This is a genomic window from Nonomuraea gerenzanensis, from assembly GCF_020215645.1.
Lineage (GTDB): Bacteria > Actinomycetota > Actinomycetes > Streptosporangiales > Streptosporangiaceae > Nonomuraea > Nonomuraea gerenzanensis.
On the sequence record NZ_CP084058.1, the window covers coordinates 8,045,579 to 8,266,579 of the forward strand.

General features: G+C 71.5%; 240 protein-coding genes, 7 tRNA genes and 1 pseudogene (2 of these 248 only partly in view). 153 read left to right on the forward strand and 95 right to left on the reverse strand.

What is annotated here, in order from left to right:
• The 7 genes from LCN96_RS37205 to LCN96_RS37235 form a co-directional block, all read left to right on the forward strand.
• Positions 1–186, forward strand: partial view of a class I adenylate-forming enzyme family protein gene (locus tag LCN96_RS37205; protein WP_225267108.1) — the end only. Its footprint begins 1,314 nt before the window's first position; only the last 186 of its 1,500 coding nucleotides appear in the window; the start codon falls outside the window, past its left edge; its stop codon occupies positions 184–186.
• A 71-nt stretch (positions 187–257) separates the two neighbouring features.
• Positions 258–1,817, forward strand: coding sequence for an NAD(P)-binding domain-containing protein (locus LCN96_RS37210; protein WP_225267109.1), 1,560 nt, complete (start codon positions 258–260; stop codon positions 1,815–1,817).
• Between the two features lie 13 nt (positions 1,818–1,830).
• On the forward strand, positions 1,831–3,213 hold the full coding sequence (locus tag LCN96_RS37215; RefSeq protein ID WP_225267110.1) for a cytochrome P450: 1,383 nt from the start codon (positions 1,831–1,833) through the stop codon (positions 3,211–3,213).
• A complete protein-coding gene (locus LCN96_RS37220) occupies positions 3,182–4,510 on the forward strand; it encodes a cation:proton antiporter (protein ID WP_225267111.1) in 1,329 nt (442 codons plus the stop codon). The genes LCN96_RS37215 and LCN96_RS37220 overlap by 32 nt, the downstream gene beginning before the upstream one ends.
• 81 nt (positions 4,511–4,591) lie before the next feature.
• Complete coding sequence (locus tag LCN96_RS37225) at positions 4,592–5,281, forward strand: response regulator transcription factor (RefSeq protein WP_225267112.1); 690 nt, start codon at positions 4,592–4,594, stop codon at positions 5,279–5,281.
• Entirely contained in the window at positions 5,278–6,567 is a 1,290-nt protein-coding gene (locus tag LCN96_RS37230) for a sensor histidine kinase (protein WP_225267113.1), read from the forward strand. Before LCN96_RS37225 ends, LCN96_RS37230 begins: the two co-directional genes overlap by 4 nt.
• A gap of 10 nt (positions 6,568–6,577) precedes the next feature.
• On the forward strand, positions 6,578–8,131 hold the full coding sequence (locus LCN96_RS37235) for a phospholipase D family protein (RefSeq protein WP_225267114.1): 1,554 nt from the start codon (positions 6,578–6,580) through the stop codon (positions 8,129–8,131).
• A gap of 32 nt (positions 8,132–8,163) precedes the next feature.
• Here LCN96_RS37235 and LCN96_RS37240 read toward each other — a convergent pair whose 3' ends face one another.
• The 8 genes from LCN96_RS37240 to LCN96_RS56870 form a co-directional block, all read right to left on the reverse strand.
• Positions 8,164–9,186, reverse strand: a complete 1,023-nt coding sequence (locus LCN96_RS37240) for a trypsin-like serine peptidase (RefSeq protein WP_225267115.1) — start codon at positions 9,184–9,186, stop codon at positions 8,164–8,166.
• Between the two features lie 117 nt (positions 9,187–9,303).
• Positions 9,304–10,668 carry a hypothetical protein gene (locus LCN96_RS37245; protein WP_225267116.1) on the reverse strand — a complete coding sequence of 455 codons (1,365 nt, stop codon included), beginning with the start codon at positions 10,666–10,668 and terminating at the stop codon, positions 9,304–9,306.
• 80 nt (positions 10,669–10,748) lie between these two features.
• Positions 10,749–12,164, reverse strand: a complete 1,416-nt coding sequence (locus LCN96_RS37250; protein ID WP_225267117.1) for a glycoside hydrolase family 6 protein — start codon at positions 12,162–12,164, stop codon at positions 10,749–10,751.
• Between the two features lie 321 nt (positions 12,165–12,485).
• A complete protein-coding gene (locus LCN96_RS37255) occupies positions 12,486–12,665 on the reverse strand; it encodes a hypothetical protein (RefSeq protein WP_225267118.1) in 180 nt (59 codons plus the stop codon).
• Positions 12,666–12,705: 40 nt separating this feature from the next.
• Positions 12,706–13,191, reverse strand: a complete 486-nt coding sequence (locus LCN96_RS37260) for an HAD hydrolase-like protein (RefSeq protein ID WP_225267119.1) — start codon at positions 13,189–13,191, stop codon at positions 12,706–12,708.
• 646 nt (positions 13,192–13,837) lie between these two features.
• On the reverse strand, positions 13,838–14,005 hold the full coding sequence (locus LCN96_RS37265; RefSeq protein WP_225267120.1) for a DUF6247 family protein: 168 nt from the start codon (positions 14,003–14,005) through the stop codon (positions 13,838–13,840).
• A 184-nt stretch (positions 14,006–14,189) separates the two neighbouring features.
• A complete protein-coding gene (locus LCN96_RS37270) occupies positions 14,190–14,933 on the reverse strand; it encodes a hypothetical protein (protein WP_225267121.1) in 744 nt (247 codons plus the stop codon).
• A 230-nt stretch (positions 14,934–15,163) separates the two neighbouring features.
• A complete protein-coding gene (locus LCN96_RS56870; RefSeq protein ID WP_263657369.1) occupies positions 15,164–15,286 on the reverse strand; it encodes a hypothetical protein in 123 nt (40 codons plus the stop codon).
• Positions 15,287–15,442: 156 nt separating this feature from the next.
• Here LCN96_RS56870 and LCN96_RS37275 point away from each other — a divergent pair, with 156 nt between their 5' ends.
• The gene (locus LCN96_RS37275; RefSeq protein WP_225267122.1) at positions 15,443–16,042 is read left to right on the forward strand and encodes a hypothetical protein; all 600 of its coding nucleotides are present in this window, start codon (positions 15,443–15,445) and stop codon (positions 16,040–16,042) included.
• Positions 16,043–16,161: 119 nt separating this feature from the next.
• Positions 16,162–16,902, forward strand: coding sequence for a DUF6082 family protein (locus LCN96_RS37280; RefSeq protein WP_225267123.1), 741 nt, complete (start codon positions 16,162–16,164; stop codon positions 16,900–16,902).
• Between the two features lie 1,310 nt (positions 16,903–18,212).
• Here the strand turns inward: LCN96_RS37280 and LCN96_RS37285 are convergent.
• Positions 18,213–18,356 (reverse strand): peptidoglycan recognition protein family protein, encoded by a 144-nt coding sequence (locus LCN96_RS37285; RefSeq protein ID WP_225267124.1) that lies wholly within the window; start codon positions 18,354–18,356, stop codon positions 18,213–18,215.
• A gap of 217 nt (positions 18,357–18,573) precedes the next feature.
• Positions 18,574–18,759, reverse strand: coding sequence for a hypothetical protein (locus tag LCN96_RS37290; protein ID WP_225267125.1), 186 nt, complete (start codon positions 18,757–18,759; stop codon positions 18,574–18,576).
• 279 nt (positions 18,760–19,038) lie between these two features.
• Between LCN96_RS37290 and LCN96_RS37295 the strand changes: the two genes are divergently transcribed.
• A complete protein-coding gene (locus LCN96_RS37295) occupies positions 19,039–19,383 on the forward strand; it encodes a hypothetical protein (protein WP_225267126.1) in 345 nt (114 codons plus the stop codon).
• 425 nt (positions 19,384–19,808) lie between these two features.
• Here LCN96_RS37295 and LCN96_RS37300 read toward each other — a convergent pair whose 3' ends face one another.
• Positions 19,809–20,372, reverse strand: a complete 564-nt coding sequence (locus LCN96_RS37300; RefSeq protein WP_225267127.1) for a helix-turn-helix transcriptional regulator — start codon at positions 20,370–20,372, stop codon at positions 19,809–19,811.
• A gap of 102 nt (positions 20,373–20,474) precedes the next feature.
• Between LCN96_RS37300 and LCN96_RS37305 the strand changes: the two genes are divergently transcribed.
• The 58 genes from LCN96_RS37305 (at position 20,475) to LCN96_RS37595 (ending at position 62,505) form a co-directional block, all read left to right on the forward strand.
• Positions 20,475–20,741: a hypothetical protein gene (locus tag LCN96_RS37305; protein WP_225267128.1), complete on the forward strand. Its 267-nt coding sequence runs from the start codon at positions 20,475–20,477 to the stop codon at positions 20,739–20,741.
• A complete protein-coding gene (locus LCN96_RS37310) occupies positions 20,738–20,986 on the forward strand; it encodes a helix-turn-helix domain-containing protein (RefSeq protein ID WP_225267129.1) in 249 nt (82 codons plus the stop codon). The genes LCN96_RS37305 and LCN96_RS37310 overlap by 4 nt, the downstream gene beginning before the upstream one ends.
• Positions 20,987–21,069: 83 nt before the next feature.
• Positions 21,070–21,687, forward strand: a complete 618-nt coding sequence (locus tag LCN96_RS37315) for a hypothetical protein (protein ID WP_225267130.1) — start codon at positions 21,070–21,072, stop codon at positions 21,685–21,687.
• Positions 21,684–22,169 carry a hypothetical protein gene (locus LCN96_RS37320; RefSeq protein WP_225267131.1) on the forward strand — a complete coding sequence of 162 codons (486 nt, stop codon included), beginning with the start codon at positions 21,684–21,686 and terminating at the stop codon, positions 22,167–22,169. The genes LCN96_RS37315 and LCN96_RS37320 overlap by 4 nt, the downstream gene beginning before the upstream one ends.
• A complete protein-coding gene (locus tag LCN96_RS37325) occupies positions 22,169–22,483 on the forward strand; it encodes a hypothetical protein (protein WP_225267132.1) in 315 nt (104 codons plus the stop codon). The genes LCN96_RS37320 and LCN96_RS37325 overlap by 1 nt, the downstream gene beginning before the upstream one ends.
• A complete protein-coding gene (locus LCN96_RS37330; RefSeq protein WP_225267133.1) occupies positions 22,480–22,878 on the forward strand; it encodes a hypothetical protein in 399 nt (132 codons plus the stop codon). The genes LCN96_RS37325 and LCN96_RS37330 overlap by 4 nt, the downstream gene beginning before the upstream one ends.
• On the forward strand, positions 22,878–23,372 hold the full coding sequence (locus tag LCN96_RS37335) for a hypothetical protein (protein WP_225267134.1): 495 nt from the start codon (positions 22,878–22,880) through the stop codon (positions 23,370–23,372). Before LCN96_RS37330 ends, LCN96_RS37335 begins: the two co-directional genes overlap by 1 nt.
• Positions 23,369–24,229, forward strand: a complete 861-nt coding sequence (locus tag LCN96_RS37340) for a PD-(D/E)XK nuclease-like domain-containing protein (protein ID WP_225267135.1) — start codon at positions 23,369–23,371, stop codon at positions 24,227–24,229. Before LCN96_RS37335 ends, LCN96_RS37340 begins: the two co-directional genes overlap by 4 nt.
• Positions 24,226–25,371, forward strand: a complete 1,146-nt coding sequence (locus LCN96_RS37345) for a hypothetical protein (RefSeq protein ID WP_225267136.1) — start codon at positions 24,226–24,228, stop codon at positions 25,369–25,371. Before LCN96_RS37340 ends, LCN96_RS37345 begins: the two co-directional genes overlap by 4 nt.
• Complete coding sequence (locus tag LCN96_RS37350; protein ID WP_225267137.1) at positions 25,368–25,883, forward strand: hypothetical protein; 516 nt, start codon at positions 25,368–25,370, stop codon at positions 25,881–25,883. Before LCN96_RS37345 ends, LCN96_RS37350 begins: the two co-directional genes overlap by 4 nt.
• A gap of 28 nt (positions 25,884–25,911) precedes the next feature.
• Positions 25,912–26,448 carry a hypothetical protein gene (locus LCN96_RS37355; protein WP_225267138.1) on the forward strand — a complete coding sequence of 179 codons (537 nt, stop codon included), beginning with the start codon at positions 25,912–25,914 and terminating at the stop codon, positions 26,446–26,448.
• Positions 26,445–26,822, forward strand: a complete 378-nt coding sequence (locus tag LCN96_RS37360; RefSeq protein WP_225267139.1) for a DUF6197 family protein — start codon at positions 26,445–26,447, stop codon at positions 26,820–26,822. The genes LCN96_RS37355 and LCN96_RS37360 overlap by 4 nt, the downstream gene beginning before the upstream one ends.
• Entirely contained in the window at positions 26,819–27,130 is a 312-nt protein-coding gene (locus tag LCN96_RS37365) for a hypothetical protein (protein ID WP_225267140.1), read from the forward strand. The genes LCN96_RS37360 and LCN96_RS37365 overlap by 4 nt, the downstream gene beginning before the upstream one ends.
• Entirely contained in the window at positions 27,123–27,389 is a 267-nt protein-coding gene (locus tag LCN96_RS37370) for a hypothetical protein (RefSeq protein WP_225267141.1), read from the forward strand. The genes LCN96_RS37365 and LCN96_RS37370 overlap by 8 nt, the downstream gene beginning before the upstream one ends.
• Positions 27,371–27,586 carry a hypothetical protein gene (locus tag LCN96_RS37375; protein ID WP_225267142.1) on the forward strand — a complete coding sequence of 72 codons (216 nt, stop codon included), beginning with the start codon at positions 27,371–27,373 and terminating at the stop codon, positions 27,584–27,586. Before LCN96_RS37370 ends, LCN96_RS37375 begins: the two co-directional genes overlap by 19 nt.
• Positions 27,583–28,128 carry a hypothetical protein gene (locus tag LCN96_RS37380; RefSeq protein WP_225267143.1) on the forward strand — a complete coding sequence of 182 codons (546 nt, stop codon included), beginning with the start codon at positions 27,583–27,585 and terminating at the stop codon, positions 28,126–28,128. The genes LCN96_RS37375 and LCN96_RS37380 overlap by 4 nt, the downstream gene beginning before the upstream one ends.
• Positions 28,122–28,571, forward strand: coding sequence for a hypothetical protein (locus LCN96_RS37385; RefSeq protein ID WP_225267144.1), 450 nt, complete (start codon positions 28,122–28,124; stop codon positions 28,569–28,571). The genes LCN96_RS37380 and LCN96_RS37385 overlap by 7 nt, the downstream gene beginning before the upstream one ends.
• Positions 28,568–28,915 (forward strand): MazG-like family protein, encoded by a 348-nt coding sequence (locus LCN96_RS37390; protein ID WP_225267145.1) that lies wholly within the window; start codon positions 28,568–28,570, stop codon positions 28,913–28,915. The genes LCN96_RS37385 and LCN96_RS37390 overlap by 4 nt, the downstream gene beginning before the upstream one ends.
• Positions 28,912–29,154 (forward strand): hypothetical protein, encoded by a 243-nt coding sequence (locus tag LCN96_RS37395; protein ID WP_225267146.1) that lies wholly within the window; start codon positions 28,912–28,914, stop codon positions 29,152–29,154. Before LCN96_RS37390 ends, LCN96_RS37395 begins: the two co-directional genes overlap by 4 nt.
• Positions 29,151–30,260, forward strand: coding sequence for a DNA polymerase III subunit beta (gene dnaN, locus LCN96_RS37400; protein WP_225267147.1), 1,110 nt, complete (start codon positions 29,151–29,153; stop codon positions 30,258–30,260). Before LCN96_RS37395 ends, dnaN begins: the two co-directional genes overlap by 4 nt.
• A complete protein-coding gene (locus LCN96_RS37405) occupies positions 30,257–31,525 on the forward strand; it encodes a phosphoadenosine phosphosulfate reductase family protein (RefSeq protein ID WP_225267148.1) in 1,269 nt (422 codons plus the stop codon). Before dnaN ends, LCN96_RS37405 begins: the two co-directional genes overlap by 4 nt.
• The gene (locus LCN96_RS37410) at positions 31,522–32,370 is read left to right on the forward strand and encodes a DUF2493 domain-containing protein (protein WP_225267149.1); all 849 of its coding nucleotides are present in this window, start codon (positions 31,522–31,524) and stop codon (positions 32,368–32,370) included. The genes LCN96_RS37405 and LCN96_RS37410 overlap by 4 nt, the downstream gene beginning before the upstream one ends.
• Positions 32,370–32,771 (forward strand): MerR family transcriptional regulator, encoded by a 402-nt coding sequence (locus LCN96_RS37415; protein WP_225267150.1) that lies wholly within the window; start codon positions 32,370–32,372, stop codon positions 32,769–32,771. The genes LCN96_RS37410 and LCN96_RS37415 overlap by 1 nt, the downstream gene beginning before the upstream one ends.
• The gene (locus LCN96_RS37420) at positions 32,768–33,562 is read left to right on the forward strand and encodes a hypothetical protein (RefSeq protein WP_225267151.1); all 795 of its coding nucleotides are present in this window, start codon (positions 32,768–32,770) and stop codon (positions 33,560–33,562) included. Before LCN96_RS37415 ends, LCN96_RS37420 begins: the two co-directional genes overlap by 4 nt.
• A 290-nt stretch (positions 33,563–33,852) precedes the next feature.
• Complete coding sequence (locus LCN96_RS37425; RefSeq protein WP_225267152.1) at positions 33,853–36,507, forward strand: hypothetical protein; 2,655 nt, start codon at positions 33,853–33,855, stop codon at positions 36,505–36,507.
• A gap of 693 nt (positions 36,508–37,200) precedes the next feature.
• Positions 37,201–37,611, forward strand: a complete 411-nt coding sequence (locus LCN96_RS37430; protein WP_225267153.1) for a hypothetical protein — start codon at positions 37,201–37,203, stop codon at positions 37,609–37,611.
• On the forward strand, positions 37,604–37,801 hold the full coding sequence (locus LCN96_RS37435; RefSeq protein WP_225267154.1) for a hypothetical protein: 198 nt from the start codon (positions 37,604–37,606) through the stop codon (positions 37,799–37,801). Before LCN96_RS37430 ends, LCN96_RS37435 begins: the two co-directional genes overlap by 8 nt.
• Before the next feature lie 3 nt (positions 37,802–37,804).
• Entirely contained in the window at positions 37,805–38,458 is a 654-nt protein-coding gene (locus LCN96_RS37440) for a hypothetical protein (protein ID WP_225267155.1), read from the forward strand.
• Complete coding sequence (locus tag LCN96_RS37445; RefSeq protein WP_225267156.1) at positions 38,455–38,814, forward strand: hypothetical protein; 360 nt, start codon at positions 38,455–38,457, stop codon at positions 38,812–38,814. Before LCN96_RS37440 ends, LCN96_RS37445 begins: the two co-directional genes overlap by 4 nt.
• An 891-nt stretch (positions 38,815–39,705) precedes the next feature.
• The gene (locus LCN96_RS37455; protein WP_225267158.1) at positions 39,706–40,152 is read left to right on the forward strand and encodes an AAA family ATPase; all 447 of its coding nucleotides are present in this window, start codon (positions 39,706–39,708) and stop codon (positions 40,150–40,152) included.
• Positions 40,152–40,292 carry a hypothetical protein gene (locus LCN96_RS37460; protein WP_225267159.1) on the forward strand — a complete coding sequence of 47 codons (141 nt, stop codon included), beginning with the start codon at positions 40,152–40,154 and terminating at the stop codon, positions 40,290–40,292. Before LCN96_RS37455 ends, LCN96_RS37460 begins: the two co-directional genes overlap by 1 nt.
• Before the next feature lies 1 nt (position 40,293).
• Complete coding sequence (locus LCN96_RS37465) at positions 40,294–40,842, forward strand: phage terminase small subunit (protein ID WP_225267160.1); 549 nt, start codon at positions 40,294–40,296, stop codon at positions 40,840–40,842.
• Between the two features lie 6 nt (positions 40,843–40,848).
• Entirely contained in the window at positions 40,849–42,339 is a 1,491-nt protein-coding gene (locus LCN96_RS37470; protein ID WP_225267161.1) for a terminase large subunit domain-containing protein, read from the forward strand.
• Between the two features lie 12 nt (positions 42,340–42,351).
• On the forward strand, positions 42,352–42,540 hold the full coding sequence (locus LCN96_RS37475; RefSeq protein ID WP_225267162.1) for a hypothetical protein: 189 nt from the start codon (positions 42,352–42,354) through the stop codon (positions 42,538–42,540).
• A complete protein-coding gene (locus LCN96_RS37480; RefSeq protein ID WP_225267163.1) occupies positions 42,537–43,778 on the forward strand; it encodes a phage portal protein in 1,242 nt (413 codons plus the stop codon). The genes LCN96_RS37475 and LCN96_RS37480 overlap by 4 nt, the downstream gene beginning before the upstream one ends.
• On the forward strand, positions 43,762–44,580 hold the full coding sequence (locus LCN96_RS37485; RefSeq protein WP_225267164.1) for an HK97 family phage prohead protease: 819 nt from the start codon (positions 43,762–43,764) through the stop codon (positions 44,578–44,580). The genes LCN96_RS37480 and LCN96_RS37485 overlap by 17 nt, the downstream gene beginning before the upstream one ends.
• Positions 44,581–44,640: 60 nt before the next feature.
• On the forward strand, positions 44,641–45,891 hold the full coding sequence (locus tag LCN96_RS37490; RefSeq protein WP_225267165.1) for a phage major capsid protein: 1,251 nt from the start codon (positions 44,641–44,643) through the stop codon (positions 45,889–45,891).
• A 13-nt stretch (positions 45,892–45,904) separates the two neighbouring features.
• On the forward strand, positions 45,905–46,312 hold the full coding sequence (locus LCN96_RS37495; RefSeq protein ID WP_225267166.1) for a hypothetical protein: 408 nt from the start codon (positions 45,905–45,907) through the stop codon (positions 46,310–46,312).
• Between the two features lie 2 nt (positions 46,313–46,314).
• Positions 46,315–46,539 carry a hypothetical protein gene (locus tag LCN96_RS37500; RefSeq protein ID WP_225267167.1) on the forward strand — a complete coding sequence of 75 codons (225 nt, stop codon included), beginning with the start codon at positions 46,315–46,317 and terminating at the stop codon, positions 46,537–46,539.
• A gap of 57 nt (positions 46,540–46,596) precedes the next feature.
• Positions 46,597–46,992 (forward strand): phage tail fiber protein, encoded by a 396-nt coding sequence (locus LCN96_RS37505; protein ID WP_225267168.1) that lies wholly within the window; start codon positions 46,597–46,599, stop codon positions 46,990–46,992.
• 3 nt (positions 46,993–46,995) lie between these two features.
• On the forward strand, positions 46,996–47,520 hold the full coding sequence (locus tag LCN96_RS37510) for a hypothetical protein (protein ID WP_225267169.1): 525 nt from the start codon (positions 46,996–46,998) through the stop codon (positions 47,518–47,520).
• Between the two features lie 11 nt (positions 47,521–47,531).
• The gene (locus LCN96_RS37515; RefSeq protein WP_225267170.1) at positions 47,532–47,804 is read left to right on the forward strand and encodes a hypothetical protein; all 273 of its coding nucleotides are present in this window, start codon (positions 47,532–47,534) and stop codon (positions 47,802–47,804) included.
• Positions 47,804–49,564, forward strand: coding sequence for a hypothetical protein (locus LCN96_RS37520; RefSeq protein WP_225267171.1), 1,761 nt, complete (start codon positions 47,804–47,806; stop codon positions 49,562–49,564). Before LCN96_RS37515 ends, LCN96_RS37520 begins: the two co-directional genes overlap by 1 nt.
• Entirely contained in the window at positions 49,561–50,367 is an 807-nt protein-coding gene (locus LCN96_RS37525; RefSeq protein WP_225267172.1) for a hypothetical protein, read from the forward strand. Before LCN96_RS37520 ends, LCN96_RS37525 begins: the two co-directional genes overlap by 4 nt.
• Complete coding sequence (locus LCN96_RS37530; protein WP_225267173.1) at positions 50,367–50,828, forward strand: hypothetical protein; 462 nt, start codon at positions 50,367–50,369, stop codon at positions 50,826–50,828. Before LCN96_RS37525 ends, LCN96_RS37530 begins: the two co-directional genes overlap by 1 nt.
• A 12-nt stretch (positions 50,829–50,840) precedes the next feature.
• A complete protein-coding gene (locus LCN96_RS37535) occupies positions 50,841–51,056 on the forward strand; it encodes a hypothetical protein (RefSeq protein WP_225267174.1) in 216 nt (71 codons plus the stop codon).
• Positions 51,057–51,058: 2 nt separating this feature from the next.
• Positions 51,059–52,084, forward strand: a complete 1,026-nt coding sequence (locus LCN96_RS37540; RefSeq protein WP_225267175.1) for a phage tail tube protein — start codon at positions 51,059–51,061, stop codon at positions 52,082–52,084.
• Positions 52,085–52,087: 3 nt separating this feature from the next.
• A complete protein-coding gene (locus LCN96_RS37545; RefSeq protein WP_225267176.1) occupies positions 52,088–52,651 on the forward strand; it encodes a hypothetical protein in 564 nt (187 codons plus the stop codon).
• Positions 52,652–52,653: 2 nt separating this feature from the next.
• Positions 52,654–52,968, forward strand: a complete 315-nt coding sequence (locus LCN96_RS37550) for a hypothetical protein (protein ID WP_225267177.1) — start codon at positions 52,654–52,656, stop codon at positions 52,966–52,968.
• 141 nt (positions 52,969–53,109) lie between these two features.
• Positions 53,110–56,082, forward strand: coding sequence for a phage tail protein (locus LCN96_RS37555; protein WP_225267178.1), 2,973 nt, complete (start codon positions 53,110–53,112; stop codon positions 56,080–56,082).
• A complete protein-coding gene (locus tag LCN96_RS37560) occupies positions 56,079–58,481 on the forward strand; it encodes a hypothetical protein (protein ID WP_225267179.1) in 2,403 nt (800 codons plus the stop codon). Before LCN96_RS37555 ends, LCN96_RS37560 begins: the two co-directional genes overlap by 4 nt.
• Positions 58,482–58,630: 149 nt before the next feature.
• On the forward strand, positions 58,631–58,930 hold the full coding sequence (locus LCN96_RS37565) for a hypothetical protein (RefSeq protein WP_225267180.1): 300 nt from the start codon (positions 58,631–58,633) through the stop codon (positions 58,928–58,930).
• Positions 58,931–59,476: a hypothetical protein gene (locus LCN96_RS37570; RefSeq protein WP_225267181.1), complete on the forward strand. Its 546-nt coding sequence runs from the start codon at positions 58,931–58,933 to the stop codon at positions 59,474–59,476.
• A 287-nt stretch (positions 59,477–59,763) separates the two neighbouring features.
• Positions 59,764–60,105, forward strand: a complete 342-nt coding sequence (locus LCN96_RS37575) for a hypothetical protein (RefSeq protein ID WP_225267182.1) — start codon at positions 59,764–59,766, stop codon at positions 60,103–60,105.
• On the forward strand, positions 60,081–60,728 hold the full coding sequence (locus LCN96_RS37580) for a collagen-like protein (RefSeq protein WP_225267183.1): 648 nt from the start codon (positions 60,081–60,083) through the stop codon (positions 60,726–60,728). The genes LCN96_RS37575 and LCN96_RS37580 overlap by 25 nt, the downstream gene beginning before the upstream one ends.
• 1 nt (position 60,729) lies before the next feature.
• Positions 60,730–61,425 carry a peptidoglycan recognition protein family protein gene (locus tag LCN96_RS37585; protein WP_225267184.1) on the forward strand — a complete coding sequence of 232 codons (696 nt, stop codon included), beginning with the start codon at positions 60,730–60,732 and terminating at the stop codon, positions 61,423–61,425.
• A gap of 111 nt (positions 61,426–61,536) precedes the next feature.
• The gene (locus LCN96_RS37590; RefSeq protein WP_225267185.1) at positions 61,537–62,091 is read left to right on the forward strand and encodes a hypothetical protein; all 555 of its coding nucleotides are present in this window, start codon (positions 61,537–61,539) and stop codon (positions 62,089–62,091) included.
• Positions 62,092–62,100: 9 nt separating this feature from the next.
• Entirely contained in the window at positions 62,101–62,505 is a 405-nt protein-coding gene (locus tag LCN96_RS37595; RefSeq protein ID WP_225267186.1) for a hypothetical protein, read from the forward strand.
• A 137-nt stretch (positions 62,506–62,642) separates the two neighbouring features.
• Here LCN96_RS37595 and LCN96_RS56875 read toward each other — a convergent pair whose 3' ends face one another.
• The 10 genes from LCN96_RS56875 to LCN96_RS37640 all read right to left on the reverse strand — a co-directional run bounded on the left by LCN96_RS56875 (position 62,643) and on the right by LCN96_RS37640 (position 68,592).
• Complete coding sequence (locus LCN96_RS56875; RefSeq protein ID WP_263657370.1) at positions 62,643–62,777, reverse strand: hypothetical protein; 135 nt, start codon at positions 62,775–62,777, stop codon at positions 62,643–62,645.
• A 23-nt stretch (positions 62,778–62,800) separates the two neighbouring features.
• Positions 62,801–62,995, reverse strand: coding sequence for a transposase (locus LCN96_RS37600; protein ID WP_225267187.1), 195 nt, complete (start codon positions 62,993–62,995; stop codon positions 62,801–62,803).
• A gap of 133 nt (positions 62,996–63,128) precedes the next feature.
• The gene (locus tag LCN96_RS37605) at positions 63,129–63,563 is read right to left on the reverse strand and encodes a MerR family transcriptional regulator (RefSeq protein ID WP_225267188.1); all 435 of its coding nucleotides are present in this window, start codon (positions 63,561–63,563) and stop codon (positions 63,129–63,131) included.
• A gap of 149 nt (positions 63,564–63,712) precedes the next feature.
• On the reverse strand, positions 63,713–63,913 hold the full coding sequence (locus tag LCN96_RS37610) for a hypothetical protein (protein WP_225267189.1): 201 nt from the start codon (positions 63,911–63,913) through the stop codon (positions 63,713–63,715).
• 34 nt (positions 63,914–63,947) lie between these two features.
• A complete protein-coding gene (locus LCN96_RS37615; RefSeq protein WP_225267190.1) occupies positions 63,948–64,226 on the reverse strand; it encodes a hypothetical protein in 279 nt (92 codons plus the stop codon).
• A 15-nt stretch (positions 64,227–64,241) separates the two neighbouring features.
• Positions 64,242–66,206 carry a P-loop NTPase family protein gene (locus LCN96_RS37620; RefSeq protein ID WP_225267191.1) on the reverse strand — a complete coding sequence of 655 codons (1,965 nt, stop codon included), beginning with the start codon at positions 66,204–66,206 and terminating at the stop codon, positions 64,242–64,244.
• Positions 66,207–66,303: 97 nt separating this feature from the next.
• Positions 66,304–67,494 carry a hypothetical protein gene (locus LCN96_RS37625; RefSeq protein WP_225267192.1) on the reverse strand — a complete coding sequence of 397 codons (1,191 nt, stop codon included), beginning with the start codon at positions 67,492–67,494 and terminating at the stop codon, positions 66,304–66,306.
• Position 67,495: 1 nt separating this feature from the next.
• A complete protein-coding gene (locus LCN96_RS37630) occupies positions 67,496–67,897 on the reverse strand; it encodes a hypothetical protein (protein WP_225267193.1) in 402 nt (133 codons plus the stop codon).
• A 16-nt stretch (positions 67,898–67,913) separates the two neighbouring features.
• A complete protein-coding gene (locus LCN96_RS37635; RefSeq protein ID WP_225267194.1) occupies positions 67,914–68,366 on the reverse strand; it encodes a hypothetical protein in 453 nt (150 codons plus the stop codon).
• Between the two features lies 1 nt (position 68,367).
• Complete coding sequence (locus LCN96_RS37640; RefSeq protein ID WP_225267195.1) at positions 68,368–68,592, reverse strand: hypothetical protein; 225 nt, start codon at positions 68,590–68,592, stop codon at positions 68,368–68,370.
• Positions 68,593–68,777: 185 nt separating this feature from the next.
• On the opposite strand from LCN96_RS37640, the gene LCN96_RS37645 reads away from it, so the two are divergent.
• Positions 68,778–69,134, forward strand: coding sequence for a hypothetical protein (locus LCN96_RS37645; protein ID WP_225267196.1), 357 nt, complete (start codon positions 68,778–68,780; stop codon positions 69,132–69,134).
• Between the two features lie 23 nt (positions 69,135–69,157).
• Here the strand turns inward: LCN96_RS37645 and LCN96_RS37650 are convergent, their stop codons facing one another.
• The 7 genes from LCN96_RS37650 to LCN96_RS37680 form a co-directional block, all read right to left on the reverse strand.
• Positions 69,158–70,171, reverse strand: coding sequence for a DUF2637 domain-containing protein (locus tag LCN96_RS37650; RefSeq protein WP_225267197.1), 1,014 nt, complete (start codon positions 70,169–70,171; stop codon positions 69,158–69,160).
• A gap of 96 nt (positions 70,172–70,267) precedes the next feature.
• Entirely contained in the window at positions 70,268–71,008 is a 741-nt protein-coding gene (locus LCN96_RS37655; RefSeq protein WP_225267198.1) for a hypothetical protein, read from the reverse strand.
• A complete protein-coding gene (locus LCN96_RS37660; RefSeq protein ID WP_225267199.1) occupies positions 71,005–71,208 on the reverse strand; it encodes a hypothetical protein in 204 nt (67 codons plus the stop codon). The genes LCN96_RS37655 and LCN96_RS37660 overlap by 4 nt, the downstream gene beginning before the upstream one ends.
• Entirely contained in the window at positions 71,205–71,444 is a 240-nt protein-coding gene (locus tag LCN96_RS37665) for a hypothetical protein (RefSeq protein WP_225267200.1), read from the reverse strand. Before LCN96_RS37665 ends, LCN96_RS37660 begins: the two co-directional genes overlap by 4 nt.
• Entirely contained in the window at positions 71,441–71,902 is a 462-nt protein-coding gene (locus tag LCN96_RS37670; RefSeq protein WP_225267201.1) for an SsgA family sporulation/cell division regulator, read from the reverse strand. The genes LCN96_RS37665 and LCN96_RS37670 overlap by 4 nt, the downstream gene beginning before the upstream one ends.
• Complete coding sequence (locus LCN96_RS37675) at positions 71,899–72,078, reverse strand: hypothetical protein (protein WP_225267202.1); 180 nt, start codon at positions 72,076–72,078, stop codon at positions 71,899–71,901. Before LCN96_RS37675 ends, LCN96_RS37670 begins: the two co-directional genes overlap by 4 nt.
• Positions 72,075–72,410 carry a hypothetical protein gene (locus LCN96_RS37680; RefSeq protein WP_225267203.1) on the reverse strand — a complete coding sequence of 112 codons (336 nt, stop codon included), beginning with the start codon at positions 72,408–72,410 and terminating at the stop codon, positions 72,075–72,077. Before LCN96_RS37680 ends, LCN96_RS37675 begins: the two co-directional genes overlap by 4 nt.
• A 269-nt stretch (positions 72,411–72,679) precedes the next feature.
• On the opposite strand from LCN96_RS37680, the gene LCN96_RS37685 reads away from it, so the two are divergent.
• The 7 genes from LCN96_RS37685 (at position 72,680) to LCN96_RS37715 (ending at position 79,136) form a co-directional block, all read left to right on the forward strand.
• Positions 72,680–73,555 carry a hypothetical protein gene (locus tag LCN96_RS37685; RefSeq protein WP_225267204.1) on the forward strand — a complete coding sequence of 292 codons (876 nt, stop codon included), beginning with the start codon at positions 72,680–72,682 and terminating at the stop codon, positions 73,553–73,555.
• Positions 73,556–73,563: 8 nt separating this feature from the next.
• Complete coding sequence (locus tag LCN96_RS37690) at positions 73,564–74,403, forward strand: protein phosphatase 2C domain-containing protein (protein WP_225267205.1); 840 nt, start codon at positions 73,564–73,566, stop codon at positions 74,401–74,403.
• Between the two features lie 419 nt (positions 74,404–74,822).
• A complete protein-coding gene (locus LCN96_RS37695; RefSeq protein WP_225267206.1) occupies positions 74,823–75,629 on the forward strand; it encodes a helix-turn-helix domain-containing protein in 807 nt (268 codons plus the stop codon).
• Positions 75,626–76,411, forward strand: a complete 786-nt coding sequence (locus LCN96_RS37700) for an SAM-dependent methyltransferase (protein WP_225267207.1) — start codon at positions 75,626–75,628, stop codon at positions 76,409–76,411. The genes LCN96_RS37695 and LCN96_RS37700 overlap by 4 nt, the downstream gene beginning before the upstream one ends.
• A gap of 179 nt (positions 76,412–76,590) precedes the next feature.
• Complete coding sequence (locus tag LCN96_RS37705) at positions 76,591–76,941, forward strand: hypothetical protein (RefSeq protein WP_225267208.1); 351 nt, start codon at positions 76,591–76,593, stop codon at positions 76,939–76,941.
• Positions 76,938–77,837, forward strand: a complete 900-nt coding sequence (locus tag LCN96_RS37710; RefSeq protein ID WP_225267209.1) for a hypothetical protein — start codon at positions 76,938–76,940, stop codon at positions 77,835–77,837. Before LCN96_RS37705 ends, LCN96_RS37710 begins: the two co-directional genes overlap by 4 nt.
• Positions 77,838–77,846: 9 nt before the next feature.
• Positions 77,847–79,136, forward strand: a complete 1,290-nt coding sequence (locus tag LCN96_RS37715; protein WP_225267210.1) for a tyrosine-type recombinase/integrase — start codon at positions 77,847–77,849, stop codon at positions 79,134–79,136.
• 47 nt (positions 79,137–79,183) lie between these two features.
• Here the strand turns inward: LCN96_RS37715 and LCN96_RS37720 are convergent.
• Positions 79,184–79,258, reverse strand: a tRNA-Val gene (locus LCN96_RS37720).
• A gap of 470 nt (positions 79,259–79,728) precedes the next feature.
• Between LCN96_RS37720 and LCN96_RS37725 the strand changes: the two genes are divergently transcribed.
• A complete protein-coding gene (locus LCN96_RS37725) occupies positions 79,729–80,145 on the forward strand; it encodes an SsgA family sporulation/cell division regulator (RefSeq protein ID WP_103958541.1) in 417 nt (138 codons plus the stop codon).
• Positions 80,146–80,413: 268 nt separating this feature from the next.
• Here LCN96_RS37725 and LCN96_RS37730 read toward each other — a convergent pair whose 3' ends face one another.
• A complete protein-coding gene (locus LCN96_RS37730; protein WP_225267211.1) occupies positions 80,414–80,971 on the reverse strand; it encodes a DUF305 domain-containing protein in 558 nt (185 codons plus the stop codon).
• 191 nt (positions 80,972–81,162) lie between these two features.
• Here LCN96_RS37730 and LCN96_RS37735 point away from each other — a divergent pair, with 191 nt between their 5' ends.
• Entirely contained in the window at positions 81,163–82,497 is a 1,335-nt protein-coding gene (locus tag LCN96_RS37735; RefSeq protein ID WP_225267212.1) for an LVIVD repeat-containing protein, read from the forward strand.
• 352 nt (positions 82,498–82,849) lie between these two features.
• On the opposite strand, the gene LCN96_RS37740 is transcribed toward LCN96_RS37735, so the two are convergent.
• The 4 genes from LCN96_RS37740 to LCN96_RS37755 form a co-directional block, all read right to left on the reverse strand.
• Positions 82,850–83,314, reverse strand: a complete 465-nt coding sequence (locus LCN96_RS37740; protein ID WP_225267213.1) for a hypothetical protein — start codon at positions 83,312–83,314, stop codon at positions 82,850–82,852.
• 186 nt (positions 83,315–83,500) lie between these two features.
• On the reverse strand, positions 83,501–84,331 hold the full coding sequence (locus LCN96_RS37745) for an aminotransferase class IV (protein WP_225267214.1): 831 nt from the start codon (positions 84,329–84,331) through the stop codon (positions 83,501–83,503).
• Entirely contained in the window at positions 84,332–85,279 is a 948-nt protein-coding gene (locus tag LCN96_RS37750) for a chorismate-binding protein (protein ID WP_225267215.1), read from the reverse strand.
• A 29-nt stretch (positions 85,280–85,308) separates the two neighbouring features.
• On the reverse strand, positions 85,309–86,226 hold the full coding sequence (locus LCN96_RS37755; protein ID WP_225267216.1) for a LysR family transcriptional regulator: 918 nt from the start codon (positions 86,224–86,226) through the stop codon (positions 85,309–85,311).
• Between the two features lie 49 nt (positions 86,227–86,275).
• Between LCN96_RS37755 and LCN96_RS37760 the strand changes: the two genes are divergently transcribed.
• Entirely contained in the window at positions 86,276–87,457 is a 1,182-nt protein-coding gene (locus tag LCN96_RS37760) for a Rid family hydrolase (RefSeq protein ID WP_225267217.1), read from the forward strand.
• Here LCN96_RS37760 and hutH read toward each other — a convergent pair.
• Genes hutH through LCN96_RS37775 form a run of 3 tightly spaced genes read right to left on the reverse strand, consistent with a single transcriptional unit; the run spans position 87,454 to position 90,324 of the window.
• Entirely contained in the window at positions 87,454–89,004 is a 1,551-nt protein-coding gene (hutH, locus tag LCN96_RS37765) for a histidine ammonia-lyase (protein WP_225267218.1), read from the reverse strand. The two genes, LCN96_RS37760 and hutH, sit on opposite strands and share 4 nt — an antisense overlap.
• A gap of 16 nt (positions 89,005–89,020) precedes the next feature.
• Positions 89,021–89,728 (reverse strand): ArsR/SmtB family transcription factor, encoded by a 708-nt coding sequence (locus tag LCN96_RS37770; protein WP_225267219.1) that lies wholly within the window; start codon positions 89,726–89,728, stop codon positions 89,021–89,023.
• Between the two features lie 44 nt (positions 89,729–89,772).
• Positions 89,773–90,324 carry a hemerythrin domain-containing protein gene (locus LCN96_RS37775; protein WP_225267220.1) on the reverse strand — a complete coding sequence of 184 codons (552 nt, stop codon included), beginning with the start codon at positions 90,322–90,324 and terminating at the stop codon, positions 89,773–89,775.
• A gap of 101 nt (positions 90,325–90,425) precedes the next feature.
• On the opposite strand from LCN96_RS37775, the gene LCN96_RS37780 reads away from it, so the two are divergent.
• The 13 genes from LCN96_RS37780 to rodA all read left to right on the forward strand — a co-directional run bounded on the left by LCN96_RS37780 (position 90,426) and on the right by rodA (position 103,854).
• Positions 90,426–91,625 carry a ferritin-like domain-containing protein gene (locus LCN96_RS37780; RefSeq protein ID WP_225267221.1) on the forward strand — a complete coding sequence of 400 codons (1,200 nt, stop codon included), beginning with the start codon at positions 90,426–90,428 and terminating at the stop codon, positions 91,623–91,625.
• A 68-nt stretch (positions 91,626–91,693) separates the two neighbouring features.
• Positions 91,694–92,419: an SDR family NAD(P)-dependent oxidoreductase gene (locus tag LCN96_RS37785; RefSeq protein WP_225267222.1), complete on the forward strand. Its 726-nt coding sequence runs from the start codon at positions 91,694–91,696 to the stop codon at positions 92,417–92,419.
• 86 nt (positions 92,420–92,505) lie between these two features.
• Positions 92,506–92,577 (forward strand) — tRNA-Gly (locus tag LCN96_RS37790).
• A gap of 15 nt (positions 92,578–92,592) precedes the next feature.
• Positions 92,593–92,663, forward strand: a tRNA-Cys gene (locus LCN96_RS37795).
• 5 nt (positions 92,664–92,668) lie between these two features.
• Positions 92,669–92,743 (forward strand) — tRNA-Val (locus LCN96_RS37800).
• 314 nt (positions 92,744–93,057) lie between these two features.
• Complete coding sequence (locus LCN96_RS37805; RefSeq protein WP_225267223.1) at positions 93,058–95,697, forward strand: hypothetical protein; 2,640 nt, start codon at positions 93,058–93,060, stop codon at positions 95,695–95,697.
• A gap of 15 nt (positions 95,698–95,712) precedes the next feature.
• Positions 95,713–96,147: a nuclear transport factor 2 family protein gene (locus LCN96_RS37810; protein WP_225267224.1), complete on the forward strand. Its 435-nt coding sequence runs from the start codon at positions 95,713–95,715 to the stop codon at positions 96,145–96,147.
• 208 nt (positions 96,148–96,355) lie between these two features.
• Complete coding sequence (locus LCN96_RS37815; RefSeq protein WP_225267225.1) at positions 96,356–98,227, forward strand: ATP-binding protein; 1,872 nt, start codon at positions 96,356–96,358, stop codon at positions 98,225–98,227.
• A 115-nt stretch (positions 98,228–98,342) separates the two neighbouring features.
• Positions 98,343–99,563, forward strand: coding sequence for a rod shape-determining protein (gene mreB, locus LCN96_RS37820; RefSeq protein WP_225267226.1), 1,221 nt, complete (start codon positions 98,343–98,345; stop codon positions 99,561–99,563).
• A complete protein-coding gene (gene mreC / locus LCN96_RS37825; protein WP_225267227.1) occupies positions 99,560–100,297 on the forward strand; it encodes a rod shape-determining protein MreC in 738 nt (245 codons plus the stop codon). Before mreB ends, mreC begins: the two co-directional genes overlap by 4 nt.
• A 5-nt stretch (positions 100,298–100,302) precedes the next feature.
• Positions 100,303–100,875 (forward strand): rod shape-determining protein MreD, encoded by a 573-nt coding sequence (locus LCN96_RS37830; protein ID WP_397351781.1) that lies wholly within the window; start codon positions 100,303–100,305, stop codon positions 100,873–100,875.
• A complete protein-coding gene (gene mrdA, locus LCN96_RS37835) occupies positions 100,868–102,721 on the forward strand; it encodes a penicillin-binding protein 2 (RefSeq protein WP_225267228.1) in 1,854 nt (617 codons plus the stop codon). The genes LCN96_RS37830 and mrdA overlap by 8 nt, the downstream gene beginning before the upstream one ends.
• Positions 102,718–103,854, forward strand: coding sequence for a rod shape-determining protein RodA (gene rodA / locus LCN96_RS37840; RefSeq protein WP_225267229.1), 1,137 nt, complete (start codon positions 102,718–102,720; stop codon positions 103,852–103,854). Before mrdA ends, rodA begins: the two co-directional genes overlap by 4 nt.
• Here rodA and LCN96_RS37845 read toward each other — a convergent pair.
• Positions 103,816–104,799: an amidohydrolase family protein gene (locus LCN96_RS37845; RefSeq protein ID WP_225267230.1), complete on the reverse strand. Its 984-nt coding sequence runs from the start codon at positions 104,797–104,799 to the stop codon at positions 103,816–103,818. The genes rodA and LCN96_RS37845 overlap by 39 nt on opposite strands.
• Positions 104,796–105,161 carry a metal-sulfur cluster assembly factor gene (locus LCN96_RS37850; protein WP_225267231.1) on the reverse strand — a complete coding sequence of 122 codons (366 nt, stop codon included), beginning with the start codon at positions 105,159–105,161 and terminating at the stop codon, positions 104,796–104,798. Before LCN96_RS37850 ends, LCN96_RS37845 begins: the two co-directional genes overlap by 4 nt.
• Before the next feature lie 71 nt (positions 105,162–105,232).
• Between LCN96_RS37850 and LCN96_RS37855 the strand changes: the two genes are divergently transcribed.
• Genes LCN96_RS37855 through LCN96_RS37865 form a run of 3 tightly spaced genes read left to right on the forward strand, consistent with a single transcriptional unit; the run spans position 105,233 to position 107,235 of the window.
• On the forward strand, positions 105,233–105,964 hold the full coding sequence (locus LCN96_RS37855) for an IclR family transcriptional regulator (RefSeq protein WP_225267232.1): 732 nt from the start codon (positions 105,233–105,235) through the stop codon (positions 105,962–105,964).
• Positions 105,965–106,006: 42 nt separating this feature from the next.
• Positions 106,007–106,588, forward strand: a complete 582-nt coding sequence (locus tag LCN96_RS37860) for a DUF4291 domain-containing protein (RefSeq protein ID WP_225267233.1) — start codon at positions 106,007–106,009, stop codon at positions 106,586–106,588.
• On the forward strand, positions 106,585–107,235 hold the full coding sequence (locus LCN96_RS37865; protein ID WP_225267234.1) for a Rossmann-fold NAD(P)-binding domain-containing protein: 651 nt from the start codon (positions 106,585–106,587) through the stop codon (positions 107,233–107,235). The genes LCN96_RS37860 and LCN96_RS37865 overlap by 4 nt, the downstream gene beginning before the upstream one ends.
• A 73-nt stretch (positions 107,236–107,308) precedes the next feature.
• Here LCN96_RS37865 and LCN96_RS37870 read toward each other — a convergent pair whose 3' ends face one another.
• Entirely contained in the window at positions 107,309–108,700 is a 1,392-nt protein-coding gene (locus LCN96_RS37870) for an MFS transporter (RefSeq protein ID WP_225267235.1), read from the reverse strand.
• Between the two features lie 94 nt (positions 108,701–108,794).
• On the opposite strand from LCN96_RS37870, the gene LCN96_RS37875 reads away from it, so the two are divergent.
• From LCN96_RS37875 to LCN96_RS37890, 4 genes are all read left to right on the forward strand, one after another.
• Positions 108,795–109,331, forward strand: a complete 537-nt coding sequence (locus LCN96_RS37875) for a CGNR zinc finger domain-containing protein (RefSeq protein WP_225267236.1) — start codon at positions 108,795–108,797, stop codon at positions 109,329–109,331.
• A 78-nt stretch (positions 109,332–109,409) separates the two neighbouring features.
• Positions 109,410–110,528: an LLM class flavin-dependent oxidoreductase gene (locus LCN96_RS37880; protein WP_225267237.1), complete on the forward strand. Its 1,119-nt coding sequence runs from the start codon at positions 109,410–109,412 to the stop codon at positions 110,526–110,528.
• A 32-nt stretch (positions 110,529–110,560) separates the two neighbouring features.
• A complete protein-coding gene (locus tag LCN96_RS37885) occupies positions 110,561–111,166 on the forward strand; it encodes an FMN reductase (protein WP_225267238.1) in 606 nt (201 codons plus the stop codon).
• Between the two features lie 10 nt (positions 111,167–111,176).
• Positions 111,177–111,932: a chitosanase gene (locus LCN96_RS37890; protein ID WP_311132019.1), complete on the forward strand. Its 756-nt coding sequence runs from the start codon at positions 111,177–111,179 to the stop codon at positions 111,930–111,932.
• Between the two features lie 34 nt (positions 111,933–111,966).
• On the opposite strand, the gene LCN96_RS37895 is transcribed toward LCN96_RS37890, so the two are convergent.
• Positions 111,967–112,878 carry an NHL repeat-containing protein gene (locus LCN96_RS37895; protein ID WP_225267239.1) on the reverse strand — a complete coding sequence of 304 codons (912 nt, stop codon included), beginning with the start codon at positions 112,876–112,878 and terminating at the stop codon, positions 111,967–111,969.
• A gap of 153 nt (positions 112,879–113,031) precedes the next feature.
• Here LCN96_RS37895 and LCN96_RS37900 point away from each other — a divergent pair, with 153 nt between their 5' ends.
• The 6 genes from LCN96_RS37900 (at position 113,032) to LCN96_RS37925 (ending at position 117,505) form a co-directional block, all read left to right on the forward strand.
• Positions 113,032–114,489, forward strand: coding sequence for a M1 family metallopeptidase (locus tag LCN96_RS37900; protein ID WP_225267240.1), 1,458 nt, complete (start codon positions 113,032–113,034; stop codon positions 114,487–114,489).
• A 79-nt stretch (positions 114,490–114,568) separates the two neighbouring features.
• Entirely contained in the window at positions 114,569–115,072 is a 504-nt protein-coding gene (locus LCN96_RS37905) for a hypothetical protein (protein ID WP_225267241.1), read from the forward strand.
• Between the two features lie 28 nt (positions 115,073–115,100).
• Positions 115,101–115,703, forward strand: a complete 603-nt coding sequence (locus tag LCN96_RS37910; protein ID WP_225267242.1) for a cyclodeaminase/cyclohydrolase family protein — start codon at positions 115,101–115,103, stop codon at positions 115,701–115,703.
• Positions 115,700–116,527 carry a bifunctional 5,10-methylenetetrahydrofolate dehydrogenase/5,10-methenyltetrahydrofolate cyclohydrolase gene (locus tag LCN96_RS37915; RefSeq protein ID WP_225267243.1) on the forward strand — a complete coding sequence of 276 codons (828 nt, stop codon included), beginning with the start codon at positions 115,700–115,702 and terminating at the stop codon, positions 116,525–116,527. The genes LCN96_RS37910 and LCN96_RS37915 overlap by 4 nt, the downstream gene beginning before the upstream one ends.
• The gene (locus tag LCN96_RS37920; protein ID WP_225267244.1) at positions 116,524–116,811 is read left to right on the forward strand and encodes a hypothetical protein; all 288 of its coding nucleotides are present in this window, start codon (positions 116,524–116,526) and stop codon (positions 116,809–116,811) included. The genes LCN96_RS37915 and LCN96_RS37920 overlap by 4 nt, the downstream gene beginning before the upstream one ends.
• Complete coding sequence (locus tag LCN96_RS37925; RefSeq protein WP_225267245.1) at positions 116,804–117,505, forward strand: type 1 glutamine amidotransferase; 702 nt, start codon at positions 116,804–116,806, stop codon at positions 117,503–117,505. The genes LCN96_RS37920 and LCN96_RS37925 overlap by 8 nt, the downstream gene beginning before the upstream one ends.
• Positions 117,506–117,509: 4 nt before the next feature.
• Here LCN96_RS37925 and LCN96_RS37930 read toward each other — a convergent pair whose 3' ends face one another.
• From LCN96_RS37930 to LCN96_RS37940, 3 genes are read right to left on the reverse strand one after another with little or no spacing between them, the layout of a single operon-like run.
• The gene (locus tag LCN96_RS37930) at positions 117,510–119,123 is read right to left on the reverse strand and encodes an AMP-binding protein (protein WP_225267246.1); all 1,614 of its coding nucleotides are present in this window, start codon (positions 119,121–119,123) and stop codon (positions 117,510–117,512) included.
• A 10-nt stretch (positions 119,124–119,133) separates the two neighbouring features.
• Entirely contained in the window at positions 119,134–120,447 is a 1,314-nt protein-coding gene (locus tag LCN96_RS37935) for an FAD-dependent oxidoreductase (protein WP_225267247.1), read from the reverse strand.
• Between the two features lie 48 nt (positions 120,448–120,495).
• The gene (locus LCN96_RS37940) at positions 120,496–121,695 is read right to left on the reverse strand and encodes an alpha/beta hydrolase family protein (RefSeq protein ID WP_225267248.1); all 1,200 of its coding nucleotides are present in this window, start codon (positions 121,693–121,695) and stop codon (positions 120,496–120,498) included.
• 18 nt (positions 121,696–121,713) lie between these two features.
• On the opposite strand from LCN96_RS37940, the gene LCN96_RS37945 reads away from it, so the two are divergent.
• Entirely contained in the window at positions 121,714–122,373 is a 660-nt protein-coding gene (locus LCN96_RS37945; protein ID WP_225267249.1) for an endonuclease V, read from the forward strand.
• A 91-nt stretch (positions 122,374–122,464) separates the two neighbouring features.
• Here LCN96_RS37945 and LCN96_RS37950 read toward each other — a convergent pair whose 3' ends face one another.
• Positions 122,465–123,112, reverse strand: a complete 648-nt coding sequence (locus LCN96_RS37950; RefSeq protein WP_225267250.1) for an NADPH-dependent F420 reductase — start codon at positions 123,110–123,112, stop codon at positions 122,465–122,467.
• Positions 123,113–123,203: 91 nt separating this feature from the next.
• Here LCN96_RS37950 and LCN96_RS37955 point away from each other — a divergent pair, with 91 nt between their 5' ends.
• The 5 genes from LCN96_RS37955 (at position 123,204) to LCN96_RS37975 (ending at position 125,030) form a co-directional block, all read left to right on the forward strand.
• Positions 123,204–123,548: a winged helix-turn-helix transcriptional regulator gene (locus LCN96_RS37955; protein WP_225267251.1), complete on the forward strand. Its 345-nt coding sequence runs from the start codon at positions 123,204–123,206 to the stop codon at positions 123,546–123,548.
• 101 nt (positions 123,549–123,649) lie between these two features.
• Positions 123,650–123,868 (forward strand): hypothetical protein, encoded by a 219-nt coding sequence (locus LCN96_RS37960; protein ID WP_225267252.1) that lies wholly within the window; start codon positions 123,650–123,652, stop codon positions 123,866–123,868.
• 97 nt (positions 123,869–123,965) lie between these two features.
• Entirely contained in the window at positions 123,966–124,112 is a 147-nt protein-coding gene (locus tag LCN96_RS37965) for a hypothetical protein (RefSeq protein WP_225267253.1), read from the forward strand.
• Positions 124,112–124,732, forward strand: coding sequence for a TIGR00645 family protein (locus LCN96_RS37970; RefSeq protein ID WP_225267254.1), 621 nt, complete (start codon positions 124,112–124,114; stop codon positions 124,730–124,732). The genes LCN96_RS37965 and LCN96_RS37970 overlap by 1 nt, the downstream gene beginning before the upstream one ends.
• Before the next feature lie 49 nt (positions 124,733–124,781).
• Complete coding sequence (locus LCN96_RS37975; protein WP_225267255.1) at positions 124,782–125,030, forward strand: hypothetical protein; 249 nt, start codon at positions 124,782–124,784, stop codon at positions 125,028–125,030.
• Between the two features lie 58 nt (positions 125,031–125,088).
• Here the strand turns inward: LCN96_RS37975 and LCN96_RS37980 are convergent, their stop codons facing one another.
• A complete protein-coding gene (locus LCN96_RS37980; RefSeq protein WP_225267256.1) occupies positions 125,089–125,898 on the reverse strand; it encodes an HAD family hydrolase in 810 nt (269 codons plus the stop codon).
• 63 nt (positions 125,899–125,961) lie between these two features.
• On the opposite strand from LCN96_RS37980, the gene LCN96_RS37985 reads away from it, so the two are divergent.
• Complete coding sequence (locus tag LCN96_RS37985) at positions 125,962–126,321, forward strand: hypothetical protein (protein ID WP_225267257.1); 360 nt, start codon at positions 125,962–125,964, stop codon at positions 126,319–126,321.
• 141 nt (positions 126,322–126,462) lie between these two features.
• Here LCN96_RS37985 and LCN96_RS37990 read toward each other — a convergent pair whose 3' ends face one another.
• Entirely contained in the window at positions 126,463–126,945 is a 483-nt protein-coding gene (locus LCN96_RS37990; protein ID WP_225267258.1) for a DUF2283 domain-containing protein, read from the reverse strand.
• 117 nt (positions 126,946–127,062) lie between these two features.
• On the opposite strand from LCN96_RS37990, the gene pyrF reads away from it, so the two are divergent.
• Entirely contained in the window at positions 127,063–127,887 is an 825-nt protein-coding gene (pyrF, locus tag LCN96_RS37995) for an orotidine-5'-phosphate decarboxylase (RefSeq protein ID WP_225267259.1), read from the forward strand.
• A gap of 66 nt (positions 127,888–127,953) precedes the next feature.
• Here pyrF and LCN96_RS38000 read toward each other — a convergent pair whose 3' ends face one another.
• Both LCN96_RS38000 and LCN96_RS38005 read right to left on the reverse strand, forming a co-directional pair.
• On the reverse strand, positions 127,954–128,460 hold the full coding sequence (locus LCN96_RS38000; RefSeq protein ID WP_225267260.1) for a nucleotidyltransferase domain-containing protein: 507 nt from the start codon (positions 128,458–128,460) through the stop codon (positions 127,954–127,956).
• 110 nt (positions 128,461–128,570) lie between these two features.
• Positions 128,571–130,265 (reverse strand): 2-isopropylmalate synthase, encoded by a 1,695-nt coding sequence (locus LCN96_RS38005; RefSeq protein ID WP_225267261.1) that lies wholly within the window; start codon positions 130,263–130,265, stop codon positions 128,571–128,573.
• Between the two features lie 174 nt (positions 130,266–130,439).
• Between LCN96_RS38005 and LCN96_RS38010 the strand changes: the two genes are divergently transcribed.
• Entirely contained in the window at positions 130,440–131,135 is a 696-nt protein-coding gene (locus LCN96_RS38010; RefSeq protein ID WP_225267262.1) for a FadR/GntR family transcriptional regulator, read from the forward strand.
• Between the two features lie 43 nt (positions 131,136–131,178).
• Here LCN96_RS38010 and LCN96_RS38015 read toward each other — a convergent pair whose 3' ends face one another.
• The 11 genes from LCN96_RS38015 to LCN96_RS38065 form a co-directional block, all read right to left on the reverse strand.
• Positions 131,179–131,388, reverse strand: a complete 210-nt coding sequence (locus LCN96_RS38015) for a hypothetical protein (protein WP_225267263.1) — start codon at positions 131,386–131,388, stop codon at positions 131,179–131,181.
• A 44-nt stretch (positions 131,389–131,432) separates the two neighbouring features.
• A complete protein-coding gene (gene rbsK / locus LCN96_RS38020) occupies positions 131,433–132,317 on the reverse strand; it encodes a ribokinase (protein WP_225267264.1) in 885 nt (294 codons plus the stop codon).
• Positions 132,314–133,711 (reverse strand): ADP-ribosylglycohydrolase family protein, encoded by a 1,398-nt coding sequence (locus tag LCN96_RS38025; protein WP_225267265.1) that lies wholly within the window; start codon positions 133,709–133,711, stop codon positions 132,314–132,316. The genes rbsK and LCN96_RS38025 overlap by 4 nt, the downstream gene beginning before the upstream one ends.
• Positions 133,708–134,847, reverse strand: coding sequence for an ADP-ribosylglycohydrolase family protein (locus tag LCN96_RS38030; protein WP_225267266.1), 1,140 nt, complete (start codon positions 134,845–134,847; stop codon positions 133,708–133,710). Before LCN96_RS38030 ends, LCN96_RS38025 begins: the two co-directional genes overlap by 4 nt.
• Entirely contained in the window at positions 134,844–135,812 is a 969-nt protein-coding gene (locus LCN96_RS38035; RefSeq protein WP_225267267.1) for an ADP-ribosylglycohydrolase family protein, read from the reverse strand. The genes LCN96_RS38030 and LCN96_RS38035 overlap by 4 nt, the downstream gene beginning before the upstream one ends.
• A 7-nt stretch (positions 135,813–135,819) precedes the next feature.
• Positions 135,820–136,887 (reverse strand): ADP-ribosylglycohydrolase family protein, encoded by a 1,068-nt coding sequence (locus LCN96_RS38040; RefSeq protein ID WP_225267268.1) that lies wholly within the window; start codon positions 136,885–136,887, stop codon positions 135,820–135,822.
• Positions 136,884–138,194: an ABC transporter substrate-binding protein gene (locus LCN96_RS38045; RefSeq protein WP_225267269.1), complete on the reverse strand. Its 1,311-nt coding sequence runs from the start codon at positions 138,192–138,194 to the stop codon at positions 136,884–136,886. The genes LCN96_RS38040 and LCN96_RS38045 overlap by 4 nt, the downstream gene beginning before the upstream one ends.
• 9 nt (positions 138,195–138,203) lie before the next feature.
• Positions 138,204–139,022 carry a carbohydrate ABC transporter permease gene (locus LCN96_RS38050; RefSeq protein ID WP_225267270.1) on the reverse strand — a complete coding sequence of 273 codons (819 nt, stop codon included), beginning with the start codon at positions 139,020–139,022 and terminating at the stop codon, positions 138,204–138,206.
• Positions 139,019–139,933: a carbohydrate ABC transporter permease gene (locus tag LCN96_RS38055; RefSeq protein ID WP_225267271.1), complete on the reverse strand. Its 915-nt coding sequence runs from the start codon at positions 139,931–139,933 to the stop codon at positions 139,019–139,021. The genes LCN96_RS38050 and LCN96_RS38055 overlap by 4 nt, the downstream gene beginning before the upstream one ends.
• Positions 139,930–141,021, reverse strand: coding sequence for a LacI family DNA-binding transcriptional regulator (locus LCN96_RS38060; protein WP_225267272.1), 1,092 nt, complete (start codon positions 141,019–141,021; stop codon positions 139,930–139,932). The genes LCN96_RS38055 and LCN96_RS38060 overlap by 4 nt, the downstream gene beginning before the upstream one ends.
• A gap of 181 nt (positions 141,022–141,202) precedes the next feature.
• The gene (locus LCN96_RS38065; RefSeq protein ID WP_225267273.1) at positions 141,203–142,444 is read right to left on the reverse strand and encodes an MFS transporter; all 1,242 of its coding nucleotides are present in this window, start codon (positions 142,442–142,444) and stop codon (positions 141,203–141,205) included.
• Between the two features lie 23 nt (positions 142,445–142,467).
• On the opposite strand from LCN96_RS38065, the gene LCN96_RS38070 reads away from it, so the two are divergent.
• The 3 genes from LCN96_RS38070 (at position 142,468) to mihF (ending at position 144,618) form a co-directional block, all read left to right on the forward strand.
• On the forward strand, positions 142,468–143,697 hold the full coding sequence (locus LCN96_RS38070) for an ROK family protein (RefSeq protein WP_225267274.1): 1,230 nt from the start codon (positions 142,468–142,470) through the stop codon (positions 143,695–143,697).
• A gap of 107 nt (positions 143,698–143,804) precedes the next feature.
• Positions 143,805–144,209 (forward strand): GlcG/HbpS family heme-binding protein, encoded by a 405-nt coding sequence (locus LCN96_RS38075; RefSeq protein WP_225267275.1) that lies wholly within the window; start codon positions 143,805–143,807, stop codon positions 144,207–144,209.
• A 103-nt stretch (positions 144,210–144,312) separates the two neighbouring features.
• Positions 144,313–144,618, forward strand: a complete 306-nt coding sequence (mihF, locus tag LCN96_RS38080) for an integration host factor, actinobacterial type (RefSeq protein WP_043641121.1) — start codon at positions 144,313–144,315, stop codon at positions 144,616–144,618.
• Between the two features lie 126 nt (positions 144,619–144,744).
• Here mihF and LCN96_RS38085 read toward each other — a convergent pair whose 3' ends face one another.
• Both LCN96_RS38085 and LCN96_RS38090 read right to left on the reverse strand, forming a co-directional pair.
• Positions 144,745–145,392, reverse strand: a complete 648-nt coding sequence (locus LCN96_RS38085; protein ID WP_185103121.1) for a response regulator transcription factor — start codon at positions 145,390–145,392, stop codon at positions 144,745–144,747.
• Positions 145,383–146,630, reverse strand: coding sequence for a sensor histidine kinase (locus tag LCN96_RS38090; RefSeq protein ID WP_225267276.1), 1,248 nt, complete (start codon positions 146,628–146,630; stop codon positions 145,383–145,385). The genes LCN96_RS38085 and LCN96_RS38090 overlap by 10 nt, the downstream gene beginning before the upstream one ends.
• A gap of 184 nt (positions 146,631–146,814) precedes the next feature.
• Here LCN96_RS38090 and LCN96_RS38095 point away from each other — a divergent pair, with 184 nt between their 5' ends.
• The 3 genes from LCN96_RS38095 to LCN96_RS38105 are packed head-to-tail and all read left to right on the forward strand — an operon-like array spanning position 146,815 to position 151,200.
• A complete protein-coding gene (locus tag LCN96_RS38095) occupies positions 146,815–148,080 on the forward strand; it encodes an acyltransferase family protein (RefSeq protein ID WP_225267277.1) in 1,266 nt (421 codons plus the stop codon).
• A 54-nt stretch (positions 148,081–148,134) separates the two neighbouring features.
• On the forward strand, positions 148,135–148,647 hold the full coding sequence (locus tag LCN96_RS38100; RefSeq protein ID WP_225267278.1) for a GNAT family N-acetyltransferase: 513 nt from the start codon (positions 148,135–148,137) through the stop codon (positions 148,645–148,647).
• Between the two features lie 54 nt (positions 148,648–148,701).
• A complete protein-coding gene (locus LCN96_RS38105) occupies positions 148,702–151,200 on the forward strand; it encodes a DEAD/DEAH box helicase (protein WP_225267279.1) in 2,499 nt (832 codons plus the stop codon).
• A gap of 150 nt (positions 151,201–151,350) precedes the next feature.
• On the opposite strand, the gene LCN96_RS38110 is transcribed toward LCN96_RS38105, so the two are convergent.
• Complete coding sequence (locus LCN96_RS38110) at positions 151,351–151,914, reverse strand: hypothetical protein (RefSeq protein WP_225267280.1); 564 nt, start codon at positions 151,912–151,914, stop codon at positions 151,351–151,353.
• 8 nt (positions 151,915–151,922) lie between these two features.
• Here LCN96_RS38110 and LCN96_RS38115 point away from each other — a divergent pair, with 8 nt between their 5' ends.
• Positions 151,923–152,426: a DUF2087 domain-containing protein gene (locus tag LCN96_RS38115; protein ID WP_225267281.1), complete on the forward strand. Its 504-nt coding sequence runs from the start codon at positions 151,923–151,925 to the stop codon at positions 152,424–152,426.
• Here the strand turns inward: LCN96_RS38115 and LCN96_RS38120 are convergent.
• The 6 genes and pseudogenes from LCN96_RS38120 to LCN96_RS38145 form a co-directional block, all read right to left on the reverse strand.
• A pseudogene (locus LCN96_RS38120) lies at positions 152,393–152,743 on the reverse strand (family 20 glycosylhydrolase); the annotation flags it as partial. The gene LCN96_RS38115 and the pseudogene LCN96_RS38120 sit on opposite strands and share 34 nt — an antisense overlap.
• Positions 152,689–153,156, reverse strand: a complete 468-nt coding sequence (locus LCN96_RS38125; RefSeq protein ID WP_311132021.1) for an alpha-amylase family protein — start codon at positions 153,154–153,156, stop codon at positions 152,689–152,691. The pseudogene LCN96_RS38120 and the gene LCN96_RS38125, both read right to left, overlap by 55 nt.
• A 204-nt stretch (positions 153,157–153,360) precedes the next feature.
• Positions 153,361–153,801: an alpha-amylase family protein gene (locus LCN96_RS38130; protein WP_225267283.1), complete on the reverse strand. Its 441-nt coding sequence runs from the start codon at positions 153,799–153,801 to the stop codon at positions 153,361–153,363.
• A gap of 10 nt (positions 153,802–153,811) precedes the next feature.
• The gene (locus LCN96_RS38135) at positions 153,812–155,356 is read right to left on the reverse strand and encodes an alkaline phosphatase D family protein (RefSeq protein WP_225267284.1); all 1,545 of its coding nucleotides are present in this window, start codon (positions 155,354–155,356) and stop codon (positions 153,812–153,814) included.
• Between the two features lie 8 nt (positions 155,357–155,364).
• Positions 155,365–155,550 carry a hypothetical protein gene (locus tag LCN96_RS38140; protein ID WP_225267285.1) on the reverse strand — a complete coding sequence of 62 codons (186 nt, stop codon included), beginning with the start codon at positions 155,548–155,550 and terminating at the stop codon, positions 155,365–155,367.
• 158 nt (positions 155,551–155,708) lie between these two features.
• Positions 155,709–156,608, reverse strand: coding sequence for a helix-turn-helix domain-containing protein (locus LCN96_RS38145; protein WP_225267286.1), 900 nt, complete (start codon positions 156,606–156,608; stop codon positions 155,709–155,711).
• A gap of 41 nt (positions 156,609–156,649) precedes the next feature.
• Between LCN96_RS38145 and LCN96_RS38150 the strand changes: the two genes are divergently transcribed.
• Positions 156,650–157,429 carry a phytanoyl-CoA dioxygenase family protein gene (locus LCN96_RS38150; RefSeq protein WP_225267287.1) on the forward strand — a complete coding sequence of 260 codons (780 nt, stop codon included), beginning with the start codon at positions 156,650–156,652 and terminating at the stop codon, positions 157,427–157,429.
• A gap of 159 nt (positions 157,430–157,588) precedes the next feature.
• On the opposite strand, the gene dusB is transcribed toward LCN96_RS38150, so the two are convergent.
• Positions 157,589–158,701, reverse strand: coding sequence for a tRNA dihydrouridine synthase DusB (gene dusB, locus LCN96_RS38155; protein ID WP_225267288.1), 1,113 nt, complete (start codon positions 158,699–158,701; stop codon positions 157,589–157,591).
• A gap of 81 nt (positions 158,702–158,782) precedes the next feature.
• Between dusB and LCN96_RS38160 the strand changes: the two genes are divergently transcribed.
• From LCN96_RS38160 to LCN96_RS38185, 6 genes are all read left to right on the forward strand, one after another.
• Positions 158,783–159,430, forward strand: coding sequence for an ACT domain-containing protein (locus tag LCN96_RS38160; protein ID WP_225267289.1), 648 nt, complete (start codon positions 158,783–158,785; stop codon positions 159,428–159,430).
• Between the two features lie 65 nt (positions 159,431–159,495).
• A tRNA-Gly gene (locus tag LCN96_RS38165) sits at positions 159,496–159,567 on the forward strand.
• Between the two features lie 17 nt (positions 159,568–159,584).
• Positions 159,585–159,658, forward strand: a tRNA-Cys gene (locus LCN96_RS38170).
• Between the two features lies 1 nt (position 159,659).
• Positions 159,660–159,734, forward strand: a tRNA-Val gene (locus LCN96_RS38175).
• Positions 159,735–160,178: 444 nt separating this feature from the next.
• Positions 160,179–161,642, forward strand: coding sequence for a family 43 glycosylhydrolase (locus tag LCN96_RS38180; protein ID WP_225267290.1), 1,464 nt, complete (start codon positions 160,179–160,181; stop codon positions 161,640–161,642).
• Between the two features lie 194 nt (positions 161,643–161,836).
• Positions 161,837–162,853: a LacI family DNA-binding transcriptional regulator gene (locus LCN96_RS38185; protein WP_449867078.1), complete on the forward strand. Its 1,017-nt coding sequence runs from the start codon at positions 161,837–161,839 to the stop codon at positions 162,851–162,853.
• On the opposite strand, the gene arfA is transcribed toward LCN96_RS38185, so the two are convergent.
• On the reverse strand, positions 162,850–164,343 hold the full coding sequence (arfA, locus tag LCN96_RS38190) for an arabinosylfuranosidase ArfA (protein ID WP_225267291.1): 1,494 nt from the start codon (positions 164,341–164,343) through the stop codon (positions 162,850–162,852). The genes LCN96_RS38185 and arfA overlap by 4 nt on opposite strands.
• Positions 164,344–164,649: 306 nt before the next feature.
• On the opposite strand from arfA, the gene LCN96_RS38195 reads away from it, so the two are divergent.
• The 3 genes from LCN96_RS38195 to LCN96_RS38205 are packed head-to-tail and all read left to right on the forward strand — an operon-like array spanning position 164,650 to position 167,731.
• Complete coding sequence (locus LCN96_RS38195) at positions 164,650–165,981, forward strand: extracellular solute-binding protein (protein ID WP_225267292.1); 1,332 nt, start codon at positions 164,650–164,652, stop codon at positions 165,979–165,981.
• Entirely contained in the window at positions 165,981–166,901 is a 921-nt protein-coding gene (locus LCN96_RS38200) for a carbohydrate ABC transporter permease (RefSeq protein ID WP_225267293.1), read from the forward strand. The genes LCN96_RS38195 and LCN96_RS38200 overlap by 1 nt, the downstream gene beginning before the upstream one ends.
• Positions 166,898–167,731 carry a carbohydrate ABC transporter permease gene (locus LCN96_RS38205; protein WP_225267294.1) on the forward strand — a complete coding sequence of 278 codons (834 nt, stop codon included), beginning with the start codon at positions 166,898–166,900 and terminating at the stop codon, positions 167,729–167,731. The genes LCN96_RS38200 and LCN96_RS38205 overlap by 4 nt, the downstream gene beginning before the upstream one ends.
• A 15-nt stretch (positions 167,732–167,746) precedes the next feature.
• Here LCN96_RS38205 and LCN96_RS38210 read toward each other — a convergent pair whose 3' ends face one another.
• Positions 167,747–168,133: a nuclear transport factor 2 family protein gene (locus LCN96_RS38210; protein ID WP_225267295.1), complete on the reverse strand. Its 387-nt coding sequence runs from the start codon at positions 168,131–168,133 to the stop codon at positions 167,747–167,749.
• A 51-nt stretch (positions 168,134–168,184) separates the two neighbouring features.
• Between LCN96_RS38210 and LCN96_RS38215 the strand changes: the two genes are divergently transcribed.
• A complete protein-coding gene (locus LCN96_RS38215) occupies positions 168,185–168,661 on the forward strand; it encodes a MarR family winged helix-turn-helix transcriptional regulator (RefSeq protein WP_225267296.1) in 477 nt (158 codons plus the stop codon).
• A 132-nt stretch (positions 168,662–168,793) separates the two neighbouring features.
• Here the strand turns inward: LCN96_RS38215 and LCN96_RS38220 are convergent, their stop codons facing one another.
• Positions 168,794–169,468 (reverse strand): DUF6348 family protein, encoded by a 675-nt coding sequence (locus LCN96_RS38220; protein WP_225267297.1) that lies wholly within the window; start codon positions 169,466–169,468, stop codon positions 168,794–168,796.
• Between the two features lie 50 nt (positions 169,469–169,518).
• A complete protein-coding gene (locus tag LCN96_RS38225; protein ID WP_225267298.1) occupies positions 169,519–170,118 on the reverse strand; it encodes a DUF4240 domain-containing protein in 600 nt (199 codons plus the stop codon).
• A gap of 140 nt (positions 170,119–170,258) precedes the next feature.
• Here LCN96_RS38225 and LCN96_RS38230 point away from each other — a divergent pair, with 140 nt between their 5' ends.
• From LCN96_RS38230 to LCN96_RS38240, 3 genes are all read left to right on the forward strand, one after another.
• Entirely contained in the window at positions 170,259–171,437 is a 1,179-nt protein-coding gene (locus LCN96_RS38230) for a glycosyltransferase family 4 protein (protein ID WP_225267299.1), read from the forward strand.
• 211 nt (positions 171,438–171,648) lie between these two features.
• Positions 171,649–172,485 carry a D-alanyl-D-alanine carboxypeptidase family protein gene (locus LCN96_RS38235; RefSeq protein WP_225267300.1) on the forward strand — a complete coding sequence of 279 codons (837 nt, stop codon included), beginning with the start codon at positions 171,649–171,651 and terminating at the stop codon, positions 172,483–172,485.
• 74 nt (positions 172,486–172,559) lie between these two features.
• Positions 172,560–173,627 carry a WD40/YVTN/BNR-like repeat-containing protein gene (locus tag LCN96_RS38240; RefSeq protein WP_225267301.1) on the forward strand — a complete coding sequence of 356 codons (1,068 nt, stop codon included), beginning with the start codon at positions 172,560–172,562 and terminating at the stop codon, positions 173,625–173,627.
• Positions 173,628–173,945: 318 nt separating this feature from the next.
• Here the strand turns inward: LCN96_RS38240 and LCN96_RS38245 are convergent, their stop codons facing one another.
• Positions 173,946–174,575, reverse strand: a complete 630-nt coding sequence (locus tag LCN96_RS38245; protein ID WP_225267302.1) for an alpha-ketoglutarate-dependent dioxygenase AlkB — start codon at positions 174,573–174,575, stop codon at positions 173,946–173,948.
• Between the two features lie 170 nt (positions 174,576–174,745).
• Between LCN96_RS38245 and LCN96_RS38250 the strand changes: the two genes are divergently transcribed.
• Entirely contained in the window at positions 174,746–175,513 is a 768-nt protein-coding gene (locus LCN96_RS38250; protein WP_225267303.1) for a VOC family protein, read from the forward strand.
• A 165-nt stretch (positions 175,514–175,678) separates the two neighbouring features.
• Positions 175,679–177,004 (forward strand): MFS transporter, encoded by a 1,326-nt coding sequence (locus LCN96_RS38255; protein ID WP_225267304.1) that lies wholly within the window; start codon positions 175,679–175,681, stop codon positions 177,002–177,004.
• Between the two features lie 199 nt (positions 177,005–177,203).
• Here the strand turns inward: LCN96_RS38255 and LCN96_RS38260 are convergent, their stop codons facing one another.
• From LCN96_RS38260 to LCN96_RS38270, 3 genes are all read right to left on the reverse strand, one after another.
• Positions 177,204–177,749 (reverse strand): CGNR zinc finger domain-containing protein, encoded by a 546-nt coding sequence (locus tag LCN96_RS38260; RefSeq protein WP_225267305.1) that lies wholly within the window; start codon positions 177,747–177,749, stop codon positions 177,204–177,206.
• A 168-nt stretch (positions 177,750–177,917) separates the two neighbouring features.
• Positions 177,918–178,277 (reverse strand): DUF2203 domain-containing protein, encoded by a 360-nt coding sequence (locus tag LCN96_RS38265; RefSeq protein WP_225267306.1) that lies wholly within the window; start codon positions 178,275–178,277, stop codon positions 177,918–177,920.
• Between the two features lie 9 nt (positions 178,278–178,286).
• Complete coding sequence (locus tag LCN96_RS38270; RefSeq protein WP_225267307.1) at positions 178,287–178,967, reverse strand: GntR family transcriptional regulator; 681 nt, start codon at positions 178,965–178,967, stop codon at positions 178,287–178,289.
• A gap of 95 nt (positions 178,968–179,062) precedes the next feature.
• On the opposite strand from LCN96_RS38270, the gene LCN96_RS38275 reads away from it, so the two are divergent.
• The 8 genes from LCN96_RS38275 to LCN96_RS38310 all read left to right on the forward strand — a co-directional run bounded on the left by LCN96_RS38275 (position 179,063) and on the right by LCN96_RS38310 (position 185,122).
• A complete protein-coding gene (locus LCN96_RS38275; protein WP_225267308.1) occupies positions 179,063–180,382 on the forward strand; it encodes an MFS transporter in 1,320 nt (439 codons plus the stop codon).
• 64 nt (positions 180,383–180,446) lie between these two features.
• A complete protein-coding gene (locus LCN96_RS38280; protein ID WP_225267309.1) occupies positions 180,447–181,376 on the forward strand; it encodes an SPFH domain-containing protein in 930 nt (309 codons plus the stop codon).
• 127 nt (positions 181,377–181,503) lie between these two features.
• Complete coding sequence (locus LCN96_RS38285) at positions 181,504–182,211, forward strand: sirohydrochlorin chelatase (RefSeq protein WP_225267310.1); 708 nt, start codon at positions 181,504–181,506, stop codon at positions 182,209–182,211.
• Between the two features lie 43 nt (positions 182,212–182,254).
• Positions 182,255–182,803 carry a GNAT family N-acetyltransferase gene (locus LCN96_RS38290; protein ID WP_225267311.1) on the forward strand — a complete coding sequence of 183 codons (549 nt, stop codon included), beginning with the start codon at positions 182,255–182,257 and terminating at the stop codon, positions 182,801–182,803.
• A gap of 117 nt (positions 182,804–182,920) precedes the next feature.
• Positions 182,921–183,445, forward strand: a complete 525-nt coding sequence (locus LCN96_RS38295; protein WP_225267312.1) for a hypothetical protein — start codon at positions 182,921–182,923, stop codon at positions 183,443–183,445.
• A gap of 97 nt (positions 183,446–183,542) precedes the next feature.
• Positions 183,543–184,052 (forward strand): pyridoxamine 5'-phosphate oxidase family protein, encoded by a 510-nt coding sequence (locus LCN96_RS38300; protein WP_225267313.1) that lies wholly within the window; start codon positions 183,543–183,545, stop codon positions 184,050–184,052.
• Between the two features lie 141 nt (positions 184,053–184,193).
• Positions 184,194–184,655 carry a hypothetical protein gene (locus LCN96_RS38305; protein WP_225267314.1) on the forward strand — a complete coding sequence of 154 codons (462 nt, stop codon included), beginning with the start codon at positions 184,194–184,196 and terminating at the stop codon, positions 184,653–184,655.
• A 134-nt stretch (positions 184,656–184,789) separates the two neighbouring features.
• A complete protein-coding gene (locus LCN96_RS38310; RefSeq protein WP_225267315.1) occupies positions 184,790–185,122 on the forward strand; it encodes a hypothetical protein in 333 nt (110 codons plus the stop codon).
• Here the strand turns inward: LCN96_RS38310 and LCN96_RS38315 are convergent.
• Genes LCN96_RS38315 through LCN96_RS38345 form a run of 7 tightly spaced genes read right to left on the reverse strand, consistent with a single transcriptional unit; the run spans position 185,014 to position 198,607 of the window.
• Positions 185,014–191,346, reverse strand: a complete 6,333-nt coding sequence (locus LCN96_RS38315; RefSeq protein ID WP_225267316.1) for a CHAT domain-containing tetratricopeptide repeat protein — start codon at positions 191,344–191,346, stop codon at positions 185,014–185,016. The genes LCN96_RS38310 and LCN96_RS38315 overlap by 109 nt on opposite strands.
• Before the next feature lie 45 nt (positions 191,347–191,391).
• Complete coding sequence (locus tag LCN96_RS38320) at positions 191,392–193,089, reverse strand: GH39 family glycosyl hydrolase (RefSeq protein WP_225267317.1); 1,698 nt, start codon at positions 193,087–193,089, stop codon at positions 191,392–191,394.
• Positions 193,086–194,585 (reverse strand): glucoamylase family protein, encoded by a 1,500-nt coding sequence (locus LCN96_RS38325; RefSeq protein WP_225267318.1) that lies wholly within the window; start codon positions 194,583–194,585, stop codon positions 193,086–193,088. Before LCN96_RS38325 ends, LCN96_RS38320 begins: the two co-directional genes overlap by 4 nt.
• Before the next feature lie 11 nt (positions 194,586–194,596).
• The gene (locus LCN96_RS38330) at positions 194,597–195,421 is read right to left on the reverse strand and encodes a carbohydrate ABC transporter permease (RefSeq protein ID WP_225267319.1); all 825 of its coding nucleotides are present in this window, start codon (positions 195,419–195,421) and stop codon (positions 194,597–194,599) included.
• Entirely contained in the window at positions 195,418–196,347 is a 930-nt protein-coding gene (locus LCN96_RS38335) for a carbohydrate ABC transporter permease (RefSeq protein WP_225267320.1), read from the reverse strand. The genes LCN96_RS38330 and LCN96_RS38335 overlap by 4 nt, the downstream gene beginning before the upstream one ends.
• 2 nt (positions 196,348–196,349) lie before the next feature.
• Positions 196,350–197,612, reverse strand: a complete 1,263-nt coding sequence (locus tag LCN96_RS38340; RefSeq protein ID WP_225267321.1) for a sugar ABC transporter substrate-binding protein — start codon at positions 197,610–197,612, stop codon at positions 196,350–196,352.
• Positions 197,609–198,607, reverse strand: coding sequence for a LacI family DNA-binding transcriptional regulator (locus LCN96_RS38345; protein WP_225267322.1), 999 nt, complete (start codon positions 198,605–198,607; stop codon positions 197,609–197,611). The genes LCN96_RS38340 and LCN96_RS38345 overlap by 4 nt, the downstream gene beginning before the upstream one ends.
• Before the next feature lie 148 nt (positions 198,608–198,755).
• Between LCN96_RS38345 and LCN96_RS38350 the strand changes: the two genes are divergently transcribed.
• On the forward strand, positions 198,756–199,160 hold the full coding sequence (locus tag LCN96_RS38350; protein WP_225267323.1) for a nitroreductase family deazaflavin-dependent oxidoreductase: 405 nt from the start codon (positions 198,756–198,758) through the stop codon (positions 199,158–199,160).
• Between the two features lie 42 nt (positions 199,161–199,202).
• Here the strand turns inward: LCN96_RS38350 and LCN96_RS38355 are convergent, their stop codons facing one another.
• Entirely contained in the window at positions 199,203–202,496 is a 3,294-nt protein-coding gene (locus LCN96_RS38355) for a S8 family serine peptidase (RefSeq protein ID WP_225267324.1), read from the reverse strand.
• 55 nt (positions 202,497–202,551) lie between these two features.
• On the opposite strand from LCN96_RS38355, the gene LCN96_RS38360 reads away from it, so the two are divergent.
• The gene (locus tag LCN96_RS38360) at positions 202,552–203,592 is read left to right on the forward strand and encodes a TrmB family transcriptional regulator (RefSeq protein WP_225267325.1); all 1,041 of its coding nucleotides are present in this window, start codon (positions 202,552–202,554) and stop codon (positions 203,590–203,592) included.
• A gap of 120 nt (positions 203,593–203,712) precedes the next feature.
• On the opposite strand, the gene glgA is transcribed toward LCN96_RS38360, so the two are convergent.
• Positions 203,713–204,885, reverse strand: a complete 1,173-nt coding sequence (glgA, locus tag LCN96_RS38365; protein ID WP_225267326.1) for a glycogen synthase — start codon at positions 204,883–204,885, stop codon at positions 203,713–203,715.
• Between the two features lie 158 nt (positions 204,886–205,043).
• Between glgA and glgC the strand changes: the two genes are divergently transcribed.
• Positions 205,044–206,279: a glucose-1-phosphate adenylyltransferase gene (gene glgC, locus LCN96_RS38370; protein ID WP_225267327.1), complete on the forward strand. Its 1,236-nt coding sequence runs from the start codon at positions 205,044–205,046 to the stop codon at positions 206,277–206,279.
• Positions 206,280–206,748: 469 nt separating this feature from the next.
• Here the strand turns inward: glgC and LCN96_RS38375 are convergent, their stop codons facing one another.
• Positions 206,749–207,213, reverse strand: a complete 465-nt coding sequence (locus LCN96_RS38375; protein ID WP_225267328.1) for a hypothetical protein — start codon at positions 207,211–207,213, stop codon at positions 206,749–206,751.
• Positions 207,214–207,392: 179 nt separating this feature from the next.
• Here LCN96_RS38375 and LCN96_RS38380 point away from each other — a divergent pair, with 179 nt between their 5' ends.
• On the forward strand, positions 207,393–207,869 hold the full coding sequence (locus tag LCN96_RS38380) for a nuclear transport factor 2 family protein (protein WP_225267329.1): 477 nt from the start codon (positions 207,393–207,395) through the stop codon (positions 207,867–207,869).
• A 63-nt stretch (positions 207,870–207,932) separates the two neighbouring features.
• Positions 207,933–209,411: an Nramp family divalent metal transporter gene (locus LCN96_RS38385; protein WP_225267330.1), complete on the forward strand. Its 1,479-nt coding sequence runs from the start codon at positions 207,933–207,935 to the stop codon at positions 209,409–209,411.
• Here LCN96_RS38385 and LCN96_RS38390 read toward each other — a convergent pair.
• The 3 genes from LCN96_RS38390 to LCN96_RS38400 form a co-directional block, all read right to left on the reverse strand.
• Entirely contained in the window at positions 209,408–210,181 is a 774-nt protein-coding gene (locus LCN96_RS38390; RefSeq protein WP_225267331.1) for a hypothetical protein, read from the reverse strand. The two genes, LCN96_RS38385 and LCN96_RS38390, sit on opposite strands and share 4 nt — an antisense overlap.
• Positions 210,178–210,543 (reverse strand): hypothetical protein, encoded by a 366-nt coding sequence (locus LCN96_RS38395; RefSeq protein WP_225267332.1) that lies wholly within the window; start codon positions 210,541–210,543, stop codon positions 210,178–210,180. Before LCN96_RS38395 ends, LCN96_RS38390 begins: the two co-directional genes overlap by 4 nt.
• 71 nt (positions 210,544–210,614) lie before the next feature.
• Positions 210,615–212,825, reverse strand: coding sequence for a heparinase II/III family protein (locus LCN96_RS38400; RefSeq protein WP_225267333.1), 2,211 nt, complete (start codon positions 212,823–212,825; stop codon positions 210,615–210,617).
• 118 nt (positions 212,826–212,943) lie between these two features.
• On the opposite strand from LCN96_RS38400, the gene LCN96_RS56880 reads away from it, so the two are divergent.
• Positions 212,944–214,743, forward strand: a complete 1,800-nt coding sequence (locus tag LCN96_RS56880) for a DUF2264 domain-containing protein (RefSeq protein WP_263657371.1) — start codon at positions 212,944–212,946, stop codon at positions 214,741–214,743.
• Between the two features lie 277 nt (positions 214,744–215,020).
• On the opposite strand, the gene LCN96_RS38410 is transcribed toward LCN96_RS56880, so the two are convergent.
• The 4 genes from LCN96_RS38410 to LCN96_RS38425 form a co-directional block, all read right to left on the reverse strand.
• Positions 215,021–216,007: a sporulation protein gene (locus LCN96_RS38410; protein ID WP_225267334.1), complete on the reverse strand. Its 987-nt coding sequence runs from the start codon at positions 216,005–216,007 to the stop codon at positions 215,021–215,023.
• Between the two features lie 48 nt (positions 216,008–216,055).
• Positions 216,056–216,850, reverse strand: a complete 795-nt coding sequence (locus LCN96_RS38415) for an ion transporter (RefSeq protein ID WP_225267335.1) — start codon at positions 216,848–216,850, stop codon at positions 216,056–216,058.
• A gap of 183 nt (positions 216,851–217,033) precedes the next feature.
• Positions 217,034–218,410, reverse strand: coding sequence for a glycoside hydrolase family protein (locus LCN96_RS38420; RefSeq protein WP_225267336.1), 1,377 nt, complete (start codon positions 218,408–218,410; stop codon positions 217,034–217,036).
• Between the two features lie 98 nt (positions 218,411–218,508).
• Positions 218,509–220,293 (reverse strand): glycoside hydrolase family 15 protein, encoded by a 1,785-nt coding sequence (locus LCN96_RS38425; RefSeq protein ID WP_225267337.1) that lies wholly within the window; start codon positions 220,291–220,293, stop codon positions 218,509–218,511.
• Between the two features lie 111 nt (positions 220,294–220,404).
• On the opposite strand from LCN96_RS38425, the gene LCN96_RS38430 reads away from it, so the two are divergent.
• Positions 220,405–220,653 (forward strand): hypothetical protein, encoded by a 249-nt coding sequence (locus LCN96_RS38430; protein WP_225267338.1) that lies wholly within the window; start codon positions 220,405–220,407, stop codon positions 220,651–220,653.
• Positions 220,654–220,688: 35 nt separating this feature from the next.
• On the forward strand, positions 220,689–221,001 hold the 5' portion of the coding sequence (locus LCN96_RS38435) for a S8 family serine peptidase (protein ID WP_225267339.1). The gene runs 1,163 nt beyond the window's last position; only the first 313 of its 1,476 coding nucleotides appear in the window; the start codon lies at positions 220,689–220,691; its stop codon lies off the right edge, out of view.

A 221,001-nucleotide genomic window follows, 5' to 3' on the forward strand; every position in this document is an offset into this window, starting at 1 on the left:
GCGTTCGTGGTGCCGGCGCCGGGCCGCGTGCCCGACCAGGCCACCTTGGCCGCCCGCGTGCGGGCCGAGCTGGGCGAGGACAGCGTGCCCAAGACGATCACGGTGGTGCCCGGCGTCCCCATCGCCACCAGCGGCAAGCCCGACAAGCGCGCCCTGCTGGCGCAGCACGGAGGAGGGCTGTTCTGAGCATTCTCTGAGAATCAGCCGCCAACACTGATATTTGCCCCTTCAACCACTTTGCAGTGACGGAGGCGTCAGTGGCGGACCACACCCTCGACTACCTGGTGATCGGCGCCGGACCCGCGGGCCTGCAACTCGGCCACTTCCTGCACCGGGCGGGCCGGAGCCACCTCATCCTGGAGGCAGGCTCCGGGCCGGGCCAGTTCTTCCGCACCTTCCCGCGCCATCGCACGCTCATCTCGATCAACAAGAAGCACACCGGATGGCAGGACCCGGAGCTCAACCTCCGGATGGACTGGAACTCCCTGCTGTCCGACGAGCCCGGCCTGCTGTTCACCCGCTACAGCGACCGCTACTTCCCGCACGCCGACGACATGGTGCGCTACCTGGGCGACTTCGCCGAGTCGTGCGGGCTGCCCATCGCCTACGGCTCCCGGGTGATCCGGGTGGACCGGCCGGACGACTTCCGGGTGACGACGCAGGACGGCCGCACGTACCGGGCCCGCCGGGTCGTCGTCGCGACGGGCGTCACCCTGCCGAACATCCCGCCCATCCCGGGCATCGAGACGGCCGACCTGTACGGCACCGCCTCCACCGACCCGGCCGACTACCTGGGACAGCGGGTGCTGATCATCGGCAAGGGCAACTCGGCGTTCGAGACGGCCGACAACCTCGTCGAGACGGCGGCGGTCATCCACGTGGCGGGGCCGCACTCCGTCCGCATGGCCTGGCGCACCCACTACGTCGGCCACCTGCGCGCGGTCAACAACAGCCTGCTCGACACCTACCAGCTCAAGTCGCAGAACGCGCTGCTCGACGGCGACATCAGGCGCATCGAGCGGCAGCCGGACGGCACGTTCCGGGTCACGGTGGCCTTCGCCCGGGTCAACGAGGTCACCAAGGACATCCCGTACGACCGGGTGATCGTCTGCACGGGCTTCCGCTTCGACTCCTCGATCTTCGCCGACGACTGCCGGCCGGAGACTGCGATCAACGGCAGGTTCCCGGCGCTCACGCCCGCGTACGAGTCGGTCAACGTCCCCGAGCTGTACTTCGCCGGCACCATCACCCAGTCGCGCGACTTCAAGCGCGGCACCAGCGGCTTCATCCACGGCTTCCGGTACGGCGTGCGCGCCCTGCACCGGATCATGGAGGCCCGCCACCACGGCGTGCCCTGGCCGGCCAGGCGGCTGCCCGCCGATCCGGCGGCGCTCGCGGCGGCGGTCATCGAGCGGGTCAACCGCACCTCGGCCCTGTGGCAGCAGTTCGGCCTGCTGGCCGACGTGATCGTGCTGGACGGCGACGGCACCGCCCGCTACCTGGAGGAGCTGCCGCACGATCTGCAGGGCCCGCCGATCGGCGAGCGCGGCCACTTCGCGATCACCCTGGAGTACGGCCCCGGCCACGACCAGGTGGACCCGTTCGACATCGAGGTCGCCCGCATCAGCCAGAGCGACTCAGCCCGCGCGCACGAGGGCCACTACCTGCACCCGGTCGTCCGGCACCACCTCCCGGGCCGCCCCGTCGCCGCCCACCACGTCACGGAGAACCTGGAGAACGAGTGGGACTCCCCCGAGGTCCACGTCGAGCCGCTGCGGGCCTTCCTCGCCGCGCGGACGGCCCGCGTGCCCGCGTGAGGGAGGGACGGGCATGCTGATCATCCTGCTCGCCGGGGCCGCCCTGCTGGCCGGGCTGGCGAGCCTGCCGTGGTGGCTGCCGGACCGGATCGTGGCGCTGCGCGTGCGCGTGTTCGAGCGGATCAACGGGGACGAGGGCATCCCGGTGCCCGGCGACCTCGTCGGCATCGAGCACTTCGAGCGCGTGTACGCGCACCCGGCGGCCGGCGGGCGCAGCAAGGGCGCGGCGTTGTCGGACGTGTTCTGGTACTGGCTCTCGCCCGGCCCCGAGATGCACCAGGAGCACCTGGAGGCGGGCGACGTCTACGACGCCGTGGCCCGGGTGACGCGCCGTCTGCTCGCCGTGCGCCGCGCGGAGGCGGAGGAGCTGGCCCGGCGCTGCGCCGGCCGCGCGTTGCGGGACGTGCGCGGCCTGGTGCGGCTGCGGGACCTGATGATCCCGCTGTGGGCGGAGTTCTCCTACGAGCTGGTCTTCGCCGAGCCCTGCCCGCGCCGGGCGCGCGACCTCATCACCGCCAACGCCGCCGACGTCGCCGCCTCCCTCAAGTGCACGCGCCTGCGGCACCTGGGGCGCCGCACCCGCCTGACCGCCTACCTCCTGCGCAACCTGCACCGGGTGCGCCTGCCCCTCCCCGAGGGCCTGACGCCGCGGCAGCAGGCGTATTACCTGCACGGCGCCTTCTTCACCACCGCCGTCGTGCAGCTGTCGGAGGCCATGGCCCACCTGCTGCTGGTCCTGGCCCGGCACCCCGGCGTGCAGGAGCGGGTGCGCACGGGCGACGACCACTACCTCGACCAGGTGATCGCCGAGACGATGCGGCTGTATCCGCTCTTCGGCATCGCCCACCGCATCACCACCGGCGACATCGCGCTCGACGAGCACACCACGATCCCCGCCGGCTCGGTGCTCTGCTTCAACTACCCCGCCTTCCACCACGCCGGCTGCCCCGACCCGGACCGGTTCGACCCGGACCGGTTCGCGGGGCCCGGCGCGAAGCGGCTCAACCACATCCCGTTCGGCGTCGCGGCCAACCGGCCGTGTCCCGCCTGGCGGCTGGCGCCCATCGTCATGCGGGTGGTGACGCGCGAGGTCCTGGGCCGTTACGTGCTGGACTCCTCGGTCCCGCACACCCGGTCCATGCCGCATCGCGGGCCCTGCCTGCTCACCCCGCGCGGCGCTCCCCACAGGCCCGGCCCGGCGCTGGCGTACCTGCGCGTGCGCGACCGCTGGGAGGAGGTCTGGCGCGGCCTCGCGCAGCTCGTCCTCGGCACGTACATGGTCTGGGACGCGCGCAGGCTGCGGCTGTGCGAGCGCCATTTCACCTCTGACGGCTCTGACGGCCCCGATGGCTCGGAGGACAGGTATGCACGTCCTGGCTCACGTCACGGCTCCTGACACGAATCTCGCGCTGGTGCTCAAGGTCCTGCCCGCCCTGGTCGTGCTGCTGATCGCGGCGGCGGTCTGCGGGCGGCTGGCCCAGTTGGTGATGCAGCCGCGCGTGCTCGGCGAGATGGTCGCCGGCGTGCTGCTCGGGCCGACGCTGTTCGGCTGGCTGTTCCCCGAGGCGCAGGCGGCGCTCTTCCCGCCCGAGGTGCGGCCCGTCCTGTACGTGCTGAGCACCATCGGCCTGACCCTCTACATGTTCCTCGTCGGCGCCGGCATCGAGCACGGCGGCCAGACACCCGGCGAGGTGCGCAGGGCGGGCGTGCTGGCCGCGTCGGGCATCCTCCCGTCGCTGGTGCTCGGCGCCGCCACCGGCCTGCTGCTGTACGACCTGCTGTCGCGGCCCGACGTGCCGCCGTTCCAGTTCGCCCTGTTCGTCGGGGGCGCGCTGTCGCTGACAGCCTTCCCCATGCTGGCCAGGATCCTGTACGAGCGGGGCCTGCAGAACACCCCCATCGGCCGGCTCACCCTCATGGCGGCCTCCATCGACGACGCGCTGGCCTGGTGCGTCCTGGCGCTCCTGTCGGCCATGCACCTCGGCACCGGCCCCGGCGGCGCGCTGCCCACGATCGCGCTGACCGCGGCGTTCGCCGTCGTGATGCTGAAGGTGGTGGCCCCGCTGCTGCGCCCGCTGGGCAGGTCCGTGGCGCGCACCGGCCGGTTAGGCCCGACCGCCATGTACGTCGTCATCCTCGTCCCGCTCGCCGCCGGCTGGGTGACGGACTGGATCGGCGTGTACTCGGTGTTCGGCGGCTTCTTCGCGGGCCTGGCGATGCCCCGGGACCCCGCGTTCCGCCAGGCGTTGCACAGCCGGATGATGGAGCTCGTCTCGACGCTGCTGCTGCCCACCTTCTTCACCTTCTCCGGGCTGAACACCCAGCTCGGCGGTATCGCGGGCGGCGCCATGCTGGGGGCGTTCGGGCTGATCCTGGTGGCCGGGTTCGTCGGGAAGTACTTCGGGTGCTCGCTGGCGATGCGGGGCATCGGGTTCGGCAGGCGGGAGTCGTACGCGGTGGGCGCCCTGATGAACGCCCGCGGCCTGATGATCCTCATCTTCATCAACATCGGCCTGGCCCAGGGCATGATCACGCAGGAGCTGTTCGCCATGCTGGTGCTCGTGGCCGTGCTCACCACCGCCGGCGCCCTGCCCCTGTACAAGCTGGCCCTGCCCGACCGGCTGGAGGCCGGCGCCAAGTCGGCGCAGGATGCCGGGGCGGAGCCGGTCGAAGCCCCGTCCAGGGTCTCCTGACCGATCGTGTCCGGCCGTTTCTGGTGGGCCAATGCCCGAGTGGACCTGGAAAATCCGCGTATGCGGTGAAACCTTGGTCTGGTGGCTGGGACATCAGGCACGGCCGGCCCACCCGCACGCCGGCTGTTGCTCGTCGAGGACGACCGCGAACTGGGGAACATGCTGGTCGGCCTGTTCACCGAGCAGGGTTACGCCGTCGATCTGGCGCCGGAGGGGCAGCGCGGGCTGCACCTGGCGCTGTCCCGCGACTACGACGTGCTCGTCGTCGACCGCGGCCTGCCCGCCCTCGACGGCATCGACCTGGTACGGCGGCTGCGCCGGCAGGCGGTCACCGCGCCGGTGCTGGTGCTCACCGCCTTCGGCTCGGTCGCCGACCGGGTGACCGGGCTGGACGCGGGCGCCGAGGACTACCTGGTCAAGCCGTTCGAGATCGACGAGCTGCTGGCCAGGGTGCGCGCCCTGCACCGCCGCAACCTCGACCTGGCCGGCCTGCTGCCGCTCGGCGCGGGCTGGCTGGACCCCGAGGCCCACCTGGTCCGCCTGCCGTCCGGGGAGCAGGTGACGCTGTCCGGCCAGGAGTGCAGGCTGCTCAGCGAGCTGGCGGCCAGGCCCCGGCAGGTGCACACCCGCAGGTCGCTGCGCCAGCGGGTCTTCGACGGGGCCAACAAGGAGTCGATCGTGGACACCTACGTGTACTACCTGCGCAACAAGCTCGGCTCCGGCGTCGTGTGCACCGTGCGAGGGGTGGGCTACCGCCTGGGTGCGTTGTGAGCCTCGCCCTGTTCGGCCGCCGCCCGGCCGGCGGGCCGCGGCTGCCCGACCCGGACCGGCGGCTGCTCGTGCGCGCCAGGCGGCGCATCACCGTGCAGGTGGCGGGCGCGATCTCCGTCGTGCTCGCGCTGGTCGGCGTGCTGGTGTGGTGCGCCATGGGGCACAGCCAGGGCACGGCTGCGGAGCGCGACCTGGCCGCCGCCGCCCAGCGCTCGCCGATCGCGTACCCGCCGCCCTGCGTGTGGCTGTACGAGCTGCGCGCCGACGGCACCGTGCGGGCCTCGCCCGGCGCGCCGGCGGCGCTGCCCGTGCGGGCGGCGCTCGCGGCCGGGTCCGCCGGCGCGGGGCCGCGCACGGAGCGGGTCAGCGTGGCCGGGCGCGACTACCTCATCCACACGCGCGAGCGCGGCGGCGCCGTCGTGCAGGCCGCGATGGACCTGCGTTACCAGGCCGCCGAGCAGCAGCGGCTGCTGCGCACGCTCATCGGCGCGGAGCTCGTGGGGCTGGTGGCCGCGCTGCTGGTCGGACAGGTCGTCTCGCGCCGCGCGATCACGCCGCTGGGCGAGGCCCTGGCCCGCCAGCGCCGCTTCGCCGCCGACGTCAGCCACGAGCTGCGCACGCCGCTGACCCGCCTGCACACCCGCGCCCAGCTCCTGTCGCGGCGGCTGCGCGGCGGCACCGACCCGATCCTGCTGATCGACGAGGTGGACCAGCTCGCGACCGGCACCAGGCAGCTCGGCGAGGTGGTCGAGGACCTGCTCAGGTCGGCCCAGTTCAAGCAGCTGCGCCGCCCCTTCGGCCCGGTGGACCTGGCCGTGCTGGCCGCCGAGCTGGCCGTGGCCGAGAACGCCAGGGCGGCGGCGCAGGGGGTGAGCATCGAGGTGCGCTGCGACGGGCCCGGCGACCACGTCGTGCGCGGGGTGGAGTCGGCGCTGCGGCGGGTGATCTCGGCCCTGCTCGACAACGCGCTCGGCCACACCGGCCCCGGCGGGCACATCTGGGTGACGCTGTCGTCCGGGCCTGGCACGATCGGCCTCACCGTCAGGGACGACGGCGCCGGGCTGGACCCGGAGGACGCCGAGCGGCTGTTCACCCGGTTCGAGGGCACCGGGTTCGGGCTGGGGCTGGCGCTGGTGCGGGAGGTGGTGGACGGCCACAACGGCACGATCACCGCCGACGGCCGCCCAGGTGGCGGCGCCGTGTTCACCGTACGGCTGCCCGCCGGCCCGCCCGCACCGATGGTGCAGCCGACCTATCAGAGGTATCAGCCGCCGCTACCGGGGTAGCCAGGACCGAATGCGAATCGAGGACTGGTTCCTCACCGGTGAGGAGCGCGGCAACCCGGCGACCAAGCTGAAGCCGTGGTCGTGCGGGAACGACGTGCGCCCGCTGATCCACGGCTCCGCCTACTTCGCCGAGCTGAAGACCTGCCTGGAGCAGCTCGGCAAGGACGACCTGGTGCTGTTCGCGGACTGGCGGGGCGACCCCGACGAGCGCCTGACCCCGGACGGGCCCAGCGTCGGCGCGGCGATGGCCGCCGCGGCGGAACGCGGCGCGCTCGTCCGCGGCCTCATCTGGCGCTCCCACCTGGACCTGCTGCGGTTCAGCTCGGCCGAGAACCGCCACCTGGGCCAGGAGATCGAGGACACCGGCGGCCAGGCGCTGCTCGACACGCGTACCGCGGTGGGCGGCTCGCACCACCAGAAGTTCGTCATCCTGCGCCACGACCGCGACCCGGAGCGGGACGTGGCCTTCGTCGGCGGCATCGACCTGTGCCACAGCCGCCGCGACGACGCCTCCCACGAGGGCGACCCGCAGCGCGCCCCGATGCCCGGCGTGTACGGGCCGCGCCCGCCCTGGCACGACGTGCAGGCCGCCATCCACGGGCCCGCCGTGGCGGAGGTGGAGCAGGTGTTCTGCGAGCGCTGGGAGGACCCGGCGCCGGAGACCCGCGACCCGGTGCGCCGCCTGCGCGACCACCTCGGCCGCCTCGACGACGCCCCGCCGCTGCCCCGGCCAGGGCCGCCCCCGCCGCCCGCGGGCCACCACTGCGTGCAGTTGCTGCGCACGTACCCGGCCCGCCGCGGCTACCCGTTCGCCCCGGACGGCGAACGCAGCATCGCCCACGCCTACCGCAAGGTGCTCGCCAGGACACGCTCGCTGATCTACCTGGAGGACCAGTACCTGTGGTCCACGGACGTGATCGAGCCGTTCGCCCGCGCCCTGGAGCGCGAGCCCGGCCTGCGCATGATCGTCATCGTGCCCCGCCACCCCGACCAGGACGGCTGGCTCGCCGGCCCCGCCAGCCTCATCGGCCGCGCCGACGCGCTGGAGCGGTTGCGGCGCGCCGGCGGGGACCGGGTCGGCATCTACGACGTGGAGAACCACCACGGCACGCCGGTGTACGTGCACGCGAAGGTGTGCGTGGTGGACGACGTGTGGGCCACCATCGGCTCGGACAACGTCAACCTGCGGTCGTGGACGTACGACTCGGAGCTGAGCTGCGCGGTGCTCGACGAGCAGGAGGACCCGCGCCCGCCGGCCGGGGCGCTGCGCTTCGCCAGGGACCTGCGGCTGACGCTGATGGCCGAGCATCTGGATCTGCCTGACGAGCGGGTGGATGAGCTGTGCGACCCGGTGGCCGCCTTCGACGCGTTCAAGCGGTCGGCTGAGGCGTTGGAGGCGTGGCACGAGTCCGGCGGTGAGGGGCCGCGGCCGTCGGGGCGGTTGCGTCCGCATCCGGAGCCGCGCCTTTCGCGGGCGCAGAAGCTGATGGCGCTGCCTCTGTACCGGTTCGCGGTGGACCCGGACGGCCGCCCGCCCGCCCTGCGCCGCTCGCGCGACTTCTGAAGCCCGGCGGGTCAGGACGACCGCCCCGCTCGCTACACGAGGCGACCGGTCCAGGACGCCGCCGCGGCCTTGTAGATCATGGCTGCCTGGGAGTCGAAGTACGCCGATACGCCGGTGTCGTAACGGTTGTCGGCATCGGTGTCGGACACGCTCATCGTGACGCCGTTGAGGTAGCCGAGCTGCTTGCTCGCTTCGTAGCGCAGCAGCCACGCGGAGCCGAGCGAGCCTTCACCGGTGAACGGGGAGTCGACGCCGACGAGCCATTCGGCGGACAGCTCGGGGGCCGCCACCCAGGACGCCGTCCCGGTGGACTGCTGGAGGTTGCGCCCGTTGTAGGGCAGGGTCCCGTCGGGGTGCGGGCCCGCCGGATAGCCGAGGAGCCTGAGCGAGGAGCCGGCCGGCTGGTTCCAGGCGAACCCCTGCCCGCCGGTGTTGTCGCCCAGCCGCCCGGTGTCGCTCAGCACGCCCGCGGAGTCGGCGGCGACGCCGTTGTAGACGGTCATGAACGCGTAGTCGCGCTCCAGGTCGTCGTAGAGGGAGAACTCGTCGTGGACGAAGGCGCTCTTGCCGACGTACAGCCCCTCGGGCGCCGCACCGTCGGCGTAGCCGGGCACGAACACCACGTGGCTCTGCGCGGCCGAGGCGCCCTCGATGTCGAGCACGCAGTGCCCGGCCGTGGCGACGAGGTTGCGGTACTGGCTCTGCAGGGCAGTGCCGGTGCACCAGTGCGGCTGCCCGTCGCCGCCGACGAAGAACACCTTGCCCACGGTCGCGGGATCCTCGCCGTCCGGGGGGATCAGCGGCGCGGTGCTGCCGGGCTTGCCGTCCGGGACGGGTGCGACGGGCAGGTCGGTCACGGAGACCGACGTCCGCACGGCGTACGGTGTGGCGTTCCTGAGGTTGGCGCCCCCGTCGGCGAGCCAGAACGCCGCGGTCTGCAGCCCGGCGGCGGCGGTGCCGGCCAGCGGGACCGAGGCCACCGCGGCCTGGGCCGGCGTGGCGGTGCTGCCCACCAGCACGATGCCGAGACCTAACGCGGCCAGTGTGCGCTTCATGTCGGATCTCCCCGTTCGATTCATGGGGCGCCTCATGGGCGGCCCCGGCGGACGAACGATCAAGATCCTATGCAGGGGTGGCCGGGAAGGCCACCCCTTATCGAGCATGAGTTCTAATCAAGGCGTGTACTCGTAGGCGCCGGCCTCGATGCCGCCGTCCGAGCCGATCGCGACGCCGTTCAGGTCGATCTGACCGTACTTGACCTTGCCCAGCCCGATCGCCTTGCTGCCGGCGAGCAGCCGCAGCGGGTCGGCCGGATCGAAGCGCGGGTCCTCGAAGACATTGCCGGTGCCGTTGTCGCCGCCCTGGTACTGGTCGCCCTCCAGCACGTTGTAGGAGTTGGCGGCAGCGGTCACGCCGGGGGCGTAGACGCTCTTCTTCTTGGCGTAGACGGCGTTCTGCGTCATCGTCAGGTGCTGGTTGGTGCAGCTGGCGTCGCAGACCACGCCCTCGGCGTCCTCGTGCGTCAGATAGACGGAGTTGTTGCGGAAGACCGTGCGCAGCACGGGGCCGTTCGGCTCGATCGGCGAGCCCGCCTCCTCCTTGTACGGCCCCCGGGTGACCAGGCCGCCCCTGGTCCGCTCGCCGTAGATCGCGTTGTACTCGAACACGTTGTCCGCGGTGCCGTCCGGGTCCTGTGACTCGCCGTTCGCCGAGGTCAGCGTGCCCAGCTCGGTGAAGGTGTCGTTGTCCACCGAGACGTTGTGGTGCACCCAGTTGCGCGAGCCCTTGAAGATCTCGACCGCCGCGCCGTCGAAGACGTAGTCGTAGCTCGGCGCGATCGAGCCCCTGATGTCGTTCCAGGAGATCTCGGAGTCGTCGCCGTGGACCAGGAGGGCGAAGGCGCCCGAGTCGTCGTTGGCGTACTCCTCGCCCATCTCCGAGGCGTCGGTGTTCACGCTCATCACGTTGTTGTCGACGAACTCGTTGCTGTTGACGGAGGTGTAGTCGGCCTCCTCGTCGATGTAGACGCCCGCCGAGGCGCCGGTGATGTAGTTCTGGTTGAGGAAGTTGTGGTCGCCCTCGATCGAGAACCCGGACCACTCGCACCGGCCCGTGCCCACCACGCCGACCTGGAGGTTGTAGACCTCCAGGTGGTCGCCGGTGAGCAGCACGCAGGCCACCTCGTCGGTGCCCTTGATCACGGGCTTGGCGCCGGTGCCGTAGGCGTCCACGACGATGGGGGCGGCCTGCGTGCCGTCCTCGCCGATCGATAACTGCTCCGCCCACGTGCTGCCTCTGCGCAGCAGCAGCTTGGAGCCGGGGGCCAGGGTGGCCGCGTTCGCCTTGGCCAGGGTCCGCCACGCGGCCGTCTCGGAGTTGCCCTGGTTCGTGTCCTTGCCGTTGACGCTGTCGACGTAGTAGGTGGCGGGGGCCGCCACCAGCGTCGTCGCCGCGGCCGGGGCGGCGACGACGCTCGTGATCATGAACGCGAACGCGGTGACGCCCACCGCGTACCGCTTCACCTTGGGGTCTGGCACTGCTGTTCCAACCTCCTGCGAGCAGCCGGAACCCTCGCTCCGGCATGCGGACGTGGTGGCCCTTCCAGGGGACGACGGCGTCAGGGATTGCCGTTGATCAGGGCCCTGGCCAGGTCGGGGCTGAAGGTGCCCGCGGGGGTCGTACCGGCGATGCCGCACGGCCCGTCGGAGTCGCCCGGCACCTTGACCCAGAACAGGTACTCGGCGCCCGTCGCCTGCTGCCGCGGCGGGGTGCCCAGCTTGCGGCGCGGCGGGTTGCACCAGTTGTCCTCAGGCGTGCTGTCCACGTACGGGCCGTTGCCGTTCCGGCTGGTGTCGATCACGTACGTCTTCGCGCCCACCGTGCCCGCCAGGTGGCCCTTGACCGCGGTCGCGTAGGTCTCGCTGTCGGCGGTGGTGAAGTAGTTGGAGACGTTCACCGCGAAGCCCCGGCTGTTGGCGATGCCCGACTTCACCAGCAGCGGCGCCATGTCCGCGGCCGGGATCCAGGTGGCGTTGCCCGCGTCCAGGTACACCCACGCGTTCGGCGCCTGCGCGCGCAGCACCTGCGTCGCGTCCAGCAACATCCGGTACTGGTCCTCGGGGTCCTTGCCGATGCGCGTCACGCACCCGGCGGCGGCGACCCCGTCGGGCTCCAGCACGACGATGGCGTGCCGGGTGCCGATGGCCTTGGCGAACTCGGTGATCCAGGCGTGGTACCCGGCCGCGTCGCCGGCGCCTCCGCCCGAGTGACCCGCGCACGCGTCGCGGTTGGGGATGTTGTAGGCCACCAGCATCGGCAGCCGGTCCTGCGCCTGCGCTGCGCCGACGTAGGTGTCCACGGCCTGCGTCAGATCGCCGAACCAGCCGCCGAACCACTCGAAGATCGGCTTGCTGCCGATGTTCGTCATGATGTTGGTGTCACCGTTGTCCGCGGCCCACTTGGCGGGGTGCGACAGCGGCGACACGTACAGGCTCGCGGGCCTGGTCGTCTGCGTCTCCATCAGCGAGACGTTGTCGAGCCGCACGACCGGCCTGCCACCGGACCCGCCGAGCTGGAAGGTCACCTCGGCCGCCGTCGCGGAGGCGGACGCGGCCGTGAACGGGATGCTGTAGCGCTTGCTCCCGGTGGTCAGCCGCACATCGGTGGCGAGCGACTGGTTGGAACTGGGGGTGGCGGTGTACTGCACCGTGGCCCTGGCCGTGAACGCGACGGTGGAGTAGGCGTCGAAGGAGAGCGTGTAGCTCTTGCCCGGGTTCAGCGCGGCGGTGGTCGGCGCGGCCACCATCGCGTCCCACGGGTTGGCCACGACCTGCGTGACCTCGATCCGCATGCGCTCGGACTCGGCCGCGACGGCGGTCTGGCCGATGGCTGTCCAGGGGGTGGTGGTTCCGCCGGTGAAGGTGCCGTTCGTGATGAGCTGGGCGGCGGCGGAGGCGGGAGGGGGGACGGTTAACGTGGCGGCGGTCAGGACGGCGGCTAAGGCCGCGGCTCTGGTGGGGGTGAAGAGTCGCACGTGATCACCTTTCGGTGGGGTCCGGCGATGATCATTGCTGACTCACTCTGACAAGGTCAAGAAAAGCTCATTCTGTTCATGCCGCTGTCACGGGGGGCTTTCCTTTTGCCTGGTCGGTCTATGCGGGCGCGGGGAGTAACGGCGCGCTCGCATCGCGCCCCGCCTTCCCGGTGCGCCCGCCTTCCCGCTGCGCCCTTACGCCTTACGCCCGCCCTCCCGCTGCGCCCTTACGCCTTGCGCTCGCCCTTACGCCTTGCGCTCGCCCTTACGCCTTGCGCTCGCTCGTTGCTTGGCGCCCGCCTCTACGCCGGTGCGCCTACCTCACACCGGACGCTTGCCTCCCGTATCCCCGTCGGCCAGCACCATGGTCAGCTGCGGCTTACGGATCACGTTCGTGGCCGACGCGCCATCCGCCTGCGCGGGGACGGCGCCCAGCGTCAGCACGGCGGCCAGGGCCGCGATCGAGGCGCCGGCGCGGACTGTGCGAGTACGAGTTCTCATACGGCTCTCCCAGAGTGCCGAGGGATCACGACGGTGTCGCTCACCAGCATCGGCGGCACACCACCACCCGTCCAGGCCCAGATTTCCCGCCGGCGGACGGGGCCGCTCGACATAACAGCCTCTGGTCCCCACCCCAGAGATCACCCGCGGATGATGTCCCGCAATTCAGCCAGAGTGTTGATTCCTCTTCGGCGGCCCCGAAGCGCTTCAGGCCGATCAGATATGGTTCCGGATACGGCTTGGCAAACCGGTAATCTTCACGAACGACAACGAAATCCATGAACTGCCTGATCTGGCGCCTCTCATGGATCAGTTCGAGATCCGCACGCTTGGCAGTCGTCACGATGGCCATCCTGACATACTTCGAAAGTTCGGCCAGAGCCTCAACAACCCCTTCGATCTCGATGGCTTCCGTTCTCAGATATTCCTGATAGTAATCGTCACGGACCTGACGCTGCCTGCTGATGGTGCGTTCATCAACACCAGCCACCCCGGCCTGGGCCCACACGCCCAAACCCTGGCTCATCTCCCGCAGCTATCGAACCTTGTCCAAGCTCAAGCCGATGTCCGCCAGGGCGCGTTCCCCGGCTCTGTAATACCAGAATTCGGTATCCACTAGAACGCCATCATGATCGAAGAGCACATACTTCTTCACTGCCCTACCTTTTCCAGTGGCCGCGGCGATCGTTGCTCGACAACCCAAGTCCCCGACAGACTCTCAGAGCCAGCCGTCTCTCGCCAGTTCGGAAGAACAGAGCCTGGCATCTCATCCTGGCGCGACAGTAACTCACGGATACAGACCGCGTTTATCTTCATCGCTCTACAGTCAGGGCCGATAGGCCGCTCGATTAATTCGGTGGCGCGGCGCCCGTTGCATGAGGAGCATTCAGCTTCCGAGAGCTCAACGCGGGCATGGTAGGTGGACCTCTGCCGACCACCTGAGCAGCCATGCCTCCGACGATGCATGTCGACCTGCCCGCCGCGCCGAACGGCTGCAGCCGCTGAAATTCTTCGTAGAACGGCATGGCCACAGGTGGTCATGCGTCTCTCTGGCGCTCAGCTAGGGCGTCGAGGTGGACCTTGTACATACTTGCCCGGTTCGATCTGCTCACGTAGACGCCGCTTATACTCCTCGTCCACGACCCCCGCGCCTGGAGGCAACCCGCCCCGCTTCAGGTACTCATGGCTCTCTGCCGCGAGAACGGTGCCCTGGTAGGCTTCTGGGTCCGCCTTCTGACGGCCTGCCACCACCAGTAGGCGACGCACTCGTTGATCGGGGTCAGATCGTAGGTGATCCTGGCCTTGTCGACGGTGTGCCAGTAGGCACAATCGAAGAGCACCTGATTCTCCATGAAAGGCAGCCCGGATGGTTTTCCGGCTGTTGCGAGCTGCCTTGAGACTCGGCTCTGATCTTTTCGGGCGATCGGTGCTGGTCGTGCGGCTGAACGGTCGTCGATTATTCCTCTCCTCGCCTTCGCCGCCGCAGAGACGTACACCGTTCAACACCCGAACATCGTTGCCAGGCTAGACCAACTCAGGAGGTGAGGATTCCTTTCCTGGGTCCTTGGGGGATCGACTGCGGCGTTTCAGCAGCGCGGCCGCCGCGTCCTTGAGCGGATAAGCGACTGGCCTCGCGCCCGGGATCTCCATCCCCTTGAGCAGCTTCCGAATGCGCCGGGGCTGGAGAGGCCCCTTCGCCAGACACTGAGCAAGCTCAGCCGCCGTGACGGTCTCGCTCTCTTCTGTAGGGGCGGACATCGACGCCTGAGGCACCAGCGCATCCTCCTGGCTGACACTGCTCGAGGCCGCAGCGAGGAGATCCTTACGGGCGGCCATCAGCCATGCTTCGATGCGCTGATCGATCTGGCCGCTGATCTCGTTGGCGACCCGAGCCCTGACAGCGTTCTCGAGGCTCTCCTCGAACACGACTTTGAAACGCTGGTCGAAGCGCTTCTGGAAGTTGGTGCTGTCCGCCCACGTATCGGCGTACACAGTGAACAGGTTGTCGAACCAGTCCTCAACCCACGCGTCGAAACCCTTCTTGAGTCCGCTGTCCTTCCATGCCTTGAGACGCGCCTTGAACCGCGTGTCGAAGTGGGAGTCGAAATGGGCACCCACACCTTCCTGGAGTCGATCGTTCGCGTTGCCCAACCACACCTCGACTCGTTGGTCGATCTCGGCGCCGAGCCGCTCAGTGACCCACTGATCGAACCGGGCCTGAAACCACTTCTCGAACTCGTCCTCTGTCCACGGTGTCCAGCGTCCCATGCAGCGCCCTCGCCACTCGCAGGAGATATGGATCAGTCATGTGGAAGATACGAAGGATCACACATGTCGCATAGCCCATGGTCAGGGCACTCTTAGGTCTCTCTAGAGAGATAGAAACCGATCGTTGACTGTCCATGTGTTGGGGGCATCACATCTCCACGATGGCCACCGTTGCGTTCGGCCTCCGGCTCAACACCTCTCAGCACCGCCGGGCGTACCTGTCGCCTGGCTCAGCGCTCGTAGATATTGCAGTCCCTGCCGACGCCGGCGTACGTGCCGCCGATGTCGTACATGAAGACCTTGCCGTCCTCCTCCTGGAGCCGCCACGGCATGGTGTTGTCCGTACGGGACATGCGGGTCCTGTCTAAGCCCGCCAGTCGGTCTGGCGTGGCCCTAGAAGTCCGCGCCGGAAAAGTGTCCGCTCATGCGGTCACCCACGCTACGCGAAGCAGCCGTTGTACGCCTTGAGCCCGTCCCTTACCTTGGAGGCAAAGCGCAAGGAGAGCCTGGTGGACGCGAACACCATCACAGCCATCTGCGCCACGATCATCGCCGTAGCCTCCCTCGCGGTAACGGTCTACCAGGCCAGAGCGACAAGGCTTCACAACCGGCACACACTGCGCCCGATCCTGCAACTCCGCCTGGTGCTCATCACAGGGGGGCCCTCAGGTCTGCTGCTCATCAACACCGGCCCCGGGCCGGCCATCATCACCGGCTCCCAGGTATGGCTGGACGGCAAGCCGGTAGGCCCGTGGGAAAGAGGAGCCGCGCGTAAGGTGCGCTACTTCATCGATCCCTATCCCTGCGCCTATGGCCTGCTGGATCGAATGTCGCTCGAACCCGGGTACGAGGCGTTCCTCATTGAGATGGAGAACTTCGACCGGGAAGCACATGCGCAGTTCGGGCGCCTTGTAGAGCACCGGCTCGACATTGAGATCCGCTACGAATCCTTGTATGGCGGGGAAGGTTACGTCGTGACGACCCGGTCGACGGCGTGGCGTAAGGCAACTTTGCGCGTGCCGGACCCTTCCGTTCCTCCACGCCCCCTAGCTGCTCCTCTGGCTACAGCTGACTGCACCAACAGGCCCGCCACGGGGTGCGAACGATGACCCGCCGGACCACCCCGGCAGGATGACCCGGCTCTACAACGGCGGGGCTTGTCGCAACATGAGGGGATGTGACCTGCTTACAGATGGAGGCTCCATCACAGTGGTAGCAGGAGGAACACATGCGGACACGCGCAGCGCGCTTGACCGTTACAGCACTCATCGTCATCGCCGGCATCGCCATCGGCATTGCTCTCCTCGTGTCCCCGATAGCGCTAAGGGGCATCGCCGAGCTCGCTCCAGCATCCCAGTGGGCCCTACTAGGCGAGGTTGGCGAAGCCTACGGCCCCGTGGCCACTCTGGTCAGTGCCGCAGCCCTGTTGGCAGTTGCCATGTCAGTGATCATGCAGGTGAGAACCACACGCATCTCCGCTTTTCACAACCTCCGCACCCGCCAGTTCGAGGTGGCGCGCACCTACTTCGACCATCCCGCCCTCATACAAGCCGAGGGAACCGCGTGGACAGGCCACGCGGATGACTTCCAGGTGCTGCTTTCGGTAGTCCTCAACCAGTGGATCGCGCACTGGGAAACCATGTACGAGCTCGGCCTGCTGAACGACGCAGAGGTACGGCATTCAGCGGGCCATATCTTTACAGGAACGGCTGGACGACAATTCTGGGCCTCTCGTCGCGATCATTTGCGGATCAGCGCTACAACCCGGCGGAAGAAGGCTTTCCACCGCCTGATGAACGAAGAATTCGCCGCCGCCTCCATTGTGAAGGCCCATCCCATCGTTGTCCCGACACCCGACAAGTCCCGAGAGTCACTCGTGGTTGCCGCAGCGGGGCTGCTTGGCGTCGCCGCACTCATCCTCGGTCTACAGCAACTGCGGGCCACCAACTCCAGGACAAGCAGAGGCTGAGCCGCTTGAGGGAAGGGGCTCTACTGAAGTGTCCGGAGGTGATCGGTGATGTTCTGCGGCACGAGAGCCGTATCCTCGTCGTCTGCCTGGTTCGTCAAGCAGGCGCGAGTGGCGGTGTCGAGAGCCTTGCCTTGAAGGATGGCCCAACGGGGACCTTGTACCACGTCGGGCAGGTGTTGTTGTGGCTGCAGCTCTTGAACTCGGAGTGGATCTCACCCGGCTCGAAGTGCTTCACGGATGCGTGGCAAGACAGGGCCGGGCCGCCCTTGGGTGACCCGGCCAACTTCGTGAGCGTCGGTCGCCGCCCGCAGTAGCGACGAGACCCACGCCTCCAGACCGCACCGTAGCGCCCCTGGCAGGCTAGCGTGATGTCGACTCCGACACCTATCTGCCATGAGCGAGCAGCCGCGACGCATCTGCCACGCTCCCGAGGATGCCTCCAGGCGGGGTGGGACGACGGGAGCGGACGACCCGCCGCTCACCGAGCAGCAGGTGACCCATCTCGCCGCTCTGCTCGGCCCGAACCTTCGCCGTGCATCAGGTCAGGACAGCGAGACGACTTCGGCGCCCTTCCCTTTGCGATAGTCGGCCGCCCCCTGCTCAGGCTCGCGCATGGACCAGCGGGCGATCGGGTCGGCATCGACGACACGGCCATCCATACGACGATCCCGAAGGTCGCGTACGACAGAGAGACCCATCTCCACCGCTCCACCCGACCACGCTAACGAACGGGACCGACAGTCCCAGGCGTCGGTGACCGCTGTCTCCTTCGGCTCCTGGTTCTGCCGCAGCGCGGCGAGGGGGTGATGACGCCCTGCTGTTCCATGGTGAAGGGTTGAAGCCGGCACCCGAACGCGACGATGGCCGTGAGGATCGTCTGGGCGGCACCCGTGATGGCGGCGCCGACGACCGGTCTGATGATGAGCGCCACAATCAACACCAGCACCCCGTTGACCACCACCACCGGGTAGCCCGCGGTGCCACCCGTCAGCGCGCGGGACGCGATCAGGACCGCGCGCAGGGTCGCCGCCGAACAGCTTGAATTGCGCCGCGGACACCTATGGCATCCAGGAGCCGGGGTTGAAGTCGCAGCTCTTGGACTTGCGGCCGCCACCGAGGCCGGCTCAGGCGGTGTCCCAAGCAGCGAACGCGTCCTGCCCTGTCGTTCAGGACGTGATCCTCGTTGGCCGCACACCCTGGGAGGTAGTCCGTACCGAAGCCCATGGGGACGCCAGCATGGCCCGACGGGCAGAACGTCGGAGCCGTCGCCCTCACCCACAGGCAGCCTGCCAGCGTCGAGTTCGAACACGTTACAACTGCCGCTTGTACGCGTCGAGCTGCGCCTTCGGCCATGACGCCTTGCCGTCGTTCTCGGCTTCGATGCCGATCGACCGGCAGTTGGCGTGGCCGAGCGGCAGGCTGGGCGCGTTGTGCCAGCACGAGCCCACAGCCACGCTGCGAAGTCGCTCGAGCTGTTCTTCCGATAGCTGCAGCGCACTTCCTTAGATCACCTTGGCCGTGTCGTAGGCGGCGCCTGCTTTCGACCTTGGTAGTGACTTTCGACGTCCAGTGGATGAACGCACTTCCGGCCAGCGTGCCCAAGAGTGCGATCAGCGCGATCCACATCTCCGGCGTCGACGAACACCCCCTTCGGTACGGAAGCGGCGATCATCACCGAGCTGGCAGCCAGAGCCAGATCGCCGCGCTCACGTAACCGCGCAGCAGCGCCCACGCCAGCTTCAATCCCGTCGCCGCGGTGTGTACGAGCCGGTCCTGCCATGTCCACGCCTGCACCAGGCACACCACACCGGCGGCGGCAACAGCGCCGCCGGAAACATGGACGTCTCTGTCGCCCATGTGTCCAGGGAGGCGCCCAGGCGATGCCGACCGCGTAGATGATGTCTCGCAGCACCAGCACGCAGGCTCAGGCGGGTTCTCAGGACTGCCAGGCGTTCCCGCACGCGGCTACCTCCACGTTCTCGGTCGTCGGGGTGCTCGGGGGGGTACCGCTCAACCCACACCCACAAAGGCGGGCGGCACGACATGTGTCCGGATGTGGACAAGCGGTTTCGGTCAACTAGAGGGATGCTTGGAACGTCTCACCACGGGCCGCCGCCCGACCGCACAGGAGCACGCATGGGCTATCCGCAACAGCCGCAAGACCCGTACGGCCAGCAGCCCTACGGCCAGTCGGGGCCGCAGCAGCCGTATCTTCCGCAGCCCTACAGCCAGCCGTACATACCGACGCCGGTGCCGCCGCAGTACGGGCCGGTCCAGTACACGCGGGTGCGGGAATTCAACCCGGTCGCGGCGGTCGTCCACGTCCTGCTGTGGATCTTCGTGCATTCCTGGCTGTGCCTGTTCACTCTCGGCTTGTGGCTGTTGATCGCCATCCCGGTGACGTTCATCGGGTGGAAGGTCACCAAGCACATGCCGGTGCAGCAGGTGCACTACCAGCAGCCGCCGTACCCGCCCTACTAACGAGGGGTGGCCGCCCGCGAGTCCCTTCACCGAAGACAGGTCTGCCGCGTCGGTCGCCCATGGCACTGCGATGGCGGCGGTCGTCTCATGTGCGTCTGGCGTCCCAGGTTCGGCGCGTGGATGGCTCCGTGGATTCGCTGTCGGATAGCAGCACTTCTTTGATCACTCCCATTCTGCTCCCAGAATCGAGCGTCCCAGACATGCGAAGAGGCTGGCTCTCTGATGAGAACCAGCCTCTGACGTGTGGTGGGCGATACTGGGATCGAACCAGTGACCTCTTCGGTGTGAACGAAGACGGGCCCGCAGGTGAGCGACGCTCATAAATGCTCTGGCCTGCGGAAACGGTCGAATATTGTCGGCTCGTGTCGGCTGGTGTCGGTTAATCTCCACGCACGCACAACGCACGATCTTGACTCGCCGAACGGTCACCCAGTGTCATGGCGGTGGCGGATCGGATGCACGTCGGCGTCAGACCGATCGCTCTTCTGCTCGCGATGCATGAGCGTCGCCCGCAGCGCGATGACCACTTGCTCGCGCACATCCTCGGGCAGGTCGGTCCATGCCCAGATCTGACGCTCGTGCGGGTCGGTATAGGGCGCATCGGCCATCGCCTGCAGCTCGTCACGCGGCCGGAGAGCCAGGTCTTCCCGCGTGGCCAGGCCGCTGAGTTCAAGCACCTCGCCGAGCGTGTAACCAAGCGCCTTGCCGATCCGGCGCAGGACATCGTTCGTGGCGCCGCGATCCTCATGCAGGATGCGGTTGATGATGGAGGCGGCGACGCCGGCCTCCTGCGCGAACCGCGACTGCCCCCGAAACTCAAGGTTGTAGCCGCGTTGAGTCAGCTCCTCGCGTAGCCAGAGGCCAAGCCGACCAGGAGTTTTGCCCACGGGCACAGATAATACAGCTCTGATCACTCCCGGCAATATGCGCCGTCCGGGCACCACTTCCTGACTGTCCGGGTTTACCCACGTGAAGCCGGGGTTGGTCACGCCAAAAAATCATAGCGTGCGCCTATTGCATTGCTATTTGGCACAGAACTATGGTGAGGGCACTTCCAATGCCGAACGGCACAAGTTCTCGGGAGGTCCCTCATGGCGCACCGTGTCCAACTGCGCCGCACCAAAATCACCGACGACATGAAGGCTCGCGGCCTCGACTCCGAAAGCGCCCAGGCGCGCGAGCTCGACGTGGCCACCTCGATCCTTCACCGCGCCTTCAAGGGCGAGCGGGAAACGAACGCGTTCCTCGCGCTCCGCGTGCTGTGGACCCTCGGCTCCGACGCCACCCGGCGCGACATCGTCACCTACTTCGACGGCGTCCAGCCGGAGCCGGCCATCCGCGAACCGGTCGCCTCGTGAAGAGCTCGCCGAAGGTCGACGGCCGCCAGCAGCAGGACGACCACCTGCCGCTGCTGCTCACCATTCCCCAGGTTGCCAAGGAGCTCGGGCTCAAGAGCCGTGACGCCGTCTACGACCGCATCCGCTCCGGCCAGCTCCGCGCCGTGGACGTGGCCGGGCCCGGCAGCACCCGCACCCTCCTGCGCGTTCCGGCCGACTCGCTGCGCGACTACATCCGCGCTTGCCCCGAAGTGCACAACCCCTGAACGCCGCAAGGGCCCACCCGAGCCACCGGGCGAGCCCCGCGATCGACCAGCCATCCCTACTCGAGCAAGGGACGACCAAGCCGATGACCATCATCGCAGCCACCCCCACCACCCCGCAGCACACCGAGCTGCTCACCGCGTTCGACGTGCTCGACATCCAGTGCGCGCTCCAGAACGCCGCCGCCACCGACACCGCCACGCTGAACGCGCACGACCGGCAGGCGCTCGCCCTCCTCACCTACTGGGACAAGCTGCCGTCCGCCACCCGCGTCCTCATCTCCTGGCTGGCCGACCCTGCCCGCGTCGACGTCACCCTGCCCGTCACCAGCGAAGTCGCCGACCGGCTGCTCTCCATCGCCGCCGAACTGCCGCCCGTCACCCCGGAGGAGACGGACGCGTGGCTGGCCGCCCACGACACTGAGCCGTGCGATGTCGAGCGCATGACCGCCGCCCTGGTCGCCTACGTGGCCGAGCACGGCAGCGACGTCGGCGGCGGACACATGCGGCTCATGCTCAACGCCGCCCTCCTCGCGGTCGCCCGCCCCGACATCACCGCCGACGAGGCCGTCCGCATGGTGGCCGAGGACAGCCTCGACCTGAACGTACGCCGGGTCGGCACCATCGCCCACGACATGGTGGCGCGGGCGCAGCGCGACCGGCTCACCGCCATCGACGACGAGGCCGCGGCGGTGGCGCTGTGAAGCGACGCAACCCCCGACTCGACATCATCAAGCGCGCCCTGCGCACCTCCGACCCAGCCGACCCGAACCTGGCGCTCAACATCTACACCGCCCTGTTCGGCAGGCCCAGCGAGGCGCAGTCCCCCGTCGAGGCGGTGGAGGATGCGCACCGCCGCCGCGACTTCTCCGGCGTCATCGACGCCGCCCGCGCCGGGCAGCAGTCGATGGAGAGCCAGCCGTGGTACCCGGCCCAGCACGGCGACATCGTGCACATCGCCTACGACCCGACCGGGCACATCCCCGCCTTCGGGGAGACGTACGAGGTCATCACCTCCGACGACGGCCGCGTCCTCAAGCTGATCGCACACACCGGCGACCCCGACGCCGTCGGCTACTACGCGCCCGGCATGCCCGACGAGCCCTTCCACGAGGCGTGGTTCGAGGCCGGACCCGCCCACCTCACGATCGTCCGCCACGGCCGCGTCGTGCACGGGGGTGCCTGATGACCCTGCGGATCCTGGGCGAGCCCGGCCACCACCGGCCCGGCGCCGACACCAACCACTTCCTCGGCCGGTGCGCCGAATGCGACAGCCACTACATGGCGTCCATGAACCTCGGCAAGGTGCAGGACTGGTACGAGACCGGCCACTTCGACCAGACCAAGTACGAGGCGTACCGGCACCTGTGGGCGACCAGCGCCTACCGCTACAGCAGCGAGGACGTCGGCTGGCACGACGCCCCCGACGACCCGGACGTGGCCGAGTTCGTCGACCTGCTCAAGAAGGCGATGGCCGCCCGAGACGAGGTGGCCCGGTGACCACCATCCACCTGGACCCGGACGGGCCGCACAGCGACACCTACACGCGGCAGGTCGCCGGCGCGTTCGCCGAGACGGTGCGCGTCCTCAACTACGCCACCCGCACTCAGGACGGTGTGCCGCACCCTGCCACCGTCAACTCGGTGCTCGGCGACCTGCGCACCGGCATGCAGCGTATGGACCAGCTCCTGCGGCAGATCAACCAGCGTCTCCGCGACTTCGGCCAGGGCGACCTCGCCGACAGCCGAGAGCGTGACGTCGAGGACGTCGTCGGCTGGGCACGCGTCAGCATCCTGGAAGCCCTCGACAGGGCTTCGAGCTGCGCCGCGCACCTGGAACGGGCGTTCAACGACACCTCCGGCCTCTACCTGCGCGACGACCAGGACGGTGCCTGATGACGCAGCCCAGGTGCGGCGAGAAGTGCGACGTCACCATCACGAACGTCCGCGTCGTTGGCCACCCGTCAGCGCGTCTCGTCCGCATCGCCGACGAGCACGGCGACACCTACGACATGCCGCCCCAAGCCGCCATCACGCGGCCGGGCCAGTACGACAACGACCGCGTCCGCGACATCCTCTCCCTGCTCGACAGCATGGAAGCCGAAGGCACCATCAAGCCGTCCGTCGCCAACGCCGTGCGCAGGAAGCTGGGCCTGCCGCCAAAGCACTGGCCGCCGCAGCCCGGCGACGTGTGGCACGACGGCTTCCCGTTCGGCGACTCGCTCTGGTTCGCTAGCCACCACGAAGCAACCGGCGACAACCCCGACTGGCCCAGCCGGATCGTGATGACGAACATCATCGCTGGCACCGGCACGAAGACGCCCCAGGAACTGCTCGCGTACGCCACCGAACTCTCGCTGGCCTACCGGCACCAGGACGGCTCATCGTGACTGCCGTCGAAGCACCGCCGCTCGGCGCCGGCGTCCACGACATCCCCCACGACGCCTACATCTCCGACCCCGTGTCCGGCGGCAGCCTATCCAGCACCGGCGCGCGCAAACTCCTCCAGCCCGGCGGGCCCGCCAAGTTCCGCTGGGAGAAGGACCACCCGGAGCCGCCCAGGAAGACGTTCGACCTCGGCCACGCCGCCCACCAACTGGTGCTCGGCGCCGGGCCCGAACTCGAGCTCATCCCCGCCGACGAGTGGCGCACCAAGGAGATCAAGGCCCAGGTCGCCCGGGCTCGGGAGCGCGGCGCGGTGCCGCTGCGGCCCGCCGACTGGCAGATGGTGCACGGCATGGCCGACGCCATCCGCCGCCACCCCGTCGCCTCCCGCCTGTTCGAACCCGGCGCCGGCCAGGCCGAACAGAGCCTGATCTGGCAGGACAGCGAGAGCGGCGTGTGGCGGCGTGCCCGGCCCGACTGGCTGCGGCCCGGCACCGACCGGCTCATCTGCTGCGACTACAAGACCACGATCAGCGCCGCCGACGACGCCATCGCCAAGACGGTCGCCAACCTCGGCTACCACCAGCAGGACGCCTGGTACGTCGACGGGCTCCAGGCGCTCGGCCTCGACGACCAGCCCGCGTTCCTGTTCGTGCTGCAGGAGAAGGCGCCGCCGTACCTGATCCGCATCGTGCAGCTCGACCCCGACGCCGAATGGGCCGGCCGGCGGCTCAACCGCCGCGCCATCGACATCTACGCCGCCTGCACCGCCACCGGCATCTGGCCGGGCTACGACCCCGAGATCGGCCTCATCTCCCTGCCCCGCTGGGCGTCCATCGCCACCTTCGAGGAGAGCCTGTGACCAACAACAGCCCCGCCACGATCAACCTGCCCGCCCCGGCCAGGGTCGGCCAGGCCACCGCCGTCGAACAGTCCCGCGCCGTCGCCGAAGTGCACGCCGCCATGGTGATGGCCCGCCAGTATCCGCGCCGGGTGGATGCGGCCGTCGCCGAGATGGAGCGGTGCTGCCAGCAGCCGTCCCTGGCCAAGCGGGCGTTCTTCCGCTTTTCCCGCGGCGGCGAGACCGTCACCGGCCCGTCCATCCACCTGGCGCGCGAGCTGGCCCGCTGCTGGGGGAACGTGCAGCACGGCCTGGCCGAGATGTCGCGCGACGACCAGCACGGCCAGTCGGAGATGCAGGCGTTCGCGTGGGACGTCGAGACGAACAGCCGCGTCTCCTCGACGTTCATCGTCCCGCACAAGCGCGACACCCGCAGCGGCGTCAAGGCGCTGGTCGACATGCGCGACATCTACGAGAACAACACTAACAACGGGGCCCGGCGCGTCCGCGAGTCCATCTTCGCGGTGCTTCCGTCCTGGTTCGTGGAGCGGGCCAAGGACCTGTGCAACGCGACCATCGAGAAGGGCGACGGGGCGCCGCTGGAGAAGCGGGTTGACGAGGCGGTCGCGGCGTTCGCCTCCGGCGGCATCACCCAGGACCAGATCGAGCGCAAGCTGGGGCGGCCGGTGGCCCGGTGGACGGCGCAGGACGTCGCCCAGTTGGAGGTCATCTTCACGAGCCTGCGCCGCGGCGAGGTGACGAAGGACGAGGAGTTCCCGCCCGACCGGGTCACCAGCTCCGACATCCCCGCCGGGGATGCCAAGCCGGCGCCCGTCCAGCCGCCCGCACCGGCCGAGACCGAGCCTCCTTCAACCCCGGCCGCCGGCGCGGCCACCGAAGCGGCACCCGAATCGCCGGAGAAGCGGGAGGCGGGCGAGCAGCAGGTGCGCGACCTGTTCGACCATCTCGACACGAAGATCCCCAACAAGACGCGCCTCGACGACCTGACAGTCCTGTTCAGCCGCCGCGTCACCGCGCTCGCCGACCTGGGCGACAGCGAGCTCGCCGACCTGGCCCAGCTGCTGGCCGACTGCGGCGGCAAGACCGCTGCGTGGCAGGCGGCCGTGGACGCCCAGCGGCAGCAGGCGGGAGGCCAGGCATGACCATCCAAGACGCCACTGCCATCCAGCCGCCGGCGCACGGCGGCGACCCCGAGGTGATAGCCGACTTCGAGTCCCGCATCGAGTCCCTCACCGAGCAGGCTGAGCAGCTCGCCGGCGAGCGGTCGAAGGCGCTCCAGGAGATCGCCTCCCTGGAGGTGTTCGCGGAGGGCTGCATGCAGCGCGGACTCAAGCTCCGGGCCGTGATCGCCCGCTACCGCGAACACCTCGAAGCCGAGCTCGCCACCCCTGCAGGGGATCCGGCCGACGAGCACGGCAACGTACAGACGGCCCTGATCCCGAGGCCGCGCACCCGCTACCCGCTCGTCCACCTGCCCGGCGTCACCACCCCGCACCTGGGCTGTGTCGGCTGCGGGACACCGCTGCGGGAGGCGACCGCCGCCGAAGTCGAAGCCATCACCGGCGGGCAGGCGCTGCACCCGCGCTGCCCCAAGTGCACCGCGCCGACGCGTATCGGCGCCACCCCGTACCCGTCTGAGCCGCGCACCGCCTGACCGGCGCGCCATCCGCAGAGGACCTTTCATGAGCTACTTCACCGCCAACCTCACCCCCGTCGAAGAGGCCATCCGCGACGAACGCAGACGGCAGGACGCCAAGTGGGGCGAGCAGAACCACCCCGACGGCACCGGCCGACCCGGCGACCTGGCCGCCGCCGAGCAGGCGCGCGCCGCCTGTCAGGCCAACGGGCCGACCGAGGACAACTGGCGCGACATCCTCGAGGAGGAGGTGCGGGAGGCGTTCGCCGAGACCGGCTTCACCACGCTGCGCGCCGAACTCGTCCAGGTGGCGGCCGTGGTCGTCAACTGGGTCGAGTCGATGGACCGCCGCCGCGCCGCCGCCATCCAGGCGCACCAGTACGACGAGCTCATCTTCGGCGGCTTCGTCTGCGTGACCTGCACCCCCAACTGGGAGACCGGCGACGACCCCGACGACAACGTGGCCTGGCCGTGCCAGGCGCTGCGCGACGTCGGCGTCACCAACGAGGACGCGATCGCCATCATCAAGGCCCGCCGCGCCGAGATCGAGCGCCGCGCGGCGAGAGAGGCGGGCGCGCGATGACCACCACCCCGCAGGTCGTCCTCGACCTGGCCCCTGGCGCCGTGCTGGCCCGCGCCGCCGACATCATCAAGGCGAACGGCATCGCCCGCAACGACTACTACCACCCCGACACCGACGACCCGCGCGCCTGCCCCGTCTGCGTGCTCGGCGCGATCGCCGTCGCCTGCGGCTTCCACCCCGACGCCTGGAACCACGACAACGCCGATCTCCCCTTCAACCCGGCGTACGCCGCCGCCGACGCGCTCATCGACTACCTCGGCCTCGACCCCGGCCCCGCCTACGACGAGACGGTCGGCTCCTGGTCCGACGACAACGACCTGGTCCGGGTGGTCGCCGAGCTGCGCGCCGCCGCCAGAGAGGCGGCCAGCGCATGAGCACTTACCTCGTCTGGTCGAACCACCACCACGCCTACTGGGGCGCCAGCGGCGGCTACACCACCAACTGGCTGACCGCTGGCCGCTTTAACAGTGAGCAGGCGGCCGAGCGATGCAGTCGCCGCACATGGGAGCCTGGCAAGCCGCCGCCCGAGGTGATGATCCTCGCCCCGGACAGCGAGCGGGACTCCTTCCACATCGCCGAGCTGTGCGCCATCCCTGCCCAACTCCAGGAACTCATTCGCAAGGCGACTCGGGCCGCCATCCGTGAGCGCAACGCGAGAGAGACGGTGGCCGTCGATGCCTGACCTGGCCTTCCTCATCCCGCCCGTCCTCATGCTCGCCGCCGGCCTCGGCGCGTGGAGCATCACCCGCGGCTTCTACCGCGAACAGATCACCTGGCTGGAGCACGGCCTGAACGTGGTCCGCGACCACCGCGACCACCTGCTTACCACGCTCGGCCACCTCACCGCCGCCGTCGCAGACCCCGCCCTCAACCTCGATCGCGCCGTCGCCGACGCCGAGAACGCCATCGACGGGAGGTCGTCGTGGACGCGAGCCTTCTGACCCTCACCGCGTGCGCCATCGCCGCCCTGGCCGCCGCGATCGTCTACCGGTACCGGCCGTCCGCGCGGGCCCGCCGCAACCAGCTCCGCGTCGTGCGAGCCCTCCACGCGCAGCGCCTCGAAGTCGAGCGCTACGCCGAGCAGCAGCGACTCCGTATCACCCGCGAGGCCAGGGCCGGCAAGGACGGTGCCGCATGAGCCCGCGCGTGTACGGCCTCGACCTCAGCCTCACCGGCGCCGGCATCGCCTCCAGCGCCGGCTGGAGCGACAGCATCGGCCGCGTCGGCGTCACCAGCATGCCGCTAGCCGAACGCGACCTCGCCATCTACCAGCTCGCCCACGAAATCACCGAGCTCATCGGCGCCACCGCAGACCTGGTGCTCATCGAAGCGCCCGCCTACTCCCGCTCCAACGGCGGAGCCCACGAACGGGCCGGCCTGTGGTGGCGGGTCGTGCACCGGCTGCACGGCTGGCAGATCCCGGTCGCCGAAGTGCTGCCGCACCTGCGCGCCGTCTACGCCACCGGCAAGCACACCGCGAAGAAGACCGAGGTCGTGGACGCGGTCGCCCGCCGCTGGCCCAAGTGGGAGACCGGCGGCGACGACAACCGGGCCGATGCCGTCGTGCTGATGGCGATGGGCCTCGACCACCTCGGCCACCCGCTCACCGCGATGCCGGTCAAGCATCGGGCCGCGCTCGAGCGGGTGGCCTGGCCGGAGATGGTGATGATCCCGTGCTGACCGCCAGCCTCGACCCGCAGTACGCCCTCGAACGCGTCCTCGCCGTCAATGAGGAGCTGTACAAGAAGTGGCGGACCCGGCCGCCCAAGCAGCAGCCGATCGACGTGCTCGTCTTCGCCGACCCCGACCCGCTCACCCCCGCCGAGGAAGACCGCGCACGCAAGGTCGTGGCCGGCGTGGCGGTCGGGCTCGACGCCGACGCCGACGCCCTCGCCGACGTGCTCGACATGCTCGGCCTCCTCCCCGCCAAGCCCGCCCCCGCCGCCGCGGCGCCGAAGCGCCGCTACGGGCAATGCCCCGAATGCCGGCGCACATCCATTCCGCTGCGCAAGAACGGGCTGCTGGTCGGCCACTCCCGCATCCACTACGTGCCCGTCGCCCAAGCCCGCTGCGACGGCGGCGGCGCCCCACCCCTCCGGCGAACCGGGAGGAGAGCAGCGTGAGCACCGAAAACGCTTTGTGGCAGCACGTGCGCAACGTGCTCGCCTGGGTTGACGAGGCCAACCCGCGCACCAGCCACGAGATCTCCATGCGCCTCCTGAAGGTCTCGGAGGAGGCCGGGGAGGTCGCGTCCGCCTACATCGGGTGGACCGGCCAAAACCCTAGGAAGGGCCACACGCACAGCGTCGACGACGTGATCGCCGAATGCTTTGACACTGCCGTCACCGCGCTGGTTGCCGCGGCCACGCTCGCCGGCGACATCGCCGCCGCGCAAGCCGCCCTCGGGCAGCATCTGGCCCGGCGCGGCCCCCGCCTGGCCGTTCTCGTCGAAGGAGCCACCCCGTGAACACGATCACCAAGGCCGCGTGCACCGCGCCGGCGTGGCTGAACTGGATCAGGCCCTGGTACGTGGGCGTCGTCCTCACCGGCGGCCACTTCGAAGGCCACATCTACCCGGACTGCGAGCGGCTGCTGCGCATCACGTCCGAGCCGCAGGAAGGCGCCGGCTGGCTCGACCCCGCCGACCCGCGCACCTGCGGCTCGTGCCAGGAGCGGCACGACGCTGGAGAGGAGCCGCCGCGATGAAAATCTCCGTCGAACCGAAGCTGCTCGCCGACACGGTGGCATGGGCGGCCAGCGTGCTGCCCAACCAGGCCGGCCACCCCATCCTCAGCGGCATTCACTTCGAGGCCGCAGACGGCAGTGACGCGGTCACCATCAGCGCCACCGACAACGACGTCTCCGTGCGCGCGACCATCGCGTGCAACGAGGTCGCCGAACCGGGGCGGGCGCTGCTGCCCGGCCGGGTGCTCAACGAGGCGGTCAAGACCCTGCCCGGTCGCCGATATGTCAGCATCGCTGCAGGCGAGCGGGAGACCACCTTCCAGTGCGGGCGGGCGGAGTTCTCGCTGCCCATCATGGCCGTGAAGGACTTCCCGGCACTACCCGAGCCGGCCACCACGGTCGGCTCGGTCGGCGCCAAGGAGCTGGCCGAGGCGGTTGCGCAGGTAGCACCGGCCACCGCGCACCACAGCTCCACGCCCATGTACGTGGTGGTGCGCCTCGCCTTCGAAGGCGAGATCCTGACGTGCGTCGGCACCGACTCCTATCGGATCGCCACCAGCCGCACCACCTGGACCCCGGCCCGGCCCGGGCCGGTCACGGCGGCGCACGCGGCAGCAGTGTCGCTGCGAGACCTGCTGCGGGGCTTCGCCGACGGCGAGGCCGCCATCGGCCTCAACGAGAGCCTGCTGTCCCTGACCGGTGACGGCCGCACCGCCACCATCCGCCTGATCGCCATCGAGCAGTACATCAACTACCAGGGCGGCATGAGCATCACCTTCCCGTCCTGGGCCGAGGCCGACCGCGCGGACCTCCTGGAAGCCGCCAAGCGGGTGGCCCTGTTCACCAGCAAGGACGAGGCGGTCTATCTCACGCTCACCGACGATGCCATCCACATCGGCGGCGGCACCGGACAGATCGGCAAGGGCAGCGACGTCATCGACTGCCGCTTCGACGGCGACGAGGCGATGACGCTCAAGTTCCAGCCGCAGTTCCTGGCTGACGCGATCAGCGCCGTGCACACCGATCGCGTGCGCATCGGGGTGCTGGCTCCCCACCGGCCCTGCCTGCTGGCCAGCACCGACGAGCAGTACCGCTACCTGTGCATGCCACTGCGGGCGGACTCATGACGCGACGTCAGCGGCACATCCAGCCACGCCTGCCCGGCATCGGCGACCACGTCGAGAAGACGCCGCCGAAGGCTGGGCAGACGCCGCCGGCGCGCACCCTGGACGAGGCCATCGCCCGGGCGCACGACCTGATCGGCGAAGTGCTCGACCGGTATCCGATCGTGGCCCGGCAGGCGCTGTTCTCCGGCGGCGACGACTCCAGTGTGATGTTGCACCTCGTCCACGAATACCTGGACTCGTCCGCGAACGACGCCGTCCTGCACGTCAACACCGGCATCGGCATCGAAGACACCCGCGACCACGTCGGTGACGTCACCCGCCGCTGGAACCTGCCACTGATCGACCTATACCCGCGCGACAACTACGACGACCTGGTCCTCGGCGGCGTCATCGCCACCCGCGGACCCAACGCCGGCAAACGCCCCGTGTGGATCGGGTTCCCCGGCCCGGGCGGCGACTCGCACAAGGTGATGTTCCGGCGGCTCAAGGACGAGCCGCTGCAGCGGCGCCGCGCCGAAATCGTCGGCAACCGCGGCCGGAGCAAGAAGGTGCTCTACCTGGCCGGGATGCGGTGGGATGAGTCCGAGCGGCGCTTCCGCAACGCCTCTGAGATCGACCCCGAAGGCGCGATCATCTGGGTGTCGCCGATCGTGCACTTCACCAACGCACAGATGCTGGAGTACCGCGAGCGGTTCCTCGTCCCACGCAACCCGGTCGCGATCAACATGCACGGGTCCGGCGAGTGTAAGTGCGGCGCGTACGCCAAGAAGGGCGAACTCGACGAGATCGAGTTCTGGTATCCGAAGACCGCCTACCGCATCCGCGCCCTCGAAAAGCGTGCCCGCGACGAAGGCATCGCCGCCTGCCGGTGGGGAGAGCGCCCGCCCGGCGCCCCTGAGGGGCTATCCGACAGCTCGCCCGGGCGACTGTGCGCCAAGTGCGTGCCGCAACGCGACGACCAGCCCGACCTGATGACCACCTGGCAGGAGATGGGTCTCCTCAAGCCTCCCGCCGCCCCGGCCGAGACCCTGCGTATGGAGCCAACCCGCAACAGCCACGGGCGCGGCGAATGCCCCGAGTGCGGACTCGACTGCGCCCTCACCCCCGCCGGCAACATCTGGGCGCACGGGTGGCGGCTCTACGACGAAGGCGCCAGCGGCGCCTGTGAGGGCGCCGGCGGGCCGCCGGTCGGGCCCGACATGCCGCGCCGCTGGAAGTACGCCGACAACAGCGAACCCGCGCCGTGGCCGGAGGTCGTGCCGTGAGAAACGAGCTCACCGAGGCGCAGCTCCTCACCGCATGCACGCGGTGCGGGCACCAGCGAGCCGTACACACCGGCGGCGCCAGCTCCTGGGGGTGGGGCATCTACGAACCCACCTGGGCCGGTTGCGCAGGCTGGTGCAGCGAGGTGTTCTGCTCCTGCACGGTCTACACCGACGACCCGGCCGCGGCGCCCGCACCGCCGGTCGCGTTCACGCCGCCGACGCCGCACCAGCCGCAGCCCTGCGGGTTCTTCGCGCACGGCGACCGGCGCCGGTGCGGCACCCACCCGGCCCGGCTGTACGCCAACGGGTGGCGGTGTGCCAGCCACAGCCCGTCAGTCCTCGCCGGCCGTGCAGAGCCTCAGGGTGGTTCCTGCGCGCCCGGCCGGCACTACTGCCCGCCCGAGGCGCGGTGCTCGACGTGGGAGTGGCAGCAGCAGCCGTGGCGGCTCCTCGCCACCGGCGGCCGCGACCGCACCGACAAGACCCGCATCGGCGCTGCCCTCGATGACGTGCTCCGCCTGCACCCCGTGCTGACCGTCGTGCACGGCGCCTGCTACCCGAAACCCGAACGCGGCGTCCGCCCCGACCGGTCCGCTGACTGGCTCGTCCACCTATGGTGCGAGCGCGCCGGCGTCAAAGAAGAGACCCACCCGGCCGACTGGCGGCGGCACGGCCGGGCGGCCGGCCCGATCCGGAACGGCGAGATGGTGGCGCTCGGAGCTGATGAGGCGCTGGCGTTCCCCGGCGCCGGGCCAGGCACCTACGACTGCATGCGCAAGGCGTCCGCTGCCGGGATCACCGTCCGCCCCATCTGGCCGCACACCCCCAAGGCGGTGACCTCGTAATGGCCCGCAAGACCGCACGCTGCACCTGCCCGGCCGACGGGAAGCTTGTCTTCCTTGGTCACCTCAAGACCTGCCCCGAAGTCGCCGACGAGGTCCATCAGCCCGCAATCCAGCTCACCTTCCAGCAGGTCATCGACCGCGGGCTGTCACTGCGCGCCGTCGCCTACTGGATCGACCGCGGCTACCTGCACCCCATCACACGCGGGCGCGGCACGGCGCGTGAATGGCCACAAGTTGAATTGCAGGTCGCTGACCTGATGCGCAGGCTGTGCGACGCCGGCTTCACGCCTGCCGCGGCCTCCGTTATCGCCCGCACCTACGCGGCCGTGCCCGTGCCGATGCGGATCGGACCCGGCCTCACCCTCACCATCAAAGACGAGCCGCCCGCGGAGGGGTTGTGAAGCACATCGTGCAATACTCCACCGGCCTCGCCAGCGCCGAAGTCGCCCGCCGGCTCGTCGACCAGCACGGAGCGGCTGACGTCATCTGCCTCAGCGCAGACACCCGCGTCGAAGACGCTGACAACTGGCGGTTCGCCCGCGAGGTGTACGACCGATTCCTCACCGGCTGCGAATGGGTCATCCTCGCCGACGGGCGTACCCCCATGCAGGTCGGCCGGGACCGCAAGGTCGTCCCCAACAACCGGATGGCGGTCTGCTCTCAGATCCTCAAACGCGAGCTGCTGCGCCGCTACCTCGACGAGCATCACGACCCGGCCGACGTGGTCATCTACCTCGGCTACGACTGGACCGAGGAACACCGCATCAAGGCAGCCCTGCCGCTCTGGGAGCCGTACACGGTGAACACGCCGCTCGCCAAGCCGCCGCTCGTCATGAAAGAGCAGCTCCGCGAAATCTACAGCGTGCAGTACGGCATCGAACCGCCCCGCCTGTACGCGGCCGGCTTCCAGCACGCCAATTGTGGAGGCGGCTGCGTCCGCGGTGGTCAGGCCCAATGGGAGCTGCTACTGCGCTGGAACCGCGACCGCTACCTGGAGTGGGAGGCGGAAGAGGAAGAGACGCGGGCGCTGCTCGGAAAGAACGTGGCCATCCTCCGGGAACAGGAGTGGGGGCGCACTCGCCCTCTCCCCCTGCGCAAGTTCCGGGAACGGCTCGACCGGCAGCCCAGCCTCTTCGACTCCGAAGACTGGGGCGCCTGCGGCTGCATGACCGACGCCGAGCCCACCCAATGAGCGCGGGAGACGCCCATGACGTGGATGAGCCGGTGCGCCAGCCCGAAATGCCGCCGGCCCGCCGTCGTCATCATCACCGGACGGGTCCGCGGCACCTCTCTGTACAGCGCCCTGTCGTGCGCCGACTGCATCCCAAAGCACCGGGAGCTCGCCGCGAAGGCGGGGCCCGTAACCGAGGAGCCGCTGGAGGGCCGAGCCCAGGATCCCCTCTTCTGACGCCGCTGCGCTGCTGCGCGCCCTCGTAGTACCTCCCGCCCGAGCACCACCGCACCAGCACGAAGGGGGAATCGTTGACCTCCGAGCAGGAACCACCGCCGGCCGCCGACCTGGATGAGGCGCGGCGCTGGCTCGCGACGCTGCACGGCGACGCCCCCGGCCTCATCAACATCGTCGCCACGGACGCCTGGAGCGGACGCACCTTCGGCACCGACGCCGCCGGCCTCGACGCCGCGACGGCGTACATCGCCCGACTGGACCGGCAGCGGCGGGCCGGCATCTACGTGCGCGCCACCACCCTCAAGGAGGCGCCTGCCGAAGGCCGCGGCCTAGCGGACCTGTCCTTGTCGTTCCCCGGATTCTGGGCCGACATCGACATCGCAGGCCCCGGCCACAAGCACGAGCTGTGCGCCCCCGACTGCCGGAAGGCTCACCGCAGCCACGTCACCCTGCCACTGCCGCCCACCCCGGAAGACGGGCAGCTCATCCTCGAAGCCGCCGGACTACCCGAACCCACCATGTGGATCCAATCCGGCGGCGGCTGGTACCCATGGCACCTGCTCGACCAGCCCGTCACCATCACCCCCGACAACCTGGAAGACCTCGGCACCCTGTCGGCGCGCTGGCAGATCGTCCTCGAAGCGGGCGCTCACTACCTCGGCTACCACTACGGCCGCGGCGTCGGCGACCTCGCCCGCGTGCTGCGCGTGCCCGGCACCGTCAACCGCAAGGCCGGGCTCGCCCGCCGCTGCACCATCGTCGAAGCGTCCGGCGTCACCTACAGCCTCGACGAGCTCGCCACCCTGCTGTACAGCATCGACCTGCCCGACCCCGAGCCGGCCGCCTACACAGTGCCGCCAGCGCGGCCCCGCGCCACGAGCTACAGGCCGGGCACGGTCGGGCCGTACGACGCGCTCGGCGAGGTGTGCGAATGGTCAGACCTGTTCGAGCCGAACAACTGCCGCTATGTGCGCTCTGAGCGGGACGGCGCCGAGCTGTGGAAGTACACAGGGTCGTCGCCCGAGTCCGAGTATTCGATCCGGGCGTTCCCGCACGTGTGCGTCAACCACTCCGAGACGACGCCGCTGCCCGTCGGTGCCGGGCATCACCTCACCCATGGCAAGACGTTCGCGTGGTGGCACCACGGCGGCAACCACTCCGCAGCCGCCAAGGACCTGATCCTCGCCGCTGCCGGCCACCCCGACGCGTCCCCCGCCGCGGCCGGGCTCCGTCCCGCGATCCTCGAGCACATCAGGCAGCGGTGCAGCGTTACCCCGTGGACGCCCAAGCAGCCGCCGCCCGTCGATGACACTCCGTGGCCTGATGCGCCCGCCGACATTGACTACCTCGCCCCGTCGCCGCCTACGGAGCCTCAGAACGGCGCCGAGGCGGGCGGAGACGACGACTGGGACTCCATTCCCCGCCACCGCCGCGGCCTGCTTCCTAAGGACTTCTGGGAGGCGCGGCCCGTGTTCCGGCTCATCCGGCAGGCTGCGCACGCGCGGGCCCGCTCCGGCGACGTCGTGCTCGGCGGCCTGCTGGCGCGCCTGTCCAGCCTGCTGCCGCCTGAGCTCCGCGCGGACACCGGGGTCGGGTCGCCGGCGTCGATGAACATGTTCGTAATCCTGCTCGGCGCGTCCGGGTCCGGGAAGAGTTCGGCGGCGTGGATCCCGCGCCGGCTGCTGCCCGCGCCGTCCCGCGTCGACTTCCTCGACGAACTGCCGCTCGGCTCCGGCGAGGGCATCGCCGAGGCGTACATGGGCGAGCGGGTGGTCGACACCGACGAGATGTTCCAGTCCGGCCCCAAGAAGGGCACCCCGAAGACGGCGATCGTGCGCGCCCAGGTGCGCGGCAACGCCCTGTTCTACGCCGACGAAGGCGAGTCCCTGACGAAGCAGTTGTTCGGCCGCAACGGCACCACCATCGGCGAATCGCTGCGCCGGGCCTGGACCGGTGGCACCATCGGCCAATACAACGGCAGCAAGGTCAACACCCGGGTCGTTGAGGGCGGCACCTACAGCCTTGGCCTCGTCGTCGGCTTCCAGCCGGAGACGGCGCTGCCGCTGCTGGAGGACGCGGCGGCCGGCACCCCGCAGCGGTTCCTGTGGTGCTCGAGCATCGACCCGTCCATCCCCGACGACGTGATCGACGAGCCGGAGCCGCTCGACCTGGCGTTGATGCGGCGCGGCTTCGGTGTGGAGCCGAAGGTGACGTTCGCGGCGCCGCTGCTGCGGCAGATCCGGCTGGAGGACCGGGCTCGGGCCACCGGTGAACTGCAGTTGCCGCCGCTCGACTCGCACAAGCCGCTGATGCTCGTCAAGCTCAGCACGTTGCTCGCCATCCTGGACGACCGGCTCGATGTGACGGTGGAGGATTGGCAGCTTGCCGAGCAGTTGTGGGCCACCTCGTGCGAGCTGCGGGACGCGCTGATCGAGTATGGGGCGCGGCACGCGGCCGAGGAGTACGAGAAGCGGACCCAGGCGCACGTGGATCGGGAGTTGCGGGCGCACGTCGCGAAGGCGAGCACCGACACGGCGGTGGAGCGGGTGGCGCGACGGATCGGCAAGCGGGTGCACGAGGCCGAGGGCATGTCGCGGGGGGACGCGAAGCGCGCTGCGGCATCGCGGGATCGGGAGCGGGTCGGTGCGGCGATCGATTATGCGGAGGCGCGCGGCTGGGTGTCGGTCGAGGGGGATCGGCTGGTGCCGGGGGACTCGATGCCGTCATGAGTGACGTGGAAACGCGGCATGTGGACGCGATCTTGAAATGTGGACATGTGGACATGTCCACATGGCCCCCACATCTCTATAAACGCGCGGGCATGTTTTTCATTTCATTTATACAGGTCAGAGGTTTTAGCAGCTTTGCAGCACAACTTTTTTTCGCGACCCCCATGTGGACATGTCCACATTGTCCACATGTCCACAGAGATCATTTCCGCCCTCGGAAATCCACCCAAAACACCCCCGCAAAGGATCACCAATGACGCGCGCCCAAGAACCCGGCGGACACATCTACAACGCCGCCGCAGCCCGCCGCGGCGGCCACGAATACACGGGTGGCCCCGTCGCCTGGAATCCACAACCCGACGACCGGCCGCCCTGCCCAGGTTGCGCCCTCTGCTTGCCTCCCCCGCCCGAGCGTCCGTGGTGGCGGCTGCACCTGCGGCATCGCTGGGTTGAGGTCGAACGCATCGGCTGGGTCGTCACCTACCGCTGCACCGTGTGCGGCGCGGCGAAAACTCGCCTGCGCGGCCCTGAGAGCGATTTTCCAGCCTTCCCGGTACCCGAACACCGGACCGGCCCTGAAAACGGCTCAGGGACCGCTACAGCGGCGCGGAGACGCAAAGGAGCCGATGCTGTGCCGCACAGAAACCCGCTTGATCCGGCGACCATCGACCGTCAGAGCCCCGACTACCACGGATGAGGAGCACCAACGTGGCGAGCTACGACAACGACCCCGACGCGCTGGCTTGGGCGCGCGCCAAGGTGGAGCGGGTCCGAACCAAGTACCTCGACTTCGAGCGCCAGATGCGGGGCGTCGGCGACGTCAAGCACGCCGACAAGTGGCGGCAGATCGCCAGCATCCTGCGCATGGAGTTCATCGGGGGTCGCAACTGCGTCATCGCCGCGTTCGACAAGCGCCTCCCCGCCGTCAACGCAGCCCTGGCCGACGCGAGCCGCCCTCTCGGCGAACAACCTACGACGGTCAGGGTGCGGGTGGACGACCTCGACCTAGTGATGAACCACGCCGGGAACCCCGCCCGCGCCGCCGAGTATCCGGCCGCCGCCGAACGCATCCAAGCCGCGATCGAAGGAGCCCGCCGTGGCTGAGGCGCGGTGGATCTGGGTGAGCCTGCCGTGGGCCACCTTCGCCCTCGTCGTCTCCGGCGGCCGGATCGTCGACGCGGCGCCGATCGCCCGCAAGAGCATCGGCTGCGACGAACGCCAGGTCGCCGCCTACTACCGCAGCAAGGGCGCCACCTTCGTACCGCTGCCTCCGCTCGACCAGGCCAGGGAGTAGCCGATGGCCCGCCGTGTCACGTCCCCCGCCCTCTGCCAGGCCCGTCACCGCGACGATCGGCCGCGCCACGCCGCCGACGGCCTCAACCTGTGCCCCGGCTGCCGCTCAACCCTCGACCGCCACCTGCGAGACCTGCCCGAACTGCACGCCGACGTGCTCGCCCAACTCCCCACCGGCGGAACCAGCAGCGGGCCCACCGTCAGCGGATCCCGCACCCCGCCACTCCCGTACAACACCCGCGCCGGCGACTGGCTCGGACAACTGCGCCACGACCTGCTGTGGCTCACCTCGCTCGTGGCCTCGTCGCGCGGCATCAGCGGGCCGCCGCCCAACCCGGCCGCACAGTGCGCCTGGCTTGCCCGGCACGCCGAGTGGCTGTCAGCGCAGCCCGACGCGGGCGCGTACAAGGACGTGCTGAGCGAGCTCATCGGTCGCGCGTACAGCGTCATCGACCCCGGCAGGCTGCCGCTCGTGCTCGGACCGTGCATTGAGCAGATTGACGGCGAGCCGTGTGGCGGCACCGTCAAGGTCACCGTGCGGCGCGACGGAGACCCCACCCCGTCCGTCATCTGGTGCGATGGGTGCGATCTCGACTTGGACACGACGCAGTGGCACCGGTACGGGCGCCGCTACCAGCGAGGAAGGATGGCAGGGTGAGCGACCAGTCCGCAGGAGGCGATGGCATGGCGTTGACGGCTGAGCAAGTCCTACAGATCCTCAACGGTGGAGAACCGCTCGACATCGGCACCCTCGAACTCTGCGTCATCACAGGCGGCTACACGAAGGGGTTCGGATCAGGGCCAATGGCAGGCGAGATCGTTAACCTCTCCGAGGAGACGTTCTGGCCGTTCGAGCGCGGCGAGATCCTGATCGTGGACCGAGACTCGGGCCGTGAGCCGTTCGGCGAGGGTCGTAAGCCCGCCAAGTGGGGCGTGGCCGCCGTCTACACCTCCGACTGGAACGAGGCGCAGGAACTCAGGCAGGCCGTCGTAGGTGCGGAGCGGCATCCGTGAACACCAGGATCAGCACAGCCGACGCCGCCCAGCTCTACCGGATCCCCGCCCGCACCCTCCGTCGCTGGCACCAAGAGGGCCGAATCACCGTCCACCGCGACGGCCGAAACCTGTGGTGGGACTGCAACGAACTCGACCAGCTCGCAGAACAGCGCGGCGCAGGCCGCTTGCCAAGAACGCCCGTAATGGCCGATCATCAGCACTAACGTACCTGACCTATCGGCACACCAGCCCCACACCGACAGTCACACAACGTAGATGAACTACACAGAGTGACGGTCACGGAGAGCGCGGGCAACACGTAGCGTGACAAATGAGATCATGGCTTTGATCTGCGGAAACACGTAGAGTAACCACATAATGGTCAACGATCAAGCCTGCGACCTGCGACAATGTGCGTTTATGCAGGTCAGGGGGCTACCGAAAGTTGGCGATCATGGCCCTGGTGACCCCGCCCGCAGCCCTCCTTTTTTCTGTACGAGTCTGGGGCTACTCAGCGTCACCGTCACGGAAAGTGACATATGACCGAGCGTGACAGCCGGGCGGGTGATCACGCTGAGTCAGATGCCCCGGATCTGCCCCGGCTGCCGCCAGCGAGTCACCGGCACATGCCCGACCTGCGACCAGCCAAGCTCGCGGAAGCCCCGGCAACGCGCCGGGTACGGGCGCAACGAGCAGCGCCGGCGCGCGGACGTCGTACGGGTGCACGTCGAGCAGCACGGGTGGGTGTGCCCTGGGTGGCGGCGCGCGGCGCATCCGGCCGAGGACCTGACTGCGGACCATGTGCAGCCGACGGCGCGCGGCGGGGGTCCGGCCGGGCCGCTCCGGGTGCTGTGCAGGTCGTGTAATTCCGCTCGGCGGGCCGAGCTGGACACGCCGCAGATGGTGGGCGTGACTGTGACGCTGGTGGCGGGCCCGCCCTGCTCGGGCAAGTCGACGTACGTGCGTGAGCAGGCGCTTGCCAGCGACCTGGTGGTGGACTACGACGCGCTCGCGGCGGCGCTGCGGGTCGATGGCGAGCTGTACGCACACCTGGACAGCCATCGGCCGTTCGTGACGGAGGCCCGAGACGCGGTGCTGGACCGGGTGGTGCTCGGGAACCACGGGGTGCGGCGGGTGTGGGTGATGGCGTCGGCCGCGAAGCGCGCGGTGCGGGAGTCGTACCGGCGCCGGTATGGGGCTGCCGTGGTGGTGGTGTGGGCGCCCGAAGAGGTGTGCCTGCGGCGGGCGATGGGTGAGCGGCCTGCGGCGTGGTGGGGGCATGTGCGGGGCTGGTTCGAGGCGTACGAGGCGGATGAGCGGGATCTGGTAGTCCGGGAGACGGCTGGGAGGTCGTGATGGTGGTCGAGCTGCTGGCCCTGGTGGCGTTTCTGGCGTCGGCGATCTGGGCGGGCATTCAGCGGGCGTGGCCGGTGTGCCTGCTGGCGGTCGGCGCTTTCCTGCTGGTGCTGGCTGGCACTGGCCTGATCGACGGCTGACATGGCCGGCCGTGGCCCGGCGCCGAAGGATCCGAGCGAGCGGCAGCGCCGGAACGCGCCGAAGAACCTGGAACTCGTAGTCCCCGGCCTTGAGCCGCCCGTGGCCGAGGAGGACGGGCCGCCGCCGGCGCCCGACTACCTCCTGCCAGCCACGAAGGACCGGTGGGCGTCCTACTGGACCTCGCCGGTGGCCAAACTGGTGGACGCAGTCAGCGACTTGCCCGCACTGGAGCGGCTGTTCTGGCTCTACGACGACCTCGAACGCAGCCGCCAGGCCGTCGCGGAGACCGGGCACGTCATCACCGGCAGCAAGGGCCAGCAGGTCATGAACCCGCTGCTCCGCCACATGCAGACGCAAGCCGCGGAGACCCGTCAGTTGGAGGACCGGTTCGGGCTGTCGCCGCGGGCCCGGCTGTCGCTGAACCTCACTCTCGGGCAGGCGGCGCAGTCGCTGGCGGACCTGAACGGGCCGTTCATGGAGGCCGGGGGTGATGACGATGACCCCCGGATGGATGTCGTCGAGGCCGAGGTGGTCGACGACGTCGGGTGAGCCCCGATGAGTCTCGCAGTGGCCTGCCGGCCGCTGTCGGCACCGCGGAACCTCGGCTGGCCGTCGCACGGCCGGATCGTGTGCGGGTGGATTCAGGCCCACTGCGTGTACGGCGAGGGCGACTACTTCGGCCAGCCCGTCAGGTTGCAGCGGTGGCAGAAGCAGATCATCTACTGGTTGTACGAGTACAACCCGGCCACCGGCGAGCGCCGCTTCCGTGAGGCGCTCATCGAGGTGCCGAAGGGGCAGGGCAAGACGCCGCTGAACGGCTGGATCCAACTGTTCGAACTGCTCGGCCCGCCGCTGTTCGGCCCGAAGGGCAGCCCGCTGATCCCGGTCGCGGCCGCGTCATTCGAGCAGGCGGACCTGCTGTTCGGCGACATGAAGCACTGCTGCCGCGAGTCGCCGACGCTCCGCCACCACGTGGACACCTACGACACCGAGATCCTGGTGCGTTCTGGCCCGGGCCGCTCCTACCGGGTGGCGGCGGTGGCCGGCACGAACGACGGCCAGCGGCCATCGAGCATGGGCGCGGATGAGATCCACGAGTGGCTGGGGCCGAAGGAGCGCGTGCACCTGGTGCTGGTCAACGGCATGTCGAAGCGGGCCAACAGCCTGGTGGTGAACACGACCACGCCGGGCTCGAACCTGGACACGATGGCCGGCCGCAAGCACCTGTACGGCTACCGGGTGAACGCCGGCGAGGTCGACGACCCGCGGTTCATGTTCGTGCACTACGGGATCCCGGACGGCCTGTACGACCTGACGGTGGAGGAGCATCTGGTTGCCGCGGTGCTCGCGGCGAACCCTGCGGCGGGCACGTTCCTGCGCACCGATGACGTGGTGGCGAGGTTTTACCAGATTCCGGAGTTCGAGTACCGCCGCTACCACCTGGGCCAGTGGACGCGCGCGGACGAGTCGTGGCTGCCGCCGGGGGCGTGGGAGTCGTGCGCCGGCCAGGCCGATATCCGGCCGGATCTGCCGTCGCAGGTGGCGGTGGATATGGCGCTCAAGCATGACAGCGTGGCCGTGGTGGTGGCGCAGCAGCGGCCGGACGGGCGGGTGGCGGTGCAGGCGCGGGTGTGGGATCCGGCCGGCGACACGATCGACGTGCACGCGGTGGAGAACCATCTCAGGCAGTTGCACCGCGATCTGCGGGTGGACACGGTCGCCTACGACCCGGCCTACTTTCAGCGGTCGGCGGAGGTGCTGCTCGATGAGGGCCTGCCGATGGCGGAGTTCTCCCAGGGCGCCAGCTCGATGGTGCCGGCGTGTCAGGACGCCTACCGGCTCATCTGCGAGGGCCTGGTGGTGCACGGCGACGACCCGGTGCTGACGGATCACGTGCTGTCGGCGGCGGTGCGGGAGACCGACACCGGGTGGCGGCTGTCGAAGGGCCGCTCCCGCCGCAAGATCGACGCGTGTATCGCGATGGTGATGGCGCTGTTCCTGTCCCAGGTGCCGGCCGAGGTGGCGGCGCCGCCGAACCTGTGGTGAGGAGGGGGCGGGATGCGTCTGATGGTCGCCGTCGAGGTGGTGTTTGTGCTGGTGTTCCTGGCCGGGGTGGCGCTCGTGTTCGTGCCGGCGGCGCTCATCGTTGGCGGGCTGCTCGGCGTGCTCGCCATCGAGCGAGCGTCGGCGCGGCGCCCGTCCGGCGGTGACGTGGTCGACCTGCGGTCCCGGGGCAGGGCGGCGTGAGCCTGTTCGGGCTGTTCGAGCGCCGCTCCCCCGAGAATCCGGCGGTGCCGTTGACCTCGGCGACGCTGTTGGAGTGGATGGGCGGCCCGCGCACATCCTCCGGCGTGCGGGTGTCGGAGAAGGGCGCGCTGGCGTTCAGCGCGGTGTGGCGGTGCACGTCGCTGATCTCGGGGGTGTCGTCGGCGCTGCCTCTGCACGTCTACCGGGACGGCACCCACGACCGGCAGCCGTCGCAACTGCTGAAGAACCCACACCCGGAGTTGACCGCGCTGGAGGTGTGGCGGCTAACGTACGCGCACCGCTGCCTGTGGGGCAACGCCTATGTGCAGAAGGTCCGCGACAACGGCGGCCGCGTCCGTGAGCTGTGGCCGGTCACCCCGGACCGGGTGCAGGTGGACCGCGAGAAGCCGACCGTCGGCAACCCGTCCGGCAAGACGTTCTGGGTGACCGACGACTGGGGCGGCGTGCACCGGCTGACGCCGCGGGAGATCCTGCACATGCCGGGCATGGGCTACGACGGCGTGTGCGGGGTGTCGCCGGTCCGGGCCGCCTCCGCGGCGATCGGGCTGGCGCTCGCGGCCGAGGAGTACGGGGCCCGCCTGTTCGGCTCTGGCAACCTCATGTCCGGCATCCTGCAGACCGAGCAGCGGCTGGAGAACGACGACGCCGACCGGTTGAAGGCCCGATGGAAGGCGAAGATGTCGGGTCTGGATAAAGCGCACGACATCGCGGTGCTCGACTCGGGCGCGTCGTTCCAACCGGTGTCACTGCCGGCCAAGGACTCCCAGTTCCTGGAGTCGCGCTCGTTCGAGGTGGAGGAGATCGGCCGCTGGTTCGGGGTGCCGCACTTCCTGCTCGGGCTGACCGCGAAAAGCACGTCGTGGGGTACCGGGCTGGAGCAGCAGGCGATCGGCTGGGTCAAGTTCGACCTGCACCCCACTTGGTTGGCGCCGACCGAGCAGCGGCTCACCAAGGAACTGCTCGGCGCGTCGGTAACGGCCGGCTACAAGATCGAAGGCTTGTTGCGTGGCGACAGCCGGGCCCGCGCCGAGTTCTACCGGGTGATGCGCGAGGTTGGCGCGTTCTCCGCGAACGACATCCGCGACCTGGAGGACCTGCCGCCGGTCGACGGCGGCGATCTGTACTTGCAGCCGATGAACATGGCGCCGCTCGGTAGCGACCCCACCGAACCTGACGAGCCCAGTGACGACCTTGACGACGATGAGGGCGGCGAGTGAGATGACGCTGACCGTGACCACCGAGGAGCGCCGCCGGCTCGCCCTCGCGGCGACCGGCGCCGAGCTGCGCGCCGACGACTCCGGCAATGAACGGTTCGTCGGCCTCGCCAGCCCGTTCAACGTGCGGGCACCCATCGGCAACCCGAAGACGTGGGGATTCTTCGAGGAGTTCGCGCCGGGCGCCTACACCAAGACCCTCAACGAGGGCGACCAGCGGATGCTGATCGACCACGACTCCTACTACGTCGTCTCGCGCGTGTCGGCCGGCACGCTCAAGCTGGCCCAGTCCGCGCGCGGGCTGGAGGTCGACTCGCGCCTCGACGAGGAACTGTCGTATGTGCGGGACCTGAAGGCGAACCTGCGCAATGCCAACATCACCGGCATGTCGATCGGGTTCTACGTGGTCAAGGACTCGTGGAGCCTGATCGAGGTCGAGGAGGAGGGCGACGACGGGAAGATCCGCGTGTATGAGGCGGAGCTGCGCACCGTCCACGAGGTGCGTCTCATCGAAGTCTCGGCGGTCACCTTCCCGGCGTTCGCCGACACCGAGGCCGAACTGAACAGCGTGGCGTCCGCCCTCGCACTGCGGGCGGACGCGGGCGCGGTCGAGCGCCGCGCCGCACACCGTCCCGAACTCCGGGACGTTTTGCAGGTCATCGCGCCGCGCGAGCCGGGTGAGTCCACTCGCGCTGACGAAACCCCCGAGCCGGGAGAGACCACTCGGAGGCACGTCGAGGAGATCGACCTGGCCATGCGGGGGCTGGCGGCCCGCTTCCCCGGGCTGACATTGCCCACCGCCTGACCCATTCCCGATCCACGACCCCGCAGGCCGGGGCCGTCGGCATGCCCTGAGGAGGGGAACGTGAGCACTGCGCTCAACCGGCTCATCGATGAGCAGAACCAGATCTGGGAGCGGATGCAGGAGATTCGCCGCGGCCTGGACGACCGTGACATGACCGCTGAGGAGCGGGACAACTGGGACGCTGCGGAGACACGGCTGACCCAGGTCAGCGAGGACATCGAGCGGCTGCAGCGGGACGACGCCCGCCAGCGGATCGACCGCTCCCAGATCGTCACCGCCACCGGCCGCCAGGACGACGGCACCAGCGAGCAGCGCGACACCGCGGCCGAGCGCGAGCAGCGCTACGCGGACGCGTTCTACGGCTTCATTCGCCGCGGCCTGGACCGGCTCACCCCGGAGCAGCGCGAACTGCTGGCCGCCGGGTACGGTGAGGTCCGCGCCCAGGGCACCGTAATCGACACCGCCGGCGGCTACCTGGTCCCGGAGGGCTTCCGCAACACGATGACCGAGACCATGGTCGCGTTCGGCGGCATCATGAACATCTGCACGGTCATCTCCACCGGCACCGGCCAGGACCTGCCGTGGCCGACGAACGATGACACCGGCAACAAGGGCGCCATCCTGGCGGAGAACACGCAGATCTCCGAGCAGGACGTGGCGATCGGCCAGCGCAAGCTGTCCGCATACACCTACACGTCCAAGCTGGTCCGGGTCGCCCTACAGCTGCTACAGGACTCGGTGTTCGACCTGGAGGGCTGGCTGCCCGGCGTGCTCGGCACCCGGATCGGACGCGCCGTCGCGGAGCACCTGGCCACCGGCACCGGCGTCGACCAGCCGCTCGGCATCACCACCGGCGGCACCGTCGGCAAGACCGGCGCCGTCAGCGCGTCGGCGGTCATCACCTACGACGACACCGTCGACCTGGAGCACTCCGTCAACAGCGCCTACCGGGCGGGCGCCCGCTACGTCATGGCCGACAGCATGCTGAAGCTGCTGCGCAAGCTGAAGGACTCCGACGGCCGCCCGATCTGGGTGCCAATCCCGGCGCCCGGCTTCCCGGCCACGATCAACGGCTTCCCGTACACGATCGACGATGGCATGCCCGCCCCCGCGGTCAGCGCCAAGAGCATCGCGTTCGGCGACTTCCGGCGCGGCTACATCGTTCGCCGCGTGCAGGACGTGCAACTGCAGATCCTGCGCGAGCGCTACGCCGACTACCTGCAGGTCGGTTTCCACGGCTTCAGCAGGCTGGATGGCCGCATCGACGACGCCGCGGCGATCCGGCTGTTCCAGCACGGCGCCGCGGCCTGAGAGGAGAAGACCGATGAAGGACCTGTACAGCAACGTTCTGCTCAAGCAGTCGCTGCTGCCCGCGACCCGCACCAACGGCACCGTCAACGGCAGCGCGGTGGACCGCAAGGAGGACGGCTGCGACTACCAGGCGGTGCTGGTGCTCGTCACCGCCGGCACCATCACCGACGGCACCCACACCATCGAGGTGCAGGACAGCGACGACGGTAGCAACTTCACCGCGGTTGCCGACGCGTTCCTGCAGGGCGCGGAACCGGCGATCGCCGCCGCGGACGACAACAAGGACTACGCGATCGGCTACACCGGGCTGAAGCGCTACGTCCGCGTCGCGGTGACGACGGCGGGCGCCACCACGGGTGGCGTGTTCGGCGCGGCGGTGCTGCTCGGCAGCCCGGCGGTCGCGCCGGTGGTGAGGAACTGACCATGCCGAAGGTGCGGATCCTCACCGGCATCTCGGGCGTCGACGTGTCCTACACGCGAGGCCAGGAGGTCGAGCTGGACGGGCCGACCGCCACGTCGTGGTGTGAGGCGGGCATGGCCGAGCTCGTCCGCGACGAGACGCCGGAAACCCCGGAGCGGACATCCGCCGCCAAGCCGGAGACGACGGCACGCCGCTCGCGTGGCGGCCGTGCGAGCAAGTCCACCTGATGCACGGCGGGAGCCCTCCGGCGGGGCTCCCGTCCACCACTCGATGGGAGGTAGGTCGTGGCCGACAACCTGACCGACACAGCCGAAAACCTCGTCCTGGATTGGATCAACGGTGTCGGCAGCCCGACCCGGCCGACCACGCCGCTCAAGTGCCGACTGATGACCGCCAACGGCAGCGACTCGGCTGGCGGCACTGAGGTGACGAACTCGGGCGGCTCCACCTACGCCTCCCAGAACGTCACCGTCGGGGCGGCGTCCGGCGGCGCCACCAGCAACACCGGCGCGCTGACGTTCACCAACATGCCCGCGGTGACGGTCGTCGGCGTCGAGATCTGGGACTCCGCGGGCTCGCCGGTGCGGCTGTGGCACGGCCCGCTGGCGGCGAACAAGACCACGAACCTGGGCGACACGTTCGAGATCCCAGTCGGCGACCTCGACCTGTCGATCGGGTAGCCGGTGGCGACCGGGTCGATACCGCTGCCGATCGGCGCGGCGGTGCTGCCGGACGGCACGGCCAGCAACGCCGCCCCGGCCACGCAGCGGGTCAAAAGTTCCGCCGCGACGCCGACGCCGTACTTCCTGCAGTTCGCGTTCGACGCCGCCACCCGCGAGCAGGTGATGTGGGGCTTCCGGATGCCGGCCGACTACGCCTCCGCGCCCGTGCTGAAGGTGCAGTACAAGATGGCCAGCGCCACCTCCGGCAACGTGGTCGTCGAGGCGCGGGTCGCGGCCGTGAGCGACGGCGACGCCACCGACGTGGACGCCAAAGGCTTCGGGACGGCGAATACCTCGGCCGCCACCGCCGTGCCGGCCACCGCGGGCCACCTGGATGAGATCAGTCTCACGCTCACCAACGCCGACTCGCTGGCCGCCGGCGACTTTGTCGTGCTGTACCTGGCCCGCGACGCCGCCAACGCCAGCGACACGGCGACCGGCGACATGGAGGTCGTCGGTGTGGCCGTGACCTACACCACCACCTAGTAGGAGGCGGAGTGGCCGTACTGCCGACCCTCGACCGGCTTCGGGTGGCCGTCCAGTGGATGCGCGACGTAAGTTCCGCCCAGGAGTCGTGCGCGTTCACCAAGGACGATCTGCAGGCGGCGGTCGCGGCGGCCGACGACTGGACCGAAGCCAACCAGACAAGCTTCAACCAGGCGCTGCCGCAGCCGTTCCGCAGCACGGCCACCACCCCGCAGAAGATCGCCGTGCTGGCGTATGTGCTGTGGCGGCGCATCGGGAGGCTCCGCGCGGCCGAGGACGGCTGATGGCGCGCGCCTTCACCGGCTCCTCCAACCTGGTCACCTCCATCGGCGGCCTGGCCGGAGTCGACGGCGGACCCATCACCATCGCCGTCGTCCTGCGCTTGGATGCGACCGTCGGCGGCGTCATCGACATCCGCGACGGCTCCGCCGCCAGCATCGCCGAGATCAACCTCGACAGCGGCAACTACTACTACGCCACCCGCGGCGCCGGAGAGTTCTCCGTCATCGGCACCGGGGCGACCGGCGACGGCTGGCACCTGATCGCCGTCACCAAGGGCGACGGGCAGGTCCAGCCACGCGGCCACAAGTACATCTACGGCACCAACGCCTGGTCGCACGCCAACGGCGGCACCGCGATGCGTGACAGCGTCGCCGCCGCCGGATCGTCCGGCACCGTCCGGTTCGGGCTGCTGTTCTCCGACCAGTTCGCGGGCGACATGGCCATCGCCGGGGTGTGGACACGGGCGCTGACCGACGACGAGATCGAGCAGCTGCCGCACTCGCTGGCGCTGTGGCACGCGCTCGCCCCGCAGGCGCTGTGGCTGTTCGACCAGGCGCAGACCACGCAGGCCGTCCTCGACCTGACCGGCGGCGGCGCTAACCAGAGCGCGCTGACCGGGACGTCGGCCGCCGCCCAATCGGTGGCCGGCCTCGGCTACGGCGCAGCGATCCCGGCGGTGACGCGGGACGTGGGCGGCGCGGCAACCATCACCGGAGCCGCCGCCGTGTCAGCGGCCGACACGCTGGCGGTGTCGGCGCGGCGGATCGCGCCTGCCGCAGCGGGCCTGACAGGGTCGTCGTCGCTGACTGCCGCCGCCCGCCGGATCGTCTCCGGCACGTGCGGCCTGTCGGCGTCCGGCTCGCTCGCCGCCGCGGCCGTGCGCAGGCTGGCCGGAGTTGCAGGCTTGTCGTGTTCGGCGACGCTGACGGCGGCGGCCACCCCGGTCGTGCGGGCCGCGGCCGTGCTGGACGCGTCCGGCGTGCTCGCCGGGCAGGCGCGGGCCGCCACCTCGGGCGCGTCGGCGATGACCGCGACGGCGACGCTGGCCGCCACCTCCCGAGCCCGCGCATCGGCCGCGGCGACGCTGTCGGCGTCCGGCACGCTTCAGGTGACCGGCCGGGCCGTGGCGTACGCGCCGGTTCCGCTCAGCGGCTCCTCGGCTCTCGCCGCCGCAGCGCGCGCGACCGTGCGCGCGGCAGCGCAGACGCAGGCCGCATCCGCGCTCTCCGCGGCCGCCAGGCTGACCGTGCGCGCGGCCGCCGCCCTGTCGGCGCAGACCCACCTGGCGTGTGCCGCGGGCGGGACGCAGGCGGGCGCCGCCGGCCTGTCGGCAGCGGCGCACCTGGCCGCCGACGCCCGGGTGCGCGCGCTGGCCGGCGGCGTCCTGTCCGCCAGGGCCGCGCTGGCGGCGGACGGCGTCACGGTCACGCTGGCCGCGGCGGCGCTGTCGGCGCAGACGCACCTGAACGTGTCAGCCGGCGCGGCACGGGCCTCCGCCAGCCTAGGAGCCCACTTCGACCTGGCCGCCGCAGGGCTCGCCCGGCAGCAGGCCGCAACGCACGCCGACGCCGACGCGCACCTCGAAGCGTCCGCGACGGTGCGTGCGCTGGCCGCCGTCAGCCTGTCCGCCGCGTCCGGCATGGCGGTGTCCACCGGAGAGAAGGTCGGGATCGTGCGGGGCGGGCTGGCCGCTCGCCAGGGCCCGGCGCGGGCGTCCTCGCGCCCGCTCGCCGCAGTGCAGGGGAGGGTGACATCGGCATGACGTACGCGTTCGGCGCCGGCGTGCGGCTCGACACGACCGTTACCAACACCAGTGGCACCCCGGCCGACCCGGTGTCGATCGAGGTGTCGATCCTGCTGCCGGACGGCACCGTCAGCGGCCCGCACACGCCCGTCCACGACGGCACCGGCCTCTACCACTACGACTACCTGCCAGCCCAGGCGGGGCGGTACATCGCCCGCTGGGTGACGGCCACGCCGACCGGCGCAGACGAAGAGGCGTTCGACGTCGCTCCGCTGTGGGGCGAAGCAGGGGTCCTGTCGCTGCGCGAGGCGAAAAAGCAGCTGAACATCGACGCCGACGACACGACGGACGACGACGAGATTCAGGGCTACATCCGGTCGATCACCAGACCGTGCGAGCGGGTGGTCGGCTCCCTGGTGCGCCGCACCGTCGTCGAGAAGCACGAGGGCGGCTACGCGGTCGCCTTGAACGCGCCGCCCGTGCTCGAGGTCGTCAGCGTCGAGGCGATCCTGACCGGCGGCGACGGCCAGGATGTCGCCGACCTCGACGTGGACGGCCCGACCGGGATCGTGCAACGCACGGACGGCTGCTACATGCGCGGCCCGCTGCGCTGGACCTACACGGCCGGCCGGACCGAGATCCTGGCGCACGTCAACCTGGCCGCACGGATCATCCTGCAGCATCTGTGGGACACCCAGCGCGGCACCATGGGCGGCGGCCGCGGCTTCGCCAACGACGAGGTGTGGGATCCCCGCTTCGGCTTCTCCATCCCGCGCCGCGCCCAGGAGTTGCTCGGCGACCAGCCGCCCGGGATCGCCTGATGACCACCTCGCGCATCCCCGCCGTCATCGACGAACTCGTGGACCGGTTCCGCGCGGCACCTGCGCTGGCCGGGGTGAAGGTGCTGGATGGGCCGCTCGTCACCGGCAGCCCGCTGAAAGCCGCGATCTGCGTCGGCTTCGACGGCGACCCGACCGGCGACGGGCAGGCGGCCGACTTCGCCCAGGCGTGGGCCAGCATCGGCCAGAAGGCCAAGGACGAAACCTTCACGATCACCTGCACGGTCGTCGTGTGGAGCGGCTCGACCGCGGTCCGGGCGGCCCGGGTGCGGGCGTTCGAGGTGCTCGCCGCGGCGGAGGACGTGCTGCGCGGCGATCCGGCGCTTGGTCAGCCGCCGCCCACGATCAGCGCGGTCACGTCCGGCGCGCTCATCCAGGTGCAGGAGGGGTCCGGCATGCAGGTGCGGATCCCGTTCCAGATCGCCGTACAAACCCGCATTTGAGGAAGGTGGCCGGTGGCCAGGTTCAGGAACATCAGCGGTGAGGACCGCCACGTGGGCCGCGTCGACGGGCCGGTCGTGGCCGCGGGCGAGGTCGTCCCGGTCGATGAGGACGTGACCGGGCAGAGCGACGATGCCTACATCGTCGGCTCCGGCGACGAGGCGCGCGCGTGGCCCAAGAGCACGTGGGAGCTCCTCGAGGAGCCCAAGAGCAGGAAGGCGAGTGAGTAGTCGTGGCCACGGGAACGGGGCTTGACGCCCAGCTGGGGTTCGCTGCCGAAAGCACCGTGGGCACGCCCGTCACGGTGACGAAGTTCGTCGAGTTCAACTCCGAGAGCCTCGCGTGGGTGCCGTCGTTCGTCGAACCGGCTGGGCTGAGGGTGGGCCGGAAGTTCAAGAGGGCTTCCCGCCTGGTGCAGTCCCGTAAGACGGTCGAGGGCGGCTTCGAGATGGAGTGGCCGACCAAAGGGGCCGGGCTGCTGGTGGCGCACGCGCTCGGGTCGTCCGCTGTGCCGGTGCAGATCGCGGCGACGACCGCGTACGCGCAGATCCACACCCCGGGCGGCCTGGTCGGCAAGGGTCTGACCATCCAGGTGGGCAGGCCGGAACCGTCCGGGACGGTGAGGGCGCACACCTATACCGGCTGCAAGATCAAGTCGTGGGAGTTCAAGCTCGCCAACGACGGGACGCTCACCCTCACGCTGGAGATCGACGGCTGGGACGAGTCCACCGCGACCGCGCTGGCCACCGCGACGTTCCCGGCCGGTACGCAGGTGTTCAACTTCCAGCAGGGCGTGCTCAAGCTCGGTGGCACGCCCAGCACCGCGTCTGGCGAGATGACCGTCGCGGGCGGCACCGCCGTGTCCACCGTCGTCACGGAGATCAGTATCAAGGGTGAGAACCCGCTGGCCACGGAGCGGTACGGCATCGGCCAGTCCGGCGTGAAGAAGGAGCAGCTCGAAAACGACTTCCCCACCCTGACGGGGTCGCTCAGTGCCGAGTTCAACCGCACCGAGCTGTACGACCTGCTCAAGAACAACACCACGACCGCGCTCGAATTCACCATGACCGGAAGCCTGATCGCGTCCGGCAACTTCTACCTGATCTCGTTCATCCTGCCCGCCGTCAAGATCAAGGCTGCTGCGCCCAGTGTCGAGGGGCCGGACATCGTCCAGATGACGACCGAATGGGAGGGCTATGACGACGAGACGAACGCCCCCATCCAGATCAAGATCGTGTCCACGGATACGACTCTGTGATCGATGGTTGAGGTTCGCATCACCGGCGCCGACCAGCTTGCCAAACTGGCGAAACGCCTCAAGGCCGCCGGAGACGACGGCAAGAAGCTCCGCAAGGAACTGCTGAAGGCCATCCGTGCCGGCGCGAAGCCAGCGCTGGCCGACACTCGGCGCGCTGTGAGGACCATCCCCGTCACCGGGTCGCGTGGAGGCGGCCGGAAGGCGCGTGAGGAGCACCAGTTCGAGCGCTCCCGCGGTGACGAGGACCGGCGCCGGGCACGGGCGCGAAAGGGTGCGGGGTTGCGGGACAGCGTGGCCCGGTCGCTGCGCCTAGTCGTCAAGACCGGAAGCAAAACCCCGCTCGTGCGCATCGAGGTGGACGCCTCCAAAATGCCGCCCGACCAGCGCACCCTGCCGAAGCATCTCGACGCGGTGAAGGGCTGGCGGCACCCCACGTTCGGCCGCGACCCGTGGGTGCACCAGCAGGGACGGCCCTGGTTCAGGGTCACGATCAAACGGCACGCGCCCGCGGTGCGTGCCCGCATCCTCAAGGCGATGGACGACATCGCCGACAAGATCGAAGGATAAGCATGCCGAAGATCAATATTGCGGGTGAGTCGACCGAGTTCGACCTCGACCACATGCCACTGCACGAGGGCATCGCCCTGCAGAAAGCGACCGGCTGGCGGATGAAAGAGCTCGGCGAGGCGTGCGCCACCGGCGACCTGGTCGCGGTGGCCGCCCTGGTGTGGCTGGGGCTTCGGCGTATGGGCAAGGACGTGTCGTTCGCCGACATCACCGACGGCGTCCACCCGATCGACATCTCCACCATCACGATCGACATGGAGGAGGAGCCGCCCCCTCCTTCAAACGGCGAGGCGAAGACCTCGCCAGCAAACGTCTGAGATATCTGGCGCACTTCGCCTACCACTTCGGGTTCAAGCCGTGGGAGATCGACCGGCTGGCCGAAGCCGAGTTCGAACTGCTGTGTAAGGCGATCGACGACCTGAACAAGCAGGCGAAAGCCTGACCTCGGGGAGGTGCTCGTGGCCTCCTCCATGTCGTTCGACATTTTCGCCCGCGACCACGCAAGCAAGGTATTCGACAAGGTCGGCGACAACGCCGAACGGCTCGGCCGCCGCGTCGAGGGGGCAGGCTCGTCCACGGGCGGGCTGACATCCAACCTGCGCAACCTGGACGGCGCGGCAAGCGGGCTCGGCGGCACGTTCGCCCGTCTCGGCGGCGAGATGGCCAGCGTCGCGGGGTCCGCCGCAATGCTCGTCGGCAAGGCGGGCGTTGCGGCGAGCGCGCTGGCCACCGTCGGCGCGGCCGCCGCCTCCTCGGCCGGGTTCCTGGTGTCGCTGGCCGCCGAGCTGGCGCCACTGTCGGGGCTGCTGGCGGCGCTGCCCGGTGCGGCACTGATGGCCGCGTCCGCGTTCGGCGTGTGGAAGATCGCCACAGCAGGCCTGAACGACGTCATGTCCAAGGCCCTGTCCGGTGACTATGAGGCGTTCCAGGGCGCGCTGCTCGACCTGGGTACTGCCGGGCAGGCGTTCGCCCGCCAGTTCTGGGAGGTGGCCCAGTCCCTGCGCGGCTTTCAGCAGCAGGTGCAGGGCATGTTCCTGGCGCAGCTCACCGGCCACCTGGACGAATGGTTGCAAGGCGTCCTGCGCCTACAGCCGGCCGTCGCGGAGTTGGCCGCGCGGATGGGCGTCCTGGTGCGCAACGTCCTCGACTTCGCCACGTCAGAGCGCACCATCCTGCAGCTCGACGCCGTCCTCGGCAACACCACGCGGATGGTGGACGCGCTGCGCGACGCCCTGCAGCCGCTGCTGCGCGGCTTCATGGATCTCGGCACCATCGGCTCGTTCTGGCTCGCGGACATGTCCGGCGGGCTCACCAGCGTGCTCACCAAGTTCGGCGAGTGGATGAGCAAGGTCGCGCAGTCCGGCCAGGCGTGGCAGTGGATGGACAACGCGCTCGTCCTCCTCAAGGCGCTCGGGTCGATCGCGCTGGACGTCGGCAAGATCCTCACCGGGGTGCTGGGGGCGGCGCAGAAGGCCGGCACAGGCGCGCTCGGCGTGATCGGCCAGCTGGTCGACATGTTCGCGACGTGGGTCAACTCGGCGCAGGGCCAGCAGGTGCTTGTCACCGTGTTCACCGCGCTGAACGACGTCGGCAAGGCGCTGCTGCCGGTCATCACCGCGCTGGCCGGCGCGCTCGCCGGCATCGCCCCCACGGTGGCCCGGCTGGCGCAGACGGTCGGCCCGATCCTGGCGCAGGCGATCGACGCGCTCGGGCCCGCGCTGGCGGAGATAGGTCCCGGCATCATCGCCCTGGTCCGCGGCATCGGGTCCGGCATCCAGGCGATCGCGCCGGTGCTGGGCCAGTTCGCGGCCGGGGTGCGGGCCACGTTCGCCAAGCTCGAACCCTTGTTCGCCGCTGTGGGCGAGGGCGTCGCCAAGCTGATGCCTGGCATCCAGGTGTTCATCCAGTACGCCGCGGACGGCTTCGCCAAGCTCGCCCCCGCGCTGGCGCCACTCGGTGCCGCGCTCGGCGGGGTCCTGGCCGCGCTTGCCCCGCTGCTGCCCGTCATCGGCGAGCTGGCCGCGCTGATCGTCACCAGTCTGGCGTCCGGCATCGAGGCGATCCTGCCGTCGCTGCGCATCCTGGTGACGAACTTCGGTCAGGCGCTGCAGAACCTGATGCCGGTCATCCCGGCGCTCGTCTCCCTCGCCGCCACGATCATCACCGAGCTGGTGCCCGCGCTGGCGCCGCTGCTGCCGCAGATCGCCGAACTTGTCACCCGGCTGATCACCGGGCTGGTGCCGGCGCTGATGCCACTGATTCCGATCATCGCGGACATCGCGGCGGTGATCGGGCAGTCGTTCGTGTCTACGCTCGCGGTGCTGATCGACCGGGTGATCGAGCTACTGCCGGCGCTGTCCGAAACAGCGTTGATCATCGGTACGGCGCTGCTCGACGCGGTCACCCAGCTGGCGCCGTACATCCCCCAGCTCGTGCACGCCTTCACCGAGTTCCTGCCCGCACTGATCGGGCTGCTGCCGAGCCTGGCGGAGCTCGCGGTGGCGCTGCTGCCGCAGTTCCTCGACTCGGTCATGAAGATCGTGCCGCTGCTGCCCGACCTGATCGAGGCGATGGTCCACCTCAACCAGGTCATGTATCCCCTCATCCCCGTCATCACGCAACTGCTGGCGGAACTGGCACCGTACATTCCGACGTTCCTGCAATTGGCGGCGGTGATCGCCGAAGATCTGATTCCGCCGATCACCAGGTTCCTGGTGGTCGTCACGAAGACCGTCAGCGGCGTCATCGAGAAGTTCCTGGAGCTGTACAACCGCCTGGTCGGGCACAGCATCATCCCCGATTTGATCAACGGGATCGGCGACTGGATCGGCCGCCTGCCTGGCCTCTTCCTGGAGTGGGTGGGCCGCGCCAAGGACGCCGCGCTGCAGAAATTCGGCGAGCTCGTCAGCGAGGTCGGGCAAATCCCGGGGCGGATCGTCGGTGCGCTCGGCGACGTCGGCGGCATGCTGTTCTCCAGCGGCCAGTCCATCATCCAGGGCCTGATCAACGGCCTGTACAGCATGCTGCAGAACGCCTACAATGCCGCGGCCGACATCCTCGGCCAGATCCGCAACCTGTTCCCGTTCAGCCCAGCCAAGGAAGGTCCGTTCAGCGGCCGCGGCTGGACGTTGTTCGCCGGCCAGTCGATGGCGCAGGGCCTGGCTGAGGGCCTCGCCAAGGGCGAGAACATGGTGGCCAAGGCCGCGTCCGGCCTGATGGGCGCCGCGTCGATGTCGCTCACTCCGTCCGTTCAGGTCGGCCCGGGGGCGTCGCTGCCGCTCACTCCGCAGGGTGGCGCGTTGACGATCAACCTGTATTTCAGTGGTCAGCCACTCATCGCTCGTGACGAGATCTATCGCATGATGATCGCAGCTCTCAACGAGGCCAAGGGCCGCGGGTTCAACCTCGGCAACCTGGGGGTGAGCACGTGACCGTCATGCCCACCGTCTGGTGCGAGATCGCGTTCACCAAGGACGCCGGCGGGTTCAACCTGTGGCGGGACGTGACCGGGTACGTGGAGTGGGACCAGGGCGTCACCATCGCCCGGCGCCGCTCCCACGAGCTGGACGAGGTGCAGCCCGGCACGCTCAGCCTGACGCTGGACAACAGCGACGGCCGCTTCACGGCGGGCAGGACGAGTTCGCCGTACTACCCGAACGTGACCTTGAACAGGCCGATCCGGATCAGGGCGCGCTGGCCGAACAGCGTGAACCTGCTGCTGGAGAAGCAGGGCCGCGCGTCCGACGTGACGCTGTTCTCCGCGTCGCAGGGCTCGCTCGCGAACGAGGCGAGCATCGTCCCGGCCGGGCAGACGACCTCGATCCGGTGGAGCCCCGGCACGCTGGCGAGCACCGGCCAGAACATGCGCGCCGGCTCCACAGACATCGCCACGGCCACCGACCGGGCGATGCCGGTGGTCGAGGGTGCGACGTACGCGTTCTCCGCGATGGTGCGGCGGGACGCCTCCGTTACGGTCAGCGTCAGCGCGCGGATCCGCTGGTACAACGCCGGCGGGGTGTTCCTGACGCAGACGGCCGGGACGGCGGTCGGGCTGACCACGAGTTTCCAGGCGGTGACCTGCGTGGCCACCGCGCCGGCGGGCGCGGTGTGGGCGCGGGTGGCGATCGCCAACACGACCACCACGGCGTCGGCGGTCATCATCTACGCTGGCGCGTGGCAGTTCGAGCGGGCAGCCTCAGTGACGGCCTGGGCGGCACCGGGCGTCGAATACCACCGGTTCACCGGATTTGTGGACCGGTGGCCGCACCAGTGGAGCAACGGCGTACTGGGCCTTGCCTCCATCACCGCCACAGACAGGCAGAAACTGCTCGGCCGCGACAAGATCCGGGCGGCCTTGTCGCAGGAGATCCTCGGGTCCAATCCGCTCGTCTACTACCCGCTCAGCGAGCCGCAAGGGTCCACGCAGGGCGGGAACCTGGCCTCGACGCCGCAGCCCGACATGCTGGCCCAGCAGTCAGGCATCGGCGGCACATACGCCTTCGGCGAGGCGGGTGGACCCGATGAGTCCACCGGCGTGCTCTTGACCCCCGTAGACATCAACAACGGCCAACTGCTGGTGTCGTCGCTCACCACCCCGTTGGGCGGAGTGGCAGGGATCTCGGTGGCCGTGTGGGTGAACTTCGGGCCAACCCCGCAGACCGGCCAGAACCGCCTGATCTTCGTGGATAACGGCACGGACACGACCCACTTCCGGATCAACTATGCGCCCTCGACCAACTCCCTGAGCGTGGGCGTTCGCCTGCCCGGCGGGAGCACCGCCGGGTCAACCACGTCATTCAACCTCGACAACAACGAACTCCACCTGGTCGTGGCGACCGCCCAGCTCGTCGCGGGCACCGTGCAGATCCGCTGCTACATCGACGGCGTGATGGGCATCAACACCTCGCCCGCCATGACCGGCACCACCTGGCCTGCGCTCACGCGCATCCGGGTCGGCGGCCTGCCCGGCAGCGCACTCGACCCTCCCGAGATGATGAGCGGCCTGGTCAGCAACGTGTGCGCGTGGAACAGCGTGCTGACCCAGGCGCAGGCGCAGGCCCTGTCGGACGCCCGGGACGGGTTCGCCGGCGAACTGTCCGGCGCGCGGGCGGCCCGCATCGCGGGCTGGGCCGGCATCACTGACACGGCGTTCGATGCCGGGTCGTCGCTGATGGACCGCCATCCGGCCGGAGAGCAGGCGCTGCTGGCCGCCTTCAAGCAGATCGCCTTCAGCGAGGCGGGCCTGTTCTTCATCTCCGGCGACGGCTACGCCGTGCTGCACGGCCGCGACCGCCGCCAGTTCCCGCCCGCCGTGTCCATCACGCTGTCGGCTGACCAGCTCGGCGTCGACCTGCAGTTCACCATGGACGACCAGTTGCTGGCGAACGACGTCTCGGTGTCACGGTCGGGCCGCACCGTCACCCGGGTGGTCGACCAGGCCAGTATCGACGCGCATGAGGGCACGTACGCCATCTCGATCGACACGCTGCTGTACAGCGACGTGGAGGCGCTCGACCGGGCCTCCTACACGCTCTACACCTATGGCAACCCGCAGCCGCGCGCCGGGCAGATCAGCGTGGACGCCCACTCGCTCGGCACCGTGTGGGGCATGATGCTCGGCTCCGACATTGGCGACCGCATGGAGATCACCAGCCTTCCCTCCGAGGCTCCCTCCAGCACGCTGGAGTTGTGGTGTGAGGGCGTCGCCGATGTCATCACCGACTCGACCTGGCGCTTCGTCCTGGACACGTCCCCGTTCCGGGACGCCCCCGTCTTCATCTTGGACGACCCCGAGTTCGGCACCTTGGACAACAACTACCTGGGATGGTGATCGCCGTGGCGGTTCGTTCCCTCCTGCGCTTTGTCGAGCAGGCGATCCCCTCCCGGGCACCCATCCGGACCTGGGAAGCGTACTGGGAGCACATCGAGGCACAGCGGCGCGGCCGGCCGGTCCCGAGGCCGACCGGCCACAATCCGGACGTGATCGCTCACGCGCGCGTGGACGACGGCCGATGGATCGCCGACTGTCCGTGGGGGTGCGGGGCCGCGTTCAACCTCCCGCAGGGAACGGACCGGTTCTGGTGCACAGAGTGCGCCGGTGGCGGCTACGGCCACACCGCGGTCCTCGTCTGGCCCGACTCGATGACAGTGCTGGCCAGGAACCTGGAGACGCTGCCCACGATGCTGCAGTTCTGGCCGTGCGCGGCCTGCCGCCCGCACTGGGCGCAGGGGCGAGCAGTGTGCGACACCTGCCAGGGCGTGCAGGGCGGTGAGATCTGAGTGGCCATGCTTCCGTCGCCGCGCACGTGGACCGTCGGCGAGTTGTTGACGGCGAGCAAGCTGAACACCGACCTGCGGGACGGGCTCAACTTTCTGCTCGCCCCACCGCTCGCCATGCTGGTGAAGAGCGGAACCCAGAGCATCCCCAACAACACCGCCACCGCCGTGACCTGGGAAACGGAGCAGATCGACCGAGACGGCGGCCACAGCACCTCAAGTCAGACCAGCCGCTACGTGTGTCAGACCACAGGCTGGTACCAGATCGTCGGCACTGTCCGTTGGACGAACCTCGTCACCGGAGGCGAGCTTCGGGCTGCGCAGTTCCGCAAGAACGGTTCCAGTTACCTGCCGGGCTCATCGAACGCGACGAAATCCGGTGCCACCTCGGTGTACACCGTGCAAGTGGTGACGACCCTCGTACAGCTCGTCGTGTCCGACTATGTTGAACTCATCGTCCAGCAGGACAGCGGCGGGGCTATGAACGTGCTGGACACGTGGAACAGTGGTCCCGATACGAACATGTGCGTCCGGTGGGTGTCGGCGTAGCCGGAATCAGTACCCAGGCGGCGGCTGCTGAACGTGCTGGTACGGCTGCTGATACTGCGGCCCCGACTGGTAGTGCTGGCCGTACGGGTCTTGCGGCTGCTGCGGGTAGCCCATGCGTGCTCCTGATCGTTGGGGCGGCCGGGATGGGACGTTCCAAGCATGCGCCTGGTTGACCTTGCGCGGGTGGCCACATCCGGACACCCGCAGCCTCTTGACGTGCCGCCGCGCTGCTGAGGGTGCGGGCGCGGCGGCACCACCAACCGCCGTCGAGCACAGGAGGGGGACGTGTGCCCGACTCGCCCACCCCGTGGGAGCTGCACCGCACCATGGAGGCGCTACGCCACAGCATGGAAGCCGGGTTCGCCAGCCTCAACGCCCGCCTCGACAGGGTCGTCTCCAGCGAGCTGTTCGCCGCCTACCAGCAGCACGTGCAGAAGGAGTTCGACGACCACGAACGCGAGCTGGCAGCGATCAAAGCCGAGCGGGAGGCGGACAAGAAGGAGCGCGACGCCGAGCGGGCGCAGCGCGCCACCGACCGGCGCATGGCCGCGATCGCCGTATTCACCAGCATCATCGCGCCGCTGGTCATCCTGCTCATCAGCGTGTGGCTGAACAGCGGGAGAACGTGATGGGCCGCCACAACGACGACGGCCTGCACTTCGACGACCTGGTCGAGGAGCCCGTCGAGGAGGAGCCGCGGCGGCCTCACATCTGGCCGCTGCCGCTGCTGATCGCCGTCGTGTTCACGGCCGTGCTCGGCGCGCTCATGGTGCAGATCAACGGGCTCGCCGAGCGGGTCCGGCAGGCCGAATCGGACCGCACCGTCCTCACCGAGCAAGTAAAGAAGCTGGGCGGGGTGCCGCTGGTGTCACCGAGCCCAGGCCCGCCTGGTGAGCGCGGCGACGCCGGCCCGCGCGGGCTGCAAGGTCCGCCCGGCCCAGCTGGCCCGACAGGACCTCGCGGTGCGGCCGGCCAGCCGGGCAGGGACGGTTCCCCCGGGCCCAGCGGCCCGCCCGGCATGCAAGGGCCGAAGGGCGATCCCGGAGAGCAGGGCGCCCGCGGCGAGCCGGGAGAAACGGTTACAGGCCCGCCAGATCCTGCCGGTGAGCGCGGCCCTCAGGGCGAACCTGGCCCGCGCGGCGAGGCCGGGCCGCCGCCTTCGGGCTGGACGTTCACGTACGCCGGCGTCACCTACACCTGCACGCCCGCCGAGTCGGGCTCGACGACGTACACCTGCACGCCGGGAGGCTGACATGCAGTTCGTGAACCGCGCCGACTTCGGGTGGGGCCCCTCCGGCGCCTCCTACGCGAAGCCGACCCGCGGCCTGGTCATCCACTACGACGGCTCCGACCAGGGCCTCGCCGACAAGCCGCACTCCGCCTGCGTCGCCTACTGGAAGAACACCCGGCGCTTCCACACGGGGACGTCCCGGCAGTGGGTGGACATCGGCTACAGCTTCGGTGCGTGCCCGCACGGGTTCGTGTTCGAGGGCCGCGGCCTGAACAAGTCGCAGGCGGCGCAGCCGACAGGCAACACCACCTACTACTCGTGCACCCTCATGTCCGGTCCCGGCGAGAAGCCCACCCCGGCGCAGATCGAGGCGGTGCGCGAGCTGCGTGCCTGGCTGATGTCGAAGGGTGTCGGCGGCCTGGTGAAGGGCCACCGCGACTTCTACAGCACGTCGTGCCCGGGCGACGACCTGTACCGGCTCGTCAAGGACGGCACGTTCAGCAAGCCACCGACCAGCGCCACCGGCGCCGAGGAGGACGACGACATGGCCAGCCCGAAGGACGTGTGGAACCACGAGATCAAGGTCCCGTGGGGGACGAAGGACAACCCCGAGTGGCAGGCCGACTCGCTGCTGGTCGAGGTCAACAAGAAGGTGCGCGACCTGGAGGCGAAGGTCGACGCGTTGACGGACGCCGTGCAGGCGCTCACCGACCGGTGAGCGACGGCCTGACCGCCCGCTGGTGGCGGCTCCTCACCGTCGAGGATCCGCCGACGGCACCTGAAGACTCCCGGCCGGAGCGGCCGGGCACCCCCGAGTAGGAGCAACCTCATGCTCAAGCGCATCCTCGCGGCCGTAGCGGTCGCGCTCATCGCCGCGGCGACGGCCGGCCCGAGCACGTCGGCCGCCGCGGCGGACATCCCCGGCCTGCGCATCGGCACGATCGGCTACAACGCGTACGGCGCGGACGTCGCCTCCAACAGGAACGCCGAGTACGTCGACGTGGTCAACGACGGCACCGCCGCGGTGCCGGTAGCCGGGCTGCTCGTGCAGGACTCGTGGGCGCGCGGCAACAACCGTACGTCCCGATGCAACACAACCATGCTGGCCGCGGGCGCTCTGCCGGTCGCCGCCGGGCAGCCGGCCGACATGCTGCCCTCCGGCGACACGCTGCGCATCTACATGGGCGCTGGCACGGCCGCGGTGGACGGCACCCTGCACAAGGTGTTCCGGGACATGCCGACCCGGTGCGGGCTGAACGGCCACACCCTGAACAACGGCGCGGGCGCGAACCGCTGGGCGCCGTGGGACACCGTGTGGGTGACGCTCGGCGGCGTGTCCGAGTCGAAGTCGTACAACTTCTCCCGCGGCTACGTAGCCAACTAGGGGGCCGGAATGACCACCCACCACACCACCACCCCGAACAACGAACTGACCGGCGAGCCTGCGCTGCTGCTCGGTTTCGTCTCCAGCGCCGTCCAGGTCGTGGCCGCGTTCTTCCTGCCGTGGCCGGATGAGACGGTCGCCATCATCAACGCGGCGATCGCGGCCGGGTTCGGCGTCTGGGTCGCGGTGTCGACGCGCGCGATCGACAACGGCGGCTCCATCAAGGGCGCGATTCTGGGAGCCGCTCAGGCTCTGATCAACCTGGCGATGGTGTTCGGCTGGCACTTGACCGACAAGCAGACGTCGGCGCTCATCCTGCTGGTGACGATGGGGTGCGCGCTGTTCATACGCCAGACCTCGAAGCCGAAGCCTGAGCCGGGAGTGCACCGAACCCCGACGGTCACGTCCCTGTAGTCATCCCGCGCCAGATTGCCCACCTGGCGCGGGATCCCCTCTCGCGGTTACGCTGTCGGTCCCGACAGCCCGTAGCGAGGGATACGGAAGCCCGCTCTGCCTCTTCGGAGGCGGGGCGGGCTTTTCGTCATGTCCGGCTACCGGTCCTCGTACATGAGCCGTACGGCCTCGCTCAGGTCCCTCGGGGGCCGCTCGGCCTCTTCGATGTGGTCTACCAGGGCGGCCCTCAGCCGCGCCGTCGCCACGATCTCGTCACCCTCGCGCTGATCCATCCGCTCATGCTGCCGGAGACGGCCTACCGGCGGGCGCGGAATGGCAGGACTTCGACGAGGTCGGCCAAGTCGACCCACCGTTCGATCCCTGCGATGTCGTGCGCGTAGGCGAGGTGGTAGCGGCGCCCGTTGAGCTTCTGGGTGACGCGGTAGAGGGGCGACCGGTTGAGCACGATGACGTCGATCTCGATGCCGTCAGGTCCGCGCCACGTTGCCACGCACGCACTGTAAGAGAAACAGGACGAAAACACATAATGTGGACATGGAGACGCCCGGCCGTGGGGAAGCGGCCGGGCGTCGATCTATGTGAACCGGGCGTGGCCGGCTGCGCCGCACAACCACGCCCGGAGCTCAGTCGCCCATCCACAGCAGGTGCTTGTCCTGCCCGCCGATCACCACCGCGGCGCCGCGGTCCTCGGCCGTGAGCGTCTTCTGGTTCGACTCCGGCACCAGATTCACGCCCGGCCGCCGCTCCAGCTCTCGCAGCACGTCGTCCACCAGGTGTCGGGGGCCGTCCACCTGCGACCGTAGCTCGGTGAGACTCACCCACGCGCCGGGCCTGGGTGCGAGCCGCGTGTAGGCGGCGCGGATCTGCGCCTCCACGCCGGCGGCAGCACCGGGGGCGTCCTCGATCAGAATGATGACCCAGCGGCCGCGCTCGTCCTTGCGCCCGGCAACCCCGTGCTCGCGGATCTTTCCGTTCGCCAGCCACTTGTACAGGGTGCCGACGGAGACGCCCAGGTCGCGGGCGGCCGACGCGGCGGTCTGCGTGGGGATGTCGCTCACAGCACTGCTCCTCGCCGGGCTGTCCAGCGCTGCGGCTCTGCGTGCGCGGCATCGCCTCTGGCGTTCGGCCTGCGCCTCCCGGCTGCTGGAGTGGCCTCCGGGGCAGCGGCGCCCGCCCTGCTCTAGGGACCGGCACATGTCACGTCCCCTCACCACACCCACGTCCGTGCACTGGACTCGCCGTCCCTCGGCAGCAGGCGGCCAGGGCGGGCGCCTGCCAGCCGGACCACGTACGCGATGACAGCGACGGCGACGCCAGCAGCCACGATCCCCACGCCGATCAGCAGCACCGCCGCGAGCGGCCCGATCGCCAGGGTGTTCCCCGCCGAGAAGACCACGGCGGCAAACACAGCACAACCTCTCACCGAAACCACCTGATCCGATCTATGGGTTGACGTAGTTGAGCACCCGGCGGGCACGCTCGACGAGCTGATCCGCGTGCGGCAGCCGCACCTGCTGGCCCGGGGCGGGAGGACGGCCAGGGCCGACGCCGAGCGCCGTCGTCAACGCCTCCAGCACCTGGATGCGCAGGTCCGACATGTCGTCGGCGGCGATGAACCGGCGGATCGTTTCGCAGCGCTGCAACACCTCGGTCACATCCGCGGGCGCCGGAGTGATCCGCATCGCGATCTCGTAGGCCGCCAGGCGGCGGGCAGGAACCATCAGGGAACCGTCCTTTCACGTGGTGGCCGGGACGCGGCCGTCAACGAGCGGCAGGAAACGTCCGTCGTCGGTGGGCAGCACGCGGACGTGCGCGGCGAGGTGCCGCAGTGTGGCGTCCAACTGGGGCATCGTCAGCCCGCCCGCCTGCAGCGTGGTGGTGGCCTTCAGCAGTTCGGCGTAGTCGAGCACGCGGCCCGCCTCCACCAGCAGCCGGTGCACACCGTCGGCGTGCCGGGCGGCGTCCACATCGCTGGTGCGCTTCGGCGGCTGCCCGGGGTTGTCGGGGTTGGCGTCGAACTCCAGCCCCGCCCGCACAGTGAACTCGTCCAGCACGCCGGCCGCCTCCTGCAGGGCGATCCCATACGGATCCCGGGGGATCATCGAGCGCCACATCGCCTGGCGGCGGTCGATGCCGACGATGTAGCCAAGCCCCTTGGTGTGGTTGCCGGACGGGCTGAAATGCTCCGGCAGTTTGCTCGGGTCGTTCTGCATGCCGAGCATGTTCTGCGACACGCTGTCGCCGGTCCGGAACGAGATGACGTCGCCGTTGGAGCGCAGCATGGAGCGAATCGACTGCTTCTTCAGCTCCTCCACCGACGGCAACTGGGTGACCAGCACCAGCCGGCCACCCGCCTTGCGCCACGTCTTCGCGCCCGCGGCGATCAGCTCGGCGGCGTCGTCGCCCACCTCCTCGCTCTCGAACAGCAGCGGCGCCTCCTCCACGATGACCTGCATCATCGGGAACGCCTCGTGCGGGACGAGGTGGGTCCAGCCGCGTCGCGGCCGCCCCTGCTCGTCCACCCACTCGATGCCGGCGAACAGCTCGGCGCGGCGCTTCATCTGCCAGTCCAGGCGGCGCAGCTCGTAGAAACCCTCCTCGACGCCGCGCGCGGTCCGGTACACGCGGCCGTTCCAGTCCGGCTGCGACTGGCCGCCCTGCGCGTCGATGAGGAAGTTGACGCCGCGCCGATCGACGTGCACGCGGGCGATCAGCCCCTCGACGAACCGGGACTTGCCCGACCCCGACCCGCCGGCGATGAGCGCGAACCGGACGCCGCCTTCTTGCGTCCAGTTCTGGACGCGGGTGGGGTTCATGTCGCCGAAGAACCCGACCAGCGAGATGCCGCGCTCGTCGATGCCGGTGTCGTGGTCTTCCATGAAACGCACCTGGTCGAGGTTCTCCACGGTGCGCAGCACGGTGATCTGCGCCTCGTTCTCGTTGCGTTCCGGGGTGGCCTCGATCGACACCTGGTCGCGGCTCACCCCGAACGCGGATGCGATCTTCACGAGCTGGCCGGTAAACGTGTCCAGGTCGTGCGTTCCCGGCACGCCGTGGATGCGCGCGGTCCACCCGCCCGGCACGGTCGCGGGGGCGCCCAGCGTGGTGCCGTCGAGCGGCTTGCCCTTCACGGCGACCCGCCGCAGCCACACCGTCTGCTCCGGGCGCAGCGACACCTCCCGCCCGGCCTCGGGCGGCTGCTCGTGGCCGGGTCGCAGGGACGTGTGGTTGCGGTGCCAGTACGGGATCGCGAAGCCGACCCCGGCCAGCCACAGCGTGAGCGCGTGCCACCCGAACGGGCCGAACACGTTCGCCGCCACCATCCACAGCCAGCCGAGCCCGGCCATCGGATACGACGCCCTGCGCAGGCCGATGACCGCCACGGCGCCGATCGTGGCGCCCAGCAGCGACACCGCCCACCCGTACGGCAGCCACGAGCACACCCACGCCCCCGCCTGCATGCCGGCCAGCCACACGATCGGGCGGACCATGCTGCGGCCCTGGTAGATGGTGCGCCGCCGGTCGCGCCGCCACTCCTTGCGGGCCTTGCGCAGCTCCCGCTGACGGGTGCGGGCCGCCTGTCTCCAGTCCTTGGCGCGCGACCGGCCGCCAAGGCGGCGCCGCGGCGTCATCTGCCGAGCCAGGAGCGGCGACAGCGCCTCCATCGGATCCTGGTCGCGGCGGGTTCGCGAACTGGCCATCGGGACACCTTCCGTCGAGGAGAAGACTCAAGGGGTGGTTCCGGCGGATGGGGCCCCCACCAGAACGCGGGCTGGTGGGGACGCGAACCGCTGGCGGCTACTGCTCGGCGTAGTGCTCGGTCCTGGCCACGTTCTGCGGGCCGACCGCGTTGATCGCCTCGGCGACGGCGCCGTGCGTGGACTGCACGTGCGAGTGCAGGGCGCTGCACTTGGCGGACATGGACGTGAACATCTCCTGCAGCTCGCGCAGCCCCTGGATGGTGGCGGCGTCGAGCTGGTCGGCCTGCAGTCCGGCGATGACCGTGTCGAGCTCGCCGGCGCCGCTGCCGAGCAGCTTGCCGACCCTGGCCAGGGCGCTCTTGAGCTGGGTGTGGCTGAGCTTGTCGCCGGCGCCCTGGATGAGCTGGCCTTCCATGGTGTCCTCCTGGGTGGGTTGGCCCGGCGCGGTCGTGGCGCCGGGAGTCTCGGCTCGCACCAGCCGCCACGGGCTCGCCCACGTGGGGTCCTCGTAGCTGGTGTCGATCGTGGAGTGGTGGCGGGGCCGCAGCAGTTTGCGGGCGGCCAGGCAGAACGGGCACAGCACCACGTAGACGCCGTCGATCCACACCCGCTCCACGGTGCAGAACTTGCGGGAGGTGCCGCACTGGTGGCAGTCGTCGGTGGGCGCGTCGCACGGCCGGTCCTGGTGCCGGCGACGGCCGTAGCATTCGGCGCACAGGGACTGTCCGAACTCCTCCCGCCGCACGGCTGTGCGCGACGGGCACGTCGCACAGTCGCCCGCGCCCGGCGGCAGATACGGAGAGTCGTCGTGCACGACGACCTCGCCCTGGCCTGCCGCGGCGATGCCTGCGCGGGGCTTCTCGCCGCCGCCCGGCTGCGCGTCGACGGACTCCCGGGCTGCGCGGGCCGCCTGGATGCCGCCCTGCACGGCGGCCCGCACCGTGCGGCCGCCCGCGAACGCCGCACACCCGGCCGCGTACGCGCCGCCGACCGCCCCCGTGGCCGCCCCGGCGGTGACCGCCGCGGCGCCGGACAGCCACCAGCGCAGGTTGAGCATGCCCGGGTCGCGGGTCGTGCCGTCCACGCGCACCACCGGGCGGCGCAGATACGCCTGCATCTCCTGGTAGCGGCGCCGCGACACCTCCCAGCCGTGCAGCGCCTCCCGGCGGGCCTGGTCCCGGCCCGCCTGCCACGCCCCGTCGGCGACGGCGCGGGCAGCCGGGCTTTTGTAGATGGCGGCGGTGGCTCCGCCCGCGACGAGCAGCGACAGCAGCAGAAAGACCTCCATGTCAGCCGCCCTGCTTGCCGAACACGGTGGTGATGGCGCTGTCGACGGCGGCGCCGCCCTTGTCGGCGCCCTGCCGGAACGCCTGCCCGGCCGCGCCGCCGATGCCGATCCACAGCAGCGACGGCAGCAGCAGCCCCAGGATCGGGGTCAGCCACCGCTTCGGGGTGCCCAGCTTCGGGTGCACCTGGCAGACGAACACGATGGCGGCGATCACGGCGGCGCCGCCGGCGATGCCGATGCCCCACACGTCCGCCCCGGTCAGCCCGGCCAGCCAGCCCTTGACGCCGGCGGCGATGCCGAACCCGGCCAGCAGGGCGAGCAGGCACACGATCCGCAGGAGTTTGCGGACGAACTGCAGGCCGAGCGCGATACAGGCGATGAAGATGCCCGTTCCGAGCAGCATGGAGATCTCCTTCCAGTCAGGTGCCGAAGACGGCGATGCACACGTAGGCGATGGCGGCGACAGCGGCGGAGACGAACAGGCGCAGCGGCCGCTGGTGCAGGTAGATGGCCGGATACAGGATCACCGCGAGGGGCAGCACGACGACGATCCGGTAGGCGCGGCCGAGCAGGATCAGCACCGGCGCGTCCACGGGCGCCCACCGGGCGTCGCGGGTTTCCTGCCACAGCTGGGCGAGGCTGGGCAGCCGGTCGTGCAGGACGCTGTCGGCGTCGGTGAACACGACATTGACGGAGCGGCCGGCACCGGCCAGCCAGCCGCGCGCCGCGCGCCGCAGCGCGTTCGGCGGCTTACGCGCGGCCGGTGCTGGCGCCGGGTCTGGCTGGGGCTGCTGCGGGTCGCCGCGCAGCGGGACCACGGGCGCCAGCGGTTCTTCCGCCGCCGTGAACGGGTTGGTGAGTTTCGGCTCCATGTCACCTCCTGCTCGGGTCGGCGTCCCGGGCGAACGCCATGAACTGCTCGGCCAGGCTCCGCCGCGCCGTCTCGGCTTTGGCGGGGCTGTGGTCGTCGAGCCGCGCCAGCGCGGCCAACAGCGCGTTCCATGCGGCATCCAGCGCCTGGGCGCCGCTCTGGGCGGACCGCACCTGGTTCTCGTGCCAGGCGGCACGGCGGGCGGCTTTCGTCTCGCGCTGCCTCATCGCGGCCGCCCGCAGGTCTCGCGCACGCGTACGCGCGCGTACCTGCTAGTGCTAGCTAGCGCTAGTGGGCGTCTAGGCCCCCGGATCTGGGGGTCCGCGGCGACGCGCACGGCCTCGACGAGGCGCCGCGACGCGGCTTGAATGAGGTGCGTGACCTTCCCGGCGCTGCGAGGAGAGGACCCCGGTTGGCCGGCTTCGCAAAGTGGTGGACGCGTCTTTTCCGGCAGAACGGCGCGATGGAACGCCCGAGACGAATCAGCGATCTGGGGTTCCTGGACGTAGCCGGTGAACACCTTCTGCATGACGGCCATCGGGTCGACGTGGTCGAGGGCGCGCTCAGCGGCCACGAACGATGGCTGGCCTCGTTCGAATATCTGCGCAAGACCGTCAAGAACGCCGGCCGGTTGGCGAAGGAGGTCGGCGACGACAACCTGGCCAAGTTGCTGGATCAGCGTTGCGAGTGGCTGGCCGGGCAGACGCTGCGGGCGGTCAGCGACATCGAGACGGAGCTGCGCGCGCGGGGCTACCACGAGCCGGGCTGACGGCCGCTGAGACGTCGATCCGCTCACGCGGCCTCGCCTCCCGGGACGTGTCCGTTCACCGATCCGGCCCCGGCCAGGACGGGCACCGGAGCGGGGGCGGCGGCCCGTCCAGCGGTGTGAGCCGGCGTCTCCTCAGCGGCCTCGGTCTCCCGCTCGCGCTCCACATCGGCGATCACGTAGGACACCTGTCGCTCGCTGATCCCGTAGTCGGCGGCGAGCCGCTTCCGGGTCGGCTTGATCCCGTTGTCGAGCAGTAGCCGTACGGCCTTCGCCGCGTACTCCTTGCGCTCCTCGCGCTCCGCCTCCGGGTCGGCCGGGACACCGCCTGCCGGGTGTCCCGTACCGCTCTGCGGACCGACCTCGGTGGCGGCGGGGGTGGCGATCGTGCGCGCGGCGCCGTCGAGCGCCTCCGGGAACAGGTGTCGGAACACGTGCATCAGGATGTGGCTGCCGAACGCGATCGACCCGACGAGCTGGCCGGCGATGAGACCCACCACCCAGCCTTCCAGGGACGTGACGAGTTCGCCGTTGACCATGACGAAGGTGCCGAGTCCGTGCAGGTGGTTGACCACATAGCTCGTGATCGTGAACAGGACGACGACGGTCAGGCAGTACAGGCGGGGCCCGAACTTGTGCCGCAGCACGACGGCCCCGACGAGCGCGAGAACGATCAGCCCGTCGGGGGCGAACGGGTACAGGAAGGCGCCTGTCGCGTCGAAGTGGGCGGCGCGAGCCGCGTCCGACTGGGAGGTCCACGACCCCCGGAACGCGACCGCGATCACGGCGGCGAGGAGGACGGCCAATACGACGGCGGTGCGGCGGGCCACCGACGTCTGGGACACCGTCGCGGGGGTGTCCCGAACCTCCACCGGCGCCGCGGCGGTGACCGTCTCGGCAGCCAGCGCAGGCGGCTCCGGCGCGACGGTGCCGGCCGCCCGGCGGCGCCTGAACGGGTTCCACCGGCCGGGCGCCGGGACACCCTCGGACGGGTGGCCGGCGGCCTCGTACGGCGGAGCCTCCGGAAGCGTCTCGATCATGTCTATCGTCTCCATCGTTCTCGTCTGTGGGGCGCTGGGTCTGGCGTTCTGTGAGCCGCCCGGATCACCTCCGGACGGCCGGACAGAGCGTCAGCGTCAGAAGCCGCCGGGCGGCGCGTCGATCACGGAGGCGCCGGGCAGGAACACCAAGTCGTGGAACCCGAACTCGCCACCCGCCGCTCGCCCGGAGACGCGGCCGTACACCTCGTTCGGGTCGGCCGGGATCCTGGCCTGCTCACACAGGCCGGGCAGTATCGCCCGGGCGACGTCGGCGGCGTTCGCGTACGTGGCGTCGAAGGTGGCGCTGGCAAGCGGTTGGCCGTCGTCGCTGCCGTCGTCGGATTCGACAGGGCGCAGCAACTCCAGCCGGAACTCGTACATCTCGGCGGCGGGCGTCTCCCATGCGCGCCGCGCCGCCCGGCGGCGGCGCCACTGCCACCAGCGCGGCCGGTCGAACACGTCGGCGACCTCACGCACGGCGTCGGCCAGCGAGTCGCCCGCGTCCACGGCGGCGGCCGTGTGCTCGGCCAGCGTCTCCTGTACCGAGGTCACGGCCAGGGCCACGTTCGCCACCGTTGTCGGCATCGCGGCCAGCGTGCGCAGCGACTGGGCGATGTCGGCCAACTCGTCGCGTACGGCCAGCAGCGCGTGGCCCTGGCCAACCAGCGCATCGCGGATCGCCCCCGCTGCGTCCGAGTAGTTGTAGGTCTGAGCGCCCCCGCTGTGGTACGGGCGGTGGTCCGTCTTCCACGCCTTCCCGAGCAGGTCGTGCGCCTGCTTGACGCGGGCCTCGCGTTCGGCCTCGGCCGGCGTGGTGAACGGGTCGGTCGCCGTCACCGCGGCACCTCCTGCTGCTGGGCGCGCAGCGCGGCCAGTTCGGCGGCCACCGCGAGCAGCGCCTTGCCGACGCCGGCGACCGCGTACGTCATCGCCTCGGACGGCGCATGCCTGGCGTGCGAGACGGCCCGGTCGAGCAGTTCCGTCGCCTGGCCTGCGACCTCGGCGGCCTGGTCGGCGGTCGTCTGGGGGATGGTCATCGGTTCGAGCCCTTCTGCTGGGCGGACGGGATGGCGCAGCACCACAGGACGCCGGTGCCGCACGGGCACAGCCGGGCGACCCCGGCCAGGCGCAGGTTGTCGAGCATGTGCCACGCGTCCGTCCTGGACATGTGCAGCCGTTCGGCGGCCGCGGCGGTGGTGACGCCGGCGGCGAGCAGCGGCGCCAGCGCGGCCTGCACGTCGTCGGGGACGGGGGGGATCGTCGCGGTGCTCACGCCGTCACCCCGGCCAGCCAGCGGTCCAACGCCGCGTCCGCGATCGGGATCTCGCCGCCGAGCGGCAGCATGCGCAGCGTCTCGTCGACGAACGCCTCCAGCGGCGCCCGCTCGGTATAGAACTCGACGCCGTCGGCGGTGAGCGGCAGCGTCACGCTGATGTAGCCGGAATCGACAATGTGCGGCTCCACCCGCACCGCGCCCTCACCGGCCGGCTCCTCCAGGCCGTCGATGAGCAGAGCCCGGCTGAACGGGATGAACACCGAGATGTGGCCGTTGCGGCTGCCGGGGTGGACGAGCAGCCGATCGTTGGTGACCGTGTCCGGGGCGCGCAGCGGCAGGATGAGTTCGACGGCGAACGGGTTGTCGCGCCGGTAGATGAGGGTGGCGTCGTGCGGCTGGTCGCCGTGCGCGGCCGCGTTCCACAGGGTGACCCGCCGCCGGATGATCGTCTTCATTGGGTTGCCTCCGCGAGCGCTTCGGCCGGGTAGTGGCCGGCGACGTCACGGAACGCCTGCGCCGCCCCGTACTCGGAGACGTCGTCGTGGCGGGTGGCCCGGTCGAGCAGGAGGGCGCGGCTGGCGCCGTTGGTGGCCAGCATCTCGGCCTCGTGGTGGGCGGTCGCGTACCTCATCGGGTCACCGCCGCGAGCATGCTCGGCGGCATCTCGACGCCGCGGGCGCGGGCCACCTGGATGGACAGCGCGAGCATCAGCTGTTCGGCCTCGTCCACCGTGGCGCCCTCCAGGGTGAGGTCGCCGATGTCGAAGCGCACGCCCAGGACGGGGTCGGAGGCGATGGAGACGGGGATGCGTCCGCCACCGTCGATCGACTCGCTCTCGCACGTGCCGAAGTCGCCCGGAGTGCTGTGGGCGTGATTGGCGCACCACGGCTGGTGCTGCGGCTCAGGCTGACGCTGGCCGGGAACGATACGGAAGTGGGGGGTGCCGGAGCGATCTCCGGACATGGAATGATTACCCACAGGTCTCCTCCTGGTGAAGTCAGGATCGAGATCGAGGGCCCAGTCGGTGCGGCTAACACCGACTGGGCCCGTCGTGCTTCTGGGCCTCTCCTCTGTCAACGCGTGGCTACTAGTCCTGAGCGTCAACCCGCGTTAACGTGCTTACGTCATGGACGGTACCCACTACACCGGGTATCGTCAACAGGCGATAACGCAAATCTTGTCACCCCCCGTTAACACTCTGGGGCTGGAGACAGGAGGGAGGCAGCAGAGCCATGCGCGACCACGAAGTCGAGTCGATTCGGCAAATCAACGATCCTGTCGAAAGAGCCAAAGCTGTTGGGCGCGAGCAGAGCCGCCTGAGTGGCCTGATCGACGAACTCGCGGGCATCCGGCGTGAAGCAATCGACGAGATGCTTCGCGGAGGCATGAGCCAAGCGGATGTTGCTCGCGAACTGGGCGTAACACGCTCCAGGCTCAACAAGCTGGTGACGACTGGACCAGGACCGGAGCGAGCACTCCTGGTCCCAAAACCTAGAGCCGGAGCCTTGCTGACCTTGGCCGTCGTGGAGAAGCAAGAGAGCACCCACGCACGGCCGTCCGTCTTAGTGACAACCCGTGCAGCCGTAGCACAACTGGAGCGGCTTGCCGGGGAGATGGGCCTCGAAACTGAAGTGGCCATGGTCCGCGAAGGCATCGGCTACATCGACTTGAACCGCGACAACTTGGCTGTGCTCGTCGGGCCGCGCATCTCGCCGCTTATCGCCCAGGCCATCACGGCGGACCCTGTCATCAAGTGGCGACGGATCGCAGACACCGAGAACTGGCTGCTCACCAATGCCAGAGAGAACGTCGAATACCGATCCGACTTCGACGAGAGAGACGCCGCCAGCACCGACCCGCGCACCTGCTACGCCCACATTGGACGGATTCGGCGCCCCGATGGTGAAGGCTCTTTCTTGTACCTAGGAGGAGCCCATGGCCCTGGCACTGCCGGCGCCGTCGACTTCTTCATCCGAAACGTCGCCGACCTCTGGCAGCGAGCACACCGGAATCTCTGGTCGGCGGTAGTGAAGGTGACTGCATCGCCGGACGGCAAGAATCTCCTGGGCGCAGAGCTGGCCACCCCCATTTACGTCCACAAGCGCTGAGGAGCATCATGTACCTCGACACCAGGCCCGGCCGCGACGATCAATTGAACGAGGACTATGTCGGTGCCGCCGTCAATAGCACCTCCGCCCGCGCTGTGCTACTCGACGGCGCCGGAGGCCCTCGCGAACTCGCGACCGGCTGCCACCACGGCACGCCCTGGTACGTGAACCAGCTCGGCGACCACCTGATGTTCAACATGCGCAATCCCAGCACGGCACTGACGACCGCGCTGGCACAGGCCATCAACTCCGTCGCCGAGCTTCACTGTGTGTGGTGCGACCTCAACCACCCGGGCACCCCATCAAGCACCGTCGTCATGGTTCGGCACGTCAACGGCATCGTCGAGTACCTGGTGCTCGGCGACTCCACGTTCATCGCGGACGTGGACGGCAAAGTGGAGACCGTCTCAGACCGGCGAATCGAGAGCGTGGGCGCGGATCTCTGGCAAGCCATGGCCGTCCTGCCCACCGGTACGCCCGAGCACCAGGCGGCACGAATTCGGTTCGTCGAGAATCAGCGGCTCATGCGCAACAGACGAGCGGGTGGATATCCGATTGCCTCAAACGATCCCGAGGCGGCATACGACGCCCTTACAGGGTCATATAGGACAGAAGATGTGCGTCGGGTTGCACTGCTGTCGGACGGAGCGACCCGCTTTGTGGAGTTTGGACTCGGGTCGTTCATGGACGCGCTCGACATCCTCGGTTCTGCGGCCCCTGAGCGACTGTTCGATCGTGTGCGAGCAGCGGAGGCCAGCGATCCTGATGGGGAACTCTGGCCACGAGCAAAACGACGCGACGACATCGCCGCCGCTTACTTGCCTATCCGGGCGGACCTCTCAGCCTGAACCTGGCGGCTGTCATGGGCCCCGTTCTACGAGCCGGTACAGAAGTACCTCGACAGCCGCCTAACGTGAGGGTGTCTCGAACACATGATCGCGCCCGTGTCAAGACGGCTACCCATCAGATGACCTGCTGTGACCTGGTTCAACGGTAACAAGCTATCCGCAGAGCTATAACGCCGTCACTTTTAGCGTTGATTCACGCTTGTGAACGCGCAGGTCAGAGAGCCGATGCAAATATGAGGCCCCTTCAAGCCCTCATATGCAAATTCTGTGATCTCTACGCAGAGTAATCCCCCCTGGACACGGCATTACGGGCCCGCTTAATCTCACCAAGCGTCAGGAGCCGGGGGGTACCTGCGCAAGGGCGAAACTCCGACCCTGGGGGCGCAGTGGGCAGCGACCAGCAGAGAGCCATCTGGCAGATGATCGGCTCCCGCCTGCGCCACCTCCGCCTCCAGCGCAACCTCCGCCAAGACGCCGCCGCCGCAGCCGTCGACGGATCCGTCTCGAAGATCTCCCGCATGGAGCGCGGGCTCACCCCGCTGCAGCGCCAGGACCTGACCGACCTGCTCGCCCTGTACGGCGTCACCGACCCCGCCCAGCGCGAAGTGCTGATCAGCGTGGCCGTAGGCGAGCGAGACCCCGCCTGGTGGGACGACCACGACGTGCCCCTCGAGGAGACCGTGCTGTGGCATCACGAGCACGCCTCCGACCTGATCCGCACCTTTGACCCGCTCCAGCTGCCCGACCTGCTGCAAACCGAGGAGTACGCGCGGGCGGCGACGCTGGCCCGCCACTACCCCGCCCCCCTGACGGACGCCACCGAGAACGCGGTCAAGAACGTGCTGCGCCGCCAAGACGCACGCACCGCACGCCTGTGGGCCGTCATCGACGAGCCCGTCCTGTGGCGGCCGATCGCCGGCGACCTCGCCATGCACCTGCGGCAGCTCGACGCGCTCATCGCCGCCACCGAGGCACGCGACATCACCGTGCAGATCCTGCCGGGCGACTCGCCGTTCCAGCCCTGCAGCGCACCGTTCACGATCTTCCGGGTGCCGGGGAAGCGGCAGACCCTCGCCATCCGCCACTACACCAGCGACGTCATCGACCTGGTCGCCATGGAGCGCTACGGCTTGCTGTGGGACCAGCTCATCGGCGTCGCCCACTGCCGAGACGACACCCCGCACCATCTCGCCCGCATCCGCCGCACCCTAGGAGAACATCGGTGACCAGCACCTTCGACGCTTCGCTGCCGTCAGCGTCACGCATCTACGACTACCTGCTCGGCGGCACCGACCACTACGAGTGCGACCGCCAGGCCGGCGACGCGTTCGTGGCCGCGGTGCCGAACGCGCGCAACGCCGCCAGAGCCACCCGCGGTTTCGCGCTGCGGGCCGCCCGATACGCGGCCGAGCAGGGCTACGACCAGATCCTCGACGTCGGCGCCGGCATCCCGACCACGCCGAACGTGCACCAGGTCGTGCACGAGGTCAACCCCCGCGCCGGGGTCGTCTACGTCGACAACGACCCGGTCGCGATCGCCAAGGGCAAGGCGCTGCGCGACGAGGACGGCGTCATCACCGTCAACGGGGACCTGCGCGACCCGGCCAGCTTCCTGCTGCACCCGCACGTGCGCGGCATGCTCGACTTCAACCGGCCGATAGCCGTGCTGACCGTGGCGGTGTGGCATTTCATCCGCGACGACGACACGGTCGCCCGCGCGCACGCCGAACTGCGCGACGGGCTGCCGGCGGGCAGCATGCTCGCGCTCTCGCACGGCTGCACCGACTACCTGTCGCCTGCCATGGTCGAGGCGGCCGAGAAGCTGTACGGGCAGACCAGCAACCCGATGAAGGCCCGCACCACCGGCGAGATCATGCGGCTGTTCGACGGTTTCGACCTGGTCGAGCCGGGCCTGGTTCCGCTGCACGAGTGGCACCCGAGGGAGGGCGACCCGTACCCGGAGGAGTCGGCGGAGGCGCTGGCCGCGGTTGGGGTGCTGCGCCCGTGACGGAATCGGATCACAATGAAACATGACGGCGCGCATCGTGATGACCGCATGACGTGAGCGTTGCGTGCGCTGTGGGGGCGAGGGGCGAAACGCGAGAACAGCAAGGAACGACGGCAGAACCTGCGCGGCGGGCGCAGGACCACACGAGGGGGTGAACCAACATCAAAGACGATGTTGACTTGGAGCAAGCGAACCACCCGGTAGCCGCCGCTACCCCGACCGGCGAGCTGCACAGCACCGCCCTGTGCAGGCGCCGCCTCGACAAGATGAGCGCCGAGAACGACCGGCACAAGCAGCTCATCGCCGCCCTGCTCGCCCGCATCCAAGGGCTGGAACAGCAGGTCGCCCGCTACACGCCGCCGCCGCAGGTGCGCGCCGAGATGGCCGTCCCCTCCGGGAGCATGCGGCCGGTGCTCGCCGCCGTCGACGGCCGCACCCTGGTGATCGTCGCCCCGCCCGGCGGGTTCGCCGACCCAGACGAGGCGTACGGGCGGATCGTCCACCACTACGCCGACGAGGCCCTCCCATGAGCCGCCACCGCCGCCGGCGGCGCAGGCAGTTACCGCCGCACATCGAGCGCAACGTCGCCAACGCCGACGCCCCTGCGGTCGCGCGGCGCCGCGATGACGGCGTCATCGTGGTCGACGTGGACGAGACGCTGCACGGGGCGGCTCGGGACGACGCCATCGCCGCAGCACTCGAACCGTTCGAGCAGGGCAGGCTCGCGCTGCTGCCGTGGATCGCGCTGCTGTGGGACGCGGCCGCGCGCCGCGTGAACGACTATCCGCGCACCGCGGCGGCGGTCGCCGGCGCGGGCACCGTCGCGGTGCTGGGCACGGCGGCGCTCACCGTCACCGGCACCCTGGAGGAGGAGAGGCGTCCCGTGGTGGCGGCGAAGATCACCCGGGTGGTGACCGTCACCCCGGCCGTGCCCGCCTCGTCTGGGCCGTCATGGTCGGACACCCCGGCGCCGTCGCGCACCACGGTCACGTCCCCCGCCGCCACCCCACCACCGAGCCGGGCCCAGTCCGCCGGGGACGGCGACCCGGAGCGCCCGCCACGCGCCATCGACCGCGAACGGGAAGAACCGGAGCCGTCCGCCAGCTCCTCCACCCGGCGGCCAGCCCCGCACACCTCGGCCGCCACGGCGCGGCCCCGCACCAGCCAGCCCGAGGCGCAGGCCGCGCAGGAGCCGGAGCCGCGCCGGTCGCAGGAGGCGCGGCCGGCACCGGCCAGATCGTCGCAGCCGCCGCCTACAGTGGACGAGCCCGACCAGCCTGCCCCCGAACCGCAGCCGGAACCGGCGCCTGAGCCGGAGCCGACGCGCGGCCCGGTGGTGGATGTGGAAGTCGGCGGAGACGACTGCCGCCTCGTCGACCTGGACGTGGGCGTCGGCGACCTGCTCGGCGCCGGCGTGTGCCTGTAAGGAGGAACCGTGCCGTCATACCGTCAACTCCCCTCAGGGAAGTGGCAGGCCACCGTCTACAAGCCGGACGGTAAGCGGGTGACGAAGTCGAACCGGCTCAAGTCGGTGGTCAAGGCGTGGGCCCTCGACCTGGAGGCCAGGTATGCGCGCGGCGAGGTGCGCGACCCGCGCGCCGGTGAGATCACCATCCGGGAGTGGTACGCCAAGTGCCTGGAGCTGGGCGGTGGCGAGCTGCCCACCCTGGACAAGCAGGGCAGCCTGTGGCGCACCCATTGCGAGCCGGTGTGGGGTGACTGGCCGGTGAAGGCGGTGACCCGCGACCAGGCGGTCGCATGGGCGAAGAGTCTGCGCTCCAAGCGGCGCGGCAACGCCAGCAAGAAGAGCGACGCGCCGGCGTCCCTGCTGAAGCCGCGGACCATCCACGACATCGCCTTCGTCATGACGGCGATCTACAAGATGGCGATGGAGGCCCGCCCTCCGCTCGTGGAGCATTCGCCGTTCGAGAAGCTGCCGCTGCCGACGATCGAGCCGGGCGAGGTCAAGTTCTATGAGCACCGGCAGGCGGACGCGCTGTACGCGGCGGTGGAGGCGCGCTCCGGCAGCCGGGCACGCCTGCTGGTCGAGCTCGGCATGGACGTCGGGATGCGGCAGGGCGAGATCTTCGGGTTGCACGCCGACCAGGTGGACGTGATCCGCCAGCAGATCGCGGTCGTGCACGTGATGACCCGGCACGGGCTGCGGCCGTACCCGAAGTCGCGGATGAGTCACAGGGTGGCGCCGGTGCCGCCGCCGATCATGGAGCGGTTGGCGCCGCTCGTCTCCGAGGCGGCGTGGGCGGCCGGGTGCACGTGTCCGACGATCCTTCGAAACGGCACCGTGCGGCCGGGCCGCGGTCCGTGCCCGGGGCTGATGTTCCCGGCGCCGGAGGGCGGCCCGATCGACGACGGTAACTGGCGGGACCGCGTCTGGTATCCGGCGGTGGCGCGGGCCCGCGTGTGCGGGCATCGGGCGGTGGAGGACTCACCGTGGGCCGATGAGACGCCGGGCTGCCGGCCGGACTCGTGCGATGTGGCGGCGCACCGGATCCCGCGCTGGTCTCCTCACGTGATGCGGCACACCGCGGCCAGCTGGTTGGTGCAGGCGGGCGTGAGCCTGTACGAGGTGCAGATGCTGCTCGGCCATGAGGACCCGCGCACTACGCAGCGTTACGCGCATCTGATGCCGGGGGCGCACGACGCGGTGCGCCGCGCGTGGGCTGCTCGTAGCGATCACGCACGTGTAACGCACGCCGTGCCGTAGAAAGCGGAAAACCCCCGGATTTGGATCTCTTCCGGGGGACTTTTCGCTGGTGGGCGATACTGGGATCGAACCAGTGACCTCTTCGGTGTGAACGAAGCGCTCTCCCGCTGAGCTAATCGCCCGCCCTCGTCGGCTTCCTTGCGGTGCCGACGTGGAAAACCATACCGCACTCCGGCAGCTACAGCGAACCGATTGCCCTCCGGGACGATCATGGACCCGGACGACCCGCCGGGGTGGCGGGTCAGAGGGATTCGGGTGAAACGCGGCGGTTGCCCATCGGCGCGGCGGGCGGGTGGCATACCATCGTCGTGTCCCGGATCCCTCCGGCCATGATCTTTTCGCGAGAAACGTTCATGGGAGGCGCGTCCGGGGCAGGCTCCACAGCACGCAAAACCCTTGTAAATACGACCCGATTGATGCCGTTTAGCCTGGTAGATGCCTAAATGTCCAGCTGTGATGTGCGTTACAGAAGGCCCTAGGAGCGGAATCTTTCCTACAGGTTTCTTCGTTCCGCGTCATAGCTCAGGACGAAGTCCGTCAGAGCAGTGAAAGCCCCGTAGAGGGGACCTACGACGAAAAGGTTTGGCTGACGATGAACAGCACCACCGTCTCCGCCGAGCTTGGCCTTCGGCTTGTGGTCCCCGACCGTACTACCGTCCCCCTGCTCGCCGGACTGAGTTACACAGCCGACGACCCGTACGCCATCCGCATGGCCTTCCACGTAGGGAACGACGAGCCGGTCGAGTGGATCTTTGCCCGCGAGTTGCTCACCGTGGGCATCGTGAGGCGTGTCGGCGACGGCGACGTGCAGGTGTGGCCCGCGCGCGCCGACGGCGAACGCACCCTGCACATCAGCCTCACATCGCCGTTCGGGCAGGCGCTCTTCGAAGTGCCGCTGGCCCCGCTGACCGAGTTCCTCCATCGGACCTACGAGAAGGTGCCCGCCGGGCGGGAGACCGACTACATGGATCTGGATGCCGAGCTGACCAACATGCTCTGGCCGTCCTGACCCTGGCCAGGGCAGCGGCAGGGTAGTCGTCCGGCGATCCCCGAGGGGGCCGGACACGTTTGTGCGAAGGGGAGGTTCCGCCCGGTGGCGGGGCCTCCCCGTCGTGTTCGGGCCCGGAGAGACCTCCTGTCACGGAAGGGATTCCCTGCCGTTGTTCGGGCCGAGAGGAACTTCCCGTCGCGTTCGGGCTGGGGAGCGACTCCCCGCCGCGTTCAAGCCAGCAGTGACTTCCCGCCGCGTTCAAGCCAGCAGTGACTTCCCGCCGCGTTCAGGCCGGAAGTGACTCCAGGACCTCGCGCATCCGGGCGATCTCGATGCTCTGCCCCGAATACACATCCTTGGCCATCATGCGCATGCGCTGATCACGCCCCCCGGCCAGCTGCTCCCCCGCCATCTTCACCGCCCCCTCATGATGCCTGGTCATGAGCTGCAGGAACAGCCGGTCGAAGGCCGCGCCTCGGGCCGCGCGCAGCGCGTTCAGCTCCTCCTGCGTCGCCATCCCGTAGCTCGCCCCCTGCGCGTGCCCGTGCCCCGCCGGGACCTGGCGGCCGAGCTCCGCCAGCCAGGCGGTCATGGCCTTGATCTCCGGCGTCTGCGCCGCCGAGATCTGGCGGGCGATCGCGCGGATGGACGCCGTCGTCGTCCGCGCCTCCACCAGGGACGTCATCTCCAGCGCCTGCCGGTGGTGCGGGATCATGCCCTCCACGAAGCGCACGTCCGAGGCGACCGTGGGGGACGGGGTCGGCCCGACGCGCTCCCCCGGTGTCGCCGTGCGGGCCGGCGCGCCTGGGCTGCCCGGCACGATGACCGGAGCCTGCGTGCCCACCGGCGATCGGTCCACCGGTTCGGTGGGTTGCTGGGAGCAGGCGGCAAGGGCAAATGTCCACATAACTGTGATGAAGACCGTACGCGGCCCATAACCTGCTGACATAGCTTCCATAGTGAGCTACGAGACAAAGGGGATGCGCGTTGATCTCTGCCAAGTTGCGCGGAGTGTTGCTGTGTACGGTGTTGTTCGTGGTCTCCGCGTGTGCCGCGGGGCCTGGCGCCACCGGTGAACCGACACCCGCGAGCCCGCAGGAGACCAGCGCTGCGGCCGGCACGCCCGCCACCTCGCCTTCGGGCGACGTGATGACGAGCGACAACGTGAAGCACGTCGCCAACATGCCGCTGACGGCTCCGTTCGACAGCGAGGGCGACCTAGGTACCGATCTTGCGTTCCAGGGCGACTACGCCTACGTGGGGAACTTCGGCGGGTTCTCGATCTACGACATCAGCAACCCGGCCAAGCCCCAGCTCGTCAGCCAGGTGTCCTGCCCGGCGCAACAGAATGACGTGACGATTTACCAGGATCTGCTGATCCTGTCGATAGACGAGCCGCGCGGCGGCCCCGAGTGCGACTCGGGCGACGAGCGGAACTGGGAAGGCCTGCGGATCTTCGACGTCAGCGACAAGAAGAGCCCGGAGTACGTGGGCGCGGTCCAGACCGACTGCGGCTCGCACACGCACACCATGGTGCCCGCCGGTGAGACGCTGTACGTGTACGTCTCCTCCCCCGGCCCCGAGCCCGACTCGCAGACCTGCCCGGCTCCGCACGAGCTCATCTCGATCGTGGAGGTGCCGGTGAAGTCGCCGGCGTCCGCCAAGGTCGTGGCGAAGCCGGACATCTTCCCCGAGCGGCAGCACTCCGACCTCGCCTCCGGCTGCCACGACATCACCGCCTACCCGGAGAAGAAGCTGGCCGCGGCCGCCTGCTTCGGTGACGGCGTGCTGCTCGACATCTCCGACCCGGTGCAGCCGAAGGTCCTCCAGCAGCTCACCGACTTGGAGAACTTCCAGATCTGGCACTCGGCGACGTTCAACAACGACGGCACGAAGATCGTCTTCAGCGACGAGCTGGGCGGCGGCGGCCAGGCCACCTGCGACCGCAACACGCCGGTCACCAAGGGCGCCAACGCCATCTACGACCTGGTCGACGGCAAGCTGGAGAGGCGGGGCTACTTCAAGATCCCCCGGGAGCAGCAGCCGAACGAGAACTGCGTGGCCCACAACGGCTCCCTGATCCCCGTGGACGGCAAGGACATCATGGTCCAGTCGTGGTACCAGGGCGGCGTCTCCATCTGGGACTTCACCGACTCGGCGAACCCCAAGGAGATCGGCTACTTCGAGCGCGGCCCGCACCAGGGCGGCGGCATCGCGGGCACCTGGTCGGCCTACTACTACAACGGCTACATCTACTCCAGCGACATGACGCAGGGCCTGGACGTCCTGGAGATCACCGACCCGCTGACCGATCCGGCCAAGCAGGTCAAGATGGACGACTTCAACGTCCAGACACAGAAGTCCTACTGAGTCCGGGCGACAGCAGCACCACCCCGGCCAACCGGACCGGCCCCCGTCACCGGTCCGGTTGACCGCCCCCGGCCGTCCAGCCTCCCGGGCGGCTGGGGTTGATGTGGCGGCGGGCGGTGCACCTGTCCCGTAGGTGCGCGATGGGCGTGCCGGGGTTCTGCCGGCGCCCGGCCGGTGGATCCGTGTCGCGCCGTCGCGCGACCGGGGTGCCCACTTCACCACCTGATCGGGCAACGTGCGCGCGTAACGGCGAGGTGGCGGTGAGGCGCGGCGGAGCGTCCCCCTGGAGGGCCGTCAGCACAGGACGGCGGGCGGCGCCCACCTGGCCTGCCGTAAACAAACACAAGCCCACTCACAACGGCGCAGCAGAACGCTCCGCAGCCACGCAGATCGCCGCCCCATCCAACACCACAGTGGTAGGCGAGATGCGCGCCCACGCCCATTCCACGGTGAGCTGGAAATCCGTTGCCGGCGGCAGCGGGAACAGCCACAAGGGCATCTGATAAAGCGTGTACGTCGCATCCCCCCGCGCCCCTCCCGGAAACCAGGAGAGGCTCGGCGGCGCGCACCGCCGATCATCGCCGGAAGCGACTTCCACCCCGTCCGGGTAACGCAGCGAGACGTGCAGCGACGTGCTCTCCTCGCCGGAGAACGCCGCGTCGAGGTGGACCGCCAGCCCGCGCGGGGCGGCGGCGTTACGTGCGAGGACGTCGAGGCCCAGCAGGCAGCCGACGTCGTACGCCTGGATCAGCGGCAGCAGGACGGCGAGTGCGGGAGTGCGTGCCAGCACGCGCTCCACGGTGACGATCGCGCCCATTCTTGAAATCGGCGGCACTGACGCACCGCCATCCCCACTCATAACGAAACTCACATCACGTTCGGGCGATTCTGCGCGAGCAGCGTAACGCCGCCTGCCGAAGCCCTGAAGCCGAACGCGGAAAATGTAGGGCGAATATAGGCCGCCCCCGGCCGCGGGTGGCCAGGGGGACCAGGAGGAACACGATCAGGGGTTCAGGTCGGCGGCCGAGCGTTCGGCGAAGATGCGCATGACCTTGGTGGTGATGGGACCGGGTGCGGCCGGCAGCTCGGTGTCGTCGACCAGCTTGATCGGCTGCACGTCGCGCGTGGTGGAGGTGAGGAACGCCTCCTCGGCCTCGTACAGCGCCGACAGCGGCACGTCGGCCTCCTCGCCGCCGCACCATTCGAGCACCAGCGCGCGGGTGACCCCGGCCAGGCAGCCGGAGGCGAGGGTGGGGGTGAGCAGGCGGCCGTCGCGGACGACGAAGATGTTGGAGCCGGTGCCCTCGCACAGGTTGCCCGCGAGGTTGCCGAAGATGGCCTCGCCGCCGCCGCGCCTCTTGGCGTGCAGCAGGGCCTTGGCGTTGTCGCCGTACGAGGTGCTCTTGACCCCCGCCAGGGCGCCGCGCTCGTTGCGCGGCCACGGGACGACGGCGACGTTCGCGGTGGCGGGGAACGGCTTCTGCTCGTCCACGATGACGACGGCGGTGGTGCCCTGGTCGCCGCGGTCGGAGCCGAGGGGGCCCGGGCCGCTGGTGTAGGTGACGCGGATGCGGCCCAGCGCCCAGGCGGGCGCGGCCTCCAGGAGCTTGGTGATGCCGTCGGCGATGGCGTCGACGTCGGGGTCGGGCAGGTCCATGCGCTGGGCCGAGAGGGTGAGCCGATCGAGGTGCCGGGTGAGCGCGAACGACTTGCCGTCCACGATCTTGATGGTCTCGAAGACGCCGTCGCCGACCATCAGCCCGTGGTCGAACACCGACACAGTGGCTAGAGCGGGGTCGATCAGCTCCCCGTTGACCCAGACAGGGATGTTCATTCAGTCTCCTCCTGTGGATGCCAGTGCGATGAGCCTGGCTGCTTTGAGCTCGGTCTCGAACCATTCGCGCCGGGGGTCGCTGCCCCAGGTGATGCCCGCTCCCGTGCCGAACCGGATCTCGCTGCCGGAGATCCAGAATGTTCTGATGCCTACGGCCAGCGCCGCCCTGCCTCGGTCGGCGTCGACCCAGCCCACGGCCCCACAGTACGGGCCGCGCGGGGCTGGTTCGAGCTCATTGATGATGCGCAGAGCGGACGATTTCGGCGCACCCGTGACGGATCCGGGCGGGAAAGTCGCCGCGAACAGCTCGGGCCAGCCCGCCCCCGGCGCCAGCCGGGCGCGCACGGTGGAGACGAGGTGGACGAGCCCGGGGTGCTCCTCGACCGCGCACAGCGACGGCACCTCGACCGAGCCGACGGCGGCCACCCTGCCGAGGTCGTTCCGGACGAGGTCGACGATCATGACGTTCTCGGCGTAGTCCTTCTCCAGCAGGTCGCCGGCGGTCGCGCCGGTGCCCTTGATGGGCCTGGACTCCACGACGTCGCCGTCACGTGACAGGTAGAGCTCGGGCGAGGCGGACACCACGCTCAGGCCGGGGACGTCGATGACCGCGGCGTACGGGGCGGGGTTGCCCGCCGCGAGCCTGGCCGCCAGGGCGAGCGGGTCGGCATCGGGCGGCACGGGGGCGGTCAGGATGCGGCACAGGTTCGCCTGGTAGACCTCGCCCCGCTCGATGTAGTCGCGGATGACCCGCACGCCGCGCTCGTACGCGGCCTGGTCGAGCGAGCTGTGCCACTGGCCGGGGCGGGGCCCGTGCCAGGGACCGGCGGACGCGGGCAGGGGCGACCTGCGCACCCGGTCGAACCGGGCGCACGTCACCTTGCCCTCGTAGTCGACCACGACGGCCCACCAGCCCTCTCCGTCGAGCGCGGCGAGGTCCGAGGTCACGTCGCGCAACCCGCTGGCGAGAAAGCCGCCTAAGTGGGCGAATCCGTCGTACACACCTCCCATTCTCCCAGCATCTCGACCAGCTCCAGCGCGGCGGGCAGTGGCGACTCGGGCAGGGCCGCGTAGACCTGGCGTGCGGGTGTCGTACCCCTGAGCGGTCTGAGCACCAGATCCGCCGGTACGGCCCGCGCCGCCAGCTCCGGCACCAGCGTCACCCCGAGCCCCGCCGCGACGAACCCGAACTTCCCCGACCATTCCGCCACCCGGGGCCCGCCGCGCGGCGTGAACCCGGCCGCCGCGCACGCCGTCACCAGCAGCGTCGGCTGGCCGCGCGGGGCGGCCTCGATCCAGCTCTCTCCCGCCAGGTCGCGCAGGTCCACGTCGGGCTCGCCGGCCAGCCGGTGGTGCGCGGGCAGCGCGACCAGCAGCCGGTCCTCGCGCAGCGGCACCGTGCGCGCCCCCTCCCCCGGCAGCCCCGCCGGGTAGTCGCTGATCACGGCCACGTCGAGCGCGCCCGAGTGCAGCAGCTCCATCAGCCGGGCGCTGAGCCCTTCGGTCAGCCGCAGCTCGACGCCGGGCCGCCGCGCCAGGAACCGTTTCAGCGTGCCCGGCAGCAGGTCGATGTTGGCCGTGGCGAACGAGCCCACCCGCAGGATCCCCCCGTGCCCCCGGTGGATGGCGGCCAGTTCCTCGCCCGCCCGGTCGAGCCGGTCGAGCACGGCGACGGCGTGCCGGTGCAGGGCCGCGCCCGCCGGTGTGAGCCGCACGCCGCGCGCCAGCCGCTCGAACAGCGGCCCGCCCGCGGCGCGTTCGAGCGCGGCGACGCGGCGGGAGACCGCCGACTGGGTGTAGCCGAGCAGCTCGGCGGCGGCCGTGAACGAGCCGCTCCTGGCGACCTCGTCGAAGAGCCGCAGCGCGCCGGTGTCGAAGGCATTCGTGTCAGGCATGGCTGCCATGCAATCTAGTCGGTGGTGGAATACCTCGCCAAGGTGTTCCATGAGGCGCGTGACTGCTCTTCTCGCAAAGATTGCCTTTCTCGGACAGGGACGCATGGGCGTCCCGATGGCCCGGCGGCTCGTCGAGGCCGGGCACGAGGTGACGACGTGGCGGCGCTCCGACGGCGTGCCGGTGGCGACGGCGGTGGACGGCGCGGACCTGGTCATCACGATGCTCAGCGATCCGGCCGCCGTGCGCGAGGTGCTGACGGCGGCGCTGCCGGGGCTGCGGCCGGGGGTGACGGTCGTGGAGATGTCCACGATCGGCCCCGAGGCGGTGCGCGGCCTGCGCGCGCTGCTCCCCGCCGAGGTCGGCCTGGTGGACGCGCCGGTGCTGGGCAGCGTGGGCCCCGCCGCCGACGGCACGCTGACCGTGCTGGCCGGTGGCGAGGTGACGGGGTGCCGTGAGGTGCTGTCGGTGTTCGGGCGGGTGCGCGAGTGCGGGCCGCCCGGGGCCGGCGCCGCCATGAAGCTCGCCGTGATGAACGCGCTGGTGCCCGCCCAGGTGCTGCTGGCCGAGACCTTCGCGTACGCCGGGGCGCACGGCGTGGACCGGGACGCGCTGACCGAGGTGCTGTCGGGCACCCCGCTGGGCACGCTGGCCGAGCGGCTGCGGGTGCCTGCGGAGCAGACCCGCTACTCGCTGGCCCACGCCGCCAAGGACCTGGAGCTGGGAACGTGGGACGGAGCGACGCTGGCCACGGCGGCGCGGGCGCGGTTGCAGGAGGCGCGGGCGGCGGGGCTCGGCGAGCGCGACCTGACCGCGATCGCCGGGCACGTGGGCGGCGGCGCCTCCCGGGCCGTGCCGCTCAACCCCGCCACGGTGCCCGCCACGAACGGCATGTACTCCCACGCCGTCCGCGTGGGAGACATGCTCTACGTCTCCGGCCAGGCCGCCTTCGACGAGCAGGGCGACCTCGTGGGCGAGGGCTCCATGGAGGCCCAGGCCGAGCACGTCTTCCAGGTCATCTCGCGGATCCTGGCCGATCAGGGCGCGACGTTCGAGGACATCGCGTTCATGCGGACGTATCTGACGAACATGGACGATCGGGTCGCGTACGGGCGGGTGCGCAGGAAGTACATCACCGGCACGCCCCCGGCCAGCACGACCGTCGAGGTGTCGAGGCTGTTCATGCCGGGGCTGCTGCTGGAGGTGGACCTGATCGTCGCGCTGCGAGCCTAGGCGAGGGGGCCGGTGACCGTCTCCGCCGCCGCGACCACGCCGCCCTCGGCCACCAGGCGTACGGCGGAGTCGATCTCCGGCGCCAGGAAGCGGTCGGGGCCCGGCGCGGGCACGGTCTCGCGCAGCGCCCTGAGCACGGCCGCCGTGGCGGGCGCGGGCTCCAGCGGGGCGCGCAGGTCGAGGGCGCGGGCGGCGGTGAGCACCTCGACGGCCAGCACCCGGGTGAGCCCGTCGACGGACTTGCGCAGCTTTCGGGCCGCCGACCAGCCCATGGAGACGTGGTCCTCCTGCATGGCGGAGGACGGGATGGAGTCCACGCTGGCGGGCACGGCCAGGCGCTTCAGCTCCGAGACGATGGCCGCCTGGGTGTACTGGGCGATCATGTGGCCGGAGTCCACGCCGGGGTCGTCGGCCAGGAAGGCGGGCAGCCCGTGGTTGCGGGCCACGTCCAGGAAGCGGTCGGTGCGCCGCTCGGACATCGAGGCCAGGTCGGCGGCCACGACCGCGAGGAAGTCCAGCACGTACGCCAGGGGCGCGCCGTGGAAGTTGCCGTTCGACTCCACGCGCCCGTCGGCCAGCACGGCCGGGTTGTCGATGGCGCTGGCCAGCTCCCGCCCGGCCACGGTGGCGGCGTGCGCGATCGTGTCGCGGGCGGCGCCGGCGACCTGGGGCGCGCAGCGCAGCGAGTAGGCGTCCTGGACGCGGGTGCAGGCCGCCGGGTCGCGGTGGCTGGCCATGATCCCGGAGTCGCGCAGCACCTTCGTCATGTTCGCGGCGGACAGCGCCTGGCCCGGGTGCGGCCGCAGCGCCTGCAGCTCGGGGGCGAACACGCGGTCGGTGCCGAGCAGCGCCTCCACGCTCATCGCGGCGCTCACGTCGGCGGTCCTGACGAGCCTGGTGAGGTCGTCGATGGCCAGGATCAGCATGCCGAGCATGCCGTCCGTGCCGTTGATCAGCGCCAGGCCCTCCTTGGCGGCCAGCTCGACCGGGTCGATTTTGGCCTGCTTGAGCGCCTCGGCCGCCGGCTGCACGGTGCCGGAGGCGTCCCGTACGACGCCCTCGCCCATGAGGGTGAGCGCCACGTGGGCCAGCGGCGCCAGGTCGCCCGAGCAGCCGAGGCTGCCGTACTCGTGCACGATCGGGGTGATGCCCGCGCTGATCAGCGCGGCGAGGGTCTTGGCCGTGGTCGGCCTGATGCCGGTGTGGCCGGTCGCGAGCGTGCTGAGCCGCAGCAGCATCAGCGCGCGCACCACCTCGGTCTCCACCTCGGGGCCGCTGCCCGCCGCGTGCGAGCGCACCAGCGAGCGCTGGAGCTGGGCGCGCAGCGCCGGGTCGATGTGCCGCGTGGCCAGCGCGCCGAACCCGGTCGAGATGCCGTACGCCGGCACCGGGCTCTCGGCCAGCTCGTTGACCCGCTGGCGGGCCGCCGCGATGGCGGCGATGGCGTCGTCGGTGAGCTGGACGGGGGCTCCGTGGCGGGCCACCCTGATGACGTCGTCGAAGGTCAGTGGCTCCGGACCGACGTTCACGACTCCGTTGTCGCGCATGGTGCGTCTCTCTCGTTCAGGTAACCGGCGTAACCGATGTTAGCCCCTTACCGGAGAACAGTTCCGCCAGCCCCTCCCTGCCCTCGTCGGTGAGGACCACCGCCCTGGGCACGCTCCCCCTCCGGTACCAGCCGCGTTCGAACAGCACCTCCGTGATCGCCGCCCCGAGCGCGCCGCCGAGGTGCGCCCGGCGCTCGGTCCAGTCAAGGCACTCGGGCGCGAAGCGCCGCCTGGACCGGCGCGCGCCCGCCACGTCCACACCGAGCCGCGACAGCAACCGCTCCCCCGCCTGCGTCACGTCGTGGCCGTCGTAGTAGCCGCCCTCCTTGAGCCGGTCGAGCAGCCCGACCCCGGCCCGCCCGGCGAGGTGGTCGTAGCAGGTGCGGGCCTCCTCCAGCTGCCTGGCCTGCCGCGACTGGCGCAGGGAGCGCACCGGCGGGCGGGCGCTGATCCGCGCCAGCACCTCCAGCACCTCGGCGATCTCGTGCCCGGCCAGGCGGTAGTAGCGGTGGCGGCCCTGGCGCACGACGTCCACCAGCCCGCCGTCGAGCAGCTTGGCCAGGTGGGCGCTCGCGGTGGCGGCGCTGACCCCGGACATCCTGGCCAGCTCCCCCGCCGCCAGCGCCCGCCCGCCGAGCAGCGCCGTCAGGATCGCGGCCCGGGTGGGGTCGGCGATCAGCGCGGCGACGGGAGCGATGTCGGCGTCCCTGGCGATGTGTTCCATGCCTGTGACGCTAGTACGGCGACCTTTCGACGGGCGTCGAAGGGTCAGCGTTTGCCGAGCGCCTTCCTGATCAGGTCGCGGGCCCGGTCCATGACCACGAGCGGCGGGCCCATGAGCAGGTTCCTGGTCGCGGACTCCGTGCCGGGGTGCGGGCGGGTCGGCGCGAGCGTCTCGGCCGCGCGTACCGCCGCCGCCATCGCCCGCCGCTCCGCGACGGAGGTCTGCGCGCGCAGCCGGGCGAACTCGTAGCGCTCCTCGCTGCGGGCGTGCGCGGACACGGCGGTACGCAGCGCCGCCAGGCCGTCCCAGAACTGGGGGTGGTCCACGCCGCTCCTGTGCAGGTCGAGCAGGAGGCGCTTGGCCCTGTTCTCCTCGGTCAGCCGGTCCGCCACCACGCCCCGGCCGTTGTCGAGCTTTCTGCGCGCGTACGGGTGGACGATCTCCTCCTCGGCCGTCTCGTGCACGGACAACATGCGCGTCAGCCGGTCGAAGGCCGCCTCCACCTTGTCCGGAGGCGCCTGCTCCACCTCGTCGAACAGATCCCTGATCCGGCCGTGCTGGGCCATCAGGAGCTCGATGACATCTTGTTCAGCCACGTCAGCGCCCGTACCCCGGCCCGCCCCCGGCACGCGCCGCGTTACCGAACCAGGACCGAACGCGGAGGTTGCCCGTATGTGCCCCGGGTACGCGCAGCGACATGGCCTTCGACCCACTCCAGCAGCGGGGCATCCCGCTGGACGAGCAGCTGCGCGACTGGCGGGAGCTGAACGTCACGCCGATCGACCCGGACCACGCCGACCCGTACACGCGGTGCCGGATCATCACCATGAACGGCATCGAGACCGAGGCGATCCTGTTCAGCCACCAGCTCGCCCGGCACTGCCCGGACCCGGAGATCAAGCAGCGGCTCGCCCGCGTGCGTTACATCGAGGCCCAGCAGCAGAAGACGGTGAACTGGCTGCTGCCGGGGTCGTCGTCGGTGCTGGAGACGACGATCGCCTACGAGCAGGTGGCGGTGGACCTGACCGCCTGGGTGGCGCGGATGGAGCCGGACTCCTACCTGCGCCAGGCCTACCAGTTCGGCGTCCTGGAGGACTTCGACCATCTCTACCGCTACGCCAACCTCTACGAGATGATCGAGCACCGCAAGGCCGAGAAGATCGTGGACGGGCTGACCGAGGTGATGCCGGGCCGGCCCACGTACCTGCACCACCGCGATCCCCTCGACAACGTGCGCCAGCCCTACGACCGCAGCGTCACCGAGCCGCTGTCCCGGCTGCACGCCCTGACGATCATGTCGGCCGAGCAGCAGACCATGAACTTCTACATGAACGTCGGCCCGACGTACATGGAGCCGATCGCCCGGCAGCTCTACCAGGAGATCGGCATGGTCGAGGAGGAGCACGTCACCCACTACGAGTCACTGGTCGACCCGGGCGAGAGCCTGTGGGAGCAGCTGCTCAACCACGAGTACAACGAGTGCTACCTCTACTACTCCTTCATGGAGACCGAGTCCGACCCCAAGGTGAGGAACATCTGGGAGCTGCACCTGAACATGGAGCTGGAGCACCTGCGGCTGGCGGCCGAGCTGTTCCAGCGGTTCGACGGGCGCGATCCCGACCAGGTGCTCGCTCCCGCGCTGCCGCCGCCGGTGACGTTCGAGCCGAACAAGGGGTACATCCGGGAGCTGCTCGCCACCCAAATCGACTGCACCACCCTGGGCACGGGGTACGTCAAGGAGGCGCACGAGCGCTTCACCCGCATGCAGGAGGCTGTGATGGCCGGGGAGAAGCCGGCGTCCGAGCGGGTCATCGACGACAACCGGGCGATCTCCGGGCGCGAGTACCGGCTGGAGACGGAGGGGCCGCATCCGGCCGGTCTCCAGCTCAGCCGCTGAGCCGGAGGAGCCGCGTCCGGCGGGCCTGCGGCTCGGTCGCTGATCGCGGGCGGTTAGAGTGCGGCATCATGACAACAGTCGCGCTCGTCACCGGCGCCTCGCGCGGCCTCGGGGCCGCCATCGCCCGCAGGCTGGCCGCCGACGGCCTGGCCGTGGCCGTCAACTACCGCTCCGACCGGGCCGGGGCCGAGCAGGTGGTGGATTCCGTCCGTACGGCGGGCGGGGTCGCGGAGGCGTTCGCCGCCGACATCACGGACGAGACCGCCGTCCAGACCCTGATCGCGACCGTCACCGAACGGCTCGGCCCGGTCGGGGTGCTGGTGGCCAACGCGACCGGTCCGCAGCCGACCGCCCCGGTCGAGGACCTCACCTGGCAGGCGCACCTCGACCAGCTCACGTTCTTCGTCAAGAGCCCGACGCTGCTCGTGCAGGCGGTGCTGCCCGGCATGCGCGAGCTGGGCGGCGGCCGCGTCATCCAGATCGGCTCCGACATCGTGGACCGCAAGCTGCCCGACACCTCCGCCTACACCGCCGCCAAGGCCGCCCAGCACGCCCTCACCGAGGTGTGGTCCAGGGAGCTGGGCCGCCACGGCATCACGGTGAACGTGGTCGCGCCGGGCTGGATCCCGGTGGAGCGGCACGAGGGCCTGGACGAGAGCGCGTACCTGGAGGAGGTGCCGCTGAGGCGGATGGGCACGCCGGAGGACGTGGCGGCGGCGGTGTCGTACCTCGCCTCCGAGGGCGGCGCGTTCGTCACCGGCCAGCGCGTCACCGTCAACGGCGGGCACACGTGACCTGGGCGGGCGTATTCCAGTTTGGGTACTCGGCCAGGATTCGCTAGAGTTCTCTCGTCGCCCCGGGGTGCAGCCCAGGGGCGGATGCGGAAGTGGCTCAGTGGTAGAGCATCACCTTGCCAAGGTGAGGGTCGCGGGTTCGAATCCCGTCTTCCGCTCGGAGCTTCCGGCTCGGTGGCGTGGCCGAGAGGCGAGGCAGCGGCCTGCAAAGCCGTCCACACGGGTTCAAATCCCGTCGCCACCTCACTAGGACGATTAGCTCAGCGGGAGAGCGCTTCCCTGACACGGAAGAGGTCACTGGTTCAATCCCAGTATCGTCCACCACACTCCAAGGCCCTGGCTGATCAGCCGGGGCCTTCGTGTTGCGGCGGCTGGGCTGGGCCGTCGCGTTGCGCCGCTGTGGTGGGCTCGCCGTGCTGGCCGCGGTGCTCTCGGGGTGCGCTGTGCTGCTTGCGCCAGCGGGCTGCGCTGTGCTGTGCCGCTGGCGAATCAGGCTGTGCGGTTAGCGCTGCGGTGGGCGGCTGCGATGAGCCGCTGCGATGAGCCGTGGTGCGGGTATCGGGATCGGCGCTCACCAGGTGGCCACTTCCGGGTCACCGGATGAGCGGGAGCGGGCTGTGGCGGGCAGATGACAGGGCGTGGCGAAGACGACCCCTACGTTGCCGGCCCCCACGGTGGCGCGGACGACGACGACGCGGACCTTCCTGCTCGCCGCCGCGGCCTGCGCACTCGGCCTGGCCACCCTGTGCGCCCTGCCGCCCGTCGGCGGGTTCCTGCTCGGCCGGGCCGTGGCGGCGGCGCTGGTGTTCCCCGGGCTCGGGCAGGGGCGGGCCGTGGGAACGGCGGTGACGCTCGTGCTGTTCTCCGTGACGCTGACCGGCGGGGCGTACCTGGCGTACAGGTGGTCCGGGTTCGGCGAGTCGCGGGTCGGGCTGCTCGTGTGCTGGGGGCTGGCCGGTGGTCCCGCCGGGGTGCTGGCGGTGCTGGTGTGGGCGCGGGGGCACCGGCTGCCGTTCGCTCCGTACGCCGCTGACGCCGCCTCGTGGGGGATGGCGGTCGCGCTGCTGGCCGGAGGGCTGGCGATGGGCGGGACGCGGGTGCTGCCCGCTGCCGGGCGGGAGCGGAGCCGGGTGTTCCGGCCTCGGGCGTGGGTGTTGCCGTGCCTGGTGGCCGGGTGGTCGGTGGGGTGGAGTCTGTTGCTGCGGGAGCGGTTGCCGTGGCTGGGGTGGCTGCCGTTGTCGTTCGACTATTTCGAGCAGGTGGCGGTGGTGCTGGCGACGGTCTCGGCGGCGTCGCTGGAGGGGGCGCTGCGGCGGCGGTTGCCCGTGGCGGGGCGGCCCGGCAGGGCGTTCGTGCTGGCGTGGATCGCGTTGTGCGTGGCGCCCGTCGTGTACGCGGCCGTCGTGGCCATCGACCGGGGCATGCGGGAGTTTTTGCTGGCCGCGCCGCTGAGCACGGGGTGGGTGGCCGAGTACGCCACCGACGTGACGGCGGTGCTGGTGGCCGTGCCCGTGCAGACGGTTCTGCCGCCGCTGGTGCTCGCGGGGGTGGCGACCGGGGTGCAGCGGATGCTGCCCGCCGCCGAGAAGCCTCCCGGTCCCGTCGATCCGGTGCGGACCGATCGGCGGTGGGGCCTGGTGGTGGCGGGGGCGGTGGTGGCGCTGACGTACTTCTGCCTGGCCGTGACCTCGCGTTTCCCGCTGCTGACGGGACGCATGTTCGATGCGGGGACGCCTGTGACGGTGCGGGCGGTGGCGATGCTCGCCCCGCCCGATCCGGGGCTGGGCCGCGTTGTGGTGGTGTGGTCATGGGTGATCGCCGCGGTGTTCGCGGTGGTGGCGACGGTGCTCGTGTACGTCGCGGTGCGGGGGCAGCTTGTCCGAGTCTTTCCCGTTTCGTGCTATCCGGTGCTGGTGGGGGCGCTCGCGCTGGCCGCCGCGCTGGCGTGGAACGTGGGCGGCCTGGTGGCGTTCGCGGTGGCCGGGGGGCGGCCCGCCGGGATCTCGCCGGCGGTGGAGGCGGCCGAGTTCACGGTGTTCGCGGCGCCGGTGTTCGGGGCGGTGTTGTTCATCGTGCACTCGCAGGTGGGGGTGTCGAGGTTCGCCCGGGTGGTGGAGCTGGAGGGCGGGCAGACGTGGGAGCAGCTGGCAGAGCGGTACCGGGCGTGGAAGGAGCAGGTGCGTGAGCACGTGCCGGGGAGGAGGGAGCGGGGGCTGATCGCGGCGAGGGCGGCCGGGGGTGCGCTGGTGCCCGCCGTGGTGGCCGGGGCCGTGCAGGGGTTCGCCGGGTTGCCGGACGGTGGGGGGTTCCTCGTCTTTCCCGCGCTGTCGGCCGGGGTCGCGGCGGTGGACAGCCTGACCGGGCTGGCCTATCTCGTGCTGCTGGCGGGGCTGGTCCACGTGGGGCTGGCGCGGGTCAACTTACGGGAGCGGCGGTGGTCGGTGTGGCTGACGGTGTGGGGGATGTCGGTGCTCGCCGGTGGGATCGCCGTGGCCGGCACGTCCGTGGTCACAGGCGGGATGAGCGGGACGGGCGGGCTCGGCGGTGAGGTGGGCGGGGTCGGCGTGGCTGCGGGGCTGCAGCTCGGGTTGCTGGCCGGGCCGTTCGCGGTGGCGGGGGTGGCGGTCGCGGTGCGGCGCAGGGTGCTGCTGGCGGGCGGCGTGGTGCTGGCCCTGGTGGCGGCGGCGCCGCTCGTGCTCAAGGGCGGGGAACGGGTGCCGCTCGCGGTCGGTACGGCCGTCTGGCGGGAGCGGCTGCCCGGGCTCACCCTCGACGTCTCCTACCCCCGGGTCACGGGCGCGCCGGACGCGGCCCGGGTCAACGCCGCGCTGGTGGCACCGGTGCGGGCGTACGTGGTCGAGGCGCTGCGCCGCCACCGCGGTGCCCCTGGTGCGCGGGTCGCACTGACGGGCGGTTACGCCCTCGTCCGCAACGACGCGAACGTCATCTCCGTGCGATACGCCCTCACAGGCGAACTCGGCCGCGCCATCACCTACGACCGCCACGCGACCAGAACCCTCACCGTCCGGGACGTCTTCGCCCCACCGGCCTTCACCCCGACGGGCCGCCGGCGCCTGGCCGACACCCTGCGCCCGCTCATCCCCGAGCACCACGACCCGAGAACCGTGAGCGTGGACAGCGACCGCCTGCTGGTCAACCTCGCCCCGGCCGCCGTCGAGCTCACCTTCGGCCGCGACTACTTCTGCGCCCCCTGCCCCCCGTTCACGGTGCGAGTACCAGAGGAACGCCTGCCCGGCCTGGTCATCCGGCGTCCTTAGCGCGACGATCAGCACATGGACCATCAGGAGATCGCCGACCGATTAGAGATCACCGGCCTGCTGGCACGGTACACCTACGCCATCGACTCGGGTCAGTGGGACCTGCTCGACGAGGTGTTCTGCCACGACGCGGTGATCGACTACAGCTCCTCAGGCGGCATCAGAGGCACCCGGGACGAGGTCAAGGCGTGGCTGGCCGAGGTGCTGGTGCACTGGCCGGCCCGGCTGCACCTGATCGGGGCCGCCCGCGTCGACTTCGACGCCGACGGCGCGGCCCGGGTGAGCGCGCCCTTCACCGACACCCTGGCCCCGACGCGGGAGATGACGGCCGCCGGGAGCGAGGGTTTCCTGCACGGCGGCGGTTACTACCACCACCGCCTGCGCCGCACCCCCGACGGCTGGCGCAGCACCGAGCTGGTGGAGGAGCAGAGCTGGCGCACTGTGTGCTGAAGACTGTGTGCCGAAGTACGAACATCTCCATGCCGTAATTCGATTCCGAAACTTTCCGCTTTGAGGTGGAATTGAACCGGACGACGGTCGGGAGCCGTCTCCATGGTTGTTCACCCGAAGTTCATCGGCCGGGGAAGCGGAGCGGTGGGAGGCCCGCCACCCCATGGGTGTGCCAGGTGATTCCGGCTTGCCACGGGGGTGATGGCCTGTGATCGAGACACTGGAGTGGACTCTCCTCGACGGAGAGCACGCGCTGCTCGTCAAGGGGGACATGCGGCGGGCGCGCGAGCGGTTCGACTACGCCTACGCGGAAGCGGCCCAGCGCGGCGAGGCCGCCGCGCTGGCGCGGGCGGCGCTCGGCCTGGGCGGGATGTGGGTGCACGAGCACCGCACGGCCGCCGCCGCGGCGACGGTGCGGGTGCGCCAGCGGCAGGCGCTGTCGCAGCTCGACCCGGACTCGCCGCTGGCCCTGCGGTTACGCATCAGGGTGGCGGCCGAGGACGACTACCGCACCGGCCGCCAGGACGCGATCATGGCGCTGGTGTCGGAGGCGAGGGCGGCCGACGACCCGGTGGCGCTGGCCGAGGCGCTGAGCCTGGCGCACCACTGCATGCTCGGCCCCGGTGACGGGGCGCGGCGGATGGAGCTGGCCAGGGAGCTGATCGGGGTGGCCTCCCGTACGGGCCGCCGCTCCGACCTGCTCATCGGCCTGCTGTGGCGCACCGTGGACCTGCTCCTGGAGGCCGACCCGCACGCGGAGCGGGCGCTGGGCGAGCTGCGCATCGCGCTGGAGGGCGAGGGGCAGCAGGCCATCGAGTTCGTGGTGGGCGCGATCGAGGTGATGCTGAGTACCAGGGGCGGCCGGTTCGAGCACGCCGAGGAGCTCGCCGCCGCCTGCTACGAGCGCGGCAGGGCGGCCGGCGATCACGACGCGCCCGGTTGGTACGTCCGCCAGCTCGCCGCCGTCCGCTGGTACCAGGGCCGGATCGGCGAGCTGGTCCCCCTGCTGAGCGGCCTGCTGAACTCGCCCATGCTGCCCGCGGTGGACGACTCGCCGTACGCGGGCCTGGCGGTGGCCGCCGCGGCGGCAGGGGACCGGCGGCTGGCCGAGAGCATGCTGGCCAGGCTGCGCCGCAGCGTCCTGGCCGACCGGCCGCCGCGCACGAGCACCTGGCTGATGTCGATGTACGCGATCGTCGAGGCGGCCGACCTGCTGGGCGACGCCGACCTGGCGGCCAGGGCGGCGGCGATGCTGGCCCCGTACGCGGGCCTGCCCGTCATGACCAGCCCCGGCATCGCCTGCTTCGGCTCCTCCCGGCACAGCCTGGGCGTGGCCGCGATCACCACCGGCGACCTCGACCTGGCGATCACGCACCTGCGCAGGGCCGTGCACGAGAACCTGGCGCTGGGCCACTGGCCGGCGGTGGCGCTGTCGCGCTCGCGGCTCGGCCAGGCGCTGGCGATGCGCGACGGGCCCAGGGACGAGGGGGCGCGCAGGCAGCTCGCGCTGGCCGCCCAGGAAGCCGAGGTGCTCGGCATGCACGTGCCCCGGTACGTGGCCGAGCGCGTGACCTGCCGGCCCGTGGGCGGGCAGTGGCGGGTGGAGCTGGGCGCGCGCACCGCGCTGGTGGAGCACTGCGTGGGCATGCTGCACCTGGAGACGCTGCTGGCCAACCCGGGCAGGGAGATCCCTGCCGCGGACCTGGCCGCGGGGTCGCCCGACGCCGTACCGGCGCAGGTGTCGGCGCAGCGCATGCTGGACGGGCCCGCCGGCCGGGCGTACCGGAACAGGCTGGCGCAGCTCGACGCCGAGATCGCGGAGCTGGAGGCCGGCCACCGGCGCGAGCAGGCGCAGAAGCTGCGGGCCGAGCGTGACTGGCTGCTGGCGGAGCTGGCCTCGGCGACCGGGCTCGGCGGGCGGCCGCGCGCGTTCGCCGGCAGCGAGGAGCGGGCCCGCACGGCGGTGGGCAAGGCCATCCGGCGCGCCGTGGATCGCGTCGCGATAGCCGATCCCGTCATCGGCGCGGAGCTGCGGGCGACCGTACGGACGGGGCTGCGCTGCGCCTACGACCCCGGCTGACCTGCCCGGACGCTCACGCTACAGACATATCGCGTTTGTGGCCAGCCGCCTTCAGGGCAGCGCCACTGGGGGCAGTGTCCCCCTGCCCATCCCGGTCGGAAAGGCTGTGCGGCACATGGCATTCGCATGGGCTCTTCTCGGTCACGACATAGCTGTCGATCTCGGTACGGCCAACACCCTCGTCTACGTCCGCAGGAAGGGCATCGTGCTGAACGAGCCCTCCGTCATCGCGATCAACCTGCACAAGAACACCGTCGTCGCCGTCGGCAAGGCGGCCAAGCGGATGGTCGGCCGCACTCCCCCGCACATCGCCACCATCCGGCCGCTCAAGGACGGCGTGATCGCGGACCTGGACGCGGCGGAGCGCATGCTGCGGCTGTTCATCCAGAAGGCGCACCCGAGCAGGTTCCTGGCCAAGCCGCGCATCGTGGTGGCCGTGCCCAGCGGCACCACCTCGATCGAGCAGCGGGCGGTCAAGGAGGCCGCGTACGAGGCGGGTGCGCGGCGGGTGCACATCATCGAGGAGCCCATGGCCGCCGCGATCGGCGCGGGGCTGAAGGTCGGCGAGGCCACCGGCAACATGGTGGTCGACATCGGCGGCGGCACCACGGAGGTGGCCATCGTCTCGATGAGCGGCGTCGTGGTGGCCAAGTCCGTCCGGGTCGGCGGCGACGAGCTGGACGAGGCCATCGTCACCCACATCAAGAAGGAGCACGCGCTGCTGCTCGGCGAGCGCACCGCCGAACGGCTGAAGATCGACCTCGGCATGGTGCGGGCCGCTCCCCCGCTCGGCGCCGACCCCGTGGGCCGGCACCGCGCCGGCCTGGTCGTGCCCGCCGAGGACGGGACGCCCGGCCCGGCCGACGACGAGCCCGGCGAGCCGCCGCCCGCGCCGCGCGGCTGGAACCCGTTCCGGTCCAGGCAGAAGCCGGAGAGCGCGGCGCCCGCCGCCGCGCCGCTCACGCTGGATCCGAAGACCTCCGCCCCGGTACGCGGGCGCGACCTCGTCAGCGGCCTGCCCAAGACCGCCACCATCACCGCCGAGCAGATCAGCGAGGCCATCGAGGACCAGGTGCAGGCCATCGTCGACGCGGTGCAGACGACGCTCGACCAGTGCCCCGCCGAGCTGGCGGGCGACCTGCTCGACAACGGCATCGTGCTGACCGGCGGCGGCGCCCTGTTACGGGGCCTGCCCGAGCGGATGGGCGAGGCCACCGGCATGCCCATCCGGCTGGTGGACAAGCCGCTGTACTCGGTGGCGCTGGGCGCGGGCCGCTGCGTGGAGCGCTTCCAGGCCATGCGCGACGTGCTGCTGCCCGATTGGTCGCGCCGGTGAGGCGGGCGCTCGTCCTGCTCGTCCTGGTGGCCGCCGTCCTGCTCGTCGCGATCGACCGTACGCTGGCGCCGCTGACCCCCGTACGGGCGGCGGGCGCGAGCGTGTACGGCGCGGTCGAGAGCGCGCTCGGCACGGCGGCCAGGGCGTTCGGCGGCCAGGACCGGCTGGTGGAGCTGGAGCGGGAGAACGCCGCGCTGCGGGCCAGGCTGCTGTCGTCCGGCACCCGGTCCGTGGAGCGGCTCGACGTGCCGGACGGGCGGCGGGGCGTGGCGGCGCACGTGGTCGGGTTCGGCCGGGGACAGAGCGTCACGATCGACGCCGGGGCCTCGTCGGGCGTCGAGCGCGACGTGACCGTGCTGAACGCCGACGGCCTGGTCGGCAAGGTCACCTGGGCGGGGCCCGCCACGGCGTCGGTGTCGCTGATCACCGACGCGGGCTCCTCCCTCGGGGCACGCGTGGCGGGCTCCGGTGAGCTGGGCGTGGTGACGGGGGTGCCCGGTCAGGGGCTGCGGCTGAGCCTGTTCGACCCGCACGCGCCGCTGGAGGTGGGTGACGAGGTGGTGACGCTGGGCTCGGCGGGCGGGCGGCCGTACGTGGCCGGGGTGCCCATCGGGACGGTCGCCGCGCTGGAGAGCGCGCCGGGGGCGGCCATCCGGACGGCGCTGGTGCGGCCCGCCGCGCGGCTGTCGGCGCTGGGGCTGGTGGCGGTGATCGTGCCGCGGCCGGAGAGGTGAGGGCGTTGGCGCTGGTGCTGCTGGCGCTCATCGCGCCGCTGGTGCAGGTGGTGCTGGTCAACCGGTCGCCGTGGGGCGGACCCGACCTGGTGACGCTGGCCGTGGTGTGGCTCGCGCTGGCCAGGGGGCCGGTCTGGGGGTGCGTGGCGGGGCTGGCCGCGGGGCTGGCCGCCGACGTGACGCCGCCCGCCGACGGGACCGTGGGGCGCACGGCGCTGGTGCTGTCGGTGACGGGGCTGCTGGCCGGGCGGCTGCGGGAGAGCGGGAGATCGTACGAGGGCTCCTTCGTGGCCAGGCCGCTGCTGGCCGGTGGGCTCGGGGCGGTGCTGGGCACGGTGTTACAGGTGGTGGCGGCGGTCGGGCTCGGGGACGAGCCGTGGCGCTCGGCGCTGGCGGGGCCGCCGGGGGCGCCGGCGTCGTGGGCGGCGCTCACGCTGCTCTGGACGGTGGCGCTCGGGGCCGCCGGAGGAGCCGTGGCGGCCCGGCGGCGCTCCTCCGAGGGGCGGCGGGGCTCCTCCGAGGGGCGGCGGGGCTCCTCCGGGAGCACGCCTTCGCACGTGGTGCCGCGCCGTGTCTAGGGCCAGGCTGGTCGTGCTGCGGCTGGTCGCCGTGGCCATGCTGGTGACGCTGCTCGGGCGGCTGTGGGTCCTCCAAGTGGTCGACGGGGAGGCGTACCTGCGGGCTGCGGCCGACGTACGGATCAGGAGCGTGCCGCTGCCGCCCACCCGGGGCCAGATCCTCGACGCGCACGGCCGTCCCCTGGTCACCAACAACACCCGCCCCGTCGTCACGGTGGACGCCGTGGCCCTGGCCCACCAGCCGGACGGCGGCCGGGCGGTGCTGACCCGGCTGGGCCAGGCGCTGGGGCAGCCGTACCGGCAGCTCGCGGAGAAGGTGCGGCTGTGCGAGGCGGGGGTGAGCAAGCCGTGCTGGCAGGGGTCGCCGTACGAGCCGATCCCGGTCGCGCAGGACATGAGCGTGCCGGTGGCGCTGCAGATCAGCGAGCGGCAGCAGGACTTCCCGGGCGTTCGCACGGAGCTGCGCCCGGTCCGCGTGCACCCGCACGGCGCGGCGGCGGCGCACACGCTCGGCTACGTCCAGGGCGCCCGGGGCCGCGACGGGCTCGAAGCGGCCTACGACCGCGATCTGGCCGGCCGGGCCGGGCGCAGGGACGTGGCCGTGGATAACACGGGCCGCGTCACCAGGACGCTCCGCCAGAACCCGCCGGTGCCCGGGAACACGCTCGTGACCAGCCTCGACTCCCGCATCCAGACGATCGCGGAGCGGGCGCTGGCCAGGGCCGTGGCCGGCAGCGGCGCCTCGTCGGGCGCGGCCGTGGTGCTGGAGTCGGGCACGGGCCGTGTGGTGGCGCTGGCGGGGCGGCCCGCGTACGACCCGGGGGTGTGGACGGACGGCGTGACGGCGCGCGAGTACCGGTCGCTGCCGCTGCTGTCACAGGCCGTGCAGGGTGAGTGGGCGCCCGGCTCGACGTGGAAGGTCGCCTCGGTGGTGGCGGCGGCGTCGGCCGGGTACGGGCTCGGCGCCACCTACGACTGCCCGTCCGGCTACACCGTCGGCGACCGGGTGTTCCGCAACTTCGCCAGCGCGGACCTGGGCCTGATGACCATGCACGGGGCCCTGGTCCACTCCTGTGACACGATCTTCTACCGGCTGGCCGACCAGCTCTGGCAGCGCGGCTCCGACGCCCTGCAGCACACGGCCCGCGGGTTCGGGTTCGGCCGGCCGACGGGGGTGGACGTGCCGGGCGAGGCGGCCGGTGCGGTGCCCGACGCGGCCTCGAAGCGGGCCTACTGGCGGGCCACCCGGGCGGAGAGCTGCCGCCGGGCCGGCAAGGGGTACCCGGAGCTGACGGACCGGGCGCGGGCGGCGTACCTGACGGCCATCGCGCGGGAGAACTGCCGGGGCGGCGGCGTGTGGCGGGGCGGCGACGCGGCGAACCTCGCCATCGGGCAGGGCGGCGTGCTGGTGACGCCGCTGCAGCTGGCGCGGGCGTACGCGGCGGTGGCCAACGGCGGCACCCTGCACAGCCCGCGCGTCGGCATGAAGGTGGTGCGGCCCGACGGGACGACGGTGCGGGCGATCACGCCGCCGGTGGCCGGGCGGCTGCCCGCCACGGCCGCGACGCTGCGCTTCATCCGGCAGGCGCTCGCCCAGGTGCCCCGGTCGGGGACGGCTTCCGGGGCCTTCGAGGGGTTCCCGTTCGGGAAGATCGCGGTGGCCGGGAAGACGGGGACGGCGGAGTCGTTCGGCCACCGCGACACCTCCTGGTTCGCCTCCTTCGCGCCCGACCCGGCCTACACCGTGGTCGTCGTGCTGCCGGAGGGCGGCAGGGGCGGCGAGGGCGCGGCGCCGGCGGCCCGCGAGATCTGGGAGGGCATCCTCGGGCTCAGGGAGCGGCGATGATCGCGACGGCCGGGAGACGACGGCTCGGGTGGGCGCCCTCGCTGGGCCCGCCGGACCGGGTGCTGACGCTGCTGGCGCTGGCGCTGTCCGCGACGGGGCTGCTGCTGGTGTGGTCGGCCACCCGGTTGGGGGGCGGCCACGCGCTGCTGGTGCGGCAGGCGGTGGCCGTCGGGGCGGGGCTGGTGCTGATGTGGCTGGTGTCGCGGGTGGACCTGCGGGTGCTGCGGGCGTACGTGCCGCTGGCGTACGTGCTGGCCCTGGTGTCGCTGGCCGGGGTGCTGAGCCCGCTGGGCGTGCGGGTGAACGGGGCGCACTCGTGGATCGTGCTGGCGCCCGGGGTGCAGTTCCAGCCGTCGGAGTTCGCCAAGGTGGCGCTGGCGCTGGCGTTCGCGGTGCCGCTGGGCGAGCTGCGCGACGGGCAGGGGCGGCCGGGGTTCGACGGGGTGGTGCTGGCGCTGGTGCTGGCCGCGGTGCCGATCGGGCTCATCGCGCTGCAGCCGGACGTGGGCACGATGCTGGTGTTCGCGGCCATGGTGGCGGGGGCGCTGCTGGTGTCGGGGGCGCCCAAACGGTGGCTGCTGGTGCTCGTCGCGGGGGCGGCGGGAGCGGGCGCGGCGGCGTGGCAGCTCGGGCTGGTCCGGCCGTACCAGCTCGAACGGCTACTCGTGCTGGTACGGCCGGGAGCCGACCCGGGCGGCATCGGCTACAACGCCGCCCAGGCCCGCATCGCGATCGGCTCCGGCGGCCTGTCCGGCAAGGGCCTGTTCAACGGCGAGCAGACCGCCGGGCACTTCGTGCCCGAACAGCACACCGACTTCATCTTCACGGTCGCGGGCGAGGAGCTCGGCTTCGCCGGGGCCGCGCTCATCGTGCTGGCCGTGTTCGCGCTGCTCTGGCGCGCGCTGTCGATCGCCCGCCACGCCGCCTCGCGGTACGGGGCGGTGCTGGCGGGCGGGCTGGTGTCGTGGATCGGGTTCCAGACGTTCATGAACGTGGGCATGACCGTGGGCCTCATGCCGATCGTGGGGGTGCCGCTGCCGTTCGTCTCGTACGGCGGCTCCGCCACGGTCGCCGGGCTGGTGGCCATCGGGCTGCTACAGGCGGTGCACCGGAGCAAGCCCATGCAGGCGTAGCAGGTTCTCGCCGAGGATCTTGCGCTTGGCCTGGTCGGTGAGCTGCGGGTAGCCGTACCCGTCGCACAGGTCCTGCGGGATCGTGAAGTCCCTGAACGCCCGCAGCGCCCACTGCGGATGGAAGATCGGCGCCTCCGAGCCGTAGATGATCTTGTCTTCGCCGCACCAGAAGAGCAGCTTGCCGATGATCTCGGCGAACATCCTGGGCGCCCTGACGATGAAGTTGATCGTCGCCGCCAGGTCGGCGTACAGGTTGGGGTAGCGGATGAGCTGCCAGCAGGTCTCGTCCAGGAACGGCAGGCCGACGTGGAAGATGACGAAGTTGATGTCGGGGAAGCTGGCGGCGGCGCCGTCCATGTCCCAGGTCTGCGTGTGCTCGATCGGCTGCGGGCCCAGCGGCACGCCCTTGTGCACGCCGATCAGGTTCACGCCCAGGTCCTGCGCCTTCTCGAAGATCGGGAAGGCCACCCTGGGGTCGTCCATGCGCCAGGGGTAGGGCGAGCCGTAGTCGTAGCGCACGTTGTAGAGCTTGAACGCCCGCGCGTTGTACTCCCCTACCTGCCGCTCCATCAGGTCGAGCGCCTTGCGGCCCTCCAGCGGGTTGACCGAGCCCCAGAACACCGTCCGGTCCGGGTCCCTGGCCGCCAGCTCCGCGCACTCCTGCCACGGCGACAGGCCGTCGTGGTAGAGGTCGGTCAGCGGCAGCGGCATGGCCACCAGCATGTCCGTGTCCGACTCCTCGAACACCATGCGGCGGATGTCCTCGATCGTCCACTGCCGCAGGAACTCCTCGGGCGGCAGCTTGGTCTCGCCCTCCGGGGTGAGCGTGGTGTGGAAGGCGTACAGGTGGTTGGAGAACATCTGGCCCGCCGGTCCGAACGCGTTCTTGGGCTCGAAGTTGAACACGTGGGCCACGCTGTCGAACACGAAGAAGTCGTCGATCACCGTAGTTCCCTCCCGATGTAGGCCGCCTTGTCCGGCACCTGCGCGGGCGCGGGCAGGAAGCGCAGCATCCGGGCGGCCCTCGGGGAGAGCCGGTCCGTCGTCCACACCTCGTCCCACACCACCTCGACCTCCGCCTCGGTGACGCCGGGCTGCTCGGCGATGCGGTCGCGCACCTCGGTCAGCACCCTGGCGGCGAACGGGCACCAGCCCGAGGTCAGCAGCAGCTCGACGCGGGCCCGGCCGCCGTCCACCTCGACCGACCTGATCAGGCCCATCTCGACGACGGAGATGCCCTTCTCCCTGCAGCACGGGTCGTAGACCCCGGACAGCGCCTCACTGGCCCACTGCGGTATCTCCGGCATGACCTCATCGTCGGACGGGTGTGCCTGTTGGGGTAGGCGTCCCGTTTTCAGATAGCGCAGATGCTTGATGGATGACCGGCGAACCACCCAGCGACCTGATCCGCAGCGTCTCGCGCGCGCTCCGCGTGCTGGAGGAGGTCTCGCGCGCCGACCGCCCGCTGTCGGTCAAGGTCATCGCCCGCCGCTGCGGCCTGAACCTGTCCACCTCCTACCATCTGGTCCGCACCCTGTGCTACGAGGGCTACCTGCACCGGCGGCCCGACGGCGACTACATGCTCGGCTCTCAGGTGGCCGAGCGCTTCCACGAGATGCTGGACGCCTTCGACCGGCCGCCCCGCGCCGCCGCCGTGCTGCGCCACCTGGCCGCCGTCACCGGGCACACCGCCTACCTGGCGCAGCTCTCCGAGGGGCGGCTGGTCGTGGTGGACGTGGCGGAGGGGCCGCGCTCGCCGTACCTGGAGGATCTGCAGGCGGGGCTGGAGACGGCGCCGCACGCGACCGCGCTGGGCAAGGCGCTGCTGCTCTCGCTCCCGTCCCGCACCAGGCGCGGCGTCCTGACCGGGTACGGCCTGCGCCGCTTCACCTCCTCGACCCCGGTCAGCGTGGACGACGTCGAGCAGGAGCTGTCGGGGTTACGGCCGGGGCAGGTGGTGGAGGAGCACGGGCAGTTCAGGGAGCAGGTGGCGTGCGCGGGCGCGGTCGTGCCGGGCACGGACTGGGCCATCGGCATCTCGACCCGGGGCCTGTCGATCCCGCAGATCGCCCGGATACGGCTCGCGCAGGCCGTCAGGGACCTGGGATAACGCGTTGCCCGGCACGCCCGTGATCGGCCAGTCTGGGGTGCCATGAACGTCCCCCACCGGCAGATCCGCGCCCTGCACACCGAGCGGTCGATCACCGTCTACCAGGCCTACGACGCGGCCATCGCCGCCCCCGCCGTCGCCGCGCAGCGCTTCGTCCCGCCCTTCAAGCGGGAGCGGATGACGTGGATCAAGCCGTCGTTCCTGTGGATGATGTACCGGTGCGGCTACGCCACCAAGCCCGGCCAGGAGCGGGTGCTGGCGATCGAGCTGAGTCACGAGGGCTTCGCCTGGGCGCTGGCCCACTCCTGCCTCAGCCACGACGACCGGCGGCCGGGCTGGGCCGAGCGGGTGCGCCGCAGCCCGGTGCGCATCCAGTGGGACCCCGAGCGCGGGCTGCGGCACCAGGCGCTGCCGTACCGGTCGATCCAGGTGGGGCTGACCGGGGAGGCGGTGCGACGGTACGTGGCGGAGTGGACGCTGGGGATCAGCGACATCACCGAGCGGGTACATGAGGTGCGTGCGGCGGTGCGCAGCGGCGCGGACGCCGGCGCGCTGCTGCCGGACGAGCGGCCTTACCCGCTGTCCGGCGAGCTGGCGGAGACGATCGGGGCGAGCGTGGCATGAAAGTGATCCTGTTCGGGGCGACCGGCATGATCGGGCGAGGGGTGCTCAGGGAGTGCCTGCTCGACAACCGGGTCACCGCCGTGCTGGCGGTCGGGCGGAGCTCGACAGGGGTCACGCACGAGAAGCTGCGCGAGATCCTGCATGACGACCTGCTCGATCTGGCCGCCATCGAGGGCGAGCTGGGCGGGTACGACGCGTGCTTCTTCTGCCTGGGCGTCTCGTCGGCCGGGATGCGGGAGCCGGAGTACCGGCGCATCACCTACGACTTCACGTTGTCGGCGGGCCGGACGCTGGCCCGGCTCAGCCCCGGGTCGACGTTCGTGTACGTCTCCGGTGCCGGGACGAACGCGCAGGGGCGGGCGATGTGGGCCAGGGTGAAGGGGGAGACCGAGAACGCGCTGCTCGCCTTGCCGCTGGAGGTGTACCTGTTCCGGCCCGGGTACGTGCAGCCGATGCACGGGGTGCGCTCGCGTACACGGCTCTACCAGGCGGCCTACGTGATCACCCGGCCGCTCTTCCCCCTGGTGCGGCGGCTGGTCGCGGGAGGGGTGACGACCACCGAGCAGGTCGGGCGGGCGATGATCGCGGTCGCGGAGCGGGGGGCGGCGAAGCGGATTCTCGGGCCCGCCGACATCAACGCGCTCTGATCCTCATCGGCGATCCTCATCGGCGGGCTCCCGCTTCACCGGCGGGCTCACGCCTCACCGGCGGGCTCCCGCTTCACCGGCGGGCTCGCGCCTCGCCCGGTGCGAGGGGGATGGCGAGCAGCGCGGCCGCGGCTGCCAGGCCCCACACCGCCGCCCACGAGGCGTGCGCGATCACCAGCGGGATGAGCAGCGGGGTCAGGAAGCCCATCGCGAACAGGGCGGTGCCCAGGAGGCCGAGAGCGGTGCCCGCCCTGGACGCGCCCGCCATGGCGGCGATCTCGGTGTAGGCGACGCCGTGCCAGGAGTTGGCCAGGAGGCCGCCGAGGGCCAGGGCCGTGACGGTGAGCGGGGTGGGGGCGTCGGTGAGGACCGCGGCGCCCGCCATGGTGATGCCGGACATGGCGCCGATGGCTCTGAGGTGGGTGCGGCGGGTGCCGGTGCGGTCGGTGCGGTGGCCGGTCCAGATGCGGGCGGCGGCGCCGCCGAGCTGGGCGATGACGATCGTGAGGCTGGCCAGGGTGGCGTCCTCGCCCTTGACGTCGTGCAGGAAGATCGCGGTGAAGGAGAGGACGGCGAACTGGGGGATGGTGAGCAGGGCGCCTGCGAGGGCCAGCCGCCACACGTCCCAGCGGCGCAGGGGGGAGCTGGGGAGGCGGGGGTGCGCGCCCTGTCGCGCGGCAGTGGCGGACGCGCTGGCGGGCGCAATGGCGGACGCGCTGGCGGGCGTGCTGGCGGGCGTGCTGGCGGGCGTGGTGCCGGTGCCGGCGCTGGTCGGCGGTGTGGTGGGGGTGATGGGGGTGATGGGGGTGGTGGGCTCGTGGAGCCAGCGGTGGGTGGCCGCCGCCGCGGCGAGGCAGCAGACGGCCGGTACGGCGTAGGCGGCGCGGAAGCCGTAGGACCCGGCCAGCCACGGCAGCAACGCCACCCCGGCCGCCCCGCCCACCGGGATGGCCGTCTGCCGGACGCTCATCGCCAAGCCCCGCTCCCCCTCCCCGAACCAGGTCATGACCGCCCGCCCCGACGCCCCGTTGACGCTGCCGCCCAGCGCGCCCGCGACGGCCAGGCAGAGCGCGAGCAGCGCCACACCCGCCCCGTCGGACGGGGTCACGGCGGCGGCCATCACCGCCAGCAGCGCGCCCGTCGAGGTCAGGCCGGTCAGGAGCACGCGGCGGTCACCGAAGCGGTCGGTGAGCAGCCCCCACACGAGGTCGGAGGCCGCCACGCCGAGCCCGAGGCAGGCGAGCACCAGGCCGAGCTGCTCCGTGGACAGGTGATAGCCCGCCCGCATCGCCACGCCTGTGACGGGGATGCCGGAGAACATCGCCGCGAAGGCGGCCTGCGCTCCGAAGCCGACGGCGAGCACGACCCAGCGGTGTCGCGGGCCGCACGCGCGCCGCCCCCGCCGGCCCTCTCCGCCCGCATCCCCCTGGTCGTTCGCGTGCCGGTCGCGTTCGCCCACCGTCATCGGATCCACCCTCCACACATAAGTAACCGTGCTTGGCGGTTACTCACCTTGGCAGCGCCGGAAGTAACTTGTCAATGCGGTTACTATCGACCTCATGGACTTCACCTTCATCAGCGGCAACCTCGGCCTGGACCTGGCCGGCACCGTCGGGCACCGGCGGCGCGAGCGCATCGACCTGCTCGCCACGCCCGGCGACCTGGCCCGCTGGACGGTGGCGGCCGGGCTGCTCGACGAGCGGCCCGCCGTGAGCGACGGCGACCTGGCCGAGGCGAGGGCGTTGCGGGAGGCGATCTACCGGCTGGCGTGCGCCGCGCGTACCGGAAGCGCCATGGAGGCGGGCGACCGCGAGACGCTCAACGCCGCCGCGCGGCACGCGCCCGCGAGCGTGCTGCTCGGCGAGCGAGGCGTGGAGCGCGGCGGCGACGTGCGGGCGGCGCTGGCGAGCACGGCCAGGGCGGCGGCCGAGCTGCTCGGCGGCCCGCAGGCCGCGTTGATCAGGGAATGCGAGGCGGACCCGTGCACGCGGCTCTACCTCGACGCCTCACACCGGCGCACGCGCCGCTGGTGTGACATGCGGGGCTGCGGCAACCGGGCCAAGGCGGCCGCCTTCCGTGCCCGTCAGCACGGCTGAGCACATGATGGAATATCCGGGGGGCCGCGAACGCTACCGTAGCCGTCAAAGATTCAACAGTCAGGGTTGGTGACTAAAGTGCAGTTCGGAATCTTCAGTGTGGGCGACGTCACCACGGACCCCACCACCGGCAGGACCCCGACGGAGCACGAGCGGATCAAGGCGATCCTGGCGATCGCGCTCAAGGCGGAGGAGGTCGGGCTCGACGTCTTCGCGACCGGTGAGCACCACAACCCGCCGTTCGTGCCGTCGTCCCCCACCACCATGCTCGGCTACATCGCGGCCAGGACCGAGCGGCTGCAGTTGTCCACCGCCACGACGTTGATCACGACGAACGACCCGGTGAAGATCGCCGAGGACTTCGCGATGCTGCAGCACGTGGCCGACGGACGGGTGGACCTCATGCTGGGCCGCGGCAACACCGGCCCGGTGTACCCGTGGTTCGGGCAGGACATCCGCCAGGGCATCCCGCTGGCCATCGAGAACTACGCGCTGCTGCACAAGCTGTGGCGCGAGGACGTGGTCGACTGGGAGGGCCGCTTCCGCACGCCGCTGCAGGGCTTCACCAGCACGCCGCGCCCGCTCGACGGGGTGCCGCCGTTCGTCTGGCACGGCTCGATCCGCAGCCCCGAGATCGCCGAGCAGGCCGCCTACTACGGCGACGGCTTCTTCGCCAACAACATCTTCTGGCCGAAGGAGCACTTCATGCGGCTGATCAGCCTCTACCGGCAGCGGTACGCGCACTACGGCCACGGCACCCCCGAGCAGGCCGTCGTGGGCCTGGGCGGGCAGGTGTTCATGCGCAAGAACTCCCAGGACGCGGTGCGCGAGTTCCGCCCCTACTTCGACGTCGCCCCCGTGTACGGGCACGGGCCGTCGCTGGAGGAGTTCATGGCCGAGACGCCGCTCACCGTGGGCAGCCCGCAGCAGGTCATCGACAGGACGCTGGAGTTCAGAGAGTTCTTCGGCGACTACCAGCGCCAGCTCTTCCTCATGGACCACGCGGGCCTGCCGCTGAAGACCGTGCTGGAGCAGCTCGACATCCTGGGCGAGGAGGTCGTGCCGGTGCTGCGCAAGGAGTTCGCCAAGGACCGCCCGGCCGGCGTCCCCGACGCGCCCACCCACGCCTCCCTGCTCGCCGTCAGGGACAGCACCGCCAAGGACGCGGCGGCGTCCGGAGCGGCCGTCACCGCCTGAGCCGAGAGCACGAAAGCCCGAGAAGGAGAATCATGAAGCTCGTCGTCGTCACGGCGGGGCTGACGCAGCCCTCCTCCACCCGCCTGCTGGCCGACCGTCTGACCGAGGCGGTGGCGCAGCGGGCGGAGGTGGAGGTCCGCGTGGTGGAGCTGCGCGACCTGGCCGTGGACATCGCGAACAACTTCGTCACCGGCTTCCCGAACACCCGCCTGCGCGAGGTGGTCGAGGCCGTGACCCAGGCCGACGGGCTCATCGCCGTCACGCCCGTCTTCAGCGGCTCGTACAGCGGCCTGTTCAAGTCGTTCTTCGACGTGATCGACAACACCGCGCTGGCCGGCAAGCCGGTGCTGATCGCGGCCACCGGCGGCACCCCCCGGCACTCGCTGGCGCTGGAGCACGCGCTGCGCCCGCTGTTCGCCTACCTGCGCGCCGTGGTCGTCCCGACTGCGGTGTACGCGGCGGCGGAGGACTGGGGAGGCGGCCGGGACGCCTTCACCGACGGGCTCGGCGAGCGCATCGCCCGCGCCGCGCAGGAGCTGGCCGACCTGCTGCTGCACCGGGCGCCGGCGAGGCAGGAGCCGGAGGTCGCGGTCGTGCCGTTCGAGCAGCAGCTCGCGGCCCTGCGCCCGGTGGAGTAGGTTGCCCTGCGTGCTGATCTCCGCCGCGCTGTCCCTCTCCCTCACCGTCGCCTCCCCGTCACTCGCCGAGCCGCACAAGAAGGACATCGCCATGCGGCTGGTGTCCAGCGCGGAGAACTCCTCCCTCGACTGGAAGGCCCAGTACGGCTACATCGAGGACATCGAGGACGAGCGCGGCTACACGGCGGGCATCATCGGGTTCTGCTCCGGCACCGGTGACATGCTGGAGCTGGTCGAGCTCTACACCAAGCGCAGGCCGGGCAACGTCCTGGCCAGGTACCTGCCGGCCCTGCGCGAGGTGAACGGCACCGACTCCCACGAGGGCCTCGGGGCGAGGTTCGTCAAGGACTGGAAGACGGCCGCCAAGGACCCGGCCTTCCAGCGGGCCCAGAACGACGAGCGCGACCGCGTCTACTTCAAGCCGGCCGTGCGGCAGGCGGAGAAGGACGGGCTGCGAGCGCTCGGCCAGTTCGCCTACTACGACGCCATCGTCATGCACGGCCCCGGCAACGGCCGGCTGAGCTTCGGCGGCATCAGGAAGAGCGCCCTGGCCAAGGCCAGGCCGCCGGCGCGGGGCGGCGACGAGGTGGCGTACCTGAACGCGTTCCTCGACGCCCGCAAGGCGGCCATGAAGGCCGAGGAGGCGCACGAGGACACGAGCAGGGTCGACACGATGCAGCGCGTGTTCCTGCGCGACCGCAACCTCGACCTGAGGCCGCCGCTGACCTGGAAGGTCTACGGCGACAAGTACACGATCAAGAAGTGAGGGCGCGCCCCTGGGGGCGCGCCGGAGCGGGAGGTCAGGGCTTGACGGCCACGACGTCGTAGGTGGTGTCGGGCGTCGGCGGGGTGGTGAAGCGGGCGTTCGGCAGGTAGAGGCGGCGGCCGAAGGCGGCGACGGTGGTGGGCACGTCGAACCTGTCGTCGGTGATCCGCTTGATCAGCTTGCCGGAGGCGCCGTCGCGGGCCAGGCCGATCGCGGCGATCGTGTTGAGCCGGTTCTGGACGGCGTACAGGGTGCGGCCGGCCAGGAGCAGCCCGTCGCCGTTGGTCAGCAGCTCGCCGCCCAGATCCACCTCGGTGGTGACGCCCGTGGCCGGGTCAGCCTCGAACAGCTTGCCGGTGTTGGACTGGACGATCAGCAGCGACCTGCCGTCGGGGCTCGGGGCGATGCCGTTGGCGTTGTTGCCGGTCGTGTACTGGATGGCTCCGCTGAGCGGGATGCTGACGGCCTCGTCGGGCAGCGCGCCGCCCCGGCCGAGGTCCAGCTTGTAGAGCACCGGGTTGGCCGAGTCGGTGTAGTACGCGGCGCCGCGGAAGAGGATCACGTCGTTGACGAACGACGTGCCGGTGGCGAGCTGGTAGGACTTGATGACCGCGCCGGTGCGCAGGTCGATCACCCGCGCGTTCCCCGCGTTGCCGCCCGCGACGAACAACCGGCCGCGCCCGTCGGTCTTGAGCCCGAGCGACTGCGTGCCCGGCCCCTTGCTGATCACGCCTCCCTTCCCGGTACGCAGGTCGGCCCGGTAGATGTCACCGGTCGCGCGTGAGCCGAAGTAGGCGTAGTGGCCCCCGATCGCTATCCCCTCCGGCTGGAACCCGTTGGGCAGCGGGAACGTGTCGGGCTTCGTCGCCGCCTGCGCCGGCACTCCGCCGAGCAGGGCGACGATCAAGGCACTGCCGAGTGCGGTCTTCAGGATCGCGGATCTCATGCGGCCCACGATGCCCAAGCGACCGGCCCCGGCAAAGACCCACGGACGGCTTCACAGGGACCTTTCAGCAACGGTCGGGAAGCCCCGCCTTCCTGATCACGGAACGGGAAAACGCGTTGTGGCCGGTGGGCGGGCGTCACTACCTTGGCGCGAATGCGGAGGCCCCTTTTATCCCTGATGTCCGTCGTCCTGGTCGTGTCGGCCTGTAGCGCCCCTCAGCCGGCACAGAAGCCGAAGCCGACGATCACGTCCATCACGCCCAGTCCCGTGGAGCGCGAGCGGCCCGCCGTCGACCTGAGCGCGTACGAGGCGGGCCGTTCCCGCCCGGTCGCCGACCCCGTCTACCCGGCCTACGGCAACCCGTCGATCGACGTGCTCCACTACGACCTGGCGCTGGGCTGGAAGCCGGGCGCCCGCACGCTGACCGGCACGGCGAAGCTCACGGTGCGCGCCGCCAGGCCCATCAGCCAGGTCAAGCTGGACTTCGGGCGCGCGCTCAAGGTGGACGAGGTCACGGTGGACGGCGCCCGGGTCAAGGCGACCCGCAGGTACGACGACCTGACCATCCCGCTGCCCGAGCCGCTCGAGGCCGGCCAGGGCACGGTCGTGACCGTGAGCTACCACGGCAGGCCGAAGCCGGTGGACTCCAAGCAGCGCCGCAAGGACATCTCCATGCTCGGCTTCCGGATCGGCGGCGGCGGCCGGGCGTGGGCGCTGCAGGAGCCGTTCGGGGCGTTCACCTGGTTCCCGGTCAACGACCATCCCTCGGACGAGGCGCTGTACGACGTGGCGATCACCGTGCCGAAGGGGTGGTCGGGGGTCGCGCACGGGACGTACCAGGGCAGGACCACCGAGGGCGGGAGCAGCACGTTCAAGTGGCGGTCCACCGATCCCGTGGCGAGCTACCTGACGGTGTTCGCGGCCGACAAGTTCAAGATGTTCAAGGACAAGGGGCCGCGCGGGATCCCGATCACCTACTGGATCCGCCCGCAGGACGTGCCCGAGCAGCTGCCGGTGGCGCGGCGGATGCCGGAGATCATGCGGTGGCTGGAGAAGAAGCTCGGGCCCTACCCCTTCCCCAGCGCCGGGCTGGTGGCCACCAGCGACTCCGGCATGGAGACCCAGCAGATGATCGCGCTCGGCCCCCGCTACATGGAGCCGTCGGTGGTGGCGCACGAGCTGGCGCACCACTGGTTCGGCGACACGGTCACGCCGCGCACCTGGCGCGACATGTGGCTGAACGAGGGCTTCGCGATGTACTTCGAGATGCAGTGGTACGCCGACCACGAGGACGGCACGATCGACGAGTTCATCGCCAACATCCGCCGCTACGACGCCGCGCTGCGCAGGGAGAACGGCCCGCCGGGCGACTACCGGCGCGACGCGTTCGGCCAGAGCAACGTCTACTACAGCCCGGCGATCATGTTGCACGAGATCAGGGAGCGGCTCGGCGACCGGAAGTTCTGGGCCATGACCAGGGCCTGGCCCCAGGAGCACCGCAACACCACCCAGGACAGGGCCGCGTTCGTGAAGTGGATCAACGAGCACACCGGCAGGAACTTCACGAAACTCATCAACACCTGGCTGGACTCGACGACCACGCCACGCTGACCGATCCCGGAGAGTAGGTTGGGACAGAGCCAAACAAACGGGGTTAATCATGTCAAACGGTGCCCGTCACGCTCTGGGAGTGGTCGCCGGACTGCTCCTCCCGCCGCTCGTCGCCGCCGGCCTGTGGTTCGGCGTGGGTGAGTTCACGCTGCGGTCGCAGCAGACCTTCCAGATCTCGTGGGTCGCGGTCGGCGTGCTCGCCGCGACGGCGGTCGTCCTGGGCTTCCTGGCCGGCTCCCGCCTGTCGCCCGTGGCCTCACTGCTCGGCGGCCTGGCGCTGACGGCCGTCGGCGTCATGCCGTTCGTGGAGCTTTACACCGGCGTGCGGCTGCTGCCGGTGGACCTGCTGCCCGGCGCGCTGCGCAGCGGCTTCAACACCTCGGCCTACTCCGGGCTGCTGGTCGTGATCGGCCTGACGCTGCTGGTCGCCTCGCTGTTCCCGTCGCGCTGGCGGGCCTCGGTCCGCGCTGAGGCCGAGCCCGTCGTGTACGAGTCGACCTGGGGCACGGCCTCGCCGCAGTCGCCGTACCTGCCGCCTCATCACAACCCCGAGGACGCCACCCGCCCGATGTACCGCGAGTGAGCCGCGCCTGGCCTGGCAGAATGCGGCCATGCGCGACTTGAAGATCGTCGACTTCCTCGACCAGCTCGCCGACCGGGTGCCCGCACCCGGGGGCGGCGCCACGGCGGCCCTGCACGCGGCACAGGCCGCCGCGCTGCTCGGCATGGTGGCCCGCTACACCACCGGGGAGAAGTACACCGACCACGCCGAGACCGTCGTCGCCGTGATCGCCGAGACGGACACCCTCCGGGCGCGGTCGCTGCGGCTGGCCGAGGAGGACGCGGCGGCCTTCACCGCGGTCACCGACGCCTACCGGCTGCCCAAGGGCGAGGAGCGCAGCGCCACCATCGCCAGGGCGCTGGCGGGCGCGGCCGAGCCGCCCGCCAGGGTGATCGAGAGCGCCGTGCGCCTGGTCGAACTCTGCGAGCTGCTGCTGCCGATCGGCAACCGCAACGTCGTCACCGACATCGCCGCCGCGGCCGACGCCGCCCGCGCCGCCCTCACCACGGCCAGGGTGAACGTCGAGGTCAACCTGCGCGGCATCAAGGACGAGCGGGTACGCGAGGAGCTGGACATCCGTGTCTCCGGCGTGGACGCGGCCGTCGCCAAGGCAGACTGGGTGACCGCCGAGGTACGCGAGGAGATCTCTTGAAGACGCTGACCGGCAAGGACCTGGCCGCCGCCATCAGGGCCCAGACCCAGGCCGAGGCCACCGCGGGCACGCAGCCACGGCTGGCCGTGGTCGTGGCCACCGCCGACGAGGCGAGCCTGTGGTACGTCCGCTCGATCGCCAAGGCGGCGGCCGGCGTCGGCATCGCCTGCGACGTGGTGGACCTCGGCCCCGGGGCCGACCCCGCCCAGATCGGCGAGACGCTGGCCAGGCTGTCCGCCGACCCGCAGGTCCACGGCCTCATGCTGCAGACCCCGCTGCCCCCTGGCGCCTCGGCGCAGGAGCTGGCCGCGGCCATCGACCCGCGCAAGGACGTCGACGGCGCCAACCCGCTCTCGCTCGGCCGGCTGGCGGCGGGGCTGCCCGCGTTCCCGCCCGCCACGGCGGCGGCCGTGCTGGCGCTGCTCGACCACTACGAGGTGGAGCTGGCGGGGCGGCGGGCCGTGGTGGTCGGCCGCTCGACGGTGGTGGGCAAGCCGCTGGCGCACCTGCTGCTCGACCGGCACGCCACCGTCACCGTCTGCCACTCGCGCACCCGCGACCTGGCGGCCGTCACCTCGCAGGCCGAGGTGCTCGTCGCGGCGGTGGGGAAGGCCGGGCTGATCGGGGCCGCGCACGTGGCGACGGGCGCGGTCGTGATCGACGTGGGCACCAACCCGACCGACGACGGCGGGCTGACCGGCGACGTCGACTTCGAGGCGGTCTCGGCGGTGGCGGGCGCGCTCACCCCGGTGCCCGGCGGCGTCGGCCCGGTCACCACGGCCCTGCTGCTGCGCCACACCGCCAGGGCGGCGAACCTGCCGTGACCCGATGGGTCTGCCCCGCCTGCGACCGGGAGTTCGCCCGTACCAGGCAGTCACACGTCCGCGTGCCCGGCTGCACGGTGGAGGAGACGTTCGCGCCGCGACCAGGCCCCGAGGCCCGCAGCCTGTCGCTCGCGCTGGTGCTTCCCCGGCGGGCCGAGCACCCGCTGGTCGCCAGGACCCTGCCGATGCCCGGCGGGCACGTCTGGCATCTCTTCAAGCCCACCCGCGTCGAGGACGTGGGCGAACCCCCGCTCGACCTCATGGAGGAGGCCCACGATGGCTGACGTCCTCGTCATCCAGAACAGCAGGAGCGGCGGCCCGAGCCGCCTGGCCGGATGGCTGGAGGAGGCCGGGCTGACGCTCGACGTGGTGCCCGCCCACGAGGGCGCGCCGCTGCCCGGCCGGCTGCGCCACGACGCCATGATCATGCTGGGCGGCGGCTACCTGCCCGGCGACGACGACCTGGCCCCGTGGCTGCGCGACGCGCGGCGGCTGATGGGGCAGGCGCTGGCCGAGGGGGTGCCGGTGTTCGGCATCTGCCTGGGCGGCCAGATGCTGGCGCAGGTGGCCGGCGGTGAGGTGCGCGCGGACGTGGGCGCGCCGGAGAACGGCAGCCTGCCGGTCACGATCAGGCCGGAGGCCGCCGCCGACCCGCTCTTTCACGGCCTGCCGCCGGTGGTGCCCGCGATCGAGCACCACAAGGACGCCGTCACCCGCCTGCCCGAGGCGGCCGTGCACCTGGCCGAGACCGCGAGCTGCCCGTACCAGGCGTTCCGGGTGGGCGAGCGGGCGTGGGGCGTGCAGTTCCATCCCGAGGTGCTGCCCGCGCGCATCAGGGAGTGGCGGGTGGACGGGTTCGACCCCGACGAGGTGTACGCGCGGGCGGTGGCGGACGAGCCGGTCTCCACGCCGGTCTGGCGCACGGTGACCGGCCGGTTCGCCGCGCTCGTCACCGCCCGGGTGAGCGCCTCGGCGTGAGCGGTCAGGCGTTGCGCACGGCCGCCGCGTCCTGGAGGCCGAGCAGCTCGATCGACTGCTCGCGCATCTCCACCTTCCTGATCTTCCCGGTCACCGTGAGGGGGAACTCCGCCACCACCCGCACGTACCGGGGGATCTTGAAGTGCGCCAGCCGCCCGGCGCAGAACTCCCTGACCCGCTCGGCCGTCAGCGGCTCCGCGCCCGGCCGCATGATCACCCAGGCCATGATCTCCTCGCCGTAGCGCTCGTCGGGCACCCCGATGACCTGGACGTCGGCGATGTCGGGGTGGCCGTACAGGAACTCCTCGATCTCGCGCGGGTAGACGTTCTCCCCGCCTCGGATGATCATGTCCTTGATCCGGCCGACCACGTTCACGTAGCCGTCGTCGTCCATGGTGGCCAGGTCCCCGGTCCGCATCCACCGGGCCGCGTCGATGGCCTCGGCGGTCTTCTCCGGCTCGTCCCAGTAGCCGAGCATGACGGAGTAGCCGCGCGTGCACAGCTCGCCCGGCTCGCCCCTGGGAACGGTGCGGCGGGTCTCCGGGTGCACGATCTTCACCTCGACGTGTGGCATCACCCGGCCCACCGTCTCGGTCCTGCGCGCCAGGTCGTCGTCGGACCTGGTCATCGTGGACACGGGCGAGGTCTCGGTCATGCCGTAGCAGATGGCGACCTCGCGCATGTTCATCTCGCCGACGACCCGCTTCATCACCTCCACGGGGCACGGCGAGCCCGCCATGATGCCCGTGCGCAACGACGACAGGTCGAACTTCGCGGCCAGCGCCAGCTCGGCGATGAACATCGTCGGCACCCCGTACAGGGAGGTGCACCGCTCCTCCTGTACGGCACGCAGCGTGGCCTCGGGGTCGAAGCCCGGCGACGGGATGACGATGCAGGAGCCGTGGGAGGTGGCGCCCAGGTTGCCCATGACCATGCCGAAGCAGTGGTAGAAGGGCACCGGCAGGCACACCCGGTCCGCCTCGGTGTAGTGGATCAGCTCGCCGACGAAGAAGCCGTTGTTGAGGATGTTGTGGTGCGACAGCGTCGCGCCCTTGGGGAAGCCGGTCGTGCCCGAGGTGTACTGGATGTTGATGGGGTCGTCGGCCGACAGCTCCGCCTTGCGGGCCGCCAGCTCCGCCTGGCCGGCCCTGGTCGCGGTCAGGGTGTCCCAGCTCGGGTCGTCCAGGTAGACGACGTCGGCGAAGCCGATCTCCTCGATCATGCCCCGGTAGTCGCTGCCCTTGTGCGCCAGGGCGCTGATCAGCAGCCGCATGCCCGACTGCTCGACCACGTACCGCAGCTCGTGGGTGCGGTAGGCCGGGTTGACGTTGACCAGGATCGCGCCGATCTTGGCGGTGGCGTACTGGACGATCACCCATTCGGCCCTGTTGGGCGCCCAGATGCCCACCCTGTCGCCCTTGGCGATGCCCCTGGCCAGCAGCGCTCCGGCCAGGTCGGCCACGTCGGCGTCGAGCTGCGCGTAGGTCCATCTGCGGCCCGTGGGCACGTCCACGAGGGCGTCCCTGTCGCCGAAGCGGGCCACGGTGCGTTCGAAGTTCTCACCGATGGTCTCGCCGAGGAGCGGGGCGTCGGCGGTGGTGCTGGAGTAGGACAGCATGACCACAGTGTCAGTCGGCTTCCGGGGTGCGCACCAGTCCCCGGCCGCGACGCGCCGCGAAAGCCAGCGCGGCGAGCGCCGCGCCCGCCGCCACCACGATCCGCCGCTGGCGCGCGACGCGCCGCTCCACCTGCGAGTACGGGGTCGTCGAGAACGACACCAGCTCGTAGCGGGAGACGTAGCCGGGCAGCGTCCGCTCCAGCGCGTGCTCCAGCCGCTTGCCCGCCAGGAACAGCCGCGAGCCGACCTTGTCGCGCATCTCCACGAAGTTGTCCAGCGCCAGCCTGGCGATCACGTCGGTGTCGGCCTTGCGCCGCTCGAACAGCTCCAGCGCCCTCGGGAAGTCGTCGCCCGCCTCGTCCAGGCAGCGGTCCAGCTCCACGCAGTCCTCGAACCCGCAGTTGGCGCCCTGCCCGTAGAACGGCACGATGGCGTGCGCGGCGTCGCCCACCAGCCCGACCACGGTGTCTGCGTTGCGGACGTGCCACGGCGAGCAGCGCATCGTCACCAGGTGACCGACCGGGTTGGCGCGGTAGTCGGCGATCAGGTCCGGCATCAGCCCGAACGCGTCCGGGTAGTGCTCGGCGAAGTAGGCCCTGATCCGCTGCGGGGTGTCGAGGGAGTCGAGCGTGCTGTGCGGCCAGAACAGGGTGCAGGTGAACGAGCGGTCCGGGTTCGGCAGAGCGATCATCATGGACCGGCCGCGCGGCCAGATGTGCAGCGCGCCGGGATCCAGGACGAACCCGCCGTTCCCTGCCGGGATCGACAGCTCCTTGTAGCCGTAGTCCAGGTACTCCTGGCTGAAGCTCACCCCCGGCAGCTGCTGCAGCCTGGCCCGCACCGCGCTGTACGCGCCGTCCGCGCCGATCACCACCCTGGCCTCGGCCTCCTCGCCCGAGGCGAACCGCAGCCGTCCCGTACGCTCGTCCAGCCCCGTCAACCGGCACCCGAACCGCACCTCCACGCCCGGCTGCGCGGCCGCCGCCTCCAGCAGCTCCCTGTTGAGGTCGGCGCGGCCGATGGAGTTGATCGCCTGCGACCGGTCCGCGCTGTACGGCTGGAAGGTGAGAGCGCCGTCGGGCGCGTGGATCATCCGGCCCGCCATGGGCAGCGCCGCGTGCAGGACCTTGCCGTCGAGCGCCAGGCGGCGCAGGGCGTCGATGCCGCGCCGCGAGATGGCCAGGTTGATCGACCTGCCGCGGTCGGGGCCGCGGTCGCGGGGGTCGGGGCGGCGTTCGTACAGGGTGACGTGGTGGCCGCGGCGGGCCAGGTAGCAGGCGAGCAGGCAGCCGACCAGTCCCGCGCCGACGATCGTGACCTCCATCTCTCCTTCGTACGGCGGGCGGCGGGGGTTGTCCAGGCGAGGGTCCGCCTAGGCGAGGGCGGTGGTGATGGCGGTGGCCGTGGCCTGCCAGATCGGGGTTCCGGGGGTGATGACGTCCTGGTGGTCGCCGGGGAGCTCCAGGTAGGTCACCTCGTCGCCGGCCTCGCGGGCGGCCGAGGCGTAGCGGCGGGAGATGTCGACCAGGTTGACGTCGTCGCCTCCGCCTTGGACGACGAGCTGGGGGACGCCGAGGGGCAGGCGGAGCAGGGGCGAGGAGGCGCGCAGCTCGCCGTCCGGCACTTCACCGCCGTCCGGCACTTCATCGCCGTCAGCCTGCGCGTCGATGTCGCGGGCGCTCTCGCCCAGGGCGGCGGCGACCGCGCCGTGGCTGAGCCAGCGGCGGTCGGCCGTCACCAGGTCCAGCACGCCTGCCAGTGAGACCGCCAGGGCCACCCGGGCACCGTCGGCCACGGCACGCAGCGCGAGCTGGGCGCCCGCCGAGTGCCCGATCACGGCGACCCGATCCAGGTCGAGCACCGGTTGCGGCGGCACCACCGCACCGGCCGCCACGCCCGGCTCCGGCCCAGCAGTGGCGCCAGAAGCCGACCCCGGCACGGCGGCCGACGCGGCGGCCGGCGCCGGCGCGGTGGTGGGGCCGAGGTTTTCGAGGGCGGCCAGCCCCGCGGCGACATCGTGCCTGGTGGCCGCCCAGCCGTGCAGGTCCGGTCGGCGGTACTCCAGGTTCCAGACCGCGAACCCACGCCCCACCAGGTCCGCGCAGAGCGCCTCCATGAGATCGGCAGCCCACACCGACCGCCAGTACCCCCCATGGACCAGCGCCACCACCGGCACCTCCCCCCGCACCTCCGGCAGGTACAACTCCCCCCACTGCTCCGCCGACGCCCCATAAGCCACCCGCCGCACCGAAGGATGACGAGCCCGGTGGACGGCGTGCCGGATCCCCCAGGCCAGCCCCGCGATCCCCCGGCCGTGGATGTGCGTGGCCCCCTCCGCCAGGTCGAGGTCCACCGGCACCACCACCCCGCTGCCAGGCGTCTGCTCCCCCGGCGCCGGCACGACGACGGCCACCGCGGCCTCACGCGCCAAGGCGCTCACATGGGCGGCATCCGCAGCATGGACGACCCGCCCCCGCACCCCCAGCATGGCGAACTCACGGCGGGCGAGCTCACCGAGCAGCCCGGCGTCCGCCACCACCTGAGGCCCGACGATCACGAGGACATCGCACATGGGGATACCTTAGGCCGGGTGCATGTGAAGCAGCTTCACCCGTGGCCCGGCAGCGTCGCCGAGGCGGAGTCCATCCAGGACCGGCTTCGCGAGCAGCTGGAGCTGTCGGGGCCCGCGTCGTTCGCGCTGGTGGCGGGGCTGGACGTGCATTACCACGGTGACGACGAGGTGACGGCCGCGGTGGTCGTCCTCGACGCCGGCACGCTGGAGCCGGTGGAGGAGGTGGTGGCGCACGGGCGGGCGGCCTTCCCGTATGTGCCGGGCCTGTTCGCCTTCCGCGAGCTGCCCGCGCTGGTGGCGGCGCTCGAACGGCTCACGGTGACGCCCGACCTGCTGGTGTGCGACGGGTACGGGCTGGCGCACCCGCGCGGCTTCGGCCTGGCCTGCCATCTGGGGGTGCTGACCGGGCTGCCGGCGCTGGGCGTGGGCAAGACGCCGTTCGTCGGCACGCACGAGCCGCCGGGGCCGGGGCGCGGCACCTGGACGCCGATCGTGCACGACGGCGCCGTTGTCGGCCGGGCGCTGCGCACGCAACGGGAGGTCAAGCCCGTGTACGTCTCCCAGGGCCACCGCGTCTCGCTGGACGTCGTCACGGACCAGGTGCTGCGCCTGACCCCGCGCTACCGCCTGCCCGAGCCCATCCGCCGCGCCGACCACCTGGCCCGCCACCCGTCCTGACCACCCCGCCGAACCGCCGGGCCCGCCAGCCCTGCCAGGCCGCCCCATCGGACCGCCCGCCCAGGCACCCTGCCAGGCCGTCCCGCTGGGGTCAGGCGGGCTGGTGGTCGCCTGAGGAGGCCAGGGGCGGGAGGATGGCCTGGGCGTCGGCGCCGCCGAACCACAGCCCGATCACGAACGCCGCCGTGGCCTCCAGCAGCACCGCCCGTTCCACCCCACCACCATGCACCGGCGTGCACCCCAGGTCGGCGACCAGCGTGCGCACCGCCGCCAGCGCCTCGGGGTCGTCGCCGCACAGGGGCACCGCCAGCGGCCGGCCGCCGAAGACCGGCGGCGTCATCCGCCACACGTCCACGTGGCACAGGTTGAACGCCTTCACCACGTGCCCACCGGTGACGTCCGCGATCAGCCGGGCCAGGGATCGCGTGAGGTCGAACTCCTTCGGGTCGCCGTTGGTCACGTCGACGATCGCCTTGCCGCGCAGCGCCGCCCCGGCCGCCCGCAGCGTGTCGAGCAGCCCCGCCTCCCTGACGGCCACCACCACGACGTCCCCGAACGACGCCGCCTCCGCGAAGCTCCCCGCCCGCACCTCACCGCCCGCCTGCGTCGCCATCAGGGCCGCCCGCGCCGCGCTGCGGCCCTGGTCGCGCCCGCTCACCATCACCTCGTGGCCCGCCCCGGCCCACTGGGTGCCCAGCGCGTCCGCCATGCCGCCCGCGCCGAGAATCCCGATCCGCATGTCCGTACTCCGTCCGAAGAAGGCTTTACTAGAGACACCTGGACTCTAGGAAGTCCGACACACACCATCCGGTGCCTAACGGAGGCCCTCGTTGTTCCTCGCCGACTGCCAGGCCAGACTCGCCTTCGACCTGATGGCCAACACCTGGAACGCGGTCGTGCTCTGGTCGCTGCGCCACGGCCCGCGCCGCCCCGGCAGGCTGCGCGAGGAGATCGGCGGCATCAGCACCAAGGTGCTGACGGAGACGCTGCGCCGCCTGGAGTTCAACGGCCTGGTGGCCCGACGCGTCTACGCCGAGGCGCCGCCGCGGGTCGAGTACGAGCTGACCGCCCTGGGCCGCTCGCTGCTGGGCCCGATCGAGGCGTTCGGCGAGTGGGCGTCCGACCACGCCGACGAGGTCATGGCCGCGCAGGACCGCTACGAGCCCGCCCCGTGATTGTCAAGCACACCCAACACTTTCGATAAACCGAGTGTTACCGAATCACTACTCTGGGTAGCTAGTCGAGGGTTGTTCATTACCGTTACCCAGGAGGTTGCATGCTCCTCACTCCCCGCAGGGTCCTCGGCGCCGCCGCCATCGCGGGCGGCCTGACCCTGCTCGCCGCTCCCGCGGCGCAGGCCGTCGTCGATCCCGTCCACACACTCACCTGCTTGGCCGAGGCCCCCACGGGGGCCGTCGATCCTTCCGCCGCCCTCGATCCGATGACGTTGCTCGCCGTGCCCGAGGTCCCGGGAACGAACTGCCTAGGGCCCTGACCCGGCGCACCGGACCACCCCTCGACACCGGTACGGGCGGCGTGACCCTGCGCGCCGCCCGGTCCCCGTTCCCGAAGAGCAGCAGCAAGGAGTCCCGTTGAAGGTCCGAGTCCTGATAGCCGCCGCCGCACTGGCGCTGGCAGGCGGCGCGCCACCGCTCCACCTCGACAGTCTCGGTTCTGGCGAGCCCTCGCTCGTCCAGGTCGAGACCATGATCCAGCACGTCAACGTCCTGACGTCGTAGTGCGACTCGCACAGCTGTCCGTGGCCGACTCGCCGGCCGGGCCACGGACGATGCTGGGGCGCGTCGGCTATGTCATGTTCCTCAGCCGCTGGATCCAGGTTCCGCTGTATCTGGGGCTGATCGTCGCCCAGGTGGTGTACGTGTGGCGGTTCCTGGCGGAGCTGCTCCACCTGGCGCAGCTGGGCTTCGGCGGCCACCCGCCGGAGACCACCGTCATGCTGATCGTCCTCGGTCTCGTCGACGTGGTGATGATCTCCAACCTGCTGATCATGGTCATCATCGGCGGCTACGAGACGTTCGTCTCGCGGCTGCGCATCGAGGGCCACCCCGACCAGCCGCAGTGGCTCTCGCACGTCAACGCGAACGTGCTGAAGGTCAAGCTGGCCATGGCGATCATCGGCATCTCCTCCATCCATCTGCTGCAGATCTTCATCAACGCGGCCAGACCCACCATCACCGAGCGGGAGCTGCTATGGAAAACCCTGATCCACCTGACCTTCGTCGTCTCGGCGCTGGCGCTTGCCGCGATCGATCGCATCATGGAGGGCGGTCGCCCGCAGCACGGCACGGGCGGTGCCGAGCGTCCCGCGCAGCTTCAGCAGGACCGGATGGCCGCGTGAGCGGACGGCACGTCCCCTGGCGGTGCCGGGGATGGGGATGAGGAGTGCCGTGGCCGCGGGCCTCGCGTCCGTCGCCCTGATGCTGCTCTGCTGCACGGCCGCGTACGCCGAGGACGACGGCGGCGATGACACGAAGGCGGCCCCCGCACCGCTGATCGGCGATGTGATCATCTTCAACGACGAGATCGTCGAGCCCGTCTCGTTGCCGGTGAGCACCTGCGGAGGCGTCGTCCCGCTGCTCAGCAAGTCACCCGCCACCTGCGAGGGCACCTCGCGCGTGTCGGACGACGACGCGTGAGGCCGCACGTGCCCGCCCGCGGGGGTGGGCGGGCACCAGGCGGCCTCGGGGTCGCGGCTCAGCGCGCGGCCAGGAGATCCTCCAGCACCACGGCCACCCCGTCCTCGTCGTTCGACAGTGTGCGGTGCCCGGCCGCCGCCAGCACCATCGGATGGGCGTTGGCCATCGCGTAGCCGGCTCCGGCCCAGAGCAGCACCGGCAGGTCGTTGGGCATGTCGCCGAACGCCACCACCTCCCCCGCCCCGACGCCCCGCTCGGCGCAGAGCCGGTCGAGCGCGACGGCCTTGGTCACGCCGGGGGCGCTGATCTCCAGGATCCCCTCCATCCCCGAGTACGTGACCTCGGCCAGGTCGCCGATGGCCGCCGCCACGGCCGCGTACATCTCCTCGGCCGTGTGCGCCGTCGACAAGGCGAGCAGCTTGATGATCGGCCGGTCGCCGTCGAAGACCGACTCCACCTCGATGTAGGAGGCCAGGTCGTAGTCCACGCGCCTGGTGTAGGCGGCCTCGGCCAGCACGTTCCTGCCGGTCTCGACGCCGAGCCCGACGCCGGGCAGCGCCAGGGCGAGCGTCTCGGCGACCTTGCGGGCGGTCTGCGGGTCGAGCGGGCTGCTGTGGGTGATCTCGTCAGTCGCCACGTCGTACACGACGGCGCCGTTGCCGCAGATGACGGTGCCGGTCACGCCGGCCTGCGCGGCGATCTCACGGACGCCGCGCGGCGCCCTGGCGGTGACGAGGACGATCTCGGCGCCGGCCGCGCGGGCCGCCTCCAGCGCCTGCCTGGTACGTGCGCTGACCTCGCCTGCCGTGGTCAGGAGGGTGCCGTCGAGGTCGGTGGCCACGATGCGAGGGAAGTTTCCGGTGCTCACGGTAGCGATTATGGCGAGCCACCCCGGGTGGATCATCGGGGAGACGGGTTGTAGGGTACGCGGGTGCCCTCCACCCCGCGCCCGGACGACCGTGCCGCCTCCGTCTTCCGGTTCGCCACCGAGCTGGTGGCCTGGGTCGCGACGCCGTGGGCGCTGGCCCCGCACTCCGTGCCGCTGGCCGTGCTGTCGGTGATCGTGCTGATCGGGCTGCCCACGGTCTTCTCCACCCCCGGCGACAAGCGGCAGGTGATCGTCGCTGTGCCGGGCTTCGTGACGATCCTGCTGGTCGCGCTGCAGGTGGTGGCCGCCGTGGCGGCGGCTTGGGTGGCCTGGCACGCGTTCGCCGCCGCGCTGGTCTCCGTGCTGGCCGTGGTCACGGTGGTGCTGGAGCTGCCACGCTGGCGGTGGCTGCTGGGGCGCTGAGCCCAATCAGACGCTGAGGCTGTCGGACGCTGAGGCCGGTCGGACGCTGAGGCCGGTCGGACGCTGAGGCCGGTCGGACGCTGAGGCCCATCAGACGGCGAGGCCGGTCGGACGCTGAGGCCCATCAGACGGCGAGGCCCGTCAGAGGCGCATCTCCGGGGGCAGCAGCCGGGCCGCGTCCGTGAGCTCCAGGCCGAGGAGCTGCCCGGCGTCGCCGTAGTCGAGGACGATGTCCTCCGCCACGACCTGGCGCCTGGCCTCGCCGGGCACGATCTCGTGCTTCATCGCGATGTAGGCGAGGTTCCGCTCGCGGTCCACGCTCACGTACACCGTGCGTGCCCGCCGCTCGGCCGGCTCATCGTCGTCGTCCCAGGCCAGCAGCCCCTCCCTGGCCTCGTGCGAGCCGGTCACCGCCGCCCGCACCGTGATCATCGCCAGCTCGACCGCCTCCAGCGAGTCGAGCCCGGAGACCTTCCGCTCGTGCTCCCACCCGTCGAGCCCGTCGATCCGGTACGGGCACGACCATTCGCCCGTCGGTTCCTCGTAGGGCACGCCGACGGTGATCACGACGTCACGCGGCGGATCGGTGCGCAGCGCCAGCACGCGGTGGGCGATCTCGTACATGTCTGCTCATCTACCCCTCGGCTCACTCGCGGAAGACTCGGTGAGGCACCGGTTAGGCAACGGCGGCCCGCGTACCATATCGTCGCCGGAGGACCATCCGCCCACGGGAGCGCTGAGATGAACGAGTCGTTCGGAAGCCGCCTGCGAGCCAGGCTCGACACGTGCGGGCCACTCTGCGTGGGCATCGACCCGAGCCCCGCCCTGCTGCACACCTGGGGCCTCGACGACTCCCCCGCGGCGCTGGAGCGGTTCTGCCGCACGGTCGTCGAGGCGGTGGCCGACGTGGCCGCCGTGGTCAAGCCGCAGTCGGCCTTCTTCGAGCGCTGGGGCAGCCGGGGCATCGCCGTGCTGGAGCGCACCATCGCCGACCTGCGCGAGGCCGGCACGCTGGTGCTGCTCGACGTCAAGCGGGGTGACATCGACAGCACGATGGCCGCCTACGCCGAGGCCTACCTCGACAAGGGCAGCCCGCTGGCCGCCGACGCCGTGACCCTCAGCCCGTACCTGGGGTTCGGGTCGCTGGAGGGGGCGATCACCTCGGCGATGGCCAACGACGCGGGCGTGTTCGTGCTGGCCCGCACGTCCAACCCGGAGGCGGCCGGGCTGCAGCGGCCGGTCGCCGGGCAGGTGCTGGCCGGGGCCGCCGCGGCGAACGCGGGGCACGCGCCGTTCGGGCCTGTCGGGGTGGTCATGGGCGCCACGCTGCCCGCGCTGGAGCACTCGCTGGACGACCTCAACGGGCCCATCCTGGCGCCCGGGCTGGGCGCGCAGGGGGCCACCCCGGCCGACGTGGCGCGGCTGTTCGGCGCCGTGCGGCACGCGGTCGTGCCGTCGGTGTCGCGGGCCGTGCTGGCCGACCCGAAGCAGGTGCGCGCCCGCACCCTGCGCTACCGCGACGAGTGCGCCGCCCACCTGTCGGCGAGCGCCGCCGCTCAGAAGTGAGCCGCTCGGAGGCGCAGGGCGCTCCCGCGCCGCCGCCCGGCCGTCGGTGGCGGGCCCGCCCGCCGTTCAGAAGTGCGTGCTGATCCCGTACGCCTCGCGCAGGCTCGCCATGTCCACCAGGTCGCGCTCCCTCGGCTGGTAACCCTGGTGGAAGTGCACCTGCTGGGCCACTGACAGGCACGGCACCCGCACCCCCTCGATCCGGCCGTCGGCGAAGGCCGCGGCCGGATAGGCCAGGGCGCCGCCCTCGTCGTCGAGCCGCTGCAGCGCGGAGCCGTCGGGCAGGAAGCGCAGCGGGTGCAGGTCCAGCTCGCGCCCGCCGGGGCCGGCCATGACGAAGCGGGCGGGCCGTCCCGGCACCACGCCCTGTGTGCGCTCGGCGTAGCCCAGGGCCTCCAGGGCGGCGATCACGGCCCGCTCCTGCTCCTCGCGGTGCAGCAGGTCGAGGTCGGCGTGCTCCCTGGTGACCCGCCCGACCAGCGCGTCGACGCCCCAGCCGCCGGCGACCCAGACCGCGCAGCCCGCCCGCTCCAGCGCCTCCAGCACGTCCAGCACCGCACCCGCTTCGAACATGACCATGATCGTACGTCAGCCGATCCGCCGTAGGTCAGCCGATCCGCCGTACGTCAGCCGATCCGCCGTACGTCAGCCGATCCGCCGTACGTCAGCCGATCCGCCGTGCGTCAGCCGATCCGCTGGACGGCGGCCAGCACCGCCTGCACGGAGGCGGTCAGCACCGAGGTGTCCTGGCCGGCGCCCCAGCAGGTCGTGCCGTTCACCCTGGCCTCGACGTAGGCGACGGCGCTGCTGCCCCGGCCGGGGTCCACCGCGTGCTCGGCGAAGTGCAGGATGTCCACGTCGATGCCACCGGCGGCGAGCGCGGCGGTCAGCGCCGACAGCGGGCCGTTGCCGGTGCCGCTCACGCGGCGGCCGTCGCGCAGCGTCCCGGTGAACTCGTGCACGCCTGGCGCCGTCTCCGCCGTGCTCCAGCCGGCGAGCGCGCCGGACTCGCCCGGCGCCAGGTAGGTGACGTGGAAGAGCTGCCAGAGCTGCTCGGCGGTGATCTCCTCGCCGCTGCCGTCGGTGGCCCGCTGCACGACCGAGGCGAAGTCGATCTGCAGGCGCCTCGGCAGCTCCAGGCCGTAGCGGGTGTTCAGCAGGTAGGCGATGCCGCCCTTGCCCGACTGGCTGTTGACGCGGATGACCGCCTGGTAGCCGCGGCCCACGTCGGCCGGGTCGATCGGCAGGTACGGCACCTCCCACGGCGCCTGCTCCGGCGGCACGCCCAGCTCGGCTGCCCGCTTGGCGTGGTGGGCCAGGCCCTTGTTGATGGCGTCCTGGTGGGTGCCGGAGAAGGCGGTGTGGACGAGGTCCCCGGCGTACGGGTGGCGCTCGGGCACCGGCAGGCGGTTGCAGTGCTCGACCACCCTGCGCACCTCGTCGATGTCGGACAGGTCGATCATCGGGTCCACGCCCTGGGTGTGCAGGTTCAGCGCGAGCGTGACCAGGTCCACGTTGCCGGTGCGCTCGCCGTTGCCGAACAGGCAGCCCTCCACCCGCTGCGCCCCCGCCAGCACGGCCAGCTCGGCGCAGGCCACGCCGGTGCCGCGGTCGTTGTGCGGGTGCACCGACAGGATGACGGCGTCCCTGCGGTCGAGGTGGCGGTGCATGTACTCGATCTGGTCGGCGTACACGTTGGGCGTGGCCACCTCGACCGTCGCGGGCAGGTTGTGGATCACGGGACGGTCCGGCGCGGCGTCCCACAGCGCCGTCAGGTCGTTGCAGATCTCCAGGACGTAGTCCGGCTCGGTCAGGTTGAACACCTCGGGCGAGAACTGGAAGCGGATGTCACGATCCCCCGCCAGCCGGGCGATGTGCCCGGCCGAATCCATGATCATCTTGCGCAGCGCGGGCCTGTCCTGGCCGAGCACCACCTCGCGCCAGGTGGGGGCGGTGGCCGTGTAGAGGTGCACGACCACGCGCGACATGCCCTCGATCGACTCGAAGGTGCGCTCGATCAGCTCGCGCCTGGCGGGCGTGAACACCACCACGCTCACGTCCTCGGGCACGACGCCCGGCGTGGCCAGGTGGCGGATGAAGTCGAAGTCGAGCCGGCTGGAGGAGGGGTAGCCGACCTCGATCTCCTTGAAGCCCAGGCCGGTGAGCAGCTCGAACATGCGCCGCTTGCGCTCGGGGTCCATCGGCTCGGCCAGCGCCTGGTTGCCGTCGCGCAGGTCGACCGGCACCCACAGCGGGGCCTCGGTGACGCGCCGCGCGGGCCAGGAGCGCCCGGTCAGCGGCACCTCGACGCGCTCGTGGGCGGGGCTATAGCGGTGGTACGGCATGGCGCTGGGGCGCTGCCGGTTCCAGTCGTACATGTGAGTCCTTGTCGGTCGTGACGGGAAGGACCGGCGGGCACCCGAACCACCGCGGCGGGGTGCCGGTCCGGTCAGGCCCCGCCGCGGCGGCCAAGGAGCAGGCGACCGTACGACGTCATGACGGGTACACTAACCACAACACAGGTCCTCAGACAAGCTGAGAGGTTCACCGCCATGCCGCTCGGTTCACTCCGCCCCAGCCCTCTCGTCGAGCAGGCCACCGAGCACCTGCGCGAGCAGATCACCCAGGGCGAGTGGCCCGTCGGCACCCGGCTGCCCGGTGAGACCACGCTGGCCAGGACGCTCGGGGTGGGCCGTTCGACGGTGCGGGAGGCGCTGCGCGCGCTGGCCGGTGCGGGGCTGGTGCAGGCCCGCCAGGGGGCCGGGGTGTTCGTCATCGCCACCGAGCCGGCCGAGGACTGGCCCGCCCGGCTGCGGCGGGCCGCCATCACCGACGTGTACGAGGTCCGCGTCATCGTCGAGACCCAGGCGGCGCGGCTGGCGGCCGGGCGGCGTACCGAGGAGGACGTGGCGGCGCTGGAGGCGGCGCTGGCGGGGCGCGAGCGGGCGGCGGCCGGCGACGACGCGGCCTTCGTGGACGCCGACATCGCGCTGCACGCGGCGGTCGTGGCGGCGGCGCGCAACCCGGTGCTGTCGGACCTGTTCGCCGAGTTCGCGCCCGCGCTGCGGGAGCGGCTGATCGACCTGGTGCAACTGCTGGAGCTGCGCCGGCACGACCCCAACACGGGGCACGAGACGCACGCCGGGCTGGTGGCGGCCATCCGGCGGGGCGACGGCGACGCCGCCGAGGGGATCCTGCGCGCGGAGCTGGAGCAGACCCTCGCCCTGCTGCACCGGCGGCACCCCTGAGGGGGATCCCGTCACCCTTTCAGCCGGGGCCCACGCCGCCTTTCTAGCCGGTGGGGCCCACGTCAGGGCGGATCTCGTCGCCCTCCTCGCCGTCCTCCTCCTCGGGCTGCGGCTCGTCCTGCTCCTCAGGCAGGTCGGCCGACACGGGGCGGCGCGACCTCGGGGTGTCGCAGCCGGAGCGCTCGGCGACCACGTCGCTCTCCCCGCTCACCCCACCCACGGCTTCCGGCAGTTCGTCGGATGTCTCGCTCATAGCCCCTCACCTGCCCCGACGGCCTCCGCCGAACCCGCCCGCCGTCAGCCGAGCGCGTCCTCGATCTCCCTGCGGGACGGCATCGAGGTGCTGGCCCCCTCCCGCTGCACCGACAGCGCCGCCGCCGTGGCGGCGAAGCTCAGCGCGTCGGCGACGGGCAGGCGCTCGGTGCGCGCGACCGCCAGCGCCCCCACGAACGTGTCGCCGGCCGCCGTGGTGTCCACCGCCTCCACCTTCACGGCGGGCACCCGCAGCCGGTCCCCGGAGCGCGACCCGTACAGCGCCCCGTCGGAGCCCAGCGTGATCACGACCTCCTCCACCAGCTCCAGCAGCGCGTCCAGAGCGGCCTCGGCCCCCTCGACGCCGGTGATGGCCGCGGCCTCGTGCTCGTTCGGCACGAGCGTCGTCACGGCCTCCAGCAGGTCGGCGGGCAGCGGCTGGGCGGGGGCGGGGGTCAGGAAGACGGGCACCCCGGCCACCCGGCCGGCCTGCGCCGCCGCCACGACCGCCGGCATCGGCAGCTCCAGCTGGAGCAGCAGCGCGTTGGACGCGGCGATCGCGGCCAGGTCCTCGCCGGACGGGCCGGTGATGGTGCCGTTCGCGCCGGGGACGACGATGATCGAGTTCGCGCCGTCGTCGTCCACCACGATGTGCGCGATGCCGCTCGGGCCGGGCACCTGACGCAGGCCGCGCACGTCCACTCCGGCCTCCGACAGCGTGGAGCGCATCTCGGCGCCGAACCCGTCGTCGCCCACCGCCCCCAGGAACGCCACCCGGCCGCCCGCCCGCGCGGCGGCGATCGCCTGGTTGGCGCCCTTGCCCCCGGGCACGGTGCGGAAGCGGTGCCCGGTTACTGTTTCGCCCAGTCTGGGGGCTTTCGAGACGTACGCGACGAGGTCCATGTTGGCGCTGCCGAAAACCGAGATCATGCTGTCATCATCCCCTGTGTACGGGCGGCCAGCTCGGCAAGACCCACCCCGTCGAACCCTGTCAGGCTGCTGGCCAGGCTGTCACGCATCCGCCACCGCTCCGGCACGCCGCCGTTCAGCGCCCCCGCCACCGCGCCGGCCGTGGCGCCGGCCGAGTCGGTGTCCCAGCCGCCCGCCACCGCCCCGGCGATCGTGGCGGTGAAGTCACCCCTGCCGTGGATCAGCGTGGCCGCCACCAGGGCGGCGTTGTTGATCGTGTGCACCCAGTGCAGGGCGCCGTGGCGCTCGTGCAGGCGGTCGACGACGCGCTCGAAGTCGTCCTCGCGGGCGGCGTCCGCCACGGCCAGGCGGACGGCCTCGTGCAGCCGCGAGCCCGCCGGCACCACCCGCAGCCCGGCCGCCACGACCTCCTCCGCCGACGCCGCCGTCAGCGACGCGGCGCACATCGCCGCCGCGAACATCGCCCCGTAGATCCCGTTCGCGGTGTGCGTCAGCCGGGCGTCGCGCCAGGCCTGCTCGGCCGCCGCCGCCGGGTTGCCCGGGTTCACCCAGCCGTACACGTCGGCCCTGATCAGCGCGCCGATCCACTCCCTGAACGGGTTGCGGTAGGTGGCCGTGGCCGGGGGCTCGACGCCGTCCAGGAGGTTGCGGTACGCGACGCGCTCGGCGGTGAACGTGCGGCCGGCGGGCAGCTCGTCCAGCCACAGCCTGGCCACGTCCTCGGTGGTGAAGCCGCGGCCGTGGCGCTCCAGGAGGGACAGGGCGAGCAGCGGGTAGTTGAGGTCGTCGTCCTCGGGGATGCCGTCGATGTTCTCGGCGAGGGAGTTGACGGCGCTGCGGCGGTTCCACGGCCAGCGGCGGGCGACGTCGTCCGGCAGGCCCTCGGCGGTGAACCAGCCGCGGATCGGCCAGTTGCCGGTGGCCTCGGCGATCTGCCTGATGCCCTGCCTCGGGATCTTCTCCACGGGCTTGCCCAGCACGCACCCGGCCGCCCGCCCCAGCCACGCGCCGAGCACCCGCGCCGGATCCACGCCGGTCACGGGCCCGCGCGCGGCGCCGCCGTCGCGCGGTCCGCCGGGCGTGGTGGTGCCGCCGCCCGGCGCGGCGGGCGGGATGGTGCCCGGCCAGTCGGGGCAGGCGGCGATGATGCCCGGCAGGTCGGACGGCTCGGGCAGCGGGGACGGGATGGCGGCCAGCTCATCCAGCAGCTCCTCCGCCAGCCCGCGCAGCCGCACCGCCCCCGGCTCCGAGGCGCCGGCGCGCGGCGGGGCGTCGTGCCCGCCGGCCGCGCGCCAGCGGTCGGCGATCCCACGCACGTCACGGCCGTCCTCGGCGGCCTGGCGCAGCTCGTGCCCGACGAGGTCCTCCGGCTGGACCCAGGTGAGTCTGATCATGCGCGGTCGAGCTCGGCGAAGGCGGACTCGTGGGCGCGGCGGCGTGCCAGGTCGTCGGCGTGCACCCGGCGCGCCACCTCCGCGATGGCCAGCCCGGGGGCCACCAGATCCGTACGGCTGGCCACCCCCACCTGCTCGACCCACTCCTGCGGCACCGAGGCCAGCCCGCCGAGCGCGCCCGCGATGGCGCCGCCCATGGAGGCGATCGAGTCGGCGTCGCGCCCGTAGTTCACCCCGCCCAGCACGGTGTCGCGGAAGTCCCCCTTGGCGATCACCAGGAACCCGAGCGCCAGCGGCAGCTCCTCGATGCTGTGCACCCGGCTCGGCCTGCGCGCGCCCAGCCCCTGGTCGCGGTAGGTGTCGGCGACGGTGTCGTACGGCCGCACGGCGGCGCGCAGCGCCTCGAACGAGCCGTCCCAGTGCCCGAGCCCGGCGGCGGTCTCGCAGACGGCCTCGATGGCGGCCCGCGTGCCGTCCTTGGCCAGGCGCAGGCAGGCGGCCACCACGGAGTCGGCGGTGGCGCCCGGCCGCATGGCCTCGGCCACGGCGGCGGCCATCACGCCGGCGGCCTCGCGGCCGTAGCTCGACTGGTGCGCCCCGGTCAGCTCGATGGCCTCGGCGTAGGCGGCGTCGGGGTCGGCGGCGTTCACGATGCCGACGGGGGCCACGTACATGGCGGCGCCGCAGTTGACGATGTTGCCGACGCCGGCCTCGCGCGGGTCGGCGTGCCCGTAGTGCAGCCGGGCCACGATCCACTTCTCGGCCAGGAAGACGCGCTGCAGCGGCAGCGCCTCCGCCTCCAGCTCGGGGATCCAGCGCCGCTCGCCCATCAGCTCGGGCACCAGGTGCTCGGCCATCGCGTACGCGTCCAGGTGGCCGCCGGTCTTCTCGTACACGCGGATCAGGGCGTGCGTCATCAGCGTGTCGTCGGTGATGTGGCCGTCACCCTTGTGGTACGGGGCGATGGGCCGGGCGTTGCGCCAGTCCTCGTTGAACGGCGGCACGACACCCTCGACGTGGCCCCCGTACCGCTCCACGATCTGTTCGGGAGTCCAGCCCTCGGTGGCGCCGCCCAGCGCGTCACCGACCGCCGCTCCCGCCACGCAGCCAGTGGCTCTGTCCTCAAGCGGCGTCATGCGATTCCCTCCAGTAGTTCGATCAGATCACGGCCCGCCAGGTCAGGCAGGCAGCAGCCGGCCAGCGTGCGGGCCGAGGCGGTCCACCCCTCCGGGATCGCCTCGTAGCCGCCGCACGCCCCGGCCAGCGCTCCGGCGAGCGCGGGCGCAGAGTCGGCCAGCGGGGCCAGGCAGGCCGCCGCCGGGACGGCCCTGGCGAGATCTCCTCCCGCCGCCTCGGCCAGCGCCAGCGCCACCGGGACGGTCTGCGCGGCGCCCACGCCGTAGCTGTAGACGTGGTCGAGCAGCGCGGCGTCCAGCGCGGGGATCGCGCAGAACGGATCGCCCGCCTTCCTGGCGACCTCGACGGCCAGGCGGGCGTTGCGGCCGATGGCGGTGTCCGCCGGCAGCGCGGCGAGCGCCGCCTCCACCGCCGCGCCCGCCTCGCCCGACGCCACGGCCTCCGCGACGGCGGCGGCCATGGCCTGGGCGGCCAGCACTCCGTCTGCGGCGTTCGTCACCTGCGCGTCCGGCGTCGGGTCCCTCCCCAGGACCCCGTACGCGACGGCCCTGACGGCGGCGGCGTCGTCGAAGTGGTGCGGGTTGTCGTGGCCCGAGGCGGGCGGCTCGACGCCCTTGGCCAGGTTGTCCAGCGCCGTGGCCACGGAGATGCGGGCCCTGACGTCCTCGCGTCCGGCGAGCTGCCCGAACGCCTCGGCGCGCGGGCGGTCGATGGTCAGCACCGTCCAGGCCAGCCACTCGGCGTCGTCCGACGGGCCCACCCGCAGCGGCGCGGTGGGCTGGTTGAGCGCGAACGGCACCGGCAGCGTGGTGACGCGGTGCTCCTCGGCGAACGCGTCCAGCTCGCGGTGCAGGCGGCGGCTCCACGGCGCGTGCAGGGCCGCGCGATGCCTGGCCGCCGGCCAGCCCACGGCGTCACCTATCGCGAGGCCGATGAAGGCGCCCCTGATCCTGTCCCCCGACATGGTCTCCCTACAGTCCTTCCGCCAGCTCGCCGGCCATCTTGTCGACCAGGTCGTCGGCCAGCTCGTCGGCGGCGTCGAACACGTGCAGGCCGGCCACGACGGGCAGGCACTTGCCGGTCACGGGCAGGATCCGGGTGGCCCAGCGCTCGGGCACGCCGTACTGGCCCCGGCCGGCTCCCGCGAGGGCTCCGGCGATGGCGCCGATCGTGTCGGCGTCCCTGCCCAGGCTCACGGCGAACGTCACCGACGCCTCGACCTCGCCTTCGCCGGCCAGGTACGCGGCCATGGCCAGCGCCACTGCCTCGGGGGCGAGGTCCGTCCACGGATAGTGCCTGACCACGACGGCCTCGTGCAGCGCCTCGACGAGCTCCAGGTCATCACCGGGCGCGCCGCTCGCGCGGGCAGCGTCGTCGCGCGCACCGCTCGATCGGGCCGCGCGGGCGAGGGCGTCGCGGGCGCGGATCACGTTCCTGGCCGTCCACGAGTCCGCCGGGATCACCGACAGGGCGGCCGACACGACCTCGCGCGGCTCCGCCCCGGTCATCGCGGCGGCGACCGCGCCGGCCACCGCCCGGCCGCCGACGATGCCCTCGCCGGACCCGCTGACCAGCCCGTCCTGCTCCACCAGCCGCGCCGCCTCCGCCGGATCGCCCGGACAGAAGATCCCGTACGGCGCGGCGCGCATGGCCAGCCCGTCCGACCAGCCGTGGGAGTGCGCCAGCCCGGACATCGGCGGTTCGAGACCGCGGCGCAGCGCCTCGACGGTGCCCAGCTCGGAGAAGCCGGCCCCGCGCATCGGCCCGGTCACCCGGGGGATGATCTGCGACCGGTAGGCCGCGGCCACGTCCGCCGAGGTGAGCGCGTGGCCGTGCAGGGTCAGCAGGGAGGCCGCGAAGATCGCGTACTCCGTGTCGTCGGTGCCGCCGCCCTCGATCTCGGTGAGCCGGCCCCACCGCCGGCGGATCTCCGCCGGGGTGAGGTTCTCGGCCGGGGCGCCGAGGGCGTCGCCGGCCGCCAGGCCGAGCAGGCACCCCCGGGCCCTGTCGCGCAGCACGTCCCGCATGAGCACCGTCACCGCTGGTAACGCTCCAACACCTTGTTCCCGTCCTCGACCAGCTTCGTGGCCACCTGGTCGATGGTGATCTTATTGGCGAAGTACTCCTGCAGCGCAGGCGTGGCGACCTTGCTCTTCCACTCGTCGAAGCCGTTCACCTTCAGGAACGGCGCCACGACCAGGTTCTTGGCGGAGGCGGTGGCCACGTCCCAGCCGTTCTCCTCGGTGGTCATGGCCGGGTCGGCGGCGGCCTGCTGCGAGGTGGGCAGCAGCCAGTCGCCCTTGGCGAGCTTGGCCTGGTTGGCGCCGTTGAGGAAGAAGGAGATGAACTTCATCGCCTCGCCGGGGTGCTCGCTCTCCTGCGCGATCGACAGCGTCTGCGAGACCGCGCCCTGCTGGGCGCTGGTGCCCTTCGGCGCGGGCAGCGTGACCCACTCGAACCCGTCGGGAGCCTGCTCGACGACCTGCTGGCGCAGGTAGACGCCGGCGGGCAGCATCGCGAACTTGCCCTTGTAGAAGGCGGGCAGCGGGTCGGCGGTGCCCTGGCCGAGGGCGTCGGGGTCAGCCGACTTGTCCTTGTAGAGCTGGTCGTGGATGCGCTGGAGCACCTCGCGCTCCTCCGGGCCGACCTTGACGGTCGTCTTGCCGTCGGCGCCGGTCTGGAAGAAGGTGCCGCCGAAGTTGAGCGCCAGGTTGAGGGTCTTGTTGACGGGCGACTTCATCGCCCAGGCCACCCCGAAGGAGCCGCCCTTGGTCATCTTCTTGGCCGCCTCGGAGAACTCGTCCCAGGTCCACGGCTCGTCCGCGGTGGGGACGCGCACCTCGGCCTCGTCCAGCAGCTTCTTGTTGGCGATGATGACCTGCGACTCCTGCAGGAACGGCACGCCGTACACGCCCTGACCGCCCTTGCCGTCGGAGAAGGTGACGGTGTCCCAGGCGGGCTGCGGGATGTCGCTCTTGAGCTCGGCGGGCAGCTTGTCCTTCAGGTCCAGCAGGTAGCCGTCGGCGGCGAAGCCGGACAGCGCGGGCGAGTCGTTGTGGATGACGTCGGGCGCGGTGCCGCCGGCGAACTGGGTGACGAGCTGGTCGTTGACGTTGTCCCAGCTGCCCTGGACGTAGGTGACCTGGATGGTGGGGTTGGCCTTGTTCCACTCGTCCACGAGCTGCTTGTTGGCGGCGACGGACTCCTTCTGCCACGCCAGGCTGAGGAAATTGATCTTGACCGGCTCGTTGGAGGACGGTGCCGACTCGCTGCCGCCGCCTCCCCCGCCGCACGCGGCGGCGAGCGTGAGGACCGCCGCAGCCGCCAGAGCGGACGTGATTCGCATATGAGCCTCCTAGCCCTTGACGGCGCCGGCCATCAGGCCGGACTTCAGTCGCCGCTGAATGATTGCGAAGAAGATCAGGCTCGGGATCGTCGCCATGAGCGACGCCGCGGCCAGCGGGCCGAGCCTGGCCACCCCCTCCGGGCCGGTGAACCTCACCAGCGTGAGCGGGAGCGTCATGACGTCCGGGTTCTGCAGGACGACCAGCGCGAACATGAACTCGTTCCACGACGAGATGAACGCGAACAGCAGCGTGGCCACCACGCCGGGCGCGAGCAGCGGGGCGACCACGCTCGCGATCGAGCGCAGCCGGCTCGCGCCGTCCACGGCCGCCGCCTCCTCCAGCTCGCGCGGCACCGCGCGCACGTACCCCTGCAACATCCACAGCGCGAACGGCAGCGTGAACGTCACGTGCACGACGACCAGCCCCGGCAAGGTGTTGATCAGGTCGAGGTCCCGCAGGATCATGAAGAGCGGGATGATGATCAGGATGAACGGGAACACCTGGCTGACCAGCACCCACCCGATCGCGAGCTTGTTGACCAGGCCCCGGTGACGCGCCATGGCGTAGGCGGCCGGCAGCGAGATCAGCACCGTGATCACGCTCGCGAACAACGCCACGACCAGGCTGCGCAGCGCGGCGCCGATCAGGTCCTGCTCGCCGAACGCGTCGCCGAAGTTGGCCAGCGTCGGCTCGCGCGGGATCCACGTCGGCTCGGTCAGCGCCATCTCCTGCGGCGTCTTCAGCGCCGTGGACAGCAGCCACAGCAGCGGGAACGCCAGGAAGGCGACGTACGCCACCAGCGCGGCGTACTGCCCAACGCGTCTCACTTGGCCTCCCTCATCTGCCGCCACAGGTACAGCCCGAGCACCGCGAGCACGACGATCGCCATGGCCAGGCCGAGCATCGAGGCGTAACCGGCCATGCGGTACCTGAACGCCTCCTCGTAGGCGAACAGCATCGGCAGCCGCGTGCGCCCGCCGGGACCGCCCTGGGTGAGCACGTACACCAGGCCGAACTGGTTGATGTTCCACACGAAGTCGAGCGAGGTGATCGCCACGATCACCGGACGGAGCTGGGGCAGCGTGATGTTCCAGAAGCGCCGCCAGGTGCCGGCGCCGTCCATCTCGCCGGCCTCGTACAGCTCCTTGGGGATGTTCTGCAGGCCGGCGAGCAGCACGACCGTGGTCTGCGGCATGCCGGCCCAGATGCCGACCACGATGATCGCGGGCAGCGCGAGCGAGAAGTCGGCCAGCCAGTTGACGTGCGTGCCGAGCAGGTCGTTCAGCAGGCCCGCGTCGGGGTGGTAGACGAGCTTCCACATCAGGCCGATGACCACCGGCGGCATCGCCCACGGCACCACCGACAGCACCCTGGCCAGGCCGCTGAAGCGGAGCTTCTCGTTGAGCAGCAGCGCCAGGCCGAGCGCGGCCAGGAACTGCAGCACGGTCACCGAGACGGCCCAGATGGCGCCGATCTGGAACGACGACCAGAACTCCGCGTCGGTCAGCAGGCGGCTGAAGTTCTCCAGGCCGACGAACTCGGTCTGGTGGACGCGGGTGTTGCGGGCGTCGGTGAACGCCAGGCCGATGCCGTACAGGAGGGGGCCCACGCTGAACAGCAGCACCGGCACCAGGGCCGGCAACATCAGCACCCACATCTCCCGCGTCTGGCGCGAGATCCCGCGGCGCCTGGCCCGCGGGCCGCGCGGCGGCGCCGGTCGCGTCACGGTCGCCGTCACTGCCCGGCCTCCTTCCTGTCGTAGCCGGGGCCCGCGATGTCGGGGCGCACGGTGTCGGGGCGCACGGTGTCGGGGCCCGCGCTGTCGGGGCCCGCGGTGGATGCGCGGACGACGAGGCGGGGCGGCACGGTGACCACCTTCGGCTCGCCGTCGTCGCCCCGCAGGCGCTCCAGCAGCAGCTCGGCGGCGGCCTTGCCACGCTCGGCCGAGCCGAGCGAGACGCTGGTCAGCGACGGCCAGGAGGCCGCGGCGAGGTCCGTGTCGTCCATGCCGACCACCGCGACGTCCTCGGGCACCCGCTTGCCCGCCGCCCGCAGCACGTCCAGGGCGCCGAGCGCGATCAGGTCGTTGGCGCACATCAGCGCGTCCACGTCGGGCACCCGGCCGAGCAGCGCGGCCACGGCCTGGGCGCCCTCCTGGCGGTAGAAGTCGCCGATCTGCACGAGGCTCTCGTCGTGGGGCAGGCCCAGGTCCTGCAGCGCCTCCCGGTACGCGGCCCCGCGGGCGGCGCCGGGCACGGTGTCGAGCGGGCCGTTGACCATCGCGATGCGGCGGCGGCCCAGCGCGTAGAGGTGGTCGACCGCCAGCCGCACGCCGGTGCGCGAGTCCGCGCGTACGTTGTCCACCCGCGTGCCCTCGGGCACCGAGCCGATGATCACGACGGGCGCCCTGGCCGTGGCCAGCATCTGCAGGTGCGCCTCGGTGACGCGCAGCGGGCTCATGATCAGCCCGTCCACGTACCGCTCGCCCAGGCTGTGCAGCACGTCGATCTCGTCGGCCGCGACGGCGTCGGTCGAGTGCAGCACGAGCCGGTAGCCGGCGGCCTTGAGCACGGGCTGGATCTGGCGCAGCATGGCCAGGTAGGCGGGGTTGCCGACGTCCGCCATGGCGAAGGCGACCTGGTGGGTGCGGCGCGACTTGAGCGACCTGGCCACGGCGTTGCGCACGTAGCCGAGCTCGTCGGCGGCCGCCATCACCTTGCGCACGGTGTCCTGCCTGGTCGGCAGGCCGTTCAGCACCCGCGAGACGGAGGCGATCGAGACGCCCGCGCGCGCGGCGATCGTGTTGATCGTGGGTCCGTCGGCCAAGGCTGTCCCTTTCACAGGTGATGTAAACGTTTACGGACACTTGGCTGTAAACGTTTACTGGGTTGGGGACATGAAACATGGCCGTAACTTGCGGGGTCAAGTCACGATCGCATAACACCAGCTCAGGTGCCATCTTGGCAAATTTCCGGCACGCCCGATTCGAGGACGTGCCGGAAACCGCTCAGTCCCGCGCGGGCTCGGGCTCGGCGGCGGGCACCGGGGCGGCGGCGGACACCCGCAGCAGGGCGCGGATCGCGGGCGAGCCGGCGAGCGTGACGACGGCCGCCAGCACGGCCGGGATGATCAACGCGACCGGCAGCGACGCGTGCTCGGCCACGAACCCGAGCACGGCCGGCCCGAGCAGCAGCCCGGTGTAGCCGAACGCGGTCACCATGGCCAGCGCCCGCCCGACCCGCCCACCGGCGGCCCCCACGGCGCTGAACAGCACGGGCACGACCGTGGCCAGCCCCACCCCGGCCAGCGCCCAGCCGGTCCACGCGCACACCACGCGTACGGACTCGCCCACGACCGGCGACAGCAGCACCAGGACGTACCCCAGGGTGGCGAACAGGCCGGCGAGCTGGATCGTGCGCACGGAGCCGAGCCGGCCCCTGATCGGGTCCCCCAGCAGCCGCAAGGTGGTCATCGCCACGGAGAAGATCGTGTACGCCAGCGGCGCCATCGCCGGATCGGTCTCCAGCACCCACCGCGCGTGCAGCGCGGCCCAGTCGATGGCGGCCCCCTCGCTCAGATGCCCCGCGAACGCCGCCAGCCCCAGCAGCGCGATCAGCCCCCAGCGCAGCGAGGACCCGTCGGACGCGGCCCCGCCGGCCGGGGAGGCGGACTCGTGCGCGGGCCGCTCGGGCAGCAGCAGGTACGCCGCGGGCAGGTACAGGAACGGCACCACGACCGCCGCCGCGATCAGCAGCCCCTGTGCGTCCAGCCCGCCCTGCAGCGCCAGCGAGGTGAGCCCGCCGCCGGCCGCCCCGCCCAGGCTCCACACGCCGTGGAAGGCCGAGATGATGGGCCGCCCGTAGACCCGCTCGACCTCGACGGAGTGGGCGTTCATGGCGACCTCGGTCACCCCCAGCCCGATCCCGAACAGCACCGCCAGAGCCGCCAGCGACCAGTACGAGGGCGCCAGCGCGGGCCCCAGCAGCACCACGCCGGAGAACGGCCCGGCGAACCAGCACACCCGCCGGCTGGACCACCGGTCCACCAGCGGCCCCGCCACCAGCATCGACACCAGCGCGCCGCCGGAGATCAGCAGCAGGACGCTGCCGAGCCTGGCGGGGCCGAGGTCGAGGCGGTCGTTCAGCGACGGCAGGCCGGCGGCCCACAGCCCCATGACGAAACCGGCCAGGAAGAAGAATCCGAAAACACCGACACGAGCCCTCTTTGCCGCTATGGGGGTTTTGTTCACGGCTAGAGCATAAACTGTGAAGCGTGATCGGAGCCACAACGAGCGGCGAGCTGCGCGCGCACAACCGGGTCAGGCTGCTGCGCGCCGTGCACGACTGCGGGGCCACCCGCACCAGGTCCCAGCTCACCCGCGACCTCGGCCTGGCCAGGGGCACCGCGTCGGTCCTCGTCGCCGGGCTGGCCGAGGACGCGCTGCTGCACGAGGAGCCGGCCCCCGGGCACGCGCGCGGCCGGCCGACCCAGGTGCCCGGCCCGCACCCGCACGGCCCCGTCGCGCTGGCGGTGGACGTGCGCGAGGACGCGTGGGAGCTGGCGGCGTGCGAGCTGGGCGGGCGCGTCACCGTGCTCGCCGTACGGCCGCACGACGGCACCCCGCAGGGCACGCTGGGGCCGCTGGGCGAGGCCGTCACCGAGCACGCGCGCCGCCTCGGGCACCGGATGGCCGGCGTCGGGGTGGCGCTGGCCGGGCCGATCAGCCACGGCGGCCTGGTGGACATCGCGCACCTGGGCTGGCGCTCGGTGGACGTGCCGGCGCTGCTCGGCGACCCGGGGGCGCCGGTCTTCGTCGGCAACGACACCGCCCTGGCCGCGCTGGCCGAGGCGCGCCGGGGCAAGCTGCGCGGCGTACGGGTGGGCGTGCACCTGCACGTGGACTTCGACCTCGGCGGCGTGCTGGTCGTGGACGGTCACGCGGTCCCCGGCGCGAGCGGCACCGGCGCCGAGTTCGGCCACATGCGCATCGGCGCGAGCGAGCGCCCCTGCCCGTGCGGCGCCATCGGCTGCTGGGGCATGGACGTCGGCGCGAACGCCCTGCTGCGCCTGGCCGGCCTGGCCTACGGCGGCGGCAGGGGCAGGGAGCAGGCCGAGCGGGTGCTGGCTACCAGCGAGGAGGCCGTCACCGCGACCGCGAGGGCGCTGGGCAGGGGCATAGCGGCCCTCGTCAACGCCCACGACCCCGAGGTGGTCGTCCTGTCCGGGCACGGCGTGGAGCTGCGCGAGCGGGCCGGCGAGGCCCTGCTGGCGGCCTGCGAGCCGGGGCTGATGGCGATCCGCCGCGACCACCCGCCCAGGATCGAGGGGTCGGCGCTCGGCTGGCGGGGCTCGCTGCTGGGCGCCATGGAGTCGGTCTTCGACGCCCTCCTCACCACGGAGGGTCTAGAACTCTGGCGTAAAAGTCAGCCTGACCAGGCTTGCGACACGCCCGACCGGCAAAGTGTGACGCATTCCACCCTGGACGGGGAAAGCGCGCCATAACGCCTCCCTTCCGAGGTCGCACCGGTGATCTTGCGGGGCCCCGCCGGGGACCTGTACGGATGGAAGGGTCCAACGCGCCGCGACACCATGATCAGAGGGACGATCGCGTGAATCTCGAACTCGCGCTCCGCATGACGGAAGCGGCTCTGAAGCAGGCGTTCCGGGAGGGCGCGGCGGTCTCCGTCGCGGTCGTGGACGGGGGCGGGAATCTGGTGTCCTTCCAGCGTATGGAGGGTGCGGAGATCTCCGGGCCGGTGCTCGCGCAGGGCAAGGCGTACACGTCGGTCGCTCTGCGCAGACCCACCTCCGAGCTGGCCGCGGCGGCCGCCCGGGGAGGGGAGCTGCCGGGCCTGGCGGGGGCCGGTTTCGTGTGCTTCGGAGGTGGCGTTCCGCTGTGGTCCGGCTACGGTGAGGGAGAACGCGTGGTCGGCGGCGTAGGGGTCAGCGGAGGCACGATCACGCAGGACGTGGCGTGCGCGGAAGCGGCCGCATCGGTGTGGGGTGCCCGCTGAGCGGGCGCTTTCCGCAACAAGAACCCCCGGCATCCGCCATGATTAGCCACTGCACCACGGGTAACAGGACCCGAACGTTTAACTCCCCGAGGAGAGAACTGAGATGGCACTTCCCACTCTCACCCCCGAGCAGCGTCAAGCCGCTCTGGCCAAGGCCGCCGAGGCCCGTGCCGCCCGCACGGCTCTGCTGGCCAAGGTCAAGGCGGGCGAGCTGACGTTCGCTCAGCTGCTGGAGCGCGATGACGACATCGCCAAGAAGATCAAGGTGTCCCAGGCCCTCCGCGCCGTCAAGGGCGTCGGCCCGGCCAAGGCCACCGCGCTGATGGAGGAGGCGGGCGTCGACGAGAAGCGCCGCCTCGGCGGCCTGGGCGCCCAGCAGCGCAAGAAGCTGGTCGACGCGCTCGGCTAAACCCCGAGCGGCCAGGTCCGCGCGCACCGGCGCGCGGACCGGCCAGCGACCCCTCTCCGGCCAGGAGGGACCGGCGGGCGGAGCCGCCCCGCTCGACGGCGGGCCGGGCCGAGGGGTCGGAATCGATCAGGAACGCAGGTAGGTCAGCACGGCGAGCACCCGGCGATGCTGGTCGCTGTCCTCCGCGTAGAGGCCGAGCTTGTTGAAGATGCTCCTGATGTGCTTCTCGACGGCTCCGTCACTGATCACGAGCTGCCGCCCGATGGCCGGATTGGACTTCCCTTCGGCCATCAGCCCCAGCACCTCGCGCTCGCGCGGCGTGAGCTGTGCGAGCGGGTCGTCCTTGCGCCTGCGCACCATCAACTGCGACACCACCTGCGGATCGAACACGGTGCCACCGGCGGCCACCCGCCGCAGGCCCTCCAGGAACTCGTCCACGTCCACGACCCGGTCCTTCAGCAGGTAGCCCACCGCGCCTCTGGCGTCGGCGAGCAGGTCGTCGGCGTAGGAGACCTCGACGTACTGGGAGAGGATCAGCACGGGCGCCCCCGGCACCCTGCGCCGGGCCTCCACGGCCGCCCTGAGGCCCTCGTCGGTGAAGGACGGCGGCATGCGCACGTCCACCACCGACACGTCGGGCTTGTGCTCGGCGATCGCCTCCACGAGGGCGTCGCCGTCACCGACGGTGGCCACCACCTCGCAGCCGAACTCCTCGAGCAATCTGACCAGGCCCTCCCTGATCAGAACCGCGTCATCGGCCACGACTACCCGCACGGCACCTCCGCCACGATGAGTGTGGGCCCGCCGTCGGGCGACTGCACGGTCAGCTCCCCGTCGACTGCGCGGAGCCGGTCGGCCAGCCCGGCGAGCCCATGTCCCTTGGCGACGTGTGCGCCGCCGACCCCATCATCCCCGATCGTGAGCATCAGGTAGCCGCCCACCCGGGCGAGCTGGACGGTGCAGACGGTGGCGCGGCTGTGTTTGGCGACGTTGGTGAGGGTCTCGGCGCAGACGAAGTAGATCGCGTTCTCCACCGCGGCCTGGTAGCGCTCGACGGTCTGCACGTCCAGGTCCACGGGGACCGTGCAGCGGCCCGCCAGGGCGGCCAGGGCGGGCGCCAGGCCGCGGTCGGACAGGATGGGCGGGGCGATGCCGCGCGAGAGCGCGCGCAGCTCGTCGAGCGTCTCGCGGGTGGCGGTGATCGCGGACTTGATCGTGGCCTGGGCCGCCTCGGGGTCCTTGGCGAGCTGCCGCTGCGCCCTGGACAGCTCCATGGCCAGCGAGACCAGCCGCTGCTGCGGCCCGTCGTGGATGTCGCGCTCCAGCTTGCGCAGCGCGTTGGCCTCGGCGGAGACGGCGGCGGCGCGGCCCTCGGCCAGGTCGTCGATGCGCTCCTGCAGCTCGGCCACGCCGGTCAGCAGCGCCCTGCCGAGCCCGGCCCGCACCAGCGCGGCGCCGCGGACGGCGAACGGCATGATCAGCGTGAAGACCAGGCCCAGCACCACGTAGAAGGTGGCGTTGACCAGGTAGCCGTCGCCCAGGCCGAGCAGCTCGGGCAGCTCCGTGTTGCCGGGGATGTTGGAGGTGACGAGGCCGTACAGCGGGTACGTCAGACCGGCGAGCGGCACCGCCCAGAAGACGACGGTGAGCACGAACGCCAAGACCGCGAACGGCAGGTTGATGATGCCGTGCAGCAGGTCGAGCCAGGACTGGCCGCTCGTCAGCGGGTTCACCAGCCGGCGGAACCGCCCGGCGCCCTGCGGCACGGGCTTGTACCTCGGCCGTACGGGCGGGCGCCGCAGCACGTCCGACAGCCAGCCGCGCTCCGCGTCGGCGAAGCCCCGCGCGACCATGAGCGTGCCCGCCAGCAGCGGCACGCCGATCCACACCACGGCGGTGCCGAGCCCGGCGGCGAAACCCGCGACCATGAGCACGAAGCCGATCAGCGTCGTGGGGAAGCCGACCAGCGTGTATCGGGTGTCAAGGAGGACCCGCCTCGTCAGGGAGCGCATGGCCACCACGGTAGAGCGCCGCGCCGGGCGGCACGAGCAGGTGCGCCGGTGTGCGGGGGTAGGGCCAGCCCTACCCCTGGTGGTGACGGGACCTCGACCTCGACTGGGTGGCTCGCGGCAATGTGCGATCGGGCGCGCGGCGGAAGCCTTGAGTGCGTTCGCTCCCCCTGAGATCGAGGCTCCCATGACCGTCCTGCTGGACCGCCCCACGGCGCCGACCACAGCGCCGGCCGCCCGCGTGGCGAGCGCGCGCGACCCGTTCATCGACCTGCTGCGCGTGGTGGGCATGGCGCTCATCGTGTTCCAGCACTGGACGATCCCGGTGCTCGACTACGAGGGCGGCCGGCTGACGACGGGCAACGCGCTGTCCACGCCCGGCGTGTGGGTCGTGACGTGGCTCAGCCAGGTGATGCCGCTGGTGTTCTTCGCGGGCGGCGCGGCCAACGCCATCAGTTTCACCCGCTCCCCTGCTCCCGCCCCCGCGTGGCTGGCCGTGCGGCTGCGGCGGCTGGCCTGGCCGCTGCTGCCGCTGGCCGCGGTGTGGATCCCGCTGCCGCACGTCCTGCTCTCCCTGGGCGTGCCCGCGCAGCCGCTGGAGGTGGGGGCGAAGCTGACGGGCCAGCTGCTGTGGTTCCTGGCCGTGTACCTGATCGCCGTCACGGCGACCCCGTACGCGCTGCGCCTGCACGAGCGGTACGGCTGGCGGGTCCCGGCGGCGCTGGCGGCCCTGGCGGTGCTGACGGACGTGGCCAGGTTCGCCACCGGCCTCGACGCCGTGGGCTACCTGAATGTGGTCTTCGTCTGGATGGCCGTGCACCAGCTCGGCTTCTTCTACGCCGAGGGCAGGCTGCGGGGCGCCTGGGCGCTGGCGCTCGGCGGGTTCAGCGCCGCGGCGCTGCTGGTGGCGTACGGCCCCTACCCGGGCAGCATGATCGGCCTGCCGGGCGCCGAGGTGTCCAACATGGCCCCGCCCACGCTCGCCATGCTGGCCGTCGGCCTGGGGCAGGTCGGGCTGGCGGTGACGCTGCGGCCCGCGCTGGTGCGGCTGCCCGTCCGCCGGCTGCTGGACTGGGCGGGGCCGCGGATCATGACGATGTACCTGTGGCACATGCCGGCCCTGTTCGCGGTGACCGGGGTGGTCGTGGTGCTGCTGGGCGTGGACACGCCGCGGCCGGGCAGCGTCCTGTGGTTCGCCGGCTGGCCGGTCTGGTTCGGGCTGCTGTGCCTGGTCATGTGGCCGCTGCTGAAGGGGTTCGCCCGGTTCGAGACGCCGCCGTCGCTGCCGTACGGGACGGCGGGGTGGCATGGCATGCTCGCGGCCGCCGGCCTGGTCGGCGGCGGGGTGCTGACGCTGACGGTGGGCGGGTTCGCGCCGGGGGGCGGGCCGTTCCTGGCGGTGCTCGCGCTGCTCGGCGGGCTGCTGATGACGGCGCCGAGAACCCGTGTCTGACCCGGTGAAGCTCCGGTAACACGGCCGTCATCCTCCCGTGAGCAGAATGTGCGCATGACGAAAGTGCGCGCCCTGACCGAAACCGACCTTCCGGCCGTCGCCGGGATCTACGCCCACTACGTGACCACCACGGTGGCCACGTTCGACGAGACGCCGCTCACGGCGGACGAGTGGCGCGCCAAGGCCGGCGGCATCACGGGGGCCGGGCTGCCGTTCCTGGTGGCGGAGGTGGACGGGGAGGTCGCCGGGTACGCCTACGTCGCCCAGTACCGCCCCAAGCCCGCCTACCGGCACACGCTGGAGGACACGATCTACCTGGCGCCCGGGCGGACGGGCCAGGGGCTCGGGCGGCTGCTGCTGGGCACGCTGATCGACAGGGCGAGGGAGACCGAGGCCCGCCAGCTCGTCGCGGTGATCGCCGACTCCGGCGACCCGTCCTCCGCCCGGCTGCACGAGAAGTTCGGCTTCGCCGCCGCGGGGCGCCTGAGAGCGGTCGGCTTCAAGCACGGGCGCTGGATCGACACCGCACTGATGCAGCTCGACCTGCGCCAGGCGGAGCGGCCTTGACCGAGTTGGCCGCCCCGGGTTCGAGCACCCGGCAAACTTCGGCAGGATAGGGGTGTGAGCCTACTCGTTGACCGCCTGCCCGAAGAGATCGACGCCGATCCCGACGCCATCTTCGACGCGTTCGTCGCCTGGAACGCCGAGCGGGGGCTCACCCTCTATCCCGCCCAGGAGGAGGCCCTCATCGAGGTGGTCTCCGGCAACAACCTGATCCTGGCCACTCCCACCGGCTCCGGCAAGTCGCTGGTGGCGGCGGGCGCCCACTTCACGGCGCTGACCCGCGACCAGCGCACGTTCTACACCGCGCCCATCAAGGCCCTGGTGTCGGAGAAGTTCTTCGACCTGTGCGCCGTCTTCGGCACCGAGAACGTCGGCATGATGACCGGCGACGCCAGCGTCAATCCCGGTGCGCCGATCATCTGCTGCACGGCCGAGATCCTGGCGAACGTGGCGCTGCGCGACGGCGCGGCGGCCGACATCGGCCAGGTCGTGATGGACGAGTTCCACTTCTACGCCGAGCCCGACCGCGGCTGGGCCTGGCAGGTGCCGCTGCTGGAGCTGCCGAAGGTGCAGTTCATCCTGATGTCGGCGACGCTCGGCGACGTGTCGATGTTCAAGAGCGACCTGACCAGGCGCACCGGCCGGGAGACCGCGGTGGTCAAGCACGCCGAGCGGCCGGTGCCGCTGGTGTACTCCTACCGGATGACGCCGCTGCACGAGACGCTGGAGGAGATGCTCTCCACCGGCCAGGCGCCGGTCTACGTCGTGCACTTCACGCAGGCGGCGGCGATGGAGCGGGCGCAGGCGCTGATGTCGATCAACATGGCGACCAAGGCCGAGAAGGAGGCCATCGCCACCATGATCGGCGGGTTCCGGTTCACCACCCGGTTCGGGCGGGCGCTGTCGCGGCTGGTGCGTCACGGCATCGGCGTGCACCACGCCGGCATGTTGCCCAAGTACCGCCGCCTGGTGGAGCGGCTGGCGCAGGCGGGCCTGCTGAAGGTCATCTGCGGCACCGACACGCTGGGCGTCGGCGTCAACGTGCCGATCCGCACGGTGCTGTTCACGGCGCTGTCCAAGTACGACGGCAACAAGGTGCGGCGGCTGCGGGCCCGCGAGTTCCACCAGATCGCCGGCCGGGCCGGCCGGGCGGGCTTCGACACCATCGGCTACGTCGCCTGCCAGGCCCCCGAGCACGACATCGAGAACGCCAAGGCGCTGGCCAAGATCGGCGACGACCCCAAGCGGCGGCGCGGCTACGCCCGCAAGAAGCCGCCGGAGGGCTTCGTCGGCTGGAGCGAGGAGACGTTCCAGAAGCTGCAGGAGGCCGAGCCCGAGCCACTGAACTCGCGCTTCAAGGTCAGCAACGCCATGCTGCTCGCGGTGATCAACCGGCCGGGCGACTGCTTCCAGGCGATGAAGCACCTGCTGACCGACAACCACGAGGACCGCAAGTGGCAGCGCCGGCACATCAGCCAGGCCATCGCCATCTACCGGTCGCTGCTGGCGGGCGGCATCGTCGAGCAGTTCCGCGAGCCCGACGAGCAGGGCCGCCGCGCCCGGCTGACGATCGAGCTGCAGGAGGACTTCGCGCTGAACCAGGCGCTGTCCACGTTCGCGCTGGCCGCCTTCGACCTGCTCGACCGCGAGTCGCCGGCGTACGCCCTCGACATGGTCTCGATCGTGGAGTCCATCCTCGACGACCCGCGCCAGATCCTGTCGGCCCAGCTGAAGAAGGCCAGGGGCGAGGCCGTCGCGCAGATGAAGGCCGACGGCATCGAGTACGAAGAGCGCATGGAGCAGCTCGCCGAGGTCATGTACCCGATGCCGCTGGAGGACCTGCTGCTCGGCGCGTACGAGACCTACCGGCGCGGGCACCCGTGGGTGGGCGACTACACGGTCAGCCCCAAGTCGGTGGTGCGCGACATGTACGAGCGGGCGATGACGTTCAGCGAGTACATCCAGTTCTACGAGCTGGCCCGGTCCGAGGGCACGGTGCTGCGTTACCTGGCCGACGCCTACCGCACGCTGTCGCGCACGGTGCCCGAGCACCTCAAGACCGACGACCTGGTCGATCTCATCGAGTGGCTCGGTGAGCTGGTGCGCCAGGTCGACTCCTCGCTGATCGACGAGTGGGAGAAGCTGACCAACCCGGAGGCGGCGCTGGAGCAGCAGCAGCAGCTCGACGTCAAGGTGCGCCCGGTCACCGCCAACGTGCGGGCCTTCCGCGTGCTGGTGCGCAACGCGATGTTCCGGCTGGTCGAGCTGTGCGCGATCGAGAAGGAGGACGAGCTGGAGGAGCTGGCCCCCGACGTCGACTGGGGCGCGGCGCTCGACGCGTACTACGCCGACCACGAGGAGATCTTCACCGACGCCGACGCGCGCGGCCCCGCGCTGCTGCGCATCGAGGAGGAGAGCGGCCTGTGGAAGGTGCGGCAGACGATCAAGGATCCGGCCGGCGACGGCGACTGGGGCATCGACGCCCAGGTGGATCTGGCGGCGTCCGACGAGGAGGGCCGGGCCGTCCTGCATGTGCAGGGGCTCAACCGGCTGTAGAGAGCTGCGGAGAGCTGGAGAGAAGCGACAAGCCTGGTGCCGGAACGGACTGGCAAGGGCGCCCCGGCACAGGCCTGTCGATTCAGTTTCCGCCCGAAAACGTCGGGATCGTGTCATGACAATGTCCCAAGATCGAGACATTCCTTGCGTTCAGCAGTCGGCGAGGGTGCAAATCTTGGCGAGCATGCGCTTGGTGTCGCTGGTCTGGCGCATGAAGTCGGCCTTGGCGGGCTTCCCCCACTCGCCCGCGACGGTGTAGAGGATCAGCGCGTTCGCGCGGCGCGTCACGATCGCCCGCTCGCCGCCGACGGCCGCCTTCCTGCCCTGGTACGCCTGCCCCGTCACCATCAGCCCCTTGTCACCCAGGGCGACGGCGGCGGCCGAGTAGCGGTAGGCGGCGCTGCCGCAGGCGCGCACGGCGGCCTCCAGGTCCCGTAACGCCTTCCCGGCGGCGGACGCCGACGCGTAGAGCACCACCTGCTCCGACTTGGAGTAGTCGGGCACGGCCGTGTACGTCAGCGTCCTGGCCTGCGTGCGCCCCGCCTGGCCGAGCTTGGCCTGCTGGCACGGGTTGACGACCAGCGGGGCGGTCCGCCTGCCGCTGGCCGACCAGCTCGTCTCGGGGTCGTTGTCCTTCTTGGCGGCTTCCTTCTCGTACAGCAGGAAGTTGTTCGGAACGGCGACCGTGGCCGCCAGCATCAGTGCTGCGATCATGGGTCAAAATGGTACGAGTGAACGACGAAGAGATCAGACGCGTCCTGGGCCTGCTCTACCAGGACGAGACGTTGAAGACCTTCGCCTCCCTGGTGCTCGGCGCCACCGACGGCCTGCCCGTCAAGGCGTTGCGGAAGCTGGAGAACGGCGGGCTGGCCGCCTGCGACGAGAGCGGCGCGTGGCGGGCCACGCCGGAGCGCTTCCGCGACCTGCTGCGGGCGCACGCGGAGCCCGCGCAGCCGCTCAGCCAGGAGGAGCGGGTGCTGCGCACCTTCCTGGTGGACGGGCGGCTGACGACGACGGCGATGCGGCGCGACAAGCGGCTCGTCGTGCTGCGCTACATCTCCCGCGTCTTCGAGCCCGGCGTGCGGTATCCGGAGAAGGACGTGAACGTGGCGCTGCGGGCCTTCCACGACGACTACGCGGCGCTGCGCCGCTACCTGGTGGACGAGGAGCTCCTCTCGCGGGAGGGCAACGTCTACTGGCGCAGCGGCGGGCCCGTGGAGATCTGACGGAGGTTGCTCGTCCAGGCGTCCAGCTTGGCCTGCCACTGCTCCGGCGTCTCCGGCCGTCCTGGCACCCCCGGCCTGGTCTGCCAGGGCAGCGGTCCCTCCGCCCGGCGGTACTCCACGCCGATCGCGTCCAGCCGCCGCAGGTGTGCCGCCAGCCGCTCGCGAAAATCGGGCAGGTCGCGCCCGGCGGGGCTCCACACGGTCTCGGCGAAGGCCGCCAGGCGGGGGAAGGCCATGTAGTCCACCCGGCGCCCCGAGTCGATCAGCTCGGTCCAGACGCCGCACTGGGCGCCGAGGACGCGCGCGGCGGCCGGCTCGCCGCGCCGCTCGGCCGGGCCTGCTCCCCGCTCGCGCTGACCCGGTAGAGCAGCGCGGCGTGCGCGGGCACCTGGGCGGCCAGCTTCCCCGCGGTGGCGGAGACAGCGCCGGTCCACAGGTCCTCGACGCGGTGCCGCCCGCCGAGGTCCGTGGAGATCACGGCCGCGCGGTCGCTCTCGTTGAACAGCGCGACGGCCCTGTCACCGTTGCGCAGCGGCTTGGACAGCACGTGGTACCAGCCGTCGGAGCGGACGAGGGTGCCGTGCGCGCCCAGCGGGTCCTGGTCCACGGCGATCACCTCGGGGTTGGCCACGACCGAGGCCGGCGCCTGCGCCGGGGCGGCCTGGAGGATCAGCGGGGCGGCGCCCATGGCCCAGAGCGTGAACTGGGTGCGGTACTCCGTCTCGGTCATGCCGCCGCGCCCCCGCCTGGATCAGGTCGGGGTCGGCCCAGCTCCCGGGGCCCGTGTACTCGGCCCTGAGCTGGTTGAACTCCCAGATGTCGACCATGGTGGCGTAGGAGTCGGCGATGGGCCGGTTGTAGACGTTGGTGCGCCAGGTCGTGGCGCCGGTGTCCTTGCCCCAGAGCCAGGGCACGGTGCTGCCGTCCTCGTTGTTCATGGCGAAGACGACGTCCTGGCCGAGCGCCTGCCGCATCGGACGTCGGCGCTCTCGCTCCTGTGGGAGCCGGGGCCGCCGCCGGCGCAGGCCCTGGTGCCGGCCGAGAGGCTCAGGCCGAGCTTCAGGCCCTTGCCGTGCACGTAGCCGGCCGGCGCGGCGATGCCGCCGGGGAAGCGGGTGGCGTCGGCGGCCAGGGCGCCGCCGTCCCGCTGCGGGGCCAGCCAGCAGTCGTCGATGATGACGTACCGGTAGCCGAGCGGGGCGAGGGGTGCCAGGGCGTCGGCGGCCCGGCGTACGGACTGCTCGGAGACCGAGCAGCCGAGCGAGCGCCTGCTCCAGCCCATCGGCGGGGCGGTGACCGTCTCCGCGGCGCTGGGCAGGGGTAAGAAGGGCATGCTGAGGAGGGCCGCCGCGGCGGCGGCCGTGATCGTGCGCATGGGGGTCCTGTCAGGCGGGGTTCAGCGTGGGGCGGCCCGGCTCGATGACGAAGGAGCCGGAGGTGTAGGCGGGGGCGTAGGGCTCGGTGACGCGGGACAGCGAGCGGAAGTCGACCTTCATCTCGCGCTCGGTGATCCGGGTCCGCACGTAGCCGCGGCGGCCGTTGAAGAACGTGACGTGCGGGTTCTCATTCAGCAGGACCTGCGTGTTGGGGTACTCGTCCAGGCCGTTGCCCGCGCTGGTGACCGAGGTGGTGACCAGCTCGACGGCGACGGGCTTCGACTCGGGGTCGCGGAAGTCGCGCTTGACCTCGCCGGCCCAGTGGGAGTGCACGTCGCCGGTGAGCACCACCGCGTTGCGCCGGTAGGTGTCGATGGCGGCGGTCAGGCGGTCGCGGGAGGCGACGTAGCCGTCCCAGCCCTCGTTGGAGTAGCCCTTGCCCTCGCCGTTCGTCCAGTCCATCTCCATGAAGAAGACCTGCTGGCCGAGCAGGTCCCAGGTGGCGCGCGAGCGCTTGAGCCGGTCGTCCAGCCAGGCCTCCTGCTCGCGGCCGAGCATGGTGCGGTTGGGCTCGAAGCGCTGCACGCAGTCGGGGCCGACCGTGCCGCTCTTCCCGGTGCAGGCGTACAGGTCGCGGTACTGGCGGGTGTCGAGCAGGTGCAGGTTGGCGACCGTGCCCCAGCGGATGCTGCGGTAGAGGTCGAGCGCGGCGCCCCTGGGCCGCTGGGCGCGGCGCAGCGGCATGTTCTCGTAGTACGCCTGGAACGCCTCGGCCCTGCGCTGGAGGAAGGGCGGGTCGGGCTGCTCGGGCACGTCGCCCGCCCAGGCGTTCTCGATGTCGTGGTCGTCCCACACCACGACCCAGGGGGCGATGGCGTGCGCGAGCTGCGACTCAGGGTCGGCCTTGTGCTGGGCGTGGCGCAGGCGGTAGCCGGCCAGGTCCAGGCACTCGCCGCCGGCCTGGTCGCGTACCGGGTACTTGTAGTCGCCGTACTCGTAGATGTAGTCGCCGAGGAAGGCGATCAGGTCGGGCTGGTCCTCGGCCATCCTGCGGTACGGGGTGAACCAGCCGGCCTGGTAGTCGGCGCAGGAGGTGAACGACAGGTTCAGCGGCGTGCTGCGGGTGCCGGGCGCGGGCGCGGTGAGGGTGCGGCCCACCGGGCTCAGCTCGCCGTCGGCCTTGAAGCGGTAGAAGTACTCGGCGCCGGGGTCGAGCCCGTCGAGCTCGACGTGCACGCTGTGGGCCGCCTCGGGGCGGGCGACCTGCGCGCCTCGGCGTACGACCTGTCGGAAGTTCTCGTCCTTGGCGAGCTGCCACTGGACGGACACCGGCCGGTCCGGCATGCCGCCGAGGCCGTCGGGCGCGATCGGGTTCATGGCCAGGCGGGTCCAGAGCACCACGCCGTCATGCGTGGGCTCGCCCGAGGCGACGCCGAGCTGGAAGGGGTCGGACAGAGGGGCGCGCCGGGCAGCCGCGTGCACAGGGGGAACCCCCAGTACCGCGGACATGCCCAGGCCGACGCCCCCGGCGACAAGTGAACGCCGGGTGATCATGGGGGTCCTTACTTGACGGTGGCGTTGCCTTCGGCGACAGCCTGGTCGGCGGCTGCTTGCGGAGAGAGTTCGCCGAGATACAGCTCGTTGAAAATCTGGTTAAGCTTCGTCTCGAACCCGGTGAATCCCGTCGTGATCGGCCGCGGGCAGGTGGTGCCCTCCGCCTCCTGGGCGAACGGCGTCACGTCGATCATCGGCGGCACGGTGCACAGGGGCTTCGGCGCCGCCGCCGGCGATGGTGGTGCTCGGCGGCGGCTTCTCGTGCTCGGCCGACGTGCTGTCGACCGGCTGCGGGCGCGGCTGGAGCGCCGGTGCATGCGGCTGCCCGCCCCGGATGACCGGCGCAACGCCGTCACCCGGTGGCCGGGCGCAGCCGGGCGCGGTAGTCCCGGGGCGGCAGGCCGTACTCCTTCCTGAAAGCCCGGCTGAAGTGGAACGGGCTGACGAAGCCCGAGGCCGCCGCCACCTGCCCCACGTCCATGTCGGTCACCTCCAGCAGGCTCGCCGCGTGGCGCACCCGCGCCCTGCGTACGGCCTGCATCGGCGTCTGACCGGTCGTCTCGGCGAACAGGTGGGCGAAACGGGAGGGCGAGAGCGCGACCGCGCGCGCGAGCGAGGCGACCGAGTGCGGCGCCCCCGGCTCGGCCGTGATGATCGCCAGCGCCCGGCGTACCCGCTCGTCGCCCTCCTCACCCCTGCCCTGCGGCCTCGCGGTGGCGGTCGCCAGCACCAGCACCTCCTCCACGGCCCCCAGCACCAGCTCCCTGGCCGGACCACCGACCACCACGGCCGGCGCGCGCAGCTCGGACGGCACACCTGCCACATACGGAACGCGGGCGTCCGGCGTCCAGCGGGCATCGCGCAACGCCCGCCGGAAGGCCAGCCCGATCCGCTCGTGCACACCCCCCGGAACCCCCGCCACCAGGTGCGCCCCGCCACCCCTGGCATGCGGCCCCAGCCACACCGTCCACGCGGCCCGCGGCTGGAAGTGCACCCACCAGAACCGCCACCGCCCCACCGCCGGCGACACCCGGTAGTGCTGCGCCACCCCCGACCCCAGCACCGCCAGATCCCCCGCCCCCACCCGGAACCCCGCCCCGCCCTGCTCGACGAGCCCCTCCCCCGCCTCGGTCCACAACAACAACCAGCTCGGCGAGCCGCCGGAACGCCGCGTGGCGTACCCGGCGGGCTTGTCGTAGTGCCCCACGATCATCAGCTCGGCAGCAGGAACAGACAGGTCCTCAGCGGTCACAGGCATACCGTTGCACGACAGCGCTCCTTAGCGTGAGAGGCATGAGGCTCAACGACTTCCACGATCAGGGGTACGTGCTGGTGCCCGGTCTCCTCGCCCAGGAAGAGGTGGCCGAGCTGCGCGACGAGTTCATGGCGCTGCACGCCCGGGGTCCGATCCCGGGTCACTTCGCGCCGCAGCCGCAGGCGCCTGGGCAGCCGTACGACATCCTGCGCGACTATCCCCGGATCATGCACCCGCACCAGGTGAACGACGTGGCCCTGCGCTACCTGCTCGACAGGCGCATCGGCGCGATCCTGCGCGACCTGTTGGGCGAGGAGCCGATAGCAGCCCAGAGCATGTTCTACTTCAAGCCGCCGGGTGCCAGGGGCCAGGCGCTGCACCAGGACAACTTCTACCTCCGGGTCGAGCCCGGCACCTGCGTGGCCGCCTGGGTGGCGCTCGACCGGGTGGACCGGGCCAACGGCGGTCTGGAGGTGGTGCCCGGCACCCACCTCATGGACCTGTTCTGCCCGGAGGAGGCCGATGAAGGCGTCTCGTTCACCCGCGAGTACGTGCCGCCGCCGCCCGGCCTGAAGAAGGTCCCCGTGGACATGAACCCGGGGGACGTGCTGTTCTTCAACGGCAGCCTCGTGCACGGCTCCGAGCCGAACAGCACAGCAGACCGCTTCCGCCGCAGCTTCATCTGCCACTACGTGGGCCGTTCGGCCGAGCGGATCGCGGAGTACTACCCGACGCTCACCATGTCGGGCGACCCCGTACGGCTCGAACCGGCACTCGGCGGCGGCCCCTGCGGCACGGAGATCACCGGCCCCCACTAGCCCACCCACCGGAGCACACCGCCCGCACCAACCACCCACCGGAGCACACCGCCCGCATCAGCCACCCACCGGAGCACTCCGTCCGGATCGGCCACCCGCCGCAGACCGGAGGCCAGGTCCACGCCGGTCGTCCACCGGAGACGCGGCCCGCGCCGGTGGTCAGCCGCCGGAGATATCCGACTCGGCGTCTCCGTCGGGCACGGGGCAGTCCCACGGATCGTCCAGCCACCCGTCAGGCAGCAGCACCTTGGACCGCTCCCCCGACTTGCCCCGTGGTGTGTCCGTGTTCGGCGGCCACGGCTGATCGTGCTCCAGCTTCGCCAGACCGGCCCGCAGCCCGTCGAGCGACTCGGCCGTGGCCAGCTCCCGCCGCAGCTCGCTGCCCACCGTGAACCCCTTGAGGTACCAGCCGACGTGCTTGCGGAAGTCGGCCACGGCGTACCGCTCGATGTCGAAGCACCCGGCCAGGCCCTCGGCGTGCCTGGCCATCACCTCGGCGACCTCGCCGAGGGTCGGCCGGGCCCGCTCGGGGTCGCCGTCGAACGCGTTCGCCAAGTCCTTGAACAACCACGGCCGCCCCAGGCACCCGCGCCCGACCACCACCCCGTCGCAGCCGGTGCGCGCCACCATCCTGAGCGCGTCGTCGGCGGACCAGATGTCGCCGTTGCCCAGCACGGGGATCTCGGGCACGGCCTCCTTCAGCCGCGCGATGGCCTCCCAATCGGCGACGCCGCCGTAGTGCTGCTTGGCGGTGCGGGCGTGCAGCGCGATCGCGGAGACCCCCTCCTCGGCGGCGATCCGCCCGGCGTCGAGGTAGGTCAGGTGGTCGTCGTCGATGCCCTTGCGCATCTTCATCGTCACGGGCAGCGGGCCCGCGTTCGCCACCGCCTCGCGCAGGATGCGGCGCAGCAGGTTCCGCTTGTACGGCAGCGCGGACCCGCCGCCCCGCCTGGTCACCTTGGGCACGGGGCAGCCGAAGTTGAGATCGACGTGGTCGGCGAGGTCCTCCTCGGCGATCATCCGCACCGCCCGGCCCACGACCTCGGGGTCCACCCCGTAGAGCTGGATGCTCCTGGGCCGCTCCGACTCGTCGAACCTGATCATCCGCATCGTCTTGGGATTGCGCTCGACGAGACCCCTGGTCGTGATCATCTCGCACACGAACAACCCGGCGCCCTGCTCCCGGCACAGCACCCGGAACGGCGCGTTCGTGATGCCCGCCATCGGCGCGAGCACCACCGGCGGCCATACCTCAATCGGCCCAATCTTCACCCCGACAGTTGTAGCGCAGGTCAAGCCGCAACCGGTATTCGCGGATAGTCTGTGATCGGCATCTTCGGTTGAGGGGGATGGATGCTTCTTCGAGTGCGCGTCGCGCTGCCCGACCGGCCGGGCTCGCTGGCGCAGGTCACCAAGGTCCTGGGCGTGGCGGGCGCCGACATCACGCAGGTCACCGTGCTCGACCGAGGCGCGGGCCGGGCGGTCGACGACATCACCGTCTTCTGCCCCGACAGCACGCCCCGTCAGACCCTGCTCAAGAGCCTGCAGAGCGTCGAGGGCGTGACCGTCGAAGGCATCTGGACCACCCGCGAGGCCCCCGGCACCTACCCCGAGCTGGAGATACTCAAGTACATCACCACGGCCGGCGACCGGGCCCTGACCACGCTCATCGACTCGCTGCCCGTCCTGTTCAGCGCCGACTGGGCGGCCACCGCAGCCGCCGACCGCCGCCTCGTCTACGCGAGCTGGCGCGCCCCTCAGGATCTGACCCTCCCGGACGAGGTGCCCGCCCGCCCCACGGCCCTGACCGGGGACGGCGGCCTGCACCTCATCCACGCCCCGCTCCCGCCCCTGGCCCTGTCGCTCCTGCTGGCCCGCTCCGAGGGCCCGGCCTTCCACCGCATCGAGGTGCACCGCCTCACCCGCATCCTGGAGATCTTCCTCAGCCTCCCCGCCACCGAGCGCAGCGTGGCCCGCCAGCTCCGCAAGGAGCCCCGGTAGCGCCCGCGAGTAAGCATCCGGTCGAGAAACGCGCTATTGTTAACCAGGTGCGAACGCACCACAGCGCGGAAGTGGCTCAGTGGTAGAGCATCACCTTGCCAAGGTGAGGGTCGCGGGTTCGAATCCCGTCTTCCGCTCGGAGAGGGTTTGACTCGGTGGCGTGGCCGAGAGGCGAGGCAGCGGCCTGCAAAGCCGTCCACACGGGTTCAAATCCCGTCGCCACCTCCACGGACGATTAGCTCAGCGGGAGAGCGCTTCCCTGACACGGAAGAGGTCACTGGTTCAATCCCAGTATCGTCCACCATCCGGCATCAGGCCCCGGGCTCGCCGAGCCCGGGGCTTGTCCGTGTCCAACGCAGGCAGCGTCCAACGCAGACAGCGTCCAACGCCGGCAACGTTCAACGCAGGCAGCGTTGGGTCCAGCGCCTACCGGCGAAGACCTTGCGGCACTTGTTCGAGGTCGGGCCCCAGGTAGCCGTCCTCGGTCCTGGTGCCCGATCGCCGCGTTCACGGCGTCCCCGCCCTTCCTGCGCGCGGTACGGATCGTCGTACGGCACCGTCCAGAAGGACCCCTCCTCAGCCTTCTTCCCGATGGGCGGCACGTATCCGTCGATGCGGATGTAGTACCAGTCGGTTCCAACAGAGGATGAAAGTCTCAGTTGCCGTTGACACCCTCCACGTGAGCGCTAACAATCGCGGCACCTCCCCAATCAAGGCCGCGAAATGTTAGCGCTATCAAGGAGTCCCGATGCTTCGCAGAACCCTGGCAGCCCTGTCGCTCCTCCTGTTAGCCCTGGTGGTCCCCGGCACCGGCCCGGCCCAGGCGGCCACCTCCTACACCAACCCCATCAAGTCGCAGAAGGGCGCCGACCCCTGGCTGACCTGGCACGACGGCAACTACTACCTGATCACCACCAGCTTCACGAACACGCTGGTCGTGCGCCGCTCCCCCACCCTCGGCGGCCTGCCCACGGCCCCCGGCATCCAGGTCTGGCAGGACACCACGTCCTCCCGCGGCACCAACTTCTGGGCCCCCGAGCTGCACCAGCTCAACGGCCGCTGGTACATCTACTACTCGGCCGGCGCGGTCGGCGCCGCCTGCTGTGACAGCCAGCGCACCCACGTGCTGGAGAGCGCGGGCAGCGATCCCCTCGGGCCGTACTCCTACCGGAGCATGCTGTCGGGCTCCAACCTCACGCCGGGCGGCTGGCTGATCGACGCGAGTCCCATGGCCCTGAACGGCTCCCTGTACCTGCTCGGCAGCGGCTTCATCGCGGGCAGCCAGCAGAGCCTGGTGATCGCGCCGATGAGCAACCCGTACACGCTGAGCTCCAGCACCTTCACCCGGATCTCCAGCCCCACCTACAGCTGGGAGACGCAGGGCGGGACGGTGAACGAGGGGCCGGAGGCGCTGCAGCGCGGCGGGCAGACGTTCGTGATCTACTCGGCCAGCGCCTGCTGGGGCCCCGACTACAAGCTCGGCCAGCTCACCTACAACGGCGGCAACCCGCTCAGCGCGTCGAGCTGGGCGAAGAAGGCGACGCCGGTGTTCCAGCGCTCGGGCAGCGTGTACGGCCCCGGCCACAACGGCTTCTTCACCTCGCCCAACGGCGCCGAGAACTGGATCGTCTACCACGCCAACAGCTCCAGCGGCGGCGGCTGCGACAACAACCGCACCACCCGGGCCCAGAGGTTCACCTGGAACGCCGACGGCACGCCGAACTTCGGCACCCCCGTCGCCACCGGCACCTCCCTGCCCGCACCCGCCGGGGAGACGGCGGCCACGCCGACGGCGTACACGCTGGTCAACCGCAACAGCGGCAAGTGCCTGGAGGTCGCGGGCGGCGGGACGGCGGACGGCGCGAACATCCAGCAGTGGGCCTGCAACGGTGGCAGCAACCAGCGCTGGCGGATCGAGGACCAGGCCGACGACACCAGCCGGCTGGTGAACGTGGCCACCGGCAAGGTCGCCGACCTGGCCGACTGCGCCGCCGCCGACGGCACCGACATCCGGCAGTGGAGCTGGCTGAACAACACCTGCCAGCGGTTCCGCCTGGTCTACACCGCCTCCGGGGGGTGGGTGCGGATCGTCAACGCCGCCACCGGCAAGGTCGCCGACGTGGCCGACTGCGGGACGGCGGACGGCACGGACGTGCGACAGTGGAGCTGGCTGAACAACAACTGCCAACAGTGGTCCATCCGCCCCGCCTGACACCCCCGCCTGACACCCCCGCCTGACACCCCCGCCTGGCGCCCCCACCTGACGCTCCGCCTGGCGCCCCACCCGCCCCACCCGCCCCACCCGCCCCACCCGCCCCACCCGCCCCCCGCTCTACGACCCGCCGATAATGATCGCGCGCTCGCCCCTTCCGCCTGTTAGCGTTACCGCTGAGGGGGTGAGCCGCGGTGAGATCCAAACCGGGCAGGCCTGCGGTGCTCATGGACGTCGCCGTGCTCGCCGGCGTCTCCACGATGACCGTCTCGCGGGTGCTGAACTCACCCGATCTCGTCCGCGCCGAGACCAGGGCTCGGGTGCTGGCCGCAGTCCGCGAGCTGGACTACCGGCCCAACCAGGCCGCCCGCCAGCTCGTCACCGGCCGTTCCGGCGTGCTGGGCGTGGTCAGCATCGACACCACCCTGTACGGCCCGGCCTCCACGCTCTACTGCATCGAGCAGGCCGCCAGGCACGCCGGCTACAACGTCAGCATCGCCAGCCTCAGCTCACTGAACCGCAGGTCGATGGAGGAGGGCGTGCAGCGGCTGCGCACCCAGTCCGTCGACGGCGTGATCATCGTCGCGCCGCACGAGTCGGCCGCCGACGGGCTGCGGCACCTGCCGCCCGAGATGCCGGTGGTCGCGGTGGACGCCGGCGACGACATCCCCGTCCCCGTGGCGAAGGTGGACCAGCGGACCGGCGCCGCCCGCGTCACCCGCCACCTGCTCAGCCTCGGCCACCGCAGCGTGTGGCACGTGGCGGGGCCCGCCGACTGGCTCGACGCCAACGGCCGCATCGAGGGCTGGCGCGGCGTGCTGGAGTCGGCCGGGCGACCGGTGCCCGACGTGCTGCGCGGCGACTGGAGCTCCCGCTCCGGCTACCAGCTCGGCCGCCACCTCGCCGCCGACCCCGAGGTCACCGCGGTGTTCGTGGCCAACGACCAGATGGCGCTCGGCGTGCTGCGCGCGCTGCGCGAGGCCGGGCGCCGGGTGCCTGAGGACGTCAGCGTGGCGGGCTTCGACGACATCCCGGAGTCGGCCTACTTCTGGCCGCCGCTGACGACCGTGCGACAGGACTTCGGCGAGGTGGGGCGGCACGCGTTCCACCTGCTGCTGGACCGGATGGCGGGGGCGGAGCCGGAGGCGCGGCGGCTGGTCGAGCCCGAGCTGGTCGTCCGCGAGAGCACCGGCCCCGCGCCCGCGGGTTAGGCCAGCCGGATCACGTTCCACGAGACCGGGGGCAGCAGCACCCGCAGCGGGTCGGCCTCGACGTCCCCGTTCGGGCGCGGCGTGATCCGGGTGGGGTCGTCGGCCGTATTACGGGCGTAGACGTCCGGGTCGGTCAGTGTGCTGGCCTCGACGATGCGGACGCCACCGAGCGCCCGGGCGTCGATCTCCAGCGACAGCGGCCCGTCGGTCGACCGGTTGACGGCGAACAGCGTCGTCCCCTGCGAAGCGGAGTGGGTGGCGACCGCGTGCAGCAGCGGCACCTCGCCGTGCTGCTTCGTCTCGTACGCCGGCGAGTGCGGCTCCACGCGCAGCACGTCACCGGCCGCGTACCGGGAGGCCTGGGCGAAGGGGTGGAAGGTGGTCTGGCGCCAGGCCCGGCCGCCGGGCTCGGTCACGATGGGCGCGATCACGTTCACGAGCTGGGCCAGCGAGGCGGCGGTGACGCGGTCGCTGTTGCGCAGCAGCGTGATCAGCAGCCCGCCGAACGTCACCGCGTCGGCGAGGTTGTAGTGGTCCTCCAGCAGGGGCGGGGCGACCGGCCAGTCCTGCGGGGTGCCGGCGTCGTGGAAGCGCGAGAGGTACCACACGTTCCACTCGTCGAAGGAGATGTTGATCTTCTTGCGGGACTTGAGCCGCGCGCCGACGTGGTCGGCGGTGGCCACGACCGAGGCGATGAAGTACTCCATGTCGGTCGAGCTGGCCAGGAAGCTGCCCAGGTCGCCGTCCTTCTCCTCGTAGTAGGCGTGGCAGGAGATGTAGTCGACCAGGTCGTAGGTCTCCTCCAGCACCTCGGCCTCCCACGAGCCGAACGTCGGCATGCTGGAGCTGGAGCTGCCGCAGGCGACCAGCTCCAGCTTCGGGTCCACCATGCGCATGGCGCGGGCGGTCTCGGCGGCCAGCCGGCCGTACTCTCGGGCCGTCTTGTGGCCGGTCTGCCAGGGGCCGTCCATCTCGTTGCCCAGGCACCACATCCTGATGTCGTGCGGCTCCTTGGCGCCGTTGGCGACGCGCAGGTCGGACAGCGTGGTGCCGGACGGGTGGTTGGCGTACTCCAGCAGGTCGAGGGCCTCGGCGAGGCCGCGGGTGCCGAGGTTGACGGCCATCATGGGCTCCACGCCTGCCTTGCGGCACCAGCGGACGAACTCGTCGACGCCGACCTCGTTCGTCTCCGTGCTGTGCCAGGCCAGGTCTAGCCGGCGCGGGCGCTCGGCGACGGGGCCGATGCCGTCCTCCCAGCGGTAGCCGGAGACGAAGTTGCCGCCGGGGTAGCGGACGGTGGAGACGCCCAGCTCCCTGGTCAGGTCGAGGACGTCGCGGCGGAAGCCGTCCTCGTCGGCGGTGGGGTGGCCGGGCTCGTAGATGCCGGTGTAGACGCAGCGCCCGAGGTGCTCCACGAACGTGCCGAAGGTGCGCCGGCGTACCGGGGCGACCTTGAAGGCGGGATCGAGGGTGAGTCTGGCCTGATGCACGGGCGGCGCTCCCTGTTTCTCGGGCGTTACGTGGTCCCGATTGTTAGCGCTATCACAGGGACCGGTCAAGGGGTGGCGATCGCCGCAACCGGTTGCGGGCGGACCCTTGACAGGCTGCTTGTTACCGCTAACACTCGGGTAACCCCGCCGAAACAACGGGGTCCGCGCGGCGGCCTCCGCGACCCGGACGGCTCGCCCTACCGCCTACGCGCCAGGCGCGGAAGGCCCCTTCATGGCTGCCCTGAACCTCCCGGATGTTAGCGAGAACATGGCCTAGCGATAGCTCGGTGAAGGAAGAGGCCCCCAGTGCACGGTCCCCCCGACATCACCCGCCGGCACCTTCTCGGCGGCAGCCTCGCACTGCTCGGCGCCGCCGCCACAGGATGCGCGATCCCCGTGGGGCTCGGCTCGTCCCAGACCCGCGTGCAGTACTGGCACTTCCTCGGCGCCAGCGACGGCATCATCATGAACCAGATGGTCCAGGCGTTCGCCGAGCAGACCCCCGACATCTTCGTCGAGGAGAACGTGCTCGCCTGGGGCGAGCCCTACTACACCAAGATCGCGATGGCCGGCTCCGGCGGGCGCTCGCCCGACCTGGCCACCTTCCACCTGGCCCGGCTGGCCGGCATCGGCGCGGGCAAGATCCTCGACCCGATCAACGTCGAGCTGCTGGAGGAGGCCGGACTCAAGGCCGCCGATTTCAGCCCGCCCATCTGGGAGCGCGCCCATCTCGACGGCGTGCTGTACGCGATCCCGTTCGACGCGCACCCGATGGTGCTGTACTACAACACCGACCTCTGCGGGCGGGCGGGGCTGCTCGGGCCCGACGGCAAGCTGCTGCCCACCAAGGGCGTGGACGAGCTCATCGCCCAGCTCACCAAGGCCAAGGAGGTGATGGGCGGCAAGCCGCCGCTGGCCTTCGACGCGCTCGGCCTCGGCACGGTGGGCCCGTGGCGGGTGTGGTACGCGCTGTATGCACAGAGCGGCGGCACCCTGTTGTCGGACGACGGCACGAAAGTCACCATCGACGACGCCAAGGCGCTGGAGGCCCTGCGGCTCATGCAGCGGCTGGGCAAGGAGGGGCTGTGCGACTGGCGTACGGACTACGGCGCCTCCGTCGCCAAGTTCACCAACGGCGAGGCCGCGTTCCTGTGGAACGGCGACTGGGAGACCACCGGCCTCAAGGAACGCAGGACGCCGTTCAGCATGACCCGCTTCCCCGCCGTCCTCGGCACCGGCGCCGCGCAGGCCGACTGCCACTCGTTCGTGCTGCCGCACCAGCGCGACCGGGACCCCGAGGTGGAACGGGCCACCTACCGCTTCATCGCCTACCTGGTCAAGAACAGCGCCGACTGGGCGGTGGCCGGGCACGTGCCCGCGTACCTGCCCGCGCTCGAACAGCCCGAGTACCTGGCGTTGCAGCCGCAGTCGGAGTACCGCTCCGTCATCACCGAGGTCGCCCTCGACCCGCAGGTCTGGTACACCGGCTCGGCCTCGCGGCTGTGGATCGAGTTCGGTGAGGCGTTCTCCCCCGTCATCGGCGGCACGCGCACGCCGGAGGACGGCCTGGCCGCCGCCAAGGCCGCGCTGACCCGGCTGATGGCCGCCCCGAATCCCTTCCCCGACGAGGAGCGCTGATGACGACCACCGTCGCCGCCCCCGCGACCGCCGCCCCCGTCGCCACGCCCAAGGTCCGGCGCGGCTGGACCCAGCACGGGATGGTGTTCGTGGCGCCGTTCCTGCTGATCTACGTGGCCTTCCTCGTGTGGCCGACCCTGCTCGGCTTCCAGATGAGCCTGTCGAGCGTCAACATCGCCGGCGGCAACAACAAGTTCGTCGGCTTCGACAACTACGTCGAGGCGTTCGGCGACCCGCGCATGTGGCGCTCGTTGTGGAACACGGTGGTCTTCACCGTGCTGAGCACGATCCCGCTGGTCTTCCTCGGGCTGGTGTTCGCGCTGCTGGTGCACAACCTGCGGTTCGTGCAGTGGTTGTGGCGGCTGTCGTTCTTCGGGCCGTTCCTGCTGCCGTCGGCCGTCGTGTCGATCCTGTGGCTGCAGATGATCTACCCGCCCGACTACGGCCTGATCAACGGCACGCTCGGCACCGACGTGCTGTGGCTCGGCGACCCGTCCGTGGCCATGTGGTCGATGGTGCTGACCACCGTCTGGTGGACGGTGGGCTTCAACTTCCTGCTCTACCTGGCCGCCCTGCAGTCGATCCCGCAGCACCTGTACGAGGCCGCCGCCATCGACGGCGCCTCCGCCTGGGACAAGCTGCGCTCCATCACCCTGCCGCTGCTCGGCCGCACCACGGCGCTCATCGTGGTGCTGCAACTGGTGGCCTCGCTGAAGGTCTTCGACCAGATCTACCTGATGACCGGCGGCGGGCCGCAGGACTCCACCCGGCCGATCATCGAGTACGCCTACGACGTCGGCTTCACCGGTTACCGCACCGGCTACGCCTCGGCCGTGTCGTACATCCTGTTCGCCCTGATCGTCATCGTCTCCCTGGCGCAGCTCCGGCTGTTCCGCAAGCGCGAGGAGGTCGCGTCGTGACCAAGCGGTTCAGCTGGAGCCAGCTCATCCTGCTCGTCATCGCCCTGGTGCTGGCGGCCGTCTGGCTCGCCCCCGTCCTGTGGGCGGTGGCCACCTCGCTCAAGCCGGAGGACGAGACCACCAAGCTGCCGCTGCAGTGGTTCGGCAGCGAGCTCACCCTCGACTCCTACGCGCTGGTCCTGGGGACCGGCGGCATCGTCAAGTGGGCGATCAACTCGACCGTCACCGCGGTCATCGTCACGTTCCTGACCGTGCTGTTCTCCGCCATGGCGGCGTACGGCTTCGCCCGCACCCAGTTCAGGGGGCAGCGGGTGCTGCTGGCGCTGATCCTGGCGGGGATCATGGTGCCGCCGCAGGTGCTCATCGCGCCGCTGTTCGCCGAGATGGTCACGCTGGGGCTGGTGGACACCTGGTGGGCCATCATCCTGCCGCAGGTGGCGGCTCCGCTGATCGTCTACATCCTGGTCAAGTTCTTCCAGGACGTGCCGCCTGAGCTGGAGCAGGCCGCCTTCGTGGACGGGGCCGGGCGGTGGCGGGTCTTCTTCACCATCGTGCTGCCCCTGTCGCGGCCGGTCCTCGCCGCCGTGGCGATCTTCACGTTCATCACCACGTGGAACAACTTCCTGTGGCCGTTCCTCGTCTCCACCGATCCGAACACGATGACGTTGCCGGTGGGGCTGGCGAACGTGGTGCAGGGGACGTTCGGGCTGCGGTACGCGCAGATCATGGCGTCGGTGGTGCTGGCGGGGCTGCCGCTGCTCGTCGTGTTCGTGATGTTCCAGCGGCAGATCGTACGGGGGGTGGCGCACACGGGGCTGGCCGGTCAGTGAGGGTAGCCACGGCTGTCAGAAGGGCTCGTAGCAGTCGTAGTTGCGCTGGGCCACGATGCGGCCGTCGCGGAACTCCAGGAACACGCCGAGGTGGGCCCGGAGCACGTGGCCGGCGGGCAGGTCGCGCAGGGGGACGGCCAGGGTGCCGGTCCACAGGACCTCCAGGGCCACCTGGTCGCCGGACGCGACCGCGTTGCGCACCTCGAAGCGCTGCTCACTGATCACCTTGGCCCCGCGCTCTGCCGCCTCGCACAGGCCGTCGAGGTCGCGGACGGCGCCGCCGGGGAAGAGCAGGTTGGGCAGCTCGTGCTGGACCACGTCGGGGTGGAGGTAGGGCTCGGTGCCCGTGCCGTCGGCGACCGCCTGGTGGTAGCGGACGGCGAGGTCGATGTGGGGATGCATATTAACAACCGTAGTTGTACAACCATGGTTGTCAAGGGCAGGATGGGTGGCATGACCGTGGAGCCACGCGACCTCGATCTCGGCACCCTCGCCCTGTTCGTCGGCTCGGCCGCCGCCGCGGCCGTGCAGGAGGAGCTGGCCGCGCAAGGGTTCGCCGGGTTGCGGGTCTCCCATGGGTACGTCTTCCAGCACCTCGTCGAGGAGGGCCGGACGATCGGGGAGCTGGCCGGGCGGATGGAGGTCACGCAGCAGGCGGCGTCCAAGGTGGTGGGCGAGCTGGAAGGGCTGGGGTACGTCGAGCGGGTGCCGGATCCGCGCGACGCGCGCGTTCGGCGGGTGCGGCTGAGCCGGCGCGGGCGCGAGGCGGTGGCGGCGGCGCGGCGGGCCCGGGCGGCGCAGGAGGAGCGGCTGGCGGAGCTGGGCGGGCGCGCGCGGGTGGAGGAGTGCCGGGCGCTGCTCGCCGAGTTGCTCGGCGAGCTGGGCGGGGCCGGGGCCGTCCGGCGGCGGGAGGTCCGGCCGCCGCGGTGACGTCAGGTCGCGCGGCTCGTCCCTGAGGCGCCCCCGCAGGCCGCACGCCTGTTCACTTCTGGGGGACGAGCGTGCGCGCGCTCACTCCTGGACGAGCGTGTCCCCGCTCAGTTCTGGGCGAGCGGGCCGCGCTCACTCCTGGTGGACGAGCAGGACGAACGTGCGGGCGTAGGAGACGCCGCCGGCCGGTCGCGGCCAGTCGAGCTGCGCCAGCGCCCGCGACCCCGCCTCGTGGCAGGCGCCGTTGACCCGCACCTCGGCGGTCTGCGTGCCGGCGCCGCCGCCGAAGAACGCCTTGACCCCCACGAGGTGCTCCCGTTCGAGCGTGCCCTTGAGCGCCGGGGCCAGGTGCGGCAGCAGGACGTGCTGGACCGCCCACCGCTGCACGGCGTCGTGCTCGTCGCCCGTGCCCCAGCCGACGATGCCGCCGTGGATGGCGTGCCAGCCGGGGAAGCCGTCGGGGTCGCCCGGGGCGAAGTGGGCGGCGTGGGAGCCGTCCTGGACGAGGAGTTCGAGCAGGGCGCCGCCGGTCGTGCCGAGCCACATCTGGATCGCCCGGTCCACCGCCTCCTCGACGGTGGCGCCGTAGCCGGTGACGCAGTCGGAGATCGTGGTGTCGAGGTTGAGGACGAAGTCGAGGTCGAGGTGGGCGGGGCTGCCGGTGTGGTCGGCGCCGAGGCGTACGGCGAGCGTGCCCGGGCCCTCGGCCAGGCCGTCACGAACCTCCCAGTGCTGCCCCGTGGCCGCGCTCAGCTGCTCGGCGACCCTGCCGAGCACCACCTCGTCCGCCGGCCGTACGCCGTCCATGCCCGCACCCCTCGCCTCGCGCTCGCCTCGTCACCCGCCAGGCTAGTTGATCATCGAGTGGGCGGGCGCGCGATATTGAGCAGCCCGTCCGCCGGATCTCCGTGGCAGGGCGGGGCGAGCCAGGCGCGAGGGCCGTACGCGCGCCACAGCCGGGGCCAGCGGGCGGCGAACCCCTCGACGGTGGTCGGCCACGGCTCACCCGCCGGCCCACTGAAGCCGACACCGATGTCGTCGTCCTCCTCCCACCAGGCCTCCTCGTCACCGGTGATCGCGGTGTGCGCCCGGTGCGCCACGCCGAGGGCCTCCTCCAGCGTCGCGTCACCGTCCACGAAGGCCAGCTCCAGCTCCGCCAGCCGGTCGGGGTCGGTGGCGGCGACCTCGGCGACCCGTCTGCCGTGGCACACCAGCCAGGCGCGGAAGTACTCGAACCCGTCGTCGCTGCAGAAGTCGAGCATGATGGCGCCCGCTCCCCACAACTCCCAGGTGTAGAGCGCGTCCATGGCCTGCTCCCACTGCGCGCCGAACTCGCGCACCCGCGCGGCCGACGTCCGGCTCAGCCACTCCACCAGCAGCTCGATCTGGCCGAGTGCGTCGCCGCCCGCGTCGGCGCGGGCCCGCTCGACGAGCTCCCAGAAGGGTTCCAGGTCCACGGCAGGCAAACATACCGAACGGGTCCGACGTTGCCAGGGAACTGCCAGGAACGCGGGGTAGTCTGCCTCTGCATGAACTGCCCCCGAGTTCTCGTTCCCCCTGGTCCCGACGCTGGAGTCGCCGACCGCGGGCGCCCCGCGTGAGAATCCGCTACCTCATGCTGCACGCCTTCGGCATGGGCGGCACCATCCGCACGGTCGTGAACCAGGCGAACGCGATGGCCGCCGCCGGCCACGACGTCGAGCTGGTCAGTCTGGTACGGCGGCGCGACAACCCGCAGTTCGCCCTGGACCCCCGGATCACCGTCAGCACCCTGGTCGACCAGCGCGGCGGCCGTCAGGCGGACTCGGTGGCGCGCAGGGCGTGGCGCCGGGTGCGCGGGAAGATGGTGCCGCGGGGCGAGTTCGCGGCCGACTACTTCACCGAGCGGGTGGAGTGGGCCGCCATGGAGTACGTCTCGCGGCTGCGTGACGGCATCCTGGTCACCACCCGGCCGGCGTTGAACCTGATCTCCGCCCGGCGTACGCCGAAGACCGTCATCCGCGTCGCCCAGGAGCACATGAACCTGTCGGCCTACCCCGACACCATCCGCAGGGAGATCGCCCGCTACTACGACCGCTTCGACGCCATCACCGTGCTGACCCGCACGAACCGCCTGGAGTACCAGCGGCTGCTGCCCACCACCCCGATCGTGCAGATCCCGAACGCGGTGCACAAGGTCGAGCAGGAGCCCTCCCGCCAGGTGAGTCCCGTCGTGATCGCGGCCGGGCGGCTGGTGCCGCAGAAGGGGTTCGACCTGCTGATCCAGGCGTTCGCGCAGGTGGTGGCCGAGCATCCGGAGTGGCGGCTGCGCATCTTCGGCACCGGGCCGCGCAAGGGGCAGCTTCTGGGGATGGTCGAGCAGTACGGGCTGGGTGAGCACGTGACGCTGCCCGGGCGTACCGACCGGCTGGACAGGGAGCTGACCGACGCCTCCGTGTACGCGCTGAGCTCCCGCTTCGAGGGCCTGCCCATGGTGATGATCGAGGCGATGACGCACGCGCTGCCCGTGGTCGCCTTCGACTGCCCGACCGGCCCCGGCGACGTGCTGACCGACGGCGTGGACGGCGTGCTGGTCCCGCCGAGGGACGTGGACGCGCTGGCCGCCGCACTGAACCGGGTCATCGCCGACCGCGACCTGCGGGTGCGGATGGGTCGGGCCGCGCGCAGGACGTCGCGGGCGTACGGGCCTGAGCAGGTGATGCCGTTGTGGGAGGATTTGTTCGCGGAGCTGGCGGCGGGCGAGCGCGTCGCCGACAACTTCTGGCATCGCCGCTGAGCCGGCCGGGCTCCCCGGCGGGAAAGATTTACCTACTTTCGGGCTTCCCGGCCATATAGGGGCTTTCGTACTGCTAAGTCGCCTTTTTCGGCAAAGGCACTCCAAAGCGGGCGGCATTCTGTGCCGTATGCGTCATCGGAAGGCTTTTCTTGCTGCCAAGGCAGGCGCTCTTGCCCTGGTCACAGGGCTGACCGCGCCCGCGCATGCCGGCGTGACCACCGCTGCGGCCGTCGCTTCTGTACGGAGCGACGCGACCACCGCCCCGGCCGTCTCTTCCGTACGGAGCGATGCGCCCGCCGTGTACGGCCGTGCCGGTTATCTGCTGGACGCCTCGTCCGGCGAGGTCCTGTTCGACAAGGCCGGCGCCGAGCGGATGCCGATCGCCAGCCTGACCAAGACCATGACGGCGTACGTGGTGCTGCAGACCGCCAGGCCCACGGACGTGGTGCGGGTCACGCGCGCGGACGTCGCGTACGCGGAGGACGGCGGCGGCACCACCGCCGACCTGCGCCCCGGCGACCGCCTCACGGTCGGCGAACTGCTGTACGGCCTGATGCTGCCCTCCGGCGCCGACGCCGCCCACGCGCTGGCCCGCGCGTACGGGCCGGGGGTCGAGGGGTTCGTGGCCAAGATGAACGCCACGGCGCGCGCGCTCGGCATGAACGACACCCACTACGTCAACGCCGACGGCCTGCCCACCCCGGACGGCGACGGCTACTCCACCGCCAGGGACCAGGCCGTGCTGGCGGCCAAGGCGCTGCGGGTGCCGCTGATCAAGGAGGTTGCCGGCACCTCCCGGCACGCCCTCGACGCCACCGGCGAGCACCGCTCCTACTTCTGGCGCAACACCAACCGCCTGCTCGGCACGCCGGGCGCGATCGGGCTGAAGACCGGATTCACGCGGGCGGCCGGGTACTGCCTGGCGTTCGCGGGCGAGGCGGACGGGCGGCTGCTGGTCGGTGTCGTGCTGGACGAGTCGGTCTCCAGCCGCCGCTTCAGCACCGCCGAGGCGCTGCTCTCGTGGGGCTCCGCCCAGCAGTCGGCCTGACCCCGAGGCGCGCAGCGGTCCGGCCGGCCGCCGCACCATGGACCCCGGTGATCCTGTGGGCTAGTTTGCCCGACATGAAGCTTCGAATCGCGTTAGGCGCGCTGTCAGCGTCCCTCGTGCTCGCCGCCCCGCTCCCCGCCGCCCAGGCCGCCGCCGGTACGCCACGGCTGGGCTGGGAGCTCAAGGAGACAGGGGTGACCGCTCGCCTGCGCGGCCTGTCGCCCGTCAGCCGGCACGTGGTGTGGGCCTCCGGCTCAGGCGGGACCGTGCTGCGGACCGTGGACGGCGGACGTACCTGGCAGAACGTCTCCCCGCCCGACACGGCCACGCTCCAGTTCCGCGACATCGAGGCGTTCGACGCGAACCGGGCCGTGGCGCTGTCCATCGGCGCGGGCACGGACTCGCGCGTCTACCGGACCGAGGACGGCGGCCGGACCTGGGCGGAGACGTTCAGGAACGACGAGCCGCAGGCGTTCTACGACTGCATGGCCTTCTTCGACCGCCGCCACGGGCTGGCCATGAGCGACCCGGTGAACGGCCGCTTCCGCATCCTGGCCACGCAGGACGGCGGGCGGAGCTGGCAGGTGCTGCCGCCGGACGGGATGCCGGAGGCGCTGCCGGGCGAGGCGGGGTTCGCGGCGAGCGGGCAGTGCCTGGTCGCGGCGCCGGGCGGCCGTGACGCCTGGCTGGCCAGCGGCGGGGCCGAGCGGGCCCGGGTGTTCCACTCCCGCGACCGTGGCCACACCTGGACGGTCGCCGACACGCCGATCCTCGCCGGCGACCCGGCCCGGGGCGTCTTCGGCCTCGCCTTCCGCGACCGTCACCGTGGTATCGCGGTGGGCGGCGACTACCGTCCCGAGCAGCAGTCGCCCAGCGCGGGCGCGGTCAGCCGCGACGGCGGCGCCTCCTGGCAGCCCTCCTCCACGCCGCCGCCCGCCTATCGGTCGGGTGTCACCTGGCTGCCCCACTTTCCCTTCGCCGCCGTCGCCGTGGGGCCGTCCGGGAGTGATGTGACGTACTCGGGTGGGAGGGTCTGGGAGAGCTTCGACGGCGGGTCGTTCGACACGGTGGCCTGCACGCGGGATCGGTCTTGCTGGGCGGCGGGTGAGCAGGGGCGGGTCGCCAGGCTGACGGTCAAGTAGGCGGCACGGCGGTGCCGCTGGACGCGCGAGCCTCGCGCGTGCGGCGGTTGCTGCCAGGCCCGCGGACGTGGCGCGTGCGGTCGTTGCTGCAGGCCCGCCTACGTCTCGCGTGCGGAGGTGCCGGCAGGCCGCGGACCTTGCGCGGTGCGGCTGCGCTGCCAGGGTCGCGGACCTTGCATGTGGTGCGGCGGCGCTGCCAGGACTGTGGACCTTGTGCGCAGTGCGGCGGCGCTGCCAGGACTGTGGACCTTGTGCGCAGTGCGGCGGCGCTGCCAGGGCTGTGCGAACGTCGCGCGGGCGGTGGTGGTTCCGGGGTCCTTAGCGGACGCCGCGGGGGCGGAACTGGATGCTGATCCGGGGCCCCGACGGGCGGGCGGTCTTGGGGATCGCGTGCTCCCAGGTGCGCTGGCAGCTCCCGCCCATCACGATCAGATCCCCGTGCCCCAGGTCGTGCCGGATCGAGGGCCCGCCACCACGCGGACGCAGCAGCAGGGAGCGCGGGCTGCCGACCGAGATGATCGCGACCATGGTGTCGTGCGTGCTGCCGCGCCCGATCGTGTCGCCGTGCCAGGCCACGCTGTCGCGGCCGTCGCGGTAGAAGCACAGGCCCGCCGTACGGAACGGCTCGCCCAGCTCCGCGCCGTAGTGGCCGTCGAGCGCGCGCCTGGCGTCGTCGAGGATCGGATCGGGCAGGACCTCGTCCTCGTCGTAGAACTTCAGCAGCCGCGGCACGTCCACCACCCGGTCGTACATGCGCCGCCGCTCGGCGTGCCACGGCACGTCGTCCGCGAGGCGTTCGAACAGGATGTCGGCGCCCGTCACCCACCCTGGGCGCAGGTCGATCCAGGCGCCGTGGTCGAGGTGCGTGCGGCGGACGGTGTCGCCGAGCGGCCCGATGCCGAGCTCCTCGTCGAGAGCGAGCAAAGAGGCTTGGAACGCGGCTTTCATAGTGCCGAGTGTATGCGATACTTCAAACACCCATTCGATTTGAGGGAAGACCCTTTTTCGATCGACGGGTCGTGCCACGCTGGTGGCACCGGATATGAGTGGCGTCGCCCCTCGGCCCGCACCAGAGGTGCAGGAGCCACCCACCGCTTCGTCACGCGAAGGAGCAGGCCATGCTCACCACGCACTACCTTCCCGGCTCCCCCTGCTGGGTCGACGTCAGCACCCCCGACCCGGAGGCGTCGACCGCCTTCTACACCGGCCTCTTCGGCTGGGGCTCCATCTCGCTGGGGCCCGAGCACAGGCACTACCGCTTCTGCCAGCTCGACGGCCGGACGGTCGCCGGCATCAGCCCGCAGCTGCCACCAGGAGCCGTCCCGGCATGGCTGATCTACTTCCAGGCGCCCGACGCCGACGCCATCACGAAGACGATCGAGCAGGCGGGCGGCACCGTCGTGGCCGCGCCGTTCGACATCGAGGGGCAGGGGCGGATGGCGGTGTTCGCCGATCCGGCCGGGGCGGCGTTCGCCGTCTGGCAGCCCGGCGCGACCAAGGGCCTCGGGCTGGTCACCGACCCGGGCTCGCTGGGCTGGGTGGAGCTGTACACGCCCGACCCTGTCGGCATCCGCGCCTTCTACCAGTCGGTGTTCGGCTGGCGGATCGAGGATCTGCCGATGGGCGACGTGTCCTACCCCGTCATCTCGCCCGCGGAGGGCGACGAGTCGTCGGCGGCGGCCGGCATCGCCCAGCTCCAGGCCGGTGATCGGCCGCACTGGCTGCCGTACTTCGAGGTGTCCGACTGCGATGCCACGGTGGCCCTGGCGCAGCAGCTCGGCGCGACGATGCAGGCTCCGGCGATGACGACCGAGGGGGTCGGGCGGATGGCGTTCCTCACCGATCCGTTCGGAGCGCGCTTCGCGGTGATCACCAGCTCCGCCTGATCACGGGCCCGGCCCGGAGGGGCCGCCGGTCGGCCTGCACGCACGCAGTCCGTGCAGGCCGACCCTTCCCCGGCGTAGGCGAAGTCCCAGCTCAGGGGCTTGGTTCCGGATACTCATTCCCTCCGGGGAGCCGCCCTAACGCGCGATTCCTGTAACGTCCTCCTTGTGCTGAGGCGTTACATGATGGGCGCGGTGCTGGCCCGTACCGGGGATGAGATGTCCGGGCCCGCCCTGCTCGTCACGGGGCTGGCCGTCACCGGGTCGCCGCTGCTGGCCTCGTCCGTGCTGGCGGGGCTGACCGTCTCGGCCGCCCTCGGTGGGCCGCTGCTGGGGGTGCTGCTCGATCGGGCGCGGCGGCCGGGGAGGGTGCTGGGGTGGTGCCTGGGTGGGTACGCGGGTGGGCTGCTGGCGGTGGTCGGCGGGATGGCGGGGCAGGTGCCCGGGGGCGTGCTGGTGGCGGTCGCGGTGGTGACGGGGGTGCTCGGGCCTGCGCTCACGGGTGGGTGGACGGCGCAGCTTCCGCTGGTGGCGGGGGTGGGGAGGTTGGGGCGGGCTACGGCGTTCGATTCGATGAGTTACAACGTGGCTGGGTTGGCGGGGCCGGCGCTGGTCGGGGTGATCTCGTCGGTGGGTGGTGCGGTTGTGGCGGCGTTGGTCAGTGTGGGGATGTTGGTGGGGGCGTTGCCAGCTGCGGTGGGGTTGCCGTTGAGGGGCTCGCGGTTGGGGGTGGGTGAAGGGAGCGGAGGTGACGGCGGGGGGCGTGACGACGCGCCAAGTGACGATGGCGGGGGTGACGGTGGCGGGGACGACGGATGGCCGGGCGACGGTGGCGTGGGTGGCACCCGGGCGCGTGACGGACGGGTGCGTGACGGCGGGATGGGTGGGTGGCGGGTTGTGTGGGAGGAGGTGCGGGCCGGGTTTCGGGTGATCGTCTCGAACGGGGTGCTGCTGCGGGCGACCGTGGCGTCCATGGTGTCGTGTTGCGGGCTGGCCGTGGTGGTCGTGTCCGCCCCGGTGCTCGGTGCGCGGCTCAGCGGGGAGAGCGGGTATGGGGCGTTGCTGCTGGCTGTCGTCGCCGCCGGCGGGCTGGTGGCCAACGCGGCTCTGAGCGCGGCCTCGGGCTGGACCGCCTCTCGCTGGGAGTGGGTGCAGGCGGCCGGGACCGCGGTGCTGGGGGCCGGGGTGGTGGTGATGGCCTGCTCCGGGACGTACTGGGTGGCCGTGGTGGGGGCCGCCGTGGCGGGGGCGGGTGAGGGGCCGCAGCTCACCGCGCTCTTCGCGGTACGTCATCGCGAGGCGCCTGCCCGGCTGCGCGGTCAGGTGTTCACCACGGGCGCCAGTTTGAAGATCACCTCGTTCGCGATCGGGTCGGCGGTGGCGGGGCCGCTGGCCGCGTACTCGGTGAGCCTCGCCCTGCTGGCCGGCGCGGTGCTCCAGGCGCTGGCCGTCGCGGTGCTCGTCGTCAGGCGACGGACCGCCACCACCGCCTGAGCCGGACCGCACGGCCACCGCCCACCAGGCGGCTGCCGAGGTGCGGAGGCCGGCGGTCAGCCGCCGCCGGAGGTGCGGCGCAAGGACGTGGTGGTCAGCTGTCGGAGGCCGGTGAGGAGGCGGCGGTCAGCCACCGTGGTGAGCGAGGCGAGGAGGTGACGGTCGGTCGTCGGTGGTCAGTGACGCGAGGACGGGGCGGTCAGGTGTCGGAAGTGGGTGAGGTGCGGGAGCGGTGGGCGGCGACGCGTTCCCTGGTGGCGCAGCGGGTGCTGCAGTAGCGGCGCGGGCTGCCACCGCCCACGTCGAGGAACGGCCGCCCGCACCGCGCCGCCGCGCACAACCCGCCCGGCACCCGCTGGTGATCGGCGAGCAGCACGGCCAGCGCCATCGCCGACGACGTCAGGAACCACTCCCCCCACGGCGCGTCGTCCCCGCTGTCGACGTGCAGGTGCCAGCTCGAAGACCCTTCGTGGCTGGTCAGCCGGGGGGCCCGGGCCGACTCCGCGAGGAGCCGGTTGAGCAGGGCCGCCGCCTCGCCGGCGGTGGCCGCGCCCAGCACCTCGCGCAGCCGGGCCGCCGCCGCCCGCATCGCGGTCACGTCGTCCGCGCCCAGGTCGAGCTCCCCCGTCTCACCGTGCTCGCGCAGGACCCTCGTGATCGAGGCGACCGACGCCGGCTCGTACAGCAACGCCACGCACAGCTCCACGGCCCGCGCGGCCATCGCCTTGGTCGAATGCACCTTCACCCTTGCAGGGTATGGTCAGCCCGCGTGGTCGTAGCAGCTCTTGCGTCCGGCGGCCCTGGCGGCCGGTCGCGGGTGGCCGGTGACGGGTGGCCGGTCGCGGGTGGCCGGTGGCCGGTTCTGGGCGTGCGCTGGGTGGCGATGCGCCCCCACCCGTTCCAGGCAGCGGGTTCAGAGCGGGCGGCGGCCGGCGAAGCCCAGCTCGGTGCGGTGGTACCAGCCCAGCTCCCGCTCCCCCTCGATCCAGCACAGCCGCACGGGGGCCCCGTCGAGCAGTGAGGGGAAGTCGACGAGCACGGGGGCGATGCCCTTGACCTCGATGCCCTGCTCGTTCCACCCGCTCAGGATCTCCTCGATCCTGGCCTGCAGGCCCTTCAGCTCGGGCAGGCCGCCCAGCTCGGACCGGCCGCCGGTGCGCCGCTGGAAGTCGATCTCGGCCAGGTCGGCACGGGCGGCGATCAGCTCCGCCGCCTCCCTGATGACGGCGGGGAGCAGCGCGCGGGCCTCGTCGAGGGTGAAGATCCGCTCCATGGGGCCACGTTAGCGGTTCGGCTCGTAGGCGTGGATGAGCAGTCGCTCGGCGTGGTCGAGGTAGTCGTCGAGGTAGGCGGCGGCCTCCTCGGGGCGGTCCGACTCGATCAGGCCGACCAGCGTGAGGTTGCGCTCGACGAACGGCTCGTGGAAGGCCCGCGGGTTCTCCATGACGTGGAAGACCAGGCGCAGCTCGGCCAGGAGCTGGCGCATGGCCTCGTCGATCCTGGGGCTGTCGTTGAGTGAGACGAGCGCCTGGTGGAAGCGGATGTTGGCGGTGCCGACGCCCTGCCAGTCGTCCTTGGCGGCGGCTCGCCGGGCGTCGGCCACCGCCTCCTTGATCACGGCCAGCGCCTCCTGCGACGGCTTGCGGCGTACGGCGGCGCCTTCCAGGACGCGGCGCACACGGTAGAGGTCGAGCACGTCCTCCACCGACGGCAGCCGGACGAACACTCCCCTGTTGAGCCGGTGGTCGAGCAGCCCCTCGTGGCTGAGCAGCCGGAACGCCTCGCGCAGCGTGTTGCGCGACACGCCTAGCGCTTCGGAGATGGACTCCTCCGACAGCCGCTGGCCGGGCTGGAAGAAGCCTTCGATGATGCGGTCGCGCAGGATGTCGGCCACCCGCTCCGCCGTGCTGCTGCGGCCCAGCCGGGGGCGGTCCTGGGAGAGGTCGGCGACCACGTTGTCCACAATTGACAGCGAATCATGGAGCAAACCTCTTGTCGAATTGTTCAACGATCCATACGTTGATAAATATCCCCCCTCAGACTACAAGGAGCGATCGGATGTCAGGCTCCATGCAACAGACGCGGCGGGTGATCCTCGCCAGCCTGATCGGTACCTCGCTGGAGTGGTACGACTTCTTCCTCTACACCACCGCGGCGACCCTGGTGTTCCCCTCGCTGTTCTTCCCCTCGCTCGACCCGTTCACCGCCACCCTGGCGTCGCTGACCACCAACGCCGTGGCGTTCGTGGCCCGGCCGCTCGGCGGGGTGGTGTTCGGGCACTTCGGCGACCGGGTGGGCCGCAAGAGCGTGCTCGTGGTGACGCTGCTGGTGATGGGCATCTCGACGTTCCTCATCGGCGTGCTGCCCGGTTACGCCGCCATCGGCGTGCTGGCCCCGATCCTGCTCGCGGTGCTGCGCTTCGTCCAGGGGCTGGGGCTCGGCGGCGAGTGGGGCGGCGCGGTGATCATGTCGCTGGAGCACGGTGACGGCCGGCGGCGCGGCTTCAACGCGAGCTGGCCGCAGGTCGGCGTGCCCGCCGGTTACGTGCTGGCCACCGGCCTGCTGACCATCCTGTCCTTCACGCTGTCGGACGCGGCGTTCCTGTCCTGGGGCTGGCGGGTGCCGTTCCTGCTGTCCGGGGCGCTGGTGTTCGTGGGCCTGTGGGTGCGGCTGCGGATCACCGAGTCGCCGCTGTTCGCTGAGGTGGAGCAGCGGGGCGCCAAGGCGAAGATGCCGCTGGTGGAGGTGCTGCGCACGCATCCGCGCGCGCTGCTGTCGGCCTTCACCGCGCGCATCGGGGTGGACGTGGCGTTCTACACCTTCACCGCGTACATCATCGTCTACATCACCGGCCAGCTCGACCTGCCGCGTTCGTACGCGCTGAACGCCGTGCTCATCGGCTCGGCCCTGCAGCTCGCGCTGATCCCGCTGGCCGGCGCGCTGTCCGACCGGTACGGCCGGCGCCCCGTCTACTTCGCCGGCGTGGTCGGGGCGGCGGTGTGGGTGTTCGTGTTCTTCCCGCTGCTCGACACGAAGTCCTTCCCGCTGATCGCGCTGGCCGCCGTGGTGGCGCTGGTCACGCACGCCGCCATGTACGGCCCGCAGGCCGCGTTCATCGCCGAGCTGTTCAGCACCCGGCTGCGCTACAGCGGCGCGTCGATGGGTTACCAGGTCGCCGGCATCGTCGGCGGCGCGCTGGCCCCGATCATCGCGCTGCAGCTCTTCCAGACGTACCAGACGACGGTCGCGGTCTCGATCTACGTGGTCGCCGCCCTGGCCGTCACCGCCGTGGGCCTGGCCATCGCGCCGGAGACCCGCGACCTCGACCTGGCCGAGCCGCCCAGGGCCAGGACCCCTCAGGCGGGGCCGTACGCCTGATCTCGGATCGCCGCGAAAGGCGCGGGCGGCGGCTGCCGACGCCGCCCGCGCGGAAAGGGTCCGCATGAGAACAGCTCTGGCCGTCGCCGCCGCGCTCCTCGCGATCCCCCTGCTCATCGGGGCCTGGGGAGGCATGGAGAGCACCGGCGGCGGCGAGGTGGCCGTCGTCCGCGACGGCGGCCCGCTCGACGACAACCGGGTCCGCCAGGTCATCGACCCCGGCTCGGGCCTGACCTGGACCGGCATGTGGTCCGCCGTCCACCTCTATCCGGCGCAGCAGCGCTTCTACACGATCACCGCGGACGCCAAGCGGGCCACCACGCTCGGCGTGGACGTGGTGACGGTGCCCAGCAGCGACGGCGTGAACCTGGGCATCGAAGGCACCCTCTACTTCACGCTCAATCTCGACCACGAGACGCTGAAGCAGTTCGACGACAAGTACGGCACCCGGACCTTCCGCGCCGGCGACGGCTCCCTCTACCCGTGGGACGGCGACGAGGGCTGGAGCGCGTTCTTCGGCCAGGCCGTCAGGCCGGTGATCGACAACGCGCTGCGCGGTCAGATCGGCGCCATGCGCTGCGCCGAGCTGGTGCCCTCCTGCTCGCTGCTGAAGAGCTCCGCGCTCCAGCCGCAGGACAGCAACGCCAACATCACCAAGGTGCAGAACGCGGTCAACGCCTCCCTCGCCCGCGACCTGCCCGTCATGCTCGGCGGGAACTTCCTGACCGGCCTGCGCTTCACGCTGGCGAAGGTGACCCTGCCCGCCGACGTGCAGCAGGCCGTGGACCGGTCGCTGTCGGCCGCCGCCGCCGTCTCCGAGGCCGAGGCCAAGGTGGCCCAGGCCAAGGCCGAGGCGGAGGCGAACCGGGCCAGGCAGGACGGCTACGACAAGTGCCCCGCCTGCGCCGAGATCGACAAGCTCCGATCGCTGCCCCAGGGCATCACCGTGTACGCGCCCGGCAACCCTCAGTCGGTGGTCGTCCCGTCCAGGTAGGGGTTGTGACGCAATCGCCATCGATTCACAGAACAAGCAGCGGCGAAACGGCATAAACTGCGCGCCTGTGAGCCTGCCTGTACGAGAACGTTCCCCTCGGCCGGGCGGCGGTCGTCACCGCCGTCCCGTGCCCACGTCCTTGCCGCCCGACGCCCCCGTGCTCGTGCTCGCCACCCCCGGCGGCACCGCCGGCGTGGCCGAGGAGATCGCGTCCGTGGTCCGCGTCGACAACCCGCAGATCGAGGTGCGTCTGACGAGCGTCACCGACCTGGCAGACTCGCTGCCCGCCGGCCGTGACGCCGTCATCGTGCCCCTGCTCACGTGGGACGATCCCGTCATCATGGCGGAGATCGGCAAGGCCGTCGCGGCCAGCGGCTCCGGGGCCGTCGTCACCGAGGCGCTCGGGCCGCACCCGCTGCTGGCCGAGGCCCTGCACATCCGGCTGGCCGAGCGCGGCCTGGCCAGGGCCGACCGCGTCCGCCTGCTGAACGTCTCCAGCCCCGTGGACGCCGTCGTCCTGGCCACCGTGGGCGGGCCCCGCGCGGTGCACGCCGTACAGGCCACCTCGGTGCTGCTGGCGTCCCGGCTCACGCTGCCGGTGGTCGCCGCCTCGCTGGACAGCGACCCCACCGTCGCCGTCGCCGCCCAGCGGCTGCGCGCCGCGGGCGCGGAGCGGCTGGCCATCGCGCCCTGCATGATCGGCCACGAGGCCCCCGCCGGGATCGTCGAGCAGGCCGCCACGTCGATCAACGCGGGCCACGCCGAGCCGCTCGGCTCCCACAGCGCCGTGGCCGAACTTGTCGCGCGAGCTTACGGGAGTCAACTCGCGACTTGACAAGGGCTTGTAAAGATCACCGGACTCGCGTTACCTTCTCCGCATGCGCCGTGTGGTCTGCAATGGCGAACGACTCGGCCTCCGTGACGTGGCGGAGGCCGACGTGGCCGCCCTGCACACCATCTACAGCCATCCCGCCGCCGTCCAGCACGCGCCCTTCGCCCCGCGCAGCCTCCGGGAGGTCACCGACCTCATCGAGGAGGCCATGACGGCCGCCGCCACCGAGCCGCGCCGCCTGTACGTGCTGGCCGTGGTCGACGCGGCCCGCCGCGACGTGATCGGCGTGGCCAGACTCCGCATCGAGACCGAGCTGCCGCACAGCGCGGAGATCGGGTTCGGGCTGCATCCCGATCAGTGGGGGCGGGGCATCGGCACCGATCTCGTACGGCTGCTGCTGTCGTTCGGGTTCAAGCAGCTCGGGCTGCATCGCATCTGGGGCGCCCGCGCGCCCGCCAACCTGCCCGCCCAGCTCGCGATGCTGACGGCGGGCATGGTCGAGGAGGGCCGCATCCGGCATCACCTGAACACGCCGAACGGCTGGCGCGACTCGATCGTGCACTCCGCGATCGAGGGCGAGTGGAGCGACCGCTAGGTGTGGTGATCCTGTGTTGCTGACCTGCGGACTCACGATGCGCTAACGCCACTTCCCGCACCCTGATGCCGCGTCTCGCGCGACCCGCGCGACGCAGGCCATCAGGAGGAGAACAGCATGCCGCGCTCTCGCCAGCTCTTCACCGCGCTCGCCCTGACCTCGATCCTGTCCGCGCCCGCGCTGCTCGCCGCGGCGTCGGCCTCGGCGTCGGCGTCCGTGTCCGCGTCCGTGTCCGCGTCCGTGTCCGTGTCCGCGTCCGTGTCGTCGTGTCTGGTGGAGGTCTACGACCTGGACGCGATCGACGTGGGTGAGTCCGACGGCAAGGACGAGCTCCGCCTGCGGGTGGACGGCTACCTGTGGCCCGCCGGCTGGGTCGACATGCGCACCGGCGACGACGCCGACCCCGCCCACTTCGGCAACGTGAGCACCACCGTCAGCGGCAACACCATCAAGCCGTTCAGCCTGCGCGAGGTCACCCCGCCCGCCGTCGGGAGCGGCACCGCCCTCGGCTCCGTGGACGTGCACGGCGGCACCTGCCAGACGCTCGACCCGGGCGAGACGTACACCTACACGCAGAACCTCACCGGCAACCACGAGACCTCCTACTGGTACGTCCTGAGGATCCGCATGACCGGCCAGTAGCCGGGGAAAACATGACAGCAGGTGTCGGGTTTCGGGCCCACCATGGTCCATCCGGCCGGTGGACGCCGGCCGGATCGACCCACGGACAAGGACGTTCATGCGCGAAACGCCAGAGGAGCTCGCCGAGCTCCAGGCCCTGCTCGACACCTCGCTCGCCGGCTCCACGCAGCACCTGCGCTCGATCGTCGCCGGCGCCACCACGGACGCCGGGCAGCTCACCCGGATCCTGACCGGCATGTGCACGCTCGCCGTCTCCACGGTGACCGCCAAGGGCGAGCCGCGGATCAGCGGCGCGGACGGGCACTTCCTGCACGGCACATGGTGCTTCGGGACGGCGCGGAGCGCGGCCAAGGCCCGTCACCTGGCCGCCCGTCCGGCCGCCAGCGTCGCGCACCTGCGCGGCGAGGACCTGGGGGTCTTCACGCACGGCACGGTGGAGATCCTCAACCCCCTCGACGGCGAGCCGGCCGCGGACTGGCCGGAGCTGCTCGCCTACTTCAAGGAGTTCTACGGGGACAACGCCTTCGACTGGGAGAAGGAGGTGGTCTACTTCCGGCTGCGTCCGCACTGGATGACCGTCTACGCGCCTGACGTCACGAAACTGTAGACGGCGTCCCCCTTCGGATGGTGCCTGCGCGCTGTCGTTCCCGGCCTCGGCCGCGCGCCTCGCCGGACCCGCGGCGCCTGGCTGCACGGGGATTGTCGGTGCGGCATCCTACGATGAGGCTCCTCACGGAGGGATAGTCACATGCTGGACTCGCTGATCGTGCCCTTGTTCGTCACCACGGACCTGCCGCCGGAGGCGGAGCTGGCCGAGTTCGGGGAGTTGCTCGCCGAGACCGCCCGGATGCTCGGCCGCGAGGGGGAGGCGGGCGGCTACGAGGCGTTCCTGGCGGGCCAGGTGTTCTGGCTGGACCGGCCCGTGCTGCCGGAGCAGCGGCCCGCGGCCGAGGGCGAGCTGCGCTTCGCCGGGATGCTGGGGTACCTGGCCGCCTCCGGGGGCGGGCACACCGCCCGGCAGGTGGTCGGTGACGTGCGGCGCGCGATCGGGGCCGCTGTCGCCGGGCGTTACGGTGACGTGGGGGTGGCGCCCGCCGTGTTCGCGATCCGGGATCAGGACGTGCGGGAGCGTACGCCTGAGACTGCTCTGTACGTGGATACGCGGGATGCGGCGGCTGAGCTGGTGAGCGCCGCCAAGTTCTACCTCTAGGGCGGGTCCTCGCCGGCGTGCGGGGGTGCGCAGCGGGTGGGGTGACGAGCCGGGATGGGCGGGAGGTGGCCGGGCGGGCTTTCTCGTGCGATCGTGAACGTGATCCTTCCGGTGGCCGATGAGCGGGTGGCCCGATGGAGTCGGAGGTTATGGCGATGGCGGTGGTCGGGGCAGTCTGCTTCGGGCTGGTGATCGGCTGGATCGCGTACGGGACGTTGCGCCGGCGGCGGGCGGGCAACGGGGTGACGGAGCTGGCGGCGGTGCTGGCCGCGGTGGGTGGCGGGCTGGTGACGGCGCTGCTGGGGCTGTCCGAGGTGTTCGGTGGGTACGCCGTGGGGCTGGCCGTGGGGTTCTTCGGTTACCTGGCGCTGGTGACGCTGGTGCCCGGCTCTCCGTGGGCGGGCGAGCCGGTCAAGAGGCCGACCGACACGTACGACGCCCAGAGGTCCGGCTCGGTGGAGCCGTAGAGGTCGCGCAGGGCCAGCACGGCGGCGCGGAAGGCGTGCGGCGTGGGGGTGCCGGCGTTGAGGCGGGTGTGGATGTCCCGGGTGAGGGCTCGGGTGATCTCGGCGGAGACCGGCCAGAGGGTGAGCAGGGCGGCGCGGACGCCCGCGTGGAGGAGCGCGTACGAGAGCGCGGCCAGGCCGTCACCGGTGGGCGGGAGCGGCGTGCCGTGGGCGGGTGGTGGGTGGGTCGGCGGCTCGTAGGCCTTGTAGGCGGGTGGCTGGTGGGCGGGTGGCTCGTGGGCGGTGATGAGGGCCACGTCTGCGGTTACGTTCATGGTCATGAGGCGGCGGGCCGTGAGGAGGCCGTCGGACAGGCGGATGCCCGAGCCGAACGGGTCGGCGTGGTCGTACACGGCCGGGCAGGCCAGATGCAGCACGTCCCAGGAGCCCTGGATGCGGGCCGAGGTGGCTTCGTGCGCGTGGTGGGGCCGGATGCCGAGCAGGGTGGCGGCGTCCCGTGCCTCGGCCTCCACGATGGGGCGGGCGGCAGGGTCGGCGGTGAAGCCGAGGGCCAGCGAGCCGGTGGCCGGGGTGCGGGGGCGTTGTGTCAGGCGGGCCAGGGCGGCGGCCGAGGGGGCGTAGGCCACCGGGAAACGCTCGATGAGCAGGCCGCCGGACGGTGACAGCGCGTGCAGGGGGATCTGGCGGAGCGCCGGGTGCGGGATCAGGTGGAGCAGGCCGATGCCGTTGCCCAGGGCGGTGAGCGCGTCGGCGAGCAGTTGGTCGGCCAGGCGGCGCCAGAGGTCGGCGCGGTGCCGGCGGGCCTCGATGTCGAGGAGGCCGGGTCTGCGGCTGTCGAGGGTGCGGCGGAAGGCGTCCAGGAGGTCGTGGCCGACGGTGGTGGGGAAGGTGCGTGGCTCGGGCCAGCCGGTGCGGTGGGCCAGGACCGTCACGGTGCCCTCGCCCAGGTGGAATCCCAGCAGCGCCCGCGCTCCCCCGGCGTGCTCGGGGACGCTGACGAGGGCGTCGAGCTGGGCTCTGGTGGGTGGTCTGCCCCTGCGCAGGGCCACGTGGCCGGGGTCGGACGGCTCCATGCGGCGCCACAGATCCTCCAGGTCCGCGCGGGCGGTGTGGGCGCGGCGGAGGACGGCGGCGGCCCGTTCTGGGTCGCGGGTGTGGTGGGCGATCGTCATGAGGGTGCTGACCTGGTTCAGGCTGCGTTGCTCCGCCTGGAGGAGGCCTGCGGGGATGGGGCTGTGGGGGGTCGGGGGTTGTTGGGCGAGGTCGGTGGTGAGGGTGGTGAGTGCGGCCTGTTCTGCGTGGGTCCAGGCTGTCATGCCGAGGTTGAGGTGGACGGCCAGTCTGATCGCGCGGGCGCGGGTGGTTTCGCGGCCCAGGGCGCAGGCGCGTTCGGCGTCGGCCAGGGCGGCGGGGTGGTCGCCCAGGCCTTCCTCGGCGATCGAGCGGTGGTGGTAGGCGGTGGCTAGCTCGAGGTCGTGGCCGAGGTCGGACAGGGTGTCGATGGCTGTGGAGAGGCGGTGGCGGGCCTGGGTGAAGGCGTCGGTGGTCAGCTCGGTGTGGGCGAGGCCGGCGGTGGAGGCGGTGCTGCGGTCGGCCCTGCTGCGGTCGGGGTCGGTCGGGTTGAGGTCGGGTGGTGTGAGGTCGGTCAGGGCGAGGTCGTGGGCTGCCAGGTGGCTCAGTGCGATGGCCTCGCCGGCTCGGAAGCCGATGTCCTGGGCCAGGGTGAGTGCCTCGATCAGCCGCTCCGGTGCGCCCAGGCGGGCGAGGGCGAGCAGGGCCAGGACCGTTCCGCGGCCGTGGCCGTGGGTGCGTTCGAGGTCGAGGGCGCGTTCGACCAGCGGCACGGCTTCGGCAGGCTCGCCGCGTAGCTCGTGGACCAGGCCGAGGTCGGCGTAGGTGGTGGCGAGGTCGGTGCGCCGGCCCAGCTCCTCGCCGATCGCGATGGCCTCGCGGTAGTGGGTGGCGGCCTCGTCCAGGTCGCCGAGCTTGAGGTGGAGGTCGGCGAGGCCGGACAGGAGCGGGGCCCGGAGCGCTCGCCAGATCGGGGCTTCGATGAGGGACAGGCCCTCCGCGTACGCCTGTGCCGCTTCCTGCGTGCGGCCCAGGTCCGTGAGGGCGGCTCCGAGCAGGGCGAGCGATGGGACGAGCTGGGCGGGGAGCGCGGAGTCTGCGTCGCGGGACAGCTCGACCGCCTTGGTGAGGTGTCCGGCCGCCTCTTCCGCCCGTCCCATGGCCGTGGCCGCCGCGCCGAGGTTGCGGAGATGGTCGATCACCCGTTCGTCGCGCAGTTCGTACCCGTGCGCGGCGTACTCGTGGGCGGCGGCCAGGTCGCCCAGCTCGCGGCAGAAGCCGGACAGCTTGGCCAGGAGGTAGGACCGGTCGCCCGCTCCCCCGCCACCGTCACCCGCCTCCGCCCCGCGATCAGGCCGGTCAAGGGCCGCTGCGCCGGAGGCTGACCGGCCGAGCGCCTCTCCCAGGCCGAGCGTCTCGCGGCCGAGCGTCTCGCGGCCGAGCGCCTCTTCCGGGCCGGAGTCCTGCGCGCTCGAAGCCTTCGTGCCAGCAGCCCACCTCCCGGGCACGTCCACAGCGGGTACCTCCGCGTCGAGGGCCTGTTCGGCCAGGGCGCGGGCCGTGGTCAGGTCGCCGGCCGCCTCGGCCTCCTCCAGCCGGAGCCGGCGCTCCAGCCGTTCCGACACCTCCCCCCGCAACCCCTCAGCCCGCAGGGAGGCGACCGCCTGGGCGAGGGTGGCGCGGCCGCCGGTGAGGTCGCCGAGGCTGAGCTGGATGGCGGCCAGGCGGGACAGGAGCGCGGCGTCGAGCCCGCCCGCCATGGCGGCGACGACCTCGAACGGCGCTCCGGAGGAACGGAGGTCGGGGGCGGCGGCGAGACCCGCCAGGCCACTCTCAAGGTGTTGCCTGGCCCGGCGGAACTCGCCGCGCGCCTCCAGGGCGAGACCGAGTTTGATCGAGGCCAGGGCCGTGAGCCGCTCCTGGCCGCTCGCGCGGAAGCCCTCCAGGGAAGCCTCCAGCGCTTCCGCCTGCGCCCGGAGGTCTCCGTCGCGGGCGGCGAGGGCGGCCAGGCGGTCGCGTACGACGGCTTCCTTGAGCGGATCCCCCGAGGCCAGGCCGAGCGCCGCGTACAGGCGTTCCGCGGCGTCCTGCGGCTCCCCGAGCCGGGCGTCGGCCGCGGCCCGGCCGAGCGTGGCGGTGAAGAGGGCGTCCAGGTCACCTTCCGCGGCGGCCAGGTCCGCGGCGCGGTCGAGGTCGGAGAGGGCGTCGTCGGGGAGGTTCAGCGCGATCAGGCAGGCGGCGCGCATGACCAGCGCGACCGCCTCCTTGCCCGGCGCCCGCAACCTCGCGAACGCCTCCACCGCCGCCTCGAACGCCTCCAGCGCCCGCTCCGGCTCGCCCCCGGCGTAGGCGAGCACGCCCAGGTTGTAGCGCACCGACGCGGCCCCGTCGTGGTGGGCGATGGCCTCGTAGTCGCGTCCCGCCAGCTCGAACGCCACCCTCGCGCCGCCGGTGTCACCGCGGGCCCGGCGGCGCTGGCCGAGGCGGTACCACTCGTCGGCGGGCTCGCGCCGTTGCCCCCTGCGCCTGACGATCTCCACCAGCCGGGTCTCGGCGGCGGCGGCATGGCCGTGGTGGCCGCGCTCCGCCAGCGTGACGGCGTAGGCGTCGAGGGCTCTGCACGCCTCCTCCCACTCCCCCGCCGCCTCCAGCTCGATGGCGCAGGCGGCCATGCGCTCGTTCGCGGCGGTGAGGTCGTCCTGGTGCACTGCTGCTCTGGCGGCCGGTACGAGGGCCAGGGCGGCGGCCCGTCTGTCGCCGTGGGCCTGGTACAGCTCGCGGGCCCGGGCCGCGCAGGCCACGGCGGAGAGCGGGTCGTCCAGGGCCGAATATGCCTCGGCTGCGTGCTGCCGTTGTGCGGCCTCCTCGGTGGGCAGGCCTGCGGCCTCGCACAACGCGACGGCACGCAGGTGGTGCTCGACGGCTTGGGCCGGGTGTCCGCCTCGGAGGTGGAGGAGGCCCAGGTTGCCGAGCTGGAGTGCTTCCGAGCGTGGGTCGGCCAGGGAGTGGTGGAGGGCGGCTGAGCGTTCGTAGGCGGAGCGGGCGCGCTCGAACGCCCGCGAGCGTTCCGAGGCGGAGCGGGCGCGTTCGTGGTCTTGCTCCGGTGCGCCCTCCAGCCCGGCTTCGTGCACCGCGCCCAGCGCGGCGAGGGCGTGTGCGGCGCGGGCCATCGATCCTGCCGACTCGAACGCCTGGACCGCGCGCTCCAGCACCCGCCCGGCGATGCCGTGCCGGCCCAGGGCGGTCAGCCGCTGCGCCGTCTCCAGCAGGAACTCGCCCGGCTCCGCCGCCCCCCGCTCCGCCACCGCGAGCAGCTTGAGCGCCACCTCCTCCTCGGGCAGCCGCAGCGCCAGCTCGGTGGCGGCCAGGGTGAGCTGCTCGTCCACGGCGGGCGGCACGTCCAGCCCGGCCGGCGGGGCGGCGTCGTCCCGCGCGGCCGGCCAGGTGACGTCGTCCCGCCCGGCGGCCGGGGCCAGGGCCTCGTGCAGCAGGGCGGCGTCGTCCTCCCCGGCCAGGGTCAGTGCCTCGGTCAGGTCGCGGGGCTCGTGCTGTGCCGTGTAGCGGGCCAGCAGGGCCCTGCACAACGTCCGCTGCGCGCCCGCCTGACCGTGCGAGGTCTTCTGCGCCAGCTCCACCCCCTGGCGGGCGGCGAGCACGGCCTCGCGCAGGTCGTCGGCCCGCCGCTCGCCCGCCGGCCACGCGGCGCGCCGGCACAGCACCTCCGACATCAGCCCGTACGCCTCCACCCGGAGCCCGGCCTGCTCCCCCACCGCCAGAGCCTCGCGTAACACCACCACGGCCTCATCCGCGATGCCCAGGGTGGCGGCCTCGCCGGTGTCCAGGTGCAGCTTGAGCGCCCGCGCCAGCAGCATCAGCGCCCCCACCCTGCCCTGGTCCTGCGGCCCGTGGGCGGCCAGGGCGGCGCGGGCGGCGGCGGCCGGCTCCGCGGGGTCGCCGCCGGTGGCGACGGCCCGCCTGAGCAGGGCGTTGGCCAGGGTGGTCAGGTGCCTGGCCCGGTCCGGGTGGTCGGCGGGGGCGTGGCGGGCCGCCTGGCGCAGGACGGCCACGGCTTCGTCCAGGTCGGCGGGGTCGCCGGTGACCAGGTAGCGGCGCCAGCGGCGCTTGCCGAGCAGCCCGAGCCGGACGAGCGGGTCGGTGCCGAGCCCGCGCGCGCTCTCGTCGGGCGCGACCCGGAGGGCTTCGAGCATCTCGGTGGCGGCTTCGAGCGAGCGTTCGTCGCCGGTGACGACGTACCAGTCGATGAGCCCCGACGCGTACGGCGCGACGACCCCCGGATGCGCCCACTGCTCGTGCCAGAAGTCCAGCGCGCACTGCCCCGCCCTGATGAACGCGAGCAGGTCCCCGTCGGCGTAGGAGGCGGCGGCCCGCGCCTGGGTGAGATCGACGAGGGTGAGCAGCGCCTGCGACCTGTCCCTGCTGCGCGGCAGGCTCTCGGCCGCCGCCACGTACGCCCTGACCAGCTCCTCGTCGTCGGGCGCGGCCGAGCACAGCGCCGTGGCCAGCTCCCCCACGTGAGCGGCGTCGCCGAGGGCCGCGCGCAGCAGCACGTGCACCGCGTCGCCGATGACGCCGCGCTCGCCGGACATCGCGTGCAGGCGCACCAGCCCGGCCCCGACCAGCCCGAGCGCGCCGGGGGCCCAGGAGGGGTCGGCGGAGCGCATGGACTCCTGGAGCAGCAGCCGCGTCAGCCGCTCGCTCACCTCCGGCGCCGGGTGCGCCATGGCCCGGCGGACGAGCGCCTGGATGAGCAGCCCGACGTGCCGGTAGGTGGCCGGATCGACGTGCCCCAGCACCTCCTCCACCAGCCCCGCCCAGGTGTCGGCGGTCTCGCCCGGCGGCACGTTCGGGCCGCGCAGCTTCTCCGGCAGGCGGCCGGGGTCCAGCACGGCCACGGCGGCGAAGAAGGCGCCCGCCACCGCGGCGTCGTGGGTGAGCTGCTGGTCGAGCCGGTAGCGGGCCAGGTGCAGGATCCCGATCAGCCGCCAGGTGACCGCGTCGGACCGGTCGCCGGCGCACGCCCGCATCGCCTGCTCGGCCTCGGACAGCGCCGCGGGATCCCAGATCAGCCCGGGATCCGCGGCCTGTTCGAACCGCTCGATGCGGGTGGCCAGCGCCCTGGCCGGTTCGGTCATGGGCACAGGCTCTCACCGGCGTGCGCTCGCGTACAGGACCGTCACTCAGGGTGCCAGCTCCAGGAACGACACGCCCGGCATGGGCAGGTCGAACACCAGGCTGACGGCCGGCCCCGTCACGGTCGCGGGCGGGGCCAGCGCGTCGAGCCCGTCGGCCGCCGCGAGCGCCTCCCACTGCTCGCCGGCCGGCCAGTCGCCGCCGCCCATCGCCTCCCAGGCCGCCTCCACGTTGCTGTGGGCGGCGTCGAGGCGGTGGTGCGTGAGCGTGTACGCGCCCCGCGCCAGCCCTTCGACGGCCAGCGTGACGGTGCGGGCCAGCTCGGGCGCCCCGGCGGACTGGGCGCTGTTGAGCGTGCCGTTCCAGACGAGCACGCCGACCCGGCCGTCGGCGTGCCGGGCCGCCCACGCCTCGACGCCCGCCACGTCGCCGCCCACGTCGGCGGCCAGCTCGGCCTCGCCCAGCCGGTTCGCCAGGGCCAGCGCGTGGAAGCGGGGCTTGCGCAGGTTGCCGACGGTCAGCAGGCCGAACCCGCCGTGGAAGAGCCGGGGCGGCCGGCCCAGCTCCTCGAAGTGGTCGGAGGCCACCCAGTGCGACAGCGCGGCGATCCTGCCCGCCGCGGACCTCATCCCGTGCAGCACGAACGCCGCCCCGAACGGCCCGTCCCCGATGCCGTGGAAGTGGGTGGGCGTCGGCCCCCACTCCGTCCACCAGATCGGCACGTCCCGCCCGTACGCCGACAGGACGGGCCGCCAGTCGAGCGGGGCGTTGCCGTAGGTGTGGGTGGAGACGAAGTCGAGCGCGGCGCCGGACTCGGCGACGTGCGCGAGCAGCTCCGCCACCCAGCCGTTCGCCGCCGAGGCGGGGCCGCCGACGCGCAGGCCGGGATGCACGTCGCGGACGGCGGCGGCGGTGACGTCGTAGAGCAGGAAGTACTCCTCGCGGGTGCCGGACCAGAAGACGTCCAGGTTCGGCTCGTTCCAGACCTCGAAGGCCCAGTGGTCGACCAGCTCCCGCAGGCCGTACCGGCCGGCCAGGTGCCCGACCAGCGCTCTGACCAGCTCGCCCCACGCCTCGAAGTCCTTCGGCGGCGAGATGACGGCCTCGTAACCGAAGACGGTCCTGGACGGGTCGGCGGCCAGGTCGCGGGGCATGAAGCCGAGCTCCACGACGGGCCGCAGGCCCAGCGCGACGACCCGGTCGTAGACGGCGTCCACGCGGGAGAAGTCGTAGGGCTCGCCCTGCCGGTAGACGCCCAGGTCGTCGCCGAGGATGGCGTGCGCGCGCACGGCCCTGACGCCGAGCTGCTCACGCACCATGCGCAGCGCCGCCGCCAGCTCCGCGCCGATGGGCCTGCCGCCGGTCTCGTCGGTGCTGAGCAGGTGGGACAGGTGCTCGGAGCCCACCATGGCCGCCCACGGCCTGGGCAGCTCGCGGGTCACCCGGCGCGCGTCCACCCGTACCGAGACTGCGGCGCCGGCGCGGGCGGGCAGCGGCGCGGCCTCGACCGGCGCCGAGAAGGGGCCCCGCGCGGGCGAGACGGCGGCCACCGTGTACGCGGCCGGCCCGTGCCCGGTGTCGACGAACCGGCAGGACGGCACGGCGGGCACGTCCACCTCGGGCGGCACGGCTGGCGCGCCGTCCCTGTGCACCAGGTAGCCGATGGCGCCGGGCACGGGGTCCCAGGTCAGCGTGACGTGCCCGGCGCCCGCGACGGCGCGCAGGCCCGTGGGTGCCCCGGTCATCCGACCTCCCAGCTCTCCAGCCGCATCACCGGCCGCAGCCTCTCCTCCACGCCGGAGCCCGCGAAGTAGCGGTGCAGGGCGCCGCCGGTGAGCACGTTGCCCAGCGCGGCCATGGCCATGCCCTGGTCGAGCGCCAGATACCACTTCGACACGACGCCGGTGCGGACGGCGATCGCGTCGTAGAAGCCGCCGGGGCCGTAGGCGTCGAAGTCGCGGCGCAGCCTGGCCAGGTTGTCCAGGGCGGCGCGCTCGGCGTACGGCAGGGCCAGGAAGCTGGCGTGCGGGGTGACGACGCCGTCCCCGTACGTCTGCGGCAGCGGCTTGGCGGGCCGGCAGCCCTCGTAGCCGGGGTCCACGCCGGTGCGCTCGCGGTCGGAGGGGTAGCCGGGCTCGTCCATGCCGAGCTGGTCCACGCCGTAGACGTTGTAGCCGCCATGCGGGTCGTTGGACGGGGAGAAGCCCCAGTAGCCGTACTTCGCCTCGTTCAGGCCGTGCTCGATCTGGGCGCGGACGAACACCGGGTGGTTGCGGCCCCAGCTCCTGGGCGCCCACCTGGCCTCGGGGACGACCAGGTCGGGCATGAGGGCCTCGAACATCGAGCCGCCCCAGTTGGGGACGTAACGCAGGCCGCGGTACTCGTAGGTGCCCTCCCAGACGTTGACGCCCAGGTACCGCTTCCACTCGCCGACCGGCCGCTGCTCCTGCCAGCCGTAGTCGCAGCCGTTGTCGGGGAACGTGCGGTAGGGGCCGAAGTAGGTCTCGGGCGGGAGCTGGCCGAGCGCGATGGCGACGTACTGGCCGATGCGGGTCTCGGCGGGGGCGCCGTAGTGGTGGCAGGTGGAGTAGACGGTCACGCCGGTGCCGGCGTAGTCGGTGGGGGTGTTGCAGTCCCTGGGCGGCGGTTCCGGCCAGAAGCCGCCGCGCAGCAGGCCGGTGCCGGCGTCGGGGCGGGCGGCCGGGTCGTAGTAGGCGGTGAAGTCCATCGACCGCACCAGGGTGTCGGCCGCCCTGGCGTGGGCGGGGACGGCGGTGCGCACCATCATGAGTGCGCTGGCCAGCCAGCCGTTGTCCACGCTGGAGGCGAACGGGTGGATGGGGTCGCCCGAGTCGGGGAAGCTGCGGGCGAGCTGGAGGGTGGCCGGGTCGTACCAGTTGTAGAACTGGCCGGTGGGGGCGTTGCGCTCCATGCGGGCCAGCGCGTCCAGCACCCGGCCGATCCTGGTGGTGGCGTCACGGGCGGTGATCAGGCGCAGGTCGCGGGCGACAAGCGTGCTCCACACGTACGTGGCGATGTTGGTGGGCGAGGTGATCCTGGCCCTGGTCCGCAGGTCTCCTGTCACCTTGTCGGCGGGCAGGCCGGTGGCGGGCTCGACCATGGCGTCCATGGAGCGCCAGGTGTCCCTGGCGTAGCGGTGCAGCGTGCTGTCGGCCTGGGCGGGCGCGGCCGTCAGACCCAGCGACAGCACGAGTAAGCAGGACAGGACTGTCTTGCGCATGGGGTGCTCCTCTACTTGAGTCCGGTGGTGGCGATGCCCTGGATGAAGAAGCGCTGCAGGAAGACGAACAGGAACAGGATCGGCGCGATCACCACGACCGACCCGGCCACCAGCAGGTTGTAGTGGGTGCCCTCGTAGCCGTTGAGGATGTTGAGGGCGACGGGCAGGGTGTACAGGTCCTCGCTCTGGGCGACCACGGCCGGCCAGAGGAAGTTGTTCCACGAGCCGAGGAACGTGATCAGCCCGAGCGTGGCCAGCGCGGGCCCGCACAGCGGCAGGATGATGGTGAAGAAGACGCGGAGCTCCCTGGCGCCGTCCACGCGGGCCGCGTCGATCAGCTCGTCCGGCAGGTCGGAGATGAACTGCCGCATCATGAAGACGCCCAGCGGCGTCACCACGGTCGGCAGGATGATCCCGACGAACGTGTTGACCAGGCCGAGCCGGGCGATCAGCACGAACTGCGGCATCAGCACGACGATGGCGGGGATCGCGAGCTGCACGAGCACCAGGCCGAAGAGCACGTTCTTGCCGCGGAAGGAGAGCTTGGCGAAGGCGTAGCCGACCATGGAGCAGAAGAGCAGGTTCGTGGCGACCAGCACGAGCGCGATGATCACGCTGTTGGCGAACGCGGTGCCGAGGTCCACCCGGCCGAACAGCTCGGCGAAGTTGGCCGGCGTCCACGTCTCGGGCCAGAACGTCGGCGGGTCGCGCCTGATCTCCTGCTCGGGCTTGACCGAGCTCAGCGCCGTCCACAGGAACGGCCCCGCGACCAGCGCCAGGCCGATGGAGAGCCCCAGGTAGATGACCGCGCGCTGGCGGCGGGTGGTCCTGGTCATCGTTTCCTCCCCAGCCTGAGCTGCAGGACGGCCAGCGCCACGATCACCGTGAACAGGACGGTCGAGGCGGCCCCGGCGTAGCCGTAGTCGCCGACGCCGAACTGGTTGAAGATGGCCAGCGAGGCCGACAGCGTGGCGTCCAGCGGCCCGCCCCGGGTCATGACCAGCGGCTCCTCCAGGAACTGCATGAAGCCGACCGAGCTGTAGACCGTGCAGAACAGCAGCACGGGCCGCAGCGAGGGCAGGGTCACCGCGTGAAAGCGGGCCCAGCGCCCGGCGCCGTCCACCGCCGCGGCCTCGTACAGCTCCCTCGGGATCGTCTGCAGCGCGGCCAGCAGCACGACCATGGTGAAGCCGAAGCTGCGCCAGGCCGTCATCACGATGATCGAGGGCAGCGCGGTGGCCTCGGTCCCCAGCCAGTCGGGGCCCTCGACGCCGGCCAGGCCGAGCAGCCGGTTGACCAGCCCCGCGTCGGGCTCCAGCAGGAACTTCCAGGCCACCGCGATGCCGATGATGCTGGTGATGTTGGGCAGGTAGTAGCCGAGCCGGAAGAACGCGGCGGGCAGGCGGGCGATGCCCGTGTTGAGCAGCACGGCCGCGGCCAGCCCGAGCCCGATGGTCAGCGGCAGCGCGGTGAGCACGAAGACCACGGTGTTGAGCGCGGCCCTGCGCATGGCGCCGTCGTTCATCAGCCGCAGGTAGTTCTCGGCGCCGACCAGGTCGACGGCGAGCGGGTCGGCCACGTCGGTGCTGCGCAGGTCGGTGAAGCTCATCCCGATGCCGACCAGCAGCGGCCCCAGGTAGAACACCGCGAACAGCACCACGAACGGCAGGACGAAGAGCCAGCCGACGCCGGACCGGCGTAACGCGCCCCTGACCCGGACCGGTGCGGGGGCGGGCGGCGCCTGTCTCGTGAGGACGGCCATGGCTACAGGCCGGTCCCGATCGTGTCGGCCCGCGCCTGGATCGCCTCGGCCGTCTGCTCGGGCGTGGACCGGCCGCGCGCCAGCTTCTCCAGCTCGGCCTCCAGCACCCTGGCCACCTGCTCCCAGGTGGGGAACGGCGGCGGTGTCCTGGCGTCCTTGAGCTGCTCGCCGAAGACCGCGAGCTGCTCGTCGGCCTTCAGCTCGGGCTCCTGCCAGGCCGCCTGTACGGCCGGCAGCGCCTTGACCGTGGTGTACCACTTGGCCTGCACCTTCGGCTCGCTCAGCCACTGGATGAACTTCCAGGCGGCGTCACGGTTCTCGGCCTGCTTGAACACGGCCATGTCCGCGCCGCCCACGAAGCTCGTCGCCGAGACCGGGCCCTTGGGGTAGGGCGCGACGTCGAACTTGTCGGCGAACCCCGGGCCGCCGTCGTCGTTCAGCACGCCGATCATCCAGGGGCCGGAGTAGAAGGCACCGACCTCGCCCTTGACGAAGGTCTGCGGGAAGGCGTTCGCGGGGGTGTCGGTGGGGGCCAGGCCCTGCTCGAACAGCGAGGCGTACTGCTTGAGCGCGGTGACCGCCTCGGGGGTGTCGAAGGTGTACCTGCCGTCCTCGACGATCTCGCCGCCCGCCTGCCAGATCAGCGGCAGCACCTCCTGCCAGGAGGCGCCGAGCTGGTAGCTCTGGTTGAAGCCGCGGCTCGCGCCGCCCTTGTCCTTCAGGGCGCGGACGAACGCGGTGAACTCCCGCCACGTCGCCGGGGGCTCGACCCCGGCCTTCTTCGCCTGGTCGGTGCGGTAGTACAGGACGCGGGTCTCGACGTACCAGGGCACGCCGTACGCGGTGCCGTTGATGTCCACGGTCTGCCAGGCGCCGGGGAAGAACGCCGACTTGTCGACCAGGTTGCCCGGCGTGGGCTCCAGCGCGCCGGTCTTGGCCAGCTCGCCCGACCAGGTGGAGCCGATCATGCTCACGTCGGGGGTGGCGCCGCCCGCGATCGCCGAAGTGAGCTTGTCGTGCGCCACGTCCCAGCCGATGGCCGTCACGTTGACCTCGACGCCGGGGTTGGCGCTCTCGAAGTCCGCGACGAACGCGCCGAGCGCCTTGCCCTCCTCGCCCATCGCCCAGACCGTGACCTCCCCCGCGATCTTGCCGGTCGTGACGTCCCGCGCCTGCTCGGGCGCCGTCTCCGGGCCCCGGCCGCAGCCCGCGGCCACGATCGTCAGCGCCAGCACGCCCGCGGCGCGCCGGGTGGTGGTGTTCACGTCGGAACCTCCTGGGGGTGGTGACCGCAGCTGGAGCGGATGACCAGCTCGGTGGTCAGGACGATGTGGCTCGGGGTGTCGCGGGCCCCCGTGATCAGCTCGTCGAGCGCGCGGGCGGCGCGGGCGCCGAGCTCGCGCATCGGCTGCCGTACGGTGGTCAGCGCCGGCCGGGCGTGGCGGGCGGCCATGATGTCGTCCCAGCCGGTCACGGCCACGTCGCCGGGCACGGCCAGGCCCAGCTCCTCGGCGGCCAGCAGCGCCCCCAGCGCCACCTCGTCGTCGGAGCAGACGATCGCCCGCGGCCTGTCCCTGCCCTTGAGCAGCTTCGTGGCGGCCTCGTGGCCGCACTCCACGGTGTAGTGGCCGGTGCCGACGGCCTCGATCGCCCCGCCGAGCACGCCGCGGACGCCGCGCCAGCGCTCGTCCACGTCGTCGTCGCTGGTCAGTGGGGCGCCGAGGAAGGCGAAGCGGTCGTAGCCGTGCTCGCGCAGATGCGCGGCGAGCGCCCGCGCCGAGGCGGTGTTCTCGCTGCGCAGCGTGTCGGCGCCGGGCAGCGGGTCGCGGGAGACGAACACCAGCCGGACGCCGAGCCGGACCAGCTCCGCGACCAGCGGCTCCGGGACGGTGTGGCCGAAGATGAGCATGCCGTCCACCCGGCCGGCCAGGTCCTTGATCAGGTCGCCGACCTTCGTGCGGCCCTTGGTGGACAGGATGATCACCGAGCGGCCCAGCTCGGAGGCGACCTCCTCGTAGCCCAGCAGCACCTCGGCGTAGTACGGGCCCGCCAGGTCGGGGAAGACCACGCCGTTGGCGGCGTGGCGGCCCTCGGCGAGGCTGACGCCCAGGTGGCTGGGCGTGTAGTTGAGCTCCTCGACGGCCTTGAGCACCTTCTCACGCGTCTTGGCGGCGACGGGGCCGGTGCCCCGCAGGGCCCTGGACACGGTGGCGATCGACACGCCCGCCCGCTTGGCCACTTCGTAGATGGTCACGTCCATGGAGCTGCGGCTTCCTTTCGTGTAAGCGCTTACAGAGAGGGTTGAGTGAAAGCGCTTACAGAAATGTACGTGCCAACCACGTTAACTTCTCTCCCAGACCCCGTCGAGTAACGGTGAGGTCACGGCGAGGATGGGTAGGTTCGGCTGCATGCTCTACGGCGAAGAACATGTCCGGCGTTACCAGGAGACCGACGGGGCGGAGGGCCACGACTGGAACGACACCGTCGTGCTCCTGCTGACCACCAAGGGGCGCAAGTCCGGCCGCCCCTTCACCACGCCCCTCATCTACCAGCCGTTCGGCGACGACTACCTCGTGGTGGCGTCCAAGGGCGGCGACCCCGACCATCCGGGGTGGTACAAGAACCTCCAGGCCAACCCGGAGGTGGAGGTGCAGGTGAAGGGCGACAAGTTCAAGGCCCGCGCCCGCACGGCCGCGCCGGAGGAGAAGCCCGAGATGTGGAAGGTGATGGCGCGCACCTGGCCCGACTACGACGAGTACCAGAAGAAGACCGACAGGGAGATCCCCGTCGTCGTGCTCGAACGCGCCACCTGACAGCGCGGAAGGCCCCGCCGTGACGGGGCCTTCCGCCGGTTCTCACTTGATCTGGTACGCCCGCACCACGGTCTGGGTGAAGGCGTTGCCACCGGTGTCGGCGGCCTTGACCCGCAGCGAGGCGAACGTGCCGCGCGCCCAGGCCGGGTGCCAGGTCCCGGCCGACCACTCGCCCTTGCCCGACGGGTGCACCAGCGTGGGCAGCCAGGTGCGGCCGTCGTCGTAGGAGATGTCGAGGCTGAGCGTGCGCAGCTTCAGGTCGGGCGAGCCGGCCTGGCGCTGGAGGCGCAGGGGCAGGCGCGCGGGGCCGACGGCGGCCCTGTTGCGCTCGTCCAGCTCGGCGTCGATCTTGACGGCCAGCAGCGGCAGCAGCTGCCGCTCGCCCGCCGCCGGGGTCTTCGACCGGAACCGCCACTCGGCGCTGACCCGGGTGGACAGCTGCGTCATGGCGGGGGCCCGGTCGGCGGTCATCGTCAGGCGGTACTCGCTCTCCTTGCGCTCGGCGGGCACGTCGATCCAGCCGGGCAGGGTGTCGGTGGTGCTGTAGATCTCCTTGCCGTCGCGGTAGAGCTTGGCCTGCGGGGCCGTGTACGAGCCGAAGGAGTGGCGGTCGGGCCTGCCGTCGTCGAACAGCGAGGTGCTGAACTGCAGCAGGTTCTCCTCGCGCCAGTTGTAGTCGCCGTCGGGGTTGAGCGCGGCCCCGAGGACGGCGCCGTTCCAGCGCTCGGTGCTCTTCCGGCCGGCGCGGTAGACGGTGGTCCGGCCGAAGAAGAACTGGTCGAGGTCGTCGATGCCCTCCGGCGGGAGCTTGTACTGGGCGAAGGACGGGTACCAGCCGGTGTCGCCGGGCGTGTAGTACTCGGTCCTGGTGAACGGCAGCGGCACGTGCGCCACGTGCACGTACGGCATCCAGGCCAGCTCTGTCCCGTACAGGACGGGCAGCGCCATGTGCTCGCCGGTCTTGCCGTCCCGCTGGGCGGCGTAGGTGGAGGTCACCTCGGCCAGGTCGCGGCGGCGCGGGCGGTAGCCGGGGTCGGCGGGGATGCGCGGCTCGGCCTTCATCAGGTGGTAGAAGTACGGGCTGGCGTCGTAGGTGCCGTCGCCCTTCGGCTTGGCCCACTGGGTCCAGCGGTAGTAGGCGAACTTCTTGCTGGCCGTCCGGGCCGTCGGGATGGCCTTGATGCCCTCGACGCGCTCCGCGCCCCACATGCCGGCCAGGTCCACGTCCACGCCGAGGGGCTGCTTGCCCTCGACGAGCTGGAGCATGCCCAGCATGCCGATGGCCAGCCGCGCGGTCGGCTCCTCCGTGCGCACGTCCACCGGCTCGGCGCGGCGGGCGTCGGCGGTGACCGTACGGTCGCCGTCGAGCGTGAACTCCGGCTCGGCCGCCATCACCAGCGTGCCGTCGTGGTCGGCCATCAGGATGACGACCGTGTAGCGGCGGCCCTTGAGCAGCCGCAGGTCCAGGCTGCCGCCGGAGACGTCGTAGTTGGTCTGCTCGCCCGACTCGACGTCGATCACGCCGGCGAAGGCCGTCCCGGCCGGCTGCCCGTCGCTGCCGGTGAAGCGCAGGCCGAGCCCCCGCTTCTCCGGCTCGACGCGCATGCCGATGCCGGTGCGGACGCTGACGTCGCCGCTCCTGGCGATGACCGTGCCGCTGAACAGGCCGGTCGCGGCGGGCTTGGCTGTCACCGTCACCTGGGCGGTGCCGTGCGCGGGCACGTCCACCGCCTCGGCGCTCAGGCTGAACGGCGTGACGCGCTGGCCGGCGCCGTCCTTGGCGAGCACGCTCAGCTCCAGCCGGACGGGGGCGTCACCGTCGTTGCGGTAGGTGAGCGTCCTCGTCTTCGGGGCGGTGTCGGGCAGCTCGACGTCCCCCATGCCGAGGGAGGCGGGCTCGGTCGTGATCCGCTGGCCGACGGCTCGGGCCACGTCCACCCGGCCCGAGCCCTGCACGTACGCGCCCAGCTCCTCGCCGGGGGCCGTGGCGGCCATCAGCGCCGCCTTGATGCGCTCGCCCTTCCAGTCGGGGTGCAGCCCGGCCACGACGGCCGCCGCGCCCGCCACGTGCGGGGTGGCCATGGACGTGCCGCTCATCTCCGTGTACAGCTCGTCGCCCGAGGCGCCCTCGGGGGCGCCGGCCCTGGCGGCGACGATGCCCACGCCGGGGGCGATCAGGTCGGGTTTGACCGCCGCGTCACCGGGGCGCGGGCCGGTGCTGCTGAACTGGGCGACGACGTCGGCGTCGCGGTGGGAGGCGCCGACGGACAGCGCGGCGTCGGCGCTGCTCGGCGAGCCGAGCGCCTGGGGCCCGTCGTTGCCTGAGGCGATCACGAACAGCGTGCCGTACTGGGCCGAGAGCGTGTTGACGGCCTGCTCCAGCGGGTCGATGCCGGGAGCGTCGGGGCCGCCGAGGCTGAGGTTGGCGACGCGGGCGCCGTTCTGCGCCGCCCAGGTCATGCCCTCGACGATGGCCGAGTCGGCGCAGTAGCCGTCCTGGCCGCAGACCTTGCCGATCATGAGCTTGGCGCCGGGGGCGACGCCCTTGCGGCTGCCGCCCGAGGCGGCGCCGGTACCGGCGATCGTGGAGGCGACGTGGGTGCCGTGGCCGTTCAGGTCGCTCGTGTCGGGCTCGGCGGTGAAGTTCTCCGTCTTGACGACCTGGTTCGCCAGGTCGGGGTGGCCGGGGTCGTAGCCGGTGTCGAGCACCGCGACGGGGACGTCCTGGCCGGTGTGGCCGGCCGCCCAGGCGGCGGGCGCGCCGATGTGCGGCACGCTGACGTCGAGGGAGACCTTGGCCTTGCCGTCGAGCCAGATCCTGGCGGGGGCGGCGGCGGTCCGCGCCTGCCCCGTCAGCGTCTGCCACAGCGCACCGGTACGGGGCTCCTGCCTGGCCACGCCGTTGACGGCGGGCAGCGGGCGCCCCTCGGCGGCGCGCAGCGCGGCGGAGCCCTCGGGATAGGTCACGATGAGCGGGAGCCGCGGGCTGGCGGCGTCGTCGTAGCCGAGCGCGGCGAGCCGGGTCACGTCGAAGAGCCGGGGGTCGAGGGTGCCCGCGGCCAGCAGGGGCAGCGCGTCCACGGGCACGATGCTGAGCCCGTCCGCGGACCTGCGGTGCACGAAGTGGATCCGCTCCCGGCCCGGGCCGGGAGCGACGTCGAGCTGGGTCTGCTTGTTGGGCAGCTCGCGGAGGGTGACCTTGTCGCCGGTGATGAGCGTGATCGTCTTCGCCGGTTGGAGCTTGGTGGCGGGCTGGACGGGCGCCGCGTGGGCCGGTGCGGCGATCGCCGTGGCGGCCAGTAACACGACGCCCAGGAGGGCCGTTCTCTGTTGCACATCCCGCTTTCTAATTGTCAGTGAATTTTGGTGACAAGGTGGTGTCCGTGGCCTATTGCGGCAACTGCCGGAAACGGCCAAGATCGAGCACGTGCAGGAGGACGGCCGCGCGCTGGAGATCGTCGGCATCAGCGCGTTCGACGAGCGGATCTACCGCAGTGTGCTGGCCTGCCCGGGGATCACCGTGCAGGAGCTGGTCATGCGCAGCGGCGAGAGCGCCGGGCGCATCCAGTCGTCGCTGAGCAGGCTGCGGGCCAAGGGCCTGGTCAGCCGCCTGTGGGGGCGATCGCCGCGCTGGACGGCGACGAACCCGGGCACCGCGATCCGCTCGCTGGTCCGCGACATGCAGAGCGAGCTGGACCTGCTCACCGACACGGCCGACGAACTGGAGGCGGCCTTCCGCGACGTCGGCACCGACCCCGCGGGCGGCGACCAGTTCGAGGTGCTGGCGGGGCCGGAGGAGCAGGCCCGCTGGTACGTCAGGCTGCAGCAGGAGGCCAAGGAGGAGGTGCTGACCTTCGACCGGCCGCCGTACGTGCTGGACTACCACAACCCGCTGCAGACCGACCTGCTGCGCAACGGCGTGCGCTACCGAACCATCTACGTGCCCGAGGCCTTCGAGCACGCCGGGGCGCTCGACGAGGTGGGCAGCCTGATCAGGGCGGGCGAGGAGGCGCGGATCCTGCCGTGGCTGCCGTTCAAGATGGCGCTGGTCGACCGGTCGCGGGCGGTCATGCCGCTGCACATGGACCCGCCGCTGACCCGGGGGGTGCTGATCAGGGGGTCCACCATGGTGGTGGCACTGGTGGAGTTGTTCGAGCGGCTGTGGCGGGAGGCGCTGCCCGTACGTCCGGAGCTGTGGTCGCAGGGGTCGCCCGAGCTGACGCCGGAGGGCGATCCAGACGCGGGGCTGAGCCTGGAGGATCGACGGCTGCTGGCGCTGCTGGCGGCCGGGCTCAAGGACGACGCCATCGCCCGGCAGCTCGGCACCAGCCCGCGCAGCCTGCGGCGGCGGCTGCGGCACCTGCTCGACGAGCTGAACGCCGAGACGCGCTTCCAGGCGGGCGCCCAGGCCAGCCGCCGCGGCCTCGTCTGAGACGGCGGCGAGACCCCGGAGCAGGCGTGGCGGCCAGGCAGGCGTGGAGGTCGGACACCCAGGCCGGCGGCGTGGCGGCCGGGCAGGCGTGGACGTCGGACACCCAGGCCGGCGTGGGGGTCAGGCGCCCAGGGAGGCGTAGAGGTCCAGGGTGCGCTCGGCGATGCGCGTCCAGGAGAAGTGCTCGATGGCGCGGGCCCGGCCCGCCTCGCCCATGGCGCGCGCCCGCGCGGGGTCGCCCAGCAGGGCGTTGACCCGCTCGGCGAGGTCGGCGGCGAAGCGCTCGGGGTCGTGCGGCGTGCCGTCGGCGGCCTGCGAGATGGGCACCAGCAGCCCCGTCGCACCGTCGGCGACCACCTCGGGGATACCCCCGGTCGCCGTCGCCACCACCGCGGTCTCGCAGGCCATCGCCTCCAGGTTGACGATGCCCATCGGCTCGTAGACCGACGGGCACACGAACACGGTGGCGTGCGTCAGGAGCTGGATCACCTGGGGCTTGGGCAGCATCTCCTGGATCCAGAACACGCCGTCGCGGTCGAGCCCGCGCACCAGCTCGGTCACCTCCGCGGCGATCTCCGGCGTGTCGGGCGCGCCCGCGCAGAGCACGAGCTGCGCCGCCGGGTCGAAGGAGCGGGCCGCGTGCAGGAGGTGGACCAGGCCCTTCTGCCGGGTGATGCGGCCGACGAAGATGACGTACGGGCGGCCCGGGTCGACGCCGTGCCGCTCCAGCACGTCGGTGGCCTGGTCGGGAGCGTACTCGGCGGTGTCGATGCCGTTGTGGACGACGGTGACCTTCTCCGGCGCGATCTCCGGGTAGGCGGCCAGGACGTCGCGGCGCATGCCCTCCGAGACCGCGACGACCGCGTCGGCGGCGGCCAGGGCCGTGCGCTCGGCCCAGGACGAGATCGCGTAGCCGCCGCCGAGCTGCTCGGCCTTCCACGGGCGCAGCGGCTCCAGGCTGTGCGTGGTGATCACGTGGGGCACGCCGTGCAGGAGCTTGGCCACGTGGCCGGCGAAGTTGGCGTACCACGTGTGGGAGTGCACGACGTCGGCGCCCTGGCAGGCGGCGGCCATCTCCAGGTCCACGCCGAGCACCTGCAGGGCGGCGTTGGCGCCGGCCAGCCCGCCCGGCACCCGGTAGGCGGAGACGCCCGGCTCGTCGCGGTCGGCCCCGAAGCAGCGCACGCGTACGTCGGCGAGCTTCCTCAGCTCCCTGGCGAGGTACTCCATGTGCACCCCGGCCCCGCCGTAGACCTCGGGCGGATACTCCCGGCTGAGCAGATCAACACGCATGAGACGACTTTAAGGGGGGTCTGGGCAAGAAAAACACATCGACAAGCCCAAGGTCCGCAAGTCCGGTTCGTACATTGGACCCCATAACCGGACAAGAAAGGAGCTTGGCGCGCGGGGTTTCGTCGATAGATCGGCCATTTGAGGGTAGCGTCCTGGACATGAGGTCCCGGAGGGTGCTTGCGGTCGTGCTGGCAGGTGGAGAGGGTAAGAGGCTCATGCCGCTCACGGCGGATCGAGCCAAACCGGCGGTGCCGTTCGGCGGGATGTACCGCCTCATCGATTTCGTGCTGTCGAACCTCGCCAACGGCGGCTTCCTGAAGATCGTCGTGCTGACGCAGTACAAGAACCACAGCCTCGACCGGCATGTCTCCCGAACCTGGCGACTGTCGGCGATGCTGGGCAACTACGTCACGCCGGTGCCGGCCCAGCAGCGACTCGGGCCGCGCTGGTTCTCCGGCTCCGCCGACGCCTTGTTCCAGAACCTGAACCTGATCTACGACGAGATGCCCGAGCACGTGATCGTGTTCGGCGCGGACCACATCTACCGCATGGATCCGCGGCAGATGGTCGAGCAGCACGAGGACTCCGGCGCCGACGTCACGGTGGCGGCCATCAGGCAGCCGCTGTCGCTGGCCGACCAGTTCGGCGTGATCGAGACCGACCCCGAGGGGCGGCGGATCGTGGCCTTCAGGGAGAAGCCGAAGGACGCGGTGGGGCTGGCCGACTCCCCCGACGAGGTGTTCGCCTCGATGGGCAACTACGTGTTCAAGACGCAGTCGATGATCGACGCGCTGCGTGAGGACGCGCTCGACCCGACCAGCAAGCACGACCTGGGCGGCAACATCATCCCCATGCTGGTCAAGTCGGGCGGCGCCGACGTGTACGACTTCGCCAACAACATGGTGCCGGGCTCCAGCGAGCGCGATCGCGGCTACTGGCGCGACGTGGGGACGCTGGACGCGTACTACGAGGCCCACATGGACCTCATCTCGGCACACCCGATCTTCAACCTCTACAACGACAAGTGGCCGATCTTCACGGGGCACGACCCGCTGCCTCCGGCCAAGTTCGTGCACAACGACGGCGACCGGGTGGGGCGGGCGATCGACTCGCTGGTGTCCCCCGGGGTGATCGTCTCCGGCGGCACGGCCATCAGGTCGATCCTGTCGCCCAAGGTGGTGCTCCACTCGCACTCGCTGGTGGAGGACTCCGTGCTGATGGAGAACGTCAAGGTGGGGCGGGGCGCGATCGTGCGCAAGGCGATCATCGACAAGAATGTGGTGATTCCCGATGGGGCGCGGATCGGGTTCGACCTCGAGTACGACCGGACGCGGTTCGCGTTGACCAGGGGTGGGGTCGTGGTGATCGGCAAGAACGAGATCGTCGATCGGTGAGCGGACCAGCCGCCGGGGGCCGCGGCCCCCGGCGCGACGGCACGGCAGCTCAGCGGCGGCACGGCAGCACAGCGGCGGCAGCGCAGGCAGCGCAGCGGCGGCAACTCGGCGGCGGCAGCGCGGCGGCACAGCGCGGCAGCGCCGCAGCACAACGGCTCGGCAGCACAGCGGCGCGGCAGCACAGCGGCGCGGCGGCTCGGCGGCGCGGCAGCACAGCGGCGCGGCGGCTCGGCGGCGCGGCAGCACAGGGAGAACGATCGGCCGCGCAGGGAAGTGGCCGTATAGGGAGAACGGCCGCGCCGGGCGATGAACGCGCGCGGGAGATGGTCGCGCCCGGGAGATGGTCGCGCCCGGAAGATGGTCGCGCCCGGGAGATGATCGTGCACGTGAATGACAAGGTCCCGGGCCACGCGAGTGCCCCGGGACCACGCCGGACTAAGCCGCGGAACCGGCCTGAACCGGTCTCCACTCAGAACCGGTAAGGCGAGGCGGGCCAGCCGTAGCCGCGCGAGCCCCAGCCGCCGCGCAGGCCCCAGCCGCGGTTGCCCCAGTTGCCCGGCGAGGCCCAGTTGGTGGTGTAACCGTGACCGTGGCCCTGGTTACCCCAGTTGCTGCCGCCCCAGTTACCGTTGTCCCAGCCGCCGTTGCCCCAGCTGTTGCCGCTGTCCCAGGTGTTGCCCTGGTCCCAGTTGTTGCCGTCGTCGTACTTGTCGTACTTGTCGTACTTGTCGTGCGCCGTGCCGTGGTCGCTCTCGCACGCGTCGGCCTCGCGCTGACCCGAGTAGACACCCCAGGTGTCGATGCCCAGCGAGCGCGACGCGTCGGCCAGGCTCAGGTTGCAGTAGGCCGGAACGGCGCTGGCCGGCGTGGCCAGCACGACGAGTGCGGCGGCGGTGGCAAGTGCGCCACCTGCCGCTATGAGCGTACGTTTCATGATCTCTCCCTGTAGTCACGATGTGACATCGGTTCCTCACTGTACGTAGCTGGCCCAGGAACGCCGTGTAACGCCACGCCCGGAACTGTCTCGTCGGTTTGTCGCACGGTGGGTCATAGCCACCGGTTATGACGACAGGTCTTGGACGGGATCAGCGGCCCAGCCGCATGATCGGGGCCATGCGAACCTCATGTGTGATCGCCCTGGTCGCGTTCCTTTCTTTCCTGGCCGCCGCCTGCGGCGCCGCCCCGGCGACGACCCCGGCGGCCACCCCGGCAGCGGCCACCCCTGCAGCCGCTACCCCGGCCTCCTCACCCTCGGCCGACGCCACGGTCACCGGCGTGGACGGGGCGGCGCAGGCGTACGTGGACGCCGTGAACGCGGGCGACCTGGACGCCCTGGTCGCCTCCTTCGCCACTGACGCCGAGATCATCGACGTCAGCCGCAGCATCAAGGGGCACGACGCCATCAGGCGGTGGGCGGGCGACGAGGTGATCGGCGGGACGTTGCGGGTGCTGTCGATCGCCGAGCGGCGGGCGGACGGGCAGAAGCTGCTCGTCCACTGGGCCCCCGGCGGGTCCGGCGGCTGGCGGGCGCACTACGACTTCACGGTCGGGAGCGGGCGCATCGTCAAAGCCGATCTCCAGTACGCCTGACGCTTTTGGGTCTTGCTGCCGCAGCCCTTCGGGATCACCCTGGGGGCCACAGGAGGCAGTGACATGTCACACCCACTCGGAGTCAGCCGTCCCGATCTAGAAGTCACCGACCTGCCCACGCCTGAAGAGGTCTTCAAGGTCTCCAGGATCGGCTTCAAGGAACTGTTCAAGTACGCCGTCGGCCCGAGCCTCATCGCCCTGGGCATTTCCATCGGCAGCGGCGAATGGCTGCTGGGCCCCCTCAACGTGGGGCAGTACGGATTCGTCGGCGTCGGCTGGGTCATCCTGGTGTCGGCGCTGCTGCAGACGTTCTACAACGTCGAATGCTCCCGCTACGTCCTGGCGACCGGCGAGACGCCCGTGGTCGGGTGGGGGCGGGTGCCGCCGGGCTGGATGTTGTGGGTGCCGCTGTCCGTCCTCATCGTGATCTTCGCGTTCATCGCGGGCGGCTGGGCCGCCTCGGCAGGTCAGGGCGTGTACGCGCTGGTGCACGGCGTACCCCCGGCCGCCGACGCCGTCGAGCCCCGGCTGTGGGCCATCGGGCTGCTGGTGCTGGTGTTCCTCATCACCGCCGCCGCCCGCCGCGTCAGCCGCGCGCTGGAGCTGGCCAACTGGGTGATGGTCGGCACCATCCTGCTCGCCCTGCTGGCCGTGGACCTGCTCGTCGTCCCGTTCAGCATGTGGTGGGAGGGCATCCGCGGCTTCATCACCCCGGCTGCCCCGCCCGCCGGGATCACCGCCACCCAGCTCGGCGCGCTGGCCGGGTTCACCGCGCTGGCCTCGGGCCTGAACTGGTACGTCATGGGCCACTACCGCGACAAGGGTTACGGCATGGGGCACCGCGTCGGCTACATCTCCGGGCTGCGCGGCGAGCGGCGCGCGATCCTGGCCAGCGGCGTCACCTTCCCCGACGACGAGCGCAACCGCGGCCTGTGGCGGCGCTGGTACCGGCTGCTCATGGTGGACATGTGGGGCGTGTTCTTCGTCGGCGCCATCCTCGGCATGCTGCTGCCCACTCTCCTCATGTCGCAGGCGGTCGCGATGTCGGGCGAGCGGCCCACCCGGGCGAACGTGCCCACCTTCGTCGCCGGCGTCCTCGGCGACCAGTACGGCCAGGTGGCCTTCTACGTCGCCCTCGTGATGGGGGTGCTGATCCTGTTCTCCACGCAGCTCGGCATCTTCGAGGCCATGGTCCGGGTGACGACCGACGCCGCCAACGCCACCAGCCCGCGCCTGCGCCGGCTGATCGAGGGCGACCCACGCCGCTTCTACTACCCGTTCATGCTGCTGCTGCTCGTCATCATCTCGATCGTCATCTTCCAGTCGCTGCCCGTGGGGCTGGTCGAATGGTCGGCCAACATGTCGAACCTGGGCGCGCTGATCTACCCGTTCCTGCTGATGTACCTGAACAGCAAGCTGCCGCGCCCGGCCCGCCCGCGGCCCTGGCACTACGTCATCCTGGTGCTCAACTTCCTGTTCTTCGGGTTCTTCTTCGTCAACTTCATCGCCGACTTCCTGGGGGACCCGCTGGTCACGTTCTAACCGGCGGGCCAGAGGGTGATCGCGGCGTCCACCGTCCGGCCGTCGGGGTCGGCGAAGATGACGTACGCGAGGTCGGAGGCGTGGGTCAGGATGCACAACCGCTGGTGCGGCCTGGCCCGCCTCTCCCCCACGGTGACGCCCTCGGTGGGCGGGCTGCTGCGGCACTGCTCGCGTGAGGTGACGACGAGGGTGCGGTTCTCGTCCACGTAGACGGCGTCGCGCGAGAGGACGAGGTCCGCGTCGCCCGGCTCGGCCGTGACGGGGCCGTCGGGGGTGAGCCGCCACAGGGCCATGGCGCTCCTGGCCGCCGGCCGGGGGAGGGAGACGATGTCGTCGTAGAGCGGCTGCTCGGCGGGCGCCTGGGTGCTCTGGGTGAGCTGGACGTCGGTGGTGGCCGCCGGTGGGGTGGCGGGGCCCGCGCTGATGGGCTCCTGGGTCATGAGCGGACGGAACGCGAGCACGCCTGCGGCCACCAGGGCGGCCGTCATGGCGACCGGGAGCAGGGCCCTGCCCAGCGAGAGCGTCCAGGTCGCCCGTTCGCGAGGCGGGGCGGCGGCGGGCTCGTCAGCGCGAGGGGCGAAGACGGGCTCCGCGGCCGGCAGGGGCTTCGGGGCGGGAGGTGGCAGGCCGAGGAGCGAGATCCAGTACCGCTGCCACAGGCTGAGGTCCCGGCGGACCGGCACGCCACCGGGCTCGTACGGGCGGCTGTCGATGAGCGCGTCCCAGTAACGTCGCGCCAGCGTGCGGCCCTGGTGCCGGCCGGCGCTCATGGCGTCGCCTCCCGTGGCTGCTCGGCAGGCGTGTCAGGGACCCCGCGCAGCGAACGCAGGGTGCCGACCTGCCGCAGCAGCGCGGGCGCGGAGGCGCCGACCGCGATGGCCGCCATCGTGCCGGTGATCTGGTCCCTGAACAGCAGGCACGCCGCCGCGCCCAGGGCCAGCCTGGTCGCGGCCACGAGGGAGTCCGCGACCGGATCGAGGTAGTCGTCCAGGCGCGGCAGCCTGCCGCTCCTTCGCTTCGCCCTGGCCTTCCTGCGTGCCTGCTGCCAGGCCGTCAGCGAGCTCCACACGTAGAGGATCTCGATGACCGCTCCCCCGACGGCCCCCAGACCCGCGGCCGTCAGCGCATCCATGACTCCGCCCCCAGTTCTGCTCTGGGGCCCAGCATGCTCGGGCAGGTCATGGGCGGGCGAGCACCGGGTGGTCAGGTAGTGCTCACCCGCGAGGTGGACGAGTGTGTCGGCGCCGGTGGTCCGGTGAAGGTCGCCCGGAACCGGGCCGTGGTGGCGTGGCCGTGGACGAGGAGGAGGCCGAGCGGGCGGCCGTTGGGGTTGCCGGGGGCCGTGGCCGTGCGGGCGGTGAAGCCCTGCGGGATCGTCAGGGTCAGGTGGGGTGCGCCGGGGAAGGCCCAGGTGCCGTGGAGGTGCCGGTCGGCGGGGGTCGGAAGGGTGCGCAGGGCGGTGAGCCAGGCGTGTTGCGAGGTGGTGGCCGTGTCGTCCGGCGTGCGGGCCTGGTCGGCGGCCGTGTCGTCCGGCGTGCGGGCCTGGTCGTCGGCCGGTCCGGTCACGGTGAACGTGCCGTCGCCGTGGAAGGCCCACTCGATCTCGTCGGGGTGGGCGAGGGTGACCGTGAGGACGTCCGTCCAGCCGTGGTCGTGGACGGTGATCGTACGGCGCAGGACGTGGCCGTCCCACGCCGACTCGGCCGTCACGTGCCGTGGGGACCAGTCCAGGATGCGGCCGGTGTGGGCGGGCTGGGGGCGGGCGCCGACGGTGACGATGTTGTGGGCCGCCGGTGAGCGCATCCAGGCCGTGAAGTCCGCGCCGTAGCCGCTCGTGCCGAGGTCGAGGCTGGACCAGCCGGTGACGGTCTGCACATCCACGGCCAGCTTGTCGCGGTGGTCGTGCCAGCCCGCGTCCGGGCCCGCGCGCAGGACCAGGCGGACGGCGGGTGATCGCAGGAGGGCGATCCCGGGCCCTCGCCACAGGAAGGAGCCGGTGGCACCGGACGAGCCCGGGCTAGGTGCGCGGGCGCCGTCCGAGCCCGGGTGAGGTGCGCCGGCGACGCCGGCGCCATCCACCCCCGGCTGGCCCGAGACCTGCGCGGGTTCGCCGGGAAGGTCGTCCGGGCCGAAGACGAGGGCGGCCACCGAGGGGCGGTGCGTCAACGGGGCGGTGTGCTCGGGGAGCTGGGCGCCGTACCAGAGCCGCAGCGGCGCCGGCCGGGGATGGCGGTAGTAGGGGGTCAGGTCGGGGCGGGCGGTGGGCAGGAGGGTCCAGGCGGCCTCGGCCTGCGGGGCGAAGTCGCCGGTGAAGCAGTCGGGCCAGCCGTCCCCGTACGCGGGCAGCCGGCCGTCCGCGTACGCCAGCAGCGGCGGCGCGGCGATGGCCCTGGACAGGCGGGCGGCGGAGTCCTCGGACAGGCCGGACGGGCCCGTGGCCTCGACGTAGGACAGGAGGGCGGCCAGCGCGTAGTAGTGGTAGTGCGGGTTGATCTCGTACCAGAGGCCCTCGGGGTGGAAGCCGTGGCGGACCTGCGCCTCCGCGCCGTGCTCGCCGTCGCGGCACCAGGCCAGCAGGTCCGCGTCGCCGAGGCGTACCGCGCACTCGGCCAGCGCTGCCAGGAGCCAGCAGTGGATGTTGTGGACGGCGCCCACCTGCGGCCTGAGCAGGTCCGCGACGGCCGCCGCCATCCCGTCCACGGCCTGCCGCGTGCGCGGGGCGAGCGCGTCGCCGGCCCAGCGGGCGGCGCGCAGCAGGCCGACGGCCCACACGGCTTCGTCGAGCGACTGCGGCTGCACCCGGCCGGTGCCCGCCGCCTGCCCGTGCGGGGTGTAGGCGAGGTAGTCGCGGGCGTAGGCGGACAGGATCCGGTCGAGCTCGGCGTCGGGACGCAGGCCCGGATCGAGCCCGGCAGCTTGGCGCAAGCCCAGATCACGCCCGGCGGCAGGGCGGAGGTCCCGGTCACGTCCGGCGGCAGGGCGGGGGTCCGGGTCACGCCCGGCGGCAGGGCGGGGGTCCGGATCACGCCCGGCGGCAGGGCGGGGGTCCTGGTCGAGCTCGGCGGCGGGGCGGGGGTCCGGGGCGAGGTGCAGGAGGAGGGCGGCGCGCTGGGCCTGGGCGGCGAGGGCGTCGTGGGTTTTGGCGCGCCAGGCGCCGTCCCACGGCTCCCCCGCGTACACCTTCCCGCACCCCGTGCACACGTGCCGCTCCGGGCAGGCCCGGTCGTAGCGGAGCGCCGCCCCGTCGGCGTCGCAGAAGTAGTGGTGGGTCCACGCCGACTCCCGCTCAGGACCGGGGACGGGCGTGCCGTGCCACCTGGCGAAGCCGTCGCGCAGCGCCGCCACGACCGCGCCGGCCCACGGGCGGGTCGCGGCGCGGCGGCGTACCGAGGGCCAGCCGGGACCGAAGCTCACCGCGCCCGCCCACCGCACGACGGGAACGCACGCAGAGGTGTCGCAGCCACCCGACCACCCTACGGGGACGCGCCGCGCACCCTTGTGGAAGGCGGCCACGGCATGGTTCCTTGGCTGAATGATCTCCCCCTACACCGGCTGGACCAGGCAGCACTGGGCGGATCTGGCCGACCGCCTGCTCCTGTCGGCGCGCCGGCACGCCTCCCCCTCCCACGCGCGCATCAGCTTCCCCGGCCGGCCCGGCGGCTACGGCCCCGACGTGGACGCTCTGGAGGGGTTCGCGCGGACGTTCCTGGCGGCCGGGTTCCGGGTCGCGGGTGAGGGCGGGGGCGACCCGCTGGGCCTGATGGAGTGGTACGCGCGGGGTCTCGAAGCGGGCACCGACCCGCACCACCCCGACCGCTGGGTCCGGCTGGACGAGCACGGCCAGGCCAAGGTGGAGGCCGCCTCCATCGCGCTGGTGCTGCACCTGACGAGGCCGTGGCTGTGGGACCGGCTGTCCCCGCGCGTGCGTGAGCAGGTGGTGGACTATCTGGCGCCGGCGGTCGGCTCCGATTACCCGCCGATCAACTGGGTGTGGTTCCAGATCGTCGTGGAGCAGTTCCTGGCCTCGGTCGGCGGCCCGTACGCGCAGGAGGACATCGACGCCGGCCTGGCACTGGCGGAGAGCTTCGAGCGCGAGGACGGCTGGTACGCCGACGGCGCCGAGCGCGCCTACGACCACTACGCCGGGTGGGCGCTGCACTTCTACCCGCCGCTGTGGCGCGAGATGGCGGGCCTCGGGCCGGACCCCCGGCACCTGGAGCGCCTGGAACGCTTTCTGGACGACGCCGTGCACCTGGTCGGCGCCGACGGCTCGCCGCTGATTCAGGGCCGCAGTCTCACCTACCGGTTCGCCGCCGCCGCGCCGTTCTGGGTGGGCGCCTGGACCGGGGTCGGCTCGCCGGGGCTGCTGCGCCGGGCCGCCTCCGGCATCGCGCGGCACTTCGCCGACCACGGCGCGCCCGACGGCGACGGGATCCTGAGCCTGGGCTGGCACGGCCCCTACCGGGCCGTCGCGCAGGACTACTCCGGCCCCGGCTCTCCGTACTGGGCGGCGAAGGGCCTGTTCGGGCTGGCGTTGCCGGCCGGGCATCCGGTGTGGACGGCCGTGGAGGAGCCACTGCCGGTGGAGCGGGACGACTTCACCCGGGTCGTACGGGCGCCGGGGTGGCTGGTCAGCGGCACCCGGGCGGACGGCGTCGTACGCGTCGTCAACCACGGCACCGATCACTCGCACCCGGGCTCCGACCTGGCCGACGCGCCGCTGTACGCGCGGCTGGGGTACTCGACGGCCACGTTCCCGCTGCTGGAGGGTGATCCGCTGGACCAGTCGGTGGTCGTCCTGGACGAGGAGGGGCGGGCCAGCCATCGCACCGGGTTCACCTCCGGTCCCGTGCGGGTGCTGCCGTCGGGGACGCTCACCGGGTCGTCGCGCTGGCGGGCGCATTGGGGCGAGCAGGGGCCCGGGCCCGATCACGGGTACTCCAGGGCGGGCGCTTCGATGCGGCACGGGCCTGAGGTGGAGGTCGTGTCGGTGGTGCGGGGGGCGTGGGAGGTGCGGCTGGCCAGGCTGTCCGAGCGGGCGTGCGGGCTGCGGGTGGGCGGCTGGCCGGCGCCTGAGGGCGGCCCTGTCACGCGGGTGGTGGGTGGGGGCGGGCTGGGTGTGTGCGGGGTGGAGGTGGTGGGGACGCCGTTGGGGGAGCGCACGGTGGTCCCTTGGTGTGCGACGGGCGGGGAGGTGGAGGGCGGGCGGTGGTACGTCGCCGCGGTGCTGCTGGGGGACGGTGGGCAGGTGCCGGTGTTCGAGGGCTGGAAGGTCACCTGGGCGGACGGGACCGTCGACGACCTCACGATGCTCTCGGGGGTGTCGGAGTGAGCTGCGGGGTGAGCGGGCCGCCAGGGCGTCCGTAGAAGGCCAGGACTAGGGACCGGCCCGGCGGCACGGGGCGTGCGAGCGTGGGGCGGCACGGGCGGGCACGGGCCGGGCGTGGCGCAGGGGTGTGGCGCGGGGGCGCGGCGCAGGCCGAGCGCGAGGCGCGGCGCAGGCGGGCGTGGGCGGCGCGTGAGGTGCGGCGGGCGCGGGAGATGCCCGGCCACGTCTTGCCGTGGCCGGGCAGCGGTGACCGGGTCAGTGACGGCCGCGCTGGTGGCGGTTACCAGTCGCCGCCCTCATCACCACCCTCGAAGAACTCCTCCACGACCTCCTCCACCACCTCACCGGCCACAAGCCCTCCGACCACACCGGCGGCCCCAGCGGCGACCACCGCGCCCATCCCCGGCCCACCGTGCTGCCCGTGCTGTCCGTGGTGCCCACGGTGCCCGCCGTAGTGGTGATCACCGTGGAAACCGGCACCACCGTGCTGCGAGCCCCCGTACTGGGAGAGGCTGTCGAGCCACCGCCCCAGCTCCCCCGCCCAATCGGTGCGCAGCGCATCCTCATGGCTGACGTGGAAGCGGCCGATGGCGTCGCTGGAGGAGTAGCGGCCGGTGCGCTTGTCGGCCTCCAGGACCACCTCCAGCCCCGCCGGGTCGGCGACGAAGGTGACCTCGACCTCGCCCACCCGGCCCGCGTAGTGGCCGGTCGGGTAGAACTCGATCTCCTGGTAGAACGGCAGCTCCTGCCGGACCCCGTACAGGTGGCCTGCCTCCAGGTCGGCGGCCTTGAAGGCGAAGCCGAGCTGCAGGAACGACTCCAGGATGCGCAGCTGCGAGGGCAGCGGCTCGACGGCGACCATGTCGAGGTCGCCCTTGTCGACGGCCTTGGCGATGGCCAGCTCGGTCCGCACGCCCACGGCCATGCCGCGCAGCGGCTGGCCGGCGATCTCGCTGATCGGGGTCTCCCACGGGACGGGGATGCGGAAGTCGACGGTGCGTTCCTCGCCCTTGCGCAGGGTGAAGGGGCCGGAGACGCGGGCGCTGCCGAACTCGCTCAGCCCGGCGCTCTCACCGTCGCCGTGCTCGATCTCCACCCGGGCCACCAGGCCGAGTGTGACGTGCTCGATCTCGGCGTCGAAGTCGCCTCCCTTGAGCCGTACCTCTCCTTCCAGCGTGCCGCCAGGCCGGGTACGCGGTGTGGACAGGACGGTGTCCACCGAAGGCGCGCCCACCCCGAACGCACCCAGCATCCTCTTGAAGACCACGGCTCTTGTTCTCCTGTCGAGCGAAGATCGGAACGTGTGACGCCCGCGTCAACGATCGGCCGTGGGATGGAGTTCCTCGGCGCGCTCACGCATGAGGAGCTGGTCCAGCTTGGCGTTCACGGCGGCCAGCTCCTGCTTGACGGAGGCGAGCTCCGACGCGCCGTCGCCCTCCTCGTTCATGGCGTTGACGACGACCGCGATGAACAGGTTCAGCGCGACGAAGGTGGACATGAGGATGTAGACGATGAAGAAGATCCACGCCCACGGCTTCTGCTCCATGACCTCCTGGGCGACGTTCCCCCAGTCGTCCCCCGTCATGATCTGGAAGAGCGTGAAGAGCGAGCGCGGCAGCTCGTCGAAGCGTTCCGGCATGATGTCGCCGAAGAGCTTGGTGGCGATGACGGCCGCGATGTAGATCATCAGCACCAGCAGGCCGATGATGGAGGCCATGCCGGGCACGGCGGCGAGCAGCGCGCCGACCACGCGGCGCATGCTGGGCACGGCCGAGACGAGCCGCAGCGCCCGCAGGATGCGCAGGGCGCGCAGCACGGACGTGGGGCCGGAGGCCGGGATGAGCGCGACGGCGACGATGATCGTGTCGAACCAGTTCCACGGGTCCTTGAAGAACGCCTTGCGGTAGGCGTACAGGCGGGCGGCCAGCTCCACCGTGAAGACGGCCAGCGCGACGCGGTCGATGGCGTGCAGCAGGCCGCCGGCCCGCTGCATCAGGTACGCGCTGGTCTCGCAGCCGATGGTGATCGCGTTGACGACGATGACCAGGATGACCGCCCGCTGCACGAGCCGGCTCTCCAGGATGGCCCGAACGCGTTCCTGCCCAGACAAGGATCTCCCCTCCGCATGATCGTTGATCATCGTAGGGACGCGTGGGGACCGTGGTCCCGGGCAAGGCTACGGTGAGAGATGGATCACAGGCCGCCGTTCTGCCTGACCCGCTCGACGAGCCGGCACACGTGCGCCCGCAGCAGCTCGCGGTCGGCCAGGCTGCGGGTGGCGCCGCGGCGGCGGTCAGCGGGCGCTCCACTTGATCTCGTACGCCTTGAGCGTGTACTCCTTGCCGTCCACGGTCGTGGTGACGTCCCCGTCGGTGGTGTTGACCAGCAGCAGCTGCTCCGGCTGGGCCAGCACCCTGACCGACGACTCGGAGGAGGTGACCTGGTCGAGCCGCGCACCGGCGGGGAACCACTTGACGAAGTCGCTCACGAGCTGCCCCGTCCGCGTCTCGGCCCCGCTGCGCGGCTCCCACAGGCAGCCCTGGCACTCGCCCTCCTTGGCCTGCGGGTTCCAGTAGAGCGCGGTGGCGGCGCCGCTGGTCGCGAACTCGATCATGGAGGCGGCCTGTACGGCCAGGCGCCGGGGCTCCTCCCAGTTCGTGCTGCCGTCCTCGGGCTCGAAGTACCACTCCGACCACCAGATCGGCATGTCGCCGGTCTTCTCCCGCAGCCACTTGGTCACCGCGCCGAACTTGCCCAGCGCGCCGAACTCGTCCGGCAGCAGCTCGTGCGCGTCGGTCGGCGAGGCGCCGTCGACCACGATGAAGTCGGCGCCCTTCTTGTTCTCGTACCAGTAGTCGAAGGCGTCGAGCACGTTCTGGTTGACGACCCCCCAGTCGCCGCGCAGCTCCGTGTCGCCGGTGGCGTTGCTGTCGAAGCCGAGGTACGGGCCGCCGACCTGGGCGTCCGGCCGCACCGCCTTCACCGCGTCGTAGACCTTGTTGTACATCTCGGTGTAGCCCTTGTAGTCCGCGGGCTTGGCGTGGTCCTTCCAGAAGCCCTTGAACTCGTTCCACACCATGAAGTACTTGACGTCCTTGTACCGCGAGGCGACCGCCGCCGACAGCTTGGCGAAGTCGTCGTAGAACTCGGGGTAGGGGGCGTCCTCCAGGTGCTCCGCCCAGGCCGAGTCCGCCGTGGGGCCCTCGGGGCCGCCCTTCATCCAGTCGGGGGCGCAGCAGAGCGTGATGACCGGGGTGGCCTTGGACTGCCGCATGAGGTTCATCCGGCTGTCGAGGTCCTCCCAGTAGTACTGCCCCGGGTACGGCTCGGGGTTGAGCGCGCCGAAGCCCATGATGTGCTGGTTCTGCACCATCGGGGTCTTGGCCAGCTCACCCGCCACGACCTGCTCGAACTCCCTGGTGACGTTGTTGGCGCTGACGCCCGTGTGGGTGAAGCCCCAGCGGGGCCAGCCCTCGTCCACCTTCGGCGGCGCCACCTCCGGGCTCGCCTCCTGCGTCTGCGGCGCGGCGCTGCTCTGCTGCGGCGCCGGCGGTCCCTGCTGTGCCGTGCCGCCCATGCTGCCGCACCCGGCCAGGATCACGGCCATGGTGGTGACCCCCGTCACCCGGCCGAGCCTGCGCCAGAACGATCCCCCGCTAGTCGTTGCCACCCAGTTCTCACCTGATCCCAACTCTGTGCATGCCGCTCGTAGCGTTCCATGCATGGGCTAAGACGGGCATATCGGGGAACGACTTTCACAGCTAATCGTTACCGTTCGGTGCTCGTGGCCGCGCGATCGCCTTCCAGGGCGGCGGCGGTGCCCACGACGGCCAGATGGCTGTAGGCCTGCGGGAAGTTGCCGACCTGACGGCCGCGCGCGGTGTCGTACTCCTCCGCCAGCAGCCCGACGTCGTTGCGCAGGGCCAGCAGCCGCTCGAACAGCTCGTGCGCCTCGTCATGCCTGCCGAGCAGGGCCAGTGCGTCGGCCAGCCAGAACGAGCAGGCCAGGAACGTGCCCTCGCCCCCGGTCAGCTCGTCGAGGTTGTCCAGGTCGTGGCGGTGGCGCAGCACCAGGCCGTCCCTGCCCAGCTCGCGCCGCACGGCCTCGACGGTGCCCGCCACGCGCGGGTCGGACGGCGGCAGGAAGCCCAGCCTGGGAATGAGCAGCAGCGCCGCGTCCACCCCGCGCGAGCCGTAGAACTGGGTGAAGGTGTTGCGGTCGGCGTCGTAGCCCTGCTCGCACACCTCGCGGTGGATCTCCTCGCGCAGCGACTTCCACCGGCCGGCGGGGCCCGCGTGGTCGCCCGACTCGACGGTGCGCACCATCCGGTCGGCGGCCACCCAGGCCAGCACCTTGGAGTGGGTGAAGTGGCGGCGCGGGCCGCGGATCTCCCACAGGCCGTGGTCGGGGTCGCGCCAGTGCCCCTCCAGATACTCCATGAGCGCGCACTGCAGGTCCCACGCCGCGTGGTCGTGGTGGAGGCCGGCCCGTCTGCCCTGGTAGAGGCAGTCGAGCACCTCGCCGTAGACGTCGAGCTGGACCTGGGCGTACGCGGCGTTGCCGATGCGCACCGGGCGGGAGCCCTCGTAGCCGCCCAGCCAGTCGGCCCGCCACTCGGGGATGCGCCGGGTGCCGTCGAGCGTGTACATGATCTGCAGGTCGGCCGGGTCGCCGGCGACCGCGCGCAGCAGCCAGTCGCGCCAGGCCCTGGCCTCCTCCTCGTAACCGGCCCGCAGCATGGCGTGCAGCGTGAAGGAGGCGTCGCGCAGCCAGCTGTAGCGGTAGTCCCAGTTGCGGGTGCCGCCGATCTCCTCGGGCAGCGACGTGGTGGGCGCGGCGATCAGGCCGCCGGTGGGCGCGTAGGTGAGCGCCTTGAGGGTGAGCAGGCTGCGCCGCACGGCCTCGCCGTACCTGCGGCCCCGGTACGCGCAGTCGCGCAGCCAGCCGGTCCACGTGCGCTCGGTGTCGTCCAGCGCGGTGAAGGCGTCCACCCTGGCCGGGCGGGGCAGCCAGGACTGCTGCCAGGTCAGCACGAACGGCAGCCGGTCACCCGCCGCGACGGCGAAGCTCGCCGTGGTGGTGCCGTCGCTCTCGTCGAGCTGCACGGGCGCGTCCAGCCAGGCCGAGTCGGGGCCCGCCACCGCCGCCAGCTCCCCGCCGTCCTGGCGGGTCCACGGCACCACGCTGCCGTAGTCGAAGCGCAGCGCCAGCTCGGTCCGCATGTCCACCCGGCCGCGCACGCCCTCCACGATGCGGACGACGTCCGGCGCCTCGACGCGCGGCGGCATGAAGTCGAGCACCCGCACGCACCCGCCGCCGGTCTCCCAGGTGGTCTCCAGGATCAGCGTGTCGGGCCGATAGCGGCGGGTGGCCGTGGCGCGGCCGTCGGCGGGGGCCAGCAGCCAGCGCCCGGCGCGCGGGTCGTCGAGCAGCGCGGCGAAGCAGGCCGCCGAGTCGAAGCGGGGCAGGCACAGCCAGTCGATGGAGCCGTTGGTGCCCACGAGGGCGGCGGTCTGCATGTCGCCGATCAGTGCGTAGTCCTCGATCCGCATCGGTCCACCCCCTCGCTCGGTTTGTGCCCCAGGGCCACCGGATGGAACGCAGGGGTTATCCCTGGGTCGCTCCCGGTGTCGCGGGCCGGAGAGGGGGTGGACCCTGGGGTCATGGCCGCTGAGGGTGACATTCTCTCGGCCGAGGTCGAAGCGGTGCCCGGCCGGCAACGCCAGGTGGCCTCCGCCCTGACGCGCCTGGGTTTCACGGTGCTGCACCTCGGGACGACGATCAGCGTGAGTGCGCCCAGGCAGGTCTGGGAGCAGGCGTTCGGCCTGCCCCAGGTGGAGGTTCCGGGGGAACTGGGCGAGCTGGTGGTCGGCGTGCACTTCGCGGAGCCGCCAGATTTCCACGCCCTTTGACGTCCATTTCTGGTCTTCATTCGCAAAGGAGCGACATGACCACGATGACCGAGCGGCGGGAGGACACCGTCTACTTCGAGGCGGCCCTGCGTCCGGACACCGGGGCCTCGATGTTCGCCGAGTCCTCCGCCACCCAGAACGCCGGCCTGGACGAGCTCAGACCGGCGCCCGGCCTCGCCGAGCGCACCGCGAACGCGCTGCAGGCCAAGGGCTTCACCGTACGGCACCTCGGAACCTTCTCCATCAGCGCGGAAGGCCCGCGATCGTTGTGGGAGAGCACGTTCCACACGCACGTCGAGGTGCGCCAGGCCGAGCTGGAGGGCCGCCCGCCGGACGTGACCGCCACCG

Bases quoted from the DNA above. Each gene is read 5' to 3' on its own strand.
- LCN96_RS37215 (WP_225267110.1), top strand. From the start codon at position 1,831: ATGCTGATCATCCTGCTCGCCGGGGCCGCCCTGCTGGCCGGGCTGGCG.
- LCN96_RS37220 (WP_225267111.1), top strand. From the start codon at position 3,182: ATGCACGTCCTGGCTCACGTCACGGCTCCTGACACGAATCTCGCGCTG.
- LCN96_RS37235 (WP_225267114.1), top strand. From the start codon at position 6,578: ATGCGAATCGAGGACTGGTTCCTCACCGGTGAGGAGCGCGGCAACCCG.
- LCN96_RS37240 (WP_225267115.1), bottom strand. From the start codon at position 9,186: ATGAAGCGCACACTGGCCGCGTTAGGTCTCGGCATCGTGCTGGTGGGC.
- LCN96_RS37255 (WP_225267118.1), bottom strand. From the start codon at position 12,665: ATGAGAACTCGTACTCGCACAGTCCGCGCCGGCGCCTCGATCGCGGCC.
- LCN96_RS37260 (WP_225267119.1), bottom strand. From the start codon at position 13,191: ATGAGCCAGGGTTTGGGCGTGTGGGCCCAGGCCGGGGTGGCTGGTGTT.
- LCN96_RS37270 (WP_225267121.1), bottom strand. From the start codon at position 14,933: ATGGGACGCTGGACACCGTGGACAGAGGACGAGTTCGAGAAGTGGTTT.
- LCN96_RS56870 (WP_263657369.1), bottom strand. From the start codon at position 15,286: ATGTCCCGTACGGACAACACCATGCCGTGGCGGCTCCAGGAGGAGGAC.
- LCN96_RS37280 (WP_225267123.1), top strand. From the start codon at position 16,162: ATGCGGACACGCGCAGCGCGCTTGACCGTTACAGCACTCATCGTCATC.
- LCN96_RS37290 (WP_225267125.1), bottom strand. From the start codon at position 18,759: ATGGGCGACAGAGACGTCCATGTTTCCGGCGGCGCTGTTGCCGCCGCC.
- LCN96_RS37295 (WP_225267126.1), top strand. From the start codon at position 19,039: ATGGGCTATCCGCAACAGCCGCAAGACCCGTACGGCCAGCAGCCCTAC.
- LCN96_RS37305 (WP_225267128.1), top strand. From the start codon at position 20,475: ATGGCGCACCGTGTCCAACTGCGCCGCACCAAAATCACCGACGACATG.
- LCN96_RS37315 (WP_225267130.1), top strand. From the start codon at position 21,070: ATGACCATCATCGCAGCCACCCCCACCACCCCGCAGCACACCGAGCTG.
- LCN96_RS37325 (WP_225267132.1), top strand. From the start codon at position 22,169: ATGACCCTGCGGATCCTGGGCGAGCCCGGCCACCACCGGCCCGGCGCC.
- LCN96_RS37335 (WP_225267134.1), top strand. From the start codon at position 22,878: ATGACGCAGCCCAGGTGCGGCGAGAAGTGCGACGTCACCATCACGAAC.
- LCN96_RS37350 (WP_225267137.1), top strand. From the start codon at position 25,368: ATGACCATCCAAGACGCCACTGCCATCCAGCCGCCGGCGCACGGCGGC.
- LCN96_RS37355 (WP_225267138.1), top strand. From the start codon at position 25,912: ATGAGCTACTTCACCGCCAACCTCACCCCCGTCGAAGAGGCCATCCGC.
- LCN96_RS37360 (WP_225267139.1), top strand. From the start codon at position 26,445: ATGACCACCACCCCGCAGGTCGTCCTCGACCTGGCCCCTGGCGCCGTG.
- LCN96_RS37365 (WP_225267140.1), top strand. From the start codon at position 26,819: ATGAGCACTTACCTCGTCTGGTCGAACCACCACCACGCCTACTGGGGC.
- LCN96_RS37370 (WP_225267141.1), top strand. From the start codon at position 27,123: ATGCCTGACCTGGCCTTCCTCATCCCGCCCGTCCTCATGCTCGCCGCC.
- LCN96_RS37380 (WP_225267143.1), top strand. From the start codon at position 27,583: ATGAGCCCGCGCGTGTACGGCCTCGACCTCAGCCTCACCGGCGCCGGC.
- dnaN (WP_225267147.1), top strand. From the start codon at position 29,151: ATGAAAATCTCCGTCGAACCGAAGCTGCTCGCCGACACGGTGGCATGG.
- LCN96_RS37405 (WP_225267148.1), top strand. From the start codon at position 30,257: ATGACGCGACGTCAGCGGCACATCCAGCCACGCCTGCCCGGCATCGGC.
- LCN96_RS37415 (WP_225267150.1), top strand. From the start codon at position 32,370: ATGGCCCGCAAGACCGCACGCTGCACCTGCCCGGCCGACGGGAAGCTT.
- LCN96_RS37430 (WP_225267153.1), top strand. From the start codon at position 37,201: ATGAGGAGCACCAACGTGGCGAGCTACGACAACGACCCCGACGCGCTG.
- LCN96_RS37440 (WP_225267155.1), top strand. From the start codon at position 37,805: ATGGCCCGCCGTGTCACGTCCCCCGCCCTCTGCCAGGCCCGTCACCGC.
- LCN96_RS37460 (WP_225267159.1), top strand. From the start codon at position 40,152: ATGGTGGTCGAGCTGCTGGCCCTGGTGGCGTTTCTGGCGTCGGCGATC.
- LCN96_RS37465 (WP_225267160.1), top strand. From the start codon at position 40,294: ATGGCCGGCCGTGGCCCGGCGCCGAAGGATCCGAGCGAGCGGCAGCGC.
- LCN96_RS37470 (WP_225267161.1), top strand. From the start codon at position 40,849: ATGAGTCTCGCAGTGGCCTGCCGGCCGCTGTCGGCACCGCGGAACCTC.
- LCN96_RS37475 (WP_225267162.1), top strand. From the start codon at position 42,352: ATGCGTCTGATGGTCGCCGTCGAGGTGGTGTTTGTGCTGGTGTTCCTG.
- LCN96_RS37485 (WP_225267164.1), top strand. From the start codon at position 43,762: ATGAGGGCGGCGAGTGAGATGACGCTGACCGTGACCACCGAGGAGCGC.
- LCN96_RS37495 (WP_225267166.1), top strand. From the start codon at position 45,905: ATGAAGGACCTGTACAGCAACGTTCTGCTCAAGCAGTCGCTGCTGCCC.
- LCN96_RS37500 (WP_225267167.1), top strand. From the start codon at position 46,315: ATGCCGAAGGTGCGGATCCTCACCGGCATCTCGGGCGTCGACGTGTCC.
- LCN96_RS37520 (WP_225267171.1), top strand. From the start codon at position 47,804: ATGGCGCGCGCCTTCACCGGCTCCTCCAACCTGGTCACCTCCATCGGC.
- LCN96_RS37525 (WP_225267172.1), top strand. From the start codon at position 49,561: ATGACGTACGCGTTCGGCGCCGGCGTGCGGCTCGACACGACCGTTACC.
- LCN96_RS37530 (WP_225267173.1), top strand. From the start codon at position 50,367: ATGACCACCTCGCGCATCCCCGCCGTCATCGACGAACTCGTGGACCGG.
- LCN96_RS37545 (WP_225267176.1), top strand. From the start codon at position 52,088: ATGGTTGAGGTTCGCATCACCGGCGCCGACCAGCTTGCCAAACTGGCG.
- LCN96_RS37550 (WP_225267177.1), top strand. From the start codon at position 52,654: ATGCCGAAGATCAATATTGCGGGTGAGTCGACCGAGTTCGACCTCGAC.
- LCN96_RS37585 (WP_225267184.1), top strand. From the start codon at position 60,730: ATGCAGTTCGTGAACCGCGCCGACTTCGGGTGGGGCCCCTCCGGCGCC.
- LCN96_RS37590 (WP_225267185.1), top strand. From the start codon at position 61,537: ATGCTCAAGCGCATCCTCGCGGCCGTAGCGGTCGCGCTCATCGCCGCG.
- LCN96_RS37595 (WP_225267186.1), top strand. From the start codon at position 62,101: ATGACCACCCACCACACCACCACCCCGAACAACGAACTGACCGGCGAG.
- LCN96_RS56875 (WP_263657370.1), bottom strand. From the start codon at position 62,777: ATGGATCAGCGCGAGGGTGACGAGATCGTGGCGACGGCGCGGCTGAGG.
- LCN96_RS37615 (WP_225267190.1), bottom strand. From the start codon at position 64,226: ATGGTTCCTGCCCGCCGCCTGGCGGCCTACGAGATCGCGATGCGGATC.
- LCN96_RS37620 (WP_225267191.1), bottom strand. From the start codon at position 66,206: ATGGCCAGTTCGCGAACCCGCCGCGACCAGGATCCGATGGAGGCGCTG.
- LCN96_RS37625 (WP_225267192.1), bottom strand. From the start codon at position 67,494: ATGGAGGTCTTTCTGCTGCTGTCGCTGCTCGTCGCGGGCGGAGCCACC.
- LCN96_RS37630 (WP_225267193.1), bottom strand. From the start codon at position 67,897: ATGCTGCTCGGAACGGGCATCTTCATCGCCTGTATCGCGCTCGGCCTG.
- LCN96_RS37635 (WP_225267194.1), bottom strand. From the start codon at position 68,366: ATGGAGCCGAAACTCACCAACCCGTTCACGGCGGCGGAAGAACCGCTG.
- LCN96_RS37640 (WP_225267195.1), bottom strand. From the start codon at position 68,592: ATGAGGCAGCGCGAGACGAAAGCCGCCCGCCGTGCCGCCTGGCACGAG.
- LCN96_RS37650 (WP_225267197.1), bottom strand. From the start codon at position 70,171: ATGATCGAGACGCTTCCGGAGGCTCCGCCGTACGAGGCCGCCGGCCAC.
- LCN96_RS37660 (WP_225267199.1), bottom strand. From the start codon at position 71,208: ATGACCATCCCCCAGACGACCGCCGACCAGGCCGCCGAGGTCGCAGGC.
- LCN96_RS37670 (WP_225267201.1), bottom strand. From the start codon at position 71,902: ATGAAGACGATCATCCGGCGGCGGGTCACCCTGTGGAACGCGGCCGCG.
- LCN96_RS37675 (WP_225267202.1), bottom strand. From the start codon at position 72,078: ATGAGGTACGCGACCGCCCACCACGAGGCCGAGATGCTGGCCACCAAC.
- LCN96_RS37680 (WP_225267203.1), bottom strand. From the start codon at position 72,410: ATGTCCGGAGATCGCTCCGGCACCCCCCACTTCCGTATCGTTCCCGGC.
- LCN96_RS37685 (WP_225267204.1), top strand. From the start codon at position 72,680: ATGCGCGACCACGAAGTCGAGTCGATTCGGCAAATCAACGATCCTGTC.
- LCN96_RS37690 (WP_225267205.1), top strand. From the start codon at position 73,564: ATGTACCTCGACACCAGGCCCGGCCGCGACGATCAATTGAACGAGGAC.
- LCN96_RS37695 (WP_225267206.1), top strand. From the start codon at position 74,823: ATGATCGGCTCCCGCCTGCGCCACCTCCGCCTCCAGCGCAACCTCCGC.
- LCN96_RS37710 (WP_225267209.1), top strand. From the start codon at position 76,938: ATGAGCCGCCACCGCCGCCGGCGGCGCAGGCAGTTACCGCCGCACATC.
- LCN96_RS37725 (WP_103958541.1), top strand. From the start codon at position 79,729: ATGAACAGCACCACCGTCTCCGCCGAGCTTGGCCTTCGGCTTGTGGTC.
- LCN96_RS37740 (WP_225267213.1), bottom strand. From the start codon at position 83,314: ATGGGCGCGATCGTCACCGTGGAGCGCGTGCTGGCACGCACTCCCGCA.
- LCN96_RS37745 (WP_225267214.1), bottom strand. From the start codon at position 84,331: ATGAACATCCCTGTCTGGGTCAACGGGGAGCTGATCGACCCCGCTCTA.
- LCN96_RS37755 (WP_225267216.1), bottom strand. From the start codon at position 86,226: ATGCCTGACACGAATGCCTTCGACACCGGCGCGCTGCGGCTCTTCGAC.
- LCN96_RS37760 (WP_225267217.1), top strand. From the start codon at position 86,276: ATGAGGCGCGTGACTGCTCTTCTCGCAAAGATTGCCTTTCTCGGACAG.
- hutH (WP_225267218.1), bottom strand. From the start codon at position 89,004: ATGCGCGACAACGGAGTCGTGAACGTCGGTCCGGAGCCACTGACCTTC.
- LCN96_RS37770 (WP_225267219.1), bottom strand. From the start codon at position 89,728: ATGGAACACATCGCCAGGGACGCCGACATCGCTCCCGTCGCCGCGCTG.
- LCN96_RS37780 (WP_225267221.1), top strand. From the start codon at position 90,426: ATGGCCTTCGACCCACTCCAGCAGCGGGGCATCCCGCTGGACGAGCAG.
- LCN96_RS37785 (WP_225267222.1), top strand. From the start codon at position 91,694: ATGACAACAGTCGCGCTCGTCACCGGCGCCTCGCGCGGCCTCGGGGCC.
- LCN96_RS37810 (WP_225267224.1), top strand. From the start codon at position 95,713: ATGGACCATCAGGAGATCGCCGACCGATTAGAGATCACCGGCCTGCTG.
- mreB (WP_225267226.1), top strand. From the start codon at position 98,343: ATGGCATTCGCATGGGCTCTTCTCGGTCACGACATAGCTGTCGATCTC.
- rodA (WP_225267229.1), top strand. From the start codon at position 102,718: ATGATCGCGACGGCCGGGAGACGACGGCTCGGGTGGGCGCCCTCGCTG.
- LCN96_RS37850 (WP_225267231.1), bottom strand. From the start codon at position 105,161: ATGCCGGAGATACCGCAGTGGGCCAGTGAGGCGCTGTCCGGGGTCTAC.
- LCN96_RS37855 (WP_225267232.1), top strand. From the start codon at position 105,233: ATGACCGGCGAACCACCCAGCGACCTGATCCGCAGCGTCTCGCGCGCG.
- LCN96_RS37860 (WP_225267233.1), top strand. From the start codon at position 106,007: ATGAACGTCCCCCACCGGCAGATCCGCGCCCTGCACACCGAGCGGTCG.
- LCN96_RS37865 (WP_225267234.1), top strand. From the start codon at position 106,585: ATGAAAGTGATCCTGTTCGGGGCGACCGGCATGATCGGGCGAGGGGTG.
- LCN96_RS37870 (WP_225267235.1), bottom strand. From the start codon at position 108,700: ATGACGGTGGGCGAACGCGACCGGCACGCGAACGACCAGGGGGATGCG.
- LCN96_RS37875 (WP_225267236.1), top strand. From the start codon at position 108,795: ATGGACTTCACCTTCATCAGCGGCAACCTCGGCCTGGACCTGGCCGGC.
- LCN96_RS37885 (WP_225267238.1), top strand. From the start codon at position 110,561: ATGAAGCTCGTCGTCGTCACGGCGGGGCTGACGCAGCCCTCCTCCACC.
- LCN96_RS37895 (WP_225267239.1), bottom strand. From the start codon at position 112,878: ATGAGATCCGCGATCCTGAAGACCGCACTCGGCAGTGCCTTGATCGTC.
- LCN96_RS37900 (WP_225267240.1), top strand. From the start codon at position 113,032: ATGCGGAGGCCCCTTTTATCCCTGATGTCCGTCGTCCTGGTCGTGTCG.
- LCN96_RS37910 (WP_225267242.1), top strand. From the start codon at position 115,101: ATGCGCGACTTGAAGATCGTCGACTTCCTCGACCAGCTCGCCGACCGG.
- LCN96_RS37925 (WP_225267245.1), top strand. From the start codon at position 116,804: ATGGCTGACGTCCTCGTCATCCAGAACAGCAGGAGCGGCGGCCCGAGC.
- LCN96_RS37930 (WP_225267246.1), bottom strand. From the start codon at position 119,123: ATGCTGTCCTACTCCAGCACCACCGCCGACGCCCCGCTCCTCGGCGAG.
- LCN96_RS37935 (WP_225267247.1), bottom strand. From the start codon at position 120,447: ATGGAGGTCACGATCGTCGGCGCGGGACTGGTCGGCTGCCTGCTCGCC.
- LCN96_RS37940 (WP_225267248.1), bottom strand. From the start codon at position 121,695: ATGTGCGATGTCCTCGTGATCGTCGGGCCTCAGGTGGTGGCGGACGCC.
- LCN96_RS37950 (WP_225267250.1), bottom strand. From the start codon at position 123,112: ATGCGGATCGGGATTCTCGGCGCGGGCGGCATGGCGGACGCGCTGGGC.
- LCN96_RS37960 (WP_225267252.1), top strand. From the start codon at position 123,650: ATGCTCCTCACTCCCCGCAGGGTCCTCGGCGCCGCCGCCATCGCGGGC.
- LCN96_RS37990 (WP_225267258.1), bottom strand. From the start codon at position 126,945: ATGTACGAGATCGCCCACCGCGTGCTGGCGCTGCGCACCGATCCGCCG.
- pyrF (WP_225267259.1), top strand. From the start codon at position 127,063: ATGAACGAGTCGTTCGGAAGCCGCCTGCGAGCCAGGCTCGACACGTGC.
- LCN96_RS38000 (WP_225267260.1), bottom strand. From the start codon at position 128,460: ATGTTCGAAGCGGGTGCGGTGCTGGACGTGCTGGAGGCGCTGGAGCGG.
- LCN96_RS38005 (WP_225267261.1), bottom strand. From the start codon at position 130,265: ATGTACGACTGGAACCGGCAGCGCCCCAGCGCCATGCCGTACCACCGC.
- LCN96_RS38010 (WP_225267262.1), top strand. From the start codon at position 130,440: ATGCCGCTCGGTTCACTCCGCCCCAGCCCTCTCGTCGAGCAGGCCACC.
- LCN96_RS38015 (WP_225267263.1), bottom strand. From the start codon at position 131,388: ATGAGCGAGACATCCGACGAACTGCCGGAAGCCGTGGGTGGGGTGAGC.
- rbsK (WP_225267264.1), bottom strand. From the start codon at position 132,317: ATGATCTCGGTTTTCGGCAGCGCCAACATGGACCTCGTCGCGTACGTC.
- LCN96_RS38025 (WP_225267265.1), bottom strand. From the start codon at position 133,711: ATGATCAGACTCACCTGGGTCCAGCCGGAGGACCTCGTCGGGCACGAG.
- LCN96_RS38030 (WP_225267266.1), bottom strand. From the start codon at position 134,847: ATGACGCCGCTTGAGGACAGAGCCACTGGCTGCGTGGCGGGAGCGGCG.
- LCN96_RS38035 (WP_225267267.1), bottom strand. From the start codon at position 135,812: ATGTCGGGGGACAGGATCAGGGGCGCCTTCATCGGCCTCGCGATAGGT.
- LCN96_RS38045 (WP_225267269.1), bottom strand. From the start codon at position 138,194: ATGCGAATCACGTCCGCTCTGGCGGCTGCGGCGGTCCTCACGCTCGCC.
- mihF (WP_043641121.1), top strand. From the start codon at position 144,313: ATGGCACTTCCCACTCTCACCCCCGAGCAGCGTCAAGCCGCTCTGGCC.
- LCN96_RS38090 (WP_225267276.1), bottom strand. From the start codon at position 146,630: ATGCGCTCCCTGACGAGGCGGGTCCTCCTTGACACCCGATACACGCTG.
- LCN96_RS38095 (WP_225267277.1), top strand. From the start codon at position 146,815: ATGACCGTCCTGCTGGACCGCCCCACGGCGCCGACCACAGCGCCGGCC.
- LCN96_RS38100 (WP_225267278.1), top strand. From the start codon at position 148,135: ATGACGAAAGTGCGCGCCCTGACCGAAACCGACCTTCCGGCCGTCGCC.
- LCN96_RS38110 (WP_225267280.1), bottom strand. From the start codon at position 151,914: ATGATCGCAGCACTGATGCTGGCGGCCACGGTCGCCGTTCCGAACAAC.
- LCN96_RS38115 (WP_225267281.1), top strand. From the start codon at position 151,923: ATGGTACGAGTGAACGACGAAGAGATCAGACGCGTCCTGGGCCTGCTC.
- LCN96_RS38125 (WP_311132021.1), bottom strand. From the start codon at position 153,156: ATGACCGAGACGGAGTACCGCACCCAGTTCACGCTCTGGGCCATGGGC.
- LCN96_RS38130 (WP_225267283.1), bottom strand. From the start codon at position 153,801: ATGCGCACGATCACGGCCGCCGCCGCGGCGGCCCTCCTCAGCATGCCC.
- LCN96_RS38135 (WP_225267284.1), bottom strand. From the start codon at position 155,356: ATGATCACCCGGCGTTCACTTGTCGCCGGGGGCGTCGGCCTGGGCATG.
- LCN96_RS38140 (WP_225267285.1), bottom strand. From the start codon at position 155,550: ATGATCGACGTGACGCCGTTCGCCCAGGAGGCGGAGGGCACCACCTGC.
- LCN96_RS38150 (WP_225267287.1), top strand. From the start codon at position 156,650: ATGAGGCTCAACGACTTCCACGATCAGGGGTACGTGCTGGTGCCCGGT.
- LCN96_RS38160 (WP_225267289.1), top strand. From the start codon at position 158,783: ATGCTTCTTCGAGTGCGCGTCGCGCTGCCCGACCGGCCGGGCTCGCTG.
- LCN96_RS38180 (WP_225267290.1), top strand. From the start codon at position 160,179: ATGCTTCGCAGAACCCTGGCAGCCCTGTCGCTCCTCCTGTTAGCCCTG.
- LCN96_RS38200 (WP_225267293.1), top strand. From the start codon at position 165,981: ATGACGACCACCGTCGCCGCCCCCGCGACCGCCGCCCCCGTCGCCACG.
- LCN96_RS38210 (WP_225267295.1), bottom strand. From the start codon at position 168,133: ATGCATCCCCACATCGACCTCGCCGTCCGCTACCACCAGGCGGTCGCC.
- LCN96_RS38215 (WP_225267296.1), top strand. From the start codon at position 168,185: ATGACCGTGGAGCCACGCGACCTCGATCTCGGCACCCTCGCCCTGTTC.
- LCN96_RS38220 (WP_225267297.1), bottom strand. From the start codon at position 169,468: ATGGACGGCGTACGGCCGGCGGACGAGGTGGTGCTCGGCAGGGTCGCC.
- LCN96_RS38240 (WP_225267301.1), top strand. From the start codon at position 172,560: ATGAAGCTTCGAATCGCGTTAGGCGCGCTGTCAGCGTCCCTCGTGCTC.
- LCN96_RS38245 (WP_225267302.1), bottom strand. From the start codon at position 174,575: ATGAAAGCCGCGTTCCAAGCCTCTTTGCTCGCTCTCGACGAGGAGCTC.
- LCN96_RS38250 (WP_225267303.1), top strand. From the start codon at position 174,746: ATGCTCACCACGCACTACCTTCCCGGCTCCCCCTGCTGGGTCGACGTC.
- LCN96_RS38265 (WP_225267306.1), bottom strand. From the start codon at position 178,277: ATGGAGCGGATCTTCACCCTCGACGAGGCCCGCGCGCTGCTCCCCGCC.
- LCN96_RS38275 (WP_225267308.1), top strand. From the start codon at position 179,063: ATGTCAGGCTCCATGCAACAGACGCGGCGGGTGATCCTCGCCAGCCTG.
- LCN96_RS38280 (WP_225267309.1), top strand. From the start codon at position 180,447: ATGAGAACAGCTCTGGCCGTCGCCGCCGCGCTCCTCGCGATCCCCCTG.
- LCN96_RS38290 (WP_225267311.1), top strand. From the start codon at position 182,255: ATGCGCCGTGTGGTCTGCAATGGCGAACGACTCGGCCTCCGTGACGTG.
- LCN96_RS38295 (WP_225267312.1), top strand. From the start codon at position 182,921: ATGCCGCGCTCTCGCCAGCTCTTCACCGCGCTCGCCCTGACCTCGATC.
- LCN96_RS38300 (WP_225267313.1), top strand. From the start codon at position 183,543: ATGCGCGAAACGCCAGAGGAGCTCGCCGAGCTCCAGGCCCTGCTCGAC.
- LCN96_RS38305 (WP_225267314.1), top strand. From the start codon at position 184,194: ATGCTGGACTCGCTGATCGTGCCCTTGTTCGTCACCACGGACCTGCCG.
- LCN96_RS38310 (WP_225267315.1), top strand. From the start codon at position 184,790: ATGGAGTCGGAGGTTATGGCGATGGCGGTGGTCGGGGCAGTCTGCTTC.
- LCN96_RS38315 (WP_225267316.1), bottom strand. From the start codon at position 191,346: ATGACCGAACCGGCCAGGGCGCTGGCCACCCGCATCGAGCGGTTCGAA.
- LCN96_RS38320 (WP_225267317.1), bottom strand. From the start codon at position 193,089: ATGACCGGGGCACCCACGGGCCTGCGCGCCGTCGCGGGCGCCGGGCAC.
- LCN96_RS38325 (WP_225267318.1), bottom strand. From the start codon at position 194,585: ATGCGCAAGACAGTCCTGTCCTGCTTACTCGTGCTGTCGCTGGGTCTG.
- LCN96_RS38330 (WP_225267319.1), bottom strand. From the start codon at position 195,421: ATGACCAGGACCACCCGCCGCCAGCGCGCGGTCATCTACCTGGGGCTC.
- LCN96_RS38335 (WP_225267320.1), bottom strand. From the start codon at position 196,347: ATGGCCGTCCTCACGAGACAGGCGCCGCCCGCCCCCGCACCGGTCCGG.
- LCN96_RS38345 (WP_225267322.1), bottom strand. From the start codon at position 198,607: ATGGACGTGACCATCTACGAAGTGGCCAAGCGGGCGGGCGTGTCGATC.
- LCN96_RS38350 (WP_225267323.1), top strand. From the start codon at position 198,756: ATGCTCTACGGCGAAGAACATGTCCGGCGTTACCAGGAGACCGACGGG.
- glgA (WP_225267326.1), bottom strand. From the start codon at position 204,885: ATGCGTGTTGATCTGCTCAGCCGGGAGTATCCGCCCGAGGTCTACGGC.
- glgC (WP_225267327.1), top strand. From the start codon at position 205,044: ATGAGGTCCCGGAGGGTGCTTGCGGTCGTGCTGGCAGGTGGAGAGGGT.
- LCN96_RS38375 (WP_225267328.1), bottom strand. From the start codon at position 207,213: ATGAAACGTACGCTCATAGCGGCAGGTGGCGCACTTGCCACCGCCGCC.
- LCN96_RS38380 (WP_225267329.1), top strand. From the start codon at position 207,393: ATGCGAACCTCATGTGTGATCGCCCTGGTCGCGTTCCTTTCTTTCCTG.
- LCN96_RS38385 (WP_225267330.1), top strand. From the start codon at position 207,933: ATGTCACACCCACTCGGAGTCAGCCGTCCCGATCTAGAAGTCACCGAC.
- LCN96_RS38390 (WP_225267331.1), bottom strand. From the start codon at position 210,181: ATGAGCGCCGGCCGGCACCAGGGCCGCACGCTGGCGCGACGTTACTGG.
- LCN96_RS38395 (WP_225267332.1), bottom strand. From the start codon at position 210,543: ATGGATGCGCTGACGGCCGCGGGTCTGGGGGCCGTCGGGGGAGCGGTC.
- LCN96_RS56880 (WP_263657371.1), top strand. From the start codon at position 212,944: ATGATCTCCCCCTACACCGGCTGGACCAGGCAGCACTGGGCGGATCTG.
- LCN96_RS38425 (WP_225267337.1), bottom strand. From the start codon at position 220,293: ATGCGGATCGAGGACTACGCACTGATCGGCGACATGCAGACCGCCGCC.
- LCN96_RS38430 (WP_225267338.1), top strand. From the start codon at position 220,405: ATGGCCGCTGAGGGTGACATTCTCTCGGCCGAGGTCGAAGCGGTGCCC.